The sequence below is a fragment of the Pelorhabdus sp. sgz311002 genome (assembly GCF_056134285.1).
The window spans coordinates 173,015-399,328 of sequence record NZ_JBWBCL010000003.1; the positions used below are offsets into that span (position 1 = coordinate 173,015).

At 42.7% G+C, this 226,314-nt stretch carries 231 protein-coding genes, 6 tRNA genes, 1 pseudogene, 6 riboswitches and 1 other annotated feature; of the genes and pseudogenes, 34 read left to right on the top strand and 204 right to left on the bottom strand.

Annotation, left to right across the window (positions count from 1 at the left end):
• Window positions 1-58 precede the first annotated feature (58 nt).
• The 8 genes from bioB (AC0NJP_RS06625) to AC0NJP_RS06660 form a co-directional block, all read right to left on the bottom strand.
• A complete protein-coding gene (bioB, locus tag AC0NJP_RS06625) occupies window positions 59-1,054 on the bottom strand; it encodes a biotin synthase BioB (protein WP_474037609.1) in 996 nt (331 codons plus the stop codon).
• A 21-nt stretch (window positions 1,055-1,075) separates the two neighbouring features.
• A complete protein-coding gene (gene bioB, locus AC0NJP_RS06630; protein ID WP_474699244.1) occupies window positions 1,076-2,053 on the bottom strand; it encodes a biotin synthase BioB in 978 nt (325 codons plus the stop codon).
• Window positions 2,054-2,204: 151 nt separating this feature from the next.
• On the bottom strand, window positions 2,205-3,557 hold the full coding sequence (locus AC0NJP_RS06635; RefSeq protein WP_474699245.1) for an MATE family efflux transporter: 1,353 nt from the start codon (window positions 3,555-3,557) through the stop codon (window positions 2,205-2,207).
• A gap of 135 nt (window positions 3,558-3,692) precedes the next feature.
• Window positions 3,693-5,087 (bottom strand): NAD(P)/FAD-dependent oxidoreductase, encoded by a 1,395-nt coding sequence (locus AC0NJP_RS06640; protein WP_474037606.1) that lies wholly within the window; start codon window positions 5,085-5,087, stop codon window positions 3,693-3,695.
• Window positions 5,088-5,216: 129 nt separating this feature from the next.
• Entirely contained in the window at window positions 5,217-5,792 is a 576-nt protein-coding gene (locus AC0NJP_RS06645) for a flavodoxin family protein (protein WP_474037605.1), read from the bottom strand.
• Between the two features lie 95 nt (window positions 5,793-5,887).
• A complete protein-coding gene (locus AC0NJP_RS06650; RefSeq protein WP_474699246.1) occupies window positions 5,888-9,028 on the bottom strand; it encodes an efflux RND transporter permease subunit in 3,141 nt (1,046 codons plus the stop codon).
• Between the two features lie 11 nt (window positions 9,029-9,039).
• A complete protein-coding gene (locus AC0NJP_RS06655; protein ID WP_474699247.1) occupies window positions 9,040-10,206 on the bottom strand; it encodes an efflux RND transporter periplasmic adaptor subunit in 1,167 nt (388 codons plus the stop codon).
• A 67-nt stretch (window positions 10,207-10,273) separates the two neighbouring features.
• A complete protein-coding gene (locus AC0NJP_RS06660; protein ID WP_474037602.1) occupies window positions 10,274-10,837 on the bottom strand; it encodes a TetR/AcrR family transcriptional regulator in 564 nt (187 codons plus the stop codon).
• A 332-nt stretch (window positions 10,838-11,169) separates the two neighbouring features.
• On the opposite strand from AC0NJP_RS06660, the gene AC0NJP_RS06665 reads away from it, so the two are divergent.
• From AC0NJP_RS06665 to AC0NJP_RS06685, 5 genes are all read left to right on the top strand, one after another.
• Window positions 11,170-11,439 carry a metal-sensitive transcriptional regulator gene (locus AC0NJP_RS06665; RefSeq protein ID WP_474699248.1) on the top strand — a complete coding sequence of 90 codons (270 nt, stop codon included), beginning with the start codon at window positions 11,170-11,172 and terminating at the stop codon, window positions 11,437-11,439.
• Window positions 11,440-11,476: 37 nt separating this feature from the next.
• A complete protein-coding gene (locus tag AC0NJP_RS06670; RefSeq protein ID WP_474699249.1) occupies window positions 11,477-13,693 on the top strand; it encodes a heavy metal translocating P-type ATPase in 2,217 nt (738 codons plus the stop codon).
• A gap of 94 nt (window positions 13,694-13,787) precedes the next feature.
• A complete protein-coding gene (locus AC0NJP_RS06675; RefSeq protein ID WP_474037597.1) occupies window positions 13,788-14,222 on the top strand; it encodes a DUF2680 domain-containing protein in 435 nt (144 codons plus the stop codon).
• A 118-nt stretch (window positions 14,223-14,340) separates the two neighbouring features.
• Window positions 14,341-15,033, top strand: coding sequence for a response regulator transcription factor (locus AC0NJP_RS06680; protein ID WP_474699250.1), 693 nt, complete (start codon window positions 14,341-14,343; stop codon window positions 15,031-15,033).
• A complete protein-coding gene (locus tag AC0NJP_RS06685) occupies window positions 15,030-16,709 on the top strand; it encodes a sensor histidine kinase (protein ID WP_474699251.1) in 1,680 nt (559 codons plus the stop codon). Before AC0NJP_RS06680 ends, AC0NJP_RS06685 begins: the two co-directional genes overlap by 4 nt.
• A gap of 24 nt (window positions 16,710-16,733) precedes the next feature.
• Here the strand turns inward: AC0NJP_RS06685 and AC0NJP_RS06690 are convergent, their stop codons facing one another.
• The 13 genes from AC0NJP_RS06690 to AC0NJP_RS06750 form a co-directional block, all read right to left on the bottom strand.
• On the bottom strand, window positions 16,734-17,198 hold the full coding sequence (locus tag AC0NJP_RS06690; protein ID WP_474699252.1) for a CRISPR-associated protein Cas4: 465 nt from the start codon (window positions 17,196-17,198) through the stop codon (window positions 16,734-16,736).
• 14 nt (window positions 17,199-17,212) lie between these two features.
• Complete coding sequence (locus AC0NJP_RS06695; RefSeq protein WP_474699253.1) at window positions 17,213-17,443, bottom strand: hypothetical protein; 231 nt, start codon at window positions 17,441-17,443, stop codon at window positions 17,213-17,215.
• A 20-nt stretch (window positions 17,444-17,463) separates the two neighbouring features.
• On the bottom strand, window positions 17,464-18,465 hold the full coding sequence (locus AC0NJP_RS06700) for a nucleoid-associated protein (protein ID WP_474699254.1): 1,002 nt from the start codon (window positions 18,463-18,465) through the stop codon (window positions 17,464-17,466).
• A 112-nt stretch (window positions 18,466-18,577) separates the two neighbouring features.
• Window positions 18,578-20,164: a phosphoenolpyruvate carboxykinase (ATP) gene (gene pckA, locus AC0NJP_RS06705; RefSeq protein ID WP_474699255.1), complete on the bottom strand. Its 1,587-nt coding sequence runs from the start codon at window positions 20,162-20,164 to the stop codon at window positions 18,578-18,580.
• A 333-nt stretch (window positions 20,165-20,497) separates the two neighbouring features.
• The gene (locus AC0NJP_RS06710; protein ID WP_474037589.1) at window positions 20,498-21,037 is read right to left on the bottom strand and encodes a helix-turn-helix domain-containing protein; all 540 of its coding nucleotides are present in this window, start codon (window positions 21,035-21,037) and stop codon (window positions 20,498-20,500) included.
• 32 nt (window positions 21,038-21,069) lie between these two features.
• The gene (locus tag AC0NJP_RS06715; RefSeq protein WP_474699256.1) at window positions 21,070-21,978 is read right to left on the bottom strand and encodes an aminopeptidase; all 909 of its coding nucleotides are present in this window, start codon (window positions 21,976-21,978) and stop codon (window positions 21,070-21,072) included.
• Window positions 21,971-22,936 (bottom strand): oligopeptide/dipeptide ABC transporter ATP-binding protein, encoded by a 966-nt coding sequence (locus AC0NJP_RS06720; RefSeq protein ID WP_474699257.1) that lies wholly within the window; start codon window positions 22,934-22,936, stop codon window positions 21,971-21,973. Before AC0NJP_RS06720 ends, AC0NJP_RS06715 begins: the two co-directional genes overlap by 8 nt.
• On the bottom strand, window positions 22,914-23,918 hold the full coding sequence (locus AC0NJP_RS06725) for an ABC transporter ATP-binding protein (protein WP_474699258.1): 1,005 nt from the start codon (window positions 23,916-23,918) through the stop codon (window positions 22,914-22,916). Before AC0NJP_RS06725 ends, AC0NJP_RS06720 begins: the two co-directional genes overlap by 23 nt.
• Before the next feature lie 15 nt (window positions 23,919-23,933).
• Window positions 23,934-24,773 (bottom strand): ABC transporter permease subunit, encoded by an 840-nt coding sequence (locus tag AC0NJP_RS06730; protein ID WP_474699259.1) that lies wholly within the window; start codon window positions 24,771-24,773, stop codon window positions 23,934-23,936.
• A 2-nt stretch (window positions 24,774-24,775) separates the two neighbouring features.
• Window positions 24,776-25,792, bottom strand: coding sequence for an ABC transporter permease (locus AC0NJP_RS06735; protein ID WP_474699260.1), 1,017 nt, complete (start codon window positions 25,790-25,792; stop codon window positions 24,776-24,778).
• A 61-nt stretch (window positions 25,793-25,853) separates the two neighbouring features.
• Window positions 25,854-27,413: an ABC transporter substrate-binding protein gene (locus tag AC0NJP_RS06740; protein WP_474699261.1), complete on the bottom strand. Its 1,560-nt coding sequence runs from the start codon at window positions 27,411-27,413 to the stop codon at window positions 25,854-25,856.
• A gap of 345 nt (window positions 27,414-27,758) precedes the next feature.
• The gene (locus AC0NJP_RS06745) at window positions 27,759-28,394 is read right to left on the bottom strand and encodes a flavodoxin family protein (RefSeq protein ID WP_474699262.1); all 636 of its coding nucleotides are present in this window, start codon (window positions 28,392-28,394) and stop codon (window positions 27,759-27,761) included.
• A 13-nt stretch (window positions 28,395-28,407) separates the two neighbouring features.
• On the bottom strand, window positions 28,408-29,073 hold the full coding sequence (locus AC0NJP_RS06750) for an NAD(P)H-dependent oxidoreductase (RefSeq protein ID WP_474699263.1): 666 nt from the start codon (window positions 29,071-29,073) through the stop codon (window positions 28,408-28,410).
• A 161-nt stretch (window positions 29,074-29,234) separates the two neighbouring features.
• Between AC0NJP_RS06750 and AC0NJP_RS06755 the strand changes: the two genes are divergently transcribed.
• On the top strand, window positions 29,235-29,597 hold the full coding sequence (locus AC0NJP_RS06755) for a winged helix-turn-helix transcriptional regulator (RefSeq protein ID WP_474699265.1): 363 nt from the start codon (window positions 29,235-29,237) through the stop codon (window positions 29,595-29,597).
• 80 nt (window positions 29,598-29,677) lie between these two features.
• Here AC0NJP_RS06755 and AC0NJP_RS06760 read toward each other — a convergent pair whose 3' ends face one another.
• Both AC0NJP_RS06760 and AC0NJP_RS06765 read right to left on the bottom strand, forming a co-directional pair.
• Entirely contained in the window at window positions 29,678-30,322 is a 645-nt protein-coding gene (locus AC0NJP_RS06760; protein ID WP_474699266.1) for a bifunctional 4-hydroxy-2-oxoglutarate aldolase/2-dehydro-3-deoxy-phosphogluconate aldolase, read from the bottom strand.
• Window positions 30,323-30,551: 229 nt separating this feature from the next.
• Window positions 30,552-31,553 carry a BadF/BadG/BcrA/BcrD ATPase family protein gene (locus AC0NJP_RS06765; RefSeq protein WP_474699267.1) on the bottom strand — a complete coding sequence of 334 codons (1,002 nt, stop codon included), beginning with the start codon at window positions 31,551-31,553 and terminating at the stop codon, window positions 30,552-30,554.
• Window positions 31,554-31,664: 111 nt separating this feature from the next.
• Here AC0NJP_RS06765 and AC0NJP_RS06770 point away from each other — a divergent pair, with 111 nt between their 5' ends.
• The 5 genes from AC0NJP_RS06770 to nagA are packed head-to-tail and all read left to right on the top strand — an operon-like array spanning window position 31,665 to window position 36,854.
• Window positions 31,665-33,080, top strand: a complete 1,416-nt coding sequence (locus AC0NJP_RS06770; protein WP_474037573.1) for a PTS transporter subunit EIIC — start codon at window positions 31,665-31,667, stop codon at window positions 33,078-33,080.
• An 11-nt stretch (window positions 33,081-33,091) separates the two neighbouring features.
• Window positions 33,092-34,201, top strand: coding sequence for a DUF871 domain-containing protein (locus AC0NJP_RS06775; RefSeq protein WP_474699268.1), 1,110 nt, complete (start codon window positions 33,092-33,094; stop codon window positions 34,199-34,201).
• A complete protein-coding gene (gene murQ, locus AC0NJP_RS06780; RefSeq protein WP_474037570.1) occupies window positions 34,191-35,093 on the top strand; it encodes an N-acetylmuramic acid 6-phosphate etherase in 903 nt (300 codons plus the stop codon). Before AC0NJP_RS06775 ends, murQ begins: the two co-directional genes overlap by 11 nt.
• 25 nt (window positions 35,094-35,118) lie before the next feature.
• Window positions 35,119-35,670 carry a PTS sugar transporter subunit IIA gene (locus AC0NJP_RS06785; RefSeq protein ID WP_474699269.1) on the top strand — a complete coding sequence of 184 codons (552 nt, stop codon included), beginning with the start codon at window positions 35,119-35,121 and terminating at the stop codon, window positions 35,668-35,670.
• Window positions 35,667-36,854 (top strand): N-acetylglucosamine-6-phosphate deacetylase, encoded by a 1,188-nt coding sequence (gene nagA / locus AC0NJP_RS06790; RefSeq protein WP_474699270.1) that lies wholly within the window; start codon window positions 35,667-35,669, stop codon window positions 36,852-36,854. Before AC0NJP_RS06785 ends, nagA begins: the two co-directional genes overlap by 4 nt.
• A gap of 25 nt (window positions 36,855-36,879) precedes the next feature.
• Here nagA and AC0NJP_RS06795 read toward each other — a convergent pair whose 3' ends face one another.
• The 3 genes from AC0NJP_RS06795 to panD all read right to left on the bottom strand — a co-directional run bounded on the left by AC0NJP_RS06795 (window position 36,880) and on the right by panD (window position 38,997).
• Entirely contained in the window at window positions 36,880-37,392 is a 513-nt protein-coding gene (locus AC0NJP_RS06795; RefSeq protein WP_474037564.1) for a hypothetical protein, read from the bottom strand.
• Window positions 37,393-37,543: 151 nt separating this feature from the next.
• On the bottom strand, window positions 37,544-38,524 hold the full coding sequence (locus AC0NJP_RS06800; RefSeq protein ID WP_474699271.1) for an asparaginase: 981 nt from the start codon (window positions 38,522-38,524) through the stop codon (window positions 37,544-37,546).
• 89 nt (window positions 38,525-38,613) lie between these two features.
• Entirely contained in the window at window positions 38,614-38,997 is a 384-nt protein-coding gene (gene panD / locus AC0NJP_RS06805; RefSeq protein ID WP_474699272.1) for an aspartate 1-decarboxylase, read from the bottom strand.
• Between the two features lie 428 nt (window positions 38,998-39,425).
• On the opposite strand from panD, the gene AC0NJP_RS06810 reads away from it, so the two are divergent.
• From AC0NJP_RS06810 to AC0NJP_RS06825, 4 genes are all read left to right on the top strand, one after another.
• Window positions 39,426-41,753, top strand: coding sequence for an anaerobic ribonucleoside triphosphate reductase (locus AC0NJP_RS06810; RefSeq protein WP_474699387.1), 2,328 nt, complete (start codon window positions 39,426-39,428; stop codon window positions 41,751-41,753).
• 189 nt (window positions 41,754-41,942) lie between these two features.
• Window positions 41,943-42,401, top strand: a complete 459-nt coding sequence (locus tag AC0NJP_RS06815) for an acyl-CoA thioesterase (RefSeq protein ID WP_474038720.1) — start codon at window positions 41,943-41,945, stop codon at window positions 42,399-42,401.
• Window positions 42,402-42,536: 135 nt separating this feature from the next.
• Window positions 42,537-42,788 carry a hypothetical protein gene (locus AC0NJP_RS06820; protein ID WP_474699273.1) on the top strand — a complete coding sequence of 84 codons (252 nt, stop codon included), beginning with the start codon at window positions 42,537-42,539 and terminating at the stop codon, window positions 42,786-42,788.
• Between the two features lie 129 nt (window positions 42,789-42,917).
• Entirely contained in the window at window positions 42,918-43,460 is a 543-nt protein-coding gene (locus AC0NJP_RS06825; protein WP_474699274.1) for an ECF transporter S component, read from the top strand.
• A 72-nt stretch (window positions 43,461-43,532) separates the two neighbouring features.
• Here the strand turns inward: AC0NJP_RS06825 and AC0NJP_RS06830 are convergent, their stop codons facing one another.
• The 6 genes from AC0NJP_RS06830 to AC0NJP_RS06855 all read right to left on the bottom strand — a co-directional run bounded on the left by AC0NJP_RS06830 (window position 43,533) and on the right by AC0NJP_RS06855 (window position 50,498).
• On the bottom strand, window positions 43,533-44,162 hold the full coding sequence (locus AC0NJP_RS06830; RefSeq protein ID WP_474699275.1) for a hypothetical protein: 630 nt from the start codon (window positions 44,160-44,162) through the stop codon (window positions 43,533-43,535).
• A gap of 102 nt (window positions 44,163-44,264) precedes the next feature.
• Entirely contained in the window at window positions 44,265-46,373 is a 2,109-nt protein-coding gene (locus AC0NJP_RS06835; protein ID WP_474699276.1) for a methyl-accepting chemotaxis protein, read from the bottom strand.
• A gap of 178 nt (window positions 46,374-46,551) precedes the next feature.
• Entirely contained in the window at window positions 46,552-47,613 is a 1,062-nt protein-coding gene (locus AC0NJP_RS06840; RefSeq protein WP_474699277.1) for an aldose epimerase family protein, read from the bottom strand.
• Entirely contained in the window at window positions 47,614-48,618 is a 1,005-nt protein-coding gene (locus tag AC0NJP_RS06845) for a TRAP transporter substrate-binding protein (protein WP_474699278.1), read from the bottom strand.
• 91 nt (window positions 48,619-48,709) lie between these two features.
• Window positions 48,710-49,999, bottom strand: a complete 1,290-nt coding sequence (locus tag AC0NJP_RS06850; RefSeq protein WP_474037546.1) for a TRAP transporter large permease — start codon at window positions 49,997-49,999, stop codon at window positions 48,710-48,712.
• 1 nt (window position 50,000) lies between these two features.
• Window positions 50,001-50,498: a TRAP transporter small permease gene (locus tag AC0NJP_RS06855; protein WP_474037544.1), complete on the bottom strand. Its 498-nt coding sequence runs from the start codon at window positions 50,496-50,498 to the stop codon at window positions 50,001-50,003.
• Between the two features lie 227 nt (window positions 50,499-50,725).
• Here AC0NJP_RS06855 and AC0NJP_RS06860 point away from each other — a divergent pair, with 227 nt between their 5' ends.
• The gene (locus AC0NJP_RS06860) at window positions 50,726-52,153 is read left to right on the top strand and encodes an ATP-binding protein (protein ID WP_474699279.1); all 1,428 of its coding nucleotides are present in this window, start codon (window positions 50,726-50,728) and stop codon (window positions 52,151-52,153) included.
• 93 nt (window positions 52,154-52,246) lie between these two features.
• On the opposite strand, the gene AC0NJP_RS06865 is transcribed toward AC0NJP_RS06860, so the two are convergent.
• The 4 genes from AC0NJP_RS06865 to AC0NJP_RS06880 all read right to left on the bottom strand — a co-directional run bounded on the left by AC0NJP_RS06865 (window position 52,247) and on the right by AC0NJP_RS06880 (window position 54,624).
• Window positions 52,247-52,495 (bottom strand): hypothetical protein, encoded by a 249-nt coding sequence (locus AC0NJP_RS06865; protein ID WP_474699280.1) that lies wholly within the window; start codon window positions 52,493-52,495, stop codon window positions 52,247-52,249.
• Window positions 52,496-52,576: 81 nt separating this feature from the next.
• On the bottom strand, window positions 52,577-53,290 hold the full coding sequence (locus AC0NJP_RS06870) for a DNA alkylation repair protein (RefSeq protein WP_474699281.1): 714 nt from the start codon (window positions 53,288-53,290) through the stop codon (window positions 52,577-52,579).
• A 2-nt stretch (window positions 53,291-53,292) separates the two neighbouring features.
• Window positions 53,293-54,126 carry a deoxyribonuclease IV gene (locus AC0NJP_RS06875; protein WP_474699282.1) on the bottom strand — a complete coding sequence of 278 codons (834 nt, stop codon included), beginning with the start codon at window positions 54,124-54,126 and terminating at the stop codon, window positions 53,293-53,295.
• 24 nt (window positions 54,127-54,150) lie between these two features.
• Window positions 54,151-54,624 carry a YbaK/EbsC family protein gene (locus AC0NJP_RS06880; RefSeq protein ID WP_474037537.1) on the bottom strand — a complete coding sequence of 158 codons (474 nt, stop codon included), beginning with the start codon at window positions 54,622-54,624 and terminating at the stop codon, window positions 54,151-54,153.
• Window positions 54,625-54,742: 118 nt separating this feature from the next.
• Between AC0NJP_RS06880 and AC0NJP_RS06885 the strand changes: the two genes are divergently transcribed.
• The gene (locus AC0NJP_RS06885) at window positions 54,743-55,300 is read left to right on the top strand and encodes a spore coat protein (RefSeq protein WP_474699283.1); all 558 of its coding nucleotides are present in this window, start codon (window positions 54,743-54,745) and stop codon (window positions 55,298-55,300) included.
• A gap of 73 nt (window positions 55,301-55,373) precedes the next feature.
• Here AC0NJP_RS06885 and namA read toward each other — a convergent pair whose 3' ends face one another.
• The 3 genes from namA to AC0NJP_RS06900 form a co-directional block, all read right to left on the bottom strand.
• Entirely contained in the window at window positions 55,374-56,390 is a 1,017-nt protein-coding gene (gene namA / locus AC0NJP_RS06890) for an NADPH dehydrogenase NamA (RefSeq protein ID WP_474037534.1), read from the bottom strand.
• Between the two features lie 94 nt (window positions 56,391-56,484).
• The gene (gene thiT, locus AC0NJP_RS06895) at window positions 56,485-57,012 is read right to left on the bottom strand and encodes an energy-coupled thiamine transporter ThiT (RefSeq protein WP_474699284.1); all 528 of its coding nucleotides are present in this window, start codon (window positions 57,010-57,012) and stop codon (window positions 56,485-56,487) included.
• Window position 57,013: 1 nt separating this feature from the next.
• Window positions 57,014-57,751 (bottom strand): thiamine diphosphokinase, encoded by a 738-nt coding sequence (locus AC0NJP_RS06900; protein WP_474699285.1) that lies wholly within the window; start codon window positions 57,749-57,751, stop codon window positions 57,014-57,016.
• Between the two features lie 355 nt (window positions 57,752-58,106).
• Between AC0NJP_RS06900 and AC0NJP_RS06905 the strand changes: the two genes are divergently transcribed.
• Entirely contained in the window at window positions 58,107-58,961 is an 855-nt protein-coding gene (locus AC0NJP_RS06905; protein WP_474699286.1) for a hypothetical protein, read from the top strand.
• Between the two features lie 38 nt (window positions 58,962-58,999).
• Here AC0NJP_RS06905 and AC0NJP_RS06910 read toward each other — a convergent pair whose 3' ends face one another.
• The 4 genes from AC0NJP_RS06910 to AC0NJP_RS06925 all read right to left on the bottom strand — a co-directional run bounded on the left by AC0NJP_RS06910 (window position 59,000) and on the right by AC0NJP_RS06925 (window position 62,219).
• Entirely contained in the window at window positions 59,000-59,800 is an 801-nt protein-coding gene (locus tag AC0NJP_RS06910) for a C39 family peptidase (protein WP_474699287.1), read from the bottom strand.
• 94 nt (window positions 59,801-59,894) lie between these two features.
• Window positions 59,895-61,046 carry a sensor histidine kinase gene (locus AC0NJP_RS06915; RefSeq protein ID WP_474699388.1) on the bottom strand — a complete coding sequence of 384 codons (1,152 nt, stop codon included), beginning with the start codon at window positions 61,044-61,046 and terminating at the stop codon, window positions 59,895-59,897.
• Window positions 61,039-61,734, bottom strand: a complete 696-nt coding sequence (locus AC0NJP_RS06920) for a response regulator transcription factor (RefSeq protein WP_474037524.1) — start codon at window positions 61,732-61,734, stop codon at window positions 61,039-61,041. Before AC0NJP_RS06920 ends, AC0NJP_RS06915 begins: the two co-directional genes overlap by 8 nt.
• 131 nt (window positions 61,735-61,865) lie before the next feature.
• Window positions 61,866-62,219, bottom strand: coding sequence for a CGGC domain-containing protein (locus AC0NJP_RS06925; RefSeq protein ID WP_474037523.1), 354 nt, complete (start codon window positions 62,217-62,219; stop codon window positions 61,866-61,868).
• A 183-nt stretch (window positions 62,220-62,402) separates the two neighbouring features.
• On the opposite strand from AC0NJP_RS06925, the gene AC0NJP_RS06930 reads away from it, so the two are divergent.
• Window positions 62,403-63,050 carry a TraR/DksA C4-type zinc finger protein gene (locus AC0NJP_RS06930; RefSeq protein ID WP_474699288.1) on the top strand — a complete coding sequence of 216 codons (648 nt, stop codon included), beginning with the start codon at window positions 62,403-62,405 and terminating at the stop codon, window positions 63,048-63,050.
• Window positions 63,051-63,059: 9 nt separating this feature from the next.
• Here the strand turns inward: AC0NJP_RS06930 and AC0NJP_RS06935 are convergent, their stop codons facing one another.
• The 12 genes from AC0NJP_RS06935 to AC0NJP_RS06990 form a co-directional block, all read right to left on the bottom strand.
• Window positions 63,060-64,088: a threonine aldolase family protein gene (locus tag AC0NJP_RS06935; protein ID WP_474699289.1), complete on the bottom strand. Its 1,029-nt coding sequence runs from the start codon at window positions 64,086-64,088 to the stop codon at window positions 63,060-63,062.
• 190 nt (window positions 64,089-64,278) lie between these two features.
• Window positions 64,279-64,500: a hypothetical protein gene (locus tag AC0NJP_RS06940; protein ID WP_474037519.1), complete on the bottom strand. Its 222-nt coding sequence runs from the start codon at window positions 64,498-64,500 to the stop codon at window positions 64,279-64,281.
• Window positions 64,501-64,683: 183 nt separating this feature from the next.
• Window positions 64,684-65,367: a response regulator gene (locus AC0NJP_RS06945; RefSeq protein WP_474037518.1), complete on the bottom strand. Its 684-nt coding sequence runs from the start codon at window positions 65,365-65,367 to the stop codon at window positions 64,684-64,686.
• 1 nt (window position 65,368) lies between these two features.
• Complete coding sequence (locus AC0NJP_RS06950) at window positions 65,369-68,032, bottom strand: ATP-binding protein (protein ID WP_474699290.1); 2,664 nt, start codon at window positions 68,030-68,032, stop codon at window positions 65,369-65,371.
• 90 nt (window positions 68,033-68,122) lie between these two features.
• Complete coding sequence (gene kdpC / locus AC0NJP_RS06955) at window positions 68,123-68,710, bottom strand: potassium-transporting ATPase subunit KdpC (protein WP_474699291.1); 588 nt, start codon at window positions 68,708-68,710, stop codon at window positions 68,123-68,125.
• A 20-nt stretch (window positions 68,711-68,730) separates the two neighbouring features.
• Window positions 68,731-70,761: a potassium-transporting ATPase subunit KdpB gene (kdpB, locus tag AC0NJP_RS06960; RefSeq protein ID WP_474699292.1), complete on the bottom strand. Its 2,031-nt coding sequence runs from the start codon at window positions 70,759-70,761 to the stop codon at window positions 68,731-68,733.
• Window positions 70,762-70,773: 12 nt separating this feature from the next.
• Complete coding sequence (gene kdpA / locus AC0NJP_RS06965; RefSeq protein ID WP_474699293.1) at window positions 70,774-72,477, bottom strand: potassium-transporting ATPase subunit KdpA; 1,704 nt, start codon at window positions 72,475-72,477, stop codon at window positions 70,774-70,776.
• 1 nt (window position 72,478) lies between these two features.
• Window positions 72,479-72,565, bottom strand: a complete 87-nt coding sequence (gene kdpF, locus AC0NJP_RS06970; protein ID WP_474699389.1) for a K(+)-transporting ATPase subunit F — start codon at window positions 72,563-72,565, stop codon at window positions 72,479-72,481.
• Between the two features lie 224 nt (window positions 72,566-72,789).
• Window positions 72,790-74,013, bottom strand: coding sequence for an LCP family protein (locus AC0NJP_RS06975; protein ID WP_474699294.1), 1,224 nt, complete (start codon window positions 74,011-74,013; stop codon window positions 72,790-72,792).
• Window positions 74,014-74,105: 92 nt separating this feature from the next.
• Window positions 74,106-74,807, bottom strand: a complete 702-nt coding sequence (locus AC0NJP_RS06980; RefSeq protein ID WP_474037511.1) for an MgtC/SapB family protein — start codon at window positions 74,805-74,807, stop codon at window positions 74,106-74,108.
• A 59-nt stretch (window positions 74,808-74,866) separates the two neighbouring features.
• Window positions 74,867-75,808: an AEC family transporter gene (locus AC0NJP_RS06985; protein WP_474699295.1), complete on the bottom strand. Its 942-nt coding sequence runs from the start codon at window positions 75,806-75,808 to the stop codon at window positions 74,867-74,869.
• A 65-nt stretch (window positions 75,809-75,873) separates the two neighbouring features.
• A complete protein-coding gene (locus AC0NJP_RS06990) occupies window positions 75,874-76,767 on the bottom strand; it encodes a LysR family transcriptional regulator (protein WP_474699296.1) in 894 nt (297 codons plus the stop codon).
• 129 nt (window positions 76,768-76,896) lie between these two features.
• Between AC0NJP_RS06990 and AC0NJP_RS06995 the strand changes: the two genes are divergently transcribed.
• Window positions 76,897-77,802, top strand: a complete 906-nt coding sequence (locus AC0NJP_RS06995) for a DMT family transporter (RefSeq protein ID WP_474699297.1) — start codon at window positions 76,897-76,899, stop codon at window positions 77,800-77,802.
• Here the strand turns inward: AC0NJP_RS06995 and AC0NJP_RS07000 are convergent.
• From AC0NJP_RS07000 to AC0NJP_RS07150, 31 genes are all read right to left on the bottom strand, one after another.
• A complete protein-coding gene (locus AC0NJP_RS07000; protein WP_474699298.1) occupies window positions 77,799-78,509 on the bottom strand; it encodes a response regulator in 711 nt (236 codons plus the stop codon). The genes AC0NJP_RS06995 and AC0NJP_RS07000 overlap by 4 nt on opposite strands.
• 329 nt (window positions 78,510-78,838) lie before the next feature.
• Window positions 78,839-79,489, bottom strand: a complete 651-nt coding sequence (locus AC0NJP_RS07005; RefSeq protein ID WP_474699299.1) for a hypothetical protein — start codon at window positions 79,487-79,489, stop codon at window positions 78,839-78,841.
• A gap of 32 nt (window positions 79,490-79,521) precedes the next feature.
• On the bottom strand, window positions 79,522-80,115 hold the full coding sequence (gene rpsD, locus AC0NJP_RS07010) for a 30S ribosomal protein S4 (protein WP_474699300.1): 594 nt from the start codon (window positions 80,113-80,115) through the stop codon (window positions 79,522-79,524).
• 195 nt (window positions 80,116-80,310) lie between these two features.
• On the bottom strand, window positions 80,311-80,646 hold the full coding sequence (locus AC0NJP_RS07015) for a hypothetical protein (protein ID WP_474699301.1): 336 nt from the start codon (window positions 80,644-80,646) through the stop codon (window positions 80,311-80,313).
• Between the two features lie 61 nt (window positions 80,647-80,707).
• Complete coding sequence (locus tag AC0NJP_RS07020) at window positions 80,708-81,964, bottom strand: ABC transporter ATP-binding protein (protein WP_474699302.1); 1,257 nt, start codon at window positions 81,962-81,964, stop codon at window positions 80,708-80,710.
• Complete coding sequence (locus AC0NJP_RS07025) at window positions 81,964-82,956, bottom strand: FecCD family ABC transporter permease (RefSeq protein ID WP_474037500.1); 993 nt, start codon at window positions 82,954-82,956, stop codon at window positions 81,964-81,966. Before AC0NJP_RS07025 ends, AC0NJP_RS07020 begins: the two co-directional genes overlap by 1 nt.
• Before the next feature lie 33 nt (window positions 82,957-82,989).
• Complete coding sequence (locus AC0NJP_RS07030) at window positions 82,990-83,949, bottom strand: ABC transporter substrate-binding protein (RefSeq protein WP_474699303.1); 960 nt, start codon at window positions 83,947-83,949, stop codon at window positions 82,990-82,992.
• A gap of 21 nt (window positions 83,950-83,970) precedes the next feature.
• Window positions 83,971-84,699 carry an energy transducer TonB gene (locus AC0NJP_RS07035; protein ID WP_474699304.1) on the bottom strand — a complete coding sequence of 243 codons (729 nt, stop codon included), beginning with the start codon at window positions 84,697-84,699 and terminating at the stop codon, window positions 83,971-83,973.
• A gap of 5 nt (window positions 84,700-84,704) precedes the next feature.
• Window positions 84,705-85,121 (bottom strand): ExbD/TolR family protein, encoded by a 417-nt coding sequence (locus AC0NJP_RS07040; RefSeq protein WP_474699305.1) that lies wholly within the window; start codon window positions 85,119-85,121, stop codon window positions 84,705-84,707.
• The gene (locus AC0NJP_RS07045) at window positions 85,108-85,743 is read right to left on the bottom strand and encodes a MotA/TolQ/ExbB proton channel family protein (RefSeq protein ID WP_474699306.1); all 636 of its coding nucleotides are present in this window, start codon (window positions 85,741-85,743) and stop codon (window positions 85,108-85,110) included. The genes AC0NJP_RS07040 and AC0NJP_RS07045 overlap by 14 nt, the downstream gene beginning before the upstream one ends.
• A gap of 22 nt (window positions 85,744-85,765) precedes the next feature.
• Complete coding sequence (locus tag AC0NJP_RS07050) at window positions 85,766-86,596, bottom strand: sirohydrochlorin cobaltochelatase (protein ID WP_474699307.1); 831 nt, start codon at window positions 86,594-86,596, stop codon at window positions 85,766-85,768.
• A gap of 28 nt (window positions 86,597-86,624) precedes the next feature.
• The gene (locus AC0NJP_RS07055; protein ID WP_474699308.1) at window positions 86,625-88,580 is read right to left on the bottom strand and encodes a TonB-dependent receptor plug domain-containing protein; all 1,956 of its coding nucleotides are present in this window, start codon (window positions 88,578-88,580) and stop codon (window positions 86,625-86,627) included.
• Window positions 88,581-88,721: 141 nt separating this feature from the next.
• Window positions 88,722-89,780, bottom strand: a complete 1,059-nt coding sequence (locus AC0NJP_RS07060; protein WP_474699309.1) for a sirohydrochlorin cobaltochelatase — start codon at window positions 89,778-89,780, stop codon at window positions 88,722-88,724.
• Window positions 89,781-89,890: 110 nt separating this feature from the next.
• A riboswitch (cobalamin riboswitch) is annotated at window positions 89,891-90,070 on the bottom strand.
• Window positions 90,071-90,189: 119 nt separating this feature from the next.
• Complete coding sequence (locus AC0NJP_RS07065) at window positions 90,190-90,924, bottom strand: DUF4198 domain-containing protein (RefSeq protein WP_474699310.1); 735 nt, start codon at window positions 90,922-90,924, stop codon at window positions 90,190-90,192.
• Between the two features lie 247 nt (window positions 90,925-91,171).
• Window positions 91,172-92,308 (bottom strand): methylmalonyl Co-A mutase-associated GTPase MeaB, encoded by a 1,137-nt coding sequence (gene meaB, locus AC0NJP_RS07070; protein WP_474699311.1) that lies wholly within the window; start codon window positions 92,306-92,308, stop codon window positions 91,172-91,174.
• 1 nt (window position 92,309) lies between these two features.
• Entirely contained in the window at window positions 92,310-94,493 is a 2,184-nt protein-coding gene (gene scpA / locus AC0NJP_RS07075; RefSeq protein ID WP_474699390.1) for a methylmalonyl-CoA mutase, read from the bottom strand.
• Complete coding sequence (locus AC0NJP_RS07080) at window positions 94,493-96,664, bottom strand: methylmalonyl-CoA mutase family protein (protein WP_474699312.1); 2,172 nt, start codon at window positions 96,662-96,664, stop codon at window positions 94,493-94,495. Before AC0NJP_RS07080 ends, scpA begins: the two co-directional genes overlap by 1 nt.
• Window positions 96,665-97,001: 337 nt before the next feature.
• A riboswitch (cobalamin riboswitch) is annotated at window positions 97,002-97,184 on the bottom strand.
• Between the two features lie 265 nt (window positions 97,185-97,449).
• A riboswitch (cobalamin riboswitch) is annotated at window positions 97,450-97,632 on the bottom strand.
• 146 nt (window positions 97,633-97,778) lie between these two features.
• A complete protein-coding gene (locus AC0NJP_RS07085) occupies window positions 97,779-99,104 on the bottom strand; it encodes a PepSY-associated TM helix domain-containing protein (RefSeq protein ID WP_474699313.1) in 1,326 nt (441 codons plus the stop codon).
• Between the two features lie 36 nt (window positions 99,105-99,140).
• A complete protein-coding gene (locus AC0NJP_RS07090) occupies window positions 99,141-100,085 on the bottom strand; it encodes an ABC transporter substrate-binding protein (RefSeq protein WP_474699314.1) in 945 nt (314 codons plus the stop codon).
• Window positions 100,086-100,247: 162 nt separating this feature from the next.
• A riboswitch (cobalamin riboswitch) is annotated at window positions 100,248-100,429 on the bottom strand.
• A gap of 286 nt (window positions 100,430-100,715) precedes the next feature.
• On the bottom strand, window positions 100,716-101,297 hold the full coding sequence (locus tag AC0NJP_RS07095; protein WP_474699315.1) for a cob(I)yrinic acid a,c-diamide adenosyltransferase: 582 nt from the start codon (window positions 101,295-101,297) through the stop codon (window positions 100,716-100,718).
• Window positions 101,298-101,338: 41 nt separating this feature from the next.
• A complete protein-coding gene (locus AC0NJP_RS07100) occupies window positions 101,339-102,631 on the bottom strand; it encodes a PepSY-associated TM helix domain-containing protein (RefSeq protein ID WP_474699316.1) in 1,293 nt (430 codons plus the stop codon).
• A gap of 11 nt (window positions 102,632-102,642) precedes the next feature.
• Window positions 102,643-104,796, bottom strand: a complete 2,154-nt coding sequence (locus tag AC0NJP_RS07105) for a TonB-dependent receptor (RefSeq protein ID WP_474699317.1) — start codon at window positions 104,794-104,796, stop codon at window positions 102,643-102,645.
• Window positions 104,797-104,842: 46 nt separating this feature from the next.
• The gene (locus tag AC0NJP_RS07110; protein WP_474699318.1) at window positions 104,843-105,868 is read right to left on the bottom strand and encodes a hypothetical protein; all 1,026 of its coding nucleotides are present in this window, start codon (window positions 105,866-105,868) and stop codon (window positions 104,843-104,845) included.
• 31 nt (window positions 105,869-105,899) lie between these two features.
• A complete protein-coding gene (locus tag AC0NJP_RS07115) occupies window positions 105,900-106,412 on the bottom strand; it encodes a GNAT family N-acetyltransferase (RefSeq protein ID WP_474699319.1) in 513 nt (170 codons plus the stop codon).
• Between the two features lie 270 nt (window positions 106,413-106,682).
• Window positions 106,683-106,863, bottom strand: a riboswitch (cobalamin riboswitch).
• A 159-nt stretch (window positions 106,864-107,022) separates the two neighbouring features.
• Window positions 107,023-107,421 (bottom strand): biotin/lipoyl-containing protein, encoded by a 399-nt coding sequence (locus tag AC0NJP_RS07120; RefSeq protein ID WP_474037485.1) that lies wholly within the window; start codon window positions 107,419-107,421, stop codon window positions 107,023-107,025.
• Between the two features lie 41 nt (window positions 107,422-107,462).
• Complete coding sequence (locus tag AC0NJP_RS07125; protein ID WP_474699320.1) at window positions 107,463-107,774, bottom strand: OadG family transporter subunit; 312 nt, start codon at window positions 107,772-107,774, stop codon at window positions 107,463-107,465.
• A 19-nt stretch (window positions 107,775-107,793) separates the two neighbouring features.
• Window positions 107,794-108,924, bottom strand: coding sequence for a sodium ion-translocating decarboxylase subunit beta (locus tag AC0NJP_RS07130; protein ID WP_474037481.1), 1,131 nt, complete (start codon window positions 108,922-108,924; stop codon window positions 107,794-107,796).
• 34 nt (window positions 108,925-108,958) lie between these two features.
• On the bottom strand, window positions 108,959-109,120 hold the full coding sequence (locus AC0NJP_RS07135) for a hypothetical protein (RefSeq protein ID WP_474699321.1): 162 nt from the start codon (window positions 109,118-109,120) through the stop codon (window positions 108,959-108,961).
• 113 nt (window positions 109,121-109,233) lie between these two features.
• Complete coding sequence (gene mmdA / locus AC0NJP_RS07140; protein ID WP_474699322.1) at window positions 109,234-110,763, bottom strand: methylmalonyl-CoA decarboxylase subunit alpha; 1,530 nt, start codon at window positions 110,761-110,763, stop codon at window positions 109,234-109,236.
• A gap of 463 nt (window positions 110,764-111,226) precedes the next feature.
• Window positions 111,227-111,817 (bottom strand): hypothetical protein, encoded by a 591-nt coding sequence (locus AC0NJP_RS07145; protein WP_474699323.1) that lies wholly within the window; start codon window positions 111,815-111,817, stop codon window positions 111,227-111,229.
• 106 nt (window positions 111,818-111,923) lie between these two features.
• Window positions 111,924-112,244 (bottom strand): hypothetical protein, encoded by a 321-nt coding sequence (locus tag AC0NJP_RS07150; protein ID WP_474037476.1) that lies wholly within the window; start codon window positions 112,242-112,244, stop codon window positions 111,924-111,926.
• Window positions 112,245-112,446: 202 nt separating this feature from the next.
• On the opposite strand from AC0NJP_RS07150, the gene AC0NJP_RS07155 reads away from it, so the two are divergent.
• From AC0NJP_RS07155 to AC0NJP_RS07165, 3 genes are all read left to right on the top strand, one after another.
• The gene (locus AC0NJP_RS07155; protein ID WP_474699324.1) at window positions 112,447-113,946 is read left to right on the top strand and encodes a sensor domain-containing diguanylate cyclase; all 1,500 of its coding nucleotides are present in this window, start codon (window positions 112,447-112,449) and stop codon (window positions 113,944-113,946) included.
• A 201-nt stretch (window positions 113,947-114,147) separates the two neighbouring features.
• On the top strand, window positions 114,148-114,798 hold the full coding sequence (locus AC0NJP_RS07160; protein WP_474699325.1) for a C39 family peptidase: 651 nt from the start codon (window positions 114,148-114,150) through the stop codon (window positions 114,796-114,798).
• A 20-nt stretch (window positions 114,799-114,818) separates the two neighbouring features.
• Window positions 114,819-116,267: a dipeptidase gene (locus AC0NJP_RS07165; protein ID WP_474699326.1), complete on the top strand. Its 1,449-nt coding sequence runs from the start codon at window positions 114,819-114,821 to the stop codon at window positions 116,265-116,267.
• Between the two features lie 107 nt (window positions 116,268-116,374).
• On the opposite strand, the gene AC0NJP_RS07170 is transcribed toward AC0NJP_RS07165, so the two are convergent.
• Together AC0NJP_RS07170 and AC0NJP_RS07175 are read right to left on the bottom strand one after the other, a co-directional pair.
• A complete protein-coding gene (locus tag AC0NJP_RS07170; protein ID WP_474699327.1) occupies window positions 116,375-117,724 on the bottom strand; it encodes a 4Fe-4S binding protein in 1,350 nt (449 codons plus the stop codon).
• 5 nt (window positions 117,725-117,729) lie between these two features.
• The gene (locus AC0NJP_RS07175) at window positions 117,730-118,200 is read right to left on the bottom strand and encodes a hypothetical protein (RefSeq protein WP_474699328.1); all 471 of its coding nucleotides are present in this window, start codon (window positions 118,198-118,200) and stop codon (window positions 117,730-117,732) included.
• A 404-nt stretch (window positions 118,201-118,604) separates the two neighbouring features.
• Window positions 118,605-118,789, top strand: a riboswitch (cobalamin riboswitch).
• Between the two features lie 125 nt (window positions 118,790-118,914).
• Here AC0NJP_RS07175 and AC0NJP_RS07180 point away from each other — a divergent pair.
• On the top strand, window positions 118,915-119,661 hold the full coding sequence (locus tag AC0NJP_RS07180) for a HoxN/HupN/NixA family nickel/cobalt transporter (protein WP_474699329.1): 747 nt from the start codon (window positions 118,915-118,917) through the stop codon (window positions 119,659-119,661).
• Window positions 119,662-119,831: 170 nt separating this feature from the next.
• Here the strand turns inward: AC0NJP_RS07180 and AC0NJP_RS07185 are convergent, their stop codons facing one another.
• From AC0NJP_RS07185 to AC0NJP_RS07210, 6 genes are all read right to left on the bottom strand, one after another.
• Window positions 119,832-121,244, bottom strand: a complete 1,413-nt coding sequence (locus AC0NJP_RS07185; protein WP_474699330.1) for a multicopper oxidase family protein — start codon at window positions 121,242-121,244, stop codon at window positions 119,832-119,834.
• A 41-nt stretch (window positions 121,245-121,285) separates the two neighbouring features.
• A complete protein-coding gene (locus AC0NJP_RS07190) occupies window positions 121,286-121,471 on the bottom strand; it encodes a hypothetical protein (RefSeq protein ID WP_474699331.1) in 186 nt (61 codons plus the stop codon).
• A gap of 221 nt (window positions 121,472-121,692) precedes the next feature.
• Entirely contained in the window at window positions 121,693-122,121 is a 429-nt protein-coding gene (locus AC0NJP_RS07195) for a hypothetical protein (RefSeq protein WP_474699332.1), read from the bottom strand.
• Window positions 122,122-122,262: 141 nt separating this feature from the next.
• Window positions 122,263-122,526, bottom strand: coding sequence for a DUF2933 domain-containing protein (locus tag AC0NJP_RS07200; RefSeq protein ID WP_474699333.1), 264 nt, complete (start codon window positions 122,524-122,526; stop codon window positions 122,263-122,265).
• A 17-nt stretch (window positions 122,527-122,543) separates the two neighbouring features.
• A complete protein-coding gene (locus AC0NJP_RS07205; RefSeq protein ID WP_474699334.1) occupies window positions 122,544-122,684 on the bottom strand; it encodes a hypothetical protein in 141 nt (46 codons plus the stop codon).
• 287 nt (window positions 122,685-122,971) lie between these two features.
• Window positions 122,972-123,880 (bottom strand): multicopper oxidase family protein, encoded by a 909-nt coding sequence (locus AC0NJP_RS07210; RefSeq protein WP_474699335.1) that lies wholly within the window; start codon window positions 123,878-123,880, stop codon window positions 122,972-122,974.
• Between the two features lie 420 nt (window positions 123,881-124,300).
• On the opposite strand from AC0NJP_RS07210, the gene AC0NJP_RS07215 reads away from it, so the two are divergent.
• Complete coding sequence (locus AC0NJP_RS07215) at window positions 124,301-124,501, top strand: hypothetical protein (RefSeq protein ID WP_474699336.1); 201 nt, start codon at window positions 124,301-124,303, stop codon at window positions 124,499-124,501.
• Between the two features lie 101 nt (window positions 124,502-124,602).
• Here the strand turns inward: AC0NJP_RS07215 and AC0NJP_RS07220 are convergent, their stop codons facing one another.
• The 12 genes from AC0NJP_RS07220 to AC0NJP_RS07275 all read right to left on the bottom strand — a co-directional run bounded on the left by AC0NJP_RS07220 (window position 124,603) and on the right by AC0NJP_RS07275 (window position 140,385).
• Window positions 124,603-125,586, bottom strand: coding sequence for a hypothetical protein (locus tag AC0NJP_RS07220; protein WP_474699337.1), 984 nt, complete (start codon window positions 125,584-125,586; stop codon window positions 124,603-124,605).
• A gap of 42 nt (window positions 125,587-125,628) precedes the next feature.
• On the bottom strand, window positions 125,629-127,551 hold the full coding sequence (locus AC0NJP_RS07225; protein WP_474699338.1) for a GAP1-N1 domain-containing protein: 1,923 nt from the start codon (window positions 127,549-127,551) through the stop codon (window positions 125,629-125,631).
• Window positions 127,552-128,415, bottom strand: coding sequence for a TRAFAC clade GTPase domain-containing protein (locus AC0NJP_RS07230; protein WP_474699339.1), 864 nt, complete (start codon window positions 128,413-128,415; stop codon window positions 127,552-127,554).
• Window positions 128,412-129,329 carry a TRAFAC clade GTPase domain-containing protein gene (locus AC0NJP_RS07235; RefSeq protein WP_474699340.1) on the bottom strand — a complete coding sequence of 306 codons (918 nt, stop codon included), beginning with the start codon at window positions 129,327-129,329 and terminating at the stop codon, window positions 128,412-128,414. Before AC0NJP_RS07235 ends, AC0NJP_RS07230 begins: the two co-directional genes overlap by 4 nt.
• A 10-nt stretch (window positions 129,330-129,339) precedes the next feature.
• Window positions 129,340-130,389 (bottom strand): GTPase-associated system all-helical protein GASH, encoded by a 1,050-nt coding sequence (locus tag AC0NJP_RS07240; RefSeq protein ID WP_474699341.1) that lies wholly within the window; start codon window positions 130,387-130,389, stop codon window positions 129,340-129,342.
• 11 nt (window positions 130,390-130,400) lie between these two features.
• Window positions 130,401-131,675, bottom strand: a complete 1,275-nt coding sequence (locus AC0NJP_RS07245; protein ID WP_474699342.1) for a metallophosphoesterase — start codon at window positions 131,673-131,675, stop codon at window positions 130,401-130,403.
• A 117-nt stretch (window positions 131,676-131,792) separates the two neighbouring features.
• Window positions 131,793-133,391 (bottom strand): hypothetical protein, encoded by a 1,599-nt coding sequence (locus AC0NJP_RS07250; RefSeq protein WP_474699343.1) that lies wholly within the window; start codon window positions 133,389-133,391, stop codon window positions 131,793-131,795.
• Window positions 133,378-135,276: a TnsD family transposase gene (locus tag AC0NJP_RS07255; protein WP_474699344.1), complete on the bottom strand. Its 1,899-nt coding sequence runs from the start codon at window positions 135,274-135,276 to the stop codon at window positions 133,378-133,380. Before AC0NJP_RS07255 ends, AC0NJP_RS07250 begins: the two co-directional genes overlap by 14 nt.
• Before the next feature lie 15 nt (window positions 135,277-135,291).
• A complete protein-coding gene (locus AC0NJP_RS07260; RefSeq protein ID WP_474699345.1) occupies window positions 135,292-136,923 on the bottom strand; it encodes an ATP-binding protein in 1,632 nt (543 codons plus the stop codon).
• A 2-nt stretch (window positions 136,924-136,925) separates the two neighbouring features.
• On the bottom strand, window positions 136,926-139,100 hold the full coding sequence (locus AC0NJP_RS07265) for a Mu transposase C-terminal domain-containing protein (protein ID WP_474699346.1): 2,175 nt from the start codon (window positions 139,098-139,100) through the stop codon (window positions 136,926-136,928).
• A complete protein-coding gene (locus tag AC0NJP_RS07270; RefSeq protein ID WP_474699347.1) occupies window positions 139,097-139,936 on the bottom strand; it encodes a TnsA endonuclease N-terminal domain-containing protein in 840 nt (279 codons plus the stop codon). Before AC0NJP_RS07270 ends, AC0NJP_RS07265 begins: the two co-directional genes overlap by 4 nt.
• A 164-nt stretch (window positions 139,937-140,100) precedes the next feature.
• A complete protein-coding gene (locus AC0NJP_RS07275; protein ID WP_474699348.1) occupies window positions 140,101-140,385 on the bottom strand; it encodes a hypothetical protein in 285 nt (94 codons plus the stop codon).
• Between the two features lie 238 nt (window positions 140,386-140,623).
• Between AC0NJP_RS07275 and AC0NJP_RS07280 the strand changes: the two genes are divergently transcribed.
• Both AC0NJP_RS07280 and AC0NJP_RS07285 read left to right on the top strand, forming a co-directional pair.
• On the top strand, window positions 140,624-141,469 hold the full coding sequence (locus AC0NJP_RS07280) for an abortive infection system antitoxin AbiGi family protein (RefSeq protein ID WP_474699349.1): 846 nt from the start codon (window positions 140,624-140,626) through the stop codon (window positions 141,467-141,469).
• Window positions 141,470-141,485: 16 nt separating this feature from the next.
• Window positions 141,486-142,346: a hypothetical protein gene (locus AC0NJP_RS07285; RefSeq protein ID WP_474699350.1), complete on the top strand. Its 861-nt coding sequence runs from the start codon at window positions 141,486-141,488 to the stop codon at window positions 142,344-142,346.
• A gap of 130 nt (window positions 142,347-142,476) precedes the next feature.
• Here the strand turns inward: AC0NJP_RS07285 and glmS are convergent, their stop codons facing one another.
• The 13 genes from glmS to AC0NJP_RS07350 all read right to left on the bottom strand — a co-directional run bounded on the left by glmS (window position 142,477) and on the right by AC0NJP_RS07350 (window position 158,516).
• Entirely contained in the window at window positions 142,477-144,306 is a 1,830-nt protein-coding gene (gene glmS / locus AC0NJP_RS07290; protein ID WP_474037458.1) for a glutamine--fructose-6-phosphate transaminase (isomerizing), read from the bottom strand.
• A gap of 345 nt (window positions 144,307-144,651) precedes the next feature.
• Complete coding sequence (gene glmM, locus AC0NJP_RS07295; RefSeq protein WP_474037456.1) at window positions 144,652-146,001, bottom strand: phosphoglucosamine mutase; 1,350 nt, start codon at window positions 145,999-146,001, stop codon at window positions 144,652-144,654.
• 38 nt (window positions 146,002-146,039) lie between these two features.
• Window positions 146,040-147,635, bottom strand: a complete 1,596-nt coding sequence (locus AC0NJP_RS07300) for an NAD(P)/FAD-dependent oxidoreductase (RefSeq protein ID WP_474037455.1) — start codon at window positions 147,633-147,635, stop codon at window positions 146,040-146,042.
• Window positions 147,636-147,649: 14 nt separating this feature from the next.
• Window positions 147,650-148,567 (bottom strand): CdaR family protein, encoded by a 918-nt coding sequence (locus AC0NJP_RS07305; protein WP_474037454.1) that lies wholly within the window; start codon window positions 148,565-148,567, stop codon window positions 147,650-147,652.
• Window positions 148,564-149,382, bottom strand: a complete 819-nt coding sequence (gene cdaA / locus AC0NJP_RS07310) for a diadenylate cyclase CdaA (RefSeq protein WP_474037453.1) — start codon at window positions 149,380-149,382, stop codon at window positions 148,564-148,566. Before cdaA ends, AC0NJP_RS07305 begins: the two co-directional genes overlap by 4 nt.
• Before the next feature lie 155 nt (window positions 149,383-149,537).
• Window positions 149,538-150,611, bottom strand: a complete 1,074-nt coding sequence (locus AC0NJP_RS07315) for a branched-chain amino acid aminotransferase (protein ID WP_474037452.1) — start codon at window positions 150,609-150,611, stop codon at window positions 149,538-149,540.
• Window positions 150,612-150,661: 50 nt separating this feature from the next.
• Entirely contained in the window at window positions 150,662-152,074 is a 1,413-nt protein-coding gene (gene argH, locus AC0NJP_RS07320) for an argininosuccinate lyase (RefSeq protein WP_474699351.1), read from the bottom strand.
• Between the two features lie 2 nt (window positions 152,075-152,076).
• Window positions 152,077-153,288: an argininosuccinate synthase gene (locus tag AC0NJP_RS07325; protein WP_474037450.1), complete on the bottom strand. Its 1,212-nt coding sequence runs from the start codon at window positions 153,286-153,288 to the stop codon at window positions 152,077-152,079.
• Window positions 153,289-153,334: 46 nt separating this feature from the next.
• Window positions 153,335-154,273, bottom strand: a complete 939-nt coding sequence (gene argF / locus AC0NJP_RS07330; RefSeq protein ID WP_474699352.1) for an ornithine carbamoyltransferase — start codon at window positions 154,271-154,273, stop codon at window positions 153,335-153,337.
• A gap of 18 nt (window positions 154,274-154,291) precedes the next feature.
• Window positions 154,292-155,494, bottom strand: coding sequence for an acetylornithine transaminase (locus tag AC0NJP_RS07335; RefSeq protein WP_474699353.1), 1,203 nt, complete (start codon window positions 155,492-155,494; stop codon window positions 154,292-154,294).
• Entirely contained in the window at window positions 155,470-156,402 is a 933-nt protein-coding gene (gene argB / locus AC0NJP_RS07340) for an acetylglutamate kinase (RefSeq protein ID WP_474037447.1), read from the bottom strand. The genes AC0NJP_RS07335 and argB overlap by 25 nt, the downstream gene beginning before the upstream one ends.
• An 83-nt stretch (window positions 156,403-156,485) precedes the next feature.
• Window positions 156,486-157,694: a bifunctional glutamate N-acetyltransferase/amino-acid acetyltransferase ArgJ gene (gene argJ, locus AC0NJP_RS07345; protein ID WP_474699354.1), complete on the bottom strand. Its 1,209-nt coding sequence runs from the start codon at window positions 157,692-157,694 to the stop codon at window positions 156,486-156,488.
• 111 nt (window positions 157,695-157,805) lie between these two features.
• Window positions 157,806-158,516: an N-acetylmuramoyl-L-alanine amidase family protein gene (locus AC0NJP_RS07350; RefSeq protein ID WP_474699355.1), complete on the bottom strand. Its 711-nt coding sequence runs from the start codon at window positions 158,514-158,516 to the stop codon at window positions 157,806-157,808.
• Window positions 158,517-158,631: 115 nt separating this feature from the next.
• Here AC0NJP_RS07350 and AC0NJP_RS07355 point away from each other — a divergent pair, with 115 nt between their 5' ends.
• Window positions 158,632-159,492, top strand: a complete 861-nt coding sequence (locus AC0NJP_RS07355) for a transglycosylase domain-containing protein (RefSeq protein WP_474699356.1) — start codon at window positions 158,632-158,634, stop codon at window positions 159,490-159,492.
• A 96-nt stretch (window positions 159,493-159,588) separates the two neighbouring features.
• Window positions 159,589-159,873, top strand: a complete 285-nt coding sequence (locus tag AC0NJP_RS07360) for a hypothetical protein (RefSeq protein WP_474037443.1) — start codon at window positions 159,589-159,591, stop codon at window positions 159,871-159,873.
• A 62-nt stretch (window positions 159,874-159,935) separates the two neighbouring features.
• Here AC0NJP_RS07360 and AC0NJP_RS07365 read toward each other — a convergent pair whose 3' ends face one another.
• A complete protein-coding gene (locus AC0NJP_RS07365) occupies window positions 159,936-160,775 on the bottom strand; it encodes a polysaccharide deacetylase family protein (RefSeq protein WP_474699357.1) in 840 nt (279 codons plus the stop codon).
• Between the two features lie 116 nt (window positions 160,776-160,891).
• On the opposite strand from AC0NJP_RS07365, the gene AC0NJP_RS07370 reads away from it, so the two are divergent.
• Window positions 160,892-161,278 (top strand): hypothetical protein, encoded by a 387-nt coding sequence (locus AC0NJP_RS07370; protein ID WP_474699358.1) that lies wholly within the window; start codon window positions 160,892-160,894, stop codon window positions 161,276-161,278.
• A 66-nt stretch (window positions 161,279-161,344) separates the two neighbouring features.
• Here the strand turns inward: AC0NJP_RS07370 and rpsI are convergent, their stop codons facing one another.
• From rpsI to AC0NJP_RS07750, 76 genes and pseudogenes are all read right to left on the bottom strand, one after another.
• The gene (gene rpsI, locus AC0NJP_RS07375; RefSeq protein ID WP_474037439.1) at window positions 161,345-161,737 is read right to left on the bottom strand and encodes a 30S ribosomal protein S9; all 393 of its coding nucleotides are present in this window, start codon (window positions 161,735-161,737) and stop codon (window positions 161,345-161,347) included.
• A gap of 24 nt (window positions 161,738-161,761) precedes the next feature.
• Window positions 161,762-162,202 carry a 50S ribosomal protein L13 gene (rplM, locus tag AC0NJP_RS07380; protein ID WP_474699359.1) on the bottom strand — a complete coding sequence of 147 codons (441 nt, stop codon included), beginning with the start codon at window positions 162,200-162,202 and terminating at the stop codon, window positions 161,762-161,764.
• 113 nt (window positions 162,203-162,315) lie between these two features.
• Complete coding sequence (gene truA, locus AC0NJP_RS07385; RefSeq protein WP_474699360.1) at window positions 162,316-163,113, bottom strand: tRNA pseudouridine(38-40) synthase TruA; 798 nt, start codon at window positions 163,111-163,113, stop codon at window positions 162,316-162,318.
• Between the two features lie 14 nt (window positions 163,114-163,127).
• A complete protein-coding gene (locus AC0NJP_RS07390) occupies window positions 163,128-163,925 on the bottom strand; it encodes an energy-coupling factor transporter transmembrane component T family protein (protein ID WP_474699361.1) in 798 nt (265 codons plus the stop codon).
• A complete protein-coding gene (locus AC0NJP_RS07395; protein ID WP_474699362.1) occupies window positions 163,915-164,787 on the bottom strand; it encodes an energy-coupling factor transporter ATPase in 873 nt (290 codons plus the stop codon). The genes AC0NJP_RS07390 and AC0NJP_RS07395 overlap by 11 nt, the downstream gene beginning before the upstream one ends.
• Window positions 164,772-165,611 carry an energy-coupling factor transporter ATPase gene (locus tag AC0NJP_RS07400; protein WP_474699363.1) on the bottom strand — a complete coding sequence of 280 codons (840 nt, stop codon included), beginning with the start codon at window positions 165,609-165,611 and terminating at the stop codon, window positions 164,772-164,774. Before AC0NJP_RS07400 ends, AC0NJP_RS07395 begins: the two co-directional genes overlap by 16 nt.
• 67 nt (window positions 165,612-165,678) lie before the next feature.
• Complete coding sequence (gene rplQ / locus AC0NJP_RS07405; protein WP_474037431.1) at window positions 165,679-166,017, bottom strand: 50S ribosomal protein L17; 339 nt, start codon at window positions 166,015-166,017, stop codon at window positions 165,679-165,681.
• A gap of 12 nt (window positions 166,018-166,029) precedes the next feature.
• On the bottom strand, window positions 166,030-166,989 hold the full coding sequence (locus AC0NJP_RS07410; RefSeq protein ID WP_474037429.1) for a DNA-directed RNA polymerase subunit alpha: 960 nt from the start codon (window positions 166,987-166,989) through the stop codon (window positions 166,030-166,032).
• A 63-nt stretch (window positions 166,990-167,052) separates the two neighbouring features.
• Window positions 167,053-167,685 carry a 30S ribosomal protein S4 gene (rpsD, locus tag AC0NJP_RS07415; RefSeq protein WP_474037427.1) on the bottom strand — a complete coding sequence of 211 codons (633 nt, stop codon included), beginning with the start codon at window positions 167,683-167,685 and terminating at the stop codon, window positions 167,053-167,055.
• Window positions 167,686-167,711: 26 nt separating this feature from the next.
• Window positions 167,712-168,104, bottom strand: coding sequence for a 30S ribosomal protein S11 (gene rpsK, locus AC0NJP_RS07420; protein WP_474037426.1), 393 nt, complete (start codon window positions 168,102-168,104; stop codon window positions 167,712-167,714).
• Window positions 168,105-168,119: 15 nt separating this feature from the next.
• Window positions 168,120-168,491, bottom strand: coding sequence for a 30S ribosomal protein S13 (rpsM, locus tag AC0NJP_RS07425; RefSeq protein ID WP_474037425.1), 372 nt, complete (start codon window positions 168,489-168,491; stop codon window positions 168,120-168,122).
• A 14-nt stretch (window positions 168,492-168,505) separates the two neighbouring features.
• A complete protein-coding gene (gene rpmJ / locus AC0NJP_RS07430) occupies window positions 168,506-168,619 on the bottom strand; it encodes a 50S ribosomal protein L36 (RefSeq protein WP_004092858.1) in 114 nt (37 codons plus the stop codon).
• Window positions 168,620-168,678: 59 nt separating this feature from the next.
• The gene (gene infA, locus AC0NJP_RS07435) at window positions 168,679-168,897 is read right to left on the bottom strand and encodes a translation initiation factor IF-1 (protein ID WP_333523472.1); all 219 of its coding nucleotides are present in this window, start codon (window positions 168,895-168,897) and stop codon (window positions 168,679-168,681) included.
• 22 nt (window positions 168,898-168,919) lie between these two features.
• Window positions 168,920-169,186: a KOW domain-containing RNA-binding protein gene (locus AC0NJP_RS07440; RefSeq protein ID WP_474037422.1), complete on the bottom strand. Its 267-nt coding sequence runs from the start codon at window positions 169,184-169,186 to the stop codon at window positions 168,920-168,922.
• 9 nt (window positions 169,187-169,195) lie between these two features.
• Window positions 169,196-169,942, bottom strand: a complete 747-nt coding sequence (gene map / locus AC0NJP_RS07445) for a type I methionyl aminopeptidase (RefSeq protein ID WP_474037421.1) — start codon at window positions 169,940-169,942, stop codon at window positions 169,196-169,198.
• A complete protein-coding gene (locus tag AC0NJP_RS07450; protein ID WP_474037420.1) occupies window positions 169,939-170,592 on the bottom strand; it encodes an adenylate kinase in 654 nt (217 codons plus the stop codon). Before AC0NJP_RS07450 ends, map begins: the two co-directional genes overlap by 4 nt.
• A gap of 13 nt (window positions 170,593-170,605) precedes the next feature.
• Entirely contained in the window at window positions 170,606-171,862 is a 1,257-nt protein-coding gene (gene secY / locus AC0NJP_RS07455) for a preprotein translocase subunit SecY (protein WP_474037419.1), read from the bottom strand.
• Window positions 171,863-172,303: a 50S ribosomal protein L15 gene (gene rplO, locus AC0NJP_RS07460; RefSeq protein ID WP_474037417.1), complete on the bottom strand. Its 441-nt coding sequence runs from the start codon at window positions 172,301-172,303 to the stop codon at window positions 171,863-171,865.
• Window positions 172,304-172,320: 17 nt separating this feature from the next.
• Window positions 172,321-172,506 (bottom strand): 50S ribosomal protein L30, encoded by a 186-nt coding sequence (gene rpmD / locus AC0NJP_RS07465; RefSeq protein WP_474037415.1) that lies wholly within the window; start codon window positions 172,504-172,506, stop codon window positions 172,321-172,323.
• Between the two features lie 13 nt (window positions 172,507-172,519).
• The gene (gene rpsE, locus AC0NJP_RS07470; protein WP_474037414.1) at window positions 172,520-173,020 is read right to left on the bottom strand and encodes a 30S ribosomal protein S5; all 501 of its coding nucleotides are present in this window, start codon (window positions 173,018-173,020) and stop codon (window positions 172,520-172,522) included.
• A 17-nt stretch (window positions 173,021-173,037) separates the two neighbouring features.
• The gene (rplR, locus tag AC0NJP_RS07475) at window positions 173,038-173,409 is read right to left on the bottom strand and encodes a 50S ribosomal protein L18 (RefSeq protein WP_474037412.1); all 372 of its coding nucleotides are present in this window, start codon (window positions 173,407-173,409) and stop codon (window positions 173,038-173,040) included.
• A 20-nt stretch (window positions 173,410-173,429) separates the two neighbouring features.
• Window positions 173,430-173,978, bottom strand: a complete 549-nt coding sequence (gene rplF / locus AC0NJP_RS07480; protein ID WP_474037411.1) for a 50S ribosomal protein L6 — start codon at window positions 173,976-173,978, stop codon at window positions 173,430-173,432.
• 26 nt (window positions 173,979-174,004) lie between these two features.
• Window positions 174,005-174,403, bottom strand: coding sequence for a 30S ribosomal protein S8 (rpsH, locus tag AC0NJP_RS07485; RefSeq protein WP_474037410.1), 399 nt, complete (start codon window positions 174,401-174,403; stop codon window positions 174,005-174,007).
• A gap of 26 nt (window positions 174,404-174,429) precedes the next feature.
• Window positions 174,430-174,615 carry a type Z 30S ribosomal protein S14 gene (locus AC0NJP_RS07490; RefSeq protein WP_474037409.1) on the bottom strand — a complete coding sequence of 62 codons (186 nt, stop codon included), beginning with the start codon at window positions 174,613-174,615 and terminating at the stop codon, window positions 174,430-174,432.
• Window positions 174,616-174,628: 13 nt separating this feature from the next.
• Complete coding sequence (rplE, locus tag AC0NJP_RS07495; RefSeq protein ID WP_474037408.1) at window positions 174,629-175,168, bottom strand: 50S ribosomal protein L5; 540 nt, start codon at window positions 175,166-175,168, stop codon at window positions 174,629-174,631.
• Between the two features lie 22 nt (window positions 175,169-175,190).
• Complete coding sequence (gene rplX, locus AC0NJP_RS07500) at window positions 175,191-175,529, bottom strand: 50S ribosomal protein L24 (protein WP_474037406.1); 339 nt, start codon at window positions 175,527-175,529, stop codon at window positions 175,191-175,193.
• Window positions 175,530-175,553: 24 nt separating this feature from the next.
• Window positions 175,554-175,922, bottom strand: a complete 369-nt coding sequence (rplN, locus tag AC0NJP_RS07505; RefSeq protein WP_474037405.1) for a 50S ribosomal protein L14 — start codon at window positions 175,920-175,922, stop codon at window positions 175,554-175,556.
• 38 nt (window positions 175,923-175,960) lie between these two features.
• Window positions 175,961-176,221: a 30S ribosomal protein S17 gene (gene rpsQ, locus AC0NJP_RS07510; protein WP_474037404.1), complete on the bottom strand. Its 261-nt coding sequence runs from the start codon at window positions 176,219-176,221 to the stop codon at window positions 175,961-175,963.
• 44 nt (window positions 176,222-176,265) lie between these two features.
• Window positions 176,266-176,460: a 50S ribosomal protein L29 gene (gene rpmC, locus AC0NJP_RS07515; RefSeq protein ID WP_474037403.1), complete on the bottom strand. Its 195-nt coding sequence runs from the start codon at window positions 176,458-176,460 to the stop codon at window positions 176,266-176,268.
• On the bottom strand, window positions 176,460-176,906 hold the full coding sequence (gene rplP, locus AC0NJP_RS07520; RefSeq protein WP_474037402.1) for a 50S ribosomal protein L16: 447 nt from the start codon (window positions 176,904-176,906) through the stop codon (window positions 176,460-176,462). The genes rpmC and rplP overlap by 1 nt, the downstream gene beginning before the upstream one ends.
• The gene (rpsC, locus tag AC0NJP_RS07525; RefSeq protein ID WP_474037400.1) at window positions 176,906-177,577 is read right to left on the bottom strand and encodes a 30S ribosomal protein S3; all 672 of its coding nucleotides are present in this window, start codon (window positions 177,575-177,577) and stop codon (window positions 176,906-176,908) included. The genes rplP and rpsC overlap by 1 nt, the downstream gene beginning before the upstream one ends.
• 21 nt (window positions 177,578-177,598) lie before the next feature.
• Complete coding sequence (gene rplV, locus AC0NJP_RS07530; protein ID WP_474037399.1) at window positions 177,599-177,931, bottom strand: 50S ribosomal protein L22; 333 nt, start codon at window positions 177,929-177,931, stop codon at window positions 177,599-177,601.
• A gap of 19 nt (window positions 177,932-177,950) precedes the next feature.
• Entirely contained in the window at window positions 177,951-178,232 is a 282-nt protein-coding gene (gene rpsS / locus AC0NJP_RS07535; RefSeq protein WP_474037398.1) for a 30S ribosomal protein S19, read from the bottom strand.
• A 26-nt stretch (window positions 178,233-178,258) separates the two neighbouring features.
• Complete coding sequence (gene rplB, locus AC0NJP_RS07540) at window positions 178,259-179,086, bottom strand: 50S ribosomal protein L2 (protein WP_474699364.1); 828 nt, start codon at window positions 179,084-179,086, stop codon at window positions 178,259-178,261.
• Window positions 179,087-179,116: 30 nt separating this feature from the next.
• Window positions 179,117-179,407 (bottom strand): 50S ribosomal protein L23, encoded by a 291-nt coding sequence (gene rplW, locus AC0NJP_RS07545; protein ID WP_474037396.1) that lies wholly within the window; start codon window positions 179,405-179,407, stop codon window positions 179,117-179,119.
• Window positions 179,407-180,030 carry a 50S ribosomal protein L4 gene (rplD, locus tag AC0NJP_RS07550; protein WP_474037395.1) on the bottom strand — a complete coding sequence of 208 codons (624 nt, stop codon included), beginning with the start codon at window positions 180,028-180,030 and terminating at the stop codon, window positions 179,407-179,409. The genes rplW and rplD overlap by 1 nt, the downstream gene beginning before the upstream one ends.
• 31 nt (window positions 180,031-180,061) lie before the next feature.
• Complete coding sequence (gene rplC / locus AC0NJP_RS07555; RefSeq protein WP_474699365.1) at window positions 180,062-180,703, bottom strand: 50S ribosomal protein L3; 642 nt, start codon at window positions 180,701-180,703, stop codon at window positions 180,062-180,064.
• 17 nt (window positions 180,704-180,720) lie between these two features.
• On the bottom strand, window positions 180,721-181,032 hold the full coding sequence (gene rpsJ, locus AC0NJP_RS07560) for a 30S ribosomal protein S10 (RefSeq protein ID WP_474037393.1): 312 nt from the start codon (window positions 181,030-181,032) through the stop codon (window positions 180,721-180,723).
• Window positions 181,033-181,186: 154 nt separating this feature from the next.
• Window positions 181,187-182,389, bottom strand: a complete 1,203-nt coding sequence (tuf, locus tag AC0NJP_RS07565; RefSeq protein WP_474037391.1) for an elongation factor Tu — start codon at window positions 182,387-182,389, stop codon at window positions 181,187-181,189.
• A gap of 38 nt (window positions 182,390-182,427) precedes the next feature.
• Entirely contained in the window at window positions 182,428-184,503 is a 2,076-nt protein-coding gene (fusA, locus tag AC0NJP_RS07570) for an elongation factor G (RefSeq protein ID WP_474037390.1), read from the bottom strand.
• A gap of 19 nt (window positions 184,504-184,522) precedes the next feature.
• Window positions 184,523-184,993, bottom strand: coding sequence for a 30S ribosomal protein S7 (rpsG, locus tag AC0NJP_RS07575; protein WP_474037388.1), 471 nt, complete (start codon window positions 184,991-184,993; stop codon window positions 184,523-184,525).
• A gap of 43 nt (window positions 184,994-185,036) precedes the next feature.
• Window positions 185,037-185,411, bottom strand: a complete 375-nt coding sequence (rpsL, locus tag AC0NJP_RS07580; RefSeq protein ID WP_474037387.1) for a 30S ribosomal protein S12 — start codon at window positions 185,409-185,411, stop codon at window positions 185,037-185,039.
• Window positions 185,412-185,493: 82 nt separating this feature from the next.
• Window positions 185,494-185,742, bottom strand: coding sequence for a L7Ae/L30e/S12e/Gadd45 family ribosomal protein (locus tag AC0NJP_RS07585; protein ID WP_474037386.1), 249 nt, complete (start codon window positions 185,740-185,742; stop codon window positions 185,494-185,496).
• Window positions 185,743-185,950: 208 nt separating this feature from the next.
• The gene (gene rpoC / locus AC0NJP_RS07590) at window positions 185,951-189,901 is read right to left on the bottom strand and encodes a DNA-directed RNA polymerase subunit beta' (RefSeq protein ID WP_474037385.1); all 3,951 of its coding nucleotides are present in this window, start codon (window positions 189,899-189,901) and stop codon (window positions 185,951-185,953) included.
• A gap of 72 nt (window positions 189,902-189,973) precedes the next feature.
• Window positions 189,974-193,708: a DNA-directed RNA polymerase subunit beta gene (rpoB, locus tag AC0NJP_RS07595; RefSeq protein ID WP_474037384.1), complete on the bottom strand. Its 3,735-nt coding sequence runs from the start codon at window positions 193,706-193,708 to the stop codon at window positions 189,974-189,976.
• Between the two features lie 344 nt (window positions 193,709-194,052).
• Window positions 194,053-194,424 (bottom strand): 50S ribosomal protein L7/L12, encoded by a 372-nt coding sequence (gene rplL / locus AC0NJP_RS07600; protein WP_474037383.1) that lies wholly within the window; start codon window positions 194,422-194,424, stop codon window positions 194,053-194,055.
• 60 nt (window positions 194,425-194,484) lie between these two features.
• The gene (gene rplJ, locus AC0NJP_RS07605) at window positions 194,485-195,009 is read right to left on the bottom strand and encodes a 50S ribosomal protein L10 (protein ID WP_474037381.1); all 525 of its coding nucleotides are present in this window, start codon (window positions 195,007-195,009) and stop codon (window positions 194,485-194,487) included.
• A 170-nt stretch (window positions 195,010-195,179) separates the two neighbouring features.
• Window positions 195,180-195,884, bottom strand: coding sequence for a 50S ribosomal protein L1 (gene rplA, locus AC0NJP_RS07610; RefSeq protein WP_474037379.1), 705 nt, complete (start codon window positions 195,882-195,884; stop codon window positions 195,180-195,182).
• Between the two features lie 53 nt (window positions 195,885-195,937).
• A complete protein-coding gene (rplK, locus tag AC0NJP_RS07615; protein WP_474037377.1) occupies window positions 195,938-196,363 on the bottom strand; it encodes a 50S ribosomal protein L11 in 426 nt (141 codons plus the stop codon).
• A gap of 78 nt (window positions 196,364-196,441) precedes the next feature.
• Window positions 196,442-196,972, bottom strand: coding sequence for a transcription termination/antitermination protein NusG (gene nusG / locus AC0NJP_RS07620; protein ID WP_474038718.1), 531 nt, complete (start codon window positions 196,970-196,972; stop codon window positions 196,442-196,444).
• A gap of 32 nt (window positions 196,973-197,004) precedes the next feature.
• Window positions 197,005-197,220: a preprotein translocase subunit SecE gene (secE, locus tag AC0NJP_RS07625; RefSeq protein ID WP_474037376.1), complete on the bottom strand. Its 216-nt coding sequence runs from the start codon at window positions 197,218-197,220 to the stop codon at window positions 197,005-197,007.
• Between the two features lie 47 nt (window positions 197,221-197,267).
• A tRNA-Trp gene (locus AC0NJP_RS07630) sits at window positions 197,268-197,343 on the bottom strand.
• A gap of 24 nt (window positions 197,344-197,367) precedes the next feature.
• Entirely contained in the window at window positions 197,368-197,517 is a 150-nt protein-coding gene (gene rpmG, locus AC0NJP_RS07635; RefSeq protein ID WP_474037374.1) for a 50S ribosomal protein L33, read from the bottom strand.
• A gap of 222 nt (window positions 197,518-197,739) precedes the next feature.
• Window positions 197,740-198,942: an elongation factor Tu gene (tuf, locus tag AC0NJP_RS07640; protein ID WP_474037373.1), complete on the bottom strand. Its 1,203-nt coding sequence runs from the start codon at window positions 198,940-198,942 to the stop codon at window positions 197,740-197,742.
• 124 nt (window positions 198,943-199,066) lie between these two features.
• A tRNA-Met gene (locus tag AC0NJP_RS07645) sits at window positions 199,067-199,143 on the bottom strand.
• 13 nt (window positions 199,144-199,156) lie between these two features.
• Window positions 199,157-199,232, bottom strand: a tRNA-Thr gene (locus tag AC0NJP_RS07650).
• An 11-nt stretch (window positions 199,233-199,243) separates the two neighbouring features.
• Window positions 199,244-199,319 (bottom strand) — tRNA-Met (locus AC0NJP_RS07655).
• Between the two features lie 16 nt (window positions 199,320-199,335).
• Window positions 199,336-199,421, bottom strand: a tRNA-Tyr gene (locus AC0NJP_RS07660).
• 4 nt (window positions 199,422-199,425) lie between these two features.
• A tRNA-Thr gene (locus AC0NJP_RS07665) sits at window positions 199,426-199,501 on the bottom strand.
• A 208-nt stretch (window positions 199,502-199,709) separates the two neighbouring features.
• Window positions 199,710-200,492: an undecaprenyl-diphosphate phosphatase gene (locus AC0NJP_RS07670; RefSeq protein ID WP_474699391.1), complete on the bottom strand. Its 783-nt coding sequence runs from the start codon at window positions 200,490-200,492 to the stop codon at window positions 199,710-199,712.
• Between the two features lie 44 nt (window positions 200,493-200,536).
• Entirely contained in the window at window positions 200,537-201,052 is a 516-nt protein-coding gene (locus tag AC0NJP_RS07675; RefSeq protein ID WP_474699366.1) for an NUDIX domain-containing protein, read from the bottom strand.
• Window positions 201,053-201,157: 105 nt separating this feature from the next.
• Window positions 201,158-201,613, bottom strand: a complete 456-nt coding sequence (gene brxF, locus AC0NJP_RS07680) for a BREX-3 system P-loop-containing protein BrxF (protein ID WP_474699367.1) — start codon at window positions 201,611-201,613, stop codon at window positions 201,158-201,160.
• A gap of 128 nt (window positions 201,614-201,741) precedes the next feature.
• Entirely contained in the window at window positions 201,742-202,485 is a 744-nt protein-coding gene (gene sigH / locus AC0NJP_RS07685; protein WP_474037369.1) for an RNA polymerase sporulation sigma factor SigH, read from the bottom strand.
• 143 nt (window positions 202,486-202,628) lie between these two features.
• Window positions 202,629-203,156 (bottom strand): NYN domain-containing protein, encoded by a 528-nt coding sequence (locus AC0NJP_RS07690; RefSeq protein WP_474699368.1) that lies wholly within the window; start codon window positions 203,154-203,156, stop codon window positions 202,629-202,631.
• A 22-nt stretch (window positions 203,157-203,178) separates the two neighbouring features.
• On the bottom strand, window positions 203,179-204,507 hold the full coding sequence (locus AC0NJP_RS07695) for a VanW family protein (protein ID WP_474699369.1): 1,329 nt from the start codon (window positions 204,505-204,507) through the stop codon (window positions 203,179-203,181).
• Between the two features lie 2 nt (window positions 204,508-204,509).
• A complete protein-coding gene (gene rlmB, locus AC0NJP_RS07700) occupies window positions 204,510-205,253 on the bottom strand; it encodes a 23S rRNA (guanosine(2251)-2'-O)-methyltransferase RlmB (protein ID WP_474037366.1) in 744 nt (247 codons plus the stop codon).
• Between the two features lie 82 nt (window positions 205,254-205,335).
• A complete protein-coding gene (locus AC0NJP_RS07705; RefSeq protein ID WP_474699370.1) occupies window positions 205,336-205,842 on the bottom strand; it encodes a dihydrofolate reductase in 507 nt (168 codons plus the stop codon).
• A 13-nt stretch (window positions 205,843-205,855) separates the two neighbouring features.
• Entirely contained in the window at window positions 205,856-206,686 is an 831-nt protein-coding gene (thyA, locus tag AC0NJP_RS07710; RefSeq protein WP_474699371.1) for a thymidylate synthase, read from the bottom strand.
• A 15-nt stretch (window positions 206,687-206,701) separates the two neighbouring features.
• A complete protein-coding gene (locus tag AC0NJP_RS07715) occupies window positions 206,702-207,199 on the bottom strand; it encodes a Mini-ribonuclease 3 (protein ID WP_474699373.1) in 498 nt (165 codons plus the stop codon).
• The gene (gene cysS, locus AC0NJP_RS07720; protein WP_474037362.1) at window positions 207,196-208,644 is read right to left on the bottom strand and encodes a cysteine--tRNA ligase; all 1,449 of its coding nucleotides are present in this window, start codon (window positions 208,642-208,644) and stop codon (window positions 207,196-207,198) included. The genes AC0NJP_RS07715 and cysS overlap by 4 nt, the downstream gene beginning before the upstream one ends.
• Entirely contained in the window at window positions 208,625-209,353 is a 729-nt protein-coding gene (cysE, locus tag AC0NJP_RS07725; protein ID WP_474037360.1) for a serine O-acetyltransferase, read from the bottom strand. The genes cysS and cysE overlap by 20 nt, the downstream gene beginning before the upstream one ends.
• Before the next feature lie 65 nt (window positions 209,354-209,418).
• Window positions 209,419-209,632, bottom strand: a binding site (T-box leader).
• 36 nt (window positions 209,633-209,668) lie between these two features.
• A complete protein-coding gene (gene gltX / locus AC0NJP_RS07730; RefSeq protein WP_474699374.1) occupies window positions 209,669-211,138 on the bottom strand; it encodes a glutamate--tRNA ligase in 1,470 nt (489 codons plus the stop codon).
• 139 nt (window positions 211,139-211,277) lie between these two features.
• Window positions 211,278-211,568 (bottom strand): hypothetical protein, encoded by a 291-nt coding sequence (locus tag AC0NJP_RS07735; protein WP_474699375.1) that lies wholly within the window; start codon window positions 211,566-211,568, stop codon window positions 211,278-211,280.
• A 59-nt stretch (window positions 211,569-211,627) separates the two neighbouring features.
• Complete coding sequence (gene ispF / locus AC0NJP_RS07740) at window positions 211,628-212,104, bottom strand: 2-C-methyl-D-erythritol 2,4-cyclodiphosphate synthase (protein ID WP_474699392.1); 477 nt, start codon at window positions 212,102-212,104, stop codon at window positions 211,628-211,630.
• Between the two features lie 21 nt (window positions 212,105-212,125).
• Window positions 212,126-212,800 (bottom strand): annotated as a pseudogene (gene ispD, locus AC0NJP_RS07745) (2-C-methyl-D-erythritol 4-phosphate cytidylyltransferase); the annotation flags it as partial.
• Window positions 212,801-213,919 (bottom strand): PIN/TRAM domain-containing protein, encoded by a 1,119-nt coding sequence (locus AC0NJP_RS07750; RefSeq protein ID WP_474699376.1) that lies wholly within the window; start codon window positions 213,917-213,919, stop codon window positions 212,801-212,803.
• Between the two features lie 263 nt (window positions 213,920-214,182).
• On the opposite strand from AC0NJP_RS07750, the gene AC0NJP_RS07755 reads away from it, so the two are divergent.
• Both AC0NJP_RS07755 and AC0NJP_RS07760 read left to right on the top strand, forming a co-directional pair.
• Window positions 214,183-214,578 carry a nucleoside triphosphate pyrophosphohydrolase family protein gene (locus tag AC0NJP_RS07755; RefSeq protein ID WP_474699377.1) on the top strand — a complete coding sequence of 132 codons (396 nt, stop codon included), beginning with the start codon at window positions 214,183-214,185 and terminating at the stop codon, window positions 214,576-214,578.
• A gap of 161 nt (window positions 214,579-214,739) precedes the next feature.
• Entirely contained in the window at window positions 214,740-215,063 is a 324-nt protein-coding gene (locus tag AC0NJP_RS07760; protein WP_474699378.1) for a stage II sporulation protein P, read from the top strand.
• Here AC0NJP_RS07760 and disA read toward each other — a convergent pair.
• The 8 genes from disA to AC0NJP_RS07800 form a co-directional block, all read right to left on the bottom strand.
• Entirely contained in the window at window positions 215,060-216,142 is a 1,083-nt protein-coding gene (gene disA, locus AC0NJP_RS07765; protein WP_474699379.1) for a DNA integrity scanning diadenylate cyclase DisA, read from the bottom strand. The genes AC0NJP_RS07760 and disA overlap by 4 nt on opposite strands.
• Entirely contained in the window at window positions 216,135-217,487 is a 1,353-nt protein-coding gene (gene radA, locus AC0NJP_RS07770) for a DNA repair protein RadA (RefSeq protein ID WP_474037352.1), read from the bottom strand. The genes disA and radA overlap by 8 nt, the downstream gene beginning before the upstream one ends.
• A 98-nt stretch (window positions 217,488-217,585) precedes the next feature.
• The gene (locus tag AC0NJP_RS07775) at window positions 217,586-220,033 is read right to left on the bottom strand and encodes an ATP-dependent Clp protease ATP-binding subunit (RefSeq protein ID WP_474699393.1); all 2,448 of its coding nucleotides are present in this window, start codon (window positions 220,031-220,033) and stop codon (window positions 217,586-217,588) included.
• Entirely contained in the window at window positions 220,033-221,103 is a 1,071-nt protein-coding gene (locus tag AC0NJP_RS07780) for a protein arginine kinase (protein ID WP_474699380.1), read from the bottom strand. Before AC0NJP_RS07780 ends, AC0NJP_RS07775 begins: the two co-directional genes overlap by 1 nt.
• Window positions 221,100-221,624 carry a UvrB/UvrC motif-containing protein gene (locus AC0NJP_RS07785; protein WP_474699381.1) on the bottom strand — a complete coding sequence of 175 codons (525 nt, stop codon included), beginning with the start codon at window positions 221,622-221,624 and terminating at the stop codon, window positions 221,100-221,102. The genes AC0NJP_RS07780 and AC0NJP_RS07785 overlap by 4 nt, the downstream gene beginning before the upstream one ends.
• Window positions 221,625-221,629: 5 nt before the next feature.
• Entirely contained in the window at window positions 221,630-222,091 is a 462-nt protein-coding gene (locus AC0NJP_RS07790; RefSeq protein ID WP_474699382.1) for a CtsR family transcriptional regulator, read from the bottom strand.
• Between the two features lie 175 nt (window positions 222,092-222,266).
• Window positions 222,267-223,481, bottom strand: a complete 1,215-nt coding sequence (locus AC0NJP_RS07795; protein WP_474699383.1) for a class I SAM-dependent rRNA methyltransferase — start codon at window positions 223,479-223,481, stop codon at window positions 222,267-222,269.
• Window positions 223,482-223,526: 45 nt separating this feature from the next.
• Window positions 223,527-224,714: an FprA family A-type flavoprotein gene (locus tag AC0NJP_RS07800; RefSeq protein ID WP_474699384.1), complete on the bottom strand. Its 1,188-nt coding sequence runs from the start codon at window positions 224,712-224,714 to the stop codon at window positions 223,527-223,529.
• A gap of 202 nt (window positions 224,715-224,916) precedes the next feature.
• On the opposite strand from AC0NJP_RS07800, the gene speD reads away from it, so the two are divergent.
• Window positions 224,917-225,369 carry an adenosylmethionine decarboxylase gene (gene speD / locus AC0NJP_RS07805; protein ID WP_474037345.1) on the top strand — a complete coding sequence of 151 codons (453 nt, stop codon included), beginning with the start codon at window positions 224,917-224,919 and terminating at the stop codon, window positions 225,367-225,369.
• A gap of 141 nt (window positions 225,370-225,510) precedes the next feature.
• Complete coding sequence (locus AC0NJP_RS07810; RefSeq protein ID WP_474699385.1) at window positions 225,511-225,966, top strand: phosphate-starvation-inducible PsiE family protein; 456 nt, start codon at window positions 225,511-225,513, stop codon at window positions 225,964-225,966.
• The last annotated feature ends 348 nt before the right edge of the window (window positions 225,967-226,314 follow it).

A 226,314-nucleotide genomic window follows, 5' to 3' on the forward strand; every position in this document is an offset into this window, starting at 1 on the left:
TACATTATTACAATGTTTTGTTAGTTTGTCAAGCATATTTGTATACTTTTTTAATCGATTACTCCGCTTTTGCACACAAAGGATCCATACCTAATTCAGTAACAGTATGAATATCTTTCGAAGCTCCCCGGCCTTTTGTCGTCAAATAGTCGCCGATCAACATACCGTTAATACCGGAAAGGAATCCCAACGGCACAAGATCGCCTAAATTGCGTTCTTTACCACCAGCATAGCGCAAAATTTTCCCTGGCAAAACCATGCGGAAAATAGCAAATGTCTGTAAAATTTCTAAAGGCGGCAGCTGTGCCTGACCATCAAGAGCCGTACCTGGTACAGGATTTAACACATTCATCGGCACAGAATCTACATCAAGTTCTTGGAGCGTAAAAGCCATTTCTACGCGATCACGCCAGGACTCGCCAAGACCGATAATGCCGCCAGAACAAGCCTGAAGACCGGCAGCCTTCACTTTTTTTATAGTGGCGATCCGTTCTTCAAAAGTATGAGTTGTGCAAATACTGGAGAAATGATTTTCACTTGTCTCTAGATTATGATGGTAACGTGTAATGCCAGCTTCTTTTAAAGCAGCTACATGCTCTTCCTCTAATGTACCTAAAGAACAACAACGATTTAACTTCGTCTCTTGACCAATCCGGCGAATCGCTCCCAGAATTTTAGCAAAATCAGCATCATTTTCCATGCCGCGTCCTGCTGTAACAATGCAAAACCGATAGGCTCCGGCATTTTCTGCTTTTTTCGCTGCTGCCACAATCTCGTCTTCCGTCATCAGTGGGTACACTTCCAGTTTTACTTCATGATGGCCTGACTGCGCACAAAATTTACAGTCTTCACTACAGCCGCCCGAACGAGCGTTGACGATCTGACAAGTATCAACAGCATTACCAGTAAACTTTTCTCGTACTTTATTCGCCACAGCAAGCAAAATCGGTACATCAATTGGATCAATTTCCGTTAAAGCCATCGCTTCTTCAAAGGTTAAACTGCCACCGTCTAATACCTTCTTGCCTAATGAAAAAATCAAATCATAACTCATATTATGTCCTCCTCGATTCTTCTATTTCGCCGTTAAACCGGCATCAGTTACAAGCTGTAAATCCATAGACGTATTCCGCCCAGTGAACGTCAAATAATTGCCAATGATAAGTCCATTAGCGCCGCCTATTAGCAAAGCTCCCTGCAAATCACGTAGATTGACTTCGCGTCCTCCGGCAGGACGAATCACTTTATCTGGTAAAATAAACCGAAACAGCGCAAAGGTTTGCAAAATTTCTAGCGGCGCAAGAGGCGCCTGATCGGCCAGAGCGGTACCAGGAATCGGATTTAAAATATTTAACGGAACAGAATCTACATCAAGCTCTTTTAAGGTAAAAGCCATAGCAATGCGATCTTCCCAACTTTCCCCCAAGCCAATAATTCCGCCAGTACAAAGTTCTAGACCAGCGGCCTTCGCCGCCCTGATTGTTGCAATTCTCTCAGTATAAGGATGAGTTGTACAGATAGAAGGATAAAACCGCTCGCTTGTTTCAATATTATGGGCATAACGACGAATTCCGGCTGTTTTTAACGCTTTAGCTTCGTTTTCGCCTAAGGTCCCTAAATTGGCACAAACAGCAAGTCCTGTCGCTCTGCCTGTCTCTTTCAGCAAGGTTACTAACGCGGGAAAATCAGGATCATTCTCCATTCCTTTGCCGCTTGTTACAAGGCTTGTCCGTTTCGCTCCGTGAGTAGCAATCTCTAAAGCCTTTGCTACAATTTCTTCTTTGTCTAACAGTTCATATACAGGCGAATTTGTCTCATAATAAACTGACTGAGAGCAAAACTTACAATCTTCGCTGCACTGACCAGACCGTGCATTAATAACACCACAAAGTTCTACAGAGTTTCCGGCAAAATGATCGCGAATCTTATTCGCATAGGCAGCTAAAAGCGGCACATCAATTGCCGTTATTTCCGTAAGACTAAGAGCTTCTTCCGGGCTGATTGATTGGCCCGACAGTACTTTTTTCCCTAAAGCAATGATTGTATCTTCCATAACACACCTCGTTCGTTAACCATAATCAAATTTCAAATTAACTTATAAAACAATAAAATGGTTAACGCAAACAAACATTTACGTTAACCATTTTATTGTAACTGCTGTAACCATAAAAGTAAAGCAAAAAGCGAAAAAACAAAACCAAAATCTAGGCTTGATGCAACTGCCTTAACTTTTTCAACTCCCGCCACAAAAAGAAGCCTGTTAACAAGGAGGAAGCGAAATCAGCCGTAGGACTGGCCAACCAAACGCCCGTAAGCCCCCAAAATGAAGGCAGAATAAATAGCAGTGGAATTAAAATAATTACCTGTCGCGACAAACTAAATAAAATGGCATATTTTGCCCGTCCCACAGCTTGAAAATAATTAGCGCCCACGATTTGAAACCCCACTACAGGCAACATCGATAAAGATAGACGAATTCCCCAGGAACCAATGGCAATAAGCTCTTCATTGTCATTAAATAGACGAATAATCTCGCGATCGAATATCTGTACAATGAGAAACCCGCCGATACAAAGGGCCGTAGCGGCAAAAACGGCTTTATGCAGCGCTTCAGTCACCCGCTCATATTGTTTTGCTCCGTAATTAAAGCCAATAATAGGCTGTACGCCCTGCTGAATGCCAAATACAGGCATCAAAATAAGCAGGACGATTCGATTGATAACCCCCATAGCTGCCACAGCTAAATCACCGCCATGGGCTAACAATGCCGCATTGGAAAACAGCGTAATGGCACTAGCGCCAATCTGCATCAAAAAAGGAGACAGTCCAATAGAGAAAATCCCAGAGAGAATTGATTTACGCAAAATAAGATTATGCCAGCGAAATTTCAAAGTACTTTTTCCCCCGAAGAAATAAGCCAAAACCCACAGGGAAGCGACAAATTGCGAACAAACCGTGGCCGCAGCTGAACCAGCGATTCCCCAGTGAAACTGAAAAATAAATAGAGGATTTAATATCATATTTAAACTTGCTGAAATCACCATGGTCATCATGGCTATTTTCGGATGGCCTTCCGCTCTGATTAGATTATTTAAGCCAAAACTTAAAAACATAAAAATCGTCCCGCTCACAATAATCCGCGAAAATTCCCGAGCATAAGGCAGAACATCAGGACCAGCCCCAGCAAAAATCAACAGGGGATCAAGCCAAAAAAGCGTAAGCGGAGTAAGTATAACTGCTAGTAGCAACGCCATTGATAAGGCGTTTCCCATAATTGCTTCCGCTTCTGCAGGCTTTCCTTCTCCCAATTTAATCGACACAAGCGAGGTAGCCCCCACCCCGACGAGCATGCCAAACGCCATAAAGATAATCATAATAGGAAAGGCAATAGTAACAGCCGTCAAACCGATCTCGCCTACGCCATTGCCCACAAAGATACTATCCACCACATTATATAATGCATTAATAATCATACCGGCCATTGCCGGTAGAGAAAACTGCCATAAGAGCTTGCCGATTTCCTCAGTACCAAGCAGCTTAGACCGTTCTTGTTCCATAGGCCCTCCTCGAAACACCTTATCGAAAACTTCTTGTTTCATTATGCCCGGGCACTTTTACCGTCATACAAAAAGGGCACTCCCCGCAGGGAATGCCAATATAGAAAGATCAAGTACACACGAATGAAAAACCAATTAGGCCTTTAGCCGCTCCAAAATCACTCTAGCTACATGAACGCCGCTAGCGCTGGCTTGGGAAAGTCCGCGCGTTACGCCGGCGCCATCGCCGATGGCAAAGAAGTCGGGAATTTCTGTTTCCAACTCTTTTGTCAAGGCAAGGCGTGAGCTGTAAAACTTCACTTCAACACCATATAAAAGCGTATCATCATTCGCCATACCTGGTGCAATTTCGTCCAGCGCATAAATCATTTCGATAATATTATCTAGATGACGTTTAGGCAAAACAAGACTCAAATCACCTGGCGTCGCCTGCAAAGTAGGCTTTACAAAGCTCTTTTCTAAACGATGACTATTGGTACGCCGTCCTTTGATTAAATCGCCAAAGCGCTGCACAAGCACGCCGCCGCCCAGCATGTTGGAAAAAGACGCAATTCTTTTACCATATTGCAAGGGCTCGTTAAAAGGTTTCGTAAAAGTATTGCTCACAAGCAGAGCAAAGTTCGTGTTTTTACTGTGCAGTTTTTCATCGCGAAAGCTATGACCGTTCACAGTAACAATCCCGTCAGTATTTTCTGCTACGACATAGCCTTTGGGATTCATGCAGAAAGTACGAACAAGATCGCCATATTGCTTCGTCCGATAGACAAGCTTTGCTTCATAAACCTCATCGGTAATATGCTCAAATACCTGTGCGGGAATTTCGACGCGAACGCCTACATCCACTTGGTTATTGTGCAACGATAAATTGAGTTCGCGACACTGATGACTAAACCATTCCGAGCCAGCTCGACCAGGAGCCGCAATCAAATAATCACAGCAAACTACTTCCTGCTTTTCACCCACTAGAAGTTTAAAGCCTTTTTCCTGGGGTTGAATCGATTCAACGCGCGTCTTAAACCGCATAGTAATTTTTTCTTTAAGAAAATCAAAAATACCTTCTAAAATCTTCAAGTTATTCTCTGTTCCCAAATGCCGCACGCGCGCTTCCAGCAGATGCAGATCTTTCTGCAAAGCCAAGCGACCAATGGAACTGCTTTGCGTACTAAACATTTCCGCTGGAGCGCCATAACCGGAATTAATCTGGTCGACATATTCGATGAGATCCATAACCTGACTCTCTGGTAAATATTCATGAAGCCAGCCGCCAAACTGAGTCGTAAAATTATATTTACCATCAGAGAAAGCACCGGCTCCGCCAAAACCGCGCATAATACCGCACGGCGTACAGCGAATACAGCTTTCCACTTTTTTCTCGGCAATAGGGCAGCGTCGCGAATAAATATCATTGCCTTCTTCAATCAATACAATCTTTAAATCCGGCTGTTTTGTAATCATTTCATAGGCGGCAAAAATCGCGGAAGGGCCGCCGCCGATAATACCAACTTGAAACGAATTTTGTTCTTGAGCCATTCAAGCGTCACCTCTTTACTAAAATACCCTGGATCACTTATTACAGGCCAAACATATAGATTATACTCTGTAAAACATATTTTGTATAGAGGTATTTTAAATTTTTATTTTTAATTTTTATTTTTAATTTTACTTTGCTAATTTTTGCATTAAGTAAGCCATGTTGCGACCAAGCACTTTCATATTTTCCATGGCTTCTTGATCTTGTTCCACTTCTCCAATATCCCGACCATAAGCAAAATTCCAATAATTGGCGCCTACTAAAAACATTTCCGAAATATGAAGGAAATGCTGCATCGTATCAAAAGCATGCAGCGCGCCACCACGCCTTACAGCTACAACTGCCGCTCCCGCCTTATGCTTCAAGAGACCTCCATTAGCGCGACTCACAAAACCCACACGATCAATAAACGCCTTCATATCTGAGGTAACATCGGCAAAGTAGGTTGGCGATCCCAAAATAATACCATCAGCAGCCATCATCTTTTGCAGGGAAATATTTACTATATCCTCCGTAATCACACACTTTTGATCACGCGAATTTACGCAGCCATAACAAGCCATACAGCCTTGAATCCCTTCACCGCCCAGTTGAAGCATCTCTGTTTCAATCCCCGCTTGCTGCAGCTCAGCAAACACTTTATTCAGCAAAATTGCCGTATTACCATTTCTTCTTGCGCTACCATTAATACCGAGAACTTTCATATTCTTTCCCCTCCTTATATTTAGCAAGATAGGCCGAAGCAGAATACTGCCCGGCCTATCGAAATTACTTCACGAAACGCTGCATCGTAAAAATTCTACTGAGCCAACGTTTTCGGTTCTAGATTCTTTTTCTTACGCAAACCAAATTTTTCAATGACCACAAACAGCACAGGAACAATGAAAATCCCAAACATTGTTGCGGTAACCATACCCCCGACTACAGCCGTTCCCATAGCAATACGAGCAGCTGAGCCAGCCCCAGCGGCAATTGCCAACGGAATCGAACCGAGAATAAAAGCAAAGGAAGTCATAATGATCGGACGTAACCGCAGTTTCGCCGCCTCAATAGCGGCTTGCACTGGCTCCATACCATGATCTGTCCGCATCTTGGCAAACTCAACAATCAAGATTGCATTTTTCGCGGCAAGACCGATTAACACGACAAGACCAATTTGCATATACACATTCAGTTCCAAATGGCGCGCATAAGTTAAGAGCATCGCGCCGAACAAGCCTGTAGGAACTGATAAGATGACCGCAAACGGAATCCGCCAGCTTTCGTAGAGAGCCGCTAAGCACAGAAATACGAAAACTAAAGCAAAACCAAAGATAATGGGAGCTCGACCGCCAGAAAGTTTTTCTTCGCGGCTTTGATCGGCCCATTCATAGGCGTAAGTAGATGGCAAAACTTCTTTTGCTACAGATTCCAGAGCATCCATGGCCTGACCGCTACTATACCCCTGCGCCGGGCTCGCATTAATCTGAATCGCTCTAAAACCGTTAAATCGTTTTAACGAAGTAGGCGCCGACGTTTCCACTGGCTTAATGAGCGTATTCAACGGAACCATCGTACCAGAATTGCTGCGAACAAAGAGGAAACGCATATCATTTACATCAGAACGAAATTGCGGTTCTGCCTGCATAACTACTTTATAGATACGGCCGAAGTCATTAAAATCATTGACCTGCCAGCCACCTAAAAAGGCTTGCAGCGCCTGATAAACATCAGGCAAAGCAACTCCGAGCTTCTCGGCTTTATCACGGTCTACCTCAAATTGATACCCCGGTGTATTCGCCTGGAAACTCGAGTTGATCATGGCAAATTCTGGACGTTTCCGGGCAGCAGCCACAAACTGCTTAGAAATAGCATCCATATCGGCAACTGTTCCGCCGCCTTTATCTTCAATCATCATGGTTACGCCACCAACAGAACCAATCCCAGGCAGTGTCGGTACGTTTAGGGTGATCGCACTTGCCTCAGGAATATTCGCTGTCAGACGGAATACATCGCGAATTTTGGCATCAACGCTGAGCGCCGCAGTCGGTCGATCTGACCAAGGCTTTAACGCTGTAATTAAGAGAGCTGCATTTGGTTTTGGCGCCCCAGCCAAAATGTCATACCCAGTAATCGCCAGCGTTGTTTCAACACCTGGCATTTCGCGGATTTGCGCAGCAATATCTTCCGCCACTTTACGCGTACGATTGGGATTCGCTGCTTCTGGCAAAGTGATAGCAGAAAACATAAATCCCTGGTCTTCACTTGGTACAAAAGAAGATGGCAGATTCTTAAAGATACCGCCAGACAATACCACAAGAACAAGCAAGCAAATGATCGTAATGGCCGAACGGCGAATCGCTTTTTGCACGCCCGCCGAATAACGTTCGACTAAACGGTCAAAGCCATGATTAAACCCAGCAAAGAAACGACCTAAAACGCCAGGATGGCCCTCTTCCACATGAGGCTTTAATAACATTACACATAAAGCAGGCGTCAATGACAGCGCCACAATGGCAGAAAGCGCCATTGAAACAGCAATCGTAATAGCAAACTGCTTGTAAAGAACACCAACGGTGCCGCCGAAAAAAGCGACAGGAATAAATACGGAAGCTAGTACAGCTGCAATCGCTACAACTGGCCCGGAAACTTCACTCATCGCCTGTACTGTAGCGTCATAAGGCGACATTTTCGAGTTGCGCATATGGTGCTCAACTGCTTCCACAACAACAATGGCATCATCGACAACAAGGCCGATAGCCAAAACCATTGCAAACAGCGTTAGTGTGTTAATGGTAAACCCGAGCAACACGAAAGAAGCAAATGTACCAATTAATGATACCGGTACTGCCAAGAGCGGTATCAATGTAGCCCGCCAAGTCTGTAAGAACAAGAAGACAATAATCATAACAAGCAGCAACGCTTCCACAAAGGTGATCGCCACTTCATGCAGTGATTCGCGAACAAATCGCGTATTATCTACAACGATTTTATATTCCATACCAGCAGGGAATTTCTTCGAAGCCTCTTCAATAACTTGTTTGGCTGCCGAAACGGTATCAAGTGCATTCGCATCTGGTGTTAACTGCACAGCAAAAGTAACGGAATCGCGTCCTTTCAGGTCACTGCTGAAGGAATAATCTTTGCCTCCCAGCTCGACTCTGGCCACATCGCCAATCCGCACAAAGGATCCGTCAGGCTGCGCTCGAACAACAATATTGGCAAACTCTTCAGGATCTACCAAGCGGCCTTTTACATTGACCGTATATTGAAAGTCCTGATTCGGACCTGTCGGTCTTTGGCCAATTTTACCAGCAGGCGCTTGCACATTCTGCGCCTGAATCGCCGCTCCAATATCATTCACGGTAATACCAAGCTGCGCTAGTTTATCAGGACGAACCCAAATACGCATAGCGTAATCGCTACCGTACTCGTTAACATTACTGACGCCTTTAACACGCTTCAAGGCGTCGACGATATTGATACTGCCGTAGTTTTTCAAAAAGACATTGTCATAATCGCCATTAGGCGCCCACAAAGAAAAATACATAACTGTATCAGGCGCCTGTTTTTTCGTTACAAGACCGGCGTTTAAAACATCATTAGGCAACTGTGAGTTAGCCCAGCCAACCTGATTTTGCGTCTGCATAGCTGCCAAATCGCCGTCTTTTTCTAGCTCAAACTTTACATTGAGCGTATATGTACCATTGTCAGTACTGGTAGACTGCAGTGAAACAGCACCTTCAACGCCGTTTACCTGCTGTTCAATAACCTGAGCCACTGACTGCTCTACCGTTTGGGCGTTTGCACCATTGTAACTGCCGCTAACAGTAACCTGCGGCGGCGTAATTTGCGGATACTGCCCTACAGGCAGACTATACATGGAGATTGACCCGGCCAATACGATAATAATGGAGATAACAATCGCAAATATTGGGCGATTAATAAAAAACTTGGCCATGAAACCCCCTCCTACTTGGCATCCGGTGCATTAAAAGCATCCGGAGCAACCATTTCTATATTTAGCGTAGCTCCTGGCTGCGTTTTATTTGCACCTTCTACAACCACAATATCTTGTGCATTCAAACCGCTATCGACAATCTGGAAATTCCCGACAACGGGTCCTAGCGTAACTGGTCGATTTTCCGCTTTATCGCCATCGACGACAACAGTCACAAAGTTCTTACCTAAAATCTGTTGTATCGCCCGTTTCGGAATCAAAATAGCGCCTTGACGCGTTTCACCAGTAGATAAAATCCGAGCAAACATGCCAGGAACTAATAAACCCTGGGGATTATCAAACGTCGCCTTAATCGAAAGTGTACCTGTCTGCTGCGTTAAGGCACGATCAATCTGATCGACTCGTCCCATATAAGGGTAAGCCGTACCATCACTTAAAACAAGACGAAGCTGTTGGGCCCAAGAACTAGCCGTATCGCTTTTTCCCTGCTGAGCAAATCGCAAGTACTCATTTTCACTCATTTTAAAGACAACTTTTACAGGGCCGCTCGATGAAATCGTACCTAAACTCGTCGAACCAGCTGTTACAAAGTTGCCAACACTCAAATCTGTCAAATCAATTTTCCCATCAATCGGGGATACGACGATGGTATCATTTAAATCATTTTGGGACTGCTGTACTTTAGCGCTATTGGCTTCGACAAGAGCCTCATTCTGCTGCTCTGCCGCTACAGCATTATCATAAACTTGTTGCGCTACAGCATTTTGTTCAATCAGAGTCCGATAACGCGCTGTATCACGCCGTGAATTACTAAGCGTTGCTTGCGACTGAGCTAGCTGTGCCTGACTGTTCAATAAATTTGTTTCATACTGACGGCTGTCAATTCGAAATAAAGGCTGTCCCTTATAAACCATTGCACCGCCCTGGACCATTTTTTCCAAGATACGACCTGTTACATTAGCCCGAATATCGACCTGATCTTTTGCTTCCACTTGACCGATATACTCATAAGAAATCGGCGTATCTTTCTGCTGGACCTGCATTGCCTTTACGGCAACAGCCTGTGGCGGCCTTGCTGCTTGCTGACTGCCGCAGCCGGTTGCCAATAGCAAAGAAGCGATGGCGGCCAAGCCTATTACTTGCTTACTAAGTCGGCCATAAGATTTTCCCATCCACATCTGTAATCTCTCCTCCTTTTAGGCAAACATGCCCATTCACACTGTTACTCTTCTATTTGTGACGGCTTTATTCTTTCCCGGCGCAAAGGACTCCGTTCATAAGAATATCACCGATACAATCTGTGGCTTCTTTTAGCGATATATTGTGCTCCGTTAAAAAAGGATACTCAATAATTTCCTCCATAGTGCCGCGTATCATCCGCTGCAAAATAGGAAGATAGACAGGTCGAAACTCCCCCTGGTCAATGCCTTCTTTAAGCATGGCTTCTAGCGTCATCCATTCTTCATCAAAAAAACGATCAATTTTTTCTTTTTCCTGTGGCATAAACCGCTTAATATCCGAAGCGACGCGCCCTTTGGTGGCCGTACAAACTTGTGGCACAATGAACAGACTTTGCCGCAGTTTTTCAACAAATGATAAATGGGGATTGCTTACAACTTCACGACGGGCACGGCGAATTTCGTTCAGATGTTCATCGACAATCGCACCAATCAGCGCTTCCTTCGAAGCAAAATGTTCATAAAGTGAACGTTTGCTAACACCAAGCTGTCTGGCAAGATCATGCATCGTAAACTTAACACCATGTTGTTCCATTGCCTCTCTGGCTGCTGTCATGATTCTTTGTCGCATTGTCTCCCCCCTTTATGTTAAAAATAAACGCACGGTACTCTATTTGTTTTTTGCGTACCATCCTCTCATAATACACTACTCTTCTTCACCTGTCAATATTTTCTAATTGTCATACAATTCTTATCTAGCAAAACGAAGGGAAGCTTTCCGAGAATCTTTTTCGACAAAATTTTTATAGTTCCTGCTTTACTCCAAAGATGATTTTTAGATACAAACACATACTTAGCTCAAGCAAGGAGAAGCTAACCAAAAGCTATTGTGATTGCAGCTTATTTATTGTATAATCTTACTATACCCTACCGGGGTATAGTAATGTCGAGGAGCGTTAAACTATGTTAACAGATTTAGAGAAACAAACGATCAAACCGCGTTTAAAAAAAATAGCTGGTCAAATTAACGGGATTGAAAAAATGGTTGATGAAGGACGCTACTGCATTGATGTTTTGCAACAGCTTATGGCTGCCAGAGCGGCTCTCAATAAAGTATCGCTGCTGATTCTTGACAGTCATGCCAAAAGTTGCGTTGTAAAAGCAATCCAAGAAGATCATGGTGAGGAAAGCATCAATGAACTTATGACTGTAATAAAACAGTTCACAAAATAAATGTCTCAGTAAATTTTCTTTGAAAGGATGTGGCAACATGCCTGAAATACCAGCAAAAAAAATAGAACTTTCCATTACGGGAATGCACTGCGCCGCCTGTTCCACCCGCATTGAGAAAGTAGTTTCTCGTCTGCCTGGCGTTGCTCAGGCGACAGTCAATCTCGTTGCTGAAAAAGCAACGATCGAATATGATGAAAATCAAATTTCTTTGGAAACCATCCAAGCGAAAATCGAAAAGCTCGGTTTTGGTTCTCATTTGAACCACCCCTCCGCTCCGGCTAAAGAAACGGAAGCAATCCGCCGACAAGAAACCCGCAAAGAAACCTTGCGCCTACTCTTTGCAGCTGTTCTCTCTTTCCCCTTACTGTTTGCGATGCTGCTGCACAGTCTTTCGATCGAAAGTACGTTAGGCCATCTTTTAAAAAATCCTTACTTTCAACTCGCCTTAGCGACACCAGTTCAGTTTATTGCTGGCTGGCCCTTCTACCGCGGCGCCTTTAGCGCCTTAAGGAGTGGCGGCGCTAACATGGATGTCCTAGTGGCGCTCGGAACTTCAGCCGCCTATTTTTTCAGCTTAGCAAATGTGTTAAACGGCTCACCTGACCTCTATTTCGAAACATCGGCAATTTTAATTACACTTATATTGGTAGGAAAACGACTCGAAGCGCGCGCGAAAGGGCGTACATCAGAAGCCATTAAAAGTCTGATTAACTTGCAACCTAAAACAGCGAGACGCCTGCAAGACGGCAAAGAAGAGGAGGTTCCCGTGGAAGTCATCCTTCCCGGCGATCGTCTATTAGTTCGTCCTGGCGAAAAAATCCCTGTTGACGGCAAGATTCTCAAAGGAACCTCTGCCATTGATGAATCCATGCTGACAGGTGAAAGCCTGCCTGTGGACAAAGGCCCTGGCGATTTTGTCACTGGCGCCACTTTAAATAAACTGGGCGCTTTTGAAATAGAAGCTACTAAAGTCGGCAAAGATACTGTTCTGGCCCAAATCGTCCGCATCGTCGAAGAAGCGCAGGGATCAAAAGCGCCGATTCAACGCTTTGCTGACACAATTTCAGCCTATTTTGTGCCTGCCATTGTGGCATTATCATGCCTCACTTTTACCTTATGGTATTTTTGGCTGCTACCAGGAAACTTCACGGAAGCCCTTACTCATTTCACCGCTGTTCTCGTCATAGCTTGTCCCTGTGCCTTAGGGCTTGCTACACCAACATCAATTATGGTCGGCACAGGCAAAGGCGCGGAAAAAGGAATTCTGATTAAAAACGCAGCTACTTTAGAAACAGCTCACAAAATTACCGATCTAATTCTCGATAAAACGGGAACGATTACCGAGGGAAAACCTCGGGTGACTGATCTGATCCCTTATAGTAATCTAACTCCTCAAGAGTTACTTGCGCTAGCAGCAAGCGCCGAAAGGAATTCAGAACACCCGCTCGCAGCAGCGATTGTCGCCTATAGTGAAGAACAACAAACACCCGCTCTGACTGTCGATACATTCACCGCTCTGCCAGGTCGCGGCATTGAAGCAGTTTTCGCCGAAAAAAAATATTTTGTTGGAAATCGCTTATTATTAACAGAGCGTCAAATTTCCTACGAAACCGCTACAACCGAAATTACCCGGCTTGAATCTTCTGGTAAAACGGTAATGCTGCTTGCTGATGAAACAGAACTCTTGGGACTCATTGCAGTTGCTGACACGATCAAGGAACATTCCTTGACCGCGATCACGGCTTTAAAACAATTAGGAATTACCTTATGGATGATTACTGGTGATAACGAGCGAACAGCAGCAGCCATTGGTCAGGAAATCGGCATTGAGACTGATCATATTCTAGCCGAAGTACTACCTGAGCATAAGGCCCAGGCAGTGGCCCAGTTAAAGTCAGCAGGAAAAACTGTCGCTATGGTAGGCGACGGCATCAATGACGCTCCGGCCCTGGCTATTGCTGATATTGGTTTTGCCATGGGAACAGGAACTGATGTAGCAATTGAAGCAGCCGATATCACATTAATGAATGGTGATCTTCGCACTTTGCCTGCCGCTATTCGTCTCAGCCTGGGAACGATGCGCAATATTAAACAAAATCTCTTCTGGGCTCTCTTTTATAATCTGCTAGGCGTCCCGATAGCGGCGGCTGGCTACTTATCGCCCATACTAGCAGGCGCTGCTATGGCTTGTAGCTCAGTCTCAGTTGTAACAAATGCACTACGGCTAAAAAAGTTTGATCCGTTTAAAACGTAAAGTTCCGATTTTGTTCACACTTTCTCCATACTTTTGCCGTAAAGTTTTTCTATAATAAAAGCAGAAGGAAAATTAAACATAAGGAGTGATTCTCTTGAAAAAATTAACTACCTATGCTTTCGTCGGTCTCTTTGTTCTCGGCATCGCCGGCGCCGCTTTTGCTGCCGCACCGACAGATCAGCCAGGCCCTGGACCGGGAAATTTCATGTGTCCCTTTTTTACGCACCGTGATACTCTGACGGATGAACAAAAACAAGCCTTCACCTCTTTTCATCAAAAAATGATTGAAAATCGCAAAGAACTCATTCAGCAACAAGTAGGCTGGGGCTGGATCACTCAAGCTCAAGCCGATGCTGAAGTACAGCGGCTCGATAGCTGGAGCAAGCAAGGCTTTGATCCGTCCGCTATGGGACCTGGTATGATGGGTCCTGGTCATCACGGCGGTATGAGAGGACCTGGCATGGGCGGCCACGGCATGATGGACGGCGCTAATTGCGCTCCAGTCGCTCCGCCAGCCTCTAATCAATAAACACAGCCATTACAAACAGAGATTACAAAAACGGACCTCTTGGATGACGAGGTCCGTTTTCTTTACGAAAAAAAGTATGCTATGCTAAAAGAAATATATCTTCAGGCGGTGATTTTCCATGCAGCAGCCTACGATTCTTCTCGTTGACGATGAACCGTCGATCCGCGAGCTTCTGTCTCTCTACTTTACTAAAGAAGGTTTTAAAGTGGCCGAAGCTAGTGACGGCGCTGAAGCCTTACTTGTTTTCCAACAGATTCAGCCGCATATTGTAATCTTAGATATTATGATGCCAGTGCTTGACGGTCTGGCTGTCTGTCAACAACTCCGTAAGATTAGCGATACGCCGATTATTCTGCTCACTTCAAAAACGGAAGATGAAGATCGAATTTTAGGTCTCGACATCGGCGCTGATGATTATGTAACAAAACCATTTAATCCACGTGAAATTGTCGCAAGAGTCAAAGCCGTTCTCCGCCGGACAGCAGCACCGCCGCCTACTAGCGGCGAAATTTTAAGCCTACCAAATCTGACCATAAATCTCGCGGAACATAAGGTAACAGCCTTTGATGAAGAAATTGCTTTTGCCAATAAAGAATTGGAACTTTTATGGCATCTTGCTTCACATCAAGGAAAAGTTTTTTCCCGCGAGCAACTCTTAGAAATTGTGTGGGACTATACCTATTGCGGCGATACCCGTACCGTAGATACCCATGTAAAACGCATCCGCAAAAAGCTTATGATCAAAGACAATCTCCCCTGGGATATTAAAACAGTCTGGGGCATTGGCTATAAGTTTGAGGTAAAACAATGAAAATTTCGCTACAACACAAATTAATGGGCGCCTTCATTGCTGCCGTCCTTCTGCTGCTTGTTAGTATCGCCGTTGGTTTACCGCCGTTAATCCGCACTTATTTTATTACAAGCAAAGAACATGAACTAATGACAAAAGGCAAAGAACTTGTTCAAATTGTTAACGACTATTACGATGGACAATTAACGCAGCGTCAGCTCTACCTCTTTGTCAACCATATTGACAGCTTTCTCGATTCTCGCGTCTGGATTATTGATAAAGACCTAAAACTCATTACCGTTTCCGAAGAACAAGCGCCTGATACGCCAGCTCCCAACCGCCGTCCGATCCGCGAAAGCCCTATGCATCATTTCATGAACCCTTCCATGCGGCCCGATATGATGGGGCCGATGATGGCGGAGCATCACAACCGCCGCGGTCCGCTGAATCAACAGCCGCCATTACCGCCACAAGCGCCAGCGCCGACGCCACAGTTACCGACACAGACAACACCGGAACCTCCCGCTGCCTTTAAATCCACTGACGCCCCTTTGTCACTGTCAGATATCACCGGAATGGACAATATTATCAAGCTGATTCAAGACCATAGCGGTGAAACTTGGTCAGTCTCCTATTATCATCCTTATTATGAAGAAAATATGCTCATGGTAGGCATTCCCCTGATCAAAAGTGACGGAACTGTAAACGGCACTGTCCTGATTCATACGCCCCTTGCGGATATTGATTTTTTCTTAAAGCATATTTATCTTTATTTACTGCTGACAGCCCTCGTGGCCTGCCTGTTAGCTTTACTGTTGGCTAATTTTCTATCGCTACAAATTATTCGTCCGCTCAAAGCCATGCGATCTACGGCAGCAGCCATGGCCGCAGGCAATTATAATTCTAAAATTACCAACCTGCCGCGTGATGAAGTAGGCGATCTAGGAAAATCCTTGAATTCTTTAAGTCAAGCCCTCAGCGCCTCCTTAGATCAACTGGCCAAAATGGACCGAGTCCGCCGTGATTTTGTGGCAAATATCTCTCATGAACTACGCACGCCTTTGACAATTATCCGCGGTTATAATGAAGCGCTCCTTGATGGCACAGTAACAGATCCATCGCTAATCACCCGCTACCAACAACTCATTCGCAGCGAGACGACTCGGCTCGAAAAGTTAATCGCCGAGCTGCTTGATTTAAGTCGCCTGCAATCAGAGGACTTTAGTTGGACACCAGAACCAGTAAATATCGGCGAAGTCGCCGTCAATGTTCTGTTTCTCCTGGAACAACAGGCCGCACAAAAAAATGTCAAACTGATCAGTACCATCGCCCCGGATTTACCGCTTATTTTAGCCGAAGGAGATCGTTTGACTCAGCTTATTTTGATTCTCTTGGATAATGCCGTAAAATACTCACCGCCAGAAGGCGAAATCTCCCTAGAAGTATTTACCGCAGCCAACACAGTCTGTCTCAAAATATCTGATCAAGGTCACGGGATTGCCCCAGCTGATCTTCCCTACATCTGGGACCGATTTTATAAAGGCGATAAAAGCCGAACCCGCTCAGTTGCTTCCGGCGGCACTGGCTTAGGACTTGCCATTGCGAAAGCCATATTAGACCGTCATGGAGCTACAGCTGAAATCAGCAGTGAAATAGGCCATGGCACCACTTTCACGATTTACTTTCCGAAAAAATAGGCTGTCTCATGGTGAGACAGCCTATCACCTTTTACAGCGCCCTTGATGTGAACAATAGCGACAATAAAAAGCATCACATTTTTTCTCTGGTTTTATTTTTCCTGCCCGAATCGCACTATAACGCTTAACAAGCTGTAGAATTTCCTTTTCTGAATAAAGCTTTACCGTTTCTTTTCTACCATTCGCAAAGTGGATAAAACCATAATCAGCTACAGGCATCTTCTGATTTTTCTTGAGCAGAAAGCGATACACAGACAACTGAATTTTATCAGAAGCATAGACCTTGCAAGAACTGCGGCTTTTATAGTCACCGACGATCAGCTTATTGCGAGAGCGCCATACTACATCGGGCGCACCACATAGCGGCACTGGATCAACGATTTCCATATACCATTCGGTGCGGTACAACACTAGCTTTGCCGCTGACCTATGCCAAAAATACCAGACCGCGAGAAACACGGCACCAATTACTAAACCTAGACCATCCATAAATCAACCTCGTTCTAAGAATTCCCTAGCCCTAGCCAACGGCAAAAACCACGCCATAGCCGAGCTAAAAAACTACTGTTTCTGCCAGTAATACGGTCAGCAAAAGCTTGATGAGCCTGATTGCCGCGGCGGATTTGTTCTTTTGTATATTTATGATCGTCGCCATAACAACAATCATAATAGAGCTGTTGTTCACACTTTCCCATTTTCGCTAATTCTGTAGCCGATAAAAAAGACGGTCTCACAGTCTCCCCCCTTTTTCATGCTACTTATTTACAATTTTACCAATGTTTTTAAGGGAAATCGAAATTGTCCCGTCAGGATTATTAATAAATTCAATAAACTCTTTGCTGTCAAAATAATCCACAGGAAAGGACAATTCAATCCCCGTATCTGTCTTAATTTTATGATTGCGTCCTTTTTTTACGGTAAACTCCTTATCAAGTTTTACTTTTTCAGTAATCCCGGCTTCCTGTACTTCCTTTAAATATTCAGCCTGCAACATCGGCGACATGGGAAAAATTTCACGGCTGAGATCGCTCGGGTCAAGATAGTCCGATAACTCCGTATTTTCCACCATAAAGCTTTTAGCACGAGACACAGCAGCGACAGCGCTTTCACCATGATTTTCCGCTACTGTTTTTGCAATCGTACTGACAAGCTTAACCGTTTCCTGCGGTGAAATTTTCGTACTGCACTGAAGAACTTGTTCCGACAGCGCTAAGGCTTCCTGTCCGTTCATGGATCGCTTTTTCTCAACCAGTCGAATTGCTAAGGGTTCAACAGAAATCAAAGCATATTCGTCAATTTTTTGCGATAATCCCGGCAAGATAGCGTAATGATGAATAATCTCATTTCTTACTTTACCCTCCGCCTGATTCACTTGGTGAGTAAAACCAACGCGGTTATTGCAGAGTAAGATTGCCAAAAAACGCGCATCATCAAGTGCTGCATCGCATACTAATAAATCAGTAGACACAAGGGCGTCAGACTGAGATAAAGCTTTGTAAAGCAGTTCCGCAATATGGCGAGAAAACTCTACAAAATCAAGTTGCTCCGTAAAATAATCCTGTACTTGAATCAAGAAAGAACTTTCCGGATAAAACTCGCCTGGTTGCGCTTGTTGATCCTGGCTGGCCCTTTCCAAATGTTTTGTTAAAAATGTAAAAATACTGTCACTGCCCAGATCCAGTTCTTCTTCGGAAAAGACCGTAAGACCTGACTGAAAATCTAAAATATGCAAAATTGCTTTATGAATTGTAATCAAAAAAATCCCCTCTTTTGTTTGCTCTGCCCTGTATAACTCTGCCTTTTATTGTAGCAAGGCCGCGAAAACAAAACAAGGCTTCTTGGCTGCTTGCGCCAAAAAGCCTTGCTTTTTATTTTACGCCATCGATTACGGGACCAGCTTGTAAAACTTCCTCAGGGATCTGATCGCCGAACTTTTCCATATTCCGAATAAAGCGTTTAGCCAATTGCAATGCCGTCGTATCATATTCGGCTGGATCTTGCCATGTAGAACGTGGCTGCAATACGGCGTCAGGCACATTCGGGCAAGTTGTCGGTACAAACAGTTGAAATAGAGGATCCTGTCGATACTCAGCCTGTGCAAGAGAACCATCGAGAGCGGCCGTGACCATAGCGCGCGTAAAGGCAAGATTCATGCGTTTGCCTACTCCTGCCGGACCGCCGGACCAACCGGTGTTAATCAGATAGACGTTCGTGTTATGAGCTGTAAGCTTTTCTTTCAAAAGGTTTGCATAAACGAGTGGTGACAGAGGGAGAAAAGGTGCGCCAAAGCAAGCGGAAAAAGTTGCTTCAGGCTCAGTTACGCCCTTTTCTGTTCCGGCTAGCTTACTTGTATAGCCTGATAAAAAGTGATACATGGCCTGTTCCGGCGTCAGCTTAGCTACAGGCGGTAAAATACCGAAAGCATCAGCCGTCAAGAAAATGACGGTTTTCGGATGGCGTCCCTGCCCAGCCAAAAGAGCATTGGGAATCGCATCAATCGGGTAAGCTGCCCGTGTATTTTCTGTATGAATAGCGCTGTCATAGTCAGCAGTCCGGTTCGTTTCATCAATCGCTACATTTTCAAGTACTGTACCGAATTTGATAGCCGACCAGATCTGCGGCTCCCCGGCCTGACTCAAATGAATACATTTAGCATAACAGCCGCCTTCAACATTGAAAATCCCCTGTTCGCTCCAGCCATGCTCATCATCGCCGATTAACCGTCGCGCTGGATCAGCGGAAAGAGTTGTCTTTCCTGTACCGCTCAGTCCGAAAAACAGAGCTGTATCGCCCGATTCGCCTACATTTGCCGAACAATGCATCGACAGTATGCCTGCTTTCGGCAGCAAATAATTCATCACAGTGAAAATTGACTTTTTCATCTCGCCAGCATAGCTTGTTCCGCCAATTAAGACAAGTCTGCGTTCAAAATGAATCATAATAAACGTTTCAGAACGAGTCCCGTCAACTGACGGTATCGCGGCAAATCCCGGTGCGCAAAGAACTGTAAAATCACTGTCAGCCTCAGCAGCAGTTTCTTCGGGACGAATAAAGAGCTGATGGACAAATAAATTCTGCCAAGCGAATTCATTAATAAACCGTACCTTAAGCTGACTTGCTTGTTCGGCCCCAGCTAGTCCGTCAAAAACAAAAATTTCACGATTCTTAAGATAAGCTTCCATCCGCAGATAAAGGGCTTGAAAAGCTTCTTCACTAATGGCCTGATTGCACACCCAGTCTAATTCTGTTGCAACATTTTTGCTTTTTACAACATATTTATCGTAAGGAGAGCGTCCTGTATGTTTGCCTGTAAGAACCCGGAAAGCGCCTGTAGAGGTTAGTGCGCCTTCACCGCGGCTAAGCGCTTCAGTAACAAGTTTTGCTGGTGAAAGATTCCAATGAACTTTTTTTGCTGATACAATAATTCGCTCTTTTTCTTGATGCAGGTTTTCCATAACTCTCCCATCCTTCTAGCTCATTTTATAGTGACTTTACAGTTACTTCATTGTAGTCATACGAAAATTCTTATCTTTAGTCTATGCTTTGTGAACAAACAAAAAAACTTGTCTTACTGCTAAAAAAAAGAATTTTGCACATTGTATACATAGGTGCAGTCTAATAAAAATTTGAATCCAACCGACTAATACACCCATGGATTAACGCTTAAAGAATGTCGCAAATGTGCGACTTCTAAATAGTATACTATTAATTATATTTTGTCAAATAGTATATACTATTTGATTTAAAAGAAAAACCACGGCACTAGCCATGGTTAAATTAAGCAGACTTTAGAAGCTAGGCGGTGTCATCGCCCAAATCGAAACAGCCGTTACAGTTCCGCAGTTAATAAATCGGTGAGGCATTGCGCTGTCAAGATAAATACTATCCCCTTCCGCCAAAATAAACTCACGACTGCCCCATTTAATTTTCATTGTTCCCTGCAGCATATAACCGCATTCTTCTCCATCATGACAAATCTGCTCTTCAAAATTTTCTTGTCCAGGCTCAATGGTAATCATTAAGAATTCCATTTTTTTCTGCAAACTAGGGCTTAATAGCTCATAAGTAATACTAGAATGAGGCAATATAATTTTTTTTCGCTCCGCTTTTCTCACTATGGGACTTTCCTGTTCATATTCGTCAAAAAAATAGTTAATATGAACAGACAAAGCTTTTGCTACCTTCCACAAAGATCCGACGGACGGCGTCGTCAAATCTCGCTCCATCTGACTGATTAAGCCGCTGCTCAATTCCGCTTTCGCCGCCAATTGTTCAATACTTAATTTTTGTTTTTTTCTTAACTGGCGAATCTTTTTACCAAATTCCATCTATTCACCACACAATACAAAGTTTTCTAAATTTATTTTTTTGCAAAAAACGGTAAGGAAATCAAAGGATCTGTTACGATTTTCGGTTCGCGAATTACCATATCCACATGGCAAGAACAATGATTTTTTCCGATTTGATAACTATCCCCCAAGGCAAAGTGAATCGTTCCGGCTGCTTTTTCATCCACCGATATATTATGGACAATCGCTTTGTGGGCAGGATTAAACCCAAGAGCAAACTCGCCAATCAAATAAATATCGGGTCCCAGCGGACGAATATACTCGGCAAAATCAGGCGACGCCTTGACTAGCTTTCCCGCAGCAAATTCCAGACGCTGCGGCTCTTTAGGAACCCACGAACGCGTAATCGTTCCATCAACCATCAGCACCCCTTCGAAAGTGTCTTCAATGGGACAGGTATAAATTTCACCGTCAGGCATTTGCGACAGTTCATCTTGACGAAACAAACCATTTGCCATAATCCAGCGACGGTTTTTCACTGAAAAAGAAATATCAGTACCAATATCTGATGTAATATGAAAAGTGCTCACTTTTTCTAAATCATGCTTAATGTTTTCTAAAAAACCGGCAAGCTCACGATAATCAGTAATCCCCCAAAAAGAATCTGCTAAATACGACTCCTGCCAATCATAGAGATTCAAAACTAAGCAGTCAGCAGATAAAAGTCTGGCACGTTGCCACTTACAAAGTTCATAGTCTGGCTCAGCGGGATGGGACAACTCGATAGCATGGCTGACGTCATGACGCATTTTTTCGGTAAAGCCTTGCCTGACAGCATCGACTACAATCGTAGGGTAAGGTAGCAGATCTGCAATCTTTTCGGCAAGCTGCTGATTTTTCTGATAATAGACAGCTACAAGACGAACTGGAAAATCACTTTTTTCGATAGAAGCACATAAATTGGCTTGTAATTTATTCAAATTTTTTCATCTCCAAACAAGAAACCCAATGGCCTTGGCGATACTTTGCTAGCTGGGGAATCGTTTGCTGACAGCTCTCAACGGCAAACGAGCAACGTGAAAAATAAGCACAGCCACAATTCCTTTGACGAGCCCCTTGTCGCTGTTCATAGTCAATGCCTGACTGACTTAACGGCTTGCCAATCGACGGAACAGCTTGAATCAGTTCCTTGGTATAAGGATGCTGCGGTTCAAGGAGTACTTCGTCGCGCTGGCCAATTTCTACCACCTTGCCAAGATACATGACAGCCACGCGATTCGCTACATATTTCACGACAGATAAATTATGAGAAATAAAAATATAAGTAAGGCCAAGATCTTGCTGCAACTGCAGCAGTAAATTTAAGACCTGCGCCTGAACAGATACATCAAGGGCCGAAGTCGGTTCATCTAATATCAAAATATCCGGTTCGGTAGTCAAAGCTCGGGCAATCGACAGTCGCTGGCGCTGTCCACCGCTAAATTCATGAGGATACCGCGCTAAATGCTCTGCACCTAAACCAACCTTCTGCAGTAAAGAAATTACTTTTACTTCCATCTCACTACGGCTCCATTTACCAAGAACCCGCATGGGCTCTGACAAAATCTGTCTGACTGTAAACCGAGGATTAAAGGATGAATAAGGATCTTGAAAAACAATTTGAATCCGTGAGCGAAGCGGTCTAAGCTCTTTTTCAGACAGTTTTCCCAAGTCGGTCCCTTCGAGTAAGATCTGACCGCTTGTCACTTCCTCCAACCGGATCATTAAGCTAGCCAAAGTACTTTTGCCACAGCCTGATTCTCCGACAATTCCTAAAGTCTCGCCTTTATCTACCTTCAGACTCACACCATCAACCGCACGGACAGTCTGCTTGTGCCCTAAAAAAGATTTTTTCGTAAAATGTTTTTCTACTGCTTCAAGCTCCAGCAGCGCTGCCATAAGTGATCGCCTCCTTTGCATAGTTCCAGCAACTTACCTGATGACTTGCATCAACTTGACACGAATCAGGCTTAGCTGTTTGACACAAGGGCTGCGCCTGCTCACACCGAGGGGTGAAGGGACAGCCGGCTAGGGGCGATCTTAAATCAGGCACGCTCCCCGGAATCGCTTGCAGCGCGCCGCGCTCGGTTTGAAAATCAGGAATTGAATGAAGGAGCGCCTGTGTATAAGGATGTTTCGGCGCTTTTAAAATAGCGTCTACTGGCCCCACCTCAACAATTTCACCGGCATACATGACTGCAACGCGTTGACATAGCTGGGAAACAACACCTAAATCATGGGAAATAAAAATAGCCGAAGCGCCTGATTCCGCCGCAGCAGCGCGAAAAAGACGTAGGATTTGCGCTTGAATCGTAACATCAAGGGCTGTTGTCGGTTCATCAGCAATAAGTAAGGCTGGCGCGCAAGCCTGGGCCATGGCAATCATTACCCGCTGCCGCATTCCGCCGCTTAATTCGTAAGGATAGCTTTTCAAAATCCGCTCAGGTTCAGGAATTTGTACAGACTGCAACATGAAAGCAGCATGCTTTAATGCTGCTGCTGCGCTCAAAGGCTGGTGAGTGCGCAGCATGTCCGTAAATTGGCGACCGATCGTAAATACTGGATTGAGGCTCGTCATAGGCTCCTGAAAGATCATGGCAATCTCTTTGCCGCGCAAATTCCGCATCGCTTCCGGACTATTTTGCGTAATATCCTGTCCTTTGAAATAAATCGTACCTGATTGAATGGCTTTTGACCCGCCAGGCAGAAGTTGCAAAATGGCGCTAGCCGTAACCGACTTTCCCGAACCGGACTCACCTACCAAGCCGAGAATTTCGCCTTTTTGCACGGTAAAACTAATGCTATGCAAAATACGCCTTACTTCTTTGCCTACGGGAAGATCAACAACCACATTCCGAAGCTCTAATATCGTTTCTGCCATTGTTACTCTCCCTGTCTAATTTTTGGAACGGGGGTCTAATAAGTCGCGAATTCCATCGCCTAATAGATTAAACCCAACTACCGTAATAAAGATTGCAATGCCGGGAAAAGCCACATACCACCACTGATCCAAGGCATAAATTCTAGCTGTACTGATCATAGCGCCCCATTCCGGCGTAGGCGGCTGCGCCCCCAGTCCAATAAAAGAAAGGGAAGAGGCTGTCAAAATGGCTTCGCCAATGCCAAGAGTAACCTGAATTAAAACAGGCGCCAGACAATTCGGTACAATATGGCGCGATAAAATCCAAAACCGATTTGCGCCAAAAGTTCGCGCCGCCTTCACATAAGGCTGTTCCTTGAGGGACAGTACCTGCCCGCGTACTAAGCGCACATACAAAGGAATTTTCACGATCGCTACAGCTAGCATGGTATTAAATAAACTAGGTCCCAGCGCAGCAGCCAAAGCCATAGCCAAAACCAGCGAGGGAAACGACAAGATAATATCTGTTACCGTCATGATGACTTGATCGGTTTTACCGCCCTGATAACCAGAAATACTGCCGACAATCGTACCAAACACCGAGGCAATGATGACAATATAAAGACCTACCTGAATGGAAACACGACAGCCAAAAATTACGCGACTAAAAATATCGCGCCCCACTTCATCCGTGCCAAAAAGATGGCTCAGACTAGGCGGCTGTAATTTATGGATAATATCGATTGCTACAGGATCATAAGGCGCTAAGAGCGGTGCTGCGATCCCCATAAAGGCCATAATAAATACGATGAAGCACCCGATAAAGGTCAGAGGATTACGACGTAAAATTACAAAAGTTTTTACTGCGGCTTCCAAACTTACTCGACCTCCCGGATTTGCGGATCCAGCCAGCGATAAACCAGATCAATCAGCAAGTTAATCAATACATACCCTAAAGCAACGATCATTGTAAAACCCATAATGGCCGGAAAATCGAGAAAAGCAATCGAGTCGACTACATATTTCCCCATACCTGGCCAGGAAAAAATCGTTTCGGTAATAATAGCGCCGCCGAGAAGTTCGCCAAAAATTAAGCCAGCTACCGTAACGGTAGGCAATAAGGCATTCTTTAGAGCATACTGATATATAATTTTTCGTTTGGAGAGACCAAAGGCTGTGGCCGTACGAATATAGTCAAGCGAAAGTACCTGTATCATACTAGAACGGATCTGTCTGGCAATTACCGCAAGCTGAACATAGGCAAGACAACTTGCTGGTAAAACTAAATGTTCGATGGCGCTAGCGACAACAGGAATGTTTCCGGCTAACAGCCCATCAATGATATATAATCCCGTGACAGGCGGCGGCGGACTTAAAAAGGTATCCAAACGGCCTGATGCCGGAAATAATCCTAACCATTTATAAAAAACAATTAGTACAAGCAGCCCTGACCAGAATAAAGGCATAGAAACGCCGATGAGCGATATAATACGGCTCAAATGATCACCAAAACGGTCTCTGTTAACAGCTGCCATAACGCCAAGTAAAATACCGAAAACTAACGTGAGAATCATACTGACTAAAGTTAATTCCAGGGTCGCCGGAAAAAACTTTCTCAATTCCGAAGCGACGCTTTGCTGCGTGCGAATCGATTTTCCCATATCGCCTCGCACTAAATCAGCTACATAGTGGCCATATTGCACATAAATAGGTTGATCCAAACCAAGTTCAGCCCGCATTTTAGTGACCGTTTCCTGACTGGCCTTCTGCCCTGCCAGCATTCGCGCCGGATCACCAGGAATGACGTGAGATATGGCAAAGGTGACCATAGATACGCCAAAAAAGACAACAATCAGGCGAGGAATGCGGTGTATAAAGTATCGCAATAGAAACATGCGTAAGATTCCTCCAAAAGAGCGGTTAGAGGCAATAATAAGCCCCTAACCAGCAAAGGTTTTACTGTTTTTTCATTGTGGCAAAATTATACATGCTTTCAAGCATTGGATTAAATACAAAACCTTGTACGTCTTTACGCATCGCTGTCATGACATCGCTTTGGAACGCCAAGATATAGGGCGCATCATCTAAAACAAGCTTTTGCGCTTCACCGTAAAGTTTTATGCGTTCTGGCTGATCGCTGATTTTTTCAGCCTGTCTTAGCAAATTGTCAACTTTATCGTTTTTGTAAAAGGAACGATTTCCAGAAAGGCCATGCATTCTTGAATCATACAGATAGGTCATAAAGAACTGCGGATCAGCATAGTCAGGACTCCATACGCCTAAACAGAGATCAAAGTCAGCCCGATCAACTTTTTCACGCAAAGTTGGCCAAGCCACCTTTTCCAGTTCCAATTTGACGCCAATTTTACTGAAATTATCTTGAAGCAGTAACGCCTCGCTTTCCCAATAGGGCTTATAGTCAGAATAAAGCAGTTTTAACGTAAGTCCCTGAGCAAATCCAGCCTCTGCCAGAAGTTGTTTTGCCTTATCAAGATTTGTACTATATCCTGTCAGCGAAGCATCATGGCCCCACAGACCTTCCGGCACTGGACTCTTCAATTGAATGCCTTTGCCTTTGATCGCCCCTTGAATTAGGCCATTATAGTCAACAGCATAATTCAACGCCTGTCTAACCTTCACATTATCTAAAGGCGCTTTTTTATTGTTCAGATAAATCAAGTTCGCATTTAAGCTATGATATTCGCCGACTTGAATATTGTTGTTCGCTTTTAGCGACTCCAACTGCTCTGCCGGAATATTTTCAGCAATATCAATATCGCCGTTTTCTAGCTGCAAACGCTGCGTCGAGACGTCTTTAATGACTTGAACGAGTATTGTTTGCAAGGCTGGCGTACCGCCCCAATAATCTTTCACTGCCTGCAGTTTAATATTTTGTTGGTTATTCCACTCCGTTAAATCATAGGCACCGCTTCCCATGGTGTGGTTCGCCAAATAGTTTGACGCCATATCACCGTCTTTTTCCTGTTTCATAACAGCTGGATTGATAATACTGGCGGCATTAGTGGCCAGTGTATAGAGGAACGGCGGAAAAGGTTTTTCCATAATAAATTTAACAGTATAATCATCCACAACATCGACCGATTTTAATGTAGGAAAATAATCAGCCGGTCCTTTATGAATTTTCATAACTCTATCAAAACTAAATTTGACTGCTTGGGCGTTTACGGGCGTACCATCGTGAAATTTCATATCTTTTCTCAGTTTAAAGACCCATTCCTTACCATCAGGACTGACTGTCCACGATTCAGCCGCCATAGGTTCTACTTCGGTACTGCTCTTGCCGTCAACCGTTTTATACTGCACTAAACGGTCATAGCTGGGATAAGTAATTTTCCAGGAAGCATTATCCATCGATACAGCAGGATCTAATGTAGCCAAATCTGACGCCATGCCGATGACTAGTGTATCTTTAGGAATCTTTCCCTGGTTTGCCTGTTGGCCGCCACAGCCAGCTAAAAAACAGGACAACAGAACTAATAAAATCAGTTTTTTCATATTTCTCCTCCTCTAATAAATAATTACATAGGAAATTTATCAAATAAATCTGCCTCTTAGACTCTCAAACCAGCCTGGCAAATTTATAAGCCCATAAACACAAAAGCCTTCTATACCCAAATTGTATAGAAGGCTCCATTGCCTTAGCACACCATTAAGTTTTATTTTTAATCTTTTTATAAGTATATTGAATATATTCTTTATATACCCCTTTATTCTTCACTATTTTGAAATAACCTCTTATCATTTTAATAATTTTAAAATAAAATATACGAAAAAAAAATAAAATCCTGTCATAACAGCAAAAGTTATGACAGGATTTTAAAAGAAATATATAGCCTTAGTTTATCGAATAAAATGAGTAAACTCTTTTTCTTCTGGCGCAATGTCGCCGACCGTTTCACGCCCAGCTGCTAAAATTTGCAGCAGCCAAGCTATATTTTTGCCTAAAACCCGCAAAATTTGCTTTCCCTCGCCGTCTTGGTGTACTTCTCCCGGCTCTGTGCCATGAACAACCGTCCAGTAATTTGATCCAGGCACAAGCATTTCAGAATAATTCAGATAGTGATTTAATCCGTCAAAGGTTACTACGCCGCCGGAACGTCTCACGGCCACAACAGCAGCACCTACTTTATGGCGCAACATAGATCCATTGACTCCGGCTACATAAAAAGCCCGGTCTAAAAAAGACTTCATCGTACCGGCAATGCCCGCATAATGAACTGGCGATCCTAGCAATATTCCATCAGCCTGTTTCATTAATTGAATCCACTCGTTCACGCTATCCCCAGCCATGACACAACGTTCATTTTGCTTTTGCGCACAAACGCCGCAAGCCATACAGCCGCGAATTGCTTGATTTCCTACATGTACGAGTTCAAAGTCAATGCCTTGCGCTGTCAGGGCTTCACCAACAAGCGCCAGACTCTGAGCCGTATTGCCATCTTTTTTCGGACTGCCATTAAATGCTACAACTTTCATTTATACCGCTCCTTTAACGAATCCAAGTAATAACCTCATCAGCTGTGCGACGAGTCTTCACGCGAGGCTCTTTTTTACGATACCCGAAGGCCACCATACAAGAAAGGCCAAAATGGTCTTGATCCAAAACACCTTCTGCCGCAAGTAGCGCCTCTAATTTGTCTTTTTGAAAACCTTCAATCGGACAAGAATCAATTTTCATTTGTGCGGCAACAGTCATCATATTAGCCATGGCAATATAGCTTTGCCGACAGGCCCATTCAAATAATAATCGATCATTTTCTAATAGCTCAAAATCTTCCTGCTGAAAGCGCGGGTACACTTCATCACGCCGTTTCAGCATTTCTTCCGATAAATGATGAATATCAGTCATCATGTAGTTTGTATAAGAAGACCCTGCCAGTAAATCGGGGGCCTTTCTGGCTAAAATCAACACATAGTGACTTGCTGTTGGCAACTGTCCCTGGGCCCCCCAGGAAAAAGCTTTGATTTTTTCACGCAGCACTTGGTTTTGCACAACCACAAACTTCCAAGGCTCAAAACCAAAGGAGCTTGGCGACAATCTCCCCGTTTCTAACACAACAGCAAATTCTTCTTCCGGAATTTTTTTCGCGGCATCAAATTCCTTACAAGCATGGCGAAACTGATGGGGTGCTAAAATTTCTTCTTTTGTCATCATACAGACCAACATCCTTTCAAACATTTTTATCGTAAGCTACAAATAAGCTGTACTAGATAGTTTTCTTTGCTATAATAGTAGTTGATTTAACCATTTATGACAAGTACGCACTTTTTCGTATTATAGTTACTTTTCGGATACTAAGAAAGGAAGGAAAAACTGTGATTAAATTTAAAGATACAGAATATCAATGTGCCATGGAATTGACGCTAGCCTTGATTGGCGGCAAATGGAAGTCTCTCATCATGTGGTATCTTGGCGAAGATTCCCTGCGCTTTAGCGAACTTAGAAAAACCTTACCACAAATTACCCAGAAAATGCTAACACAGCAACTTCGCGAATTAGAACATGACGGTCTTGTTAACCGCCTTGTCTATACACAGGTACCGCCTAAAGTAGAATACTCGCTTACCGATGCAGGCAAAACCCTGTTGCCGCTTTTAACAAGTCTCTGCGACTGGGGCAAAAACTATGTAGCTGCCGACAGCCCCACGTTAGAAGAATTACAGACAAAAGAATCCTAATTTTCTTCGGAAGATTGTCCAAAAGCGCCAGGCTCTCTTTTTTAAGAACCTAGCGCTTTTCGTCTATTAAATCTGTATGACTATTTTCTACCGGCTGCAACTTCCGCCATAAATGCTTTCGCAATTTGCGTGATTTCGTCGTATTTTCCCGCAGTAATCAAATCTTTCGGCGACAAACTGCTCCCAACACCAACAGCTACTGACCCAGCTTCCATAAAAGCTTTCGCATTTTTGATCGTAACGCCGCCTACAGGCATCAGATCCATATGATCATAAGGACCTTTTAAATCTTTAATATAGTTTGGCCCCACCGAAGAAACAGGAAATACCTTAACCATATCAGCGCCTGCCTTATAGCACGCTAGAACTTCTGTCGGCGTAAAAGCGCCGGGAACCATCAGCTTGCCATACTGCTTGACCAAGCGGATCACATCCAGATCCACGTTTGGCGCTAAGACAAATTCAGCGCCGCTAGCCATAGCCATAGCGGCCTGTTCCGTACTTAATACGGTACCGGCGCCAACAATGATACGGTCTTTAAACTCTTTATTAATTTTTTCAATAATCGAAGCCGCCCCTGGCGTATTGAAGGTGACTTCAATGGCCCGGATTCCTCCGTTATAGAGAGCTTCCACGGTATGAACCGTTTCCGTTTCCGTAAGACCGCGCAAAACGACGACAATGCCTGTATCTTTAATGATTTGAAATCTATCAGCACTACGCATCTCTTTCACCATCCTTAATATTCTTGTATTATTCTCTGATAAAGTTGTTTGCAAACAATCCATTGCCTATTCCAGTACGAACTGCCTTGCAGCAAACAAATTTTATAATTGCTTTTACTATAAATGCTAGCGCAAAATTCCCAAGCCTGTCAACATTTCCTCCCTGCTAAAGGAAATGTCGTAAAATCCTGTAAAGGCTGTATTGTGATCTTGGAAAAAGTGAGTTACACTAACAACGAAATGTTTTTATATTCTGGTCTAATTTTCTGACCAACTGGCGCCGATCGGCTTTTACACAACCAAAAGCCTGTTCAAAGGCGTAAGCTAAAATAAAAGCGAGCGGTTCTTCCTGTATGGCGCGCGGCTTCGCCTGCGGATATTGTTCTAGAATGGCTTTCTGTACCATTTGTTGAAAAAAAGAATTGTCCATAAGTCCACCCTTTAACAGCAAGGAAAAGCTTACTCTCTCTAATTCCAATCTAGTCACAACGGATTGAACCAACAGTTGTAACTCCCTAGCTGCAGATTGAACAATCACTAAAGCTTTTTTCTCATTTTTATAAGCTAAATCCAAAATACTAGGGGCCAAAGATGCTACCTTCGCTACGGAATAATGATCACTGTAAATCCAAGCGGCTAGATGAGTTTCGTCAACTAACCCTAATTGCTGCAACAAAGTGTTGCTTATGGCTGAGCGGGGCTCACGGCCGTCAGCAGCACGCAAAATATGGACAAGCCCCGCTGTACCCATAGCAAAACCGCTGCCTTCATCCCCCACACGATAGCCCCAGCCGCCCGCTCGTACAGTTCGTCCATCTTGATGAATGCCGCAGGCAATCGATCCCGTACCAGCAATGAGTAAAACACCATGTTGTTTGCCGCTGGCCCCTTTAAGGGCAAGTATCGCATCATTATCTAAAACAAAAGAACTTGGCGGCATCTGAAACTCTGCCAGACTAGCAGCAACTAGCGGCTCCATGATTGCATAGTCTTCGGGCGTATCCACACCAGCTAAGGCTAAAGCGCTATAGCTGATTCGCTTTGTTGCGCCGCTGACTAATAATCGTCTGAGCAGCCCTTTCACATTCTCGGCCGCCTGAGCAGCGCCGATACTATGATAATTCCCCGAGTCGCCTTCGGCATAGGCTAAAATTTTGCCGTCGTGATCGGACAAAACCGCCCTTAGTTTCGTACCACCACCATCCACGGCGAGAACTGTTTTCGCTTCCATATAGCCCTCCTGCTTCTATTTATTCCAAAGTTCTGTTACTATGTTGAATCGTAATTACTCTACTTTTTCTTCTATTATAAATTATAAAGGATCTCTCAGGAGAGTGAAACAATGACCAAAGAAAAAGAATTAGCACAGCAAATCCTAACCTTGACCGGCGGTGCCGAGAATATAGCAAATGCTGCCCATTGCATGACCCGTCTACGCCTCACGCTGCATGATAAAAGTAAAAGTGACGCTGTCGCTATAAAAGCGCTACCTGGGGTACTCGGCGTAGTCGTCGCTGAGGAGCAGTTGCAAATTATTTTGGGACCAGGCTTTGTCAATAAAGTGGCGGCAGCCACCACAGCCATCCTTGATTCAGCTCAGAGGGAAAGTCCGCCAGAAGTAAGTGAGACTTCTCACGCTATGGAAGCTCTGCCTAGTGATAAATCACAGCCGCCATTAACGGCGCAAGCTTTAAAAGAAAAAATCACTGCAAAAAATAAGACTCCCTTTAAGCTATTCCTGCGAAAAATCGCCAGCATTTTTGTGCCGTTGATCCCGGCGATCGTCGCTTCCGGTATGGTAGCTGGCCTTACAAATATTGCTATCCAAGCAGGCTGTGATCCGAAAAGTTCTGTTATTTCTATGTTGAACGTAATCGGTTGGGGTCTCTTTTCCTATTTAGGTATTTTTGTCGGAATCAATACTGCTAAGGAATTCGGTGGAACTCCCGCTCTAGGCGGCCTTGCCGGTATTTTGATTATGAATCCAGCGATTGCCACCCTCACCGTATATGGTGAAGCTCTTGTTCCTGGTCGCGGCGGTTTAATCGGCGTACTATTAGCTGCTGCCTTCATGGCGTTTACCGAAAAGAAGCTGCGTCCCTATATTCCGCACGCCCTAGATATTGTAGTAACACCGCTCTTATCACTTCTCATTACGAGTTTTGCCGTCTTTTATGTCTTGCAGCCTATTGGGGGCCTGCTTTCTGATGGCATCATAGCATTTTTTAAAATAATTCTACAGTCAGGCGGCCCTTTTGCTGGTTTTGCCTTAGCTGGAACCTTTTTACCTGTAGTCATGACTGGCTTACACCAAGGACTCCTACCAATTCATATGGAGTTTCTCAATGTTCAGAAAGCGAATCCACTCATGCCGATTCTCGCTATGGCTGGCGCTGGCCAGGTCGGTGCCGCTTGCGCCATTTATATAAAAACTAAGAATGATAAATTGAAAACAATCATTCAAGGTGCTTTACCTGTAGGCGTTCTCGGTATTGGCGAACCGTTGATTTTCGGCGTTACCCTACCGCTTGGTCGTCCCTTTTTCACCGCTTGTCTCGGTGCAGGCTGCGGTGGCGCCTTCCAAGCGGCTATGCAGGTACAATCGATTGCTCTCGGGCTTTCCGGCCTGCCGCTTACTTTTCTCATCGAGCCCCAAAGCATGATGTATTATTTAATCGGCTTAGTACTTGCCTACTTTTTTGGCTTTCTTTTTACGTATCTAGCTGGATTCGATGAGGAAAAAGTAAAAACAATTTAAAGGAGTCTCTTATGTGGGAAAAAGGAATTTCCGCCTATCTAGGCCTAAATGAACCACCAGATCGCTTATACAATTATCTGGAACAAGCGAAATGCTGCGGCTATAGCCGCCTCTTTACGTCTTTGCATATTCCCGAAGCCAAAGCAGGCTGCAGTCAAAAGGAGATAAAAGCCTTTATCCAAAAAGCTGCTTCGCTAGGCTATCAGATCACAGCTGACATTTCAGCAGGCGTCTTAACCGAGTTTGGCGCTTCTTGTGAAGATTTGTCTGCGCTCACTGACCTTGGCCTTACGACACTGCGCCTTGACTATGGCTTTACCCCAGAGCAAATCGCAGCTTTTACCAGAAAACATCAATTAGAAATTGAACTAAATGCCAGTACCATCACAGAAGACTTTCTCATCAAACTAACCGCTGCCAAAACAGATTTCTCGAAAGTACGAGCCTGCCATAATTATTATCCGCGACCAGAAACAGGTCTTGCTATGGATTTATTTATGGAGCGTTCCAAGCTTTTGCGTCGTTATGGCGTTTTAGTTTTTGCGTTCATCCCTTCTAAAACGCATCCCAGACCACCGCTCGCTGCCGGTCTGCCAACTTTAGAAAAACATCGGAATCTAGAACCAGTAATCGCCGCTAAAGAATTCTTAGCAACAGGACTTGTGTCGGGTTTACTCTTTGGCGATCCACTGGCAACAGAAGCGGAACTTACCACCGTAGCCGCACTCCCTGCTGACAGCATTTCCTTCCGCATTACTACGGCGCCAACCCTTTCACCGCTCGAACGCCAAATTCTTTTTTCATTGCATCAAAACCGCTTCGATCCCGGCGAAAACGTTGTCCGTTCACAAGAAGCGCGCTCCCTGGCATCAGGTCCGATTCCCCCAACCGAGCCACGCCAACGTCTTACTGGCTCTGTAACGATCGATAACGATTCTTATCTTCGTTATAAAGGCGAATTGCAGATTGTACGCTCGCCTTTACCAGCAGATTCTCGCGTCAATGTTGTCGCTCAAATTATTCCTAAAGAACAATTTCTCCTCTCCTACCTAAAACCCGGCGGAGCTTTTCAGTTCGAGGCAATGAACCAAAAGCAGGAGGAATCATGCCATGAAGCTTGAAAATCTACTTACCGAAGCCCGCAATCAACGAACTATCCAGATTGATTCGCTTTCCACACTAGAAATCGTTACCTTGATTAACCAGGAGGATCAAACCGTTCCGACTGCTGTCACGGCCATTCTGCCGCAAATTGCTCAAGCTGTGGACTGGATTACTGCCGCACTCAGAGCAGGCGGACGCCTTTTTTATATTGGCGCTGGCACCAGCGGCCGACTTGGCGTCCTCGACGCCTCAGAGTGCCCGCCTACCTATGGCACACCACCAGGTCAAGTCGTAGCACTCATCGCTGGCGGCCCCAGCGCAATCTTACAAGCCGTAGAAGGCGCCGAAGACTCCCTCACCTTAGCGGCGGAAGATTTAACAAAAAAACAATTTGCGCCCCCAGACATTCTCGTAGGGATTGCGGCTAGTGGTCGCACTCCTTATGTCCTTGGCGGTCTAAAATATGCCAAGAGTCAAGGCTGCAAAACCATTTCGCTCGCTTGCTCTCCAGGCTCAGAGATTGGTTATGCCGCCGATCTCAGCCTAACTGTTCTAACAGGACCAGAAGTCATCATGGGATCTACCCGTATGAAGGCAGGCACAGCACAAAAACTTGTCTTAAATATGCTTACAACCGCCACCATGATTTCGCTAGGAAAGGTATACAGTAATTTGATGGTAGACCTTCAGGCAACCAATCATAAGCTGCAGGAACGGGCCAAACGAATTGTAGCCTTAGCTGCCAATATCTCACTGTCTGAAGCTGAGAAGGCTTTACAAGCGGCTCATGGCTCTGCTAAATTAGCCATTCTTATGGTGCTTACCGGTCTCGATCGCGAACCGGCAATCCAATTACTCAAAAAAAACAAAGGCTTTATCGCCGCATCGCTCGAAGCTAATAAAGTCTGAAAAAATACTAAAGTGAGGAACGTCTATGTTTGGAAAACTTTTTTCTTCCTTTAAATCCGATAACTCCACTGAAAAAGAACAACAAGAAAGGTCAATCATCGTTTACGCTCCACTTAGCGGCGCTATTACTGCGTTAGATACGGTTCCAGACCCAGTTTTTGCCGAAAAAATGTTAGGCGATGGTTTAGCAATCGAACCAAAATCACAAACGCTAGTAGCTCCCTTTGCGGCAACCGTGGTAAGTCTCTTTCCCAGCGGTCATGCTATCGGTCTACGCACACCTTCCGGTCTGGAGTGCTTGCTCCACATCGGAATCGATACAGTAGCCTTAAACGGCCAAGGCTTTCGCCCCCTCGTAGCTCAGGGAGATGAAGTAGCGCAAGGAACCCCCTTAATTGAGCTTGATCTTACTTGTTTAAAGCAAACAGGTAAAAAGCTCGTGACCCCGCTGGTAATCACCAATAGCTCGCAATGGAAAATAACCGAACGGACTAGCGAAGAAGTTGCCACAGCCGGTCAAACCCCTCTGTTTACAGCCGTATTCCTCGCCACCACCCCGGAGGAGGCTTTATCGTGAAACACCTAATTTCGGACTGCCGTCTCGTTTTACCAGACCGTGAGTTCGATGGCTCTTTACTGATTCATACTAGTCAAATTATGGCCATAGAAAAAAAAATATCAGCACCATCCGATGCGAAGCTGCATTGTTTTGACGGCGATTTTATCATTCCCGGTCTAATTGATACGCACGTTCATGGCGCTGGCGGCTTTGATGTCATGGACGGCACCAAAGAGAGTCTTGACGGACTGCGCCACGCTTTACTTACAGTAGGAACAACCGCTTTTTTGGCTACAACGATCTCCAGTCCGTTAGAGCAATTATATCAGGCTTTACATACAGTCCAGGTTGCCTCACATTCAAATAACGTTTCTGAAACCGCCTCAGCCGAACTGATTGGCGTTCATTTAGAAGGCCCCTTACTTAGTACCGCTTATAAGGGATCTCATATTCCTGAATACATAACGCCGCCTTCAGCCACAGAGGATTGCCAGCTTCTCACGAATATCTTGCAAACCTTTCCCAGCCTAGTCCGCCTGATCACAGCAGCGCCAGAACGGCCTGGCAGCAAAGAATTCGCGTTGCTGTGTCGCCGCCATCAGATTATCGCCGCGGCAGGACATACCAGCGCCGACTACAATCAAATGCAACAAGCTGCTTGCTGGGGCTTCTCCCGTCTTACTCATTCTTTTAATGCCATGCCGGGAATTCACCATCGCCAGCCAGGACCGATTACGGCAACTCTGCTTCATCCTGATATTGAAATGGAAATCATCGCCGATGGCGTTCATGTCCATCCGGCAGTTATCGAAACAGCCTTGCGATTAAAGTCGCCAGAGAAGATTACGCTTATTTCCGATGGAACTCGCGCCGTCGCTATGCCGGACGGCGAATACGAACTAGGCGGCCAAAGAACCTTTGTCTCTGGCGGTATGGCTCGTCTTGCTGATGGAACCATTGCTGGTAGCGCTTATCCGCTACTACAAGGAGTCCGTACCCTTGTCAATACTTTAGGACACTCCTTAAGCGAAGCAGTCCGTTTCGCCTCGCTCAATCCAGCGAAACGCTTCAAGCTAGACCATCGTCTCGGCAGCCTCGAATGTGGTAAAGAAGCGACCTTCTTACGACTCGATAAAACCTTGCAGCTCAAAGAAGTTTGGGTCCAAGGTCAAAAAATCTACGAAAAGAAACACGCCCTATGAATGTCTCATCATAGGGCGTGTTTCTTTACAGTTCACCGCGCTTTTTCTCAAAGTCCTTCTTTAACTGCTTATCGTTTTGACTCGCATAGTTAATAATTGACTGATACCAAATCGACTGAGGCGAACCCGGTATAACCGGACTCCACCGCTCTGGTTGATAAGCATACTTTTCCTGACTCAGCAATTTCGTTTCATTTGCATAAATAAGACCGCTTGTCAGCATATATTCTCGCTCCTGCATCCTAAGAAGATAGCGATTTAAGGTAAAGCCTTGTTTTAAAGGCGTTTTAATCCAAACATCAATAAGTAATTCGTCACGATAGGGATCTTTCGTATAGCGAATGGTATTTGTATCAAAATAAAATTTTGTTTCTCCCTGCACATCAATATTAGCAAAGTGGGTAGCTGGTTCTACCACTACTGGTTTATCCGTTTTTTTAGCATCTCGCTTATCAAGTTCAGCCTGCGCTCCGCCGGCTGCAAAAACCGTCGTATAGGCCGTCAAAATCATCATTAGTACAAGTATAATACGCTTCATTTTGCCACCTCAGCTATCTTTGTCTTCCGTAAAAGAAATATCTCTTTTGCAAAATTCTCCCTTTCTTCGCTTTTTCCTGCCACTTCGACAAAAAGCAGTTCTAAACTCCCAAAGATGGGAATTAAGAACTGCTTATTATTCTTGTACTATCTTATATAGCATCAAAATATGCAGCAATTTTTTGCGGTTCCTGCGTAACCCCCAAAGCCAACATCAACTTCAGTCTGGCTTTCTGGCCGCTTAAATCACCGCCTAAAATAACGCCTAGCTCTGTCAGCGGCTTAGCGCCGCCTTCATAGCCGTAAACACCAAGGACGCGTCCGCCTTCTACCCGACTTGTTAAAACAACAGGAATACCCGCAGCAATCGCCGCCTGAATTCCCGGAACCACTGCCGGGGGAACATTACCGCGCCCCAGCCCTTCGACTACGATTCCCTTAGCCTGTTTTTCGATAAGGCAATGGAAAAAGAAATCATCTGACCCAGCTGCTAACTTCACTAAATAAACGGATTCCTCCAGCGATTTTGGCTGAATTTTTAATTCCTTCACCGACTGGCGGCGAAAAATAACACGATCTTCATCCACATAGCCGATAGGACCCCAAAAGGGCGATGCAAAGGTCTTAGGGTTCGCTGAATGGGTTTTTGTCACCTCACGAGCACAGTGAATTTCTTCATTCATGACTACAAGAACACCCGCACCGAAAGCCTGTTTCGAAAACGCTGCCTTTACGGCACATAAAATATTTTTTGGACCGTCAGGACTCACTTCCGCGGAGCTTCGCATGGCTGCTGTAAAACAAACAGGCTTATCTGTTTTTAGTACAAGTTCCAGCAAGTAAGCCGTTTCTTCCAGTGTATCCGTGCCATGAGTAATAACAATACCAGCCACATCGTCTTGTAACGCAAGTTCATCTACTTTAGTCGCTAGCTCCATCATTTTTGCTGGTATCATATGGGGACTTGGTATATTAGAAAATTCCACGACCTCCACTGGACCAACTGCACGCAGCGGCGGCACAGCTTCCATCAGTTCTGCTCCGGTCACAGCGGGAAAAACCCCCTGTCTAACAGGGTCATAACGCATAGCAATCGTACCGCCTGTTGCTACTACAATTACTTTTTGTTTCATATCTAAGTCCTCTCCCTCAAAGCCTTGTTCTACTAGCTAAAAGCAATCTTCTTCTCTATTATAGCGGTACGAGAAAATTTGGCAAGATTTTAAGCGGTTTCGCCCGGCTGCTCCAAGCCGCGTACTTGCGTGATCCGATTCTGCTCGTCCACCATGACCACCCGCGGCTGCAAAGCTTTAGCTTCCTTTTCCTCCGCTAGACCATAAGCAATAATAATGACCTTGTCGCCAGGCTGAACTAAGCGAGCCGCTGCACCATTCAAACAAATAACGCCAGAATCTCTGGGACCACAAATGACATAGGTTTCTAACCTCGCCCCATTATGATTGTTCACAATCTGTACTTTTTCATTGACCAAAATGCCTGCCGCTTCTAATAAAGTCTCATCAATCGTAATACTTCCCATATAGTGCAAATTGGCTTCGGTTACCGTAGCACTATGAATCTTGCCTTTCATCATAGTAAGCAACATTTATGCTCCTCCTCGAATTAAACTTTTCATTTATGACGCAAAAAAGCCCCCTTTTAGGAAAAGGAAGGCATAGAAAAATAATCTCATTCACCTCCCGTCTCAGTCTGCAACGATCTAAGCGGTCTTGTGTTTTCGCAATAATATAAAGCCTGTAAAAGCATTGTATGATTCCTGCCGGATATCACCAAAACTTTGGCCTTATGCTTCGCTAAAACCTATTTGATCGTATCACAAACTTTTTCAACTGACAAGAAGCAACTCTTTTTATGAGCAAAAATCCCGCTTATCGCGACTTTAGCGCAATACAGCATCACCATATATAGCTTTCCACACATTGACAAACACAAGATATAGTATTATCATAATTCTAGCAAATTTTTATACAAGCAGGGGGGAAAGGGCTGGGTAAAACTGCAGCCACATGAATGATGATAACAAGTATTGTAAAACGCGACGGACGAGAAGTCCCTTTTAACTTAGAAAAAATTACAAATGCTATTGTAAAGGCGATGCAAGCAGTCAATGCTGCTGATTCGAAGGAAGCGCTGGCTTTAGCCATCAAAGTAACAGAACAGGTAGAACAGCAATCAGCAACAAAAAAAACACCTCCCTTAGTCGAAGAAATTCAAGACGTAGTCGAACAAGTATTAATTGACGCAGATCTATCGAAAGTAGCCAAAGCTTATATTTTATATCGGGCCGAACGGACCCGCGCCCGTGAAATGAATACGCGCTTAATGAAAACCTATGAAGAAATTACCCATACTGATTCGAAAGAAAGCAATCTAAAGCGCGACAATGCTAACATCGATGGCGATACGGCCATGGGCGCCATGCTCAAATACGGCTCCGAAGGAACAAAAATTTATAATGAAATGTATATTTTAAAGCCGGAGCATTCCAAGGCCCATCGTAGCGGCGACATTCACATTCATGACTTTGACTTTTATACGTTAACAACAACTTGCTGTCAAATCGACATTCAAAGACTATTCAAAGGCGGTTTTTCCACCGGCCATGGTTACTTACGCGAACCAAATGATATTGCCAGCTATTCAGCCCTTGCCTGCATTGCCATTCAGTCGAATCAAAACGACCAGCACGGCGGACAAAGCATTCCTAACTTTGACTATGGTTTAGCTGACGGGATTCGCAAAACTTTCGCCAGAAAATACTTAGAAAATCTCTTAAAAGCGCTAGAAATCTCAACCGATCTTACTGTAGCTGACGCTGAAGCGATCATGCAAACTCATAAAGACTTGTGGATAAATCTCCAGCTCCGTCCGGAACTGGCAAATCAAAATAACTATTTAGCTGAAGAAGCTCGGCTATTACAAAATACTATTGATCGTGACAAACTCAGCCAAGCCCAAAAGTTTGCTATGAAAAAAGCAATTCAAGAAACAGATCGCAGCACCTATCAAGCCATGGAGGCGCTGATTCACAATTTAAACACCATGCATAGCCGTGCTGGCGCTCAAGTTCCCTTTAGTTCAATCAACTATGGAACAGATACCTCCCCAGAAGGCCGCATGGTTATGAAAAATATCATGCTGGCGACGGAAGCTGGTCTTGGCTATGGCGAAACACCGATCTTCCCGATTCAAATCTTCAAAATTAAAGAAGGCGTTAACTATAATCCTGGCGACCCCAATTACGATTTATTTAAGCTCGCCTGTCGCGTCAGCGCGAAACGCCTCTTTCCTAACTTTTCCTTCATTGATGCTCCCTTTAACTTCCAGTACTATAAAGAAGGGCATCCCGAAACAGAAATTGCCTATATGGGCTGCCGTACTCGTACGATTGGCAACGTTTATGACCCCAGCCGTGAAATCGTATTCGGTCGCGGCAATTTAAGCTTCACTTCGATTAATCTGCCGCGTCTTGGTATTTTAAGTCAAGGAAATATTCAGGATTTTTACGCTCGCCTTGATGAACTGATTCATATGTGTACTACGCAGCTCCTTGATCGCTTTGAAATTCAATGCCGTAAAAAAGTCCGTAACTTCCCCTTCCTGATGGGTGACGGCGTCTGGATCGACTCTGAGAAATTACAGCCAGATGACACGCTTCGCGATATTCTCCGCCACGGCACTCTGTCGCTTGGCTTTATCGGTTTAGCAGAATGTTTAAAAGCCCTAATTGGAAAGCATCACGGTGAATCTAAGCAAGCTCAGCAACTTGGCCTCGACATTATTGGCCACATGCGTCAGAAAATGGACGAAGCTGCCCAAAAATACAAGCTTAATTTCTCGCTGATCGCAACCCCAGCAGAAGGACTTTCTGGACGTTTTGTTGATATCGACCAGAAAAAGTTTGGCTCTATTCCTGGCGTAACTGATCGTCCCTACTATACGAATGGATTCCATATTCCTGTTTATTATCCCATTAGCGCTTACGAAAAGATCCAGTTAGAAGCGCCATACCATAATCTTACGAATGGCGGTCATATTACTTACGTAGAATTAGATGGCGATCCAACAAAAAATCTGGAAGCTTTTGAATCAGTAATCCGTTGCATGAAAGAAAGCGGTGTCGGCTATGGCTCTATCAATCATCCTGTAGACCGCGATCCCGTTTGCGGCTATAATGGCATCATTAACGACGAATGCCCTAAATGCCATCGTCATGAAGACGGCGTATCATTTGAACGAATTCGCCGCATTACCGGCTATCTTGTCGGAACACTTGACCGTTTCAATAATGCGAAGCGAGCCGAAGTAGAAGACCGCGTTAAGCATCTCGGCTCTCGCTAAAAAAAGAACCTGCAACTCGTTTGCAGGCTCTCTTTTTTAAAGAAATCTTTACAAAAGAATGCAGGAAAATTACCCTAATGGAAGAATTATTATTTTATAATTTGTTTTGTCTTATATGAATCTACTTCTAGGAGATGGAATCTTGTGAAAAAATCTTCCGCTGACTCTAAACTAGTCATTAGCGAAGTTATGATGCCAAGCCAAGCCAATGTAGCTGGCAATATTCATGGCGGTGAAATCATTAAATTAATGGACTCTACGGCTTATGCCGCAGCTAGGCGCTTCGCCCGAACCAATGTCGTTACCGCCCGAGTTGATGAACTGGAATTTCATCTGCCTATTTTTATCGGCGATTTAGTAATATGTACCGCTCAAGTTGTCTATGCGGGCCGCTCTTCTATGGAAGTCGCTGTAAATGTAGAAGTAGAAGACTTAGAACATGAAGGCCGCCAAAAGGCCCTCTCGGCCTTTTTCACGATGGTGGCCATTGATAAAAAAGGACGCCCCAGCCAAGTTGCAGAACTAATTCTCGATACCCCGGAAGAAAAAGCTGCTTTTGAGGAAGGCAAACGACGTTATGAGTTTCGTAAAGCTAAAAAAAACCCTAATATAGTTTGCAAAATGGAATGTACCCCCGCTGATGAATAAAACCAAATATAAATACTCGAAAACGCTTGGAATTTTTTCTTCCAGCGTTTTTTTATGTCTGTTCCTTGGACTGAGCTGCATATAGTAAAACAAGAATCAGCGACTTTCTACCAAACGTAAAGGAGGTCAGCCTCTATGCCCACTCTCCTGTCGACCTGCCAGCCCACTATTCCCGTTGAAGCCCTAGAAAAAAAAGCCCACGAAATTGCATCAACTTCCGCCAAAGGAACACTTGCCGCCGGGAATGGCGTAGTCTTATTTACCATGTTCGTTTTCGAAGAACTGATCGAAGAGTTGGCAAAGAATCCAGCCATGAATCTGGCACAATTAATCACATTAGCCAATAGTATTGCTTCATTAAACAGTAGTTTACAAGTTGACCCCTAACCAAATAGGGTTTGTTTAAAAACAGCATTTTTTATGAAGAGAGTCTGGCAATCAAGCGGGAAAGAGAGTACAATAAATACCAATGAATACTCTTAGATTAATTTTTTTCATTCAGGAGGCTTCCCCGCTATGAAAGCATCACGAACTATGACAACAAGAGATCTTATTTTTATTGGTATTTTATCGGCCTTATGCGTCATTGCCACAACGATCAAAATTCCTTTACCAACAGGCGGTATGGTTCATCTCGGCTCAGCCTGCCTATTCACAATTGCCATTTTATTTGGCGGCGTTTATGCTGGTTTTGCCGGAGCAATCGGCTCCGCTTTTTTTGATCTGCTACTTGGTTTCTCACCCTATACGATCTGGTCGTTTATTATTAAAGGCGGTGCTGGTTTTCTAGCTGGCTGGATTGCCCGAGGAGTGTGGCCAGAATCATCGCACAACCAATTTCATAACCAACAACGCCCCACGAGTCTGTGGCGCGCTTTGCTAGGCTGTATTGCCGCAGCAATCTGGACCTTAGGCGGCTATATTCTAGCTTGGTGGCAAGTTACAGGCAGTCTCACTATCGCCTTTGGCAATGCGCCAAGTTCCTTAATTACCTCTGGCGTTGGCATTTTAGCTGCTTTACTCTTAGCACCAAAACTAAAAAAAGCCTTAAAGCTATAAACAATTCGCTATGCCAGAAATTCGAAGGGCTGTTGCATGAAAGCAACAGCCCTTCGTTTTGTAAAAATCGCTTTAAAATTTATGGTTAACGCCAAAACTGATTCCCTTGGTGTTAACATTGCCAGCTACTTTATTCTGATAATCATGATAGCCTGCCTCTAGCGACGTCTGACTGTCCATAGCATAAACAATGCCGGCCTTTAAATCACCAATATTTTCGGATTTTTTATAAGACGCATAACTAGTTAACTGTGCTGTAATTGGTTGTTCGTAGGCAATACCGCCAAACACTTCATTTGTTGCTGCCGAGCCATAATTAGAGGCGATCTCTGATTTAAAGCTGCCTGCAGCCAAAGCAAGCTGCTTTGTCAATTGATACTGTACGCCCAGTGCCGTCGAATTGAAATGAAGTCCCGTTAGAGAACTACTATAGACTCCGTTAGAGTAAACATTAAAATCACGGCTATTCGAGCGGAGATATTCCCCGGTCAAACTAACCTTATCAGTTAAACCGTAAGCAGCTTGATACGCATTGCCCTTAAAAGCGCCTAAATTTCCTAACCCGTTCATATCGGTCTGCAGATTTTCATAGGAATATCCGAGCGATATCTGGCCACTTGCTAAATTGGAATCTGGTACTGCCGCAAAAGCAGTACTTGCCAAGGCTAAAGAAAGAATCGTTGCGCTTAATATTTTTTTCACGGTAAAGCCTCCTGTATAGTATAAGCTAGTGGGAGAACGAAACACATTCTGTCCGTTCCCTTAACTACACTATAAGGGGTACTTCTTTGAAATTCTTTTGAATTAGACTATAAATTTACTTACCGTCTCCCGCGTCGTCTCAGCTAATTTAGCCAAAGTTTGGCTCGCTACAGCAATTTGCTCCATAGATGCCGACTGTTCCTGGGCGGCAGCGGAGATACTCTCTGTCTTTTCAGCGATATCCTGGCCTAAGGCATCGGATTGATAGACGGCATCTACAATCATCCGGCTGTCCTGCACGACTCGCTCCATAGGACGCGATATATCGCCAATTTTATGATAAACCTGCTCAACCTTCGCTACAATATCTTGAAAGGCACTCCCAGCTTCTTGCACAATCGCTACGCCGTTCGATACCTCTTCGGTACCGTTACGCATAAACGTCACAACGGAGCGAGTATTTTCCTGTATTTGCTCAATAAGCATTCCAATCTGTTTCGCTGCCGCCTGCGACTGATCAGCTAGTTTCCCCACTTCGCTGGCTACAACAGCAAACCCGCGGCCATGCTCCCCAGCCCTTGCCGCTTCAATGGAAGCATTTAAAGCCAACAGATTCGTTTGGCTGGCAATTTCAGCAATAGTATGAATAATCGTTTCAATCTGTTCAGAACGGCTGTTTAAAGCTTCAACAAGCTCAGACGATTGATTAACCGTCTGAAAGATATGATCCATTTTTTCTATGGTCTTTTGAATAACGTTGCCGCCAATCTGCGCTGTATCAACCGTTTTTTCTGCTGTCGACACAACCGATGAAATATGATTTGAAATTTCCTCCATGCTATGAGTAATTTGTTGGACCATTTGTTCACTCGCCTTAATACACTCAAGCTGTGCTTTCGCGCCATCGGCTACCCTAATAATATTCTGGGCAATATGTTCAGCGGCCTGAGCTGACTGATCGGAACTAGACGTCATTTCCTCCGAGGAAGTAGCCAGATCGTCAATGTTAGAATGTAGCAAACTGACTAAGCTACATAAAGAATTTGTCATCTTATTAAAATCAGCGCCAATAGCCGCCATTTCATCATGAGAAGCAATTGTAATCGAAGCGCACAAATCGCCTTTGGCCACTGCTTCCGTAGCGATTTTCAGTTTTTTTACATTTTCTGAAATAGATAAATGGAGCGCATAAAAAACATAGAACAGCAGTCCTAATAGAATGATCAGGAAAACTACAATCACTCTTTCTATATTTTCCTGCCGTGACAACCGCTGCTGCAAAGTTTCATCTAACAGCTTCATCCCTTGATCATAAAAAACGTAGGCGCCTTGAATCATATCTGTCGTTGTTTTAAAATAAGTCTGAGAATCTTGCGAAATAGATGAAGCTCGCAAAATATCCTTATCTAAAGTGGTTAAAAGACCATTCATTTGCCCGGAAACAGCTTCACTCCCAGCAGATAGGTTTTGTGAAAAAACCAGGCTTTGCTGATAGACGATCTGGAAACCGAACCCAAAAGTTTGTGAATTTCTTTCTAATTCTTTAGCAAGCAGCATGATATCAAGTCGATCTTGCTCTGTTATCGCCTTTTTGGCAAAAATCCCGGCTCCTTTACCGCGCGCTTGCCCCATCAACTCAATCGTAGGAAGCAATACCTCATTCAAATTACTAATCAAATAGTTTGTGTCCAGCTTAGGATCTATGGCTAAATTCGATTCAACACCAATGGAACGATTGAGAAGCAGAAGTTGCCCAATTAATAAGGTGTGGCGGCGAAAACTATCAGAAGCGGTAAACCGTCCCGCCCCGCTCTGTAGTTCACCCCATTCACTCAGACTAGCATTCAGCTGTTTTTCGGCTTGTGCTGAAAGCGGCATTTTCACTTGAAGCTGCGTAATCTTTTGAAAATCTCCAGAAATCTTTTCGCGCTTTTCTATTAATTTATTACCAAAAGACTTGTCACCACTTAAATAAGCATTGGTCATGCCGCGATGTTGCTGTATATCATCAATCAGTTCGCGAATGGATTGACTATAAGCGACTCCCAAGCGCTCCTTGGCTAAAAAATTAATTTGTTCATGAACCTGATTTACGATCATATATAACGCCAATAGCAGGGGAATCAGAAAAATAAGTCCTACAAGCAAAAATTTGCGTGAAAAAGCGCTCTTATCTAAGATATACAAAATAGGTTTAAACAAGCCTTTCATGCGAATCATCCCCTCTCAATTGAATAAAAAATCCGTCCTTTTCAAATTTTATTCTATTTTAACATTTTTCGACATTTAGGTATAAAGTCCCTGCCGCATTACAAAAAAAATCTGAAAATATTAAAAAGATCCTCCTGACGAAATTTATCATCAGGAGGATCTTTTTATCACGTATTTTCTAATCAGAGCTAAATTGATATACCGTCGTAGAGGTAAACTTTTGTTCTGGCAAAAGAATGGTACTGGGGAAATGTCCCTTATTAGGTGAGTCGGGAAAATGCTGTGTCTCTAGGGCCAGCGCACTACGACAAAGATAAGCCTTACCGCCTTTCCCCGTGTCACGCGGCGCTGTTCCCGTTAAATAATTGCCAGAATAAAATTGCAAGCCCGGTTCAGTTGTGAAAATTTTCATCAACCTGCCGCACTTTGGTTCATAGACCGTCGCCGCCAACGTCAAGGCGTCTGGCTCTGGTTTATTCAGCACCCAATTTAAATCATACCCCTTGCCATAGGCTAACTGTTCATCCTGCCAGTCAATTCGTTCGCCAATGGTCCTAAGCTCCCTAAAATCAAAGGGCGTATCAGCAACAGAACGAATTTCGCCGGTGGGTATCAAATCTTTGCCTACAGGTGTAATAAAATCACCATTAATAAGAAGTTGATGTCCTAAAATAGAAGGATTCCCTTCGCCAGCTAGATTCCAAAAAGTATGATTCGTAAAATTAACAATCGTAGGCTGATCAGTGACGGCCTCATAGTCAAGGCGCAGTTCCCCTTGATCGGTCAATCGATACTGAACTTTAAAATCACAGGTTCCGGGATAGCCTTCTTCGCCATCCTGAAAGGAATAAGTTAGACTCAAGCAATTTGCCGCTAGTTGCTTTGCCGTGAAAACAACAAAACGTGATCCGGCCACCCCGCCATGCAAATGATTTTTTCCGTCGTTTAGTGACAGTTGATAACTTTTCCCTCGCAAGGAAAACATACCTGCACCAATCCGATTTGCAAAGCGGCCAATTGTCGCCCCCATAGAAGGCTGTCCGGCAAAGACATCGTCTAGTGAATCATAGCCGAGAACAATATCTGCAAGCTTTCCCCGGCGATCTGGTGTTGTTAATGAAACCAGACGACCGCCATAATTTGTAATTTGCGCTTCAAATCCCAGCTGATTCGTTAACGTAAATAAAGCAACATCCTTGTCGGCAATACACGCCTTATAAGCTGCTTCCTGGAGCTCCATTTACTGTACCGCCTGAATTTGAGCAATCACGTCTTTATATTCAGGATAATTATTATACATTGGTTCTACTGCTTTGCGGAAAGGCGCTTTATCGGGGGTTGATATAATAACGCCTTTATTTTTCAACTCATTAATCGATTTTGTCGTGTAATCAGCCCATACTTGCTTTTGGAAAACACCCGAATCAATGGCTGCCTGCATCACAATTTTCTGATCTTCTGGCGAAAGTGTATCCCATACCTTTTTACTCATAATAACAACTTCTGGAACCATAGCATGTTCATCTAGTGAAAAGTACTTACAGACTTCATAATGTTTTGCTGACCAAAGACTCGGCGGATTATTTTCTGCACCGTCAATAATGCCTGTTTGTAACCCACTATAAACTTCACCATAGCCCATAGCGGTTGCCGAAGCGCCTAAAGCATTGACCATATCCACAAAAATCTTACTTTGTTGAACGCGAATTTTTTGCCCTTGCGCATCAGCTGGTGAATTGATTGGTTTATTCTTGGTATAAAAACTCCGCGCTCCAGAATCATAGTAAGCCAAGCCGATGAGATTGCTCTTTTCCATTTCCTTCAACATGTTCTTGCCAATATCGCCATCTAATACCTTCCAAAAATGTGTTGCATCACGGAATAAAAAGGGCATGGAAAGAACGCCCATATTCGGTGAAAAACTAGCTAGCGGCGCCGAATTAACACGACTGATGGCGATGGTCCCCATTTGGGTCATTTCAATCGTTTCTTTTTCGCCCCCTAATTGACCACCGGAATAAACTTGCATTTTAATTCGTCCCTGCGTTCTTTCGTCTAGAAGCTGGGCCATTTTTTTCAAACCGAGTACGGTAGGATAATCATCGGGCTGATTGTCAGCTGCTTTGAAAACAATCTCTTTCTTTTGTACTGGCGCTTGTGAAGAGGAGCCGCAGCCAACAAGCAATGCCGTCGCTGCAAAAACTCCCAGGATCCCTGCTGTCATCCATTTTAAGTGTTTCATCATGCACCCTCCTTTTGTAAGTAGCCCAAAACCATCAGTGACGTCTATTCCCTCCTTTATATTGAATTAAGTTGGACTGCTTCGCCAGCTCGCCTCAAGGCATAAACAGTTTCGGCAAAGTCATAGTCACGGCCGGAACATAGGTTACGAGCAGCAAAACAATAATTAAAACCGGAATAAATAATAAAATAGCCTTAACTGTACTTTCCAAAGTACATTTCGCAATAGCACACCCCACAAAAAGAGCTGTACCGACTGGCGGGTGAACTAAACCAATCGATAAGTTTAATAACAGCATAATGCCAAAATGAACTGGGTCCATACCAATACTTATAGCTATGGGCAGGAAAATAGGCGTTAAAATCAAGATAGATGCCGCCATATCCATAAAAAAGCCAATAATCAATACAAAGAGATTAATAATTAAAATAACATAAGCAGGGTCACGCGTAACCGAAGCAATCCCGCTAGCAATCGTTTGCGGAATATGTTCATAAGCCATAATCCAGCCAAAGGCCGATGAGGTAGCCACCAGAAAAAATACCATACCACAAGTAACAGCGACCTTTTCTAAAATCTCTGGCAGAGCTGACCATTTCAATTCTTTATAATAAAATACCGTAAGCAATAGCGCATAGACACAAGCAATGGCCCCAGACTCTGTCGCGGTAAATATCCCTGAAACAATGCCACCAACAATAATAATCGCTACAGTCAAACTAAGAAAACCGTCTTTTAAAGCCAGCCACGTTTCTTTTAAACTACGCGCTGGTTCTTTGGCATAATTGCGCTTTACAGCAAGAAAATAGCTGACCGCCATCAAACCTAACGCAATAAGCAATCCTGGAATATAACCCGCCAAAAACATGGCGCCAATTGATACCGTTCCGCCAGCCGCTACGGCAAAAATGATCGCATTATGGCTTGGCGGCAAAATAATACCTGTCGTCGAAGAACAGACGGTAACAGATACAGCAAAATCCTTCCCATAGCCTTTTCGTTCCATCATCGGAATTAATACCGGACCGACAGAAGCTACATCCGCTACAGAAGATCCAGTAGTTCCGCCGAAAAACATGCTTGCTACAATATTAACCATAGCTAAACCGCCGCGCATGCGCCCTACAAGAACATTGGCAAAATCTACAATGCGTCGAGCGATCCCGCCTTGTGACATAATATGACCAGCCAAGATAAAAAAGGGGATTGTCATAAGCGGAAACGAATCCAGTGAGGCTACCATTCTTTGCGCCAGCGGTGTAAGCGGAATATCGGAATAAAAACAAGTTATCAGCGAAGAAATTCCTAAACTAAAAGCAATCGGTATGCGAAGCACCATTAACAGAATAAATGATCCAAGTAGTACTACAACTCCTAAATCCACTTTACTCCCCCCCGCCTTGCCGCAACAATCGCACGAGTCTTTCCAGAGAAAAGATCAGAATTAAAGCAAAGCTCACAGGTAATGCCGCGTAAACGTAAGCAACAGGAATATGAAGCGCTGGCGAGGTTTGTTGCAAAGTGAGTTCCACCATGGAAAGTCCTTCATTAAATAAAATGCCTGTATACGTTAAAATCAATATGTATTTTAAGATAGCTAAAGGGTGCTGCAACACCTGAGGAAATAAATCGGCAAAATAATGCAGAGCCATGTGAGAATTGCGACGGACGCCTACGGCAATTCCAATCATGCCAAACCAAATCATTAGATACACAGCTAATTCTTCCGACCAAGGCGGCGTATACTTTAAAACATAACGTTGAAACACTTGATAGGACACTAGGGCAACCATTGTTATAGTAAGAACAACCATAACGAATTCAGCAGTCCTTGCTAAATAACCAATGGGGCCATGAAACTCCTCTACTTCCTCGCTTTTCATAAAGGAAACCTCCTTCTTGGTTAGCTTTCTCCCTGCAAGTTAATTCACTTAATTAATTATATATTTTGATAATTATATTTTTTTTAAGAAATTCCTGCTGACTCGTTTGAATTTTTTGCATAAATTATTGCCGACTTTGTTTTGCTGTAAACAAGGAAATACTTTAAGCTAAATCGAAATCTGTATCATTAAGTAATTTGATATTTCTAGAAATGAGCGATCTTCCTATGATCCTACCGTCTTGGCCTCACCGCAACTGGACGCAAATCCCCTTCATTTTGCTTGTCGTCGGCCTTTCTTTGCTGATTCGAAAAATATTCTTAGCGCAATTAGGCGCCACTCTGCCTTACGTAACTTTTTATCCTGCCGCTTTTTTAGCCGCTCTTTTCGGCGGATTTCGCGCGGGGGTAGCCGCCACGCTTTGTTCTTTAATCGCTGCTTATATTTTTATTATTGATATCCGATCTATTCCGAGTTTCAAGATCATTGACTATGTGATTCAAGCTGCTTTCCCGCTAATTTCTATTGCCAACTCGTATTTAATCGAAAAAATTTATTTGATACGCGATCGTGATCGAAATCATTCCCAAGACTTGCTAAAAGTCAATCAAGATCTATTACAACAAAAAACTAACTATCAAGCTTTAGTGGAAAATCTCCCCTTTCTAATTATTCGATTGAATAAAAACCTAGACTTTTTATATGTTAATCCTTTATTTGAACAAGAAACCGGTAAGACACTGATTGAGCTTACGGAAAACGCTTGGTCTGTTTTAGGAATTCCTACTGATACATTTACAACCTTTCAACAGCATGCCCAAACTGTCTTTAAGACAAATCAAACCATCCAGTATGAAACCTCACTCAATTTATCGAAAGGGCAAAGCCACTATGCTGTATCAATTATTCCTGAAGGCGGCAGCGGTTACAAAACAGAAACAGTCTTAGTTGTAGCCAGAGACTTAACAGAAGAAAAACAGTTACAAAAAGAATTAATCCGTTTAGATCGGCTAAATATCATCGGCGAGATGGCGGCAAGCATTGGTCATGAACTGCGTAATCCGCTAACGACGATTAAGGGCTATTTGCAATACTTTTCAAGTCGAAATATTTATCCCCAGCATAAAGAACAATTTGCAACAATGATCGAAGAATTAGACCGCGCCAATGCCATCATTACCGAATTTTTATCGCTCGCTAAAAACAAGGCAATTACCCTTGAAATAACCAATCTAAATGAAAATATCGAAGCAATCCTGCCGTTATTGCAAGCCGAAGCGAATCTTTCAGAACATACGATTCATTTGGAGCTAGAATCGCTTCCGACACTTTTGCTTGATAAAAAAGCAATTCGCCAAGTTCTCCTAAATCTTGTCCGCAATGCTTTAGAAGCATCACCGCCAGGCGCTCCCATTCTAATAAAAACAACGGCCGAAACAGACGGTATCTGCTTATCTGTTCGCGATTTCGGCCTCGGTATTCCCCCAGACGTTATGGAAAAATTAGGAACCCCCTTTGTGACCACCAAGGACAATGGAACAGGCCTTGGTTTATCTGTCTGCTATCGAATTGCTGACCGCCATCACGCTAAACTAGAAATCACGACAAGTCGTAAAGGAACGATGATTGCCGTAAAATTTCCACCGCCGACTTAAACTTTGCTATGTAAAAGGGACCTGCAACGAAAGTTGCAAGTCCCTTTTACGCTTTTTCCTAGTTTGTTAAAACTGTTAATAGCTTAGTTGTTACTAATGGTCCTCATGAAAAACCTGCCGAATGAAAAACATCGTATCCACAGGCGATGTTTTTGCTTCATAGCCTAAATCAAAAAATAATTGTCTTACAAATTCGCCCTCAGTCTCAGAAACTGCTTGGACAGTTTTCATTTCCCTAAGGACTTGTTTCAATTCACCGCTATCCATCAAATCCATAATTTTGCGGCCTTTATCAAGACCGATCAAGAATAGAAAAATAGCAACTTTTCGTACGTTATTCATAGAAAGTAATCCTCTCACTATTAAACAAATTCATTGATTCATGCTGCAGCGTAGCGCAAATTCCGCCTTTAGCGCTGGTCCTCAGCGTTGTTTTTGGGACTTAGCGCTAGGTCGCTTCATGGCGCGAATCGCAGCTTTCGTTTCCGGGGAAATACGATAAGATTCAGTAATTTTCTGCAGTGCTTTATTATAGGTAAAATCATCTAACTGATTGGCTTGAAGATATTCATTTGTTGCATCAGGTAAATGAATATAACAAAGTGATAACGCCCAAGCTACCGCCATTTTTACATAATAGCCCTCATGGCTGATTTGATCAAATAGCGAAAAAATCTGCGGCAAATAGGCTTCTTCAATATAAAACTCTAAGATCATAACGACAGCAAAACGCACCTCATATTCTTGCTGTGAAAAAAAGTAAGGCTGTAGAAAAGTCCAGACAGCCGCTTTATGGTCGTGAGTAAATTTTAATCCGCCGCAGAAACTATCACAGACAGACCAGCTATGAATTTTCGGTACAAAAGCAGTCACATAAGCGAATCTTTCCGGCAACTCCATGGGAGCATAACCGATCACCATTCCCTGTATCATTACTTCTTCAAAGTAATCACTCGGCGCTTGCGCCAAAAAGGAGCGCCAATCGCCGCGAGCAATTTCTTTGGCTAACTGTCGGAGCTTAGGCAACCGTACTCCCAGAATCGTTTCTGCTGCAAGGTTAGGCAGCAAAGAAGCTGAAAATTTCTGGTAGTCCTTTTCCGCCAAGCACAAAAGTTTTTCCCGTAAATTTTCCGTCATCGTTATACCTCGTACAGCGAACGCAACAAAGCGATTTCAGCGGCATACCCTTCATTATCATTCGGCGTTTCCAGGAAAAATGGCAAATGCTTCAGTTTAGGATGATTAATAATACGTTGAATGGCAGGCAGACCTAATGCGCCTTCACCGATTTTTTCATGGCGATCTTTATGACTGGCAAAAGGATTTTTACTGTCATTTAAGTGAATTGCTTTCAATTTTTCTAGTCCAATCACCGCATCGAATTCGCTGAGTACACCATCAAGATCATTCACAATATCATAACCAGCATCATAGACATGGCAGGTATCAAGGCAAACACCTAGTTTTCCAGGTAGCTTCGTCAATTCAATAATCGCTTGTAATTCCTGAAAAGTGCTGCCAACTTCAGAGCCTTTTCCCGCCATCGTTTCAAGTAACACTGTCGTAGTCATAGTCTCTGTCATTGTCCTATTTAATAACGCAGCAATCAGCGAAATACCTGCTTCTATGCCTTGTCCTACATGACTGCCGGGATGAAAATTATAATAATTATGGGGCGTATACTCCATGCGGTTTAAATCATCCGTCATGGTCCGAAAGGCAAAATCCCTTACTTTTTCATCGGCCGAACAAGCATTGAGCGTATACGGCGCATGAGCCAACAAGGTCGTAAATTCTTGCTCCTTAGCCAAAGTTAGAAATTTGGTAACATCCGCTTCATTAATCTCTTTTGCCTTGCCGCCCCGGGGATTGCGGGTAAAAAATTGAAAAGTATTGCCGCCTAGGGCGACAGCTTCTTTTCCCATATGAAAATATCCCTTAGCGGCTGACAAATGACAACCTATATTTAGCATAATCTTTTTCCTTCCCTGACTTTTCTATTCTTGCCAGCCTTTACACACATCAACCCATTCCTGGCACTTTGCATAGTTTTCTAGTTCAGGAATTGTTAGCTCAATGGCGCTATTGGCACTGCCACAAGCAGGAAATACAGTGGTAAATCGCTTCAAAGATACATCCATATATACTGGAATGCCTGTATTTATACCAAAGGGGCAGACACCGCCGACGGCGTGACCAACTAATGGTTCCACTTCGTCAAAACCTAGCATTTTCGCTTTTTCTCCAAAAAATTCTTTATATTTACGATTATCAATTTTAGCATCACCAGCAGCAACTACAAGCAGTACACTCTCGCCGGATCGAAACGACAGGGTTTTGGCAATCCGCTCTGGCTCACAATGCAAGGCCTGCGCTGCTAATTCGACTGTCGCACTTGATTCAGCCAGCTCTAATACGCGTTCCGTCATGCCAAATTGTTTAAAATAATTTTTTACCCGATCAATTGACATAGAAACCTCCTGAAAAGCTTGTTTTGTTTATCATTATAGCATTGCACTAAAGAGGGTACAATCTGCATGATCTCCTTTCCGGCGGGAATAATAAGAAAAAATCAAAGGAGGCCATTCTATGCCATTGAGTCAAAAAGAAAAACAGTTGCTGCAAGATCAAAAATCGCATGAAGAAGTCTGTATCAAAAAATATCAAGCTTACGCCAATCAGGCAACCGACCCGCAGCTTCAGCAGTTATTTCAGTCTTTCGCTCAAAAAGAACAAACCCATTTACAGACTATTAACTCCCTCTTACAAGGTCAGACTCCCGCTATGAATCAAACATCAGCAAGTAGCTCCGCCCAGAATCAAAGCTCGTCCGCATCATCCGGTCAAGCTACTTCATCCAGTCAGTCTGGAACATCAAACAGTCAAGCTTCGATGACTTCGTCCAAGGCAAGCACAACATCACAAAATACTTCTACCACAGCTACTGCCTCTAAAGAAGATGCAACGCTTTGCTCTGATATGCTTATGACCGAAAAATATGTTTCCGGCGCTTACAATACAGCAATCTTTGAGTTTACTGATCCCCAAATTCGACAGACTTTAAATCATATTCAAAAAGAAGAACAAGAACATGGCGAAGGCTTATTTCAGTATATGAATAGCCACAATATGTACCAGGTTCAGTAATATAAATGGCTATAATCTCAGTAAAAGAAGCACTGCTAAAATTTATTCTAGCAGTGCTTCTTCTTATGCTCACTTAGCGGTAACGACTCCGTTCATAAGGTTTTGGCCAAATAATGTCTTCTCTCAGTTCATGGGCGGTAGCAAGCGGCCAGTAGGGATTTCGAAGCAATTCCCGTCCCAAAAACAGCAGATCAATCCCCCCTTTAATGATCTGTTCGGCTTGAACCGCCTCGGTAATAAGACCACCGCCAATAACAGGAAGTCCCGTAAGTTCTTTGATTGTCATAGCAAAGCCGATTTGATAGCCAGGATAGGCTTTAGGCGCAAGGGGCGTTACAGCACCAGAGCTCACATCAATAAGATCAATTCCCTTTTCTTTCACCAAATTCAGCATAACAGCAATATCTTCTGGAGTATTTCCTGCAGTATCATAATCGTGAGCTGATACACGCACAATGAGCGGCATTTCAGCTGGAATCACCCGACGGACAGCCTCAATGACTTCGCCTAAAAACCGAGCTCGATTTTCCGGCGATCCGCCATATTCATCGTTTCGTTGATTGGCTAATGGCGAAAGAAACTGATTAAGAAGATAGCCGTGAGCTCCGTGAATTTCAATAGCATCAAACCCCGCCGCCACAGCCCGGCGCGCCGCTTGAGCAAAATTCATTGTAATTACCTGAATTTCCATTTTAGACAAAGCCTGTGGCATCCGATCTTCTGGCCCAAAGGGCACTGCGGACGGCGCTACAGGCAGAAGTGACTCCACTTGACTTTTCCGTCCCGCATGGTTTAATTGAATAGCAATTTTACTGTTATATTTGTGAACTTCCGTTACAATTCGGCGCAAATTCGTCACTTGCTCATCATCCCATAGACCTAAGTCCTGTGAAGAAATTCGACCGCCCGGCTCCACTCCTGTCGCTTCTATGATAATCAGTCCCGCTCCGCCAACTGCCCGGGATGTATAATGGACAAAGTGCCAATCTGTCGCCTTACCATCAGCCAAAGCTGAATATTGGCACATAGGAGCCATCACAATGCGGTTTGCCAGAGTCATTTTTTTTAGCTGAAATGAATGAAAAAGCATAAGAAAAGCCCCCTTGATAATCATTTTCTATAGCTTCCACTTCGCTATAAAAACATTCTATCCTGCTATTCTAGCAAAGATTCCCCATAAAATTTTATTTTCCCACTGTCATTTGATGAATGAGCCGTTTCGTCGGCAAAACGATTAAGAATAGCAAGCAAATAAGGAGCTCTGGTACAAGGTAAGTGGCATTAAACACAAAAGAATACCAGTAAGGTGACATGTCTGGCGGTGCGTAGCTAGCAAAGAAAACAGCACCTGAAATAAAATGACAAAACAACCGTCCACTGCAACCAACTACCGCTCCCAGCAAAGGTTTCGTTTTAAAATATCCTGCTAATCCTAGCGCCATATAAGGTAAGGGATAATCAAAGAGAACCTGTATGGGATGGAGTATATAGGGATCTTGCAGCAAATTAATCAGGCCGTAAACAAATCCGCCTAGGTAACCGCCTATCGGTCCGTAGGCATAGGCAAGAAACAGCAGTGGCAACATGCCGCCTAACGTAATGCTGCCGCCTTGAGGCATATGATACAGACGGAACATATGTAAAATAACAGTCAGAGCTACCATCAACCCCACATGAACGATCATGCGGACCGTAATGATTGGTTTTCGCATATTAATATTTTCCTTCTTTCCGTTCCCAATTCAAATAGACGCCTAAGGCGCCTTCGCCAAGACTGACTTCAACTAGGTTTTCCGTGTCGTCCCTAGCTTGACTGCGATTACTAATCGCATAAGGCAGAGAATTTTTTAAGAGAACCTCTGTTAACGGCCAATGAACCCCAGCAATCGAAACGTCCTTGCAAATAGATGCTAACGGCAGCAGTGATATTACGGATGGGTTCTCAGCAAACTCCAAAGATACCGTTTCTCCTCCAGCAAGCAGCAGCAAAACTTCCCGCTCATCAGCGATTCCTAGCGTGCAAAGCCCCTGTTCTTTAAACCCCTGCAACGAATATACATTGCTAAAGGCATGATCAAAGCGGCCGCCCCATCCGCCTGTCAACAAAACTGCGTAGCCACTATTGAGCTGCTTCGCCCGCTGCAGGGCTAATTGCAAATCTGTTAAATCTTTTTCCGGCGGATGAGCTTCGATTGGTATAGCGAGCTTCGTCGCCCAACACCAGCCTGCTTCTGTCGCACTATCGCCATCACCAATCAACCGTTCTGGCTGAACGCCGCTATTTCTACAACTATCAACACCGCTATCAACAGCCCATACCGAAAACCTTGACGCAACTTGCTTCAACCAATTCTTGTCAGGCTTTCTCCCGCCAGCTACAATAAGCAGTTGATGCTTAGGCAATGTTCTACTAAATGTACACCGGACCTGCGGTAAATCTAAAACGCTCAATACGTTCCCTCCTGGTCATCCCTAATCCAATCTACTATTCTTACTTCTAGAAATAGTGAGTAGAGAGCATCGCAATCACGATTTTATTCGACGACAACCGATAATCCCCTGTTTTTCTTTGGCAATCCATTTAAATCAATTTTAACTTAAACTAACTAAAACAATTTCGCTAAAAGAAATAGGTTGGTTTTAATCTTGTTATTTTCAGTTATTCTAGAAAAATATTGCATCATGAGAAAAAGCATTTTATAATAAAAAAGAAATAATTGCACAATGAAGTGCCGACAGAAACATTCTGTCGGCACTTTTTTAATACCGCCCATATAAAACACATCACCAAAGGAGGCTATTTCTCATGAAGCATCCAGCTACAGCACTAGCCTTACTCCCTGCCCCTGGTAATGGACTCGGCCTTCTCTTTATGGAAGACGCCTTAGCAATGTCTAAACAAGCAGTTTCGGCGGTCGAAACAAACGCCGAGACCGCTTTCCCTGTGATTACACCCCTGCACAGGCGTCTTACTTCCCTTTACCTCGCCAACCCATTTTGGAACGACTTTCGTCTGCTAAATTATTTTGAAAAACAGGGTATCCCTTTAACTCATAGTAAGCTGAAACAACTGAAACAAGAGTGTTCCTTAGAAGACCGCGACTCCGTCTGCGCCACCTTAATCCATCTGACCACAGAGGGCGGGCTAGAGTTAACAGAAAATCAGCTTCGCTTTATTGAACGAACAAGGCCGGAATTTCGTGATCGAGATATACGCTCCCAAAAACCAGGTGAAGTACTACTGTATAAACGACTGTTCGGCCGCGGCCTTGGCAACTTTGGTCGTCTCTATTTTCACACCTTTGTTGATATGTATACCAAACAAGCTATTAGCCACCTAAGTCCCTATCGTACCATCGCTGCTGGAAAAAAAGTCTTCGAAACTCATATTCTGCCTGCCTATCGCGCCCAAAACTATCCAGTACTGACTGTTTTTCATTCCACGCAGGACAATAATGACTTAAAAGAATATCAAGCCATTAGCAAGCAAGACTTTCCTGCCAAAACGCCAGATTGGCTCCTTACCGACCGCAGTTTCGGCATCATCGAAAAACTAGAGCACTATCTTGTTCAAAAAGGCTTATTCAGTAAAACCCCAGAATCCTTCGCCGCATTACAGCATTGCATTGATCAGTGGCTGGAGGATTTCCCCAGCCACTGATGTCTCTCTGCTATATAATGATTTAGATCCGATTAAAATCATAATTGGGAAGGTTTAGCTACAAGCCACTGCTGCCTTTGCTGATCTTTGGGCAGCATATGAGCGTCAAACCACATATAAAAGAACTTTTCTGCTGGCATAACAACGTAGCCATCCTGCCAATGATCGGCCGTATCATATGAGTCAGCCAATATGACTACATCATCAGCAACCGTGTCGGTTCCTAAAGTGTCATAGCCAATGATTGCGCGCCAATGACCGCCCCAATCAATATTTTCTACAAGCACGGGCGTATTTTCTTTTAAATTTCCCACGACAAAATCTTTAAATTCTTTTGGTGAAGCAAAGGTCGTACCATCCTTACCAGCACTTGTCAGGCTTGACTTTACATCCCAGCCGATTTTCTTAAAAAACGTAACCATGCCTTTCGTATCTGTGCCGACTTCCGGCTTGGTTCCCATAATTTTGGCAATCTCTAATTCATTCCAACTGGTATTGTCAAAGTGATACAGCACCGTTAACGCAGCCGCAGGACCGCAAGTAATTTCGGTTGTCTGCTGATAGGTCTTATAATTTGTTAAAATCGTAAGAGTTTCTGATGATTTCATATGGTAGAAATCAAGCTTTGTATAGTAAGGTGAATTTTTAACATTCCCGATTCCCTGATAGGCAGAAGCACCTTCCTTTGTTGTGTCAAAGCCGCTTGGATAAGGTATTACAGAACTTTCTACCATCGAATTAGCGATTTCGCCGGAAGCCGCCGCTACCCCAGCGCCAAAAACTCCATAAACGCCTAGAGTTACGGCCAAAAGAACTGTTCCCCATACTTTATTACGCATCAAATCACTCCTTTCTAGATTTACTATTCGCCTAAAATTTTGCAAAATCCTGTAGCGGTCTTGCCAACAAGAAACCGCTTAATTACATGCGATTTTATTTTTCGCAAGGAAGCAAAACTTGAAATAGACTACCTTCACCGGCTACACTTTCCACTCGCACTTGTCCGCCGTGATTTTCCACAAGCTGCTTTACAATTGCCAGCCCAATACCGGAACCGCCACTTTTACGATCTCGCGATTTATCACCGCGGTAAAAGTGATCAAATACATGAGGCAGATCTTCCGGCGAAATGCCTGGTCCATGATCTTTTACCGTAACCTTTAGCCACGAAGCTGTTTTCTCTGCCTGAAGCGAAGCCGCCACCTCAATTTCTCCGTCTGACGGTGAATACCGAATGGCATTTCCTAAAATATTATAGAAGACCTGACACATCCGGTCTACATCCACTGTAACCTGCGGTAAGTTTTCCGCCAAAATCAGATTAATACTTAGGTGTTTTTCTTCCGCTAACGGTCGCAGCATCGAAACAGTTCTAGTAAGTAGCTGACTCAAATCAATAGATTCTTTCTCCAAAACCAATTGGCGAACTTCTGCTAAAGATAAATCGCGCAAATCCCGTATCAAGCGATTTAAACGAACAGCCTCTTCATGCAGCGAGCTCAATTGTTCCTTGTTCGGTGCAATAACTCCGTCAACCATGGCCTCCAGATTCCCCTGGATAATTGCCAGTGGCGTCCGCAGTTCGTGGGCAATATTAGCGAGCAGTTGCCGTCTTAACTGATTGTTTGCCGCAAGGGTTTCCGACATGCGATTAAAGATCACAGCCAAATGACCCACCTCGTCATTTGCTGTAACCTGAACCGTTTCGCCTAAATGGCCTTGCTCAATCTGTTGGGCCGCCTGACTGAGTTTCCGCAAGGGAATCGTAATACTGCGGGCTAATAAATAGCTGACAGCCAACGCGACAAGCAGAATAATCAACCCCACCCAAACAAGCGATTGATGAACCGATGATAAAAAAACATCCTCTAAGGGACCCATTAAGATAGCTTGTCCCGACTGACCATTCATACTATGAAGCATCGGTCCGCCATGATTCATCTGCAGTTGCTGCCCGACTAAATACTCCTGAAACAATTGCGTCATCTGATAATTAGCTAGATAAATTAGAACTAAGACCGTTACAGCCACAATGAAAAAAGTTAAGCCTGTGATGCGGTAGGTTATGCTCTGTAGCTTATTCATAGCTGCCACTGGCAAATTTGTAGCCAACTCCATACACCGTCAAAATCCACTGCGGTTCGCGGGGATTTTCCTCCAGCTTGCGGCGAAGATTCTTAATATGAGCGTCAATCGTCCGTTCATACCCTTCAAAACTATAACCCTGGATTTGTTCAACAATTTGTAAGCGGCTAAAAACTTTACCAGGATTGGCAGCGAAAAGCTCCAGCAATTTAAACTCTGTCGGCGTTACCTCAATAAGCTGATCACCTTTCTTTACTTGATAGCCCACAAGATCCACGGTCAATTGACCAAGTCGAATCGCTTCTCGACCCGATACTTCTTTATAAGAACGTCGTAAAATGGCCTTTGCCCTAGCTACGACTTCTTTCGGACTAAAGGGCTTCGTCACATAATCATCGGCGCCAATCTCCAATCCAACTAGCCGATCACTTTCTTCATCCCTAGCTGTCAACATGAGAATCGGTAAATCGCTTTCCCGCCGGATCTTCCGACAGACTTCCCAACCATCAAGACCTGGCAGCATCAAATCAAGAATCATAATATCAGGCTTTTTTTCTCTGGCGGCATTTAAAGCATCAAGGCCGTTAGCCGCCTTATAAACAGTAAAACCTTCTCGATCAAAATAGGTTTGCAAAAGCTGCACGAGCTTTATATCATCATCAACAAGTAAAACCGAATAGGAAGCCAACTTGCATCATTCCTCCTTATTGCCCCGCATCATTTCCTGGTAGGTTTGTAATTCTCTTATTCTTCTTATCATAGCAGGCAATTATGAAAAACTCATGAAGAAATTCTGCCAAGCTGCTAATTTCTTCTATTCTATCTTACTTCACCACGTTCCAAAATCAAAGCAGTCTTTGTTTCGCCAACTTCCTGACCGTGAGTATACCCGACAACAGTAAAATCTTGTGCTAGCCTATTAGCCCACGCTTCATAGTTAGGATCTTTGCCTCTCACACAAGAAGAAAGATGTACTACATCAACCTCTTTTTTCTTTAAGGAAGCAATTTTCTTTTCCATATCGCCGCCGTTATGGGTAAAAGCGACAAGTTCTACTTCTTCCATCCCTTTATAGCGGGCAAAAGAATCCTGCCGCTGAAAGAAGGCCTTCATACAACCGCTGCCAGTACACCGCTGCAGCGTTTCTTCTCTTACAATAATTGCAATCTTCATAGTAAGTTCTCCCTTCTTTTTGAAAAAAGTTTTAATTAGATTCATCATAGCAAAAACGGCGACGCCAAACTATGACTTTCCTCACACTCTAAGACGCCCAAATACAAGCATAAAAGTCAGCTAAAGTTCAAAACTAAAGAAGATCACTTTGACCTTAATCTGCTGAAAAAGGGAGGATACTTTATGGATCACCATGCTTTAATTAAAGAAAGACTATTAAAATCCCAAGAAGCGTTACTACAAACTGCTAGCCGCCTGGAAGAAACCGGCCTTGGCGACACACTAGCAGATTCACTTGGCGAGCTTTCCTTATATGACAACCATCCTGGCGACATTGGCGATGAACTATTCGAACGCAGCAAAGATTTAGCTTTAAGAGACAATGAAGCGCTAGAACTCCGTGAAATTGAAGCAGCCCTGGCAAGATTAGAGCAAGGAACTTATGGAATTTGCGAACGCTGCCAAGAAAAAATTGAACCAGAGCGACTAGAGGCCCTGCCAACTGCCGCACGCTGTATTCGCTGCCAACACGAAATCGATGTCATTGATACGACACCCCGACCATTAGAAGAAGAATTGCTCATGCCGCCTTTCGGTCGTACTTTTTTAGATCATGACTCCGATGAAAACGTAGGTTTTGACGGCGAGGACGCCCTCCAAGCTGTATTAAAATTCGGCAGTTCCGATACACCGCAAGATGTATCAGGAACAAGAACATTTGATGTTTGGCCAGACAACGAAGAAAAAGCCGGACTGGTAGAGGCAACAGACGCCATCCCAGCTAGCATCGATGGAAAAAGGAACCATTCCAACGAGCCCAACCAAAGCTGAAAGTAAAAATCAACTTAAATCTTGAATTAAACTGTCCACATCAGACTGTTGTGTGGCCCAACTGGTACAAAATCGCACGGCACTGTGAGTCTCATCAATTTTTTCCCAAAAGGAATAGGAGTATTTATCCGCTAGTTTGGCTAACAGCGTATTAGGCAAAATGGGAAACTGCTGATTCGTCATCGAGTCATAGCGAAAGGCAAAGCCCTGGCGCTCGCAGGCTTGCCGAATTAGCATGGCCATAGCGACAGCATGATGGGAAATCTCGCAGTAAAGCCCATCTTCAAACAACGTTTCAAACTGAATTCCCAGCAGTCGCCCTTTTGCGAGCATGCCGCCGCGCTGTTTTATACTATAGCGAAAATCCTGCTTGAGTACATCATTCGTAATGACAACAGCCTCGCCAAACAGAGCGCCGACTTTCGTACCGCCAATATAAAACACATCACAAAGTGCAGCAATATCCGGTAAAGTCAAATCACTGCCGGGAGCCGCTAAACCATACCCCAGCCTAGCGCCATCAAGAAACAGCGGTAGGCCGCATTCATGGCAAACCTTACTTAAAGCGCATAGCTCCGCCTTCGTGTAAGTCGTGCCATTTTCCGTGGGATGGGAAATATAAACAAGCCCAGGCTGCACCATATGCTCGAACGAAGCATCATTTTTATGCGCCTCATAAAGCTCTTTTACTTGCTGCGCTTGAATCTTGCCATCATCACTTGGCAGCGTCAACACCTTGTGTCCAGTCGCTTCAATGGCCCCTGTCTCATGTACGGCAATATGACCCGTCTCGGCTGCTACCGCCCCTTGATGGGGCCGCAGAATCGATGCAATGACAGTCGTATTGGTCTGTGTTCCGCCAACTAGAAAATGCACATCTGCCCTTTCGGCCTGGCAAGCCTTACGAATATACCCTCTTGCTCTCTCACAATGTTCATCGACGCCATAGCCCGGCGTTTGTTCCTGATTTGTTGCCATTAATCGCTGCATAATACGCTCATGAGCGCCTTCCGTATAGTCACATTCAAAACGTATCATATGTATCCCTCAATCAAGTTTTATTTTGCGTCTTTCTACCAAAAGAACTGCAACAATCTGTTATTTCGCGAAAAATCGGCTAAGTCCTATCACTAGCATAAAACTATACATGGCGCCGCAAAATGCATCCCCATCAAAAAACAGCGCCGCTCTAAGAAAATATCTAGAGCGGCGCTGCCTAATTTATTATTCAAAGATTGATTTTCTGAATCTCCTCATCCAACTCTTGAGACATGGATTGCACGTCAGCTTCCGTAGGCAAATCTATCGTTTTTTGATCTTCCGTATCATCAGGATTATCGAAAACCATAAAACCTGAGCCATCTTTATATTCATAGATTCCTTCCAATACATAGCCCAAATCACGATATTTGACGGCTTCGCTAATGAAACTGCTGCCATTTGCTTTCATAAATATCCCCTCCTCAAACGAGTGTTAACTACAAGGTTATGTCGTATAAACTAGTGACTATTTTGTGACTGGTTTACGACTTCTCTTCTTGTCTTAAGACTAACACTCGCCATATAAAAAGGGGATAAAACTTCCTATTGAAAACATAAAGAAATCATAAAAATCCTAAAGATCCTAAACCTCTTATGAAAACATAAGTCGATAGCCAATTCCCGATTCCGTAATCAAATATTTCGGCCTAGACGGCTCTGTTTCAATCTTTTGTCGCAATTGCCCAATATAGACGCGAATATACTGAATGTCATCGCTTTCTACGCCCCACACCGCTTTTAATAGCTGCCGATGCGTCAACACCTTGCCAGCATTCTTCGCCAGGACTTTCAATAAATCGTACTGAATTGGCGTCAGCTTAATCTCGTTTTCCGCTACGAAAACCTGATGTTTCACTAAATCGATCTTCAAATCGCCGCAGTGAAGCACCTCTTCATTCACTGAGCCAGAGTTCGCCCGCAAGGAAACACGAATTCTGGCCATAAGTTCGCCCACGCCAAAAGGCTTCGTCAAATAATCATTGGCCCCAAGATCAAGGGCTTCCACTTTTTCTGTTTCCTGGTCGCGTGCCGATAAAATGATGATCGGAGTTGTTGACCATTCCCGAATTGTCTTGATCACCGCCTTGCCATCCATATCAGGCAGACCTAAATCGAGCAAAATCAAATCAGGTTTGTGGGCTAAAACCTGGTCAATGCCGCTTTTCCCATTGGCTGCTTCTACAACGCTGTAGGAGTGACCTTCTAAAGAAACTTTTATTAATCTTCGGATTTGAATCTCATCATCTACAATCAACACTTTCGTTTGCTGTCCCATGTTATCCCTCCAACGACAAGGTGAAGACGAAGCGACTTCCCTTATCTAAGCGATTTACAACCCATATTTCGCCGCCATGGGCTTCGATAATGCCTTTGCAAATAGAAAGGCCAAGTCCCGTACCGGCAACACTTTTTTGCGCCTTGCCGCGATAAAACTTCGCAAAAACGTGTTCTAAATCTTCGATAGCAATGCCCTTACCGCTATCAGACACAGATACCAGCAATTTTTTATCATCTACTGCCGCGGTAATTTCAATCGGCTCATTGAGCGGTGAATATTTATTCGCATTATCAACTAGGTTAACAAGTACTTGTTCTAGTAGTACACTATCACCGCGAAATAGCGGAATATCCGGTTCAAGCTGAATCACAATCTCTCGTTCTTGCAAATTTTCATCTAGTCTTTGCAAAGCAGCGCCGATAATATCCTGTATATCGCACCAATCTTTTTTTACTTTCATTGTACCGCTTTCCAACCGAGCCGTATCGAGTAAATTGTTAATAATTCGTTCCATCCGCATGGCGCCTGATTTAATATTATTTTGTAATTCCTCTTGAATTTCAGCGGAGAGAGAAATGGTTCGATCAAGCAGCGTTGAGACTGAGCCAAGAATAGTAGCTAATGGAGTTTTAAGCTCATGCGAAATAGAATTTAATAAAGCCATGCTCAAGCGTTCCGATTCGGCTAGCAGCGCCGCTTTCTGTTCTTCCGCTGCCAATTGTACCCGTTCAATGGCGATAGCGGCCATCGCTCCCCAAGCGTCGATCAAACGCCGCTGTTCTGGCGTAATATTTTTTTCTACCACATGAATGCCTAGAACGCCGAGAGTGCGGCCGCGTGTCCGTAGGGGCAAATACAGAAATGTAGCTGATGGTAACGTTTCCGTGGATCTTCCCGCCAATTGACCATGCTCAAAGGCCCACAGAGCCACGCCTGTTTCACTGGACATATTTTCTATGGTTTCATTCAGCCCAGCCTGTGAAACAATTTCCAGCTGTCCCTTCGCATTGGGCAAAAATACAATAACGCCTCGCTCCAAGGCTTCAGCGGCTGTCACGGCCAGGCGACGAATAATCGCCTCTAGATCTACTAAGGCAGCGACTTCACGACTAAATTCATAGAGTACGCGAATCCGCCGTTCCTGTTGCTCGGCAAAACGCGCTTCATTACGAAGTTTTTCCGTCTGTCCGCCAGCAATAAAAGCAACACAAAGGAAAATAATAAAAGTCCAGATATAGCGAATATCAAGAACATTAAAACTGAAAATAGGCGGCACAAACAAAAAATCAAAAACCACAACCGTACAGGCCGCCGTACAATATGATGGACCTCGCCCCCACCAAGCGGCGCTTAGTAGTACAGGAAGCAAGTACAGCATCGCTACATTCACTAAATCGAGCTGCGGCATAAACCAGCAAAATACAGTGTTGATGAGCATCATGAGAATACCGCCGCTATAGTATCGCCAAGAAAAGCTTTGCTTCTTTTTCAAGGTTTCCACTTTAGGAACATACTCTAACGATTTTTTGCCTTGAATCACATGGATCTGAATGCCGGCACTCTGGCGAATAAGCTGGTCTACAACGGCACCGCCGCGAAGCCATTCCCAAAAACGATTTTTCAGAGGCTTGCCAATTACAATATGAGTAATATTTTCCTGATGGGCGAATGCAAGCATCGTTTCCACCATATCGCGTCCCGATACCGATATCACTTTGCCGCCTAGTTCTTCTGCTAAATGAAGGTTTTGACGCAGACGCTCGCGATCTTGATCGCCTAGTGTCGGGTTATGGGCTGTCTCAATATGCAGCGCGTACCAATCTGATTTCATCGCTGCGGCCATGCGTTTGGCCACACGGATCAAATGAGCCGAAAAAGGGCTGGCGCTGACACAGACAAGCACCTTTTCCCCTGCTGGCCAAGGACCTTCGATCGCATGATCCTGCATATACTCACTCAGCTGCTGATCGACGCGATGCGCCGTAAACCGCAGCGCCATTTCCCTGAGAGCATTAATATTGCCGGGACGAAAAAAACTCTGGAGCGCTCTTTCAGCCTGTCCCGGTAAATAAATCTTGCCTTCTTTGAGCCGCTTCAACAAATCATCAGGCGGAATATCAATGAGTTGAACTTGATCAGCATTTTCCAAAATAGAATCAGGAACAGTCTCTCTGATTTTAACTTCCGTAATATGTTCCACAATATCATTTAAACTTTCGATATGTTGAATATTTAGTGTCGTATAAACATGAATGCCTGCAGCTAACAATTCCTCCACATCTTGAAAGCGACGCACATGACGAGAGCCAGGCACATTTGTATGAGCCAGTTCATCGACTAAAACAAGCTCCGGTTTCCGCTGTAAAATCGCATCAAGATTCATTTCTTGCAGTATTTTACCGCGATATTCTATTGACTGCGGCTCAAGGCGTGGCAAGCCAGAAAGCATGGCCTCCGTTTCTTGGCGGCCATGGGTTTCAATCCAGCCAATAACGATATCAGTCCCTTCACGCAGCCGTTCTTGAGCGCTTTCGAGCATCGCATAAGTTTTACCTACCCCAGCAGCAGCCCCTAAGAAAACAGTAAGCTTGCCGCGTTTTTCCTTACTCGCTTTTTTTAACAACGCTTCGGGATCGCGTCGTATATCATAATGGTTGCCCACAAAAATCCTCCCTCACCTATATAAATAAATTTTTTTATATATAGGAAGAGCAGTTACCGAAAAGTTCGATAACTGCCTAGCATCTGTTTATTATGGATAGTTTGACGAGACTCCGTCAAGCGCTACATTTAAATTCAATACATTCACCTTGTTGACTTTAAATCCGCCAAGATGAGGCGCTTCAATTTGTTTATTTATAATACTTTTCACCGTATCTTCAGAAATTCCTCTTGCCGCGGCAATACGCGCTGCCTGCAAATAAGCGTTTTCTAGTGAAATATCAGGATCAAGACCGCTTGCCGATGCCATAACCGCATCAGCCGGAATTTTCACATCATCAGCCAAGTGATTCTCTGTTCTAAAATCAGCGGCTTTTACGGCAATTCCTTTGATTAATTTTCCACTGGTAGGCCCTAAATTGCTTGCCGACGAATTGGCGGCATCATAGCCATCATCCCCGGCGGCCGATGGCCGACCGTGAAAATATTCGGGCTTAGTAAAATTTTGACCAATTAAAGAAGATCCGATCAGCTTACCATCTTTGGCAAGGAAAGAACCATTGGCTTGCGTGGGAAATAAAGCCTGTGCAGCCCCGGTAATCAGCAAGGGATAGCCAACTCCCGTAATGAGTGTAAGCACAATCAACAGCAGCAAAGCGTTCGCAAATTGCTTAACCATACAAATAACCTCCTTCTCCTTTAGACAAGACCGAATAAAACGAGCAGCATATCAATCGCCTTTATGCCCACAAAGGGAACAATCAAACCGCCAAAGCCATAGAGTAGTAAGTTTTTCTTGAGTATCGCGCTAGCTCCTAACGGTTCATATTTTACGCCCCGCAAGGCCAGCGGAATCAATACCACAATAATCAAGGCATTGAATATAACAGCACTCAAGATCGCGCTCTGCGGCGTAGCAAGCTGCATAATATTTAAAATACCAAGCACAGGATAGGCGCTCATAAACATAGCAGGAATAATAGCAAAATATTTTGCTACGTCATTAGCGATGCTGAAAGTTGTGAGCGCACCGCGCGTCATTAAGAGCTGCTTGCCGATTTCCACCACTTCAATGAGTTTTGTCGGATTGCTGTCAAGGTCAACCATATTCCCTGCTTCCTTAGCCGCCTGGGTTCCGCTGTTCATGGCAACTCCCACATCAGCTTGCGCCAGAGCCGGGGCATCATTCGTGCCATCGCCCGTCATAGCGACAAGCATTCCTTTTTCCTGATATTCACGAATTAATTGTAATTTATTTTCTGGTGTAGCTTCTGCCAGAAAATCATCGACTCCCGCCTCGGCGGCAATGGCTGCAGCAGTTAGAGGATTATCGCCTGTAATCATTACTGTTTTAATGCCCATTTTCCGCAGTTCAGTAAAGCGCTCTTTCATGCCGCCTTTTACAACATCCTTTAAGTAGATCGTACCAAGGACACGCGACTTTTCCGCTACCACCAAGGGCGTCCCGCCACTTTTGGCAACTCTGGCGCAATCCGCTTGGACTTGCTCCGGAAAAAGGCCGCCAAGACCTTCCACATAACGGCGAATCGCATCCATGGCCCCTTTACGAATCTTCGCATCGCCAAAATCCACCCCGCTCATGCGAGTTTGTGCTGTAAAGGTAATAAATAGAGCCTGCAGCTGTTCCATATCCCGTTCGCGAATGTTATAAAGCTGCTTGGCCAGAACAACAATGCTGCGGCCTTCCGGCGTCTCATCAGCCAACGAAGATAACTGCGCGGCATCAGCCAATTCTTCTGATTCAATGCCTGGCGCGGCAATAAACTCGGCGGCCATACGATTTCCCAGGGTAATTGTTCCGGTTTTATCAAGAAGCAGGGCGTCAATATCGCCCGCCGCCTCTACGGCCCGACCAGACATGGCCAGCACATTGTGTTGCAGCAAGCGATCCATACCGGCGATGCCGATGGCACTGAGTAACCCGCCAATGGTCGTCGGAATTAGGCAAACTAGTAGCGCAATCAATACAATCACAGAGATCGTCGTCGATGAGTAGATGGCAAAGGGTTCAATCGTCGCTACAGCAATCAAAAATACGATAGAAAGTCCCACAAGCAAAATCGTCAAGGCAATTTCATTGGGCGTTTTCTGGCGCTTCGCCCCTTCCACCAGACCAATCATGCGATCGAGAAAGGTTTCGCCGGGATTTGCTGTAATACGAATCTTGAGCCAGTCTGACAGCAATTTCGTCCCGCCTGTGACTGAAGATTTATCGCCGCCTGATTCGCGAATGACTGGCGCTGATTCGCCAGTTACAGCACTTTCATCGACAGAGGCAATTCCTTCAATGACTTCCCCATCGCTAGGAATAATATCACCTGGTTCGACAAGTACAAGATCGCCTTTTTGTAGTAGCGCCGCCGAAATAAGTTCGACCTTGTCACCGCAAAATCGTTTAGCCTTCGTATCAGTCCTGGTCTTCCGCAGCGCCTGCGCCTGAGCTTTCCCCCGGCCCTCGGCAAGCGCTTCGGCGAAGTTGGCAAAAAGCACGGTAAACCAAAGCCATAAAGCAATTTGCCCTTCAAAGCGAATATCATTAAGACCACCGCCGAGTATATCGCGCCCCAGCATCGCTGTCGTCATTAGGGAGCCAATCATTACGATAAACATGACAGGATTTTTCACCTGCAACCGTGGGGCAAGTTTGGCAAAGGCTTGCCCTATGGCGGTAAACACCATGGCTTGATTGACTTTTAATTTATTATCCATAGGAATGCCTCCTTAATATAGCTGCCCTTGCAGCATTAATAAATGCTCAACAATTGGGCCTAACGCTAAAGCCGGAAAAAAGGTGAGTGCGCCGACAATCAAAATGACGGCAAATAAGAGTAGTACAAAAAGCCAGCCATGGGTCTGAAAGGTACCTGGCCCTACAGGCGATACTTTCTTGGCAGCCAGACTGCCAGAAATAGCCAGAATGGGAAAGATTACGCCGAAACGGCCTAGCAGCATAGCCGCCGCTAACGTTAAATTATAAAAGGGACTATTGGCGTTAAGTCCGGCAAAGGCGCTGCCATTATTGGCTGATGCTGAGGCATAGGCATAAAGGATTTCGCTGAGTCCATGGGGACCGTTATTATTAATGGCCCCAGTTCCTACATCCAGAACTGACGAAGTGGCGCTGCCCAGCAAAATGCAAATGGAAGGAATCAGCACAGCCAACACAGCCATCTTCATCTCAGGCGCTTCAATCTTTTTCCCGAGGTATTCCGGCGTCCGCCCAACCATAAGCCCCACGATAAATACTGCGAGAATCACAAAGGACATGATACCGTAAAACCCAGCGCCGACACCGCCTAAAACCACTTCGCCCAGCATAAGCTGTATCATGGGAATCATACCGCCAAGCGGCGTAAAACTATCCAGCATAGCATTCACGGCTCCGCACGAAGCGGCTGTCGTAATCGCCGTAAAGAGAACAGATCCGCCTAAACCAAAGCGAACTTCTTTACCTTCCATATTGTTTGGCGCGGCCACGCCCAAATTAGCAATATTAGGATTGCCATACAACTCGCTCGTATAGAGGACACCAAGAAATAAGAGAAACAGCAGCAGCATCGCCGCTAAAATGGCTTTCCCTTGCCGAAAATCGCCGACCATTCGGCCAAAAGCAAGGACAAGGCTAGCGGGAATCAAAAAGATTGCCAGCATTTGCAGAAAATTAGTAAGAGCTGTGGGATTCTCAAAGGGATGAGCTGAGTTAGCATTAAAAAAGCCACCGCCGTTTGTCCCGAGCAGTTTAATGGCCTCCTGCGATGCTACAGGACCCATGGCAATCGTTTGCGCACCGCCTTCGACCGTAGTTACCGTCACATAAGGTGAAAAGTTTTGAATCACGCCTTGTTGAACAAACACAATCGATAACAGAATGGATACAGGCAACAGAATCCACAAAGTGCCGCGAACCATATCCACCCAGTAGTTTCCGATCTTGTCCGTTGTCTTGCGGATCAGGCCGCGAATCAGTGTCATGGCCACAGCAAGTCCCGTAGCAGCAGAAAGGAAATTATGCGCCGTCAAAGCTGTCATCTGCGTAAAATAGCTCATCGTTGACTCGCCGCCATAGGCTTGCCAGTTCGTATTCGTAATAAAGCTAACAGCCGTATTTAGCGCCAAATCCCACGACAAGTTACTTTGCTGCGCCGGATTGAGCGGCAAAACTTCTTGCACTAATTCGGTGATAAAAATAGCCAAAAAGCTAAGTAAATGAAACCATAGCAACGCTTTGCCATATTCTTTCCAATTCATTTCCTGCGCCGGATCAATCGCCGCCGCTTTATAAATCAGCCTTTCTATTGGCCTGCAAAACCAATCGAGAAAAGTGGGCTTGTCGGTAAATACTTTTGTAATATAAAGACTGAATGGCACTGCTAGTAACAGCAGTACAACTATATAGCTTGCAAACAAAAGCACATCGCTGTTCATATTAAAATTCCTCCGGTTTTAGTAAGACGTATACAAGATAAACAAGCAATCCTATAGTCACAATCCCGCTCAATAAATAATCCCCCATATTACTGCCTCCTTTAGATCTGCTTCCTTATCTCGACCTATTTTTTAGTGATTCATTCCTTGTATTTAGCTTAGCATCGGCCATATAAAAAAGGGCTAAAACTTCCCAGTAAACCCATAAAGAAAACATAAAAAGGGCTGTTTCACTAAGCAAAAAACTCGCTTAATGAAACAGCCCTTAAACTGCTTACTAGCAGTTCATCTGGCTTTGCTATGCTATTCAAGTTACTTACTAGCAGTTTTTTCTTCACTGCCGCTTTTCGTCCCGGTCTCACCCGTTCCTGTCTCACTCGTCTCCGGCGACTGACTAGCGGAAGTTTTACCATTCAAATTACTTGATGCTACCTTAGCCCCGCTGACTTTCTCTTTAGCCTTTTCGTCAGATGCTTTCTTGGTTGTTGCCGTAGCCTGTTGTTGCACGCTTCTTTTTACAACGGCCGGAGTATCAGCCACTTTGATTTCCTTGGGCACGGACTGGCTATACTCAGCCGCTTCCTTTTCCATGGCCTGACGATATTTTTCATCCATAGGAATTCCTTGAATCTGCGCGATTTTAGTCCAAAGGCCTTTAATATCAGGCAGCCAGTAGCTCACATCTTGTATCCATAGCGGCGTTCCTTCTACCCAGACCGTTTCCAAACCAGATTTTGCGGCCTGATCCACGATCGGAGCCAACTTGACCATTTCGCCTAGCGACATATCCGTGCGGACTGCCTTAGAAAATTCTTTCACAAGTTCGGGTAGCCGCGTAATAATCTGAGGATTGGTAAATTCCTGCATGACCGCTTTTAAAAACTTTTGTTGTCTGGCAACCCGGCCAATATCGCCTTCTTCATCGCGATACCGCACATACTCAATGGCTGTCCTACCAGTCAAATGCTGTACGCCTGGCTGTAAATTAATGTAGAGCCCGCCGTTGTCATCATAGGGATCGGAATAGTGCATTGCTTTTTCTACATCAATCGTAACTCCGCCGATGGCATCAATCATACGAACAAAACCATTAAAATTAATCGTAACCGTATGATCAATTGGAATTCCTAGTAAGCCTTCGACAGCCGCTTTGGAAAGCTTCACACCGCCAAACGCATAGGCATGATTCATTTTGTCCCAGCCGTGTCCGGGAATTTTGACTCTTGAATCACGGGGAATGGAAAGCATGGTAACTTTCTTTTGATCCTTATCAATTGTCACGACAAAGGCTGTATCAGAACGTCCGACATCATCATCACGTTCATCAACACCAAGCACTAAAATATTGACTTTTCCAGTGCCTAAGTCTGGCACCACTCGCGTTATAACAGACTGACCTGTATCATCTGCCAAAAAATAAGCAGCGCCGACGCCAACAACAAAAGCTAAAAGAAAAAACGAAATCACAAACAACCAGTTTCGTTTCCGTTTTGATTTTCGTTTTGCTAAACGACCTTCCGGTATATCTTGCGCCATAAAAGCATCTCCCTAACTGCTATTCTTCTCATATCTGCTATTATATGACTCTCTCGGGCTTCTGGCAATGGAAAAGAAAGAAGGCAAACCCATTAAACTCGCTCATTGGCAATCACCTTCCAGGAAACGGCGGTAACACCCGCCTCTAAACAAATATGACTGACGATTTTCTCTACAGCATGATCGGTTCGACCCACCATACTTAATAAGTGAGCGGTTACGACGACACGTACTTGGTCATCTACATTTTCGCTTTTCAACGCATGAAGCATTAAAGTTTCTTCATTAATCTCCTGTAACAGCAAAATCCTCACTTGCGCTTCAAATTCCCGGCGACACGTCACATCAATGCGATACTCCAGTTCTTCCTCGGTTTCGCTATGCGGCGTTTTGTTAACACGTTGCGCTAACGGCCTGAGCAGCGTATTCGCCAGAAGAATAAAGCCAGCGCCAACTACTGCTTCCAGCAAAAAACCAGCGCCAGTCATTGTGCCGATGGCTGCCGAACACCATAAGGTAGCTGCCGTATTTAAGCCGCGAATATTGAGTCCATCGCGCATAATCACGCCAGCGCCAAGAAAACCAATCCCTGATACGACCTGCGCCGCAATTCGACTAGGACTGGAATCATTGACGGTCATCACGGACAGCATCACAAATAAGGCTGATCCTGTGGCTACAAGCGTATTGGTTCTAAGCCCAGCCATTCGCTGCCGCCACTGTCTTTCCATACCAATAAAAGCTCCTAAAAAGAATGCTAGAGCAATGCGCAGTACAAAATCGAATAAAGTCATGGTACATCCCTCCTTCTAAACAACGAAACACTCTCTCAACAGTGGAAAATGTTTTGTTCCTAAAAACTCGTTAGATAAGATACCAAAGGTAAAGTAACCAAACAAAGAATTGTCGAAATCATAATAGCGCCTACGGCCCCTGCTTCATCAGACTGATTCACTCGCGCAAACATAGCAATAGCGGCCATACAAGGCATGCCCGCTAGAGTCGTAATAAAAGTAATAATTTCGGGCTGCACTCGAAAAACCCGTAGAGCATAAAAAATAATGAGCGGAAGTACGATCATTTTTGTGACAACAATGGCATAATATTCAAATTTCACGAGAAATTTTCGCACATTACAAGAACAAAAAGTACCGCCAATATAAATGAGCGATAAAGGCGTTGTAGCATCGCCCACTACGCCGAGCGCCTTATTTAGCGTTACAGGCAACTTCCAATCCATGAGAATAAACAAAATGGCCAACACGATTCCTACCATAGCAGGATTTGCTATATTTTTCAGATTCGCTGCGAAGGAACTTTGTTCGAGTCGCTTTTCTGGCAATGTCAAATAAAAGCCAATCGTCCATAGAAACAGCTGATCAATAATACTAAACAAGGCCATATATAACATGCCGCGTTCCGGCAAAATGCCAAGAATCAAGGGAATTCCAATAAAGCCTACATTGCCAAACATAGCTGAAGCCTGAAAAACCCGTCCATAATTTCCGTGTAATGAAAATAGCCGTTTTAACAAAACACCGTTGGATAAAAGCAGGACATACATAAACACGGTCGCCAAAATCACTTCCGCCAAACAAGAAAACATGTCAGCGCGCGTCGCTCCATTGATGGATTTATGAAAAATCATGACAGGCAAAATCAGCCGCATAATCAGCTTTGATAAATCGCCCAGATATTGCTCCGTTAATGCCTTTGTCTTGACGCCGATAATGCCTAACGTCACCATAACGCTAAACATTTCTAACTGCGTTAATACAAGATAAAACGATTCCATAATTCTGCTCCTTTAAAAAAGCCCCTAAAACCAGCTATATATTTTTCAAATGATGCAATACCGGCTTACAGAGTTTCAACTATTTTCTTGGCTAGAACCCCTAAAAAAGCTTGAAGTGCTGGCGAAAGCCACTTATCCTTATGGTAAGCAACCTGAATGACCGTATCAAATTCTTCTCCAGTCCAATGTAAATCAACTAACGCTCCTGATGCTAATTCTGTTTCGACAGCTACGCGAGGCAAGAAGGCAATTCCTAAACCACTAACAGCACATTGCGCCATCGCCGCCACACTGCCGATTTCTAATATGGTTTCAGGCTCAATCTGTTCTCGATCTAGTATCTCTTCCAGTATAATCCGGTAACTGCATCCAGGTTCCGCTAATATAATGGTTTGACCAGTCAAATCAACTGCCATAAGCCCTTTCCGAGAAGCAAAAGAATGATGATTTGCTGCGACAGCTACAATCGGCTCAGGCAGCAATGTATCAGTTATCAAACTCGGATGAGTTTGTTCCCGCTGAAAAAATAGCGCTATATCAATAAAATTATTTTTAAGCATATATGTAAAATCTGTATAAGATCCCATTTTCAATACCATTTTTACTTGCGGATAACGCTGACCATACTCTTGCAACACTTTCGGCAAACGGGTCGCACAAAGTGATTCCGGCACACCTATCGTAATTTTTCCGCTCACTACACGAGAACTTGCTAGCGCTGCCTTGGCCTCTGCCGCTAAAGAGACTACCTGCTGTGCATAGGGGTAAAAACAATTGCCTTGGTCTGTTAGAACCACTTGTTTTCCTAAGCGATCAAACAGCTTAGTATCTAATTCTCGTTCTAACAGCTGAATTTGCGTAGTAATAGTCGACTGTGCATATCCCAATACCTCAGCGGCATGAGAAAAATTAGCAGTTTTAGCCACTGTTAAAAACGCATATAACTGCCGAAATTCCATAGAGTACGCCACCTATCATAAAAATGAATTGTCACTATTAAAAGGTTCAATTTCACAAAGATATTTTTTTCATGATATCATCTTTTATAGAAACTTGCACTACCTATGAACCTACTGGGAGGATAGATTATGTTAAAAAATAAGAATCTAGGCATCTATTTATCGCTTATTAGTGTTGCCTTTTTATGGGGCACATCTTTTGCCATATCCAAAATAGGGCTTTATGAATTAACCCCCTTAAATTTAGCAGGCCTGCGATTTCTTGTTGCAGCCATTTTATTCTCCTTGATTTTGCTGCTAAAAAAAGCAAGGGTTCACAAAAAAGATATCCCGCAACTCATTGTCATGGGATTTATGGCCATTACCTCTTATTTTTATATTCAATACACAGGTCTACTTTATACAACATCCATTAATGCTTCACTGCTACTAGCAACAAGTCCGGTATGGACCACTATAGCCAGCGGGATTTTACAGCAAGAACAAATCAATCGTAATACCGTTGGCGGAATTCTCGTTGCTTTTTTCGGTGTAAGCCTGGTTATCAGCAAAGGAAACTTCTTGACATTATTTGCTTCCGAAACAATTTTAGGCGATGTACTGATGCTACTAAATGCAACAGTCTGGGCCATCTTTACTCTCTATGGCAAGAGAATTATGACAAAATATTCCCCCTTTACCGCCGTCGCTTATATCACGATTTTTGGCGCCATCATGCTATTACCAGTTGTTTGTATTCCAAATCCCCTTAACCCCATATCCTTATTCGATCAAATCGCTCATATCAGTATGCAAACCGTCGCGGCTTTGCTCTATCTCGCAGTCTTTTGCTCGGTTTACGCTTATTATAGCTGGTATCACGGTATTGAAGTAATCGGCGCAATTCGTACCGCTTCATTCTACTATACGAGCCCCTTATTTGCCTTGGCTGCAGGCGTCTGGCTGCTAAAAGAAACCATAAGTCCCCTTGTTATCGTCGGCGGAATTGCCGTCATTGCCGGAGTATACATCACCAATAAAAACCGAACGAATTAGGAAGGTAAAGAACCCTCGTCCATCATACCTTCGCGCAAAGTATAGGCAATCAGTGTAACTCGGTTCGGTAAGTGCAGCTTATTGAGAATTTCTCTAACGTGATATTTCACCGTAACCTCCTTCAGCTCAAGTCGATCGCCAATTTGCCGATAAGTCATTCCTTGCGTAAGCAACTGCAATACTTCTCTTTGCCGCTCTGAGAGTTCTCTTGCTGGCTTTTCTGTTACCGGTTCATCAGCTGACTTTTCTTTTTCATATGCATTACTGTCTTCACGAAACGCTTCCTGATAATGACTAAATTTATAAAGCAGCCGCTCGGCTAAGCGCGGTGCTAGCGGCATTTCCCCTGCAGCCAGCCTTGACAATTGTTGCAGAAAACTTTCAGGCTCCATATCTTTTAGTAAATACCCCTCAGCTCCTGCCTGGACTGCTGCTAAAAGGTTATCCTCATCCTCAAAAGCAGTTAACATAACAATCTTAGCCTGAGGATACTCCTTCTTAATCATGCTCGTAGCCTCTATTCCGTCACAATCTTTCATTTGAATATCCATCAACACGATATCGATCTCCGTCTGATGCATTTCATACTGCAATAAGGCCTCAGCACCACTGCAGGCTGTTTCTACAACTTTAATTCCGTTAGAGGTTAAAAAATGCTTCATTCCCTCCATCATCAATGCATGGTCATCGACGAGTAATGCGTTCAAAGGTATCACCTTGCCTTCCCTATTTTACTGCATAGACTCTGAGCTGCTAACAGCACTTTTAGGCTGAATCTGACTCCCATCATCATATGTACCGAATCTTCTACTTAATTATTATTATACAATGAAAATTTGTGATAAATATTTCAAATCACAAAACTCCGCAGAATATGTAATATAAATTCGCTTAGCACTTAGCTCACGATTTCAGAAGCCGCTAAAATTCTTTTCTAAAAATAACAAGCAGAATTCCGGTCAATTAATAAATTTCTGACCGAAATTCTGCTTGTTTACGCTTTATCTAGTAAAGTCTCTTCTTATTTCATTTAAAATTAAATGATGCAGCCAATTTTATTATTTAAAATTTTAACAAAGGTTTTACGAAGGAAAATATCAGAATAAAAATTCTCACATAGCTCGGTTAGCTGTTTAGGGGTTAGACCGATATCTTCTTCCAGTACTTCCGGAAACTCTTGTTCTGCTAAAATAGACTGCGCAATTTCTTGCGTATTCATAAACAATCCAATATGTAAAATTGTCTTATCTCCGTACCAACTTTCATTAAAGCGCTGGCAAAAACATTGCAGCGCTTTACGACAATCGACCTCATCTAGTGCCCAGAAGCTAACTAACTCTTCTACCATAGAACTCATAGCCGCAGCATCTTCTCTTGAGAGTTTTTCAATAGAATCTAACAATTCCTGAGTAGAAGCAACGGGAATCAATAACTTTTCATTTTCTTCATGTATCATAAAATAAAAAGCCATTGGTAAATACATGTATAGCAGAAAACCTAGTAATGATTTGCTGTCAGGATAGCACGCCCAGTTATTGTCTAAGACACTCCTCGGATAATCAACCAAAGTCGTATTCACAAATAACACTTGCCGCGGATCAGCGCTGTCATCAAAATGGCTTTGCCATACATCTTTTTTTCTGGCTAAAGTCCCCTCCCAATAATAGGGACTATTGTATTTGCACATCTTCCCACCTCGCAAGGGCTAATTATCCATACTCAGCGCGAATACAATTCAATAATATGAATTTCTTCCACCTCAATTGGCAATTCTTCCCGCTGAGGCAAGCGAAGCAGTGTTCCACTAAATTCATTCATGTTTTTCTCAATATAAGGCAAGTTAAAGGATTGGAGATCGCGAAAATTGCTGACAAACATTTCGTTAGTACGAGACTTTTCCTGTAAGCTGATAACGTCACCAACTGCCACCGCATAAGAAGGAATATCAACTTTTTTACCATTAACGCGAATATGACCATGATTCACCATCTGGCGAGCTTGGCGTATAGAATTGGCAAAGCCAATACGATAAACCAGATTATCAAGGCGGCATTCCAATGCTTTTAATAAAGCGTGTCCACTAATATCCCGACCATTTATAGCTTTTTTCACATATCGAACAAACTGTTTTTCCAATACGCCATAATAAGCTTTCAGTTTTTGTTTCTCTAATAACTGCATTCCATAGTTCGAAAGCTTTTTATTATTTCGCTTGCCTGCTGTTTCAAGACGATTGAGCGCCTTAGGATGCCCAAAAATATTTACGCCAAAACGACGGCAAAGCTTAAATCTTGGTTCTCTATAAGTTGCCAAATAAAATCATTCCTTTCGCAAAAGTTCATTACTTTTAAGTAGTGAACCAAAGTAATTTATGCACTTTAATAAGCATAACATAATTGATAATGATTTTCAATATCAATAAAGTAGACTGATTTTACTTTCAAAAAACTCTCCTGTTCCAGCTTTTAGACCGAATCAGGAGAGTTTCACGAATACAATTTTTATAATTTATCCCACACAAACAGGCTCACTGGCAACGTCCTCAGGACAACCGTGACTTGGGCCAATAGAAGCGATTTCAGAAATATTCACTCGCACCCGATCCCCCGCTGCATACAAAACCGGAGTAATAATTTCCAAATCAGCATTATCGCGAACAATCATGGCATCACAAGTTAAGTCAACCGTAATAAATTCATTTTGATTTTCTACCGTGACCTCGATATTCACAGGTTCATCGTGATGACGATTTTTTATAATCTGCCCCTGTAATACGACTCGATCTGTCAACACAATATTTACCGTTCCCACACAATCAATAATATTTTCTTGTTTATAGTTCATAATCACACTGCTCCTTCTTTTTTAAATAGGAACCTCCTTTACATACTATTGTGATCACCAACTAAAAGTGATTAATTTCTTTCCCACGAATCGAAGCAATCAATTCCGCTTTATGATATAGCAAGGTCGTTGGCCGCGCACACAGCTTATCAAACAGTTGCTTGCCTTCGCCGCCGCTATAATCCTTTTCTTCCATGGGCGTATCATTGACAATGAGCAGTGCCTGCGCCCAAAAACAAGCTTTTAGATTTTCTAGATTCTGCTTGCCAATGCAAATATCCGCCAAGATCACCACATCTGCTGCTAAAACTTTTTGTTTGTTTTGTTCAGCCATCTCTGAATCAATAGGGGAAAATGGCGGTATAGTAAGACAATCAATGTGAAAGGCTTGTGATACTTCGGCATCCGTATCTCCCTCATGGAGAACCCCGCTGCTAATAGAAAAACCGGCTTCATATAAGGCTCGAATAATTTCCGCTGCAGCACCGCCGCCGCCAATCACATGAACCGTTTTTTTGTTCCGCTTCGCTGGCGCCGCATAAGTGTGAATATCGAGATGACCTGTAATCTTATTTTTAAACACCGCAGAGTGAATACCGTAAGTAGCCTCTAGATTATGTGCATTAATAACCGTCTCAGGAACTCCATCAGCAATGATCTCGCCTTTTTCCATAAGCAGCATTCTCGAACAATACTTAGCCGCGAGCTTCAAATCATGCGCCACAAGCAGAATCGTCTTACCTTGCTGGCAAAGCCTTTGACAATAATGAAATAATTCTTCCTGATATAATAAATCCAGATTTGCTGTCGGCTCATCAAGAAAAATTAACGGAGTTTCCTGAGCTAATGCTTTCGCAAATAAGACGCGCTGTCGTTCTCCGCCTGACAGGGATTGCATCGGTTGATCGGAAAATTGCCTCACGCCCATAAACTCCATATATTTTTCGGCAATCTCATGATCTTGCTTGCCTTCGTTCTGCCACCAAGCGAGATAGGGATACCGTCCGGTTAAAACAATTTGTTTTACAGTAAAACCAAAGCCCAAATGGAGCTCTTGCTGCATATAGGCAATAGAAGCAGCAAGTTTTTTTTCCGATAAACTTTCAATTGCACTGTCGAAAAGCAGAATCTCGCCAGCTTGCATTTTGTAAAATCGGCGAAGCGTTCGAAGCAAAGTACTTTTTCCGGCGCCGTTTGGTCCAACAATGGCAATAAATTCTCCTGGTGAAACGGCAAAAGAAATCTTTGATAAAATAGCTTTTCCCGCTAGCGCTACCGATACATCGCGGACTTGTAGAACTCTTTCCCCTTGATTCATTATAAAAGCCCGCCTTTCTTTTGGGTCTGACGCAAAAGATACAAAAAGTAAGGTGCGCCTAAGAGAGCGGTCATAATGCCAACACGAATTTCTATCGGCGGAATGATAACTCGCCCTAGTGTATCACAAAAAATCAAGAAAAAGGCCCCCGCTAGCGCCGATGCCGGTAGAAGAACACGATGTTCCGCCCCCAATAAAAGACGCATAATGTGAGGCACAACCAGCCCGACAAACCCGATATTTCCGCTCACACAAACAGCAGCCGCTGTCGTAAACGCAGCAGTAAACAGAAAGAAAAGCCGCAGCTTCGCCACAGAAACGCCGACAGAACGGGCTTCATCATCACCTAATACCAAAAGATTTAAATGTCGCGCCATCAGGCATAAGACGCCGATTCCTAATAAAATCGGTCCTACCGCTAAATAGACGTGCTCCCAGCGTCGATAATCCAAACCGCCAACCATCCAAAAAAGAAATTCTCTTAGCCGATACTCGTTCATAAACGTCAAAATGCCTGAGGTAAAGGCGCTGAGAAAAATACTTACAGCAACTCCCGACAAGAGCAGCACCATAACGGAAGTTCTACCTTCACGAAAAGCTAAAAATACAATGATACTGACAGTTAAGAGCGCTCCTGCCAAAGCGAATAAGGGCATGTAAAATAAACTTACGCCAGTCAGTCCCAAGGCTACCGCAATGACAGCACCTAAAGAAGCGCCTGCTGATACGCCAAGCATACCGGGATCTGCCAAGGGATTGCCAAAGACACCTTGTAGTACTGCACCGGATACAGCTAACGCAGCCCCAACTAAACCGGCCAGCAGAGTTCGAGGCAAACGAATATAAAATAAAACGGAGCTTTGCTCGGTTGTCAAATGAAACAAAGAGGCGAAAGAGACATCAATTTGTCCACTTATTAAAGATATTATAAAAGCGATTCCTAATAAGAAGATAAGGCCAATAAACAAACAACAAGTTTTTCTCCGATTCATAGTTTCTCCCTTCGCCTGACCATCTTGGTGCTGCTAAATCGAATCTTGTTTAGCCGGATAAGCCGCTTTAAAAATGCCACGAATTCCATCTATTACATACTGTGACGAAGTAAATAAATAGCGATCTGGCACCTGTTCTAACCGATGATTTTTAATCGCAGCAATGGGTTGCAGCGCTGGATCATTCTCGAGTTCAGAGCGATATTGATTCACATCCCATTTTCCTGAAAAGTTCCAGTTAGGCAGCAAAATAAAGTCAGGATTCGCTTTAACCATACTTTCCTTAGATAAAGAATCATTCTTACCAAGACCAATTCGTGTCGCACCATTTTGAACACCAGCCAAGCGGCACATATCATCAAATAAGCTCCCTTGTCCGCCTGATGTCCCCATAATTGAACCCCAAATAACGACTTGCCGCTGATTTTCCGGTATAGCAGCAACAATTCCTTGAATTTTTTCTATATCCCGATCCATTTTCCCCGTAATTTCCTGACCTTTTTCCGGTTCCTGCACTGCTGCGGCAATATTTTGAATGGAGGCTTTTACCTCAGCAACAGAATCAGGCGTATGATACACATAAAGCGGAACATGAAGCTCCCGCATCGTCTGAATCAAATCGGGACGCATCCAGTCCGCAATAATGACTAAATCAGGCTGCAACGCTAAGATCGTTTCTGCCGTAGCATCTTTAATTTTTACGGAAACATTTTTTGCTGCGCCGCTTACATTGGAAATCTCAGGATCATCAGACAAGTAAGTCAAAGCAGCAATTTTATCAGAGCTAACAAGACTCGTTAAAATCTCATCGGTGCCTAAGGTAAGCGAAACAATTCGCTTTGGTTTATGCTGGAGAGTTAGAACATATCCAGTACTATCCGTTATGGAATAAGAGCCCGCTGTATTTTGCGATTCAACGGCAGGCGCTTTGCCACAGCCCACAGATAAAACAATTAAGCAAATCAGCAATATATAATAGAAAGCACGCTGCAACGTAATCCCCTTCTTTCGGCTTTAATGGAGGCTAAATCTTACAGGCAGCGATGTCGTACAAACAACCGGTTCACCACTGCCGCGATCATAGGAAGGAGTAAAGCGCCAACGCCATACAGCGGCCACCGCCGCTTCATCAAGCTCCTCATGGCCGCTTGATGCCGACACAGTGACATCGCCTGGCGAGCCGTCAGTCATAATCTTAATTCTTAAGATTACAGTTCCTTCCACACCTTGTCTTCTTAGATTTTCGGGATAACGCGGCAAAACCCTTTCTAAAACGCCTGGCCGACTATAGCCGCCTCCGCTACCAGTTCCTCTGCTCGCACTAGCTGTTTCGGAACTACCAGTTCCCTGACTCACCGTACTCTGTACTTCGCCAGCTCCACTTCCACTGCTGCCAGACGCTCCGGCGACAGTTCCTTCAGTTGATAACACGGATAGAGAACCAGTCGCCGCTACAGTAGGTGCATCATTAGCGGCAGGCGCAGAAGAGGCTATGTTGTTTGGCAGCGCGGTCGTCGTTACCGTCGCTTGAGTCGCTGACTGCACATCGCCTGCGGCCGCATTAGAAGCAGCAGGATAAAACTCCTGCTCAAAGGGAGCATCCGTTAAAACAAGTTCTACATAACTTTCTTCCGGTTCCTTGCCTTCCGTCAAGGGAGAAAAATAACCGATTCCCAGTACTATGACAGCATGAATAATAAGCGAAAGACCAAAAGCCTTTTGCCAGCGCTTCTTCTGTCTCATAGCAGTTATTCCCCCTTTCGATCTGTAGCAATAGCAATCCGTTGTGCGCCGGCACTTTTCAATTCATCAAGCACAGCAACAACCTTACCATATTCCAAAGACTTATCGGATCGCAGTATAATCACTAGATCGTCAGACGCTTGGGCCGCAAGCAGCGCTCTCGTTCTTTGTCCTAGCAGCGAAAAAGGTATTTCTTCTTTGTCAAAAAGAATTTTATTATCAGCTGTCACCGTAACTGCTACACTATGAGGCCGATCGGATTTCGCCGTCTGCGCCTGTGGCAATCGTACCGAAATGGTATGCTGATCTACCATATAGAGCGTACTCATCATAAAAAAAACCAGCAGGAAAAAAATAATGTCAATCATCGGAATAATCATCAATTTAGGTGAACGCCTGCGCCGCAGTTCATGAATTTTCATGACAATCGCCCTCAGTCCGTTTTGCTAACAGCAATAAGCTAAGCTCTTGAAATTCCGTCAAAATACGATCTAATCGATGGGAAAAGTAGCTATAACAAAACATGGATACAATCGCCACACAAAGCCCTGCCGCCGTAGCGATTAAAGCTTCTCCAACCCCGCCAGTAATCGCTAGCGGCTGTCCGCTTTTGAGATTCAACACACTAAACGAGTGAATCATACCAAGAACGGTTCCTAGCAACCCCAATAGCGGCGCTACTGTTACTATGGATTCGAGATGATTTAGATTTTCACCAAGCTTTGCCACAGCTAAAGTGATTTCACTTTCCATCAGCTCTTTATATACCTCCAGCCGTTCCTTACGATAGACAACAATTTTAGCCAGCACTCTCGCCACAATTCCATCTGAACTTTGGCAAAGTGTTAATAGTTTCGACCAATCCTCCTTAGCAATCAGCGCTTTTGCTTGCTCGGAAAAATCACGTTGTTTAGGCTGCATTTTGCGATAGAAGGTAAACCGTTCAATGGCAATACCTAAAACCACGAACGAACAAAGTAAAATCAAATACATGGCGAAGCCGCCTTTTTGAAAAAAAGCCAAACCTGTCATTAAACTATCCATAAAATCTAATTCCTTTCTGCAGCTAAATTCTTTTGTTTTTACGCAAAAGAAAGCGTTCTGACGACGCAATCGCGTCCTGTAAGTGCTCTACATACAATTGTTGAATTGCTACATTCTCACGAAAGGCCTGCATCTCAAGTTGTACTACAATCTCTTTCGCTTCCAAACTATTGACAAGCGCCACAAGCGTTTCACTGGGTTCTGCTTGTTGATCCATTCTGAGCGGCCAAACTATAACTTTTTTTACTTTCGCCGCTTCACATTTTTCAATTAAAGCAGTTACTTCCGGAAATCCTGACTCCGTACAAACAAAGAGCCGTGGAATTTTAGCATAATCAATTTTAAGCTGCAGCATAGCATAAGCGGTATTTGCTGGATGAATACCACCTTTTCCTACTAATACAAGCGCTTCATCAGACCGCATAGTCGAAACCTTCTGCTCACAAGCGTGAGCAACCGCCAAATAATCATCAGCCTTTTCATTGTGTCCAGCAAAATATAGTAACGGACGCCCAATTGTTACAACATCAAAATCTTTTGTTTTGCTATGGACATATTTCGAAACAATCCATTTGACCTTTTCGTACTCTTCCCCCACAGCGATATGCAGCGGTTGAACAACAACCTGACGATAGCCTTCTTGCATTAACCGTTCAAAGGCCGCTTGTTCCGTATCAACATAAATCCCTTGTTTCTCTGCCAAAAACTGAACTATTTTTCGTGAAGTGAATGCGCGTCTAACAGCATAGCCGCTAAAGGTCTCCTGTAATCCAGCTTCCAAATTTTGCTTGGCTTGATTCAAATTTGCTGGATTTGTTGCTCCACAGCTTACAAGCAAGATTGCTTTTTTCAAAAACTCATCTCCCTAAACTACAAGAGCCCTAAAAACGATATTGGATACCAAATTGATAGTTTCTGCCCGGCATGGGGAATCCTCCCGCTCCTTGATCAGAAGAAGCATATACCGTTTCATAGGCTTTATTTGTCAAGTTATTCACTTTAACGTAAGCAGTTGTCGCCTGATTTACTTTATAATTTACCGCCGCATCCCATACCCAGTAATGAGCTGAAGTAAAGGCCGTTGTATTTCTACCAGAAGCGCTGGTTCCGTTTAGCGTAACCGCCCAAACCGGATCAGTATAAGTCACTCCCATGCGATATCCATTTGGCGCAGGATTTTTTATATCACTTACATAAGAATCGCCTGATTTATTTTCCACTTTCACATAAGAATAGCCAGTCATAACACTCCAGTTTGGTGAGAAGCTTTGTCTAAATTCCAATTCTAGGCCACGTTTACGCTGCTTGTCTACATTGGAAGGAACATAAACACCGCTAGCATCAGGCGCCCAGTTAATCGCATCATTTAATTGTGTTTTAAATACACTGGCTTTCACTTCTGCCGTATCACTTAATTTATGATTCACGCCAATTGTTGTGGTATGGCCTGTTTCTGGCCTCAAATTGGGATTGCCTGCCACACCGCCGCCTGCAGGCCAGTATAAGTCATCCACTGTCGGTGCATTAAAGACCTGACCCCAAGTCAAATACAAATTGGTCGCAGCATCCATGGCATAATTGACAGCAGCGCGAGACGTAGTTTTCGAACCGAACATATTTTGATGATCATAACGCACACCTGGCGTAAAAGTCCACTTATCCGATAAAGCCACGCGATCTTCTAGATAAACGGCCTTGTTGTCGATGCTCTTATTTGTGAAGTAACCAGGATAATCCACTTTTGTTTTGATCCACTCCGCGCCGCCGACTAAAGTCTGATTATCACCAAGCTGCCAGCCGTCTTTCCATTCCAGGCCCTGTTGATTATTATTATATTTTGATGCAGACCATTTACTACCAACATATTGATTCATGTTATAGGAGTAATAATTTTGATAAATACGAACATAACTATCGGCTAACTGATCCTTTTTAGTATTATAGGTAATCGCCCAATTATTGGTCACTGTATTCAAATAGTCATAGGGATAATGCAGTGAAGCTCCCCATAAAGTCCGTCCGGCTGCCATATAAGGCTGTCCTTTATGATTATTCATATGCTCAAAATTAAGCGTTAAAGAATGATCTGAATCAAGTTCCTTATCAAGCCGGAAAGTTAAATTTTTCTGGTCAAAAGCACTGTTTTCCATCGTTTTTGTCTGCCCACTTATGGAATCTTTATAGGCAAAGTGATCCTGATTACTCTTACCTGCTGTCAAAAACCAACTCCAGCCTTGCTCCGCACCTTGATTGGTATAAGTATAATTTCTTGTTCCCCATGAGCCTGTATTGATATCAAGCGTTGATTCACTTTTACTGCCTTTACGGGTAATAATATTAATGACCCCGCCAGTTGCATCAGAGCCGTATAAAGCAGAAGCCGCCCCTTTTACCACTTCGATCTTATCAATCATCGTCAGCGAAGGAAAAGAGCTCATGTCAAAGGTTGCTCTCCCCCCAAAAGCTCCCGGCAGTTTTCTAAGATTCATCCGACGCCCATCAATCATAATAACGACATGAGGATCACCATTTAAACTGACATATTGCTCACTACCAGCACTTCCTTGTTTGGTCACAATCACGCCTGTAACCTGTTGCAAAGCTTCGCCTAAATCTCGATAATGATTTTTTTCTATGTCGGCATGAGTAATTACAGAAACATTTGCTGCGGTTTCTGCCACTTTTACTGGCATGCGATTTGCTGTCACCTCTACCTGATCCAAGGAATAATCATTCGCTTCAGCGGCCCAAGAAAATCCCGTTGTTTGCGCTAGTATAGCGCTACTGATTATGGTATAAAGCAATGCTTTCCTAGTAAGTTTTTTTCCTGTTTTCATCTATGAAAACTTCCTTTCATAACAAAATAAAGAGCCTTTCCGCAATAGAAAGGCTCTGGAATCACAAAATAATAACTTTTAATCCCCTTCCCTAACTCTTGTAGGCAAAAATGGTGATTAGATTCTATATGCTATTTAAAATTACTTTTTCGTCATATGCTTTTTTTCAGGCTGTGATGCGCTTTGCAAAGCATCCCAAGCTTCATTAGCACGATCTACAAAGAGTTTCCGTACATTTTCATTCTCACCGAGACCATGAATGTAAGTCGTTACAAAGAAACCCTCTTTCTTTAAAATGGATTTATGGGAATCTGGTTCATCGCCAGCCATATCGTTGTTCGCATGATCCCCAGCAACCATCATCATCGGAATCAATGTAACATTTTTGACTCCATTTGCTTTCAACTTAGGAATAACGGTTTCCAGATTAGGCCAGCCTTCTACCGTATAAGTATAAACATTATTGAGTCCCATATCTTGTAAACGAGCTTGGATTACTGAATAATAGGCGTTAGCCGGGTGAGGCGTACCATGATACATCAATAAAATGGCATCATTTTTACCTGTCTTAGGAAACTCAGTTTGAATCGCTTTTAACGCATCGGTAACATCATCACGCTGTTTTTCTTGTCCCATCCAATAAATCAAAGAAGTCCCCAGAGTCATTTTCTTAAACTGATTCTTATAAATATCAAAAATGGCTTTGTCGTAAGCATATTCCATGCCAGGAATTACATCGAGTGAAGTAAGAGCAACTCGAGTATAGCCTTCCGCTTTCAGCTCGGCTAAAGCTTCTTCCGGAGTAGGAATTTTGATGCCTTCTTTTTGCTGAATTCGATCAATAATAATGTGAGAAGTAAAAGCCAAAACAACCTTTTGTCCAGGATGAGCCGCTTGAATATCAGCTACAGTTTGTTCAATCGTAAGCTTACGTGATTCTTCATAGGTAGTACCAAAACTCATCACCACAATTGCATCTTTATTTTCGAGATTCTGCATAGCCGGATTTTCCGCTACATTTACACCAATTTGAGCCGCATGTTTTAGCGCCGGTGTTGCCGTCTTCACTTCTGGATTTAGTTCATAGGCAGCATAAGTGGGGGCAGCATTTACCCCCATAAAGGTTGCACAGGCCAAAGAGATCGCAAGCATTTTTTTCCAATTTTTCACAAATACTCCTCCTAAAATATAAAATTGCATAAAATAAAAAAACTTCCTAAATGAATTAGGAAGTAGTAAACGTTCAATTCTCAGCTTGTAAACAGCCAAGAGACCTGCTACAATCCCCTCCCCATCGCTCGTAGGTAAAAATGGTGATTATTAAACAGGCAGTTCTCCTGGCTCTGGATCATTGCTCGCTCAAACCTTCCCAAAACGTTCGTTCCAGTGGCATTTCTTGAGTTTGCTCCCCATTACAGTGGCGGGACCGCGCCGGTATTTCACCGGACTTCCCTATTAAGCCTTACGGCACCTATTCTATCGATATTCAGTTTGTTCTGATTTCCACGTACTTACAATAACACTTTAAAGTTATTTTGTCAAATCGTAATATTCAATTAATTATAATCATGTTTTTACTATTAAATAAGGAATATTCATTTTTAAAAAATCATTCTTCGGGATAAAGTGTAAAAGTTAAGCTAGAAAAATATTTATTTTGAGTCGCCATATTATTTTTATCAGGAATTGGAAAAGCAATTTCAACCCCAACTACATTCACACCATTATTCGCTACTTTCATTGTTGCTTTGCCTTCACTATCTGTTTTTACTGTATAAGTAAGGTTATTGATGACATCTGGAATAATTTCTGTATTGACGAGAGGTCTGCCATCTTTAACGACAAGTACTGTCAAGTCATCTCCTTTATGCAGTGTAGTTGGATCAACCTGCGGAATAATTTGCAATGGAACATCTGGAACGGCCTGTACATTCTTTACTCCATGAAGATATGTTACATTATATTTGATAGCATGTGTGCCTTTCTCAGCTCCTGGTACTTGATAAATTGGTGCATTATGCACTTTACCATCTTGCCCCTTTGTCCAATATCCATAATCAAAATTTACGCTGATAACTGCTGTATCATCACTAGGAACTACAATAACATGATTTTTAGCATCGACTACTTTCGCTGTTGTTTTTTGAAATGTATCAGTATATCCTTGCACAGATTGTACATTGTTTGGATTATAAGCATTATCGCCAGGACCTTCTCCTAATATTAATTGTTTTTGATCTAAACGTTCACCAATCCAAACACCATGCGCTGAAGCCACACTGCCATAAGAAGCTGCAAGTAAACATGCACAAGCTGCCCAAACCAAAAATTTATTTTTTTTCATATCTATCACCTCATAAAAATTTCACAAGAGAAAAACTGACTACAAAACCAACAATTAAATCTCCCAAAATAAATCAATAAGAAATCTCTTTCTAAAGAATTAGACAGGGAGAGTTCTATCATAAAAGAAGTCGGCTAGGCATTTACCGAGAAAGATGCATCGTTCTTGCCAATTTGATCGCTTTCATAATCCTCTCCCCATCACTCACAGTCGAACAGTAAATATAGGTATCAATCTTCAACTTAAACTATACTTTCCTTTGCGCAAAGGCTTCAATTAAAGTTTGCACAGCCATTGTTGCCGAAATTTGACCGTTGACAACAGCTTGCTCGACTTTGTCCCGACAACGTACAACTTGAGGATTTTGGAAAAACAGATTGTGTAAATGTTCATCGATCATGCTATAGACCCATGACAAAATCTGTTGCTGACGCCGCTGTTCGAAAACGCCTGACTCTTTCGTAAGCCCTTCAAACTTTTTCACGACATCCCAAAAATCGCTAATACCAGTACCTGCAACAGACGAACAACTATAGGCATGCGTCTGCCAACCCACTGTGGCCTGTCTAAGATAGTATAGCATTCGTTCGTAATCTTCTTTTGCAATCATCGCTCGCTGCTTGTTATCACCATCAGCCTTGTTAACTAAAATCGCATCGGCAAGCTCCATCACGCCTTTTTTCATACCTTGCAGTTCGTCGCCAGCGCCGGTAAGTACGACGAGAAGAAAAAAGTCAACCATCGAACGTACTGTTGTCTCACTTTGCCCCACGCCGACTGTTTCCACTAAAATCACGTCATAACCAGCTGCTTCACATAATAGTAGCGTTTCTCTGCTTTTGCGGGCTACGCCGCCTAAAGTCCCGCCAGCAGGCGACGGTCGAATAAAGGCCCGTGAATTGCGCGATAAAGTTTCCATGCGCGTCTTATCGCCTAAAATACTTCCTTTCGTAATACTGCTGCTTGGATCAACGGCTAGTACAGCTACCTTATGATTTTTCTCGCACAGTTGGTTCCCAAGCGCTTCAATAAACGTACTTTTCCCGGCGCCGGGAACTCCGGTAATGCCAACCCGCAAAGACTTTCCCGTATAAGGCAGCACAGCTTTTAAAACTTGCTGAGCTGTTTCCATATGAGCTACCGCATTGCTTTCGACTAGCGTAATCGCTCTGGCTAAAATCATGCGATCTCCAGCCAAAACGCCCCGTACATATTCATCAGGCGATAAACTTTTCCGTTTCCGTACTAGAGTTTGTCGCGGTGGCGGCGTATCCTTATCAGTCATGCCGTCATGACCGCCTTCCACGCCAGACATAACTTGACAAGCAAAGGCGCTGTTTTTCGTTTCCGGCGCCCATTCCGGCTTATGCGTTGAATAGCTCATCTCAGCTAACCTCTGACAATTGTTGAAGCAACGCCTCAAGAATCTTCTTAGCAGCAACGGGGATAACAGTACCTGGTCCAAAGATAGCAGCAGCGCCGTGCTGGCGTAAAAATTCATAATCCTGAGCGGGAATTACACCACCGATCACAACCATAATATCATCGCGACCGCGTTGTTTTAATTCTTCTACTAGCTGCGGTAATAACGTCTTATGGCCCGCTGCCAATGAACTAAAACCGACTACATGAACATCATTATCAACAGCATCCTGAGCCGTTTCTTCCGGTGTTTGGAACAAAGGTCCGATATCCACGTCAAAGCCCATATCCGCAAAAGCAGTAGCAATCACTTTGGCGCCTCGGTCATGGCCGTCCTGCCCCATCTTAGCAATCATGATACGCGGCCGCCGTCCTTCTTTGTCTTCAAATTCATCAGTCAACTCACGAACTTCCCGAATTATATCATTATCGTCAAATTCACTGCTATATACGCCGGAAATCGAACGAATAATCGCTTTATGACGTCCCGATACTTTTTCTACAGCGGCGGAAATTTCGCCTAGACTGGCTCTAGCTCTCGCTGCTTCTACAGCAAGTTCTAACAAATTGCCTTCGCCGGTTTCTGTAGATTTCGTAATAGCGTCAAGCCAATAAGTCACCTTATCTTCATCGCGCCCGGATCTCAGTTTTTCCAGTCGACGAATCTGAGCTTGCCGCACGGCGGTATTATCGACTTCTAAAATTTCTAATGGATCTTCTTTTTCAAGCCGATAGCGATTGACGCCTACAATCATTTCCCTAGCAGAATCAATTCTCGCCTGTCGCCGCGCCGCCGCTTCCTCAATTCTCATCTTAGGCAGTCCCGTATCAATCGCTTTCGCCATACCGCCCAAAGCTTCCACTTCCTGAATATGAGCCCAGGAACGACGAATCAATTCATCGGTTAAGGCTTCTACATAATAGGAGCCGCCCCAAGGATCAATCACTTTGCAGACCTTCGTTTCATCTTGAATATAAAGCTGCGTATTTCTAGCAATACGAGCCGAAAAATCGGTCGGCAAGGCAATTGCCTCATCTAGTGCATTCGTATGAAGCGACTGGGTATGCCCTAGAGCGGCCGCCATAGCTTCAATACAAGTACGAGCTACATTATTAAAAGGATCTTGTTCGGTAAGACTCCAGCCAGATGTTTGCGAATGCGTCCGCAAGGCCATGGATTTTGCCTTTGTCGGCTGAAACTGATTGACAATTTTAGCCCAAAGCATTCGTCCAGCACGCATTTTGGCGACTTCCATAAAATAATTTTTTCCCATTGCCCAGAAGAAAGACAATCGCGGCGCAAAAGCGTCAACAGTTAGACCAGCTTGAATCCCCGTTCGAATATATTCCAACCCGTCAGCTAACGTATAGCCAAGTTCAATATCAGCAGTAGCGCCAGCTTCCTGCATGTGATAGCCCGAAATACTGATACTATTGAATTTCGGCATATTCCGTGACGTATATGCGAAAATGTCGCCAATAATACGCATGGAAGCTGTCGGCGGATAAATGTAAGTATTACGAACCATAAATTCTTTTAGAATATCATTTTGAATTGTCCCTGATAAAACTTCTTTTTTAACGCCCTGTTCTTCCGCCGCTAAAATATAGAAAGCTAATACAGGCAAGACCGCGCCATTCATCGTCATTGACACAGACATTTTATCAAGGGGAATTCCCGAAAAGAGTATCTCCATATCGAGAATCGAATCAACGGCAACGCCGGCCTTGCCCACATCGCCTACTACCCGCGGATGATCTGAATCATAACCGCGATGAGTCGCAAGATCAAAGGCAATGGACAGCCCTTTTTGCCCAGCTGCCAGATTACGGCGATAAAAAGCATTACTTTCTTCTGCCGTAGAAAAACCAGCATACTGACGGACCGTCCAAGGTCTTGTTACATACATCGTAGGATAAGGACCTCGCAAAAAAGGCGGTAATCCAGCTGTATAAGGCAAATGCGCCACCTGTTTATAATCTTCTTCCGTATACAACGCTTTTACATCAATTTGCTCCATCGTACGCGTAACAAGCTCTTCAAAAGACTTACCTGTTTCTTGCTCGATTTTTTTACGCCACTCCGCTACATTGGAAGGAGCAGGGTCATGAAACGACAGAGTCGTAAAATCCGGATTTTTATACATCATTTCATCCCCTTTCGCTGCTGCAAATCTGACAGAAGCTGATAGCAATTCGCTCGTACATGTACAAAATCATCGACACCGGCATCGCGATAAGTAGTTTCAAACTCTTTCGCAGGTGCTCCCGCTACGAATAATTTTATTTGGGGAAGTTTTTCTTTAAGCAGCTTCGCTAAAGGCGGTACCAATTCAGGATAAGTCGCATCAGTAGAACAAATCACAATAGCATCGGCTTCCGATCGAACGGCATTTTCAACTGCCGCTTCGACAGTAGCAAACCCGTCGTTTTTGAGAACGGTAAATCCAGCAACTTCCATAAAGCCTGTGGTAAAATCAGCCCTGGCTTTATGCTGCGGTATCTTCCCCATATTGGCCAGAAATACCTTAACATTATCGCCAGTTTTTTCACGATATACCTCTGTGCGGCTACGCAGCATTTCAAATTGTTCAGTCCAGCGCCGCGCCCGCAGCGGTAATACAACAAGATCCACAGGGTCCTCATCATTGAGAATCTGACGAATATCACCGAGCGTCGCTCCGGCCTGAGTCGCTTCGATAATTGCTTCAATCAGATCACCAACTGAGCCACTGGCATTATCGAGCAACTTGTCAATGCAGCTTTGATACTGCGCCTCGTCTACATCATCCCGGTACTCTTCGATTGCTCTTTTGCGTAGCGCCTGCAACACCTTTTCTTGTCGCTCTGGCTTTGGAAGTGGTTCTTCTGTCAGATTCGGATACATGTTCGTTCCAACAGCCACATCAGAACGAACTGCTAAGTTTTTAAAGCGTTGCTGCAGAATGCTGCAAATTGCTTCTTGTACATTTCCTTCACTAATTGCCGCTAGAATGCCACTCTGCTTTTCAATATCCTGAAGTTTCTCCCAAGCTTGTTCGGCAATCTGATTCGTAATTGTTTCAATATACCAAGAGCCGCCAGCCGGATCGACAGGTTCTCTTAAACCGAATTCATTTTTCAGCATAATCTGTGTATTACGAGCAATCCGTCGGGAAAAGGTATCACTAGGCCGAATCGCTTCATCAAAACAACTTACATATAAGCTGTCAGCACCGCCAACTACGCCAGAAAAAGCTTGAGTTGTCGATCTTAATAGATTCACATAAGGATCATAAATTGTCCGATTGAAATAGGAAGTACGAGCATGAATATCAATTTTCTGCGACTCCAAGTCACCGCCAAAAGCAGCTACGATCTGTGACCAAATCATTCTCGCTGCTCGTAGCTTAGCAATTTCCATAAAAAAATTAGATCCTAAGGCAAAGGAAAAACGAATTTGTCTAGCAATCTCTTGAATCGTTAAGCCGCGAAGTTGCAATGCTCGAATATAGGCAATTCCGGTCGCCATAGCGTAAGCCAGTTCCTGTATAGCATTCGCGCCGCCATTATGATATACATCCCCGCGAATCAAAATCGTTTTCATATTGGGCATATGCTTTGACGCCCACGCAACACTATGAGCCATTTCATCATAAATCTCATCTAGTGAACATATAAGATTGCCCTGACTTAACAATTCGCCCAACGGATCGGCCCCGATGCAGCCTTTCAGATTTCTATAAGACTGCCCGTTACTTTTTCGTAACGCGCAAACCATCCCCAGCAAAATCGCGCTAGATGCACCAGCATACAGCTGCAAGTCATGCTCTTCCAGCGAAATATCGAAAAATAGCTCCTGCATATCTTGCAACGTGGCTAAAGCCACACCAGAATCGCCGATCTGTTTCAGTTTCGCTTTATCAGAATCAATACCAAGAAGTGTCGCTGTATCGACAGCTACCTGGATTGCTGTACCTCCCTTAGCAAGCTCTTGGCGAATCTGTTCATTGCATTTTTTCACTTCTGCCGCATCACCAGCTTGTGAAATTTCCCAAGAATCTTTTATATAACCGCTCGCTTTTGTTCCGCGCAAAAAATTTCCCTGTCCCGGATAAGAGCGAGGCTGAGATAGATTTTCCGCCTGCTCTCTTGTATAAATCGGCTCCAACTGAATGCCTTCGTAAGTTTTAGTAAACATTTTTTTTGCAAAAACGCCACCCTTTAGAGCAACTGTAGCTTCTTCTTTCCATTCATCATATGTGGGAACGGAAAATTCATCAAATGTGACTTTCGGCAGCTCAGCCGCTGCAGCTTTATGATCTTGCATATTTGACATAATGTGCTCCCTTCTCTTCTTACTCCTTAGATCCGTTATCAGAAAAACAGACCGCTCAAACTCAAACTAGCAAGATTCCCCCTTTTTTCGCGATATAAACTCTAAATTAAGGGCTTGAACTCGCTTCCCGCTGTCTATCAAGACAAGCGTATCTAAAGTCAGTCTCCGCCACATTTATTCTTCATTTGTAAAACCGTCTTAGAAAATAACAATAGATAAAATAAAAAGCGTTCTTCTCCGCTAGGAAAAAAACGCCAGATTTAAGGCAGCACTATAAAAAACAATAAAAAGTCAAAATAGGCTTCCTTGAATCCCCTTCCCATCGCTCGCAGGTCAAACGGTGATTGTCAGACAGGCAGTTCTCCTGGCTCTGGTTCATCGCTCGCTCAAACCTTCCCAGAACAAAATGTTCCAGTGGCATTTTTTGAGGTCGCTCTCCATTACAGTGGCGGGACCGCGCCGGTTTTTCACCGATCTTCCCTATTAAGCCTTTGCAGGCACCTATCTCTTCTTAATCTATGAAATTTTATATTTAAATGAACTTCCAAGCTGATCTTGGAATGAATTCTAAAAAGAAGCCCCCAGGCGGGGGGTAAACAAAAATAGAGTAGTGAAAAAATAGAGTAAGGTTTGGAACTATGCCTAACTTCCTGCCAAGACAGGAAACTTTTTGACAATAAAAAAACTTCCTAATGAGCTTAGGAAGTAAAGTGATTATACACGAAGGGTCCTCTCTACATAGATTACCCGTATGCAAAATCCCCTCCCCATCGCTCGCAGGTCAAACGGTGATTATCAAACAGGCAGTTCTCCTGGCTCTGGTTCATCGCTTGCTCAAACCTTCCCAGAACAAAATGTTCCAGTGGCATTTCTTGAGGTCGCTCTCCATTACAGTGGCGGGACCGCGCCGGTTTTTCACCGGTCTTCCCTATTAAGCCTTTGCAGGCACCTGTTCTTTTCTTTATGTTCTTTTCTTTATGTTCTTTTCTTTATGTTCTTTTCTTTATGTACTTTTCAGAAAAATCTCTGCCATTACAATACCATTTTGATTCATCATTGTCAAGTCGCAACATTCTAAATTGATTGTCAATATTAAAAAATTTATACAAAACAATTAGGAATGACGATGCCTAAAATACACAAACAATCCGAACGGTATGATCAAAGCTACTGAACCGATCATTTGGCCAGATATTCCGTATAAGGGAGCAACAAGACCAAGCAAACTCAATACAGCAATCCACGCAGGCATGATCCAAACCGAAGATTTTTTTCCATAAGAAATAGAATCGGAAGTAGTTACGCTATGTTTATACTGCTTATTGCCAAAGCGAAGTAACCAGCCATAAATTCCAGTAAGAGTCATCATGATCGTCAATATACTAAATAATTCCCATAGACATTTTAACAACAGCGACTCGTGATTATGGAGATGCAAATCCATCAGAAAAGGAAAAACGGAAAAATATCCTGGCAAAGGTTTCGTATATGATTCTGAAGAAGTTGCTGTAAATGCCGATAAAAACACAAGCTGTCCCATGTGTTCCGCCGGATGTTCTTGCTTTTCTGTAATATAAAAGGTGTAGGCGGCAACTTTACTATGTTCCTGTGGCAAATCAACTGACAAAATATAATCATTCGGAAAAGTCTGTTCCATATATAGCATTGCATCTCGCAAAGACCGCGGCTGTGATAACTCTGTCTTAATAGATATTTTTTGCGCCGCCTCACTGGTAACAGTAGCTATATAGCTGTTATAGGCAAAAGAAAACCATACAATGGCAATTCCACTAATACACATAACGGAAGCCCACATAAAAGTCAGCACTCCTGTGTAGCGATGCCAGTCAAGGTAAAACCGACGCTTAGGTTCTCTGCGGCACATACCAAACAAGGTATTACGAGAAAACGGGCCATATAGCCACATACCGGAAAGAATAGCCGCTAAACTTAGAGCGCATATTATTCCTAACAGAAGCATTCCGCCGCTGCCTAAAGCCAAACGCAAATGTAAAATATGCATCCAGTGCATAAAATTCTTTATAGCTGGATATTTATCGTTCCCGCCATTTGCTCTATATAATTGGTCTACTGCTGCTTCATAGGCAAGCTGTTCGCCCCCCATGCTCATCCTTGCCGCTACTTGGCGATGATCCGCTTGATCTTGCACCCGAAAAAGCAATCGTCCCTTCTCGGGTTGGGCTGTAATACTCTTAATTACTTTTTGCGGATATGTATTTTTAAGCTTATCGTGACCAACTGGCATACTATCCCAAATCTGATCATAGGTAAGTGGAGTTGGCACATCCCGCTGTTCCAACTGATTCCATTGCTGAACTTCATCTTTAAAAATAAGCGGAATTCCGGTTATGCAAAGTAACAGAAAAAAAATTGTGCAAACTACGCTAACCCACCGATGCAATTGATAGAACCCTCGCATAACTTCTCCCTCATAAGTCATCTCATAATTTTAGAATTATCGTACCTCTTTAGCCATGTAATCCACAGCTTCTGGCATTTTGATTCCCGGATTCAATAAGAAAAGATCCTGCGGCAGATAATGCACTCGCTGATTCTTTACAGCCCGCAGACTGCTCCAAGCTGGACTACTAGCCATTTCTTGATTCATATGATCTTTAATTTCATCAATTTTTCCCATAGTTACGACAAAAATATCATCAGGATCTTCCTGTACAATTTTTTCCAGACTAAAAGGAGTCATATCATTCTCCGCATTAATGGCCTGCTCTCCTGTGGCAATATTCACCATTCCTAAGAGCTTTGCCACACTCCCCGCTGTTGTTTGGGGAAGCTCAACTGTCACATCTTTTGCTGTCGCATGTAAAATGACGACTTTTCTTGGCTTATCCTTAGAAAAATCTTGCACTATAGATTGAATTTTCGCCTGCATAGCGCTTATAACAGCTTCGCCTTTTTCTTGCGTACCGCTTAGTTTAGCTAGGATTCGCAGCGTATTATAAGTATCCTCAAGTGTACGGTATTTTAATATTAGAACAGGAATATGATTACTCTCCAGCATTGGCACAAGTTTTTCGTGCATCCCCTGTACAGCAATAACAACATCAGGCTTTAAGCCCATCACTTTTTCCATGTTAACATTATAAACGTAACCAATCTCTTCCGCCTTTTCAGCCCCTGTCGGAAGAATGGCATTCTTAGAACTAGGACGTCCAATCGCTTTTCCATCTACTGCATATAAAAGATCTAAAATCGAGGTAGATAAAACAACAATACGTTCCGGCTTCTTTTCAACAATAATCTGCTTTCCTGTTGCATCAGTTACTGAGAAAAAAGCCTGATTAGTCATATCTACTTTACTTGTATTACTACCACAACCAACTATAGTGAGCAATATAACCAATAGAAGCAATGCGATCGTAATCATACCATTATGTTGCATAAAAAGCCCTTCCTTCTTGTTAGTAGGGAACAGAAGAATATGATTCTTCTATTTCTGCAATAAAAAATAGGCCCTTTAAATAAAAGGCCTATAAGTCAACTTTTCTATAAATAAACAAATAAAAAGTCCTTACAATCGCCTCCCCATCGCTCGCAGGTCAAAACGGTGATCATTAAACAGGCAGTTCTCCTGGCTCTGGATCATCGCTTGCTCAAACCTTCCCAAGGTTTTCACCCCAGTGGCATATCATGAGTTTGCTCCCCATTACAGTGGCGGGACCGCGCCGGTTTTTCACCGGTCTTCCCTATTAAGCCTTTACAGGCACCTGTTCTATCGTTATTCAGTTTTGCTATAAAATCTACGTCCTTACGGTACCATTTAAAACCAGTTTTGTCAAATCGCAATACTCAATCAATTCCATTGGGAAAGTATCCTGCCCTAAAAACATTTCCACAATCGATCGTCGTTATTTCGAAAATCATCAACACCATATACATTCGTGCTGCCACATTGCGGACAACATTCTGCATAGGCACCATCACCTGTCGGTTTCAGTATTGCCCCCTCCGTATTAAACACCTTGCCACATTTTGCGCACTTTACAGCTGCCATACTTCGTCTCCCCTTATGCTAATTTTCAATACCTTTTCGAGCTTCAACGCCTTGCTGATAATAATGCTTAACTTCTGTCATTTCTGTCACAAGATCGGCTTGTTCCATAAGCGCCTTGGAAGCTTTTCGCCCCGTAAGAATTAGTTCGACTGTTTCTAATCGTTTCGCTAATATTGACTGTAGCTGTTGATCGCTCACTAATTCGAAATAATTAGCCACAACAAGTTCATCAAGTATCACCATATCAAATTCACCGCTGCTTACTGCTACCTCGGCTCGTTTCACGCCTTGTTCTGCAAGCGCTTTATATTCCTCGGGCGGCTTTCCCTGCGGAAAAACAACGACTTCATCACTCCATTGGGCTAATTCTTCCGGACTTAAGCTTCCCTCCTTCGCAATAAAGAAAGGTTTTCCTATTGTTTCAACCGTCAAATTCGGTGATAGGTTTTTCAATACGAGATGCTCACTATAACTTTTTGATTTCATAAACTGCAAGAAAAGTACGCGTTTTCCCGCGCCTAAAGCACGAATGGTTAAACCAATTGCCGCGGTTGTTTTTCCTTTACCATCTCCCGTATAAATTTGGACATATCCCTTCATAAATCATCAGCCTTCTTTCGCTACATGGTGGTATAGAAACATTATCTGTCTTTATACCATATCGTCCCCAAAAGCACAAGCGGAACCAACAATGCGACTGCCGCAATATCGTCCATCCCACCATAAAGCGGCGCAATAAAACCGAATACACTTAAAAACACTACACTAAGCATGAAATAGTTGGGCACAATCCTACTTTTACCAGCCCGCACACTGATTACAGGGTGTATGGCAAAAAACTTCTTTTGCTGTCGCCTCAAAGCTAAGCCAAGCCCAGTAACAATTAAAAACATTGTTAATAAAATGTAGCTGGTCCAAATCACCTTAAGCAAAAATCCCTGATGATTATGAAAATGTAAGTTCAAAACAAATGCTCTGATTGCCATATACCAGGCTAAAGGTTTAACATAAAATCCTGGTGTCGACAAATCGTTAGTGCCATAAGCTGAAACAAAAACAGTTTGTCCCGTGCGATAAGGCGTCTGGACAACTGGTTTTATATAAAAACTATATATCACCGATTTCGCCTCGGGCATCCGTAATGAAACGACTACATAATCAGGAAAATTCTTTCTTACAATAGCTAAGGCTTGCATCGGCGATTGTTGGACATGTGTTTGCTCATAACCTGAAAAAAATTGCTTTGCTTCTGTTTTTGCCGCAGAAATATAGGTATTGTACGCCATAGAAAATAGGACAAGACCGATACCACTTATACTTAATATCAACCCCCAGATTCCTACAATAACGCCAGTAAGATTGTGTAGTCGACTCCAATATTGATAAGAGTTTCGTACGCCCACGATTGTCGTTTTTTCCCAGAACGGACCATATAGTCTAAAACCTGTAAAAATTGACAAAGCGCTAACAGCACAAATAAAGCCTAAAAATTTTCTCCCTAACGTCCCCATACCTAAGCGCACATGTAAGTCGTCAATAATGTGTAAAAACTGGGGGATAAATTGATATTTCAAAGTGTGATCGCCACGCACAATCACGTCTTGCGTTCGCACATTATATAAAAATTCGTCGCCACCCTTGCTCTCACTGTCTGCCATACGAAAACTGAGCATTCCTTGATCTTCTTTTACAGAAACATTTTTTATCGCTTGGTGTGGGTATCGGGATTGAATCGCTTCGATCCCTGCTCCTAACCCATCCCATAGTACCGCTTGGTCAGCTTCAGCGCTATTAACAATAGGATTTATCTGATTCCACTCAAGAATCTCTTCTTTAAATAATAGCGGCAAGCCTGTCAGACAGAGCAAAAAAAAGAAGATTGCACAAAATAAGCTCAGATAGCGATGAATATAATAAATCATTTGCATAGACATACCACATCAACCTAAAAAGAATATTTCATGCTAACACCATAGGTTCTGCCATTAGCAGCTTCCGAAGCATAAAATTTGCGATCCAATAAGTTCTGAATACTCAGTTGCATTGACCACTGTTTATCTATTTTGTAATTCCACGAAGTATTTACCAGGAAAAATCCGTCTTCAGCGCCATATTCACCAGTATCGGCATCCGGTTTCTGCCGCGCGCTTACATATTGCATATCAGTCACCCAAACTAATTTATCCTTAGAATATTCTACGCCAGCATGAATCAAATGTTTCGGAATATCCCAGTTGCGTGTAGTTTGGCCGCTAGTCGTATTTTCACCGCTTTCAAAAGTATAATTAAAATAAGAAGACCAATTGGGGTCCATTTTATGCTTCAAAGAAAGCTCAATCCCCTTGGCCATACCGCTGTCCATATTATAATAAGCTTTTACAGCATTTCTTGTATCCAAGGCAATTTTATCTTGCGTCCGTACATGAAACAACGTGATATCAAGTGACGTATTAGGATCTAGACTTTGTTTCATGCCGATTTCGAAGGTATTTGAAGTTTCTGGTCTTAAATCAGGGTTAGCCTGCACACTCGACATGGAATCGCCAGCGCGACGATACAATTGATAAATCGTCGGCGGATTAAAGGAATGTCCATAGCTGACATAATACATCGTTCGGTCATTGGCCGCATACTCTAACGCGACTTTAGGGCTTAATTCATCAAAGCTTTTTGACGGATAATCAATTTTAGTACTACCAGCAATATAAGAGTAACCGCCATTCTTTTGGTAATGATCCATTCGCACACCTGTATACAAATTCCACTGATCCGACAAAGCATACTCATCCTGAACAAAAGCAGATAAAGAATCGGTCGAACCCTCATTTTGACTATTCAGCGTCCCAACAGTACCCCAATCACGCCAATTACTCAAATTATAAGCACTATAGGTCATTTTTTCTTTCAGCCAATTTGCTCCGGCAACAATGGTATGGCGATCGAAAATCCAAGTCTTTTGAACATCGGCGGTATAGTTTTTACTAGGATATTTCGCCAGAGTACCGGCGCCTGACCAGGCGATTGAATTCGCTGCCGAGCTTGCTGAGCTATAGCCTTCTTTTGTCACATCAGATAAACCAAAACCTACTTTTATGCTGTTCTTACGATCTTCATAGCTAATCTTATGAATATCCTGTTCCCGCTCGCCATTATAGCCCAAATAATAATAAGGTTTCAGCGTAATATATTGACGATTTTGCGTCAAAAACGTACCGTTAAATAACGGATTTCCATTGCGATCATAGGCATAAGTAAACGGATCATTATAAGAATAACGATAATTATTATGTAAATAAGAATAGGACATCACTTGATCTGGTGTAAGATCATAATCAAAATCGACATAATACTTTTCACTCAATTTACTCTTAGTTCCACGTCCACCGATTAAATAGCTTCCGTTGCTCAATTGCGGTACTTGTAGTGTTGTCGCCGCTGTACCTGTCGTTTTTCCGTCTACCGTATAATAATACCCGCGATAACCGTCAGTAGAATTTTTTTCATAACCAGCATTAAAAGAAAATTGTTCGCTCATCCGCCCTTCTACTCGTATGCTTTTCTGTTCGGTATTCTGACTGCCTGAGGACAAATTCACTTCTGTCTTAGATTCGCCAACAGGTAGTTTTGATTTTTTAGTAATAATATTAATAACACCAGCTACAGCATGACCGCCATATAAAGAAGAACTCGCGCCGCGTACAATTTCAATTCTTGCCACATCACTGACTGGAAAGGAATCCCAAGCAACACTCCCATCAAAAGACGTATTTACTGGCTGTCCATTATATAGAACAAGAATGTTTTTACTGCCAAATCCGCGTACTGATAAACCGTCTTTCACTTCGGCTGTCGGTGACATATATAACCCTACTTCATTTTGCAACGCTTCACGCACACTGAAAACATTACGTTTTTTTAAATCTTCTGCCGTAATAATCGTGACATTGGCTGGCACATTTTTCACTTTTTCTGTAATACGAGTAGCTGTAACAGTCACATCGTCTAACATAAATTCTTCAGTCGGTGCGGCTTGCACGATACCCCCTATCGTCAATGATGTCAATAACATAAGGCCCATACTTGTTTTAGCGCACTTCATTTTTTCATTACTCCTTCATAATGATATTTTAGCCAAGACCCCCACTTTAAAATTTTACGGTTAACGTAGTCGTAAAGCGGTTTCTGTCAGTAGACGCCCCGGAATGATTCACCGCTTTAATTTTTTTATAATCATAATCGCCAATCTTCAGCGAAATATTCTTATCGAATTTATGAATCCAGGCAATCGAATAACCCTGGGCATTGCTATTAGGATAGGCGCTCATTTCTGTAGCATTATAATCCGTCATAACCGCCTGATCTTCCACGTAATAATAGCTGGCAGTCAAGGTATTTTTAGTATCAACTGTGTATTTTAAGGACATTTGCATTGCCTGATTTTCAGCCTTAGCACTTGATTTTAAAAGTTCTGCCGAAATTCCCACTTTATCATTCACAGCTCTACTGCCATAAACGCTCACATAATTAACCGTACTATCTGCGAAAGCATAGCGTGATCGCGTATCACTCCCATAGGAAGTTCTTGCCAACATCACCCCAAGAGAAGATTGTTCATCTGGCGCATAGGTTCCTTGCAATACATAAAATTTATCATTCGAAAGATTGCCTTGATAGTTCGTCTTTGCACCAATAAAATTCAGATTCACTGCACCAACTTGTTTCGAAACAGACATAGCATAAGGTAAAGCATGACGGCCAATATACGTATTGTCATAAACAAGACCGCCTCCTAAAGTAAGGCCTTGCAACCCGAGCACATATTTATAACCAGCATTTTGATATTTGATACCGAAAGCATCTAAAGCACTATTCTCTTGCTTCGTATTGCAAAAATAGTCAGCTGAAAAGACGCCATAATTATTATTTAATCTCTGATAAGTAAACCGTGTATAGGCCGATACATTTTCTGCAACCGGAAGAGTCGCATTTAAGGTCAAAGTTGTTTTTATGCCAGTGCGACTCCGATTCCCTGGATTTTCATCATGCTGAGAACGAGCATGCACCACTAGACTTCCGTCAAATTGCACACCATCTGGTTGGGCAGCAGCCGCCGCTTGGTTCATAGCCAATAATAAAGTGAAAGTTGTAATTCCTAATATCTTTTGCTTCAAACGAAAATCCTCCTCAAGTATCATTTCAAGATTATGCCAATCCTTTTTCCATATGTACAATCTGTTCAGGCCCATCTTCTTCTAAGATAATCTTGAACCCCTGTTTTTTCCAAAAAGCAAAACCGCCTGGCAAAAAATGATGTGTATGAAGGTAAACTTTTGTATAGTTTTGGTCACTTGCAAAAGATGACATAGTCTGTACCAATTGCGCACCAATCCCTTGGCGTCGAAAATTTTGTGATACATAGCAACGACCAAACTCAGCAGTTGTCGGTAAATGATACAAATTTTTCAATAAGGCAATTCGATCATTATACCTACACGCAGCCCCGGTGCCAATCAATTCTCCTGTCGACAAAAAAGCTCCCCATAAATTACAATCTTCAGGTTGAATATAAGTGCGCTGCAAAGCTGCTACATCAGTCATATTTACACGTTTCCCCTTATGACAAAACAGTTCTACTAGCTGACTTTCCAAAAAGCTCTGTACCTTTAAAATTTCTTCCGCTAAAACTGGTCGTACTAAAATTTGCTTTTCTTCCACCCTTTAAACTCCCCCTGTACTAAATTGTTTAATATACTCATGCCGCCGCAATAAAAAAGCTCCTGCCAAAAGGGCAGGAGCTAGCGCAAAATCCTCTATACTGCTTAGGGCAAGAACAGAGCGCAATCACCTCCCCATCACTCGTGGGTGAGAAAAAATAAAACACTTCCTAATGAGATTAGGAAGTGTAAGCGCTCAAGTCATAGCCATAGCAAAAAAAGAAGCTAAGTTATTGTAGCAAAATCCCCTCCCTATCGTTCGTAGGTAAAAATGGTGATTATTGAACAGGCAGTTCTCCTGGCTCTGGATCATCGCGCCCTCAAACCTTCCCAGAACAATATGTTCCAGTGGCATATCTTGAGATTGCTCCCCATTACAGTGGCGGGACCGCGCCGGTATTTCACCGGTCTTCCCTATTAAGCCTTGCGGCACCTATCCTAAAAATTATTTAATTAATTAATAAATTCTTTATTTTATAATAACAACATTACCCATTTTTGTCAAATTGATAAAAATAGGCACAGCGTCCTTTTTATTACTAGAGGAAACTATCGCAAAACAGGCTAGATTCCGCAGAACCTAGCCTGTTTCTTTTGCCTATATTATATGCTTAGCCGACTACAACAAGCGGAGTACCAGCCTGTACAGGATCGCCAGCTTTGACTAGAATTTCTTTTACCACGCCATCAGCGCTGGAAAGAACAGGATTATGCATTTTCATAGCTTCCATAACGATCAGTTCCTGACCATTTTTTACAGCATCGCCAACATTGACTTTAACACTAATAATTTTACCAGGCATAGGCGAAGCAACTTTCGTGCCAGGGCCGCCAGCCTTTGGAGCTGCTTTCGGTGCTGGTGCAGGAGCTGCTGCTACAGGAGCAGGAGCTGCTTTCGGTGCTGCTACAGGAGCTGCTGCTTTAGGAGCGGCAGGTGCTGCCACGCCGCCGATTTCTTCTACAGCAACTTCATAGGTCTGACCATTTACTGTAATTGAATAGTTTTTCATGATAAATCCCCCTTTGGTGTCATACAATCATTGTTTACTGCTCAAAAACCGTTCATAACATCCTGGCGGCCAGCGGTTACCCACGCATCGCTGCCACGCCGAATACTTACGATAGTTACAGAAGCGCTACCAGAAATAGCGGCAATCGCTGCCGTAATCACGGCAACCAGCTCACTATCATCTTCTTGCTGTACAGAAGCCGTAGCAACTGCTGGAGTTGCAGGCGTTGCCGCCATAGCTGCAGGAGTAGTCGGCTGATTCTGCTCTTCCTTTTTTTCTTGCGCTTCTGATGTTACTTTCCAAATATAGCAAACGATAAGAATCACAATCAAGGCTATAAAAAATGTCAACATGAGGTATTTCCTCCTTTAATTAGTGAACGCCTAGGAGCGCCAGCATGATACCACCGGAAATAGCCGTACCAAATACACCAGCAAGGTTTGGTCCCATAGCATGCATAATCAAGAAGTTGTATGGATTTTCTTTTAAAGCAACTACGTGAGCAACACGCGCTGCGATAGGTACCGAAGCAATACCAGCTGAACCGATCAACGGATTGATTTTGCCGCCGGAAACTCTGTACATGATACGTCCGCCAATAATACCGGAGAAAGTACCGCCAGCAAAAGCAATCAAACCAAGAACGATAATTTCAATCGTTTCGAAAGTCAAGAAAGTATCAGCATTCATGGTGGAACCGATAGCAACCGTCAACGTAATAATGATGATATTGATCAAATCATTTGCTGCTGTTTGAGCCAAACGATCAACCACGCCGCATTCACGAAGCAAATTGCCAAGCATTAGCATCGTAATGAGCGGAGCAACTGGAGGGAGTAACAAGTCAACAATAACCGCGATTACCATTGGGAATACGATTTTTTCTAAACGGCTTACAGGACGAACCTGCGTCATGATAACCATACGTTCTTTTTTCGTTGTGAAGAGTTTCATGATTGGCGGCTGAATAAGTGGCATCAGCGCCATGTAGGAATAAGCTGCTACGGAAATCTGTGGTAACAAATGCGGAGCAAGTTTCATCGTAACGAAGATAGCCATTGGGCCGTCAGCGCCGCCGATAATACCGATTGCACCAGCTTCTGCCAAGGAGAAGCCCAGCATTTTAGCGCCAATTAATGCAATAAAGATACCTAAATGAGCTGCAGCTCCCAAAATAATAACACTTGGATTCGAAATCATCGGTCCAAAGTCAGTCATTGCGCCAACGCCAAGGAAAATCAATGGAGGAATAATAATAAGAGCAACACCTTGGTAAGCATACCAGAATAATCCGCCTGGGTCCGCTAACCCAGATCCTGGAGCGTTTGTTACGATACAAGCAAAGCCGATACCGATTAAGAGTAATGGTTCGTATTTTTTCACAATTGCTAAGAAAACGAAAACAATGCCGACAATCATCATAATAATGTTGCCATACCATAGATGCATTAAACCGGTCTGATTGACCATGTCCAGCATCAGTGATCCAATTTGTTCAAACATGTACGTATTTACCTCCTATTAAATAATATAATTCTTAGTGACCGCCTTTTAACTTTTCTTCATTGATTGCGCCAAATTTATTTAGGATAGGAAACAAGTATAACACAAGGCCGATACCCCAAATAATAACGAAGCTCAAAATGAAGTCAATGACGCTAAGTAAGATGGAACCTTCAACTGTATCAGGTACTGTCATGTATATTCTCCTTTCTAGCGATAATTAATTTATATATAACAACAAGCTTGGCAGAAGATCTCAGCTAAAAATCTCGCCAAGCTCGTTATTATCCCAGTAAAAATAACTGAAACTTATAAAGGAATATTGCCGTGTTTTTTCTTCGGGCGATCTTCCCGTTTCATCGCCAGCATGTTTAAGGCATTGGCAACAGCCGGTCTTGTCTGACTTGGCTCAATGACAATATCCACATAGCCGCGTTCTGCTGCATAGTAGGGATTTGCAAAATCTCTGATATATTCTTCCGTCTTTTCTTTGATATTAGCATCGCCACGGAAGATAATATTTGCTGCACCAGCAGGTCCCATAACCGCAATTTCAGCGGAAGGCCAAGCAAGAACTTGATCAGCGCCCAACTCTTTCGAGCACATAGCAATATAAGATCCGCCATACGCTTTACGGGTAATAACCGTAATCTTAGGTACAGTCGCTTCGGAGTAAGCATAAAGCATTTTAGCGCCATGACGGATAACACCGCCGTACTCCTGCTGCGTACCAGGCAAGAAGCCAGGAACGTCGACAATTGTTACAACTGGAATATTGAAAGCGTCACAAGTCCGAACAAAGCGAGCTGCTTTATCAGAAGCATTGATATCAAGGCAGCCTGCCATAACAGCTGGCTGGTTGGCGACAATACCAACAGATTGACCGTCAATGCGAGCATAGCAAGTGATCATATTTTTCGCAAAATGCGTTGCTACGTCGAAATATTCGCCATTATCCACAATCGATTTAATGACATCGTACATGTTATAAGGCATATTCGGGTTGTCCGGCAACAAAGAATCAAGGGCTGAATCGACACGAGCCGGATCATCACCAGTTTCTACGATCGGAGCTTCTTCCATGTTGTTGTTTGGCAAGAAGCTTAAGAGATAACGAACTTGATTAAGAGCGTCTTCGTCGTTTTCTGCAGCAAACTGCGCTACGCCAGAAGTCTGATTATGAGTCATAGCGCCGCCCAGAGCTTCTGCTGTAACTTCTTCCGCCGTAACGGATTTAATAACAGCAGGGCCTGTTAAGAACATCTGGCTTGTATTTTTAACCATGAAGATAAAGTCAGTTAATGCCGGAGAATATACTGCGCCGCCCGCACTTGGTCCCATGATTACAGAAATCTGCGGGATTACGCCGGAAGCCATGGTGTTGTTGAAGAAAATGCGGCCATAACCGGACAGAGCGTCAACAGCTTCCTGAATTCTAGCACCGCCGGAATCAGCAAGACCGATGATTGGTGCGCCCATTTTCAGAGCAAGGCTTTGCACTTTAGCAATTTTTGCTGCATGCATTTCGCCGAGAGCACCGCCAATAACCGTGAAATCTTGTGCAAATACATAAACGAGACGACCATCCACTGTACCATAGCCAGTCGTTACGCCTTCACCAGGAGCTGCTTTGCCAGCCATATCAAAGTTTACGCAACGATGCGTTACAAATTGATCAAGCTCCACAAAAGAACCGGGATCTAAGAGAAGATTGATTCTTTCTCTTGAAGTCAACTTTCCTTTGGCATGCTGTTTTTCAATGGATTTTTTACCGCCGCCTAGCAGAATTTTTTCCTGGCGTTTTTTTAAATCTTGAATTTTTTCTTGAATTGTAGCCATACTAGCTCTCTGCCCCCAAAATTTTTAGATTTTACCTGAATTATAGCTAATTTTAAAATCAATAAAATTATTTTGAACATGAAATAACAAAACTCATACATAAAATTGCATATTTGGGATCTAACTTGCATTGTTAAAATTCCACAAATTAGTCAAATTGTTCAAAATATTTTCTTGCAGTTCATAAAAAATCTGCAAAATTACCGATAATCCAACTTTTTAATACAAGTAAAATCATCATTTGCTCCATTTGGTTGCATAGAGACTAGAACTTATAACAGTAGTATAGTTTATTCTATTTTATGTTACCAATGCATTATTGTTATTAATCTAATGCAAAAATAACATATGCAAATTGATTCAATTGTATTTCCGGCTCTTTCACAAATAAAAAGCCAGACAAAGTACCTCATGACCAGAGGTAAACCGTCAGGCTTCGTACATCACTTTATCTGAAAAATGATCAATCTTTTTCTTCTAAAGGCTCCCGCGTTACCGAAAACAGGGCTGCCGTGAATTCGGCCACATGCTCTTTTTCTTCATTCATTAGGTCGCAAAAAAGCTCTTTCACGATGGATTCTTCCGCTTTATTCATATATCGCTGATACTTATTGATCGCATGAAGTTCATCTTGAATTGCTTTTGTAAGACAGCGAATTAAACAAAGATCCTTCTTTTTGGGAAGTTCTACCTGAGCGTCTTCCGCCTCCTCAACTTGATACTTTTTCCAAGTCTTCGGTTTCGTCGCAAGCCGCTTCGTTGTTAAAAACTTTAAATCTTTTTTAAGCATGTCATATTGAACCGAGTCGAGCAGAGAAATCAAACGCATGATTTCCACATAATGCTGCATTTCATCTTCAGCTGCATCTAAAAACAGATCGGCAAAACAAGGATTTTCGAAAGCACATTCTAAATAATCGGCAATAGCGCCGCGCTCATCAGCCGCTGCATCACGCAACAAATAAAGATCCGGATGATTGGGACAATCACAAGGATCTTTTTCTTCCTCCATGGGGAAACAAGGATAGTCATCATCAAAAAATTTCGGTTTCAAAAAAAAACACCTCCTGTAATCGTTTCCAATATATCTTATGGTAACGAATAACAAGAGGTGTTGCTATACTACCTTATATGCAATTGTATTTTCATTGCCCTTGTAGTTAATCTTCGAAAGGATTTCCGACATCAGTAACTTCTTGAATCACCACAATCGGATCGGAAATCAATCTATATTTTTCATCTTCGGGATAATCGACTGCACGTCTTGGATCATTTCCAGCAAAAGCAAGCATACTTTCCATTGACCACCATTTTGTGCAGAGAAAGAAATGCGCATAGTCTCCTTGCTCAACTACTTTTAAGTAAGCGCCGCAGTTTCCTTTTGTTGCGAGCGCATCTTTTACACCAGTTTCATACTCGTAGGATTCAAACCACTCTTTCATTGTTAAAGGAACTATACCATGCCAAGTTCTTGAGATCATAATAGCTACTCCTTTTGTCTATAAAATTGCAATGATAAATGATAGATTCGCCAAACCGATCCTTAAATCCTACAAAAAGAACTACTTTATACGTTCTTTCGACTTTTCACACCTTTTGCTCGCCTTCTCGGTCAATGATAGCTCAGCAAAGGTAAGTTTGTTATAATAAAGCTTAAATATATCTTAAGGCAGGATTGATTAAATGCGCTTTTTCTATAAAATTACAGCTTTATTTATTTTATTTGTTGTCCTAGGCGGATTTATCCAAATTCTAGTTTTTGATAAATATTTTGTCACTGAAACAGACTCTACTTTATTAAATCTGAATCAACAAGCTTCCGCATATGTAAGCGATCAAATCTCAGCCTATTTTACGAAAGTGCAAAATGCCCTTGAAGTCATTGCTTCCAATAAAAACATTCAGGAAGATCAGACTTTATTGGATGAAATAAACAAAATGCTCCCTGAAATCAACCGGTTAGTCATTCTTAATAAGCAAGGCGATATCATAAAAATAAGCGATAATAAGAAAAGTCCTATTTTATCCAATTTATCCTCTAAAGAATATTATCTGCAAGCAATGCAAGGGAATAAATGGATTACCAATGTTTTTACCTCGGCCTCAGGAAAAAAAGTCATTGCCATCGCTGTTCCCATAAAAACCAACCATGCAATTGACGGCGCTGTGATTGCCTATATCGAATTACACGGTAACGCCTTAGCTTCGATGTTCGATAATAAATCCTTTGGAGAAAATGGCTATATTTCTATTATTGATAGCCAAGGCTATGTTGTCTATCATCAAAATAAAGAACGTATTGGCCAAAAAACACATTGCTTTGAAAACCTGACAGGTGATACCGGTGTGGCAGTACTAACTGATTTTACAAATTCTGAACAGTATACTGGTTATCATAAAGTTCCTGGTTTAAATTGGCTGGTTACAGTAAACACATCGACTAGTGAAATTAAAGCAGCAAGAAATATTATTGTATTTGAAATTACCATATTATCGATTTTAGGAATTGGCTTAATCACCTTAGTTGGGGTGTATTCTGTCAGACGCAGTCTACGACCTTTTGAAGAACTAATGCAAGCCTTTAAAACATTGAAAAAAGGGAAATATGAATTACTGAATACCAATCGCCTGCCGAAAGAACTCTATGAAATAGGTGATATTTATAATAGCACCGTCAATATTTTAAAGATCAACCATGAAGAGTTAAAAGAAGCAGCTGAAACAGACTTATTAACAGGTGCGTATAATCGGCGATCCTTTTATAAAAAATTAGCTGAATTAGAAAAAAATTATAAAGCGGAAAATTTGAGTTGTTTCAGCGTTGCCTTAGTAGATCTAGATCATTTTAAAAATATCAACGATACTCAAGGACATAGCGCCGGCGACGAAATACTTAAAACATTTATTAGTATTCTATATTTTGCCGTAGATAAATGGCATGTATTTCGGTTTGGCGGCGACGAGTTTGCCATTATCTTCGAAGAAAAAGACTATGAAGAGATTAGCAGCATTGCAGAAAAAATAAGATACGATGCAGAAAGCCTCTTAAGTGGCTGTACTGTAAGTATTGGAATCGCGTCATTTCCAACGGATAGCACCTCGAAACGGCAACTCGTTGAATTAGCTGATAACGCTCTTTACATCAGCAAACAAGAACGGAATAAAATAACATTCTATCGTTGACAATTAACATACTCCCCCTCATCCAGATGAAAAAAGTAATTTTCTCGCTTCATAAAAAAAGTTAAGTAATCAGACATTAAATATTTTCTAGTAAGTTTCTGCGCTTGAGAAGAACCTTGCGAGCAGGAAACAGCTTCTACATTGAGGAAAACTACAAGCAGTAAGATCCTAGACACAAAAATCGTATAAAAGGAGGCTTCTATGAAAATGCGATATTTTTTCGCCGGATTACTAATGCTGACTTTAACGCTTGGTTGCTTTGGCAACACCTATGCTGCCGCAAAGACCGAACACTCTGTCTCTATGGTCAAAAACTTCATTCAAGTACCACTGACAAGGCAAAATACTGATTACACCTGCGGCGTAACTGCACTGCAATCCATACTCGGCTATTACGGTTTTGATAAGCGACTAGACGTACTATCCGATGCAGTCAAACCAGATCCTGATAATGGCACTAGTTATATAAATATGATAAATTATGCAAAATCACTAGGATTTAACGTTACCACTCGGACAAATATGAGTTTAGAAGAACTCAAAGGATATATTGACAAAAAGCAACCGGTACTTGTAGTAATTCAAGCTTGGGACGATTCAAAATCCAATTATGCACCTACCAAAAATGAAGATGGTCATTACGTTGTTGCGATTGGCTATGATGACAAATATTTTTATTTTATGGATCCTTCTACGCTGGGACACTACACTTACATTCCAACAGCAGAATTTCTATCCCGCTGGCACGATTATGATTCTTTCAGTAACGAAGTTCTAACTCAGGTTGGCATAATTATGACTAAGCCAATTACTTCCCCCTACAATCCTGATGAAATTACAAGCCTTGATTAATGAACTTAAGAGGTGATAATTTGAAAACAGCAACTAGCTATTATCGTACTTTCCTGTCTGTTTTCTCGATTGTAATAACCTGCTTCATTACCCTAGGAACATCCGTGCAGCAGGCTTGGGCGGCAGACAGTCAAGTACGTCCAACGGCAGTCGTCGAACGTTGTTCCTCCATCATTATTGGCAAACAAGCGACTAAAGATGGATCGACGCTTCTAGCTCATAACGAAGATTTAACAAATTATTGTGCACAACATTACGTGTATATTTCGCATGCCAAACATGAATCAGGCGATATAATAACCACCTTCTGGGGAGCAAAAATCCCCCAAGTAGCCGAGACTTATGGGTACTCTGCTACGAAGATTTTTGACAAGGCCTATTCTCCTGGGGATATAACGAGCGGAGTTAACGAACATCAGGTAGCAGTAGCCAATAATATGTCTTATCGTCGAGATGCACCAACCGAATTACCAACTACTGGACGAATTATCTGGACAGAGCTCACCCAGCTCGCCCTGGAACGCGCCAAAACCGCGCGTGAAGCAGTCGAAGTCATTGGTGACCTAGTACATACTTATAAACTGGGTAGTGATTCTGGCGCGATCTTTGCGGTCACAGATGGTAACGAGGGCTGGTGGGTTGAAGTTACTCTAGAAGGACAGTGGGTTGCGCAACGGGTTCCCAATGATTCCTTTGGAGTTAGAGCTAATATCTTTCGAATTGGCCAAATTGACTTTGCCAATCCTGATAATTTTATGTACTCAAGTGATGTAGTGGATTATGCCAAAAAAATGGGTTGGTATGATGGAAAAGAGCCTTTTAACTTTGCCAAAGTATATGCTGCGCCAGAAAAACTAAATGATCCCTATAATACCCGCCGCCAATGGCGGGCCGAAGAATTACTGAAAGAACAGATTGCAACCATTACCCCGATTGATATAATCAGGATATTGCGTGACCATTATGAGGGAACACCTTATGATTTAACGAATGGGTACAAAAAAGGTTCTCCGCACCAGACAGATGAAAGAACCCTATGCAGTATCAATACTGAAATAAGTTTAGTCTGCCAATCACGACCGTGGCTACCGTCAGAAATAGGCGCCGTAACTTGGCGAGCTATGGCGACGCCTTGCACCAGCGTATTTACTCCATGGTATTTCGGCAATTCTGAGATTCCTGCCGCTTTCCAAACTGGAACAAACCAATATTCCCCCGACTCCGCCTATTGGACCTTTAGAGACCTATCACGCTATGCAGATGTTCGCTATCAAAATGTAATCGGCAATATTCATAGACAAATTGATTTCTTTGAAAAAAAAGAATTCACAGCTCAAGATGACCTAGAAAAAGAAGCTCTGCAAATTTATGGACAAGACAAGAAGCAAGCGATTCAATTTCTAGGTAACTATACGAACAATCTGGCTGAACAATCCCTCAAACTGGGAAACTCATTGCTAAATCAATAAAATAAAAGGCTAAGAAGAATTCGCAGCAAGCGATTTTTCTTAGCCTTTTTAATATATTAGTAACTATTGTCTTAACTCACTATCATCATTTTGTGGCTAGCAAGGCATTACATACGATGCATCATAGGCAGCATAAAGAAGTAAATATTTGCTACTGTCAAAACGATGATCAGTATAGTAAAGGGCAAAGCAGATCCAGTAACTTTTTCTGACGAATATTGTGATTTAGCAATTCGATATGCTGTATATATTGAGCCTAGAGCACCAATAACTAGCAAGGCATATTGTAACATTTGAATAGTACCCACACTCACCAGCGCGGTTGATTGTTCAGATACGTTCATTCCGATTACTGACATACCGGTAAATAAAATAGATTTTCCTTCAGCTAATAGATGGAATAAATTATGAGCCAAATGGGCTGATAAATCCAGCGGAATCAAAGCATATCCAAAGCGAGCAAAGTTTAAATGAGCTGACTCTCCATTACTTTTTCCAGCCACCCAACTGCTAATATACAATAAAGACACTGGAATGGCCATAGCAATGAGAAAGATAACCGTAAATGTGATAGCATACTCCTGCGTGCCTAAAATATTTTCTAGAAAACTTTGGGCCTTAGTCCAAATCTCCAGCATGGTAATATTTTGGACAAACACGATTCCCATAATGACGGTAGCCAAAACAGACTCTTCAAATTTGGGCTTCTTAATAAACCAAAGTTCACGAGAAGGCGGACGAACAGAAATGGTAATAGAATCATTGGGGCAGTTCTTTACACAATAACCGCATAGATTGCAGCGAGCGCTGTTATCCATGGTTTTCGGAAACTCAAACATCGGACATCCTGGTGCCTTTTCACCGCCCTTATAACAAGCGGCTACCGTACACTTACTGCATTTTTCCGGCGTTCCTCTCAGTTCTAACGCCCCTGTCCGGGAATAGTTACCGGCGACCCCGCCTAAGAAGCATAAATTGCGACACCAAGCCCGGCGTTCAAAAAAGGCCCCTGCCGTAATGGCTCCTAGCGCAATAATCAGCATCATAAACCCTGAGCCGCGTGGCGACTCTACAATTCCATAAACATGATCACCCCAGGTAATCATGATAAAAAAAACATCAATAATCCAGATCCCATATTTCTTAAGAAACTGGGGAACAGGCCGATTATTCCCTACAATCTTTTGCACAAAATCACTGACTGTGGCAAAAGGACAAATAGCACACCAGAATCGTCCCATCAAAAGAAAAATCAGCGGAATCAGTGGCCACCACAGTACCCAGGTTAATGCAGTGCCAAAATTTTCATGGGCGCTGACAGGGCCAAAAAACAATTCATACGTGATAAAAGCAAAAATAATCACAACAGGAATTTGAAAAATTCCTGGGTACCATTTGCTTTTTAATATGGCTTTTAACAAGTTATTGCCTTTGGCTTCAGGTATTTTCGTCTCCATCTATCTCACACTCCCTGGCCTTTCAGCTTAGTATATTTCATGATTCCAGCAACTAGGATAACTGCTGAAATAGCTCCACCAAATCCATAGAGAACAGGCCAAGGATTGTCGTTTTCAGCCTCCTTTTTGCCGTGTCCATCATGATTCATGTTGTTCATATCATGGCTATTTTGTGAATCAGATGTCATAGAATTCATATCATGACCACTATGGTCATTGGGTGACATAGTCCCCATATTGTGACTACCTTGTGACTCATGCGTCATAGAGTTCATTTCATGACCGCTCTTGGGCGCCATATTCGCCATATTATGACCACCTTGTGAATCATGCGTCATGGAGTTCATATCATGACCGCTCATCGAATCTTGCGTCATGTTCCCCATCTCATGCTTTGGTTGCTCCACACTAGTTGCAGCAAAAGTATTCATCGTAGACATACCAAGCAGAAGTAAGGTTGCAAAACTAATTACCAAAAAACTACCCCGTCTTTTAAATATATTAATCAATTAACAAACCTCCTCATTCGTAGCATTCAATGCTTATCATCGTTATTTCAAACTTTTTCATAAAAAAACTTCCCTCCACGTGACTGATTAATAAACAATGACTTTTGATTCACTCGTTATCCGCATTCTTACTGCCCCTATTATATCTATCAATTATGAATTTCTTATGAATGTATTGTGAACTTCTCGTGCTATTTGAAAATCAAAATAACCAAACTAGTTTCCTTTCGTCCACTACACTTGCCATGTTTTCTCTTTATTTTGATATTCTTTTGTATACGGCCGGTGCTAAGATCAAACTGTTGAATAATTTGCGCTTTTCGCAGTTCTTTGTTGACATCGCTAATGGTTTGGTTTATTCTGTAACAGAATTCCATATCGTCTTAATAGGTGCCCACTCGGGCTTAATAGGGAAGATTGGTGCAATGCCAACACGGTCCCGCCGCTGTAATGGGGAGCTATTCTACAATAATTTAGCCACTGGAAGAAGACTTCTGGGAAGGCGTAGGATGCGATGAACCGAAGTCAGAAGAACTGCCTATTTTATAGTCACCGTTTTACCCACGAGCGATGGGGAGGCGATTTGCAATTTTTTCTATTCAGCAAGTTGACACTCTTTCCTTATAGCAAGAGTGTTTTTTTTACTATCACTCGCTCGAAAAAATCGGGAGGTTACATTGAATGAATTTGGAAGTCCTTGCAATTATCTCGCTGGGTTTTGTTCTCGGAGCAAGACACGCGATTGATTGGGATCACATTGCTGCTATTACCGACTTTGTTGGTGCGGAGAAATCTAAAAAAAAGGGATTTCTTTTGTCGTTATACTACATAATTGGTCATGCTTTAGTGAATTTGTTTTTTGGTGGAGCTGCCATCGTATTAGGCCAATCAGTTCCATCATGGATAGATACAGTAATGGAACGAGTTGTTGGAGTAACATTAATTACTTTGGGATTATGGCTGATTGTGATTCTTATTCAAAATAGAAAAGAATCTATTTTCATTAATAGATGGCAGCTATTATTTAATGTCCTACAAAAAGTCTACTACTGTCTAAAGGTTAAAATAACCGGAAAAGCTACTGAAAGAGACATGCAACCAATTGCTCTAGGACCTGGTAGTGCTTGCGGTGTCGGGATCATCCATGGTATCGGAGGAGAAACCGCCTCGCAAATTTTATTATTTACCACCGCTGCTGGTGCAGGAACACTTGCACTTGGACTAACAGCCGTGTTTGCCTTTATATCAGGTTTATTCTCCTGTCAAATTATAATGGTTTTATTTTTGCTAAATGGCTACGGACAAGCAACTAGGAACCCCAAAGTTTATAAGGGATTAGCTATTGCTACATCTTTATATAGTATTGCAGTAGGTACAATCTTCCTATTAGGTGCCAGTGATCTTCTGCCTCCGCTCGAATTTTTCTAACTAAATTCACTCTTAAAATTTATAAAAAATGCTATGACAAAAGAGAGCAGCCCCTTAAAGAAAAGGGCTGCTCTCGTATACGTTTCGTTACTTATTTGAGCTATGGTGTCCTGCATGTTCGTTATTACCATCTTGCTGCGTATCTGCTGGAGGAGGACTTACTGCCTCGTTTATGGTTCGCTAGCAGGCTGCGCCACAACTTCTGTCATCATTCCACCATCTTCATGGTCTAAGATATGACAATGGAGCATCCAATTTCCTGCCTCTTTCATGACAAAAGCCACATCTACATACTGTCCAGCTGGGACATTCACCGTATCCTTCCACATTTCTCGGTCTGGCACCTGTCCATTCTGTGACACGATTTGGAAATAGGCGCCGTGAACATGGATAGGGTGATCCATCAAGTGCATTCCCTGGGTGTCTTTATTCCAAAATCGCACTTTGACGACTTGGCCCACCGTTACCTTTATTAGATCTGTATTGGGAAACACTTTTCCGTTGATGGTCCACTGCATCTTACTCGCCCCATCTTGGGGCATAGACATCGCCATAGCATGGCCCGCATGCTGCATTCCAGCCATACTGCCACCTGTCATGCTAGCCATATCCATCCTTGAACCTAATTCCAGTGTAAAGTCAGGCGATTTATCCTGTATACCAGCAAACGCTCGCGATACAGGCGGCACAAAGGGAGATATTACTGGTGCTACCGCCTTCCCTTCGTAGACAATCGGCACAATCATGCCTAGTTCGGGTCGTTCACTAATCAAGCGATATTGCTGACCAGCTATGCCTACCGCTGCCACTTCCACGTCTATCCGCTCACCAGGGGCTAGCGTGACGGTATCTGTCATGTAAGGATCCACTAAAGGATGTCCATCCGTATGGGTCACTCTAAAACGATGCCCTGGCAGTTGCAGGGTATGATAGGCAGCTGTTGATGCATTAATGAGCCGTAATTTATGGAGTTCTCCCTGACGAAAGACTAAGGGAGGAATCGCATCCCCGGTCTTGCCATTCACGGTCTCTATATTGCCATACCGTTCCATGTCGCCCCGCGCGGTACCATCTAAGCGCTTGCCATTCGCATCTAGATACCAATCGTCCAAAACCAAGATATGGTCACCGCTATATTTACGATCCGCTGCTGTCTTCACAATAAAGGGTGCATACAGCCCCATATCTACTTGAGTCACTACCGAGCGATAATGCGAGTGATACCAATATGTACCTGACTCATTCGCGGTGAACTCATAACGGAAGGGCTCGTCTGGCTTAATGACCCGGCTGGGTCCGTCTTGATCATTTGGCACCAATAGCCCATGCCAATGAATATTCGTGACAACTGGAAGGTGATTTACACCTTCCACGACGATCCGTTCTCCTTCCTGTACTATAATCGGCGTTCCCGGCACACTGCCGTTATAGCTCCATACCCGTGTAGACAGTCCCGGTCTTAGTTCCCAATTGGCTTCTTTGAGTTCTAGTCTTACGTCAGCCGCTTGTGCCGTAGCTGTCGCTATGAATACTGTCAGTGCTGTCGTAACAACCTGTTTTCTCCAATTCATCCAGCCTCTCACTTTCCTGTCCTCCTCCCCTACCTACGATTTGCTTACTACTTTTACTCTATTTTTGACTTTTCCTCTTCACTATTGAAAGATGTTACAGGCATTCTATCCAGTTTATCTGCAATCCGCTTTACTGACTTGGTAATGCTAGTCAACAAATAAAAGAAATATATCACTATTGCCAGATAAATCACCATAAAAACGAATCCAAATCCCCCCATCATGCTGCCATACATCATGTGTATCACTCCTTTTTATTTGGTAATCGCACTTATCTTTAAGTATAACAATAAACATGTTATTTCAACAAAATTTTAGTTTCTTTATTTTCCCAAAAAGGTATACTAAAAGGCTCAAATCTAAGCAACGAGTATAAAGGTTGCCTAGCATCACACGACACTAGGCAACCCTTTTATATAAACCCTGGAGAAACTAGCGCTTCCCCAGAGATGGAGGGGCACTACTGCGCTGCATGATGCGCATTGTGATCCATTGTTGCAGGCATTTGATTTGTCGATGACGCTTGCGTACCATCTACTTTTATTTCATCAGTTGCGTTATTCACTAAATCAGACATCATCTGTTTAAATTCTGGATCACTTGCCATCATTTGTTTCATCATAGTTTGCATTTGAGGCTGTTTCATCATGTCTTTCATCGTTTGTTGCATTTCCGGGCTTGCCATCATTTCACCGCACTGCTTTTGCATATCCGGTGAATTCATCATATCTGGACTCATGGCCCCGCTTTGCATCATCATACTCGATTCGGTTCTGGCTTCCGCCTTTTGCGCTGTATTGCCAATCGAATTGATCCCGAAAGTCACGCCTAATACCGATACCGTAATCAATCCGCCAATCATCAAGCTTGCCATTTTATTTTTCATCATTTTTTTCACTCCTATTTTTATTTGACTTATTTTTTCTTTTATACAAAACTCCCACTCACTCATAGCAAATACCAGTTCACATCGTTTAAGGATACGCTTTACCTTAACAGCAGTACTCCGTGTATATGGGGCATGACCTCTTTATTTTGCCGCCTTTGGATCATCTACCTGTTCTTGCTTTTTATGCCCCATTCCCTTCATCATGAATAAATGCATCAATGGGCATAAAAGAAATACTAGGTAACTGGCCGTCCCTTCATAACCGCTTAACTTTAATAATAGAACTGCTCCTATGGGTGCTAAGCAGCAGACAAACATCATGAGCATATGTTTTAGGTTATTGCCGCAGTCTTGTTGCTGCCCTTGAGTAGTGTTGCTAGGCTGAGATTGTTTACACCATCCCATCTTAGATTCCTCCTTGGCTATGCGTGCATAACATACAGCATTGCTGCAAACGCGAGTGTCCATGCTCCCCATTGCAATATTTTCAAAACCGCTTGTTGCCCTGGCGTATAAGTTTCTTTCACTTCTTCTGACATATCTAATTGTTTATTCGGTTCCATGATGCATCCCTCTTTCTGCTTGCTACTGCACTTGGATTGCTTTTATCATACCAAGCCTTTATGAAGAAGCTATGAAGAACTATTGAAGAACTTCTGCTTTTTTACTTTGCTCAACATTGTTTCTAAACATTTGGTAAACTACCATTTCCGATCAGCACCTCCACCACCGGATGAGCCGCCTCCATATCCTAGAAGATGCAGGTTATACGGTAAGAGAATAAACCAATTTATTAAAAAAAGCTGCCGACTCTGGCAGCTTTTCTGGATTTATAGGATTTATAGGATTTTTAGCGATATTGTACAACGGTAAACATACCACCTAATTCTTTGGTCATATTATTAGCGGTATGATGCGGAATATGACAATGAAGGGGCCAATTGCCAGGGTTATTCGTCATAAATTCAATATCCCAAGTTTCTCCTGAAGCTACAGCAATGGTATTTTTTTTCATTCTGGCGCATTCTCCAATTGGATTGCCATCAGCGGCAGTCACGATAAACTGATGACCATGTAAATGAATCGGATGTTCCATCATGGCTGGATTGGCAAAACGAATGCGAACTCGTTCGCCACACGCTACTTCGAGTGGTGTCGTTGCCGGAAAACAACGCCCATTCATAGTAAAAAATTGCAAATCGTCACTCATCGGATTCACTTCATAGCTGCCTGATTTTAGGATCCCCATCGGTAAACCTTTTACGGCAAACTCTTGCAACATAATAAAGTAATCGTACTTCGTCCGTCGGTCATCAGGGTCTAATATTACGAGGCCCCCTGCCAGACCCATCATGCCCTGCCTTGCGACGCGATGATGCGTATGATACATATGTGTTCCCGGCGAATTATTAATTTGAAAATGATAATCAAAATAACTGTTTGGTTTAATGAGTGGCGTCGACTCAACTTCCGACACGCCGTCCATATTATTAGGCACATCTAAACCATGCCAGTGAACGCTAGTCGCTTCCGGTAAAGCATTATATACTCTGATATTCACGTAATCTCCTGGGTATACGTGAATGGTCGGCCCTGGAATACTCCCATTATAGCCCCAGCCTCGAATAAAAAACCCAGGCAGCAATTCTTGTTCTACCGGTTGGGCAACAAGTTCAAAATATTTTACCCCCTGCCTCGCTACATAGGGTAAATCATATAGATCAGGACTCGTGACCACTATATCACGCCCTTTATTCAAGTTTACTCCATTCTATGCACTGACCTCAGTGGGCGAAGCTATAGTAAGTCCTAAAAGTTGGATAGAAAGGCAAAAGACCAGGAATACTCCTGGCCTTCGATTAGCGTACCTATCATTATTGCGGTCATCTTTTATACCACTATTTCTCATCATAGTATTAATACCCTTGTCTTTAGATAACGACAAAAAACCGACTTTATGGATTCTTACTCTTCCATAAAGTCGGTTTTCATTTAATAACTTTATTTTTATATACAAGCTTTTGTTATTTTTTATTAAAGTTATTAATTAAAAATACAATTTAATTAAAGAAAAATAGCCTTTTTAACATCAGGTTATATTAAAAAGGTTATTAAATTCAATATTATAATTTTTTTCTTTATAATAATAAAGTTATTAAATTAAAAAGGTGGAGTAAAAATGCCAACATTAGATTTTTTTGAAGGAATGTATTTTACTAAAGAAAATACCATACAGCTCTTAGAAAGACTGCTTATTAAAGATGGCACTACAATATTTGACCCATTAAATGGAGTAAATATCTTGACATATAAAAATACAAAAGAGCTAGAAGAAAATCTTTTCAAAGATTTGGCAACATATCTTAATTTAAAATTATAATTGGGGAATATGTCTCTATTTTAGGCATATTTTGTATAAAAAATAGTTTATTTCCCAAATTACGTCAATTGTTTAGCATTAATTTTGAGAACGCGCCCTTATCATTCACCTATATAATATGATTTAAAGTCTTTTAATGCTAATTCAAGAAGGTCAAGAAAGTCTTTAACTTCATTCCTTCTAATTAAGTTCTGTATTTTTATTATATCTCTGTTTAATGTTCTTAAATATGATTCTTCCTCTGTAGTTCTCTTATTTTCAAGATAATATCCATAATCCTCCTTCATATTCATATACTCATAATCAAATTCTTGAAAAACGTTTTCTACCTTGTAAAACAGCTCTTTCATTCCTTTTATATGATAAATTAAAGGTTCATAGTCATTAATGTCACCCAACTTTCGTAACCGCCCTTCAGAAGGTGCGATATTTACGTTTAAATCTAGATTGAGTTTATAAAGAAGATTCTTTAGACTCCTTCGTATTTGCGCTTCCGTATAAATATTACATAAAAATTGACTTGTAAAATAATGATTAAAAATATGCCTATTTTTCAAAAGATAGCACTCAATATCTTTATTTAGTATAACTTCAATACTGATTTTTAAGGACTTATTTTTTTGTTTAAAGTTTTCCCACCACTTTTTTTCTTCCTGAGCTAGGTCTTTAGCAGTGCACAAAAACCATTTTTCAATAACTTTACCATGCTTTCTTGCAGTTACTAATGCTGTATCCAACGATTTTTGTATCAGCAAAGATCTATCCGCTTTATCAATTTTGTCATTCAGGTAAAACTTACACTGAAAAACATACCAGATATGTTCTCTTTCAATAATAATATCTAGTCCGCCGTCTCCACGTCGCGTCTGAATATGATAACTCTTCGCTCCTATTTTTATAAAATCCGAATATAAGCGGGTGTCATTTACTTGTGTTAATAGCCTATCATTTTTATTTGCAAATACTACATTTTGAGAATTTATCAGTTTAGTTTCTTCTAAAATTAAGAGTGCACAAATATCTTCAAAAATATATGGACTAGCCAGATCACCATATAAACCTGCAAGCAAATAATTTATTAACACATTCATCACTACCTAAATTTAAAATCAAAATTTCAAAAATTATTACTCCATTAAATTAAAGTTATACATCATCTTTTCAGCAGCTTGACGTAGCCTTTTGCACTTATCCCAACTATTATACCAAGGAATAGTTGGGAGAAATTCAGCTATTTTTTCCCATTGTTTATAATCAAGACTATTTTTCTCTAATAAACCATGCACTCTTTTAAAAGCAAAATATGCAATATTATCAGGATATTTTTCTTTCGTAGCAACGATAATAGGAAGCAGAAACTGAGCAAACATATTATTAAATTTTTCATTTTTCTGATCTGAACAAAAATCATCATATATTTTTATCCATATCTCTTTATTGATAGCTAGAATTGATTTGCTATAGGGATCCAAATTTCTTATAATATTTTCCATTAATACCTTACTTTTTACATATAATATTTTTTCTTGAATTATATTGATATCATACTTGCATAATTCTGCCCATCTACTAATTTTAGAAATATCACAGCTATTTTCAGCCCATGATAGGAATACGGTCATACAATTGCTTCCAAACGTATCATATAATTCATTCGCTATATTTTCTTGACTTGATTCCAAAATCACCGATATGATCTTTTCGACATTACCTTGCTCATGATTGGCTGAAGTTTCCTTCAAACATTTTAATACTTCTAACTGTGTGCCAATTGGTTGGTGCCAAATTTCTCTACATAATGCACTTTCGTTATTTATTTTGACCAAAACACTAACTCCAGTAAAACGATTACCTGTAACATATTGTAATGTCTCAAAATTAGTCATTCTTGCTATAAAGTCAATTAGCTTTTCACCAAAAAAATTTATATTATTTTGAATTAGAAAATCAAAGATTTCATGAATCATCAATTTGTCTTTATTAAATACTTTTTCTAATAAGTGTTTTATATTATCAAAATCAAACTGAAAAATAAATTCACTATTATCAATTATAGATAAGTCTTTAAAAACCATTGGCAATATTTCTAATTTATAGTTGAATAAATAAGTCAATATTTGATTATTTATATAAACTATTTCATTTTTTCTAAAAGAATCTAGGATATAACAAAAAAGTTCATTTGTATTAAATTTTTCTTCACTTAATATAAATAAATAAAGCTTTGTAAAAAGCTTAAAATAATTTCTATGAAAATATTCAGCTGAAAAATGCAACATAAACTTTTCTAATCCAACATCATTATTATTTAAATACTGTTCGATGAATAAAGATGTCCATTTGGGTATTTCTAAACTTGTTTCATTGCTCGAAATTGAATAAAGGTTTATTCTAGATCGAGCAATATTTTTAAATAAGGCACTGGGCACAATCTGTATATCTAGTGATTTTTTTTCTACAATTCGATTTGACAAAGATCCTGTGCAAAATGAAAATTCTCGCCCTAATATACTAGGTAATCGTAACCAGAAATTTTCCATAGAAACATTGTTTTTAAAAGAACTATCTTCTTCCATAATTATAGGATCAGAAACTTCTAATAAATTTTGAACTATAAATCCAAAACTGGAAAATCCCCTATTGGGAACTGTCTCCATAGAGTACATTTTTTCATTATTTAGACATATAGGACTCGAATATGGGGACAAGTCTAGCTCAGTGGTCAATTCGGGTCTAATAAACAAAGACTGAAAATTTTTAATCTTACTCCAAAAAAACAAATCCGCAAAATCTACCAAAAGAGTATGAGTCCATACGCATCCTGGTCTCTTCATTTCACTAGCATACCAAGTCATATTAAACGAATAACATTTATCTTCAAGTAAAGGATATCCTGTAATATACTTTTCAAACCCCGGTTGTACTTCAATTCCTGATAAATCAGTCAAAGGTTCTAATATTTTTAAAGACGTACGGGAAATTGTACGGGAGGACGACAATAAATGATGTCCATTAGAGTATCCAAAAAGAGCTTGATTAATTTCTATCATTTATCTCACCTTCATTCCATTTAACACTTCCAACAATGGTAATGTTATATCGTTATCTATATTTCCGTAATTATCCAATACCGTAATTCTTTCCCTTTGGTTGTAGAAACTTGCCTGCTTATCAGAATCTGCTTCTGTTTCCAAGGGGCCTCCTTGTGCACTTACTCCATAGTAAAAAGAATTAAACATTGATTGATTAGCCTTCAAAAACTGCCAAAGTAGAGGTAATTGAGATCGCACAAAAAATTCAGGGCTATCATATCGTGTTTCTATACAATCCCACGCAGAAATAATAACACCTAAACAAATTGATCTTATATCTTTAATAAAACTTACGAATTGTAAAAGCTCTAGTAGCTGAACTTCAGTAGGATCATCTTGTACAGCATTGCGCTGCTTATAAATGGTTTCACTAATTTTATCAGTACCACTATTCCTATAATCATAATCTATGGCAGCTATTAAGTTAGGATCATTTATTTTTTCAGGATTTATAAATAGTAATACAGAGTCACATTTTTGAATATAAGCTGCTAATTCTTTATCAATTTCTCTATCAATATACATTTTTTGAAATGATTCCCCTGATAAGTCAGGAAAAGTAACTTCAATCTCTTTTTGATTACAATCTTCTAATAACAAAGATATTTCTTTTTCTTCATCCGTCGTTCTCGTTCTAGACACTTTTATCCCAGAAAGCCACGTTTCCGACAGCTTACTCATATAGCTTTGATTACCTGTCAAATTTTTTAACCGCAAAGAAGTCGTTTTATCTTTTAAACTCAATAAATACCATAGAGCGGCAAGATATGTAGTTTTGCCGGCTTCAGGGAGTCCCATAATAAAACATGATCTGTTTTTCACTTTATTACCCTCTTCTGATATAAATTAAATTGAGACGAATAGGAATTGGTAAGACGTTGTGTAAATACATCCATGTTTTCAGTCTTATAAGGGGTTAGTATTAAGTTTAGAAGATCAACGATTCCATATGCAATTTCAATATTTTCAGACCGCTCAGGCATTGCGGCTACGCATTGAAAAAAGGTTTTACTAGGATCTAATCCAATTTGACAATTTATCTTATTCGGAATATCTTTTAAAAAAACATCAAGATTAGGATCTTCTTGAATTTTTTCAAAAACAAGATCATATTTACTGATGACAATAATAATTTTAGCCTTGGGTTGTATTAATTTTGCATCATAAAAAGTACGTAAAAGGTTAACTGCTTTTTGTACTTCTGCATGTTTAAGTTTACTAATTATCTTTTCTCCATCAAGAATAACAACAAGAAACTTTGCAGAATATATGATGGGAAATTCCTCTTTTGCTGTAATTATATCGCCTGAAACATTATTGTAATCCTCACCCGAAAAATCACTCATTAAAATATTTTTATGCATATTACATTTGGAATCCCAAATACGTATATGTAGTATCGAATCCACTAAACCTCTAGGAGTTCTTACCATTCTGGGATTATCTTGTTGAGATGTAGTGCGTGATAAAAAAGCTCTTTGCTCAAATGCCAGCAAAGTTTTAGATCCTGCAAAATAATATTCTTCAGGAATCTGTGCTAAAAAATATTGATATAAAGATGTTATTAATGTAGTTTTCCCCGCCCCTGTAGGTCCAGCTAAAACAATAAAAATTGATGGCTCAGCAGCTGATATTTCATAACATTGTTGCCCAATTAGTTCAATCCCTGATGGTAAATTAATTACCTTTTGCTCATTCTCGTTTAAGGAGGTAGTATTAACATCATTTTCATTCATTTAAACGCCCTCACTTATCTTGTATACTCATAAAACATCTCATCGTCATTACTTCCATATATAATTGCATTGAATATTCAATTGGTGTTTTTTCTATGTCTTCTTTGATACCTGGCATCTCCCGAACAAATTTAGGAAACCATTCTTCCTTTGCTACAGTATTTTCTGAACGTATAATCGCGGCTGTAATTGGTAAGAAAGGGAACAAATTAGGTTTGTTATATATTTTAGAAAAATTCTCTTTCCATTCGTTTCCTATATTAGAAATAATATCGCTAAATAATAGCTTAGATTTATTCCTTTCTTTTTTGCAACCTTCTAAAAGTTTACTTATAACACCTTTTATTGAGTATGGTCCCGGAAAAACTGAAACTAATTCAGCCGCTTCTTTTCCTATAAAAAGACAAGCTTTATCTCTACCTATATCTTTGTAAGAGCAATTTAAGTCATTACTCCATCCTGAAACTAGCCACCACAAAAACTGGGAATCTTCAAGATTAACTTTTTGTTTTCTCTCTAAGTAATTAAAACATTTATCTACGGCCTTGGTGTATTTCTCAAAAGACTGAATATATTCCGGCGTAAATCCCATATTTGCTAAATTCGTTAATGTTTTACTATCGGGAATGTGAAATTTTTCATCTGTATTTTCACGAATTTTTAATGAATCGTGTATAAAAACTTTCTTTATTTCATTTAGTATATCTTCATTTGCTGACATACGTCCGCCAAATTCAGTAGACAAAACTAAAAATTCGACTAAACTATAAAGGTCTCTATCCTGTTCAGCAATCTCCAATAACGTAGCTCCTGCTAATACAGCAATTTCCTCCTCATTTTTCTTGGAAAATGAAATGTCTATTTTTTTAAATTCATCAACAAATTTATCTATTAAACTATCTTGTCTTAGAAATTTAAAGAAAAGACCTACTAAACCAATAACCTCATTTATAGTTACTGATTCACAAATTACCTTTATTGCCTTTTCTCTTTTTTCTATTTGCCCTTCTTTTAAATCAATACATATTTCCGTATACCATTCTTTAAAATTTTCATGCATATTATTAACCCCTAACTTTTACATTTTTGAATTTCATTCCAAAGTTGATTAACACAGTCTTTTTCTTCAGCTCTTTTGATAATTTGACGTATGAGTTTTTCATGTTTTACCCCTGTGTCGTTTTCATTCTTCAAGCCTAACTTAATCAAAATTTCATCTCTAGTAATATAGGGGAGATTAATAAAATCAAAGATTAAAGTTTTATAATTATAATCAGTGATCGATTCATTAATTACAAAAGCAAATTCGCTATTACTACTTTGTTTATTGTTCACTTCAGTCTTTTTCTCTGATTTTAACAAAATGTTATATTCTATAAATAAATTTCCATCACACAACTCATTATCAGGAATAAACCTATCATTAATTTGATCTAAAACTCGCGGAAAAATTTTAAGAGATAGTTTTTCATTATTTACAATCTCTAAGCATATCCAGTTATATCGAGGAATCCAATCTTTTTCTTTTCGAGAAGGATGTGTAGCCCCGCTACCAAGAATCACTGTTTGATCTATTTTCTTAATGACCTGCATATGCTTATGTCCATATAATTGCACATGAATTCTAGAATTTAATTTTTTACTAATCTTAAAATCATCGTCCTTCCAACATTCAGGTGGATGATGGCATAATGACAGGAAAACCGTATTTTCTTTCCTACTAGGAATCTGACACTGACTTATACACATCAACCGATCTTGTTTACTTGCTTTATGATCATCAGCATTAGAAATTATCGTTGAATTCATCCCTATTATATGTAACTTATAAATATCGTTCAATTCAAATTCTCCAACCCAATGCGGATTGTTAGTACTAATCGAACATCCATACTTTGCGGCAAAATCATTATTGTAACATTCTATGGCGGAATAAAGGATATCACCATTTTTAGTATCTCTACTTATTCTAGCTAATAATTCATCAAACTCGTCATTTCCTTCACATTTATCCAGTTGATCTTGTAACATTTTTATAATATAAAACTCTTTAGGTATATCTTGGTCAACATCATGATTTCCTGGAACACAAAATATACTCTCTTTAGGTATTTGTAAATAAGAACATAATTTATCAAGAAATTCTGTTGCTACTTCATATTCATGTTTTTTTCCACTAAATGCAATGTCCCCACAAATGAGAACACCTTTAACATCTTGTAAAATTGTTTTTGCATTATTTTCTATGTCATTTAATAATTCTTCGCGTAAGTCATTATCTAAATCATATTTATCTCCACTAAAACTTCTAAAGTGAATATCAGACAGATGTATAAATGAAATCAAAACTATCACCACTTTCAGAAACACATTATGCTCGAGATACTGCTTTGCGAGACTTTTTTACAATATACCCTTTCTAAAGTTATCAGTAATTTAAATAACGAATTCTTTATAAAGTAATCATTTAGATAATCTTATAATAAATCCCTTTATTTTTCCTCCCATTATCCTAGGGCTACTCTTTGTTAAATGTCTAATAAAAGTAACAATATATCTATTTTTTATTAAAGGGTAAATATATTGTTTATTCCAATGCTTTTCTAGAGAATTAATTATATTTTCTATAACTTCATGCTCTTTTATATTAGAGAATTTTTGACATGCCTGAATGAATACAGTTGCAATCTTCCATCCATCTGGCCTAGCAACTTCAATCAAAGTACCGCACCACTTACCTTCTCTATGCATTGTAACAATAGCGCATTTTCGCTTTGTTCCATCAGGCAGAATAGATATTTTCCCCTTATTTAGTTCAATAATTTCAATAGAAATAACCAACCCCGGCATAATTTCTTGCAAAATCTCAACGCCCTGAAAAAATTCTTCTAAACCTTTAATTGATTTTGCATACTTAATCACTGCCCCTTCTATTTCAATAGGGCGTATCTTTCCTTCGGCATGTTGGTCTTGTGTAGTTATAGTTTTTGATAAAACGTATGGTTTCTCTGCTTGCTCATATTTTTTAGCCTGTAAAGGGTGTCTTATTCCTCTCACCTTACTCATCTCTTGAAAATTATATGTAACGCTATAATGCTCTAATTTCTCTGTATTCAAACTAGGCCTAGCCGCTAATCCTGGGTCGCCTAACTCATGATCTTCACTGACTGATTGTATCTGCTTCTTGGCAGATTCTACTTTGTTTTGATCAAGCGTTTTTTCATAAGATACCAGCTTCGGATGAGTATATAAAATCTCTCTAAATGGTATTTCTTTCAACTCCGGGCTTGTAACCTCCAAAACCAAACAATTTTTTCCTATCAAATGTCCTTTGTATTGAAACGAGCATTCCCCTAATAAATTCGGATCAAAATGTAATGGATACCCACTACCAACTGATTTTGCTAAAAAAGTGGCATCATTTTGCAGCGCAATATTACACAAAGAGTTATAGATAGACTCCCATGCATTTTTATTCTTACTATTATAGTAAAGCCAAGAAAAGTATTGAACCATAGAACTATTTAACATGCTTTGCGGCATATCTTCGTTAAAGTCAATTTTTAAAGTCTCTCCCATTATCTTTTCTCTCACAACCCAAAAATCAAGCCCATTTGGTTGCAAAAGTTGGTTAGCTAGTGCAACATTCGGCGCAAAATACGCGCGAATCAATTCAATACAAGGGATATAGTAAGTGATTTCATCAAATCTCACTTGATATATCTTTTGATTTCCCCATCTTCCATTTCTATGAAAAGACCATAAATCTTTCGGTATTTCCCAAGCTGTCACAACTTTCCCAGCATCTTTTGATATATTTAAACTTGATCTGAAATTGGCGATAGTCGCCGCTTGTAAAAGTTTATTTTTATAGGTTCGTCCTAATCGCAGCAAAGGGATAGTTCCCCAGGCATACTCTACCGTGGTAAAAGTTTTATTTCTCACATTTTGAAATACGGTTGGTATTATCCATAAATTTTCTTTATTCCTATACGGCGCGCAGAGCCAATAAAGCATCACTGATTCATCTTTGATAAAGGGCCAGGGATTAAGTTTCAGCATCAATTTTTCTCCCAACTTTGGCTATTTGATCATCAATATATGCTTCCAAAAGACTTGTCTTATATTTTAAGCCAGCTTTTTTCATTACTTTCCATGGCTTTATTTCATTCCCCTCTTGTGCAAGTTGTTGAACCGCCCAAGATATTCTTCTCATTTGAAATGATTCAAGAGTCTCAATATTTTCTTCTAAATATTGCTTTGTCTGTGGCATTTTATCTAAGTGCTTTTCTAATAAAGCTAATGCTCCAATCCGTTTTCCAATCTGACTCATCGTAATGCGGATCGGCTTTTTTCCTTCTGTGAACAACCGCTCAGTAGCGTTATTTACCTTTTCTAAAAAATCAATGTCACGCTTTATCCAATTAACTCGCGTTGCTTTTTCTTCTCTCTTTCCCAAATACAAGGAATTCTCTTGAAGCCATTGATTTGAATGGCGATAAAGCCACATATACAGTTTTTTATTTCTATTTCTAAGTTGAGTTATTGTTTCGTTAGGAAACTGATCTTTTAGCTGTAACCATATATTTTGAAATTCTTGATACCTTATTTCCGAGTCATCCTTATTGCTTTTTGCATTAAAATATGGTTTGTTCTCTTTCCATCCTGATTTAAATCCTAAAAGAGAAGCATATTTTTTTACCGTCATGGTATCAACCTGTAAATAACGAGCCGTTTGACGCATTGTAAGTTTCTCAATCTCTACAAAATATTTTAGTTTTTCTTTCCACACCAAACCAAACTCTTTAATACGACCAATACGTAAACGATCTTTTAGCGATTGGTCAGGACCACGCCTAGAATAAATAAAACCACATTCACAAGAAAAAGTGGCAACAGGTTGCTTGGTTTTATGATCCATCGTAATCTTCATATTTTGGACGATATTTTTATGAAAATGAACTGCTGCAGCATTTAAACAGGGCCAAGGCCCTTTACCAAAGGGATATTCGATGACGTTTTTTGCAAAAAACTCTTTTACAGTATCGGTTAAGAATAAGATAAACAAAATATGACGAATAGGATGAAAAGATTTTCGATGTTTTCGAGTAATAGCTTTTAGCCAACAATTCGGATTTTCATAATCGACTTCTGATTGCATGAGCCGTAATACGTCTTGTCCATAATAGCTGAAAAATTGCTCATATAGACTTTTTTGATCAATAAACCTACGACCTTTTACTAATTTCTTTCTTGCTAATAAAGAAAAATACTTTTCATGTAAGCTCAAACAAAAACTTTGTATTGGCATATTAGCAAGCATCCAATAAACCGCCTCTGCTATGGCAAGCAATTTTTTAATAACAAAACTACTATATCTTTCGAATTCAATAGTTTTGCAGCTTTTAGAAGAAATCACAATGAAAGAATGCTTATTCTTGTCAGATCGCCGAATAAAGCTTTCATATAAAAAGCATTTATGATCTTTACAAACAAAAACCCCGAAAACTTGATGTGTTCTATGCCAATACCCTTCTCCATTTTTCGCTTCTTCTTCTTGCAAACATTGGGGACAAAATCGGAGTGATTTATCCATAGGAACAGAACTTGCTAAAGTTCCTATTAGTTGATGAATTCCATCATCTTTATCACTACGCATCTTTGAGAGTACTCGACTTAAACGAGTTTTGGGAATAAAAGGTGCATAAAGCGGTAATAAAGTATGATTTTTAACCAATCCATCAAAAGAATATTTTGCCCCTAAGGGCAATCTATTTATTAAGCTTTGTAAACGACTTGGAAATTCAAGTATTGCTGTAGCCGTCTTCGCTCCAAACAATTCTTCCATCGTAATTTTATCTGCAATATTTCCAGATTGTTGGTGATATCGGGCAAATACACTATATAAAATTTCATCCGGATAGGGATGTGGAAAAAACACCATCATAAAGCCTCTACTCCTTTAGAAACAAAATTCTTCGAGAGGAGATATAATATGCCCGCTTTCTTTTAGTGCTTCATAAGCTGAATTCCGCTTTTTTCTTCCTTTTGCTACAATATCCCGTAAATCACAAGGGTCTTTCTTGTTTGATATTTCCTTTAACATTGTCTTTTCAGAGCTCGCTTGTAATACCTTACTTTTTTCGTCATTATCAAACCTTAATGCTTCAGCAACAGCCGCTCTAAGAAATACTTCATACGAACCTTCTTTTGCTCGACCTTTTACTATCTTATAAACGATTGCTTGAGCACGATCTGCTTCAACATCTAAATGAAGTAAGGCTAAGATAAGTTTTTCCGTTAAATCAGAACTTTGCTCTTTTCGCTTTACTTCTTCCTGTTTCTTTTGTTCAAAAATAATCTGCGATAGATTCATTTTAGCAGCATATTTTTGCATATGATCTGAAATATCTAAAGGAGTAATATCTTCATAACGAGCTAATTGCGAAATGTCCTTACTTCGAAGCGCTTGTAACATCGGACGAACAGATTGTAAACTATCTTTTGAGACCTGCAGAATAACAGATGTACTGATTTTCTCTGTCCCTACGCTAATAGCCCTAATTTGAGAAAGAATATACAGCTTCACAGCAATATCTATAATTCCTTGACTTTCTTCATATAACAGAGACTTAATATCACTCGTTAAATCAATCTTCTTACGTGTCCACTGATACTCCCACATGCCTTCTATTATCAAATCCCAATTTTCGTTATGTTCAATGCTATTCCATACCATATCTCCTTGACCGGTTCCGCGACGAGCCTGCCGAAATGCTCCTTGTAGTACAGACATTGCTTTTACCGTGCCAATAAGAATCACTGGTAGTCCGATCGTATTAACCAAAGTAACAAAGAAATTTAACATACGTTCAGAACCGCCACTTTTAGCTAAACTTAAATGCTGAATCTCATCAATAATTAAGACACCAATACAATGTAATGAGGCCACACGAGACATGTGAGCCAGCATGGAATCTATCGACTGACGATTACCACCAAACTTTTTAAAGTACGATGTTCCCAGAACTTCGTCAACTTTCAAGAAAAAGCTAATACATAAACCTTTCAATGATCCATCATATGGACAATCTAATTTGAGCCACGTTATTTGATATAAATTCAAAGGAGTTTGATGAATAATAACTTGCGGATAAAGCGACAATATTCGTTCAATAGCAGTCGTTTTACCAACTCCCGAGATTCCAATCAAAGTAAAAGCGGTCGCAGTTGTCCGAATATCCCGCTCAATAACATCTAATCTTCGTTGTAACTGTTTAATAAAATCTTTCGTTGCGGGATTACGCCCTAAATAACCCTGCCTAATAATTCGGGAAAACCGCTGCTCTAAATCAAGATGTTGTGACAAGGGTTGAAAGTATCGAAAAAGTCTTTGAATACAATGATATCGATAATGTGCTTCCAAATATCTTTCTTCTTCATGATAATCAGGGTAAACCGCTAACTTTTCAATAGCCTTTTCTTCTGATAAAATCTCCGGGAGAGCTTCTATTAGAGGATTCCCACGATACTCTGGAATTTCTTGTTTTATATAGTTTGCATGAACTGCACAAGTTCGCCCAACCACTTCCATACTCACTCCCCTTTCTTCAGTTTTTCCTGCTGTTTTTTTCTCAATAAAGAAATTTTACGAGGATACTCATCTCCTGTTTCTGCTAGATTCCCAGAAAGATAGGAAGTATCAGCTAATTGTTTTACTTCCTGCTGATAAGCTGCTAAATCAAAAGCCTCTTCCTGTCTGATCGCATCCCTTTCCTTTTTTCGGTTCTCTTTAATTCCCTTTACTTTTTGAGCTCGGCTAACATTGCGATTCAATACACTTTCGGTCTGTCTTGTTGCTTGTCTTACAATTTCCTCAACTTTGCTGTTTAAATCAACCTGTTCTTGTAAAACTTTAAATTCTTCTTTCTTCTCTTTGCGTTTTTCAAATTCAATAAGATACTGAATATCAGCAAGCGATTTATCTAAGTATTTGTCTTGTCCATCCAATAACTGACATTTTTCAAAAGACCGCCCTCGTTCATCTCGAATATATAAATAATCCATATTACGAGGATCAAAAGAAAAATCAACTTTCCAACTCCCTTGATTTCGCGCCTTATCAAACCATTTTTCTTTTAATGCTTTTTCACAACTATAATACATTGACTTATATTTGATCCCTCTATGAGTCACAGTAGCTTGATCTTTAGGCAATAAATTAAGTTTTATAATTTCTTCAGGAAAACTCCGCAATCGTCCAGAGCGTTTAGAAATTCCCCAATTCCACAAACTAATGGGTCTTAAATCAATATCATCCTCAATCATGCCTTCGTCCCATACATATTTTTTTAAAACATGCTGATTATTATGATATAAAACACATTCAATAATAATCTGAGTAAATTGACGTATGTCTAATTTCGCATCTAAACGATAATCAATACCGCCTCTTTGACGAAAATCTATATCAATATATCCTGGTAATAAAGGTTTTACCTGTTCTTGTACTGTGCGAAAATACCGCTCTACAATTCCTTTCCAGTCAGCTCGATATGGTGCTGCGTTTTCAATATTGACATTTAAAGAATTCACAAGAGTATTCACCATACAACCTTCCATCTCACCACGATCACCTAAAATAGTATCTGGAATATGCTGGCAAGGCCATTCTTCTTTTGTAATAGGAATGCCAAATTCATAGCAAAATGCAACCTTATCGATAGCTGCATTCGCCAATGCCATCATAGAACCAAGCCATGAAGGACCTTCTAAACCCACATACATTCCGGTAATCATCCTACTGAATACATCAATCACAAAATATATAACAGGCCGCCCAATAATCCAGTTCCGATTAAACTGAGATACAAGATAGATATCTCCAATTGTTGCATCAATTTGATAACGTGCACCAGGACCCAAAACTTCTTGCGTAGAGGTTTTAAGTAATGCACGATGATCTTTTTGATACTTTCTTTTTCCTTTACGGGCTATAATCTCTTCACTTATATCTCTCATTTTTTTATGCCAATATTTAAATTGAATAAAAGTAGGTTGCTCTGCTTCAGAAAGCAAGATTGTTTTCTTTTTGCCATTTTCATAATAAACATCTTCATGAAAGTATTTTTTCAGCATAAATTTATATGCATCATATAGAGATGCTTTTTTATTTTTTAAGTAAAACTCACTAATGGCTACACTAAAAATCTGCTTTATAGATTCCGTGATATTAATCCCTTCCGATAACTCATTAGCGTATTTTTTAGGTCTTCCTCGTTTCGACTTTCCTACAGTCTTTGGCTTACCAAAGCCACCAGAATTCGCGTAATCTGGGATTAGAGCATTTTTATTCTGTCCTCTTTGCCAATAACGCCTTAAATATTTATAGACCATAAATAGGCTAATATGATGGACTTCAGCAGCCGTCTTTACCATTCTGCCTCGTTTATTTCTCTGATAGATGTCTGGCTGATTTTTCGGCTGAATTAAAGGATAAATGACATCCCATGCTTTTTCCCTAATACTTTTCTCTTTTTCCGTTAATTCACTTTCAACAAAAAATTTATATAAGGGATCATTCGTTACTTTTTCTGCCAAACCAGTCTCTATGAGCCTAAGGACTTCTTCTCCCTTTTTCATAATGGGAAATGCTTTATCTGATGAAATATCAATTAGAAAAATCCATTGCCAATCTTCATCAATCCATAAAATTCGTTCCAGGTAATTTTCTGCACGATGATACTGTATAATATCATTTACGGCAATCATACGATTCCACACTCCTCACCTGCAAACTTATTAACGATAAATTCAGAAGCGGCTTTTCTCAAATCAAATTTTTTTGTTAAATCACATAAAATTAGTCTTTTTGCTAAACAATATCTTAAAATATATAAGAAGGTACCGGCTTCTAGATGATATGTAGAATCGAGAGAGGATACAAGCTGAATCATAGACAAGTTTAATGGTTTTGACAGCTCGGACAATAAAATATTTATAAGAATTTTGCTGTCATCAACAGCATACTCATCTAATGCGTCCAACCAATAGGCAGAATGTATCCATTCTATATTTGCAGCAAACGGAATTGGGATATCTTGATCCGTAACCACTTTCCAGTCAATGCCCTTTTCCTGCCAATAGGCACGCTCAATTTCAAATTTTTCTATGACTCTATTTTGCTCAAGGAATTCAGCTGGCTTAATGGTTCTTGCTATATACTTGATATTGCCGTTTTGTTTAACTTTTATCAGAAAATCAGTTGTTAAAACAAGTAATGTCTTACTGACCGTATCCTGCGGATGTCTAATTTCTTTGTTCTCTGCAATCGTATATGTTATTTCTCTTGATAAAGGAAATTGCTCTAAAATATCAATAACATCTTTCGCCCACTCAAGTAAATAAAAATAACGTTTTTCATGATCAGACATCAAATGATGTATCCGATCCGTTTTCCATCCTCTACAGCGCGTAGCACGGCCATCAGATGGAACGTCTTGTATAGTAAGCCACGGTTTATATTCTTTACCTTCTCCTATTCCTCTACCATCTGTTATGTATCGCTTAATCTTATTTTCATCCCATCCATTATTCCGCTTTGCCACATTTAGTCACCTCCTAATATAGCAAATATCCTAATTAGGTAGTCCGATAATTTCCAACTTTAATAATTATTTTAAAAGCAGGCTCACTTTTGAGGCCTGCTTCTTTTTCACGACACTCAATAAATTCTTCTACTAACAATCTAGCATGGTATATTCATAGTCGGCTATTCAAATTCTTTACGAAATGTTTTACAGTCTTTGGGAATAATCCATGTCTCAAATTTTGCTCCTTCAAAAGGAATTTCAGATAATAAATTTAAATGTCTTTGCTTTTCCATTGCTAGAATGAAGCTTGTATTTGATATACCTAAAGGGATTCCTAGCCCTTTATAAACAGCATCTAGATTATTTTCTAAATAGTAACCGCTAGTGGCTCCACAGCTACAAGCCTTCTCGATATTGCTTAAATTAAAGATATCGTAACATTTTGGACAATATAACAATTTCATAAAAAATCCCCCTACAATATCTGACCCAATAATACATTTTATAATTACCTTACTGCTTCGCTATAGCTGACAGAAACCCTAGTGCTATCATAAAAATATTTTGTAAAATTTTTCTTACCAGAACTTATAAGGCCTCCGCTCTCTGTACTACGTAATTTATTTAAAGTTTTTTATAACGGCATGCATATTCCTATGATAAAATAAGCTTGATAAAACACATAGAAGGTGCTATCAATTTATGTCAAAACAAAGGTCAGGCTTCGCTACCGCAGGAAATATCTTCATTTTAACGGGAAAAAACCCTTCTCAACCCCAATCAAAGGCCCCTTATATAAAATTCAAACAAAGCGCAAATACATTGTTTCACTTTATGGAGAAATTGGATTATTTAACTACAATGTTACATCACAAAAAAATTTCTCCAAGATTTTGCACAGAAAAATTTACTTTTCTAAATAAAACGGTTCCTCCATTGGCTTTTCCTATGAAATGTTTTTGTGATATCTATTTAAATAAACTAGTTAACCATATGGGTATATATGGAAAATTTGGTATTGGATTTGACAAACAATGGCTAATCACAGAAGGTTTACAGCCTGTTCAGTATGTAAATGAAAACTCAATCATTGGTAAAATTTTAAGTCATTATTTAGATCAACATATTAATAATGGCAGTTTCAGCAAAGACATGACCAGCATTCCTTTTCTTGATATTTTTAAGTATATTAAGCCCTTGTCAGGAGATATGGAAAGAACAGAAGGCGTTATTTCTTGTAACTTTCATGACGAAAAAGAGTGGAGATATATTCCTAATGAATTAGGTGACAATATTCCTCTAATAGTGAACAAAATGCTCACACCACCTGACAAAGAGCAAACTTACAATTCAATAATTGAATCAAGTCCAAAATATGGAATAACATTCAATTTAGATAAAATAAAATATCTTATTGTTGCATCACAAAAAGATAGGGAAGAAATTATCCATTTCATTCAGGGAGATCAGTTTAATGCAGAAAGAAATGAAAAGTTAATATTGATATCAAAAATTCTAGTATTTGATAAAATTAGAGAAGATTGGTAAGAGGTGTAGTGCGCTGATGAAATCAAAAGAATCTAATATTCCCCTCTCATTTTCATTAGATATAAACGCTTGTACAAATGATATTAATCTTGAAATTGCCACATTTAACATGCTCCAAAATAAACCTTTAATAATTCAATTAAAAAACTCGCATGCTACTGTTCTACTTGAATTTAAAATTATTTTCACAAAAAAAGAAAAATACCAAATATCCTATATAGTCTATCTAGATCGAGCTAAAACTATCACTGAATTAGTTCGCTTATTAACAATTTATAAGGCGCTTTTAGATCGGTCACTCACAATAAATACAATAAAACTGTTTGGTGAAATATTTACAGGAGAAATTACCATATCTGATGATACTGAAAATAAAGACCTTGAAGATGTACTAATTTATTGGAAAAAAATTTTAAAACTTGAAAAAATCCTTAATATAAAGTTTGAACCACGCTTCCCCGTCGAAATGAAAGATGCTGAAATATTAGAAATGCTTTGCAAATCTTTTGTTGATAATCAGCCTTTTAAAATCAAAGGCACATTAAATAGTTTTGAATTAGTTACTCCAGATATTGAAAATATAAAGAGTGCGATAGGAACCATAGGCACCGTAGCCAGTATATTGCAGGCCCCTATAGAGTTTTGGGGTGAAAATTTCGAGTTATTTTGCTTAACTTATTTTAATTCAATTAAAATAAAATCATTTGAACATCTCAATCAAGATGAAGATGAAGATTATAGGTTAAGAATAATTATTGAAGAAGTAGGAAATGAATCCTTCTCCGCAATGAAATATTTCAAGAATGAAAACGCTGCAAAAAAATACCTTTCAGAACATAGTAATGAATTCAAAGAAGCTAAATTTTTATGGGAATAATTATAAAGAACCATTTTACACTTCCGTAAAATGGTTCTTTATTTAATAACTTTAGTATTCACTTAATAACTTTTTTGTTTATTTAATAACTTTATTATTTTTCTACAGCTTTTTTCTTTATCTAACCGTCCTATTCAACAGTTACAGATTTTGCCAAATTTCTCGGTTTATCAACGTCGCAACCGCGCGTAATTGCTGCATAGTAAGCGAGCAACTGGAGCGGAATGACGGAAAGAATCGGCGCCAAGTATTTTTCGGTTTTCGGAATGAGAATCGTATGATCCACATATTTACCAAGCTGTTCATCACCGATAAAGCCTAGGCCAATAACTACAGCGTCACGAGCTTTAACTTCTTTAATATTGCTCAAAGTCTTTTCATAGACATCCATCTGCGTAGCCATAGCGATAACAGGCACGCCTTCAATAATGAGGGCCAGCGTACCATGCTTCAATTCACCAGCTGCATAGGCTTCAGCATGAATATAGGAAATTTCTTTCAGTTTCAAAGAACCTTCCAAAGCTACGGCATAATCAAGCGAACGGCCAATAAAGAATACATCTTCACTAAAACCGTATTTTTCAGCAAAAGTCTTAATTGGTTCTACATCTTCTAGCATTTCATGGGCTTGCGCCGGAATATTACGCAGACCGGAAATCAGTTCTTTCATTCGTTCTGGCTTTAAGCTGTCTTTGAGATCAGCCATATACAGAGCTAACATAAAGAGGCTGACAAGCTGCGTTGTATAAGCTTTCGTCGAAGCAACGGCAATTTCCGGACCGGCCCAAGTATAAACAACTTGATCGGCTTCGCGGGCAATGGAAGAACCAACAACATTGGTAACAGCCAAAGTACGAGCGCCAAGACGTTTCGCTTCTTTTAACGCCGCCAAAGTATCACTTGTTTCACCAGACTGGCTGATTACAATCGCCAACGTCGATTCGTCAACGAGCGGCGTCCGATAACGGAATTCCGAAGCAATATCAACTTCTACGGGAATTCTCGCCAATTGTTCAATATAATATTTCGCTACGACACCAGCATGGTAAGCCGTACCGCAGGCAGTGATCAGAATCTTTTTCACGCCAGCAAAGTCATCTTTCGTCCATTTCAGTTCTTCAAAAATGATATGACTATCATCTTTGGCCAAACGACTTGTCATGGTTTCACGAATTACTTTTGGCTGTTCATAAATTTCTTTAATCATGAAATGCTCATAGCCGCCTTTTTCAGCTGCTTCCGCATCCCAATTGACTTCGAAAACTTTTTTATTAATCGGCACGCCCTGACGGTTCTGCACCCATACAGAATCTTTCGATACAATCGCCATTTCACCGTCGCTTAAGATATAAGTGCGACGCGTGTAATTGATAATGGCAGGAATGTCAGAAGCAATAAAGTTTTCGCCTTGTCCCAGGCCGATAACAAGCGGATTATCCTGCTTAGTGCAAATAATTTTATCGGGATCATGTTTCGTCATGAATACGAGCGAATAAGACCCGGAAATGACTGACAATACCTTTTTGACAGCCGCTTCAAAATCGCCTTCATAATATTCTTCTAATAAATGAGCAACGACTTCTGTATCAGTCTCTGACGAAAACACATGGCCTTTCGCTGCGAGCTGCTCTTTCAAATTTAGGTAATTCTCGATAATGCCGTTATGAACAACAACGAAATCACCGGTGCAATCCGTATGAGGATGCGAGTTACTATCAGACGGACGACCATGGGTAGCCCAACGAGTATGCCCAATGCCGAGATGCCCTTTAGGCATAGACTGCTCTACTTTCTTTTCTAAAGCGGCCAAACGACCTACACTTTTTAATACATTAATGTGATTGCCGTCAAATACAGCGATTCCAGCTGAATCATAACCGCGATATTCTAATTTTGATAGTCCTTGCAATAAAAATGGAGCCGCTTCTTTCGGTCCAATATAGCCAACGATTCCGCACATACAGGCTATTCCTCCTAAAATAATAATAAATGAATCTGCCGCAGTTTCTTTTGTCGGTCCGGTTACCCGGAGGTTTTGGGAAAACTGCTAACGACGGCAGTCGCCGAGAGGCATCCGCTGACTTTTCGATAAACCTCTTCCTCGTCTGCTTGCTCTCTCTTCCGCTCCGAGGCAAGCACCAGCGCTTTAATTTTTAACTTCACTCTTGACCCTTATCTTTCTTAACTTTTCCCCTTTCACCACCTTTCACTACATTATATAGGCAAGGGAGCACCTTGGGTGCTCCCTTGCACTATTTTCCTATTTTAAACTACTTTATTCTTCTAGTCAACCTTTAGGAATCCTTTACTCAGCCTGCCCCTGCTCTACTTTAACAACAGCAGCAATTTCGGTCACAATTTTTTCTAGTTTAGCCATAGTCGGTCCTTCCGCCATAACACGGATTAAGGGCTCTGTACCAGAAGGACGAACAAGAATCCGCCCGCTATCTCCTAAAAGCTCTTCGCCAGCAGTAATCGCAGCAGCAATTGCTTTATTCTCTTCCCAACCGTCTTTGCTTGCCACGCGTACGTTCACTAACAGCTGGGGAAAAGTGGTCATGGAAGCACTTAATTCTGAAAAAGGCTTCTTCGCTTTTACTTTCGCTGCTAAAAGCTGCAACGCCGTAATCATGCCATCGCCTGTCGTAGCATAGTCGCTAAAAATAATATGGCCTGATTGCTCACCGCCGAAATTAAAGCCTTTTTCCAGCATCCGTTCGAGCACATAGCGGTCACCAACCGGCGTAATTTCTATGGCAATCCCCGAGCGTTTCATGGCTTGATGCAAACCAATATTACTCATGACAGTTGTAACAAGTGTATCTTGCTGTAACCGCCCAGCCTGATGGAACATATTCGCACAGATAACCATCATATGATCCCCATCAATAATTTCACCGCGTTCATCCACAGCCAGACAGCGATCCGCATCGCCATCATGAGCAATGCCCACATCAGCGCGTTGCATGCGAACTGCTTCTTGCAGACTCTGTAGATGGGTCGAACCACAATGATCATTAATATTGATACCATTCGGTTCATTATGAAGCACAGTCACTTTTGCGCCAGCTAGCGTCAAGATACGTGGCGATACTTCAAAGGCCGCGCCATTGGCACAATCAAGTACGACATGAAGGCCTGCCAAAGATACATCAATTGTTGTTAACGCATGAGCGATGTAGTCTTCAATCAGATTATGACGGTATTCGATCGTACCTACCCCGTTGGCAATAGGCCGTTCCAAGGAACCAAGATCAAAGATCAATTCTTCTAATTCATTTTCTACGGCATCAGGCAACTTAAAGCCTGTGCCAGCAAAAAACTTAATCCCATTATCAGGATAGGGATTATGCGAGGCGGAAATCACGACACCAGCCTGCGCGCCGATTTGTTTCGTTAAAAAAGCAATAGCGGGCGTCGGAATCACACCGGCCAACAAAGCTTTACCGCCAGCGCTGCAAATGCCTGCCGCCAAAGCTGATTCGAGCATTTGACCAGATATTCTCGTGTCACGACCAATTAAAATCACCGGCTGTTTCTCGCCGTGTTTCCCAAAATAATACGTAGCGGCTCGACCTAAATCAAAAGCCAGCTCCGGTGTCAACTGTTCATTAGCAAGACCTCTTACTCCATCTGTTCCAAATAACTTTCCCAAAATGTCAATCTCCTTCCGGATCTCTATAATAAGATACCCTAGCTACAGGGCTCATATGCGGCAATTACGGCGTAAGCCGCATTCATTCCGTCTAAAGCAGCGCTCATAATTCCCCCTGCATAGCCAGCACCTTCACCAATCGGATATAACCCAGGCGTATTTTCTGATTGGAAATTCGCACTACGGCGTATTCTGACGGGAGCGGATGTACGCGTTTCGACACCAGTGAGTTGGGCGCCGCCATCATCAAAACCTTTGATCTTCCGGCCAAAATCGGTAATGGCTGCTCGCAACGTATCAGTTACAAATGCTGGTAGGCACTCGCTTAATGGCGCCGCTACAACGCCAGGGCGATACGTAGGCGACAAAGAAAAGGACGTGCCGTCAAGACCTAAGAAGGAAGCAACGCTTTCACCCGGTGCCTGATAATTGGATCCAGCCACAGCATAAGCTAGTTGTTCATAGCGACGCTGAAAAGCAATACCCGCTAAGACTCCCGGTCCGAAGTCACGCGGTTCCACATTGACCACAAGGGCGCTGTTAGCAATGCCAGACGCACGAGCGTGATGACTCATACCATTTGTGACAACACCGCCTAGTTCTGAGGCAGCAGCCACAACAATGCCACCAGGACACATGCAAAACGAATAAGCCGTACGGCTCGCTTGTTTATCATGATAAACAAGCGCATAGTCAGCTGCCCCGAGTTTGGGATGACCAGCAAAGCTGCCGTACTGCGCCTGATCAATCAAACTTTGCGGATGCTCAATACGCAAGCCAATGGCAAAAGGCTTCGCTTCCATGGCGACAGAGGTGCTGAGCATTTCGTAAGTATCGCGGGCGCTATGACCAATTCCCAGCAACACAACAGACGCAGGAATTTTTTCATGCTGACCAATCGTAACCGATTTAACGGCGCCGAAAGCGTCTTTTTCCAAATTCGTAACTTGGCTAAAAAAACGCACTTCCCCGCCTAAGTCAATGATCTTTTGGCGCAAATTTTTGACAACTCTTTTTAAAATATCAGTTCCAATATGAGGTTTATGGGTATAGCAAATATCAGGCGGTGCACCGCACTCTACAAAGAGTTCCAGTACTTCGCTCATTCGCTTATCACTGACTCTCGTAGTGAGCTTGCCATCAGAAAACGTCCCCGCGCCGCCTTCACCAAACTGAACATTCGACTCTGGCGAAAACTCCCCTTTCGCCCAAAACCGCTCCACAGCAGCCGTACGGCGATCCATATCGCCACCGCGTTCTAAGACAAGCGGCGCATAGCCTTCTTTCGCCAATGTATAAGCAGCCAGCATGCCAGCCGGTCCAAAACCAACGATAACCGGACGTTCCTTCAGCGGTTGCGTCCCTTTTACCACCTGTTCTGCGACAAGCGGGTTTTGAATCGTCACATCTTTGTCATGACGCAGCTTCGCTAGTACCTGCCCTGGTGCAATTGTCGTATCTACTAATAAGGTATGAACGAAAGTAATATTCTGTTTGCGTCTGGCGTCTACAGCCCGCCGCAAAATCTGCACAGAGCGAACGGCCTTTACAGGAAGTTTGAGACGTTTGGCTGCCTGCTCATTCAGCGGCCTGTCATCTGTAAGGGCTATTCGAAAATTACTAATTTTAAGCAAAAAAAGAATCTCCTTTAGTGGTTTAAAGCCACAGTAAATTTCACAGTCACCGTCGTGGGAGTAGCTGTAATTCCATCTTTCACCCACACTTTGACTTCACGGGTTTGTTCTTTCGTATCGGTACCGATCGTAATCGGCTCTGTCGTCACATATTCAATCGGATCAATGAGATTCTTCGTACCGGACAACTCTACTTTGGCCGGAATCACTTGAATCTGCTTAAATACATAGCCTGCCGGTAATTGACCGCTAAACGCCGGTTTCACATCGACAGTCTTTTTATTATCCTGAATCAGTTGCGCCTCAACAGTAACCTGCCCCGGATGTGGCGCAGCCCCTTCGACTTCCCGTCCGTCTTTATTAACAATCAACACATTAAAGGTTCCTGAAAAATCAACGGTGCGATTACTCAGATCAATCTGTATAATAGCACGATCCATTTGATCAAGCAAGCTGCGCGGTCCCTCTACAGTAACGATTTCAGGATTTACTGTTACTTTTCCCAAGGTAAGACCAGGCGGCAGACTGCTCGTATATTTAATCTCTACAGGCAAGCTGCGGCTTATAGCGGTATCAATACGCAGCGGCACCTTGTCAGGATTAACTTCTACCAGTTCCAAGGAAGTGGGAACAACGGCATTAATTTTAATAGTATGACGTCCTTCGGTGACGCCTTTAAGATCCACATAAGCGCCAATATCGCTAGCCGATATGGCGGCAATAGTACTGCGGGCGCCTCTGACTTTAACGCGAACCGATTCAGGCGCATCAATCAGTGTATAGCCTGCCGACAAATTCTTTACTTCGAGTGGAATGGTATAGCTTGCTTCAATCGAAGGGTTTTGTTCATTCATTACATAAAGCCAGAGCACTACAGCCATGATGAGGCAGAAAATTTTAGCAGCAATATTCTTGTCTTTTAATCCATTCATGATGTGGCCCTCCTATTAAAGAGGTCGCCTAGTGACAAGGTTTTGCCCACAAATATCGGCCTTAACATATTCTTCAGAGACTCCTGATCAAGATGTCTAATAAGCTGACCGCCTCTAGCAATCGAAATCGTACCTGTTTCTTCACTGACCACCACTACAACGCAATCAGCCTGCTCGCTAATGCCAATAGCGGCCCGATGCCTTGTACCAAGCTCTTTATTTAATGTTCGGTCATCTGTTAATGGCAATAAACAACCAGCCGCCATTACCCTGTCGCCGCGAATAATAACAGCGCCATCATGCATTGGCGTATTGGGTATAAAAATATTGATTAAAAATTCACTTGATACGAGACCGCCCACTTTTATGCCTGTTTCAATATAATCCGTAAGACCCGTCTCTCGTTCAAAAATAATTAAAGCGCCAATTTTATTTTGTGATAAAACCACGGTAGCTTTCGTAATTTCATCGAGAAAGGATTCTGTCTCTTCGGCATTTAGAAAAATGTTCTTTTTAAATATCCCGCCCCGCCCTAGTTGTTCTAAGGCCCGTCTAAGTTCGGGCTGAAACACAACAGGCAAGGCAACAAGCACCACTGTCATCGTTTTCTGTAATATCCAGTTGATGACATTCAGCCCCAGCCATTTGCTGACAAGAGTGGCAACTAATAGAACGATAAGGCCTTTAAGTAACGCAACAGCCCGCGTATCTTTCATCATAGAATAAAATTTATACAAGAAGAAAGCAACTATTAATATATCCACTATATCAAGCAATGTAATCGTAGCTAAAATGCCGCGAATTTGTAGTAACATACGATCCCAACCTCAAATGTTAGTCTTTATTTTTATTCTACCCAATCGCCGCAAAAACCTTTTCAGAAATGCAAAAAAAGCACCCTCTGCTTTAGCAGAGGGCACTTTAAGGACCTTTGTCTGATAATTCTTTCGATACACTCTAAGAAAAGATCTTAGAGTGTCGTAACAGTTGCGACCCAGCCATGTTTATCCTGGCGTTTGCCATATTGCAAACCTGTTACCATATCAAAGAGTTGCTGAGCAATCGGGCCTGTTTCATTATTATTGACGGTAATCGTTTTACCTTTCCAGGTTAAAGAACCGACAGGAGAAATGACAGCTGCTGTACCCGTTCCGAAAATTTCTTCTAGCTGTCCTTTGTCATAAGCTTCATATACTTCATCAATAGAAATGACCCGTTCGGTTGCTTTGAGACCCAGTTCCGGTGCAAGTTCAAGCACCGTTTTACGCGTCATACCACCGAGGATACTGCCAGTTAATGCAGGCGTAATCAGTTCACCGTTGATTTTAAAGAATATATTCATTGCGCCGACTTCTTCGATATTTTTCCGTTCCACCGCATCTAGCCAAAGCACCTGGGAAAAGCCTTCTTTTTCCGCTACTTCACCAGCTCGAAGACTTGCCGCATAATTAGCTGGCGTCTTAGCTTCACCAACGCCGCCAGGACAAGCGCGGACGAAATGATCTTCAACCTTCAGCTTAACAGGCTTAAAGCCATTAGCATAGTAAGCGCCTACTGGTGACAGAATGATCATCAATTTATAGGTCTTGGCTACGCCGACACCGAGGTAAGAGTCATTCGAAATGACGAAAGGACGAATATAAAGAGCAGTACCCACTTTATTGGGAACCCATTCTTTTTCCACTTCTAGTAGCTTCATCAATCCAGCATAAACTTCTTCTACATTCATTTGAGGAATGCAAAGAATATCAGCCGAACGGTTAAAACGGGCTAAATAGTCTTTCGGACGGAACACGACAATTCGATTATCTTCAGTCCGAAATGCTTTAATGCCTTCGAAGATCGCCTGGCCATAATGAAGCACCATAGCCGCCGGGGCAATATCAAACTCGCGATAAGGCTCAATGCGGGGATTAATCCAGCCTTTCCCTGCTTCATAGTCCATACAGAACATATGATCCGTAAAAATTTTGCCAAAGCCGAGTTTATCCGCCTCCGGCAATGGCTGTCGTTCTTTTACCAACTGCATACTGATTTCCTGCATAACAAAAACCCTCCTCAACAAAATACAAAAATATTCTTTAGCTTCCCAAATTATAGAACGTTTTTTGTATACTTGTCAAGTTCGCCTTCTTCTACGGCTAGGTTGTGTTTCGCTCTAGTAAACGATTGTTCTACTTCAGAGTACGATGTACCGCCAAAGGAATTTCGAGCACTTACGCAGCGTTCGATTTGTATGGCATCGACAATGTCGCTCTCAAATAAAGGACAAAATTGCTGAAATTCTTTTAGCGTCATATCAGCAAGCACTTTATTTTCGGCAATGGCATAAGCCACACTTTTACCAACTACTTCATGAGCTTGGCGGAAGGGCAGACCTTTGCGCACGAGATAGTCGGCCATGTCAGTCGCATTAGAAAAATCTGTTTTGAGCGCATTGGTCATTGTATCACTCTGCAAGCGCATCGCCCGCAGCATCGAAGCATAGACAGTCAAGCTGAATTTCACTGTATCAATCGTGTCAAAGAGGCCTTCTTTATCTTCTTGCAAATCTTTGTTATAAGCAAGCGGCAGACCTTTCGATACAGTCAGCATCGCCATTAAGTGACCAAAAACGCGACCTGTTTTACCACGAACCAGTTCGGCCACATCAGGGTTTTTCTTTTGTGGCATAATGCTGCTGCCGGTGCAGTGTGCATCATCTAGTTCAATGAAATGGAATTCTGCCGAAGACCAGAGAATAATTTCTTCACTAATCCGGCTCAAGTGCATCATCAAAATCGAAGCAAAACTTAAAAATTCAAGAATATAATCCCGATCGCTTACGGCATCCATACTGTTATCATAGACAGCGCCAAACCCAAGCTGCTCAGCCACAAAGTGGCGATCAATCGGGAAAGTCGTACCAGCCAGAGCGCCAGCGCCAAGCGGCATCATATCAGTATGCTTATGGACCATCGTCAAACGATCAAAATCGCGAACAAGCATATAAAAATAAGCCAGCATGTGATGAGCAAACAGAATCGGCTGCGCCCGCTGCAAGTGAGTGTAGCCAGGCATAATAACATCTTTATTCTTTTCCGCCACTTCGACTAAAGCTTTCTGCAAATCAACAATGAGCTTGCCGATTACTTCAATCTGGCCTCTTAAATAGAGGTGCGTATCAAGGGCCACCTGATCATTACGGCTTCTTGCCGTATGCAGCTTGCCGCCGACAGGTCCAATCCGGTCAGTGAGACGCTTTTCAATATTCATATGAATATCTTCGAGACTCACTTCAAAGGAAAAATTCCCTGCTTCAATATCAGCAAGGATTTCTTTTAAACCGCCAATAATCGTATCGGCTTCTTCCTGAGTTAAAATCTTGCATTTGGCCAGCATCGTCGCATGAGCAATGCTACCAGCAATATCTTCTTTATACATACGGCAGTCAAAAGAAATGGAGGAGGTAAACTCCTCCACCAAGACGTCCGTATTTTTAGAAAAACGACCGCCCCAAAGCTTCATGCTTACTTACTCTCCTTTTGCATTAACGCTCTGACTTTTAAGGGAAGTCCGAAGAGGTTGATGAAGCCTTCGGCATCTTGCTGGTTGTACACTTCATCACGGCCAAAAGTAACAAAGCCTTCATGATAGAGTGAGTAAGGCGATTTCGAACCAGCGCTAATAATATTGCCTTTGTAGAGTTTCAAACGGATCAAGCCTGTTACAGTCTGCTGTGTTGATTCTACGAAAGCATCGAGTGCTTCTTTGAGCGGTGAGAACCACATGCCGTCATAAACAAGTTCAGCATAACGATTCGCAACCTGCTGTTTGTAATGAAGCGTAGCGCGATCCAGCGTAAGAAGCTCTAATTCATGATGAGCGTAGAACAAAATAGCGCCAGCAGGAGTTTCATAGACACCGCGGGATTTCATACCAACAAGACGATTTTCGACCATATCAGTAATACCAATGCCGTGTTCAGCGCCAATTTCATTGAGTTTTTCAATGAAAGCAACGGCATCAAGTTTTTCACCATTTAAGGTTACAGGAACGCCTTTGTCAAATTCAATTTCTACATATTCCGCTTGATCCGGTGCTTCTTCCGGCGATTTGCAGATCATGTATAAATCGTTCTGCGGTGCATTCCAAGGATCTTCTAGGTCAGCGCCTTCATGGCTTAAATGCCACATATTACGGTCCATGCTATAAGGGCGTTTTTTCGTAACAGGTACGGGAATATTATGTTTTTCTGCATAATCGATAGCATCTTCACGGGAACGAATGTCCCAAAGCCGCCAAGGAGCAATGATTTTCAGTTCCGGCGCCAGCGCTTTCACGCTGAGTTCAAACCGCACCTGATCGTTGCCTTTGCCGGTAGCGCCATGAGCAATTGCATCAGCGCCTTCTTTTTTAGCAATTTCCACTAAAGCTTTCGCAATAAGCGGACGAGCGAAAGAAGTTCCAAGCAGATATTTTCCTTCGTATACGGCACCGGCTTTTAAAGTCGGCCAAATATATTCTTCCACAAACGGTTTTTTCAAATCTTCAATATAGACCTTGCTGGCGCCTGATTTTAAGGCTTTGTCATGAACAATATCGAGTTCATCGCCTTGTCCTACGTCAGCGCAAACAGCAATAACTTCGCAGCCATTGTAGTTTTCTTTCAGCCAGGGAATAATAACCGACGTGTCAAGACCGCCGGAATACGCTAATACTACTTTTTTTACATCACTCATGAAATACGTCCTCCTTAAAATAACCTCTATCGAGACTTCTCTCTTATTATGACACAAAACCCATGGTTAAGGCCATAACTGCTTTTTGAACATGCAGACGATTTTCCGCTTCATCAAAAATTACGGAATGCGGGCCTTCCATAACCCCCTCGCTAATTTCCTCACCGCGATGCGCTGGGAGACAGTGCATGACAATCACATCAGACTTAGCAACAGCAAGCAGCTTTTCATCCACAATAAAGCCAGCAAAGTCTTTTACACGCTTTTCTTGTTCGGCTTCCTGTCCCATACTTGCCCATACATCGGTGTAGATCACATCAGCATCTTTGGCCGCTTCGGCCGGGCTTTGCGTAAAGACAATTTGACTACCGCTGATGGCGGCATCGCTTTTGGCTTCTTCAATGCAAACAGGATCGGCCTCATACCCTTTTGGGGAAGCGACGGAAATATGCATACCCAGTTTGGCGCAGCCATGCAGCAGCGAGTTGACCATATTGTTGCCATCGCCAATATAAGCAAGCTTTTTCCCTTTTAAATCCCCTTTATGCTCAATAGCTGTAAATAAGTCTGCAAGTACCTGGCAAGGATGCATCAGATCCGTTAAAGCGTTGATGACTGGCACCGAAGCGTATTCAGCCAGTTCTTGTACCCGTTCATGGGAATAGGTACGAACCATGATGCCATCAACATAGCGCGATAAAACGCGAGCTGTATCTTTTACAGGCTCACCGCGGCCAATCTGCAAATCCTTAGCGCTTAAAAAGAGAGCGCTACCGCCAAGCTGATACATGCCCACTTCAAAAGAGACTCTCGTTCTCGTTGAAGATTTTTGAAAAATCATCGCAAGTGTCTTGCCCTTTAAAATGGGATGGGCAATCCTTGCTTTTTGTTCTTGCTTCAATTTAGCTGTAAGATCAAAAATTTCCTGCATCTCTGCTACAGTCAGATCATGCAGCGAAAGTAAATCCTTTCCTCCTAAAGACATACTCTTTCCTCCAATATTTTAAGCCGGTTCACTTTGCAGCACTTCTTTTAAAACGGCCATAACTTCATCAACATGACTTTCCGTAATAATTAAAGGTGGTACAAAACGCAATACATTTCCAGCTGTACAATTAATAATAACGCCTTTATTAAGGCAAGCTTCTACAATTTCTCTACCTGGTTTCGTCAGTTCAGCCCCCAGCATTAAGCCCTCGCCGCGTACTTCTTTGATCAACTTCGGATAAGCTTTCTTGAGTTCTAAGAGCTGTGCTTTCATATAGGCGCCTACTTTTTTGGCGTTGTCTAAAATATGTTCTTCATCAATGGCTTTAAATACAGCCAAACTAGCAGCACAAACTAAAGGATTTCCGCCGAAAGTCGTACCATGATCGCCCGCCGTAAACGCAGCAGCGATTTTATCTGTCGTCATAAAGGCGCCCATAGGTACGCCTCCGCCCAGCCCTTTTGCCAAAGTCGCAATATCTGGCTGTACTTTGTAATACTGATAGGCAAAAAGTTCGCCGGTCCGGCCCATGCCGCATTGAATTTCATCGAAGATTAGTAAGGCGCCGTATTTATCGCAAAGTTTTCTTACACCTTCCAAGTAACCGGGAGCTGGTACGTGTACGCCGCCTTCGCCTTGAATGGTCTCAAGTAAAACGGCACAGGTTTTTTCACTAATTTTTGCTTCGAGCGCTGCAAGATCATTGTAAGGAACGTAATCAAAACCCTGAGGCAGTGGCTCATAACCGTGTTGATAATGAGGCTGTCCAGTTACTGTAAGCGTTGCCAGCGTCCGACCATGAAAAGAATGTTCGGCGCTAATAATTTCATATTTGTCAGAGCTGATGGTTTTACCGTATTTTCTAGCCAGCTTTAAAGCGCCTTCATTGGCTTCAGCGCCGCTGTTGGCCAGGAAAACTTTATCAAAACCGCTCCGTTTCGCAATCTCTTCCACAAGCTGCGCTTGTTCGGCCGTGTAATATAAATTAGAACAATGAATCACTTTAGCTGCTTGGTCCGCAATAGCCTTTACCAGCCCTTTGTGACCATGGCCTAGAAGATTTACGGCAATACCGCCGAGAAAGTCGATATATTTTTTGCCTTCATTGTCATAGACATAAGGGCCTTCGCCATGGGAGATAACCATCTGATAACGATTGAAAACAGGCATATAATACTGTTTATCTTTCGTAATTACTTCTTGCTTGGTATTTGACATAAGTCAAGTCCCCTTTCATCTTGCACAACTTCTGTGCCTACGCCATTTTTTGTAAATACTTCTAGCAAAATAGAATGTTTTTCCCGACCATCTAAAATATGCGTTTTCGGCACGCATTGTCGGAGCGCCTTGAGGCAGGTTTCTACTTTCGGAATCATGCCGCCATCGATGGAGCGATTACGAACCATTGATTCCGCCTCCTGACGCGTCAAGGTAGAAATTAAAGAATCCTTATCGGAAAAATCGCGGTAAATACCTTCTACATCGGTTAACAGAATCAATTTTTCGGCCCTCAAGGCGCCAGCAATTTCGCCTGCTACATAGTCGGCATTAATATTATAAGTCTCGCCATCTTCGCCCACAGCAATCGGCGCAATAACGGGAATAAAGTTCTGATCTAACAGCGTATGTAATAATTCTGGATTCACTTTTTTGACATTACCGACAAAACCAATATCAACAAGACTGGTTTTTCCATTTTCATGGACTTCCGCCAAATGCTTTTCGGCAACCATCAATTTAGCGTCCTTACCGCTTAAGCCTACTGCTTTTGCGCCCTGCTGATTCAGCATTGTAACGATTTCTGTATTGATTTTGCCGACAAGTACCATTTCGGCAATGCCCACTGTTTCGGCGTCAGTCACGCGAAGACCGCTGACAAATTCGCTTTTTTTACCGAGCTGAGTTAAAGTTGCCGTAATTTCCGGGCCGCCGCCATGAACTACAACAGGACGCATGCCCACATATTTCATGAGAATAATATCTTGCATGACGCTGTGTTTTAGCTCAGGGTTGATCATAGCGTTGCCGCCATATTTAATGACAATGGTTTTACCAAAAAATTGCTGCATATAAGGCAGAGCCTCAATAAGTACGGCCGCTTTCGCAGCTGCGTTGTCAATATTCATCGTTCCCCATCCTTTTCTAACGGAAGAGGCACACCCAAAGGCGTGCCTGATTCCTTGTAATAAGAAAACCTAGCCTGATTGTATCAGGTATGATATTCACCGTTAATTTTCACATATTCATAAGAGAAATCACAACTCCAAACGGTAACGGCTGTATCACCTTGTGCCAAATCAATTTCCACTTGAATATCACTTTCCGCCATAATATCGCGCAAGGCTTTTTCATCATAGGCAGCGCCAAGGCCGGCTTTTACAATGGGAACGCCACCAATGGCTAGCGATACTTTCGTAGGATCAAGCGGTACGCCGGAGTAACCTACCGCGCAAAGAATCCGTCCCCAGTTCGGATCTTCGCCAAAAAAGGCTGTTTTTACAAGCGGCGATTTAGCCACAGCCATAGCAACTTGTTTGCCTTCAGCAAAATCTTTGGCGCCTTTCACGGTAAGTTCCAAAAATTTAGTAGCGCCTTCCCCGTCATGGGCAATTTGTTTCGCCAAATAGGTGCAAAGACTTGTTAAGGCTTCTTGGAATGCCGCAAAATCAGCATGATCTATGCTATCAATCAGCCCATTTTCCGCCAGTCCGTTAGCCAGAAGAATGACCATATCATTGGTACTTGTATCTCCATCCACGGAAACCATATTGAAGGACACTTGGACAGCCGCTTTTAGAGCCGCTTGCAATACAGGTGCCGCAATGGCCGCATCGGTCGTAATAAAGCCAAGCATAGTCGCCATATTAGGATGAATCATGCCAGCGCCTTTGGCTATCCCAGCAATTTTAACCGTTTTGCCACCCAAAGTCAGGTCATAGACGATTGATTTGGCAAAAGTATCTGTTGTCATAATTGCTTTTACAGCATTTTCACCGCCGTTTTCGGCTAAGGAGCCGACAGCTGCCGTAATTCCTGTTCTAATTTTATCCATCGGCATGGCTACGCCAATTACGCCAGTAGAAGCGACAAAAACTTCGCTCGCTGCAATTCCCAGTTTTTCCGCAGTAAGCTGCGCCATTTCTTTCGCATCAGCCAGTCCCTGTTCCCCAGAACAGGCATTGGCGCAACCGGAATTGACGACAATCGCCTGGGCCGTTCCTGATGCTAGTGTTTCCTTCGACACAATGACAGGCGCTGCAGCCATCAAATTTTGTGTAAATACCGCTGCTGCTTGCGCAGGAACGGAGCTATAAATAACGGCGATATCTTCCTTACCGCTTTGCTTTACACCAGCTTTGACGCCAGATGCTGTAAAGCCAGTCGGATATGTAATAGTTCCTTCTTTTTCGGTAAACATCTTATTCCTCCTAAAAGTTCACTGTACCTGAATTATCTCGTTTTGATAATTATACGCCACTCATGTATAATAATGCAATAGTTTTCTTGAAAAAATATTTCTATAGCTAAATTATCTTGCTTCTTTTCGCGTAAAATGATACGCCAATCCTTTGGCAATCTGCCAAACTAGTTTTTGTTGATATTCCTGCATTTTCAATTTATGGGCTTCCGCCTGATTCGTTACATAACCGCATTCTACCAAAACACCAGGTATGTGAGTTCCATTCAACACTAAAATATCTAAATCCTGCTTACTTTCGCGCCGGTTGCCTGGCGGGAATATTTTAAGAGCTTTCTGTAAATTTTCGGCTAATTCTTTGCTTTCTGGCAGAGTCCCGCCATAAAAAACCTGCGCTCCTTCGGCCTCTTTAAAGGGCGTAGCATTTAAATGAATACTGATAAAAAGTTCTGCGCCGCTTTGATCCATCATATTCATCCGAACCTTCAAATCATGGCGCTTACCGCCGCGCCCTTTCGTATAGTAATCTACATCTTCCGCCCGGGTTAGGGTAACAACAGCGCCGTAATTTGCCAAAACTTGCGCCATTTCTTGCGCTAAAATTAGATTAATTTCTTTTTCTACAATACCGTTACCGCTGGCGCCGCTATCAATCCCGCCATGACCAGGATCAATAATGACAGTATGACCTGCGAGTTTAGTCAAATCAACTTGCTCTAATTCATCTGACGCTAGATAAACTCCTAAAAAGTGCAAAGCCAATGCCAATACACCGCATAAGGTGATCTGTAAAATCTTTTTCCGCCGTAACAATACGATCATGGCGATCCCTCCTATGTATCACCCTATGCAGCAAAGGAGGCCGCTATGTCTCAGTCTGGTCAAAGACTTCCGCTTCATGTAAAATAGAAAGAGGACAAGCCGAAAGGAGGCAGTTATGACAAGAAAACGGTTTGTACTCCTCGTATGTTTTGCTTTTTTAGGTGCTTTTTTCTGGGCTGGCGGCGCAAACCTCATTCCAAAACAGTGGCAAAAAACGACCTTGCCGAGTGCTTTATCTCATCCAGCCTCGCTGTTCGGCATAGGCGCCTCGGCCGCATCGCCAGAAGAAACGAAGGAAAATACCGATTCATCCCGCCGTCTAATCGAACAAGGCAGCAGTCTGTATCATCGCCTGTATCGCATTGTCGCGTTAAAACAAGCTGTCGAAGCAAAATTAGATCGGAAAAATTATATAAAGATCCAAGAAATGCCCCTGTCTTTTCAGCAAGCTCTGATTGCCGTGGAAGACAATCGTTTTTATCGGCACTATGGCTTCGACATTGAAGGAATTCTGCGCGCCACCCTAGTCAATATTCAGACAGGAAATTATACCGAAGGTGGTAGTACCATTACGCAGCAATTGATAAAAAACTTGTTTTTAAATCAAGATAAAAACTTTGGCCGAAAAGCCGAAGAATTTATTCTTGCTATTGATATGGAACTGCGTTATTCGAAAGAAGAAATATTGGAGATGTATGCTAACACCATTTACTTCGGTTCTGGCGCTTATGGAATCAAAAGCGCCGCCAAAATCTATTTTGATCGGCCGCCAGCGGATTTGACGTTAGCCCAAAGCTCTTTATTGGCCGGTCTGCCAAACGCGCCGTCACTCTATTCGCCTTTCGTGGACTTTACGGCAGCGAAACAGCGCCAGGCTGTCGTATTAAATGTTATGGCAAAAAACGGCTATATCGGCCCTTCTATGGCCCAAGAGGCCCTTGCTGCACCGCTACATCTCAATTCTTCTCATGAATAATGTAGCGTCTTTACCAAATATTAAGAAAAAATTAACTAAATCACGGTAGAAATAGCAGTATTTTTCCTGTATCCTGCCTCTAGGGAGGTTTTGTATATGCGAGAAACGATTACTATGAACCGAGTTGGTCGTTGTACCCTCACAGGCAAGGAAGTAGCTCAGGAACTTTCCGGCTACTGTCTCAGTGAAGAAAGCCATATGGAAAGTGCCCTGCTCACGAAATACTGCAGTGGCGAATCGCTTTGCAAAAGCACAGATTGTCAATTTGTCATCGGAGTGTCTGGCAAAAACTATACGAAATCGATCCAAATCTTATTTGATATGCTGGCGCTCTGTTACGAAGATTCCTTGGCACCAACAGACGGCTTACAAAAAAAATAAGACAGCAAGAAAGACTGCCCGCAATCATATTGCTAGGCAGTCTTTCTTGCTGTTAATAGAGTTTAAGGAATATAGATTAATCCAGCGATTCTTTGATCGCCTTCTTGCAACAAATATGCTTTGAAATTTCCCAAAGCTGTAAATACTTCGGTAAACTTCAGTCTCAGCCAAAAATGCCAAAAGGTATGGTTATTGCCGCCAAAAATAGGAATCCGATTAAGCGTATATAAAGTGGAGTGAATACGGTCACGGCCAAAGTGTACCGTAAAAGCCGCGCGATAGCCTGCCGCTTTCGTCATATCAATAATTTGCTGACTATATTCGCCGCCAGGATATGCTAAATAGTTAACTGGGCGGCCTAAATGCCATTCTAGGGCCGCTTTGGAAGCCGTAAGCTGCTTTTGAGCTTCTGTCGGCGATACGGTTGCTAAATCCACATGGCTCAAAGTATGGCTCTCAAAATCAATATCGTGGGCGCTCATCTGCGCAATCTGTTCCCACGTCAAATAACGGTCATAACGTCCTACAAAATCAGTAATAATAAAAATGGTTGCTTTCGCCTGATATCTTTGCAAAATAGGATAAGCTACTTGATAATTATCTTCATAGCCGTCATCCATGGTAATCAGTATGGATTTTCGCGGTAAGGGCTTACCAAGCTGCAAATAATCAGCCAGTTCATCAGGTGTAATAGTTTGATAACCATGATCCGCCAAATAAGCCATCTGTGCCTCAAACTCACTGCTGCTTACAGTAAGCGCATTATGGTCGCGATCATTGATCTGATGATAATTTAAGACAGGTACGCCTTGAAAATACGTTAAAGCAACATAAATTGCTGCAAGTAATAAACAGGAAAAAATGATGAAAATATTCACAGTTTTTTTCATAACTCTACGCATAAATGCACATCCTTTAACAGGTTCCAGTTTTCTGTTGTTAGACTTTTTATTATTCTACGAAACGAGAAAGATGTCAACAACCAAACTGGCACAATATCTTTAAGGAGTGAAAAGCTATGACTAAACAAGAACAAACTGTCATCGCCTTCTTCCCATCCAAACAAAGAGCGGAACAGGCAGTGGCCGCTTTGAGTAAGCTAGGACTTCATGATACGCACATAAAACGTAACAGCCGCTTCGGCGAAAGTGAAAATTACACAATTGACAGCGCCATCGCCTCAGCAGAAACACTTACAGGCCTAACGTTGTTTTCAGAAAATCAATCTAACCAATCTAACCAGTCCCGCCGAGTTCTCCTTGGCGCTGATCCCTCAGTAAGCGGCTTCAGCCGCAGTGGCAATGACTTAGCAGGAAGTCATCCATTTACGCTTGTCACTTTTGTACCGGAAGCTATGGTAGAACAGGCCGTAACGGTTCTGCGCAACAATGGCGGTCTTACGTAAAAAGACAGATTCATAAAAAAAACCCGCGAAGCACTTGGCTGTCGCGGGTTTGTCGTTTCGAAAATATTAACGTTTCGAGAACTGAGAAGCTTTGCGGGCTTTTTTGAGACCGTACTTCCGACGTTCTTTTTCGCGAGGATCGCGAGTTAAAAGACCAGCTTTTTTCAAAGCAGGACGGAATTCACCGTCTACTTTCAAGAGCGCGCGGGCAATACCATGACGGATCGCTCCAGCTTGTCCGGAAATACCGCCGCCTTCTACTTTTGCCAGAACATCATATTTACCAATTACATCAGTAATATTTAACGGCTGTTTTACGATGAGTTCTAATGTTTTAAGACCGAAATATTCATTGAGCGGACGTTCGTTCACAAGAATATTTCCTTCTCCCGGAACCAGACGAACTCTGGCAACCGAGGTTTTTCTGCGGCCTGTGCCGTAGTAGCTTACAAGTGCCATTCTTTTGTTCCTCCTTTCCAGTTCTTACCGAATGTTGAATTCTAAAGTTTCAGGCTGCTGAGCCGCATGAGGATGCTCAGATCCACTATATACGTACAATTTACGATACATGTCGCTTCCCAAACGGTTTTTCGGCAACATGCCTTTAATGGCATGTTCTAAAACTTTAGCCGGTTGGTTTTGAAGCATTCTTCCTGCTGTTACGAAGGTTGTACCTCCTACATAGCCGGAATGACGGAAATAAGTTTTCTGGATTAATTTCTTACCAGTCAATACTACTTTTTCTGCATTTATAATAATGACATGATCGCCGGTATCAACATGGGGAGTATAGGTCGGTTTATGTTTACCACGCAATACTTTTGCTACTTCTGCAGCAAGACGTCCCAAAGTTTTACCTTCTGCGTCAACAACATACCATTTGCGGGTAATATTGCCTGCATTGGCCATAAAAGTTGTTTTCATGCTGTATCCCTCCTCACAAACAAATTGCTGTGAAATTTTTTTTATTCCCTGAATTCCGGGGCTAATGGAAGACATGGCAAAAATCTCATAAAATTATTTTACTGTTTTGTAACTTAAATGTCAAGCGGCCCAGAAAGAAAAGATAAATTATTTTCGGAAAAACTTTGCTTTTGATCATAATATACTCGAAATAAGCATAATCCCTGCGCTGGCGCCGTAACTCCGGCGGCTTTGCGGTCTTTTGCCGCCATAATTTCGGTAATCTTGGCTCCCGGATAACGTCCCAGCCCCACATTCACGAGCGTGCCTGTCAAGTTACGCACCATATGATATAAAAAACCATTTCCCGTAAACGAAAGGGTAAAAAAACCACCATTCTCGACAATGCACTTCGCTTCATAAATGGTTCGGACTGGATCGGTCATGACACTGCCAGTCGCCCGAAACGAAGAAAAATCATGGGTCCCTTCAATCCGTCGCAGGGCCTCGCGCATTTCGTCAACTGCCAGAGGGTGACGAATATGCCAGGCATAGTTGCGGCAAAAAGGATTGGCAAGCTCCCCTTGATATAGGCGATACAAATAGGTTTTTGCAACAGCCGATTTTCTGGCGTGAAACGAGTCAGCTACTTCCTCGGCAGCGATTACCACAATATCAGCAGGCAATAAGGAAGAAGCAGCTCGACAAATTTTTTCTGCGGGAATCGTTCCCGTTGTTGTGAAACTTACAACCTGTCCGGCAGCATGAACGCCCGCATCAGTTCTGCCAGCGCCATGAAGCACGAGGCTATGGCCAAACAGCGGCTCTAACTTTTTTTCCAGCACTTGTTGCACAGCCACAGCATTTTGCTGCCGCTGAAATCCATGATAGGCTGTACCATCATAGGCGATGGTTAGTTTTAACGTACGCATAAAGCCCTCCCCGCCTATAACAGCTTCAGGGATAAGATGAGGCCGCTAAAGAGTAGCAGCGCCACCATACCTAGCCAATCTCGCCCTGTCAAATGCAATTCTTTTAGCCGAGTCCGTTGATCGCCACCGCGATAGCAACGAGCTTCCATGGCGGTCGCCAGTTCATCAGCCCGTCGAAAGGCACTCACAAAGAGTGGTACTAACAGCGGTACAAGATTTTTCGCCCGTTTGATTAAATTGCCTGAGTCAAATTCAGCGCCTCTCGACATTTGCGCTTTCATAATTCGCTCAGTCTCTTCCAATAATGTAGGTATAAAGCGCAGCGCAATCGTCATCATCATGGCCAATTCATGGGCTGGCAAGCCTACGACTTTAAAGGGACGCAACAGTCGCTCAATGCCGTCAGTAAGCACTAGCGGCGATGTGGTCAATGTCAATAGCGACGACATAATAATGAGCAGTAATAATCGTAGCGCCATAAAAATCCCTTGACGCAAGCCTTCTTCTGTAATCGTCAGAAAAGCGTATTGGAAAATCTGCCGTCCTGGCGTCATGAAAAAATGAACGGCCATAGTGAGTAGAATAATAATCCATAAAGGTTTCACCGATTTTACTAGAACCGTAAAGGATACACCAGAAATCCAAGCAACAATAAGAGCAAAACCACTCAGAAGTCCGTAGGCAATCGGTGCATCGGCTGTAAACACTAGTATGATATAGACTAGCGTTCCCAGCAGTTTTGTTCGTGGATCGAGACGATGTAAAAAGGAATTTCCTGGGAAATATTGACCTAACGTAATATCAGTCAGCATGGCGTTCCCTCCTTCTGAGAGATTCATGCACACTGACTACGGCCTCTTCCACGAGCAGCAGCGATGTATCCACCGAAAGGCCCTTACTTTTTAGCGTTCCCATAAGTGCCGTAACGGGCGGTACATCAACCCCAACTGCTTTCAATTCTTCCTGATGTTTGATAAAGACGTCCCGCGTTGGCCCATCAATCAAAATCGTCCCTTGATCCATCACAATAAGACGTTTTGCTACTTGAGCCACTTCATCCATATTGTGTGACACAAGAATAATGGTGCTTTGCATCGTTTCATGGTATTTAACAATCTCTGCAAAAACTTCCCGCCTAGCGCCAGGGTCAAGACCGGCTGACGGTTCGTCAAGAATGAGATAATCAGGCTGTAAGGCCACAATACCGGCAATCGATACACGCCGCATTTGACCACCGCTAAGTTGGAAAGGCGATCTGTTGGCAAAGGTATCATAATCAAGGTTAACAAATTCCATAGCCTGACGAACACGCTGGTCTACTTCATCCTCACTGAGTCCCTGACTCCGAGGACCAAAAGCAATATCAGCCGCAATAGTCTCTTCAAATAACTGATGCTCTGAATACTGAAAGACCATACCAATCCGCCGTTTTGCCGCTTTAGCTTCTTTGCTTTTTTGATGAATATCAATACCGTCAAGCGTAACGGTACCGCCTGTCGGCTTTAATAAACCATTCATATGTTGAATCAGCGTAGATTTACCGGAACCAGTGTGGCCAATGATTCCAATAAATTCGCCTTTTTCAATCGTTAAATTCACGTTTTTCAGCGCCGTCTGTTCAAAGGGCGTTCCGGCCATATAAGTATAGGTAATATTAGTTAAGTTGATGGACATAGGGCCTCCGCAAGTTCATCACTTTTAATGATATGCGACGGAATCGCATGTTTCTTCTGCCGCAGACCTTCGGCTACTTGAGCCGCTATGGGTACATCAAGCCCCATTTCCTGTAACAGCGCCACTTGATGAAATACCTGATGAGGTTCGCCATCCATGACAATTTTGCCGTCTTTCATAACAATGACACGGTCTGCCTCCATGGCTTCTTCCATAAAATGCGTAATATAAATACAGGTCATCTGCTTCGTTTGATGCAGTTCTTTCACCGTTTTGAGGACTTCTTGGCGGCCTAGTGGATCAAGCATGGCTGTTGGTTCATCTAAAACGATACATTTTGGCTCCATCGCAAGAACTCCCGCAATAGCGACGCGCTGCTTCTGTCCGCCAGACAAGAGATGCGGCGCATGGTGGGCATAATCAGTCATCGCCACATCAGCTAGAGCCTTATCGACTCGCTGTCTGATTTCTGGCGATGGAACGCCAAGATTCTCAGGGCCAAAAGCTACATCTTCTTCGACGACGGCAGCTACGATCTGATTATCAGGATTCTGAAAAACCATGCCAACCTTCTGACGGATCGGCCAAAGCGCCTCAGGTTCTGCTGTACTCACTCCGTCGATCAAACACGCTCCGCTTGACGGTAGTAAGAGCCCGTTAAAATGTTTGGCAAGGGTTGATTTACCGGAACCATTGGTACCGATGATGGCAACAAAACTTCCCGCTTTGATCGATAGAGTCAAATCATCAAGAGCCGTATAAACTTGCTGATTCTGATCCTCGTAAGTATGGCTCAAATGAATGACTTCAATAAACTCTCCCATGATTCGAAACCGCCTTACTCCCAAAATAAATAGAATGAAAGGCGACCTCTCGGCCGCCTCTGCTGCTTTATACTAATTCGATGATTGCCATCGGAGCTGCGTCACCGCGACGAGGTCCGAGCTTATACATCCGAGTATAACCGCCTTGACGATCGGCATATTTCGGTGCAATCGTATCAAATAATTTTTTTGTCACTTCTTCGTCCATGATGAACGCTAGAACCTGACGGCGAGCATGTAAATCGCCGCGTTTTGCTAAAGTAATCATCTGGTCAACCAGTTTGCTCATTTCTTTTGCTTTAGCTTCGGTCGTTTCAATGCGTTCCTGTGCAAAGAAGGAAGTTACGATACTGCGAAATAGTGCTTTGCGAGCACTGGAATCACGTCCTAACTTTCTGTAGGCCATTTTCTTCCCTCCTTATTCTTCACTTTCTGCCAGTGAGAGACCCAATTCAATGAGTTTTTTCTTGACCTCTTCCATGGATTTACGGCCAAGATTTCTCACTTTCATCATATCATCTTCCGTTTTCTGAACAAGTTCAGCAATCGTATTAATCCCAGCCCGTTTCAGGCAGTTGTAGGAACGAACGGAAAGATCGAGGTCTTCAATGGTCATATCCATTGTTTTCGGCGTCGTATCTTCCGGTGGTTCGCTAAATGTTCCCTCGACATGATCCTCATCGACTGGAGCTCCGGCCATGTTTTGGAACAACTTCAGATGAGCTACCATAATTCCGGCAGCTTTACTGACAGCTTCTTCCGGTCTCATGCTGCCATTAGTCCAGACTTCCAAGGTCAATTTGTCGTAGTCAGTCACATTGCCAACGCGGGTGGGAGTAACACTATAGTTTACTTTGGGGATGGGGGTAAAAATCGAGTCGACTGGAATAATACCAATGACATGATCCGGTTTCTTATTTTTGTCTGCTCTCGTATAGCCGCGACCGCGTTCTACATTGAGCTCCATGACTAAAGAACCGCCCGCATCAAGGGTTGCCAAATGCAAATCAGGATTGAGAATTTCTACATCGGGATCCGCTTGAATCGCGCTTGCAAGAACTTCTCCTTCACCGTTTGCTTCCAATCGTAAGATTTTAGGCTCGTCTGTGTGCATTTTCAGGCACAGCTCTTTTAAATTCAAAATGATAACGGTCACATCTTCCCGAACTCCGGGAATGGTAGAAAATTCATGAAGCACATTTTCGATTTTGACCGATGTAACAGCGGCCCCGGGAAGAGACGATAAAAGCACCCGGCGCAAACTGTTGCCCATGGTAATTCCATAGCCTCTTTCCAAAGGTTCCCATACAAATTTGCCATAACGACCGTCTTCACTGATTTCTACAATATCGATCTTCGGTTTTTCGATTTCGATCATCCGAAAAAACCCTCCTCCTTGCGCACTTCTTTAGAGTTACGCCATCTCCACTACGAGGGCAAATTATCTAGAGTACAACTCAACAATCAAATGCTCTTGGATAGGAATGTCGATTTCTTCCCTGTTGGGGTAGCGCGTAATTTTGCCACTGAAATCAGCTGCATTTGCTTCAATCCAGGCAGGAACAGTTTTGCTAGCCAAAGCTTCGCCAATTTCTTTAATCAGCGGAGATTCTTTGCTGCTTTCGTTTACTTGGATTACATCGCCTGCTTTCACAAGGAAAGAAGGAATGTCAACTTTTTTGCCGTTAACAGTAAAGTGACCATGACGAACAAGCTGACGCGCCTGTACGCGGCCTACTGCCATACCCATACGGTATACAACATTGTCGAGACGTCTTTCTAAGAGCACCAATAAGTTTTCACCAGTGTTGCCTTTTTGACGGTCGGCTTTGTCAAAATAGGAACGGAATTGACGTTCCAATAAACCATACACGCGGCGTGTTTTTTGTTTTTCTCTGAGCTGGATACCATATTCAGAGACTTTTTTACGGCCTTGACCTTGACCGTGCTGGCCAGGGGCATAAGCATGCTTGCTTATACCGCATTTATCGCTATAACAACGATCGCCTTTTAAGTATAATTTTTCGCCTTCGCGGCGGCATAATCTACAAACAGGTCCTGTATATCTTGCCATTTAAATGTAACACCTCCTATGATTAATTAAACTCTCCGACGTTTTGGCGGACGGCAGCCGTTATGCGGAATGGGAGTCACGTCTTTAATGCTGGAAACTTCAATACCAGCAGCCTGAAGCGAACGAATTGCTGCTTCACGACCGGATCCTGGTCCTTTTACATAGACTTCGCAATGTTTAAGACCATGTTCCATTGCTGCTTTAGCAGCTGTTTCAGCAGCCATCTGAGCAGCGAAAGGAGTGCTTTTTCTGGAGCCACGGAAGCCCAGACCGCCAGCACTAGCCCATGAAAGAGCGTTGCCTTTCGTATCAGTAATTGTAACAATTGTATTGTTAAAAGTCGAGCGAATATGGGCAATGCCGTATTCTACGTTTTTACGTTCTCTTCTTTTCGTTCTTACTACTTTTTTAGCAACCACGGTGTTATCCCTCCTTTACTTCTTCTTTTTCATGCCCACTGCGCGTTTCGGGCCTTTACGAGTTCTTGCGTTTGTTTTCGTTTTCTGACCGCGTACAGGAAGACCCATACGATGACGTTTGCCACGGTAAGAACCGATTTCAATCAAACGTTTAATATTTAATGATTCTTCACGGCGTAAGTCGCCTTCTACTTTATATCCTTTATCAAGCGCTTCTCTGATCTTCGATACTTCTTCTTCTGTCAGATCGCGAACTCGCGTGTCAGGATTAATGCCAGTAGCTGCTAAAATTTCTTTTGAGAGTGTAAGACCAATACCATAAATATAAGTTAACGCGATTTCTACTCGCTTATCGCGCGGCAAGTCTACTCCGGCAATACGTGCCATAGAGATTGCACCTCCTATCCTTGTTTTTGTTTATGCTTCGGATTTTCGCAAATTACCATAACATGGCCTTTACGTTTAATAACTTTGCATTTCTCGCAAATCGGTTTGACCGACGGTCTAACTTTCACTATGGTAACCTCCTTCGTCATGTGGCTACGTCTTCTATCGTCGAAAGTCAAGTTACAACTTATTTAAAACGGTAGGTAATCCGGCCGCGTTTCAAATCATAAGGCGTAAGCTCAACCGTTACTTTATCTCCCGGCAAAATCCGGATGAAATTCATACGGATCTTTCCCGAAACATGAGCAAGTACGACATGGCCATTTTCTAGTTCTACCTGGAACATAGCATTCGGCAATGCTTCGATAACTTTGCCTTCTACCTCTATAACGTCTTGTTTGGACACGAGATCTTCCTCCTCGTCCGCTTTACAGCTTATCTGGTAATAATGTGGCAATGGCATTGCGGACAGTGAGGTCCGAAAAGGAACCTTGCGTCGCTTCGCCAGTGGCAATAGAATGAACTATTCTTACGTGCCGGGGATTTTTTTGTTTTAAATGATCAAGACCGCGTTTCCGTCCGTCAGCCAAAAGAAGTTTACCTTCTTTTGTGATTGCTACCACCTGATAAATTTGGCCTTGATCACGCCCCGCTTGTGATACGACGATTTGACCAATTATAGGAGTTTTAGTCACAGCCGCCTCCTATAATTTTGTCAAGATTTCTGGTCCCTGATCAGTCAGCACAATCGTATGTTCGAAGTGCGCTGACCACTTGCTGTCACTGGTAACCACTGTCCAACCATCGCCAAGAGTTTTTACCTCATGAGTGCCTAAATTAATCATTGGCTCTATCGCAAGCGTCATACCAGATTTCAGCCGTGGGCCGCGACCAGGAATACCATAATTCGGTATTTGAGGATCTTCATGCATCTTTCGACCAATGCCATGCCCAACCAAATCACGTACCACACCATAGCCATGACTTTCTGCATGCTGCTGAACGGCATGGGAGATATCGCTCAGGCGATTGCCGACGTTAGCCTGTTCAATCCCCTTATAGAGCGACTCTTCCGTAACCTTAAGCAGTTTCAGTACGTCTTCGTCTACATCGCCAATCGGCAATGTAATCGCAGCATCGCCGTTATAACCGTTGATGACTGCGCCGACATCAATACTTACAGTATCGCCATTTTTTAACTTTTTTAATCCCGGAATTCCATGTACAACTTCTTCGTTTACTGAAGCGCAAATCGTGCCAGGAAAGCCTTGATAGCCTTTAAAGGCCGGCAGAGCGCCACAGCTTCTAATATATTTTTCGGCAATTTGATCCAGTTCCAGGGTCGTAATTCCGACACCAGCCGCTTTGCGCATCGCCGCAAGAGTTCCTGCTACAATCTGGCCGGCTTCCCGCATAAAAGCGATCTCCCGTTCTGATTTAAGAATAATCATGCCTGATCAACCTTCAAACTAGCAAGTACATCTGCATAGACTTTGTCAATTTCTTGGCGTCCGTCAATTTCACTGTACAAGCCTTTATTGGCGTAGTAGGAAATAAGCGGCTGCGTCTGCGCATCATACACAGCTAAGCGGTTCGTTACCGTTGCTTCACTGTCGTCAGCCCGCTGATATAAGGAGCCACCGCATTGATCGCAAAGCTCTCCTTTTGTGGAAGGATTGAATGTTACATGGAACGTGGCGCCGCAAGCCTTGCAAATCCGCCGTCCTGTAACCCTTCCAACCAGTTCTTGATGAGGAACATTAATATTTACCACGCGGGTCAAGGCGATCTTGAGTTCCTCTAAAATCTGACCCAGAGCTTCTGCTTGTTCGATTGTCCGCGGGAATCCATCAAGAATGAATCCTTTTTTACAATCGTCTTTGGCAAGCCGCTCTTTTACGATACCAATCGTCACGCTATCGGGAACAAGTTTGCCTGAATCCATGCATTCTTTCGCTTGAAGCCCAAGCGGCGTTCCTTCTTTTACTGCTTGACGAAACATATCGCCTGTAGAAATATGAGCAAGGCCCATATTTTCTACTAATTTAGCCGCTTGCGTGCCTTTTCCGGCGCCAGGCGGTCCCATTAACAAGATATACATTTTGCGTCCCCTCCTACTTCATGAAGCCTTGATAGTGCCGCGCGAGTACGAGCGACTCGATTTGCTTCATCGTATCCAGCGCAACGCCGACGACGATGAGTAGGGCAGTGCCGCCAAAATATACTCCTTGAATATTGGTTGCTGCGACGAGGAAATTCGGCAGTATCGCAATGAGTGCCAAGAAAATTGAACCGGCAAGAGTAATTCTGGTCATCACGCGGTCTAAATAATCAGCGGTCGGTTTCCCCGGGCGTAATCCTGGAATAAAACCACCGTATTTTTTCATGTTCTCTGCCATATCCGATATGTTCATGGTAACCGCAGTATAGAAATACGTGAAGAAAATAATGAGCAGTGCATACAAACTAGTTTGCAGCGGCGTGCCCCACGCAAAATATCCTGCCACGGTTTTTACCCAGGGAACATCAATAAACTGGGCAATGGTTACCGGGAACATGAGCACGGATGACGCAAAGATTATTGGAATAACACCCGCTTGATTTACTTTCAGCGGAATGTGAGTGGAATGACCACCATACATTTTGCGGCCTACAACCCGTTTTGCATACTGCACGGGAATTTTACGCTGGCCTTGTTGAATCAAAATAACAAACACAATCATAGCAATCGCAATAACAGCGAAGAGCAATACATTGAACCAGCTGATACTGCCTGCTGAGAGATATTGATAGATGGTCTGAATACCATCAGGAAGTCTTGATACGATACCAGCAAAAATAATCAGCGAAATTCCGTTGCCAATTCCTTTTTCAGTGATTTGCTCACCGAGCCACATCAAAAATGTAGTGCCTGCTGTAAGGGTTAATGCAATCAGAAAAATGGAACCGATACCAGGATCAATTATAGCCTGCTTTAAGCCAAAAGCCATACCGATTGCTTGGATAAATCCAAGAACCACCGTCCCGTAACGGGTGATTTGTGTAATCTTTTTCCGTCCTTCTTCGCCTTCCTTTGACCACTGTTCAAAAGTGGGCACAACAACAGTTAAAAGCTGCATGATGATGGAAGCATTAATATAAGGAGTAATACTCATGGCAAAAATCGAGAATTTGCTCAAGGCGCCGCCTGAGAATAGGTCCAATAAACCGAACAAGTTTCCTGAAGTGAAAAGCTGTTCAATAACTGAAGCATTCACACCGGGAACGGGAATATGCGTTCCTGCCCGAAACACCAAGAACATGAGAAGCGTAAAAACGATTTTTTGTCTGAGTTCGGTAATCTTGACGATATTGGACAAGGCCTCTAGCACCTAGATCACCTCAACTTTACCACCGGCAGTTTGAATTTTTTCAACAGCGGATTTACTAAAGCCATGAGCTTTAACAGTCAACGCTTTCGTCAATTCACCATTGCCGAGGATACGAACTCCGTCCAACACATTTTTAATTACGCCAGCTTCGATTAAAGCAACATAATCAACAACAGCGCCATCTTCAAAACGATTTAGCTGTGCTACATTTACTTCTACGAATTTAAGCGCATGAATATTTGTGAAACCGCGTTTCGGTAATCTACGATAAAGAGGCATCTGACCGCCTTCAAAACCGCTGCGAACACCGCCGCCGCTCCGAGAATTCTGACCTTTATGACCTTTACCACTCGTTTTGCCAAGACCGCTACCTAAGCCACGACCTACGCGAGTACGAGTTTTTTTCGATCCCGGTGCAGGAGATAATTCATGTAATTTCATCAGTAACACCTCCTCGTTTAGTCTTGTACTTCTTCTACTGTAACGAGATGCTCGATTTTGCGAATCATGCCTCTGATCGCCGGAGTATCTTGTTTTACTACAGTTTTATGCATTTTCGTCAGTCCCAAAGCTTTTGCAGTAGCTCTTTGGTCTTCTGGTCGGCCAATCAGGCTTCGGGTAAGAGTCACGCTAATGTTTGCCACTTTCAATTCCTCCTTAACCCAAAAGTTCCTGGACTGTTTTGCCACGAAGTTCTGCAACTCGTTCGGCCCGTTTCAATTGTTCTAAGCCTTTTAGCGTAGCGCGAACCATGTTATTTGCATTGGAAGATCCAAGCGATTTTGTCAGGATGTCGCGAATACCGGCAAGTTCAAGAACGGCACGGACAGGACCTCCGGCAATAACTCCAGTACCTTCGGAAGCAGGTTTCAATAAAACACGACCGGCGCCGAATTCACCAATAATTTGGTGAGGAATGGTTGTATTTACCATAGGAACCTGAATCAGATTTTTCTTAGCGTCTTCGATACCTTTACGAATTGCTTCCGGTACTTCGCCAGCTTTACCAAGGCCCATACCAACATGACCGTTTTCATCGCCCACTACAACGAGTGCACTGAACGAAAAACGACGACCGCCTTTTACGACTTTGGCTACACGGTTAATGAAAACCACTTTTTCTTTTAAATCAAGACTTGCATAATCTATTCTAGCCACTGGTGTCCCTCCTTCTTCTAAAACTCTAAACCAGCTTCACGGGCGCCTTCAGCTAATGCTGCAACACGACCATGATAAATATAACCGCCACGATCAAAAACAACTTTCGTAATACCTGCTGCCAAAGCGCGTTTTGCTACTGCAGCACCGACAAGCTTAGCTGCTGCTGCATTGCCGCTTTTTTCGATGGAAGCGCTGAGTTCTTTATCAACCGTGCTGGCTGATACGAGTGTTACGCCAGTTTCATCGTTAATGATCTGTGCATAAATATGGTTCAAGCTGCGAAATACATTGAGGCGCGGCTTTTCAGCAGTACCAACAACGTTTTTACGCATTCTGTAATGACGTTTTAAACGAGCATCATTCTTGCTGTTCTGTTTACGAAACAAGGTAGTCACTCCTTTCGCGTTTATTTCTTACCTTTACCGCCGGCTTTACCGATCTTACGACGGATTCTTTCGCCTTCATATTTGATGCCTTTGCCTTTGTAAGGTTCAGGTTCACGGAAGGAACGAATGTTAGCAGCAATTGCGCCAACAACTTCTTTATCAATACCAGATACAATGATTTTATTCGGAGCAGGAACATCAATCGTAATTCCTGCAGGCGGTTCTACCGCAACAGGATGAGAGAAACCTAATGTAAGGTTCAATTTATTACCTGCTTTTGCTGCTCTATAGCCGACACCGGCAATTTCTAATGTCTTCGTAAATCCTGCAGTTACGCCTACAACCATGTTGTTTAACAGCGTACGGGTTAAGCCGTGCAAGGATCTATGCGTTTTATTGTCACTGGGACGCTCTACAATAATGGTGTTTTCTTCCATCTTAAGAGCCATATCAGGATGGAATGTACGAGTAAGTTCCCCTTTCGGGCCTTTTACCGACACCACATTGCCTTCCATCTTTACGGTTACACCGCTAGGAATGGTAATAGGCATGCGACCAATTCTAGACATATTTGCACCTCCTAGTCAAAAAATGATTACCAGACGTACGCGATAACTTCGCCGCCAAGGCCTTCTTTACGTGCTTGTTTATCAGTCATAATTCCTTTAGATGTGGAAATTACTGCAATTCCGAGACCACCTAATACGCGAGGCAGGTGAGTGCTCTTCACATATACGCGAAGTCCGGGTTTAGAAATACGTTTAATTCCGTTAATAACTTTTTCCCGATTCGGGCCATATTTTAAGCTAACGCGAATGACGCCCTGCTTGTTGTCAGAAATGCACTCAAAATCTTTAATAAAACCTTCAGATTTTAGAATTTCGGCAACAGCGCGTTTAATATTCGACGCAGGAATTTCAACTTTATCATGATATACCGAGTTAGCATTACGGATGCGAGTCAGTAGATCGGCGATAGGATCAGTCATTACCATTTCAGATTTCCTCCTTTCTCAATGGCTTACCAGCTTGCTTTAGTTACTCCAGGGATAGCACCTTTGTAGCTCAATTCTCTGAAGCAGATACGGCACAATTCAAATTTGCGGATATAGCCGTGCGGACGACCGCAAACTTTGCATCTATTGTATTTACGAACGCTGAATTTCGGTTCGCGTTTCCATTTTTCAATCAATGCCTTTTTGGCCACGAGTGTCCCTCCTTTATGCGCTGAACGGCATCCCCATCAAACGGAGCAATTCACGGGCTTCTTCGTCCGTCTTTGCTGTCGTTACGATAATGATATCCATTCCGCGGATTTTATCGATCTTATCATAATCAATTTCTGGGAAAATCAATTGTTCTTTTACGCCGAGCGTATAGTTGCCACGACCGTCAAATGCTTTCGGGCTAATGCCGCGGAAGTCACGTACGCGAGGTAATGAAACATTGATTAATTTATCAAGGAATTCGTACATTCTGTCGCCGCGCAGGGTGACTTTCGTTCCGATCGGCATACCCTGACGAATTTTAAAAGCAGCGATTGATTTTTTTGCACGAGTTACAACCGGTTTCTGACCAGCGATCTGCGTAAGGTCAGCTACAGCTGCGTCGAGAACTTTCGGATTACCGACAGCTTCACCAACACCCATGTTAATTACGATTTTTTCAACTTTAGGAATTTCCATGACGTTCTTATAACCGAACTTTGTCATCATTTCCTTAGCGATTTCGCTCACAAACTTATCTTTTAAGCGGGCCATTTACGAATACCTCCTTTCCGCTTTATTTATCTTTATCAATAATCTCGCCGCACTTTTTGCAAGTACGCGCAAAAACGCCGCTAGAAAGAGCGGTTTTTTTGATGCGAGTTGGTTCGTTACAAGCTGGGCAAACGAGCATTACTTTGGCTGAATGAATAGCAGCCTCTTTTACCAGAATGCCGCCCTGGGGCATTTTAGCGCTTGGTTTCGTGTGGCGTTTTACTTTGCTTACGCCTTCAACAACGATTTTGCCTTTTTTCGGCTGCGCTTCAATGACTTTCCCCTGTTTGCCTTTATCTTTACCAGACAATACTTTTACAGTATCGCCTTTTTTGACGTGCAATTTCACAGTCTCGGACAAAACAGGACACCTCCTATACTAGTACTAGATAACTTCCGGTGCCAACGAGATGATTTTCATGAAATCTTTTTCACGAAGTTCTCTGGCTACTGGTCCAAAGATACGAGTGCCGCGGGGGCTCTTATCATCTTTGATTACGACTGCTGCATTTTCATCAAAACGGATATAAGATCCGTCGGGACGACGCAGACCTTTACGCGAACGAACAATAACAGCTTTTACAACGTCGCCTTTTTTTACAACACCGCCTGGAGCAGCATCTTTTACAGCAGCGACGACCACATCACCGATGTTGCCGTATTTACGGTAAGAACCGCCAAGTACGCGGATACACATCAGTTTTTTCGCGCCAGTGTTATCAGCCACGTTCATAATGGTTTGTTGTTGGATCATCGTTTTCCCTCCTTATCGACGAGTCTTTTAAGATAAGATTATTTCGCTTTTTCCAGAATCTCCACGACTCTCCAGCGTTTGTCTTTTGATAACGGACGAGTTTCCATAATCTTAACAGTGTCGCCGATATGGCTTTCATTGTTTTCGTCATGGGCTTTAAATTTCACGGTTTGTTTCACCGATTTTTTATAAAGAGCATGTTGTACAAGGCGTTCTACGGCAACAACAACAGTTTTATCCATTTTATCGCTGACAACCTTGCCAATTCTTACTTTACGATCGTTTCTAATTTCAGACACGTTCTAGCGTCCCCCTTCCTTGAAGAGTTCTATCAATTAAGGCTTTATGCTTTCAATTCACGTTCCCGTTGAATTGTTTTAATGCGGGCGATCGTCTTTTTCACTTCACGAATGCGAACCGGATTTTCGAGCTGACCGGTTGCGTGCTGAAATCTGAGGTTAAAAAGTTCGTCTTTAAGCCCAGCTAATTTTTGTTCCAATTCAGTTGCGCTGAATTCGCGGATGTCTTTAACCTTCATTATTCGTCACCACCCACTTCTTGTTCCGGCGCTGCTGTTTCTTCACGTGTCACAAATTTCGATTTGATCGGCAGTTTATGTGCCGCAAGACGCATTGCTTCGCGTGCAATTTCTTCCGGTACGCCAGCCATTTCGAACATGACGCGGCCCGGTTTTACAACAGCTACCCAGTATTCAGGCGAACCTTTACCACTACCCATGCGGGTTTCAGCCGGTTTTGCCGTGATGGGTTTATCCGGGAATATTTTGATCCAAACTTTACCGCCACGTTTGATATAACGAGTCATAGCAATACGGGCTGCTTCGATTTGACGGTTCGTAATCCAGGACGGTTCTAAAGCAACCAAGCCAAATTCGCCATGGCTTACGGTGTTGCCTTTGTTGGCGCGACCTTTCATGCGTCCGCGAAACTGTTTACGATGTTTCACTCTTTTCGGGATCAGCATTAGTTTTCGCTCCCTTCCTCAACGGTAGCGACTGCCTTTTTTGCTTCAGGCAATACTTCACCTTTATAGATCCAGACTTTTACGCCGATACGACCATAAGTAGTATGAGCTTCAGCTGTTCCATAATCAATGTCGGCGCGAAGCGTGTGCAGAGGAATACTTCCTTCACGAACGCTTTCACTACGGGCAATTTCTGCACCGCCCAAACGGCCGCCTACCATAACTTTAATACCTTTTGCTCCCATACGCATCGTGCGTCCGATGGTCTGTTTCATAGCCCGACGGAAAGCAATACGTCTTTCAAGCTGGGAAGCAATATTTTCAGCAACAAGCGTTGCGCTTAATTCGGCATGTTTGATTTCTGCAATATTTACATCAATCGATTTGCCTGTGAGTGCTGCAAGATTTTTACGGATTTCTTCAATTCCGCTGCCACCGCGGCCAATTACCATGCCCGGTTTAGCTGTATGAATCGTAACTTTCGTCCGATTAGCCGCCCGTTCGATTTCAATCAGAGCAACTCCCGAAGCATAAAGTTTCTGTTTTAAGAATTTACGAATTTTCAAATCTTCGTGTAAGTTTTTTGCAAAGTCTTTGCCGGCATACCATTTCGCATCCCACGTTTTAATGATACCAAGGCGAAGACCATGCGGATTAACTTTTTGACCCACTCTATTTCCCTCCTTCGCCTTTTATCTTTCTTTTACGACGATGCTAACATGGCTCGTACGTTTCAAAATTTTAAACGCCTGTCCTCTGGAACGAGGATGGATTCTTTTTAGTGTTGGCCCTTGATCAACAAAAGCTTCTGCTACATAAAGATTGTCAGCGTTCATATCACAATTGTGTTCAGCATTAGCAACTGCTGATTTCAATACTTTTTCGATCACTTCGGATCCTACTTTAGGCACGTGCTTCAAAATTGCGAAGGCTTCGCCAACATTCTTACCGCGAATTAAATCAATTACGATGCGAACTTTGCGAGGAGCAATTCGAATGTGCTTCGCCACTGCTTTGGCTTCCATAGTTTATCCCCCTCTCGGCTTACTTCAATCCGGATGATTTTTCGCTGCCTGCATGCCCTTTGTAGGTACGAGTCGGTGCAAATTCACCCAGTTTATGGCCGACCATATCTTCTGTTACATAAACCGGCACATGTTTGCGACCGTCATGTACAGCAATGGTATGTCCTACAAAGCTTGGCAGAATTGTAGAAGCGCGCGACCAGGTTTTGATGACTTTCTTTTCGTTCTTTTCGTTTAAGCCGTTAATCTTGCTGAGCAAGCTGGCATGGACAAAAGGTCCTTTTTTAATGGATCTGGACACCTATTTTGGCCTCCCTTCTCTACGATCTATTTCGTACGTCTTTTCACGATCAGCTTATCGGAAGCTTTCTTCACGCGGGTTTTAGCACCCATCGCATGTTTACCCCAAGGAGTAACAGGATGTTTGCGGCCGACTGGCGAACGACCTTCACCACCACCATGTGGATGGTCACAAGGATTCATTGCAACACCGCGGTTAGCAGGACGAATCCCAAGCCAGCGAGAACGACCAGCTTTACCAATCGTAATGTTTTCATGTTCTAAATGGCCGACCTGACCAACAGTGGCCCGGCAGTTTACATGCACTTTTCTGATTTCACCAGAAGGTAAACGAAGCAATGCATAGTCGCCTTCTTTAGCCATGAGCTGAGCAACAGAACCAGCGGAACGAGCGAGCTGAGCGCCTTTGCCGATTTTGAGTTCAATGTTGTGTACTAAAGTACCAACAGGAATGTTTTTCAGCGGCAGGCAGTTGCCTGTTTTAATATCGGATTCAGGACCGCTTACTACAGTATCGCCGATTTTCAAGCCGTTCGGTGCGATAATATAGCGTTTTTCACCGTCTGCATAGTTCAAAAGAGCAATGCGAGAAGAACGGTTAGGATCATATTCTATGGTAGCCACTTTGGCAGGAATGCCGTCTTTTGTACGTTTGAAATCGACGATACGATACAAACGTTTATGACCGCCGCCTTGATGACGAACTGTCAAACGACCTTGATTATTACGACCGGCATATTTATTCAGAGGTTCTACGAGAGAACGTTCTGGTTTATTCGTTGTAATTTCGGAAAAATCAGCAACGGTCATAAAACGACGACCAGGAGCGTAAGGTTTAAAACTTTTTGTTGCCATAAGTGTCCCTCCTTTACATTAAAATTTTACTTACAGAACACCTTCGAAGAATGGGATCGTTTCGCCAGCAGCGAGTGTGACGATCGCTTTTTTATAATCAGAGCGTTTGCCCTGCGTACGGCCCATGCGTTTGGTTTTGCCAAGAACGCGCACCGTGTTGACTTTTAATACTTTTACATTGAAAACTTCTTCAATCGCCTGACGGATTTCAACTTTATTAGCAGTTAAACGAACCACAAAAGTGAATTTGTTTTCTTGCATCATAGCAGTTGTTTTTTCCGTAATCAGAGGACGGATGATGATATCGCGTGCGTTAGACATTATGCAAGCACCTCCTCAATCTTGGCGACTGCATCTTTCGTAATAACTACTTTGTCATGATAGAGGATATCATAGACATTTAAGCTTTTCGACGTAATCGTTTTTACGCCGGGAATGTTACGAGAAGATTTTTCTACCGTTTCATCCTGTTCCGCTGTGATAATCAGAGATTTCTTATCTGATTTCAAGTTAGCGAGCATGGATACAACGCTTTTCGTTTTAGGTTCAGCAAAGTTGATTGCATCAACAACTGTCAATTCACCTTCCTGCACTTTCGCCGTCAAAGCACCTTTGATCGCCAAACGGCGGGCTTTTCTCGGCATGGAGAAGGAATAGCTTCTCGGCAGAGGTCCGAATACAGTACCGCCGCCAACCCAGATGGGAGAACGGGTGCTGCCGGAACGAGCACGGCCAGTGCCTTTTTGTTTCCAAGGTTTTCTGCCGCCGCCACGAACCAATCCTCTTGTTTTCGTAGAAGCATTGCCCTGACGCTGATTAGCCAGCTGCATAACAACTGCCTGATGCATCACTGCGTCAAGAACTTCTACGCTAAATACGTTATCATTTAATTCCAATTCGCCAGTCTGTTCACCAGCGATATTATATACTGCTACTTTCGGCATGTAGTACATCCTCCTTTCTTACAGTCCAGGGTTATTTCCCCGGTTTTACAGTGTTTTTAATTACAATAAAGCCGCCTTTAGGGCCCGGAATTGCACCTTTGATGAGAAGCAGATTGCGAGCTTCATCAACCCGGACAACTGCTAAGCGCTGAACTGTAACTTGCTGTCCGCCCATACGACCTGGCAGTTTTTTGCCTTTGAAAACTTTACCGCCGCCGCCGCTCATTCTAGGTCCGATAGAACCAGGTTCGCGGTGGGATTTCGAGCCGTGACCCATAGGTCCGCGTCTGAAATTATGGCGTTTGATACCGCCGGCAAAACCTTTACCTTTGCTTACGCCGGTAACATCAACAAGGTCACCTTCAGCAAACGTATCGACGCCAACACTCTGACCTACTGTATATTCAGAAGGATCGGACAAACGCAGTTCACGGATAAACTTAACCGGTTTCACGCCAGCTTTTTCGAAGTGGCCTTTCATCGGTTTCGTTACATGTTTATCTTTCACAGTGCCAAAACCAAGTTGGACTGAATTATAGCCATCGTTTTCAATTGTTCTGTTTTGAAGTACAACGGTGTTTCCCGCTTCCAATACTGTTACAGGAATTACTTTTCCTTCAGCCGTAAATATTTGGGTCATGCCAATCTTTTTACCAATAATTGCTTTAGCCATATTCTACATCCTCCTTCCTACAGCTTGATTTCAATGTCCACACCAGCTGGAAGATCTAAACGCATGAGAGCGTCTACAGTCTTTGCAGTTGGTTCCAAAATGTCAATCAGACGTTTGTGAGTACGCATTTCGAATTGCTCACGCGAGTCTTTATTAACATGAGGTGAACGAAGAATCGTAAAGATATTTTTTTCTGTCGGAAGAGGAATAGGACCAGATACCATGGCACCACTTCTCTTAGCTGTGTCTACAATTTTTACTGCACTTTGATCAAGAGCCTTATGATCATATGCTTTTAAACGAATGCGAATCTTTTGTTGTTTCGCCATTTTTTATTGCCTCCTTATCGCCCAGTTTCATTGAACGGACAGTTCTCAGTGGAAATTCCCCTGTTTCCAGCAACCTTCCACCTCATCGCCTTGTTCCATAAGGCTTGCGCCAAGAGTGCGTAGCGCACTCTCAGCAGCCTTGGTTGTAAATCTCTTATGCATTAATGGCAGTAACAACACCGGCGCCAACAGTACGGCCGCCTTCACGAATTGCAAAGCGAAGTCCTTCTTCCATTGCAATCGGGGTGATGAGTTCAATATTCATGCGAATGTTGTCGCCAGGCATTACCATTTCTACGCCTTCTGGAAGCGTAACAACTCCAGTTACGTCGGTTGTTCTGAAGTAGAACTGTGGACGGTAACCATTGAAGAACGGTGTATGACGGCCGCCTTCTTCTTTGCTCAATACATATACTTCAGCAGCATATTTCGTATGAGGATTGATCGAACCTGGTTTTGCAAGTACTTGACCGCGTTCGATATCTTTTCTTTCAACACCACGCAGCAGTGCTCCGATGTTGTCGCCTGCTACAGCGCTGTCAAGAAGTTTGCGGAACATTTCTACGCCCGTTACAACCGTAGATTTTGCTTTTTCCTGCATGCCGACGATTTCAATTGTATCGCCAACTTTTACTACGCCACGTTCTACACGGCCTGTTGCTACTGTACCACGACCCGTGATCGTGAATACGTCTTCGACTGGCATTAAGAACGTTTTGTCCGTATCACGAACAGGGGTAGGAATGTATTCATCTACTGCATCCATCAGTTCATGGATTTTGCCGCACCATTCGCAATCGCGTTTGCCACAAGCGCATTCCAGAGCTTTTACTGCAGAACCTGCGATTACAGGGATGTCATCGCCAGGGAATTCATAACTGGAGAGAAGTTCACGAACTTCCATTTCTACCAATTCGATCAGTTCTGCGTCATCTACAAGGTCCATCTTGTTCAAGAATACGACCATTGCAGGTACGCCTACCTGACGGGAAAGAAGGATATGTTCGCGAGTCTGAGGCATCGGGCCGTCAGCTGCACTTACTACCAAGATTGCTCCGTCCATCTGCGCTGCGCCAGTGATCATGTTTTTTACATAGTCAGCATGGCCTGGGCAGTCAACGTGGGCATAGTGGCGGTTTTCAGTTTCATATTCTACGTGAGCTGTGTTGATTGTGATACCGCGTTCTCTTTCTTCAGGAGCTTTATCGATCATGTCATATGCCATGAACTCTGCGCCGCCTGCTTTTGCCAGCGTCATCGTGATTGCTGCTGTTAAGGATGTTTTACCATGGTCAACGTGACCGATGGTTCCAATGTTAACATGCGGTTTTGTTCTTTCAAACTTTTTCTTAGCCATTAGTTTTGCCTCCTAAGACTTATTTTTTTTGCTCCGATTTAGCCTTTCACTTTCGTGACAATAGCTTCGGAAATATTTTTGGGAACATCTTCATAATGATGGAATTCCATCGAGTAGTTGCCACGACCTTGCGTCCGAGAACGAAGATCTGTTGCATAACCAAACATTTCAGCAAGAGGAACATAAGCTTTGATGCTTTGAGCACCAGCACGAGATTCCATACCTTCAATGCGACCACGACGAGAATTCAAATCACCGATAACGTCGCCCATGTATTCTTCAGGAACAATGACTTCGACTTTTTCATAAGGCTCTAACAGTACTGGATTTGCTTTTTGCGCACCGGCTTTGAAGCCCATGGAACCAGCAATTTTAAAGGCCATTTCTGAGGAGTCAACGTCATGGTAAGAACCGTCAAATACTTGAACTTTGATATCTACCATTGGATAACCAGCTACAACGCCGTTTTCCATGGCTTCTTTGATACCAGCTTCAATTGGTGAAATGTATTCTCTAGGAATCGCACCACCAACGATTTTGCTTTCAAAGCTAAAGCCAGTACCAGGTTCTTGCGGAATAAGTTCAAGCCAGCAATGACCATATTGACCACGACCACCGGACTGACGAACAAATTTACCTTCCGCTTTAACCTGCTTGCGGATTGTTTCACGGTAAGCAACCTGCGGTTTACCCACGTTGCATTCTACCTTGAATTCACGCAGCATACGGTCAACAATGATTTCTAAGTGAAGTTCACCCATACCAGAAATGATTGTTTGACCAGTTTCCTGATCAGTATTCATCCGGAAAGTAGGATCTTCTTCTGCAAGTCTTGCCAGAGCAATACCCATTTTTTCTTGGTCAGCTTTGGTTTTCGGTTCAACGGCTACAGAGATAACCGGCTCAGGGAATACCATAGACTCAAGAATAATAGGGCTCTTATCATCGCAAAGCGTGTCGCCAGTCGTTGTGTCTTTCAGACCAACAGCTGCAGCGATATCGCCTGTATACACTGTGTCAATTTCTTCACGATGGTTGGCATGCATCTGAAGGATACGGCCAATGCGTTCTTTTTTACCTTTAGTAGAATTGAACACATAAGAACCGGAAGAAATTTTACCAGAGTAAACGCGGAAGAAAGCAAGTTTGCCGACATAAGGGTCAGCCATAATTTTAAAGGCTAAAGCTGAGAAAGGAAGTTCATCGCTCGATGCACGTTCGTCCTCTTCACCCGAATCAGGGTTTACACCCTTAATAGCCGGGATATCGATTGGAGCCGGCATAAAGTCGACAACTGCGTCAAGCAGCGGCTGAACGCCTTTATTTTTGTAGGAAGAACCGCAAAGAACAGGAGTCATTTTGCAAGCGATCGTTGCTTTACGAATCCCTGCTTTGATCTCTTCAACAGTAAACTCTTCGCCTTCGAGATATTTCATCATTAATTCGTCATCGCTTTCAGCAACTGCATCAAGCAAGTTCTGACGATATTTATCAGTCAATTCCTTCATATCTTCCGGAATGTCTGCTTCTTCATTTGTTTTGCCAAGATCGTCCGTGTAGATATGAGCTTTCATTTCTACAAGGTCAATCAGGCCAACATAGGTATCTTCAAAGCCAATTGGCAATTGAATAGGAACCGCATTAGCATGGAGACGGTCTTTCATCATATCGACAACGCGATAGAAATCAGCACCGATAATATCCATTTTATTTACATAAGCCATGCGGGGAACGCTGTATTTATCAGCCTGACGCCAAACGGTTTCAGACTGAGGCTCTACGCCACCCTTTGCACAGAAGACAGCTACCGAGCCATCAAGAACGCGCAGGGACCGTTCTACTTCTACTGTAAAGTCCACGTGTCCTGGTGTGTCAATGATGTTAATGCGATGGCCTTTCCACTGGGCTGTAGTGGCCGCCGAGGTAATCGTGATACCTCTTTCTTGTTCTTGCACCATCCAGTCCATCGTCGCAGCGCCATCATGTACTTCGCCAATCTTATGCACTCTGCCTGTATAGAACAGAATACGTTCTGTGGTAGTGGTTTTTCCAGCGTCGATATGAGCCATGATGCCAATGTTACGCGTATTTTCAAGTGTAAACTTTCTGGCCACTATCTTTCACTCCTCACTGTTACCACCGATAATGAGCAAACGCCTTATTGGCTTCCGCCATTTTATGGGTATCTTCTTTTTTCTTAATTGCTGCACCTGTGTTATTTGCTGCATCCATCAATTCGGCAGCCAATCTTTCGTGCATGGTTTTTTCACCGCGTTTACGGCTGTAATCAACCATCCAACGAATTCCCAGAGTCAGTCGACGGTCGCTGCGAACTTCCACAGGAACCTGGTAGTTAGCACCACCAACACGACGAGCTCTTACTTCTAGTACAGGCATAACATTTTTCATTGCCTGATCAAATACTTCTAACGGATCCTTACCGGTCTTTGCTCTTACGATTTCAAAAGCATTATAAACGATGCTTTCTGCAACGCCTTTTTTACCATCAAGCATTACTTTATTAATGAACCGAGTAACAATTTTAGAATTGTATACTGGATCTGGTAACACGTCACGCTTTGGTACTGCACCTTTTCTCGGCATGAACATTCCCTCCTTCTTCAAAACTCAAACCTAGTTACGCGTCTTATTTCTTCGCACGTTTCGCACCGTATTTCGATCTACCCTGACCTCGTTTTTGCACACCTGCAGTATCAAGCGCACCGCGGATAATGTGATAACGAACACCTGGTAAATCTTTTACTCTACCGCCACGAATCAGAACCACGCTATGTTCTTGCAAGTTGTGGCCGATACCGGGGATGTAAGCAGTTACTTCGATTCCGTTAGTTAAACGTACACGAGCAACCTTACGCAATGCGGAGTTTGGTTTTTTCGGAGTCGTTGTATATACTCTTGTGCAAACACCACGTTTTTGCGGGCTTTCTTTCAAAGCTGGCGCAGTGGATTTTTGCTCCATTGTTTGTCTGCTTTTGCGTACTAATTGGTTAATTGTTGGCATCCTGGCACCTCCTTCCCAAAATTTAGATTGATAGTTATAAAGAATTTCATATTTCCTTTAAGAAAACATGAAATTTTTTAACTTACCCTTCAGCAACAACTGCTACAGCCGCCGCACCGACCTCAATTGCACAGGCCTTTCCAAGCTCAGCCATTGTCATTCCCGCTTCGAGAGCAACTCCTTTACTCTTACAAAGAGTTTTGAGCGGTTCAACGAGACGTTCTTCCGCATCGTCCGCCACCCACACACGATTTGCTAACCCTTTTTCCACGGCTTTGGTGACTTGTTTAATTCCAATCACTTTCTTGGCATTTTTCAGGTTTTGCAACACCGTAATTCACTCCTTTGCGACAAGCAACCATCGGAAAAAATATTTTTTTCTTCTGGGCACTCTGATATTTTATCACTACCAGTAGTCAATGTCAACTATTCTTCTAATAAAATCAATACTTTTTATGCCCACGCTTCCGTGTGTATCATTTTAACAAGAAAGCGCAGATAAACCTGCGCTTTCTTGTGTTAAACTCCTGCCTCAGCTATTAAGAATTGCTTTCTTCTGATGATACAGGTTTAATTGTTTTGATATTGCTATAACGGCTCATGCCTGTTCCTGCCGGTACAAGCTTACCAATAATAACATTTTCTTTCAAGCCCAAGAGCGGATCGACTTTACCTTTAATCGCTGCTTCAGTCAGGACACGAGTCGTTTCCTGGAAGGAAGCTGCCGATAAGAAAGAGTCAGTAGCCAAGGAAGCTTTGGTAATACCAAGGAGAATCGGACGAGCAATAGCCGGTTCGCCACCGCTTTCCATGGTTTTGGCGTTTTCTTCTTCAAAAGTAATAATATCGATATATTCGCCTGGCAGAAGTTCCGTATCACCGGCTTCTTCCACTTTGACTTTATGCATCATTTGGCGAACCATAACTTCCAAATGCTTGTCGTTGATTTCAACGCCTTGAGATTTATAAACTTTCTGTACTTCATGGACAAGGTAGCGCTGCGTTGCTCTTAAACCGCTGACGCGTAAAATATCATGAGGATTTACTGCGCCTTCTGTTAAGCGATCGCCAGCTTCTACGGTCATTCCATCGCGGACTGTCATACGAGCGCCGTAAGGGATGCTGTAAATATGCTCTTCGCCGCCACCAGACGGAATAATCGTAACTTTTCTCTGTCCTTTGACTTCTTTAACTTCAACCGTTCCGTCCACTTCGGTAATAATCGCTTGCCGTTTTGGCTTTCTCGCTTCGAACAGTTCTTCGACACGAGGCAGACCCTGCGTAATATCGTCACCGGCAACACCGCCGGTATGGAATGTACGCATTGTAAGCTGTGTGCCCGGTTCGCCGATTGACTGAGCGGCAATAATACCAACTGCTTCGCCTACATCTACCGTATGGCCTGTAGCCAAGTTACGGCCATAGCATTTAATGCAGACGCCGTAGCGTGATTTACAATTGAGAACAGAACGGATTTTAACGCGTTTTTTGACCTTAGCTACTTTTTCAGCCAGAAGTTCGTCCATCATGCCATTAAGCGGCACAAGTACTTCGCCAGTAGTTTCATCAATAATATCTTCCGCTGCGACACGACCAATCAGACGATCACTCAGTTTTTCAATAACGCTGTTGCCTTCGGTAATATCTTCTACATAAATACCTTGAATATTATTGTTTCTCACTTTAACTTCTTTAACATCGCTAGCTAGAATCGCTTCAATATGCTCTTCCAGTAGCGGCGTATCAGCGGGAACAATTTCTTCGCCACTATTTGTTGTTACAGCAGCAGTGGTATTTTTGCCCAGCATTTCGCGAATCATCGCCTGTTTCAGGTGCTGACGCGTATGCTCTTCTGGTTCACCGAGGGTAATCGTTTCGATTTCAGCCGAGTTTTTCATATCTTCTGATTCGTCTTCTCTGCCGCGCAACTTAATTTCAGCAACGGCATTTTCGCCAATTACATCAAGATGCGCTTCAGCAAGGACTGTATCATGAGCCACTAACAGGCTATCGTCTTTCGGACTGACAATATCTTCAGCTACGACACGGCCAAGTAATGCGTCTTTCAGCATGTGAATAGCGCTAGCACTTGTTTGCGCCAGTCGAGCCCGTTCTCTAACAAGATTGATACCGATGACATCGCAGTCTTCTTCCCGGATAATTACATCCTGCGCTACGTCAACAAGACGGCGGGTAAGATACCCGGAGTCAGCCGTACGAAGAGCCGTATCAGCCAAACCTTTACGTGCGCCATGTGTTGAAATAAAGTACTCTAACACGGTAAGACCTTCACGGAAGTTTGCTTTAATTGGTAAGTCGATGATACGTCCCGAAGGATCAGCCATCAAACCGCGCATACCAGCCAGCTGACGAATCTGCTGAATGTTACCACGGGCGCCAGACGTAGCCATCATGTATACAGGATTGAATTCATCAAGCGAATTCATCAGAGCATGTGTTACATCATCTGTCGCTTTCGTCCAAAGCGTAATAACTTTTTTATAGCGTTCATCATCAGTGATCAGGCCGCGACGGAATTGCTTATCAATGACGTCAACATCATGTTCAGCCTCAGCAATAATATCTTTCTTCGCTTCTGGCACAATAATATCGGAAATTGCAATTGTCATACCAGCTCGGCAAGCAAAAGCATAACCGAGACGTTTTACATTATCAATTACATCAGCTGTTTTCGTATTGCCAAATACACGGTAGCATTCCGCAACAAGTTTACCAAGCTGTTTTTTATCCATCAAGATACCAAGACAAGTTTCGCCATCTTTTTGATAATAATAGCGAAGTTCTTCTGGCAGAGCTTCATTGAAGATCAAGCGACCGATTGTCGTATTGACAAGACCATGACCTGGCATACGCACTTTAACAGGCGCTTGCAAATGCGTCGTTTTCTGCTGATAAGCCAGTAACGCTTCAGTCGAATTGGAGAAAATAGTGCCTTCTCCCAAAGCGCCAGGGCGTTCAATCGTCAAATAATAAGCGCCAAGAACCATATCCTGCGTCGGCGTTACAACAGGCTTGCCGTCTTTCGTTGACAAGATATTGTGAGCCGCTAGCATGAGTAGGCGGGCTTCTGACTGCGCTTCAGCGGAAAGAGGTACGTGAACTGCCATTTGGTCACCGTCGAAGTCGGCGTTATAAGCCGTACAAACAAGCGGATGAAGTTTGATGGCGCGACCTTCGGAAAGAACCGGTTCAAAGGCCTGAATACCCAGGCGATGAAGTGTTGGAGCACGGTTCAAGAGAACAGGATGTTCTTTAATGACTTCTTCTAAGACATCCCATACTTCTGGACGAACGCGTTCTACCATCCGTTTAGCGCTTTTGATATTATGAGCATGACCGGCATTGACCAGTTTTTTCATAACAAAAGGCTTAAAGAGCTCAAGAGCCATTTCTTTTGGCAGACCGCACTGATGGAGTTTCAGTTCCGGACCGACAACGATAACGCTACGACCAGAATAGTCAACACGTTTTCCCAGTAGATTCTGACGGAAACGACCTTGTTTGCCTTTCAGCATATCACTTAAAGATTTTAACGGACGATTGCCAGGTCCGGTAACCGGACGACCGCGACGGCCATTGTCAATCAAAGCATCGACAGCTTCCTGAAGCATCCGTTTTTCGTTGCGTACAATAATATCAGGCGCACCGAGGTCTAACAAACGTTTCAACCGATTATTTCGGTTGATCACGCGACGATACAAATCATTGAGGTCGGAAGTGGCAAAACGTCCGCCGTCAAGCTGTACCATCGGGCGCAGTTCCGGTGGTATAACCGGAACAACATCCATAATCATCCACTCCGGACGATTGCCTGACTTTCTGAAGGCTTCGGAAACCTCCAAGCGACGAATCGCCCGGATCTTTCTCTGCCCGCTGACTTCTTTCAGTTCCTGGCGAAGCTCGCGACTCATTTTCTCAAGATCAAGCTCTTCGAGAAGTTTTTTAATCGCTTCAGCGCCCATGCCAACTTTAAAGGCACTGCCGTATTTATCGCGATACTCACGGTATTCGCTTTCATTCAGCAGTTGCCGTTTCATCAGCGGCGTGTCACCAGGATCTAATACGATATAAGAAGCAAAGTAAAGAACTTTTTCCAAAGACCGCGGGGAGATGTCGAGAATCAACCCCATACGGCTCGGAATTCCTTTAAAATACCAAATATGCGAAACAGGGGCAGCCAGTTCAATATGGCCCATGCGTTCCCGACGAACTTTCGAACGGGTTACTTCGACGCCGCAGCGATCGCAGACAATGCCCTTATAGCGAATGCGCTTATACTTGCCGCAATGACATTCCCAATCGCGTGTTGGTCCAAATATCTTTTCGCAAAAGAGGCCTTCCCGCTCGGGTTTTAAGGTACGATAGTTAATAGTTTCCGGCTTTTTGACTTCGCCGTGAGACCATTTGCGGATTTGATCAGGTGAAGCTAATCCAATACGCATCGAATCAAAATTGTTTACATCCAACAAGGAGGATCGCTCCCTTCATAGCTTACTCAAAGTTCTGATGATCTTTTTCCTCGTTTTTTCGACGAATGAATCTTATAAATCGTCTTCGTCATCCCGCGGCGGCAGCTTCAAATCGCTGTCATGATCCATTTCACCGATTTCAGCAATAATATCAAGCTCTTCTTCAATCGGCCCTAAATGATCGCCTGCTTCCAGTTCGTCAGCATTTTCATCGACCATTTCATTATTAGCCAAGCCGTGGGAACTATGGCTAATATCATCGCCGGTCAGATTCAGTTCCAGCTCTTGAGCTGTTTCATGCACATCATCATCGGTGTCGCGAATCTGAATTTCTTTAGCATCTTCTGTAAGAATCTTAATATCGAGACCAATACTTTGGAGTTCTTTAATCAGTACTTTAAAGGATTCAGGCACGCCTGGTTCCGGTACATTTTCGCCTTTGACAATGGCTTCGTATGTTTTCACACGACCAACCACGTCATCAGATTTCACTGTCAAGAGTTCTTGCAGTGTATAAGCGGCGCCATAGGCCTCCAGGGCCCAAACTTCCATTTCGCCGAAACGCTGGCCGCCAAATTGCGCTTTACCGCCGAGCGGCTGCTGCGTAACAAGTGAGTACGGACCAGTGGAACGCGCATGAATTTTATCATCAACTAAGTGAGCTAATTTCAGCATATACACATAGCCAACAGTAACTTTATTATCAAAAGGTTCGCCCGTACGGCCATCATACAAAATAGTTTTACCATCTTCTGATGCGCCAGCAACATGGAGCGTATTTAAAATATCCTGATAGGTTGCACCGTCGAAAACAGGTGTTGCCAAATGAACGCCCGCTTTATCCGGTTTTGGCAGACCATACGTATCAACGTCGTAATTGACTTCTTTTAGCTTTTCCGCAATATTCAAATCGCCAGCTTTAATTTTAAGGCCAATTACGTGAGCCGCCCAGCCTAAATGTGTTTCCAAAACCTGACCGATGTTCATACGAGATGGTACGCCGAGCGGATTTAACACAATCTGTACTGGTGTGCCGTCTGGTAAAAATGGCATATCCTCTTCCCGCATAATCCGGGAAACAACCCCTTTGTTACCATGACGACCAGCCATTTTATCGCCTTCAGAAATCTTACGTTTCTGTGCAATATAAACGCGGACAAGTTCATTGACGCCTGGTGGCAATTCATCGCCATTTTCTCGCGTAAATACCTTAACGTCAACAATTTTACCAGCTTCGCCATGAGGAACTCTAAGTGACGTATCACGCACTTCGCGAGCTTTTTCACCGAAAATTGCCCGAAGCAGTCGTTCTTCAGCAGTTAATTCGGTTTCCCCTTTCGGCGTTACCTTACCAACGAGAATATCGCCAGGCCGTACTTCAGCGCCAACGCGGATAATCCCCTGATCATCAAGATCACGCAACACTTCTTCGGCTACGTTAGGAATATCACGAGTAATTTCTTCCGGTCCAAGTTTTGTATCACGAGCATCGCATTCATATTCTTCAATATGAATGGATGTAAAGATATCTTCTTTGACAAGTTTTTCACTTAAAAGAATAGCATCTTCGTAGTTATAGCCTTCCCAAGGCATAAACGCAACAAGCACATTATAACCAAGAGCCAGCTCGCCTTTATCGGTCGACGGTCCGTCAGCAAGTACCTGTCCTTTTACTACTTTTTCGCCGCGGTATACAATCGGCTTTTGATTGATACAAGTTCCCTGATTGGAACGCAAATACTTTAAGAGCTTGTATGTATCAAGTGCGCCACTTTCGGTGCGAATATGAACTTCATTGGCCGTAACACGTTCAATCACGCCTGGCCGTTTCGCCAGAACGCAAACACCAGAGTCACAAGCTGCTTTATACTCCATCCCAGTACCAACAAGCGGCGCCTGAGTTTTTAATAGAGGAACAGCCTGACGCTGCATGTTCGCACCCATTAAGGCACGGTTAGCATCATCATTTTCCAAGAAGGGGATCATCGCTGTTGCAATGGAAACCACCTGTTTTGGCGATACGTCCATATAATCTACTTTTTCCGCCGGAACAATGAGAGTATCATGTTTCGAACGGGCTGTTACTCTTTCTTCTTTAAACCAACCATCGTCGCCTAACGCTTCGTTGGCCTGAGCAACAATCATTTCATCTTCTTCGTCAGCAGTCAGATAGTAAACATCTTCCGTTACTTTACGATTTACTTTATCGATTTTCCGGTAGGGAGTCTCAATAAAGCCGAATTCATTAATTCGGGCAAACGTAGAAAGAGAACCAATCAGACCGATATTCGGACCTTCTGGCGTTTCAATCGGACACATGCGACCATAGTGAGAATGGTGAACGTCGCGGACTTCAAAGCCAGCTCGTTCACGACTTAAGCCGCCAGGTCCCAAGGCGCTTAAACGCCGTTTATGGGTAAGTTCTGCCAGTGGATTCGTCTGATCCATAAACTGTGACAACTGGCTGGAACCGAAAAATTCTTTAATTGCCGCTACAACAGGTCGAATGTTAATCAAAGCCTGTGGCGTAATCACATCAACGTCTTGAATGGTCATACGTTCTTTTACAACGCGTTCCATACGAGACAAGCCAATGCGGAACTGATTCTGCAGCAATTCACCAACCGAACGGAGACGACGATTGCCCAGATGATCAATATCATCCGTTGTGCCAACGCCTTCCATTAGATTGAGCAAATAGCTAATCGAAGCAAGAATATCTTCCTTCGTAATCGTACGGTGCTGATAAGGCAGCCCCGTATTGCAGATTACTTTCAGTGGCGTTCCGTCTTTTTGCTTAATTTTCACTTCAACTAAGCGACCTTCCAACGTTTCACTGTGAAAAATACCGCTTTCTTCCACTGTATCACAAGCAGTCTCATCCATAATCGTGTCAGCAGGCAAAATAATTTCGCCGCTAGCGCGATCTACAAGTGGTTCATATAGGGTTTTCCCATAAAGCCGGCGGCGCCAGCCTAATTTCTTAGTTAATTTATAACGACCGACCGTCGCTAAGTCATAGCGCTTCGGATCAAAGAAAAGCGATTCCAAAAGCTGTGTTGCATTTTCTACCGTTGGCGGTTCGCCAGGACGGAGACGCTTGTAAATTTCGACTAAAGCTTCTTCTTTGGAATCTGTATTATCGCGTTCAAGCGTCGCGCGAATCCGCGCGTCATCATAGAAAAGTTCATTAATCGCTACGCCGGACGTATAACCGAGCGCTCTAATCAAAATCGTCGCAGGAAGCTTACGCGTACGGTCCACCCGCACGGAAAGCACGTCATTTGCATCTGTTTCAAACTCCAGCCAAGCTCCGCGATTAGGAATGACTGTGGCGTTGTAGAGTTTTTTACCGCTTGTGTCAATGGTTTCACCATAATAAACGCCAGGCGAACGAACGAGCTGACTAACAATAACACGTTCCGCCCCATTGATAATAAATGTACCCGTTTCGGTCATCAGCGGAAAATCGCCCATAAATACTTCTTGTTCTTTAATTTCGCCTGTTTCACGATTGATTAGGCGAACATTGACTCGAAGCGGCGCTGAATAAGTTACGTCGCGCTCCTTGCATTCTTCCACATCATACTTTGGTTCGCCCAAGGTGAAATTTTCAAAGGATAATACGAGGTTTCCCGTAAAATCTTGAATTGGTGATACATCATGAAAAATTTCTTGTAAACCTTCGCGCAAAAACCATTGGTAAGAATTCTTCTGAAGTTCGATCAGGTTGGGCATATCCAGCACTTCATTAATTTTTGCATAACTGTACCTTTCTCTCTTGCCCACCGGAACAGGATTGAACATGAAATCCTTCACCCCTTAGCCCTTTTTGACTCAACATACAAATCTTTCACCTTAAGACCGAATCAGAATTACATCCTGCCTTAAGAACAAGAAATACGAAAAAGAAGCAAGGTTCAACTTTCATCATAAGGACCTTGCTTGTTTTAATTGGTGAAATGTTCTTTAGCTTCCACCATATTACTATTTCCTGCCAATATAAAATTTATACATTTTCGCAACGTAAATCTTGATAAAATACATTTACGTATCGCAATTTAAAATGTTATCACGTTTTGTTGAATTAGTCAAGATAATTATGAAAAAAATTAGACGCCCAGAATTCCGGGCGTCTGACTTTTGCAAAATTATTTAACTTCTACAGTTGCGCCAGCTTCTTCTAATTTAGCTTTCAGAGCGTCAGCGTCAGCTTTAGCAACTTTTTCTTTAATAGCTTTAGGTGCGCCATCAACTAATTCTTTAGCTTCTTTGAGGCCAAGACCAGTTACTTCGCGAACAACTTTGATTACGTTGATTTTGGAAGCGCCAGCGCTAGCCAAAATTACGTCGAATTCAGTTTTTTCTTCAGCAGCAGCAGCGCCGCCAGCTGCAGGAGCAGCTGCAACAGCTACAGGAGCAGCTGCGGATACACCGAATTTTTCTTCTAAAGCTTTAACAAGCTCGGACAGTTCCAATACTGTCATAGATTCAATAGCTTCCATGATTTGTTCTTTAGTCATTATAAAAACCCTCCGTTATTTGTTTTGTTTTTTTACTTACTTACTACGGCTTAAGAAATCTTAAGCTGATTCTTTCTGTTGACGAACGGCTTCAAGCGCATACACGAGATTGCGGATGCTGCCTTGAAGTACGTTGACAAAGCCAACGATTGGCGATTGCATACCAGCCAAAACGCGAGAAAGAAGAACTTCGCGAGAAGGAAGATCTGCCAGCGCTTTTACGCCTGCTGCGTCAATAACCTGACCTTCTACAAGGCCGGCTTTGATTTCCATTACTTTGTTTTCTTTCAAAAACTCAGCAACGACTTTAGCCGGAGCCACAGGATCCGTTGTAGAAATTGCAATTGCGCTAGGTCCTTCCAGATGAGAATCAAGACCTTCAATGCCAGCTTCAGCTGCTGCCAAGCGAAGCATTGTATTTTTAGCAACAAAGTATTCTACACCTGCTTCACGGAATTTCCGACGAAGCTTTGTATCCTGAGCTACAGTCAAACCGCGATAGTTTACTAACACGGCGCCTTTCGTAGCGGCTAATTTTTCTTTCAGTTCAGCTACAACTTGCTTTTTTTCATTTGTTACTGCCACTTATCTGTACACCTCCTTCATAATCAATCAACCCTTAAAAGACAAACAAAAAGACCTCTCGGCGTAGATCCGGAGGTCGTAACTTACGTAATTAAGCGTTACGGATTCCGGCCTCAGCAGGCAATATTACCCTCATTTCAGAGGACCTGCAGTCTACAGCCAATCGAGAACTATTCTTTTTTGCCGGAAGCCTTCAGCGGGTTGACTTTAATGCCAGGACCCATTGTCGTGCTGAGAGTGATGGCCCGCAAGTACTGCCCTTTAGCAGCTGCTGGTTTCACTTTCACCAGTGTATCAATGAGAGTTGTAAGATTTTCCACAAGTTTCGAATTGTCAAAGGAAACTTTGCCAATCGGTGCATGTATATTTCCGGCTTTATCGGTACGATACTCGATTTTACCAGCTTTAATTTCATTAATAGCTCGGGTAACATCTAAAGTGACTGTGCCAACCTTCGGATTCGGCATTAAACCGCGAGGTCCGAGGATTTTACCAAGTCGACCAACTGTTCCCATCATATCAGGCGTTGCTACAGCTACATCAAAATCAGCCCAGCCGCCTTGAATTTTAGCTACAAGCTCTTCAGCTCCAACAAAGTCAGCGCCAGCAGCTTCAGCTTCTTTTGCTTTCTCGCCTTTTGCAAAAACGAGTACGCGTTTGCTTTTACCAGTACCATGCGGCAGAACAACTGCGCCACGGACCTGTTGATCAGCGTATTTAGGATCTACGCCGAGTTTTACAGCTAATTCAACAGTTTCGTCAAATTTTGCTGTTGCTGTTTTCTTTGCTAATTCAACAGCTTCTTCTACTTCATAGACTTTTGTTTCATCAATCAGCTTAGCAGCTTCTTGATATTTTTTACCAAATTTCGGCATTCGCTTTACCTCCTTGTGGTTTTAGCGGAAAATCCTCCCACAATCACCAAACATTAATCAATAATATCAATACCCATGCTACGGGCAGTACCTTCGATCATACGCATTGCAGCTTCGATCGAGGCAGCATTTAAGTCAGCCATTTTGCTTTCAGCGATTTCGCGAACTTTCGTACGAGAAACCTTGGCTACTTTCTTCTTGTTCGGTTCACCGGAAGCGGTTTCAATACCAGCTGCTTTCTTCAACAGAATTGCGGCCGGAGGAGTTTTTGTAATAAACGTAAAGGATCTATCTTCAAAAACAGTAATTTCAACCGGAATAATTAGACCGGCCTGTTTGGCTGTTCTTTCATTAAAGTCCTTAACAAACGCCATAATATTGACACCAGCTTGACCGAGAGCAGGACCAACCGGAGGCGCCGGAGTCGCTTTCGCTGCGGGAACTTGTAATTTTACTAATTTAATTACCTTTTTAGCCATGGTTACACCTCCTTACATAACAAATGTGGTCACCGGATCAAAGATCCTCCCACTTGCAAAACAGCCGAAGCCGTCTTGTTACAGCTTTTCCACTTGTGTATAGTCTAATTCAACCGGAGTTTCACGTCCAAACATATCAACTAACAGTTTCAACTTAGAACGTTCCGGGTAAATTTCAACCACCGTAGCAGTCCAATTCTCAAAGGCGCCAGATGTAATGCGCACACGTTGATTCAACTCTATATTGAGTTTCGGTTTAAGCTCTTCAATTCCCATTGATTTTAGGATATGCTTCACTTCGGCGTTGCTGAGAGGGATTGGTTTGGTTCCGGAACCGACAAAACCGGTAACGCCTGGAGTATTGCGGACAACATACCAAGAGCGATCCGTTACGATCATTTCCACAAGTACATAACCTGGGAATACTTTTTTCTTGGATACCTTTTTCTGACCGTCTTTTACTTCCACTTCATCTTCCATCGGAACAAGAATGCGATAAATCTCATTTTCCATTCCCATGGAGTGAACTTTTCGTTCCAAATTGGCCATTACTTTATTTTCATAGCCAGAATAAGTATGAATGACATACCAATGTTTTTCTGATTCCATCGTTACCAAGGGACAATTCAGTCCCCCACCCCCTACTTAAGTATCAGTCGCAGCACTTCGTTAAAAACATTATCTACCGCCCAAATAACTAGAGCGACTACCACAACAGAAATAAATACAATACCTGTATATGAAATAAGTTCTTGTTTATCGGGCCACGACACTTTTTTAAGTTCGGACTTAACTTCCCTTAAAAATTTTTTAAAACGAGAAGCTCCTTGCGGCTCCGCCGCCTCTTGCATCGCCATATGATTCACATCCCGTCTTTACTACCTAACACATCCGGCATTACACTTGGCAGGGGCAGAAGGACTTGAACCCTCAACCAACGGTTTTGGAGACCGCTACTCTACCAATTGAGCTATACCCCTACTAAACACTCTAACTATTATAAGTTATTTTGTTTCTTTGTGTAAAGTCTGTTTTTTACAGAACTTGCAGTATTTGTTCAGTTCCAATCTATCCGGATCGTTTTTCTTGTTTTTATTGGTCTGATAATTGCGTTGTTTGCATTCAGTGCAGGCCAATGTTACTGCGTTGCGCATCTTCTACACCTCTCTTACCTAGTAAATGGAATAAGACTTCAAAATGTCGCTAATATAATTTAGCATAATTCATATGGCCTGTCAATAGTCCTCTTGCGAAAGCGAAGGCAATTATTGCTTTAGCAATTGCCAAATTCAGCAAAAATATACACTCGGCACTATTTCCAGGCAAAAGAAAGACACAAAGCGGCTCTTTCCCCGCTTCGTGTCTTGTCCGATTTATTACGCGTTAATGGCAGTAACAACACCGGCGCCGACCGTACGGCCGCCTTCACGAATTGCAAAGCGAAGGCCTTCTTCCATTGCAATTGGGGTAATAAGTTCAATATTCATGCGAATGTTGTCGCCAGGCATTACCATTTCTACGCCTTCTGGAAGCGTAACAACTCCAGTTACGTCGGTTGTTCTGAAGTAGAACTGTGGACGGTAACCATTGAAGAACGGTGTATGACGGCCGCCTTCTTCTTTGCTCAGTACATATACTTCAGCAGCATATTTCGTATGAGGGTTAATCGAACCTGGTTTTGCAAGTACTTGGCCACGTTCGATGTCTTTTCTTTCAACACCACGCAGCAGTGCTCCGATGTTGTCGCCTGCTACAGCGCTGTCAAGAAGTTTGCGGAACATTTCTACGCCTGTTACAACCGTAGATTTTGCTTTTTCCTGCATGCCGACGATTTCAATTGTATCGCCAACTTTTACTACACCACGTTCTACACGGCCTGTTGCTACTGTGCCACGACCCGTGATCGTGAACACGTCTTCGACTGGCATTAAGAACGTTTTGTCCGTATCACGAACAGGGGTAGGAATGTATTCATCTACTGCATCCATCAGTTCATGGATTTTGCCGCACCATTCGCAATCGCGTTTGCCACAAGCGCATTCCAGAGCTTTTACTGCAGAACCTGCGATTACAGGGATGTCATCGCCAGGGAATTCATAACTGGAGAGAAGTTCACGAACTTCCATTTCTACGAGTTCGATCAGTTCTGCGTCATCTACAAGGTCCATCTTGTTCAAGAATACGACCATTGCAGGTACGCCTACCTGACGGGAAAGAAGGATATGTTCGCGAGTCTGAGGCATCGGGCCGTCAGCTGCACTTACTACCAAGATTGCTCCGTCCATCTGCGCTGCGCCAGTGATCATGTTTTTTACATAGTCAGCATGGCCTGGGCAGTCAACGTGGGCATAGTGGCGTTTTTCTGTTTCATATTCTACGTGAGCTGTGTTGATTGTGATGCCGCGTTCTCTTTCTTCAGGAGCTTTATCGATCATGTCATATGCCATGAACTCTGCGCCGCCTGCTTTTGCCAGCGTCATCGTGATTGCTGCTGTTAAGGATGTTTTACCATGGTCAACGTGTCCAATGGTTCCAATGTTAACATGCGGTTTTGTTCTTTCAAACTTTTTCTTAGCCATAGTTTCTTTGTGCCCCCTAAAAAGTAATATTGTTACTTTTCTACTATCCTTGATAAATTCCTGCCGTTTTATGTATAATATAAATTAAAAACCCCGCACTGAGCGGGGAATTTTTATGTGTACTTGGTGGCGGCGCAGGGATTTGAACCCCGGACACTGCGGGTATGAACCGCATGCTCTAGCCAACTGAGCTACGCCGCCAAATAAATATATCTGGAGCTGATGACCGGGATTGAACCGGTGACCTTATCCTTACCAAGGATACGCTCTACCGACTGAGCTACACCAGCAGTCAACTTCATGGTTGCGGGGACAGGACTTGAACCTGTGACCTTCGGGTTATGAGCCCGACGAGCTGCCAGCTGCTCCACCCCGCGACGATATTATTTTAAGTGGTGGGCAGGGGTGGATTCGAACCACCGTATCCGTTAAGAGGCAGATTTACAGTCTGCTGCCTTTAGCCACTCGGCCACCTACCCACGCTGGAGCTGGTGATAGGAATTGAACCCACAACCTGCTGATTACAAGTCAGCTGCTCTACCTATTGAGCTACACCAGCATCTTCAGTTCATCGTTCAAGCTTTCGCTCTCAGCGACAAGATTTATTATACATCTTTCGGTTTCCTTTGTCAACACCTTTTTTAAGTTTTTTTCAAAACTTTATTTTGTGTTGTAAAACCGTTTTTCGCTGTCGTCGTTTGCTTGCCCCGACAAGAATAAATAATACCATACTCAAAATGACTTGTAAAGCCTTTTTTGAAAAAAAATTAGAAAAAGAAATACCAAGTCGACACAGCGGCTAATAAAAAGCGATAGTAGGCGAAAGCGGCTAAACTAGAACGGTTCAAAAACTTAAGCAGCCACAGCACGGCCGCCCAAGCAACTACAAAAGATACAACAAAGCCTACTGCGAGCATCTGAATATTTTCCATCGAAAGAGACTGCCATACTTTGAGCACGTCATAAATGCAGGCAACCATCATCAGCGGCACAGCAATGATAAATGAAAACTCTGCTGCAGCCATCCGACTCACACCTAGACAGAGGCCGCCGGCAATCGTTGCGCCGCTGCGAGAAAAGCCCGGCCAAAGCGCTAAAATTTGAAACAGCCCTACTCCCATAGCCTGTCTTATCGTCAAATCTGCTGCTTTGGTTACAGTAGGCCTGCCAGAGCGTTTTTCCGCATAGAGCATAAATAAAGCGCCGACAATCATGCCAATAATGACTGTGCCTGTAGAAAACAAGTACGTTTTAATAAAGTGATGGGCCACATACCCTACAGCCATAACCGGCAAAATACCGGCTGCTACATGCTGTATAGTCAACCCTTTTCTTATGCCGTGAGATTTTGTGAGCATCTGCCGAAATTGATCGCGATAAATCATAACAACAGCGAGTATCGCCCCAAGCTGAATAAAGACCTCAAAAACACTGGCCTCTGGTCCATCAAAATCGAGTAAATGGCCGGTTAAAATCATATGTCCTGTCGATGAAATCGGTAAGAACTCCGTAATTCCTTCTACAATACCTAAAATAACTGCTATTATCATATCATGCACGATTGATTTTTCCCCCTACATTCAACTATAAACTTTCACTTATTTTGCTTGCTTTGACTCAGCAGCATCGCAAGAACCTGTTGGTCTGTAGGAAATGCTAGTGGCGGCAGGGTCTCTAACGAAAAATAAGCCACTTCACTCAAATCGTCGTCCGCTTGCTCTAAACCACTACATTTTTCTACCCAAAACCAAATTCCTACCGTATGCTGCGCCGGATTATGAAAATTAGACAAAGCCGTAAATACTTGGCCAGGCTTTACAACCAGCCCTGTTTCTTCCAGAAATTCTCGCTGCAAAGCTGCGCGTACCTCTTCATCATATTCGACATAACCGCAAGGTATGCACCAAAGACCACCGTAAGTACTAGTAGGGCTGCGGCGCCCTAAGAGCACTCGTTCTTGCTCATTCAATAAGATACCAGCTACGCCAACAACCGGATTTTCATAAAAAATCTTTTCACACTGTACACAGGTAAGGCGATTTTGCTCTTGCTGTTTCTGGTAGTGAAGCGAACCGCCGCACCAGGGGCAAAAATGATAGCGTTGGACCATACCGAATACCTCCGAATGTTCTTATCAACCTTAGAAAAAGACAGTAAAAAAGGCAGGAGATGTAAGCATCTCTTGCCGTTTCCCTTCTTTACAAAAATCCGGAAACTACAATTCAATAATACTAAGATTTGCGGCATCAAAAGAATGATTATTCAGCTGCCAGTCACAAAATATAAGTTGTCCATTACTGTATTCGCCCGGCCAAGCAACAATTAAAGAATATTTTCGGCTGAGCTGCCGCAAAATAGCAAGCGGTTCTAAACAAAGCACTGGTTTAAAGAGCAATTCGATTCCATCAAGTAAAAAGGTTTCGACCGAAAAACCGCGCATTACTTCATCCATAATCCCTGCAGCCTGCTCTTGCCGCGCCTTCGGTACAAGATCAATTAACTCATCTGTCACCAAATAGCGGCAGTCTAAGTAACGAAATCCTCTCGTATCGCCTAACTCTCGTAAAATTTTGCTTTTACCAGCACCGGCCTTCCCCACGATCAAGACCAACTTATTCGGTGTAGCTTCTACTTCACGTAGGCATTCCAACACACGCAATGTGGCTGACATTGAGCTCCCCCTCACCATGCTCTTTTTATGCCTTACCTGTTTCGCCAGTTTAAGAGGAAAATCCTTCACTTGGTTCAAAAAGATCTAAAAATCTTATAAAAAAAGAGACTCCCCAAAGAGCCCCTCTTTTAATCATCCGTTGGATCGCTGCTATAATCAGCCAACTCAACCTGTAATTCTTTATTTAACCCAGCCAGTCCCTTATAAACGCTACGCGCATCAGGATCGTCACTTCGATTGTCTAAATACCGTTCCAATTTTCGTTTCACGCGCTGTAAGGCATTATCGATAGATTTCACATGGCGTCCTAATTCAACAGCAATTTCTTGATAGGATTTCCCATCTAAATAACTCATGAGGACTTTCCATTCCAAATCACTGAGAATTTCGCACATTTTTCCTTCAATATCAATAAATTCTTCCCGGCTAATTACAAGTTCTTCGGGATCAGAAATCTTCGATCCAGACAAAACATCTAGCAACGTACGATCAGAATCTTCATCATAAATTGGTTTATTTAAGGAAACGTAAGAATTTAACGGAATATGCTTTTGTCTCGTCGCCGTTTTAATTGCCGTAATAATCTGCCTGGTTACGCAAAGCTCGGCAAAAGCCCGAAAAGAAGACAATTTATCATTGCGAAAATCACGAATTGCTTTATATAAGCCGATCATGCCTTCCTGGATAATATCTTCCCGCTCAGCACCGATCAAAAAGTACGACCTAGCCTTAGCTCGAACGAAATTGCGGTATTTGTTTATCAAATACTCCTGGGCGATTGAGTTGTTATTGTCTTTGGCGTCGATAACAATATCTTCATCCGTCATATTCTCAAAACAACCATACAGATCGCGTTGAGTATTAGCCCGCATTCCATCGCCCCCACTCTTCTAGTTGACCTGCAAAAAAGAAAATGCACTAATTCTTAGTGCTTCTACCTTTTCGTACATGCTACTACAAAAAAATTATACCTTAGGGAGCTGTTTTTAGTCAAGCCTTGTTTAAGAAAGGCCTGTCAGCGCTGCAATCGAAGCGCATTGAGTTTTTCGCGCACTTCGTCCTTTACCCGACCTTCCAGTTCATTGCGATCAGTCTGCCGTTCTTGTCCTTTCGCGCGCTCTTTCATGCGTTTTGCTGTTTTTAAGACATCAAGCCGCAGTTCTCGAGCTGATATCCGATAAGCGCCGACACCAAGAATAACCTGCTGTTCCGTCCCATCAGATGTCGCTACGTAGACTGTCATACCACCCTTAGCGAGACGGTAGGCCGTTTTTTCAATAAAGCTGTCAGCGGTCTCTTTCTCGCTGGTGAAAATGACTTCAAGATTAGGATATACAGGATACACGCGCTCTTGTCCGACAAAAGAATAGGCGTCAAACACAACAAGAACCTTATAGCCCTTAAAGGCTCCATAACTTGCTAGCCAATCCACCAGACGATCGCGGGCATGGTCAAAATCCTCTTTATAATCTTTTAACTCTTTCCAGTCGAAAATGACATTATATCCATCGACAAGTAAGTAATCCTGGCGGCGCTTTCCCATAGCAAATCTCCTGCACTCTTTTTCACTTACTAAAGTCAGGCCGACAAGATCCAATCCGAACAATAGAATCCTCCGGTAAATACTGGTCTTTAGCAATCAATTCGCGCTGCACTTCTCCATTCTCTCTCTTAATAAGACGCAGCGTCGTCACTTCATAACCGGGAGTTCCCTGACGCTCTACCTCAGTTTCTCCCAATAAAAGGTTTTCATCTACTTTTCGCACAACACCAGGCAAAAGCGTTTTTTTCGCTTCCGTAATAATTTCGACCTGACAAGTCTGTTTCATACGGCTAAACAAACCGACTGACAAACGGTTTTCAACTACCTCGGCCGTAATTAAGAGCGGTTCTGCCGTCGTATTGGTAAATTTAAAGTCAAGGACTTGATAGGCTACCGTAGCGTCACGGCCTAATTTCACGTAGCCTAGCGCCTTGGAATGATTATAACGCTCTTCAATTTTTAAATTTGCCAGCAAAACCGCATTGTATAAAGTAGAAGAAACTTGGCAAATCCCGCCGCCAATCCCAGGAACATATTCATTCCCGACAATTTCTAAAGCTTCCTTAAAGCCATGTTCTTTATCACGCGGCCCTACGGTGTCATTAAAGGAAAAGGTTTCACCTGCCGCAAGGACTTTGCCGTTTAAATGGCGCGCCGCTAAACGAATGTTATCACTACGATTTTTCTGAGCGGGATCAAACTGGGTCTGAAAGGAGCCGATCACTTCATGAAAGCCAGCTGCAGCTACTTCCTTTTCCGTAATAGCGGGCGATAAGATCGTAACAGGTAAGGCCACAGCACCGCCAGACTGTAGATTAGAAAGAACTAAGTTTTTCGTCGCTTCAGTCTCCAACTGAGCACCAGATTCCGCCGGAATAATCCCGCCCCGAAATAAGCTTACTGCTGCATTTTGCGGCGGTTTATCAATCGACTGTTGCCAAAGTCCAATCAAATCATTGAGCTTACTTTCATTATAATGAATTTTAAGCGGAATATGACAACCATAAACCATAGCCTGACTTATTTTTTGAACTCGATCCCAATAAGCGCCTTCATGACCAATCGCAGCGGCAGCAGCAGCCGTTTCTTTCGCATCTACAGAAAAATCAACCTTACTACGTTCGAGCAAAAAAGAAGACCTGCCATCAGAAATCATCAGCGGTTTCTTTTCATCTTCCTGCTGCCATAGCTGTACAAGATTCTCTACTTCTCTTTCTGTGAGTCCGCCAACAGCTACACCTTCTACCGTAACACCAGCATAAACAAGGCCTGCATTAACAAAAACTGCATAGCCGCAAATCGCACTGATTATCACTGCAAGGAAAAAGAAAATTTTCCGCCGCTGTTTCACGCTTATTTCATCTCCCGCTGCCTTAATACTTCATATAACAGAAGAGAGCAAGCAACTGAAGCATTTAAAGACGTCATTTGCCCTTTCATGGGGATTTTCACCAGAAAGTCACAGCTTTCTTTCGTCAAACGGCTTAAGCCATGCCCTTCACTGCCGACAACGACAGCAATCGGCCCCGTAAGATCCGCTTCATAAAAATTCTTTTCCCCATCCATATCAGCTCCGACAATCCAAATCCCCTGTTTTTTCAGTTTTTCTAGAGTTTGTACCACATTACCAATTCGCGCAATCGGCACGTACTCAATCGCTCCGGCCGATGTCTTAGCGACAGTTGCGGAAATCGGCGCCGTACGCCGTTTTGGCAGAAGCATGCCATGACAACCTGCCGCATCAGCACTACGTAAGATAGCGCCAACGTTATGGGGATCTTCCAGCTCATCAAGAATCACGAGAAAGGGAGGTTCGCCTTTAGCGGCAGCTGCCGCTAGAATATCTTCAACTTCTACGTATTGAATCGGCGCCACATAGGCGACAATTCCCTGATGCTGTTCTCCCGGAACCAGCGCTGTGAGTTTAGTTGATTCCATTTCTTGTACAATAATACCCTGCTTTAAGGCTTGTCCGATAATACTCTTCAGGGACCCTTGATGATCCCCTTTCGCAACAAGAATTTTATTCACGGAACGCTGCCCTTTTAGGGCTTCACTGACACTATTACGGCCACAAATAATCTCTGACTGTGACACTTTATTCCTCCTCAGCGACTTGCTGTCACCTCTTAGTTTTTCGCGAAGCAAATCAAATTATGTATGACAAGTTCACAAACATTTATTTGGGGACAAGAATCTGTTGATTTTCATATTTCGTAAACTGAAAGGAAAGTTCTTTATAAACATGCATCTCACTTGTTTCAACTAACTTCCATTCTTGGGCCGTATCAAGATTATCAAAATACTTATCAGCCTGATAATCGGCAAAAATTTTAGTTACATAGGCTTCGCTGCAATAAGGCAGAAGCGAATGATATACGGATGCGCCGCCAATCACAAAAATATCATTCGTATTATATTGCTTCAACTCTTCCCATAATTCTGGCAGAGACCGACATAAAATCACCGCATCATGAGGCTTCTCTTGACGTTTACTTAACACAATATTAATTCGATCTTTCAAAGGGGCTTTTCCCGGCAGAGACTCAAAGGTCGTCCGTCCCATCACAACCACCTTTTGCAGCGTCTTTGCCTTAAAAAATTTCATATCTTCGGGAATCCACTGCAGCAATTGACCTTCATAGCCAATCCCCCAGTCGGAAGCCGCCGCAACAATTGCTTTCATGCTTTTCTCCTTTTTAAATCGCAACAGGAATTTGTTTAATTTGCTGTCCGCTCTGATAATTTTCCAAAACAAAATCTTCAACTGTAAAAGCATAAAAATCTTGTATATCAGGATTGATCCGCAAAATTGGCGCCGCATAAGTCGGGCGTGCAATCAGTTCCTCCACCAAGGGAATATGACGATCATAAATATGGGCATCAGCAATCACATGAACAAGTTCACCAACTTTAAGTCCGCTTGCCTGAGCAAACATATGAACAAGGATAGCATACTGAGCTACATTCCAATTATTCGCCACTAGTATGTCTTGCGATCGCTGGTTCAAAATCGCATTTAGCTTACCTGCGGTCACATTAAAAGTCATACTGTAGGCACAAGGATAGAGATTCATGGCATGTAAATCATTATGATTATACATGTTAGCTATAATACGGCGACTATAGGGATTATGCTTTAAATCAAACAGAATGCGATCCACTTGATCAAATTCGCCTTCTTTATACTGATGCTTTAAACCCAACTGATAGCCATAGGCCTTGCCAATCGAGCCTGTTTCATCGGCCCAGCTGTCCCAGATATGACTATTTAAATCCTGAATATAATTTGATTTTTTTTGCCAAATCCAGAGAATCTCGTCAATCGCTGCTTTCAGATTCGTTGGTCGAAGCGTCAGAAGCGGAAATTCCTCAGCTAAATTATAACGATTCACCACACCAAACTGCTTAATGGTATGAGCTGGCACACCGTCGGCCCATTTTGCCCTTACTTCTTGACCTTCCGATGAATATCCATTTTGCAGGATATCTTGACACATGGCAATAAAAATTGTATCTGCTTTACTCACTATTTTATACCTCTTTCATTCATCTTGCTCGGTTTTACTGTTGGTCATTGCCCGGGCAATGACTACAAAAGCCTTTTCACCCATTTCTGTAAGCCGGTCAAATTGCTTGGTTATGTATAAATAACCTAATAAAGCTTCAAAGCCGGTACTAGAGCGATAATCTCTTACCGTAGCGCTTTTCGGCACAGTCGATTTCGCATTGCGTCCGCGGCGAACGACACTCTGTTCTATTTCCGTGAGTTCCCTCTCTAACGCGTGAAGAGCGAGCGATTGCATCGTCGCTGATACAATCGCCGCGTCAAAATCATGGAGAATGCGAACCTTACTTTGTTCAAAAGACAATAGCTTCGTTCGCACAAAAAGATCGAACCAAGCATCTCCCATATACGCCAAAATCAAGGGAGGTAAACTCTTGGCGTCCGTTTTGTCATAATCATAGCGCTTTATCAGTTCGCCAGCATCGTCGAATACTAGCGTGCTTTGCTTCTGCTTTAAAAACTGCTCAAACTTCACGCTTTCTTCCACCTAGCTCCCTGCGGTGAATCTTCCACCGTAATTCCAATCTTGGCCAGATGATCACGAATCTGATCAGCTGTAGTCCAATCTTTATTTTTTCTCGCGTCAGAACGAATCGTTAAAATAAGTTCCATTAGATTCTCTACCAACTCAGCATTTTCGCCTTCGCCGACTTGACCGCTTTGCGCGAAAGCTTCTTGCAGCCCAAGGACTTGCGCTAATTCTTCGTATATGGCTTTCACGGCAGCAATCGCTTGCTGATCGCCGGAAATTTTTCCTGATGCAATTTTACTATTATAAATATTAATTTCCTTGGCTAAACCAAAAAGACTGCTCACAGCCAAAGCCGTGTTGAAATCATCATCCATAGCAGCGATAAACTCTTCTTTTGCCGTTTCAGCCGCAGCTGTAATCTGATGGGAATCTTCCGTTACAGCACTGGCTGCTGTACTTTCTAAATAGAGCAGCGTCTGATAAGCCGATGCCAATCGTTCCAAACTGCGCGTCGCTTCATCAAGGCGTTCGTCACTGAAATCCAATGGACTGCGATAATGCGTCGCCAGTAAAAAGAAGCGCAACGCTTCTGGCCGGTAGTGTTTCGTAATATCCTGTACTAAGAAAAAGTTACCGAGAGATTTGCTCATTTTTTCTTCATTTACCGTAATAAACCCATTGTGCAACCAATAATTCACAAAGGAATGGCCGGTGCAAGCTTCGGACTGGGCAATTTCATTTTCGTGATGCGGGAAAATCAAATCGCTGCCGCCGCCATGAAAGTCAAAAGTTTCACCTAAATATTTAATTGACATAGCGCTACATTCAATATGCCAACCAGGACGCCCTTGCCCCCACGGACTTTCCCAAGCTGGTTCACCTGGTTTTGCTTTTTTCCACAAGGCAAAATCCATGGGATTTTCTTTGCGGTCATCTACATCGACCCGAGCGCCTGCCTGCATGTCATCAAGAGATCTACCGCTCAGTTTACCATAGTCATCAAAGTGATCTACCTTATAGTAGACATCACCATCTACCTCATAGGCAAAGCCTTTATCAATCAGTTTTTGCACTACCGCAATAATTTCTGGCATGTGCTCAGATACACGGGGATATACATCGGCACGCCGAATTCCCAAACTATCCATAATTTCAAAATAAGATGCAATATAGCGATTCGCAATCGTGTCCCAGGAGACCTTTTCCGTATTGGCAGCGTTAATGATCTTATCATCTACATCGGTAAAGTTTTGTACATAAGTGACTTCATAGCCGCGAAAGGCAAAATAACGACGAATGACATCCCAGGTTACAAAAGGACGAGCATTGCCAATATGAGGATGATTATAAGGGGTAATGCCGCAAACATATATTTTAACTTTGCCTGGTTCAACCGGGACAAATTCTTCTTTTTGTCTTGTTAGTGTATTAAATACTTTTATGGCCATCGTTCTTCAACGCTCCTTCTAATTCTTCAATTCGATTTTCCAAACGCCCAATATGCTGCTGCATACAACGCAGCATTTCCGCTACAGGGTCTGGTAAGTCATTATGGTTCAAATCTACATCATCATCGTCTTCGTCCGTATCACTCTCTCTGGGACAAACTCCTTCACAAGGAAACTCACTATCAATCCGCTCGCCAAAGCGACAGACAACCATGCCAGGAATGCCCACAACCGTCGAATGAGGCGGAACCTCTTTGAGTACCACGGAACCTGCGCCAATCTTAGAATGAGCGCCAATTCGAATCGAACCTAGCACCTTAGCGCCGCTGGCTACCATCACATGATCCTCTACCGTCGGATGACGCTTCCCTTTTTCTTTGCCAGTCCCCCCTAAGGTGACTCCTTGATAGAGAGTAACATTTTTACCAAGTTCCGCGGTCTCGCCAATTACTATGCCAGTACCATGGTCAATAAATAAACCTTCTCCAATCGTTGCTCCTGGATGAATTTCTATTCCGGTTAAAAACCGGGCGAAATTAGAAATCATACGAGGCAGTAAAATCCAACCGCGGCGATACATCTTGTGGCTAATCCGGTGGAGCCAGATCGCATGCAATCCTGGATAACAAAGGAGCACTTCTACTACACTGCGTGCAGCTGGGTCCCGCTCAAACACAACCTGAATATCCCGTCTCAGCCTATTAAACATTGACTTCCTCCTTTACGCTTTCTTCAGAAACTTGTCTGAAGCCATAAAAAAAGACCACCGGCTCATACAGAGACGGTGGTCCGTGGTCCCACTCTGTTTTGGTTTCTCTAAGAGAAACCCTTGCAGCGCCGTTAACGGGGCAATCCGAGAAAGCCTACTCGATTTCAGCTTTCCAGCTCCCAGGTGCATTTCGGTACCATCCTTTCAGCAAGGTTCACAGCCAAGCCCTCGCCTCTCTGCAGAAACTTTAGTACTTACTCTCCTGTTCAAAGCCGTTGATTCTATCCAAAATTATATACGACAGGTCTGGTCATGTCAAATGACTGTCGCCAAGGTCCGTTTCATTCGTTGTAGCGTCCGTTCTTTGCCTAATAGCGGAATCACACTGATTAGTTCTGGCCCATGCATCTGCCCTGTCAAAGCTACGCGCAGCGGCATATAGACAAATTTTCCACCTAATTTCAGCTCTTTCGTCAAGGCTTTGATCAGAGCTTTCACAGAACTCTCATTGACTTCCTCTAAAGCCAACAGTTTTGCTTCAAACAAATCCATTACTTTAGAAACGGTTTCTTCTCGTAAAACTGCTTTTGCTTCTTCCGTTTCCAAGGTAAACTCATCATTTAAAAATAGGCCAATATGATCAACAAGCTGAGCGCCATAACTAATGTATTCTTGCAACACAGCTGTTACTTTCACGAGCCAAGCTTTTTCCGTCTCACTCACGGTTTCTTGCACACAACCAGCGGCAACAAGATGCGGCCAAGCCAGTTCGAGCACTTTTTCTGGCGCTGCCTGACGAATATAGTGGGCATTGATCCAATTCAGCTTATCAATATCAAATACAGCCGGATTCTTTGCCACATGATCCATCGAAAAAGCTTTGACAAGTTCGTCTAAAGAGAAAAACTCTTCTTCGCCTACAGGCGACCAGCCAAGTAAGGCAAGGAAATTGTCAAGCGCTTCCGGCAAGTAGCCGAGATCACGGTACTGCTGCACCGATGTTGCGCCATGACGTTTACTCATTTTCGTTCTATCTTTACCTAAAATGAGCGAAATATGGCCGAAAGTTGGCACAGGTAACCCTAACGCTTCATAAATCAGAACTTGCCGCGGCGTATTGGATAAATGTTCTTCGGCACGAATAACATGAGTAATTTTCATCAGACTATCATCAAGAACAACAGCAAAATTATAGACAGGAATTCCATTTGATTTGACAACGACAAAATCGCCAACGCCATTAGAATCAAAAGAAACTGTTCCCCGTACCATATCAGTAAAAACAATCTGCTGATTTTCCGGTACGCGAAGCCGCACGACTGGTTTACGGCCTTCAGCGACCAGTTTCGCTTCTTCTTCGGGCGTCAAATGACTACATTTACCGGAGTAAATCGGCATTTGTCCGCTTTCCATTGCTTTTTGCCGCTCTTCTTCTAACTCGGCATCAGTGCAATAGCAGTGGTAGGCTTTGCCGCTTGCCAAAAGTTTTTCCGTATATTCCTGATAGATTGAAAGTCTTTCAGTCTGGCGGTATGGTCCATACTCGCCGCCGGCATCAATTCCTTCATCCCAGGTAAGACCAAGCCAGCGGAGCGCTTCTTTAATATTTTCTTCCGATTCACGGGTCGAACGCTCTAGGTCAGTATCTTCAATCCGCAGGACAAAAACGCCCCCGGTTTGTTTGGCTAGCAGCCAATTAAATAACGCCGAACGGGCGCCGCCGATATGGAAGGGTCCTGTAGGACTCGGGGCAAACCGAACGCGAATGGGTTGTTGTTGATTCACAATTGAAACCTCCTCTTCCTGAACTATTTTACTTCGCTGTTAGCCAAAAACATCCTGCAAAAAAAAATAAAAAAACGGAAAATACCGGGACTTTTCCCCTTTGTCCCGGTTAGTTTGCCCTTTTTCAGTTTTTAAAAAATCAAGGACTATATAACGTCAGATAGAAAAACCCTTTATTTATATCAGGCACAATATAAGTAGTATGAGATTCAGCCTGTCCAACTGCTGTTTTTACGCCATCAGACAAACAGACGAGCCGCCAAAAAATCTGATCATTATACCAGACTTCCCCCAAGGTAGTTCCGTCATTTTGCCTGACAAAAGAAAAATTTACTTTAAAGCCATTTTCCGCTGCTTGAACCACTGAAGGCTGACTGACAAAAAGAGTGAGACTAAACAGAATGAGAAGAAAGCATATTTTGCGTCTCATCAGCAAATCCCTCCGCTAAGCAAATTCATTTGCTTCTAATATATGCAATGCTTAGCAGCTTATACATGAATAATCGAAGCAATCGCTTGCGCGGCAATCCCCTCTTGGCGACCGGTAAAACCAAGTTTCTCTGTTGTAGTTGCTTTTATATTGACTTGTTTTGTGGCAGTATGTAAGGCTGTAGCAATCTTTTGATTCATCGCCGCAATATGAGGCGCCATTTTGGGTGCTTCCGCAATAATCGTCGCATCAATATTATGTACGTAATACCCCTCCTGCTCTAGCAGTGAAAAAACTTCTTCTAGCAGTATGAGACTAGAAATCCCCTTATACCGCGGATCTGTATCAGGAAAATGGCGACCAATATCACCAAGCCCGGCTGCACCGAGCAAAGCGTCTTTAATTGCATGAAGCAACACATCCGCATCAGAATGTCCCTTAAGACCTAGCGAATAAGGAATTTCTACACCACCTAAAATAAGCGGACGCCCCTCACAAAAGGCGTGAACGTCATAACCAAAGCCGACACGCGGCAAGACTGGCTGTTGCAAAAATGCCCTAGCCACTGTCAAATCTTCCGGCGTAGTAATTTTTATATTTTCGTATTTGCCTTCCACCATCTCTACAGCCACTCCCAATCGTTCCACAAGCGAAGCGTCATCAGTTCCAAGCACTCCGTCCCTTGCAGCGGCTTCATAAGCTTTTTTTAGTAAGGCAGTATCAAAGACCTGTGGCGTTTGGACCGCCCATAAGCGCTTCCGATCCGGTGTCGCCTGAATCTTACCAGCAACGACTTCTTTAATCGTATCTTTCACTGGCACGCCTACCACAACAGCCTTTACTACTTTCGCCCGTTCGATCGCACTGACAATCGTGGCAGGATCAATTAACGGCCTGGCGCCATCGTGAATGACTGCCAATCCGTCATCAGTAAGGCTGTTTAAGGCATTGGCAATAGAATACTGCCGTTCACTGCCGCCTGCAATGATTTTCCAGGGTTTTGCAAGCGCCGCCTCCTGGAGCATCGTGTCAATTTCATCTATTTCATTTTTTTCCGCTACAATCACCAAGGAATCAATGAGAGCTACACTTGCCAACACTCTTGCAGTTTGCACTAGAATCGGCTCATGAAAAAGAGGAACAAATAACTTGTTCCTCTTAAGCCCCATACGTTTTCCCTGTCCGGCAGCGGCAATAATTGCCGTTATCATTGATAAGCCTCCCAGTGTCATTTATAAGGCCCGTTCCATTGCCTTAAGCTTGGCAAAAATCATCCGACCTGCGGCCGTTTGTAAGACCGATGTAACTAAAACTCCAATTGTTTCTCCCATGTGACGCTTACCGCCATCAACTACAATCATCGTGCCATCATCTAAATAGGCAACACCTTGACCGTTTTCTTTACCATCTTTTACAATATGCACAACCATCTCTTCGCCTGGCAGTACAACAGGCTTTACGGCATTAGACAGTTCATTAATATTAAGAACAGAAACACCCTGTAGTTCCGCAACCTTGTTAAGATTATAATCATTGGTAATTACTTTGGCGTTTAATAACTGGCCAAGCTTGACTAGCTTAGCATCCACTTCTGCAATATCTTCAAAATCATGGGAATCAATCTGAACAACCAGACCTAATTCTTTTTGCATACGATTTAAAATATCCAGGCCGCGCCGTCCTCGATTTCGTTTTAACAAATCTGATGAATCGGCAATATGCTGTAATTCTTCTAATACAAAGCCAGGAATGAGCAACGTACCTTCAATAAAACCACTTTTGCAAATATCAGCGATGCGACCATCAATGATTACACTTGTATCTAAAATTTTCGCCGATGATACAGCAGCCGCCTTTTCTTTTGTTTTCTCGCGATTCATCCAGGGAATCGCCGTAACCAGAGCTACAAGCTCGTCACGTTTGCGAATCGCCACATTAATTCCCAAATACCCTAAAATAATACTAAGCAGTCCAGGAATATATTTACCGACAATAGGCAACGGTAAAAAAGCCGCTCCAAGCAAACTGGATATGATAAGACCGATCGCCAAACCAATGGACCCGGCCAGTACATCATACATAGGCATTTTGTTCAATTGCGCTTCAACCCAATAAGTAAATTTCCACAAGTTACTAATTAAGTAAGGAGCCAGCAAAAATCCGATAATTGCGCCAATACTTGCTCCTAGAATAAAAAGCAGCAAGGTAGCCAGCGTAATACCGAAGATTCCATAATTGAGCAAATCCACATTCAACAAATCCTGAATAAAAGGCATAATCCTGTCAGTCAAAACGACACCGCCAACAGCGGCCAACAAAGAACAGGAAAAGCGTAAAATCTTATCTAGCAAACTCTTAGCACCTCCTTTCTTCCAAAAAATTCAAAACAAATTTCTAATGGATAGTATTGCCAAAACCGAAAAAATATATACTCCTTATCCCTTCAGAAAAGACAGAGATAATGAGTTTAGTATAACAAAGGAAGGGTTGATTGTCAAATTTATCTATTGTAGCACAAGAGACTCTACTTGTCAATTCTCTGTAAATTACGCTCTTTGTTGACAATTGCCTAGCGGCCTCTATATAATAGATTTCAAAGTGAGGTGCACAAATCATGCCTGAAGATGATTGCTTAGACTTTCAATCTGTTGTTGATGAATACCTAATTCGTCACCGCAGTGTTATGGATGTAATGACAAAGTATCAAGAAACAACGACCCGCGTGAATCGTGCTCTAGCCAAAGCAGTGACCGAGTGCGGCTGCGTGAGTATTCATGCTCAAAAACAGCAAATTCCGGAAGATACGGAATTTAAAGAACTCAAAAATTATATGCAGACCCATCTATCAGGAGCGCCCTGCCCTGCCTGTCAGGAAATTCTTTCAAAAGAAATCGGCCACAGTCTCTTTTATTTAGCGGCCCTTTGCAATTTGACTGGACTAACTTTAGATGAGGTCATTACGAAAGAGTGCAAAAATGTAAAAACTTTAGGTGTATTTAACTTGACCTAATGGCATACATCATAGTGATTTTGCAACAAATGACGACAGAGCCTGTCGTCTTTTTTTATTGTCCTTTCGCGTTTAGTATCTTCTCGCGCTTGTAGTACATAAAGGCAAGAATTTAAGGCTATTCTAACTAGGAAAGACTCGTAAGCGGCGAGGAGGCGGCTATGAAAAAAAAATTATTGCTTTATCTTTGTCTCGGCTTTCTTGTATTTTTCGGCGGCGCTGTTTTATTCTATGCCGCTTCGCCTTGGCCGCTACTTCGAATCCAACCAAAACCTCTGCAACCGCCGCAAAAAGTTTATGACTACTACTTAATCATTCATGAACAAACTGGCGAAACTTTAATGTATGTACCGCTTGTCGTTGCCGTTGGCGATGAAGTAATTACGGAACAAAACCAGCGGTTTCGCATTATCCGACTTGAAGACAACCGTGCGATCGCTCGTTATATCGAAAATATCGACATGTCAAAATATAAAAGCCCCTAGCTGTGTCGCTCCCACAGCGCCTGCTCGCGTACTCGCTTCAAACCGTCTTTAATCATTTTAGCCCGCGATTCGCCGATTCCATCTACATCATCAAGATCTTGAATCGTTGCACCAGCAATGCGGGGCAAGGTATTAAAATGCTGCACAAGATTTTGAATCACAAGCTGTGGCAGACGAGGAATATGGGCTAAAATTCGATAGCCTCGCGGCACCATCGGCAGATCTAAGGCATTGGCTGTCACACTATAACCAAGCAGCCGACCTAACACAGTCGCTTCCAAATGGTCTTCCGGCAATTCAGCAATTTGTTTGCGCAGAAGACAGGCGGTCTGATTTTCTTCCAGCAACGCATAATCTTTCAGTAAAACTTCGACGATATCTTTTTCCACTTCTAACTCTTCTAGCTGCATGCTCACAAGGCGTCCTTCCGTACCGAGTTCGACAATATAGCGTTTGACTTCCTGTACGATCCGACTAACATGCTCAGCGCGAATCAAAAGCGAAATCACATCACCTAATGTAACTAAATCCTCAAATTCCAAGGCGATCAGTGTCGATAATCCCTTATTGAGCACAATGCGATACTTCTCTAACGTTTGCAAAGCCTGATGGGCGCGATTGAGCAGCGTGGAAATTTCACTCAAAATATAACGGCGATTTCCTAGATAGACGGTGATGATATTGCGCCGATGAGAAATGGCAATGACTAAAGCGCCCGTCTGTCTAGCGACGCGCTGGGCCGTTCGATGCCTTGTACCTGTTTCACTTGTAGCTATCGTGTATTCCGGTACAAGCTGGGCATTGGCTACTAAAATTTTCTTGCCATCTTCTGATAGCACGATCGCGCCATCCATTTTCGCTAATTCATAAATCCCGGCAGGAGTAAACTCAGCATTAATCACAAAGCCGCCATCCACTAACTCCATGGCGCCTTTATTATCATTGATCAATACGAGTGCGCCCATTTTACCGCGCTGAATGCTTTCCAGCCCGTCCCGAAGCGGCGTGCCTGGCGCTAGCTTTCCCATGATTTCAATAAAGCGTTCATCCCACAAACGCTCTTCTTTGACTTTAGTCACTAAATACCGCCTCCATTGCCTGGTGAATCGATGATACGCCAATCAGATGATAGTCGCCTTTCACCCTGTCTACATTCCCCTGGGGAATAATAAATTTTTGAAATCCCAGATTAGCCGCCTCGCGAATTCTAAGGTCAATATGCGAAACCATGCGAACCTCGCCAGTAAGCCCCACTTCTCCCATAACAACAGTGAGTGGCGAAACGGCGATATTCCGAAAACTCGAGGCCACAGCAAGCGCAATGGCCAAATCAGCGGCTGGTTCATTGACTTTAATGCCGCCTACGGCATTGACATAGGCATCTTGGTTACCGAGATTTAGTCCCAAGCGTTTTTCCAAAACAGCCATTAGCAAGATTAAGCGGTTATAATCAAAGCCCGCCGCCATCCGTCGCGGCATGCCAAATACAGTCGTACTCACAAGCGCCTGCACTTCAATTAGCAGCGGGCGAATGCCTTCGAGGCAAGCTACGACGACAGAACCTGGCGCATCTTCCGGTCGTTCGGCTAAGAGTAGCGACGAAGGATTTTTCACTTCCCCGAGGCCTTCTTCCTCCATACTAAACAGCCCACTCTCACTGGTAGAGCCAAAGCGATTTTTAATGGCTCGAAGTACTCGAAAAGCATAGTTTCTTTCGCCTTCCAGATAAAGAACTACATCCACCATATGTTCCAGCATACGCGGTCCCGCAATATTCCCCTCTTTAGTAACATGGCCAATAATCACAACAGGAATCGAACTTTCCTTTGCTAATCGCATCAGTTTGCCCGTAGATTCCCTAACTTGCGCGACACTGCCTGGCGCACTATCAAGGTCAGGACTATACATAGTTTGAATCGAATCAATGACTAGCAGAGCCGGTTGAATCGCTACAGCTTCTGTCTCAATAACCGTAAGATTCGTTTCCGTCATAACTAACAGCTGATCTTGCAGCGTTCCTAATCGATCAGCCCGCAACTTTGTCTGTGCTGCCGACTCCTCACCGGATACATATAAAACTTTCCCCTGCGTCTGGCTAACAAAACCAGCTACTTGCAAGAGTAAAGTAGATTTTCCGATACCAGGATCGCCTCCGAGCAAAATCAATGCCCCAGGAACAATCCCCCCGCCAAGAACGCGATCAAATTCTTTCATACCGATGGAAAAACGCGGTAGAGCGGCAGAATTGACAGCTGTAATCGGCTGTGGCTTCGCTGCTGGCACATGAAAAGCCTTTGCGGCCGTCTTCACGACAACCTCTTCTACCATACTGTTCCAAGCGCCGCAAGCCGGACATTTTCCCAGCCACTTCAAAGAATCATGGCCACACTCCTGACAAACATAAACTGTTTTATTTTTAGCCACTTTCCGCCTTCTCTCCCTTTCTATACATGTAGAGCGAAACAAGCACTCTAAGATCGTTAGAGTGCTTGTTTTCGCTTTATCAAAGCCGCTTTCCTGCTTTAGTCTTGTTTAGCAAAGGTCAGTTTATGCTGTTCATCCGCACTAACAGCAATCGTATCGCCGCTCTTTACTGTCCCCTTGAGCATCAGTTCCGCTACTTCATCTTCTACCAGCTTTTGAATCGCCCGGCGAAGCGGTCTAGCACCATAAGCGTGATCTCGTCCCTCTTTAATTAATTCCTGCTTCGCTGCTTCGTCAACCGCTAAAGCTAACTCACTGGCTTTCAACCGTTTTGCGACATCAGCTAACATAATATCAACGATCTTGCCTAAATCTTGATCATTTAAACTGCTGAACACAATCATTTCATCAACACGGTTTAAAAATTCAGGCCGGAAAGTCCGTTTCACTTCGTCCATTACCTGCGCTTTAGCCTGATCGTTTTCTTTGGCCTCATCTTTCACAGCCATAAAGCCCAGAGAGGAGCCTTCTTTTCTAAGATGTTTCGCTCCCACATTCGATGTCATAATAATCACTGTGTTTTTAAAGTCAACAGTCCGCCCCTTACTATCAGTAAGCCGTCCATCTTCTAAGACCTGCAGCAACATATTAAATACATCATAATGAGCTTTTTCAATTTCGTCGAGTAAGATAACCGAGTAAGGCTTCCGCCGCACGGCGTCTGTTAATTGGCCGCCTTCTTCATAGCCTACATAGCCAGGAGGCGCTCCTACCAGCCGTGATACAGTATGTTTTTCCATATACTCTGACATATCCAGGCGAATCATCGCTTCTTCATCACCGAACATGGCTTCCGCCAAAGCTCTAGCTAGCTCCGTTTTACCAACCCCTGTGGGCCCAAGAAAAATAAAGGAACCAATGGGACGCTTCGGATCTTTTAGACCAGCACGGGCGCGCCGTACTGCTTTGGCAACCGCTTTTACTGCATCATCTTGACCGATTACGCGCTTATGAAGAATTTCTTCCAACTGTAGCAGACGATCAGACTCGCCTTCCGTTAATTTTTTGACAGGAACCCCGGTCCAACTTGCTACTACTTCCGCAATATGGTCTTCCGTAACCTCTACTAGGCCGCTGCCCTGCTGCTTCCACTCTTTTTGCCGCTGTTCCAGCTCTTTGATTAGTTTTTGCTCTTCATCACGCAATTTAGCAGCTTGTTCAAACTCCTGTGTTGATATAGCCGCTTCTTTTTCCGTCTGAATAGCGGTGATACGTTTTTCCAAAGAAGATAAATCAGGCGGCAACGACATAGATTGAATTCTCACACGTGATGCGGCTTCATCCATCAAGTCAATGGCCTTATCAGGTAAAAAGCGATCGGAAATATAGCGATGTGACAATTTGACTGCGGCGATAATCGCTTCATCACTAATTTTAGCGCGATGGAACGCTTCATATTTGTCGCGAATTCCCTTTAAAATTTCGATGGCGTCTTCTTCAGTTGGTTCACCCACCTGAATCGGTTGGAAACGTCGTTCCAAGGCGGCATCTTTTTCAATATGTTTTTTATACTCATCAAGTGTTGTCGCGCCAATTGCCTGCAGTTCACCGCGCGCCAAGGCCGGTTTTAAAATATTAGCAGCATCAATAGCCCCCTCAGCAGCGCCAGCGCCAATAAGAGTATGCATTTCATCGACAAATAAAATAATATTACCAGCTTGACGAATTTCTTCCATTACTTTTTTCAACCGTTCTTCAAATTCGCCGCGATACTTAGATCCAGCTACCAAGGACGCAATATTTAAAGAAATGACTCGTTTATCTTTTAATAATTCCGGTACGCGTCCTTCCATAATTTTAGCGGCCAATCCTTCAGCAATAGCGGTTTTTCCTACGCCAGGCTCGCCAATCAATACGGGATTATTTTTAGTCCGACGACTTAAAATTTGAATGACTCGCTCAATTTCTTTGTCGCGGCCAATAACCGGATCAATTTTTCCTTCCTGCACTAACTTGTTTAGATCACGCCCAAATTCGTCAAGTGAAGGAGTTTGTCCGCCAGCGCTATTGCTTTTCGGCGCTTGCGGCTGCGGCGTCTGGCCAGCCATGGAATAGGCGCCTAAGAGTTTTAAAACAGCTTCTCTGACGACAGCGAGGTCGGCCCCCATGCCGACAAGAACCTGTGAGGCAATCCCTTCCTGCTCGCGGATCAGACCAAGCAGTAAATGTTCCGTCCCAATATAATTATGACCAAACTGCTGCGCTTCTTCGAAGGAAAGCTCTAGCACATGCTTTGCTCGCGGCGTATAAGTAATTTCATTGGCTGGCTGCGCCCCACTGCTGCCAATCACCGCTTCAATCTGCTGGCGAATCGCTTCCGCCTGCACACCTAGTGAGGCAAGAGCTTTCGCGGCAATCCCTGATCCCTCGTCAACAAGGCCTAGCAGCAAATGCTCTGTGCCTACATAAGGATGACCAAAATTCTGTGCTTCTTCCTGCGCTAATAATAAAACCCGTCTAGCTCTTTCAGTAAAACGATTCAACATCATCGATTCCCTCCTTCATTTTGTGCTAATCTATTGCGAATAAATGCTGCTCTCAGCTGACCTCTAGCCTCGGCCGGAACGCCCTGTTCCTGGCACTTTCTACTCATATAATTTGGTCGTGTAAAGACAAGCAATTCGTTAAAAATGCTCGGGTCAACCCCATTAATAATTCCCATATCGACGCCGAGACGTACTTCACTGAGTTTCGCCAAGGCTTCTTTTGCCGTAATAGTGCGAGCGTAACGTAAAATACCATAAGCTCGCCATAGCCGATCAGCCAAAGCCTCTTCTGATTGTTTGAACAACATTTGCCGAGCCGTTCTTTCCTGGCCAACCAGCTGTAATACTACACCACTTAAGCGGTCAACAATTTCCTCTTCTGTATATCCTAAGGTCAATTGATTCGAAACTTGAAAAATATTGCCAATGGTTTCCGTGCCTTCGCCATAAATCCCGCGAACAGCAAGCCCCAACTGTGTAACAGCGCCCATAATCCGATTGATTTGCTGGGTTAGAACAAGAGCTGGTAAATGAAGCATGCAGGAAGCCCTCATCCCTGTACCGACATTAGTAGGACAAGCCGTTAAATAGCCTAACTGTTCACTAAACGCAAAGGTTAATGTTTCTTCGAGAACATTATCGACTTGATCGGCATTGGCCAAAGCCTTTGTCAAGTCAAGGCCTGGTTCCATGCATTGAATTCGTAGATGATCTTCTTCATTCACCATAATACTGACAGAAGCGTCAGAACGAATAAGAGCCGCGCGATTTGAAAAATTTTCAACAAGATGCGGACTAATTAAATGTTTCTCCACTAAAATACTGCGTTCAAGCGGCGAAAGCCCTTCCATCGCGATAATTCGGTATTGTTGTCCGTCTCGCTCTAAAGATTGTTTCGTAGCACAAACAGTTTGCATTACTTTCTGCAATTCGCCAGCCTCATTGCGATTTGGAAAGGGAACGCCTGCTAAATTGCGAGCTAAGCGGATACGACTTGCTAAAATCACATCACTTTCCGGGCCGCCGCCGAGCATCCACGGCTGAAGAATTTCCTGCGAAAAATCACTCATGCCTGTTCGCCTCCTTCAAAAGCATTGATCTCACTTTCTAGGGCGCGAATTTCATCACGGAAAGACGCTGCAGCTTCATATTCTTCTCGCTCTACAGCTTTTTCTAAGGATTGGCGAAGTCGTTTTAGCTTCTGTCTAACTTCCAACACTTCGCCGCTGCGCCGCGGCACCTTGCCAGTATGAGCGCTAGTGCCATGAATCCGGCGAATCACCGGTTCTAAATCTTGGGCAAAAACCTTATAGCAGGTGCCGCAGCCAATTTTGCCGCTACGGCTAAAATCCTGATAAGTCATACCGCATTCAGGGCAAGCCACGGCTGATTTCGGCTCTTGATGGCTAACAGGATGAAACATACCTTTCAAAAAATCCTGCACAGTAAAGACATTAGGGGTTACGGCAAAAACGAGCATTTCTGATTCTTTGGCGCATTCTTCGCAAAGATGCTGCTCTTGTTTCTGTCCATTAACAATCTTTGTAATATGCATACTTGCCTGTCGTTTCTGACACCGTTCACATAACATCGAATTCACTCCCCGCTGCGCTCGGACTGTCTGGCGAGAACTAATAAGACGGAACGAATTAGTTGGGGCCGATCTGCCGGGCTGACTTTATCATAAAAAATAGTAAAAAAGTATTCAATTAGAGCAGCTTCACGCTGAGTAATAAAATTCTGTTCCTTTAACCTGCCAATTAAAGCGATCGCTTCGTCTTTCGACAAATTCTCATCATCAATCCTTCTAGTCTCATGATGAACGATTTCAGCAAAGGGAAGGCGAGCGATACGGACAAAGCCGCCAGAGCCGCGCCGCGACTCAACGATATAACCACGATCAATCGTAAACCGCGTACTGAGTACGTAGCTTACTTGGGACGGAGCGCAATCAATCCAGCTTGCCAGCTCATTACGTTTTAAAATCAGCATGTCGTCTTTTTGGCCAGACAATTTTCGCAATATAAACTGTTCAATCATATCGGCTACATTGCTCATAAAATCACCTCGCTTTTCTCTTTGACTTTTACTGACCTTTATCCTTATTTTATTTGACCTTTTGACTTTTAACAATGGACTATTTCCGTAGAAATAGTCCATTTTAGATCGTTTATATTTGTTTTGCTACAAAATCCTTTAATTTATACATTGTATCGTTAAAATTCAAATTTTGCTAAAAAACTTGTACAACAAGAAACTTTAAGTAATGTGTTTCTGGGGATGCTGGCAAAATCGGATGATCTTTAGCCTGCGTGCGATATTCCACTTCCCGAATTGTACGTTTCGCATCATTAGCGGCAGCAAGCACAACCTCATGAAAGAGTTCGCGTTCCATATGGAATGAGCAAGAACAAGTAATAAGGAAACCGCCGGGACGAACTAGCTTTAACCCGCGCAAGTTGATTTCCTTATATCCTCTGATTGCGCCGTCAATGGCATTACGACTTTTAGTAAAGGCAGGCGGATCCAGAATGACCACATCGTAAGTTTTCTTTTCATCGGAAATCGTCCGTAAATAATCAAACGCATTGGCTACTACGAAATTACACTTTTCCTCTACTTGATTCAAAGCGGCATTTTGTTTGGCCAGTTCAATTGCTTCAGCGGAAATGTCAACAGACGTTACGCTTTTCGCCCCATAACTCGCTGCATGTACGGCAAAAGAACCTGTGTGACAGAAGCAATCCAGTACATCCTGATCTTTTACAAGCTGTTGCAAAAAGGCCCGATTCTCCCGCTGATCATAAAAGAAACCGGTTTTCTGTCCCTGAGCCACGTCAGCCTGAAAAGTAAAGCCGTTTTCCTTAACTGTAATCGTCGTAGGGAAATCACCTTTCAAATAACCGGTCTGAAGTGGGAGACCCTCTAACTTGCGAACAGGCACATCATTTCTCTCATAAATTCCTGTCGGAGCAAAGAGTTCTTCTAAAACGGCAAGAATCGTTTGCTTATGGACATCAATTCCCAAGGCTAAAGTCTGTAGAACAAAAATATCGCCAAATTTATCAATAATCAAACCTGGCATAAAATCGGCTTCGCCGTAAATTAACCGACAAAATTCCGGTTCTGCTAAAAACTGCTGCCGATACTGCCAAGCCGTTTGAATCCTTTTTTTGAAAAAATCATAGTCGATCGTCTCTGGTTCTCTGCTAAGAATCCGAACAATAATCTGCGACTGAGGATTGATAAAGCCACGGCCAATAAAATACTGCCTGCTAGAATAGACATCAACAATGTCGCCTGGTTCAAATTCGCCGTCAATATAATCAATCTCACTTTGAAAAATCCAAGGATGTCCTTCCTCCACTCGATGCGTTCCGCCGCGACGTAACACTACCCGGCAGATTCCATTCGTAGGCTGCCCTTCTTTTCGTTTTTTCTGTCCCATACACTTCTCCTTTATAGTTGAAAAAGGGCTTCTCAGCCCTTTTTCTTAGTACTCTTCTAGTATCTTTTTCCCAAAGGCCACGCCATATTCAAAGCATTGGTCAAGCTCAGCTTGATCAGCCTTCCATTTTACAAATAAGCCTTCATTAAAACGATCAAAGTTTGTTTTTCCTAAAAATTCATTAATATCTCCCTGGGCGCCGCCGTTCCAGCCATAAGTGCCAAAAGATCCAGCTAAGCGCTTACCAAATGGATTCAAGCCTTTCAAATAGACTAAAAAAGCGCCTACTAGTGGAATGACACTATTATTGAGCGTTGAAGATCCCACAACTAAACCTTTTGCATCTAAGAGATCAAGCATAATATCACTGCGATCTGCCACTGAAGTTTTATAAAGTTTAACCTGCAGACCTGTTGAAGCAATCCCTTCAAGTACATACTTTGCCATTTTATCGGTAGCGCCCCACATGGTATCATACACGATAATAACTTTATTTTCTTTATGCCCAGTTCCCCATTGTTCGTACTTAGTGAGAATATCTTCTACATGACTGCGCCACACTAAACCATGGCTAGGCGCAATCATCTTCAATTCAAGTTCCTTTACTGCTTTTGCTGCTTTAGGAATCAAACGTGTATAAGGCATAAGAATATTCGCATAGTATTTAGCTGCTTCTTTTAGCGCTACTGTCAAGTCATTTTCGTCATCAAACAATTTTGAGGAACACACATGCTGACCGAAGGCGTCATTTGAAAAGAGAATTTTTTCGCCGTCAAGATAGCAGGCCATAGAATCAGGCCAATGCAACATCGGAAGTGGCATAAAATGCAGCTTGTTTTTGCCAAGATCTAAAGTATCCCCTTGCTTAACAATCATAAAATCATATTCTTTGCCATAATGCTTGATCACTTCCGGACGGCCTTGTGCTGTCAAAACAACTTTTGCTTTTGGCGCCAGTTCCATAATCCGCGGCAAAGAACCGGAATGATCTGGCTCTACATGGTTTGTAACTACATAGTCGATATCGGCAATATCAACAATTTCCGAAATACGCGCAATCAGTTCATCACTCATGTACTCTTTGACATTATCAACGAGACAGATTTTTTCATCAACAATCAAGTAGGAATTGTAGGTTACACCACGCGGTGTTGTATAGCCATGAAAATCGCGCAGATTCCAATCGATTGCTCCTACATAATATACTCCAGAAGCCAATTGTACTTTATTCATAAAAGTCACTCCTTACTAAACCATTAGTGAAAATTTTCATTTTGCCTTATTATTTTACAGCAAAATTGCAGCTCTTACCAGAAATTATTTTTCCAGTTACCAATAAAAATCACTGGACATTTTTTTACTCGCGATTTAAAATGAAAAGTTGTATAATAGGATTATGTACTATTTTAGAGACTGACTAAGGGGGCGACAATTGTTGAAATCCATCGGAAGACATATTACTGCCGATTTCTATGGCTGCAGTTTTAAAGATCTCAACAGTATTGAATTTATTCAAACTGCAGTACTTGCCGCGCTGAAAAATGCCAATTTGACATTACTTGATTTTTCTCATAAGACTTTTGAGCCCCAAGGCCTCACTGTTCTCGCGCTACTCGCGGGAAGTCATATGACTGTCCACACCTATCCTGATCGAGGCTTTGCCGCAATTGATATTTATACTTGTGAAGAACAAAGCCGTCCTGACCGAGCCATTCAAACAATGAAAGAATATCTTCACCCTGATAAACTAAAAACAACGAATATTAAGCGGGGAGATTTTGGTTCTGAACGTGACATGAAGCCAAAAATTAAAGTAAGCATTACTCCGTTCCGTCGCGTTCGCAGTACTGGAGCAAAAGTTCTTAGTATTTTCTCCCGCGTAAAGTAATATCATACTAAATTATATTGGGCACGAAAGATCTCTAATGCAAAAAACAATTAAAATTTTGTATTAGAGGTTTTTTATTTATTTCATTTTATGCTATAATAACAAATAAAATAAACATTATCAACAAGGAGTTGTTTTTATTTGTTGAAAGACTTTGAACCAGCTAATTGTCAAGAAAATAGCAATCATTTTGAGTGTTTAGTAGCAAATTATATGAAGCGATTTACACTACTGTTGCATATGTTCTTTTGTTTGGCTTTAGTGATTACTGTTATTATTGCTCTGTATATGTTCTTCTCAGAGATATCCAATATTTTTGGCGGCGGCGACCTTAGCACGGCAGCAATTCACTCATTAGGATCACTACTCATCTTATGGACATTATCAGAACTGCTGAACTCGGAAATTCGTCATTTGCGCGGTGAAAAAATTAAAACGACTATTTTTATTGAAGTAGCCATTGCCGCTATTGTTCGCAAACTATTGATTCTAAGCTCGGAAGGATTGACTTTGCAGGACGGCAGTATTTTCTTAGCAACTTTGCTTGTTCTAGGTATTGTTCATTGGTGTCTTCAATCACGCTCTAACCGCGTATAGTAGATAACTACATATACTATGAAACTAATAGAAAAACAGCCGTCAGTGATAAAAAAATCGCTGACGGTAATTTTTTATACCTAAATTAGACGATAATTTACCGTGTCTGTAGATCATGCTAAATAAATCTGATTTATATATCTATCGAATATCTCTGTATAAACTATATCACTATAACTTTATATAGGATTGCATATAGTCATTGACCAATTCTAATTCTATACAATAAATATCCACCCGCATAGCGGGTGGTTTTTCATTTTCGGGCATAGCCCTTTTAAACTGGCTGCGCATAAATGCGCTTTTTATTGGCCTGCCAGCCATGCAACTTTTACTTGCTACCCGTAA

Coding starts and splice junctions, on each gene's coding strand:
- bioB (WP_474037609.1), bottom strand. CDS start 1,054: ATGAGTTATGATTTGATTTTTTCATTAGGCAAGAAGGTATTAGACGGT.
- bioB (WP_474699244.1), bottom strand. CDS start 2,053: ATGGAAGATACAATCATTGCTTTAGGGAAAAAAGTACTGTCGGGCCAA.
- AC0NJP_RS06635 (WP_474699245.1), bottom strand. CDS start 3,557: ATGGAACAAGAACGGTCTAAGCTGCTTGGTACTGAGGAAATCGGCAAG.
- AC0NJP_RS06640 (WP_474037606.1), bottom strand. CDS start 5,087: ATGGCTCAAGAACAAAATTCGTTTCAAGTTGGTATTATCGGCGGCGGC.
- AC0NJP_RS06645 (WP_474037605.1), bottom strand. CDS start 5,792: ATGAAAGTTCTCGGTATTAATGGTAGCGCAAGAAGAAATGGTAATACG.
- AC0NJP_RS06650 (WP_474699246.1), bottom strand. CDS start 9,028: ATGGCCAAGTTTTTTATTAATCGCCCAATATTTGCGATTGTTATCTCC.
- AC0NJP_RS06655 (WP_474699247.1), bottom strand. CDS start 10,206: ATGTGGATGGGAAAATCTTATGGCCGACTTAGTAAGCAAGTAATAGGC.
- AC0NJP_RS06660 (WP_474037602.1), bottom strand. CDS start 10,837: ATGCGACAAAGAATCATGACAGCAGCCAGAGAGGCAATGGAACAACAT.
- AC0NJP_RS06665 (WP_474699248.1), top strand. CDS start 11,170: ATGTTAACAGATTTAGAGAAACAAACGATCAAACCGCGTTTAAAAAAA.
- AC0NJP_RS06670 (WP_474699249.1), top strand. CDS start 11,477: ATGCCTGAAATACCAGCAAAAAAAATAGAACTTTCCATTACGGGAATG.
- AC0NJP_RS06680 (WP_474699250.1), top strand. CDS start 14,341: ATGCAGCAGCCTACGATTCTTCTCGTTGACGATGAACCGTCGATCCGC.
- AC0NJP_RS06685 (WP_474699251.1), top strand. CDS start 15,030: ATGAAAATTTCGCTACAACACAAATTAATGGGCGCCTTCATTGCTGCC.
- AC0NJP_RS06690 (WP_474699252.1), bottom strand. CDS start 17,198: ATGGATGGTCTAGGTTTAGTAATTGGTGCCGTGTTTCTCGCGGTCTGG.
- pckA (WP_474699255.1), bottom strand. CDS start 20,164: ATGGAAAACCTGCATCAAGAAAAAGAGCGAATTATTGTATCAGCAAAA.
- AC0NJP_RS06710 (WP_474037589.1), bottom strand. CDS start 21,037: ATGGAATTTGGTAAAAAGATTCGCCAGTTAAGAAAAAAACAAAAATTA.
- AC0NJP_RS06720 (WP_474699257.1), bottom strand. CDS start 22,936: ATGGCAGCGCTGCTGGAGCTTGAAGCAGTAGAAAAACATTTTACGAAA.
- AC0NJP_RS06725 (WP_474699258.1), bottom strand. CDS start 23,918: ATGGCAGAAACGATATTAGAGCTTCGGAATGTGGTTGTTGATCTTCCC.
- AC0NJP_RS06735 (WP_474699260.1), bottom strand. CDS start 25,792: ATGTTTCTATTGCGATACTTTATACACCGCATTCCTCGCCTGATTGTT.
- AC0NJP_RS06740 (WP_474699261.1), bottom strand. CDS start 27,413: ATGAAAAAACTGATTTTATTAGTTCTGTTGTCCTGTTTTTTAGCTGGC.
- AC0NJP_RS06745 (WP_474699262.1), bottom strand. CDS start 28,394: ATGAAAGTTGTAGCATTTAATGGCAGTCCGAAAAAAGATGGCAATACG.
- AC0NJP_RS06750 (WP_474699263.1), bottom strand. CDS start 29,073: ATGATGACAAAAGAAGAAATTTTAGCACCCCATCAGTTTCGCCATGCT.
- AC0NJP_RS06760 (WP_474699266.1), bottom strand. CDS start 30,322: ATGCGTAGTGCTGATAGATTTCAAATCATTAAAGATACAGGCATTGTC.
- AC0NJP_RS06765 (WP_474699267.1), bottom strand. CDS start 31,553: ATGGAAGCGAAAACAGTTCTCGCCGTGGATGGTGGTGGTACGAAACTA.
- AC0NJP_RS06770 (WP_474037573.1), top strand. CDS start 31,665: ATGACCAAAGAAAAAGAATTAGCACAGCAAATCCTAACCTTGACCGGC.
- AC0NJP_RS06775 (WP_474699268.1), top strand. CDS start 33,092: ATGTGGGAAAAAGGAATTTCCGCCTATCTAGGCCTAAATGAACCACCA.
- murQ (WP_474037570.1), top strand. CDS start 34,191: ATGAAGCTTGAAAATCTACTTACCGAAGCCCGCAATCAACGAACTATC.
- AC0NJP_RS06785 (WP_474699269.1), top strand. CDS start 35,119: ATGTTTGGAAAACTTTTTTCTTCCTTTAAATCCGATAACTCCACTGAA.
- AC0NJP_RS06795 (WP_474037564.1), bottom strand. CDS start 37,392: ATGAAGCGTATTATACTTGTACTAATGATGATTTTGACGGCCTATACG.
- AC0NJP_RS06800 (WP_474699271.1), bottom strand. CDS start 38,524: ATGAAACAAAAAGTAATTGTAGTAGCAACAGGCGGTACGATTGCTATG.
- panD (WP_474699272.1), bottom strand. CDS start 38,997: ATGTTGCTTACTATGATGAAAGGCAAGATTCATAGTGCTACGGTAACC.
- AC0NJP_RS06810 (WP_474699387.1), top strand. CDS start 39,426: ATGATAACAAGTATTGTAAAACGCGACGGACGAGAAGTCCCTTTTAAC.
- AC0NJP_RS06815 (WP_474038720.1), top strand. CDS start 41,943: ATGATGCCAAGCCAAGCCAATGTAGCTGGCAATATTCATGGCGGTGAA.
- AC0NJP_RS06820 (WP_474699273.1), top strand. CDS start 42,537: ATGCCCACTCTCCTGTCGACCTGCCAGCCCACTATTCCCGTTGAAGCC.
- AC0NJP_RS06825 (WP_474699274.1), top strand. CDS start 42,918: ATGAAAGCATCACGAACTATGACAACAAGAGATCTTATTTTTATTGGT.
- AC0NJP_RS06835 (WP_474699276.1), bottom strand. CDS start 46,373: ATGAAAGGCTTGTTTAAACCTATTTTGTATATCTTAGATAAGAGCGCT.
- AC0NJP_RS06840 (WP_474699277.1), bottom strand. CDS start 47,613: ATGGAGCTCCAGGAAGCAGCTTATAAGGCGTGTATTGCCGACAAGGAT.
- AC0NJP_RS06845 (WP_474699278.1), bottom strand. CDS start 48,618: ATGATGAAACACTTAAAATGGATGACAGCAGGGATCCTGGGAGTTTTT.
- AC0NJP_RS06855 (WP_474037544.1), bottom strand. CDS start 50,498: ATGAAAAGCGAGGAAGTAGAGGAGTTTCATGGCCCCATTGGTTATTTA.
- AC0NJP_RS06860 (WP_474699279.1), top strand. CDS start 50,726: ATGATCCTACCGTCTTGGCCTCACCGCAACTGGACGCAAATCCCCTTC.
- AC0NJP_RS06865 (WP_474699280.1), bottom strand. CDS start 52,495: ATGAATAACGTACGAAAAGTTGCTATTTTTCTATTCTTGATCGGTCTT.
- AC0NJP_RS06870 (WP_474699281.1), bottom strand. CDS start 53,290: ATGACGGAAAATTTACGGGAAAAACTTTTGTGCTTGGCGGAAAAGGAC.
- AC0NJP_RS06875 (WP_474699282.1), bottom strand. CDS start 54,126: ATGCTAAATATAGGTTGTCATTTGTCAGCCGCTAAGGGATATTTTCAT.
- AC0NJP_RS06880 (WP_474037537.1), bottom strand. CDS start 54,624: ATGTCAATTGATCGGGTAAAAAATTATTTTAAACAATTTGGCATGACG.
- AC0NJP_RS06885 (WP_474699283.1), top strand. CDS start 54,743: ATGCCATTGAGTCAAAAAGAAAAACAGTTGCTGCAAGATCAAAAATCG.
- namA (WP_474037534.1), bottom strand. CDS start 56,390: ATGCTTTTTCATTCATTTCAGCTAAAAAAAATGACTCTGGCAAACCGC.
- thiT (WP_474699284.1), bottom strand. CDS start 57,012: ATGCGAAAACCAATCATTACGGTCCGCATGATCGTTCATGTGGGGTTG.
- AC0NJP_RS06905 (WP_474699286.1), top strand. CDS start 58,107: ATGAAGCATCCAGCTACAGCACTAGCCTTACTCCCTGCCCCTGGTAAT.
- AC0NJP_RS06910 (WP_474699287.1), bottom strand. CDS start 59,800: ATGCGTAATAAAGTATGGGGAACAGTTCTTTTGGCCGTAACTCTAGGC.
- AC0NJP_RS06915 (WP_474699388.1), bottom strand. CDS start 61,046: ATGAATAAGCTACAGAGCATAACCTACCGCATCACAGGCTTAACTTTT.
- AC0NJP_RS06925 (WP_474037523.1), bottom strand. CDS start 62,219: ATGAAGATTGCAATTATTGTAAGAGAAGAAACGCTGCAGCGGTGTACT.
- AC0NJP_RS06930 (WP_474699288.1), top strand. CDS start 62,403: ATGGATCACCATGCTTTAATTAAAGAAAGACTATTAAAATCCCAAGAA.
- AC0NJP_RS06935 (WP_474699289.1), bottom strand. CDS start 64,088: ATGATACGTTTTGAATGTGACTATACGGAAGGCGCTCATGAGCGTATT.
- AC0NJP_RS06940 (WP_474037519.1), bottom strand. CDS start 64,500: ATGAAAGCAAATGGCAGCAGTTTCATTAGCGAAGCCGTCAAATATCGT.
- AC0NJP_RS06945 (WP_474037518.1), bottom strand. CDS start 65,367: ATGGGACAGCAAACGAAAGTGTTGATTGTAGATGATGAGATTCAAATC.
- kdpC (WP_474699291.1), bottom strand. CDS start 68,710: ATGGTTAAGCAATTTGCGAACGCTTTGCTGCTGTTGATTGTGCTTACA.
- kdpB (WP_474699292.1), bottom strand. CDS start 70,761: ATGGATAATAAATTAAAAGTCAATCAAGCCATGGTGTTTACCGCCATA.
- kdpA (WP_474699293.1), bottom strand. CDS start 72,477: ATGAACAGCGATGTGCTTTTGTTTGCAAGCTATATAGTTGTACTGCTG.
- kdpF (WP_474699389.1), bottom strand. CDS start 72,565: ATGGGGGATTATTTATTGAGCGGGATTGTGACTATAGGATTGCTTGTT.
- AC0NJP_RS06975 (WP_474699294.1), bottom strand. CDS start 74,013: ATGGCGCAAGATATACCGGAAGGTCGTTTAGCAAAACGAAAATCAAAA.
- AC0NJP_RS06980 (WP_474037511.1), bottom strand. CDS start 74,807: ATGACTTTATTCGATTTTGTACTGCGCATTGCTCTAGCATTCTTTTTA.
- AC0NJP_RS06985 (WP_474699295.1), bottom strand. CDS start 75,808: ATGGAATCGTTTTATCTTGTATTAACGCAGTTAGAAATGTTTAGCGTT.
- AC0NJP_RS06990 (WP_474699296.1), bottom strand. CDS start 76,767: ATGGAATTTCGGCAGTTATATGCGTTTTTAACAGTGGCTAAAACTGCT.
- AC0NJP_RS06995 (WP_474699297.1), top strand. CDS start 76,897: ATGTTAAAAAATAAGAATCTAGGCATCTATTTATCGCTTATTAGTGTT.
- AC0NJP_RS07005 (WP_474699299.1), bottom strand. CDS start 79,489: ATGTGCAAATACAATAGTCCCTATTATTGGGAGGGGACTTTAGCCAGA.
- AC0NJP_RS07015 (WP_474699301.1), bottom strand. CDS start 80,646: ATGAACTATAAACAAGAAAATATTATTGATTGTGTGGGAACGGTAAAT.
- AC0NJP_RS07020 (WP_474699302.1), bottom strand. CDS start 81,964: ATGAATCAAGGGGAAAGAGTTCTACAAGTCCGCGATGTATCGGTAGCG.
- AC0NJP_RS07025 (WP_474037500.1), bottom strand. CDS start 82,956: ATGAATCGGAGAAAAACTTGTTGTTTGTTTATTGGCCTTATCTTCTTA.
- AC0NJP_RS07035 (WP_474699304.1), bottom strand. CDS start 84,699: ATGAGACAGAAGAAGCGCTGGCAAAAGGCTTTTGGTCTTTCGCTTATT.
- AC0NJP_RS07040 (WP_474699305.1), bottom strand. CDS start 85,121: ATGAAAATTCATGAACTGCGGCGCAGGCGTTCACCTAAATTGATGATT.
- AC0NJP_RS07045 (WP_474699306.1), bottom strand. CDS start 85,743: ATGGATAGTTTAATGACAGGTTTGGCTTTTTTTCAAAAAGGCGGCTTC.
- AC0NJP_RS07055 (WP_474699308.1), bottom strand. CDS start 88,580: ATGAAAACAGGAAAAAAACTTACTAGGAAAGCATTGCTTTATACCATA.
- AC0NJP_RS07060 (WP_474699309.1), bottom strand. CDS start 89,780: ATGCAATTTTATATTTTAGGAGGAGTATTTGTGAAAAATTGGAAAAAA.
- AC0NJP_RS07065 (WP_474699310.1), bottom strand. CDS start 90,924: ATGAAAAAAAATAAATTTTTGGTTTGGGCAGCTTGTGCATGTTTACTT.
- meaB (WP_474699311.1), bottom strand. CDS start 92,308: ATGAGCTATTCAACGCATAAGCCGGAATGGGCGCCGGAAACGAAAAAC.
- scpA (WP_474699390.1), bottom strand. CDS start 94,493: ATGTATAAAAATCCGGATTTTACGACTCTGTCGTTTCATGACCCTGCT.
- AC0NJP_RS07080 (WP_474699312.1), bottom strand. CDS start 96,664: ATGTCAAATATGCAAGATCATAAAGCTGCAGCGGCTGAGCTGCCGAAA.
- AC0NJP_RS07085 (WP_474699313.1), bottom strand. CDS start 99,104: ATGCGAGGGTTCTATCAATTGCATCGGTGGGTTAGCGTAGTTTGCACA.
- AC0NJP_RS07090 (WP_474699314.1), bottom strand. CDS start 100,085: ATGCAACATAATGGTATGATTACGATCGCATTGCTTCTATTGGTTATA.
- AC0NJP_RS07095 (WP_474699315.1), bottom strand. CDS start 101,297: ATGAAGGGATATGTCCAAATTTATACGGGAGATGGTAAAGGAAAAACA.
- AC0NJP_RS07100 (WP_474699316.1), bottom strand. CDS start 102,631: ATGTCTATGCAAATGATTTATTATATTCATCGCTATCTGAGCTTATTT.
- AC0NJP_RS07105 (WP_474699317.1), bottom strand. CDS start 104,796: ATGAAGTGCGCTAAAACAAGTATGGGCCTTATGTTATTGACATCATTG.
- AC0NJP_RS07120 (WP_474037485.1), bottom strand. CDS start 107,421: ATGAAAAACTATTCAATTACAGTAAATGGTCAGACCTATGAAGTTGCT.
- AC0NJP_RS07125 (WP_474699320.1), bottom strand. CDS start 107,774: ATGTTGACATTTTTTATAGCCTTGATTGTGATTCTTATCGTTTGCTAT.
- AC0NJP_RS07130 (WP_474037481.1), bottom strand. CDS start 108,924: ATGTTTGAACAAATTGGATCACTGATGCTGGACATGGTCAATCAGACC.
- AC0NJP_RS07135 (WP_474699321.1), bottom strand. CDS start 109,120: ATGACAGTACCTGATACAGTTGAAGGTTCCATCTTACTTAGCGTCATT.
- mmdA (WP_474699322.1), bottom strand. CDS start 110,763: ATGGCTACAATTCAAGAAAAAATTCAAGATTTAAAAAAACGCCAGGAA.
- AC0NJP_RS07150 (WP_474037476.1), bottom strand. CDS start 112,244: ATGATCTCAAGAACTTGGCATGGTATAGTTCCTTTAACAATGAAAGAG.
- AC0NJP_RS07155 (WP_474699324.1), top strand. CDS start 112,447: ATGCGCTTTTTCTATAAAATTACAGCTTTATTTATTTTATTTGTTGTC.
- AC0NJP_RS07160 (WP_474699325.1), top strand. CDS start 114,148: ATGAAAATGCGATATTTTTTCGCCGGATTACTAATGCTGACTTTAACG.
- AC0NJP_RS07170 (WP_474699327.1), bottom strand. CDS start 117,724: ATGGAGACGAAAATACCTGAAGCCAAAGGCAATAACTTGTTAAAAGCC.
- AC0NJP_RS07180 (WP_474699329.1), top strand. CDS start 118,915: ATGAATTTGGAAGTCCTTGCAATTATCTCGCTGGGTTTTGTTCTCGGA.
- AC0NJP_RS07190 (WP_474699331.1), bottom strand. CDS start 121,471: ATGATGTATGGCAGCATGATGGGGGGATTTGGATTCGTTTTTATGGTG.
- AC0NJP_RS07195 (WP_474699332.1), bottom strand. CDS start 122,121: ATGATGAAAAATAAAATGGCAAGCTTGATGATTGGCGGATTGATTACG.
- AC0NJP_RS07200 (WP_474699333.1), bottom strand. CDS start 122,526: ATGGGATGGTGTAAACAATCTCAGCCTAGCAACACTACTCAAGGGCAG.
- AC0NJP_RS07205 (WP_474699334.1), bottom strand. CDS start 122,684: ATGGAACCGAATAAACAATTAGATATGTCAGAAGAAGTGAAAGAAACT.
- AC0NJP_RS07215 (WP_474699336.1), top strand. CDS start 124,301: ATGCCAACATTAGATTTTTTTGAAGGAATGTATTTTACTAAAGAAAAT.
- AC0NJP_RS07225 (WP_474699338.1), bottom strand. CDS start 127,551: ATGATAGAAATTAATCAAGCTCTTTTTGGATACTCTAATGGACATCAT.
- AC0NJP_RS07235 (WP_474699340.1), bottom strand. CDS start 129,329: ATGAATGAAAATGATGTTAATACTACCTCCTTAAACGAGAATGAGCAA.
- AC0NJP_RS07240 (WP_474699341.1), bottom strand. CDS start 130,389: ATGCATGAAAATTTTAAAGAATGGTATACGGAAATATGTATTGATTTA.
- AC0NJP_RS07250 (WP_474699343.1), bottom strand. CDS start 133,391: ATGCTGAAACTTAATCCCTGGCCCTTTATCAAAGATGAATCAGTGATG.
- AC0NJP_RS07255 (WP_474699344.1), bottom strand. CDS start 135,276: ATGATGGTGTTTTTTCCACATCCCTATCCGGATGAAATTTTATATAGT.
- AC0NJP_RS07260 (WP_474699345.1), bottom strand. CDS start 136,923: ATGGAAGTGGTTGGGCGAACTTGTGCAGTTCATGCAAACTATATAAAA.
- AC0NJP_RS07265 (WP_474699346.1), bottom strand. CDS start 139,100: ATGATTGCCGTAAATGATATTATACAGTATCATCGTGCAGAAAATTAC.
- AC0NJP_RS07275 (WP_474699348.1), bottom strand. CDS start 140,385: ATGAAATTGTTATATTGTCCAAAATGTTACGATATCTTTAATTTAAGC.
- AC0NJP_RS07280 (WP_474699349.1), top strand. CDS start 140,624: ATGTCAAAACAAAGGTCAGGCTTCGCTACCGCAGGAAATATCTTCATT.
- AC0NJP_RS07285 (WP_474699350.1), top strand. CDS start 141,486: ATGAAATCAAAAGAATCTAATATTCCCCTCTCATTTTCATTAGATATA.
- glmS (WP_474037458.1), bottom strand. CDS start 144,306: ATGTGCGGAATCGTTGGCTATATTGGACCGAAAGAAGCGGCTCCATTT.
- AC0NJP_RS07305 (WP_474037454.1), bottom strand. CDS start 148,567: ATGAATGGATTAAAAGACAAGAATATTGCTGCTAAAATTTTCTGCCTC.
- cdaA (WP_474037453.1), bottom strand. CDS start 149,382: ATGTTACTACAAATTCGCGGCATTTTAGCTACGATTACATTGCTTGAT.
- AC0NJP_RS07315 (WP_474037452.1), bottom strand. CDS start 150,611: ATGCAGGAAATCAGTATGCAGTTGGTAAAAGAACGACAGCCATTGCCG.
- argH (WP_474699351.1), bottom strand. CDS start 152,074: ATGAAGCTTTGGGGCGGTCGTTTTTCTAAAAATACGGACGTCTTGGTG.
- AC0NJP_RS07325 (WP_474037450.1), bottom strand. CDS start 153,288: ATGAGTGATGTAAAAAAAGTAGTATTAGCGTATTCCGGCGGTCTTGAC.
- argF (WP_474699352.1), bottom strand. CDS start 154,273: ATGTCTTTAGGAGGAAAGGATTTACTTTCGCTGCATGATCTGACTGTA.
- AC0NJP_RS07335 (WP_474699353.1), bottom strand. CDS start 155,494: ATGTCAAATACCAAGCAAGAAGTAATTACGAAAGATAAACAGTATTAT.
- argB (WP_474037447.1), bottom strand. CDS start 156,402: ATGAATATTGACAACGCAGCTGCGAAAGCGGCCGTACTTATTGAGGCT.
- argJ (WP_474699354.1), bottom strand. CDS start 157,694: ATGTTTACCGAAAAAGAAGGAACTATTACATATCCGACTGGCTTTACA.
- AC0NJP_RS07350 (WP_474699355.1), bottom strand. CDS start 158,516: ATGATCGTATTGTTACGGCGGAAAAAGATTTTACAGATCACCTTATGC.
- AC0NJP_RS07355 (WP_474699356.1), top strand. CDS start 158,632: ATGACAAGAAAACGGTTTGTACTCCTCGTATGTTTTGCTTTTTTAGGT.
- AC0NJP_RS07360 (WP_474037443.1), top strand. CDS start 159,589: ATGCGAGAAACGATTACTATGAACCGAGTTGGTCGTTGTACCCTCACA.
- AC0NJP_RS07365 (WP_474699357.1), bottom strand. CDS start 160,775: ATGCGTAGAGTTATGAAAAAAACTGTGAATATTTTCATCATTTTTTCC.
- AC0NJP_RS07370 (WP_474699358.1), top strand. CDS start 160,892: ATGACTAAACAAGAACAAACTGTCATCGCCTTCTTCCCATCCAAACAA.
- rpsI (WP_474037439.1), bottom strand. CDS start 161,737: ATGGCACTTGTAAGCTACTACGGCACAGGCCGCAGAAAAACCTCGGTT.
- rplM (WP_474699359.1), bottom strand. CDS start 162,202: ATGAAAACAACTTTTATGGCCAATGCAGGCAATATTACCCGCAAATGG.
- truA (WP_474699360.1), bottom strand. CDS start 163,113: ATGCGTACGTTAAAACTAACCATCGCCTATGATGGTACAGCCTATCAT.
- AC0NJP_RS07390 (WP_474699361.1), bottom strand. CDS start 163,925: ATGCTGACTGATATTACGTTAGGTCAATATTTCCCAGGAAATTCCTTT.
- AC0NJP_RS07395 (WP_474699362.1), bottom strand. CDS start 164,787: ATGTCCATCAACTTAACTAATATTACCTATACTTATATGGCCGGAACG.
- AC0NJP_RS07400 (WP_474699363.1), bottom strand. CDS start 165,611: ATGGGAGAGTTTATTGAAGTCATTCATTTGAGCCATACTTACGAGGAT.
- rplQ (WP_474037431.1), bottom strand. CDS start 166,017: ATGGCCTACAGAAAGTTAGGACGTGATTCCAGTGCTCGCAAAGCACTA.
- AC0NJP_RS07410 (WP_474037429.1), bottom strand. CDS start 166,989: ATGATCGAAATCGAAAAACCGAAGATCGATATTGTAGAAATCAGTGAA.
- rpsD (WP_474037427.1), bottom strand. CDS start 167,685: ATGGCAAGATATACAGGACCTGTTTGTAGATTATGCCGCCGCGAAGGC.
- rpsM (WP_474037425.1), bottom strand. CDS start 168,491: ATGGCACGTATTGCCGGAGTAGACTTGCCGCGCGATAAGCGAGTAGAA.
- map (WP_474037421.1), bottom strand. CDS start 169,942: ATGATTATTCTTAAATCAGAACGGGAGATCGCTTTTATGCGGGAAGCC.
- AC0NJP_RS07450 (WP_474037420.1), bottom strand. CDS start 170,592: ATGTATATCTTGTTAATGGGACCGCCTGGCGCCGGAAAAGGCACGCAA.
- rplO (WP_474037417.1), bottom strand. CDS start 172,303: ATGAAATTACATGAATTATCTCCTGCACCGGGATCGAAAAAAACTCGT.
- rplF (WP_474037411.1), bottom strand. CDS start 173,978: ATGTCTAGAATTGGTCGCATGCCTATTACCATTCCTAGCGGTGTAACC.
- rpsH (WP_474037410.1), bottom strand. CDS start 174,403: ATGGTAATGACTGATCCTATCGCCGATCTACTGACTCGCATCCGTAAT.
- rplE (WP_474037408.1), bottom strand. CDS start 175,168: ATGGCCCGCTTAAAAGATAAGTTTGTGAGCGAAATCGCTAAGGAAATG.
- rplN (WP_474037405.1), bottom strand. CDS start 175,922: ATGATCCAACAACAAACCATTATGAACGTGGCTGATAACACTGGCGCG.
- rpmC (WP_474037403.1), bottom strand. CDS start 176,460: ATGAAGGTTAAAGACATCCGCGAATTCAGCGCAACTGAATTGGAACAA.
- rplP (WP_474037402.1), bottom strand. CDS start 176,906: ATGCTGATCCCGAAAAGAGTGAAACATCGTAAACAGTTTCGCGGACGC.
- rplV (WP_474037399.1), bottom strand. CDS start 177,931: ATGGAAGCCAAAGCAGTGGCGAAGCACATTCGAATTGCTCCTCGCAAA.
- rplB (WP_474699364.1), bottom strand. CDS start 179,086: ATGGCAACAAAAAGTTTTAAACCTTACGCTCCTGGTCGTCGTTTTATG.
- rplW (WP_474037396.1), bottom strand. CDS start 179,407: ATGTCTAACGCACGCGATATCATCATCCGTCCTCTGATTACGGAAAAA.
- rplD (WP_474037395.1), bottom strand. CDS start 180,030: ATGCCGAAAGTAGCAGTATATAATATCGCTGGTGAACAGACTGGCGAA.
- rplC (WP_474699365.1), bottom strand. CDS start 180,703: ATGGCTAAAGCAATTATTGGTAAAAAGATTGGCATGACCCAAATATTT.
- rpsJ (WP_474037393.1), bottom strand. CDS start 181,032: ATGGCGAAACAACAAAAGATTCGCATTCGTTTAAAAGCATATGATCAT.
- tuf (WP_474037391.1), bottom strand. CDS start 182,389: ATGGCTAAGAAAAAGTTTGAAAGAACAAAACCGCATGTTAACATTGGA.
- rpsG (WP_474037388.1), bottom strand. CDS start 184,993: ATGCCGAGAAAAGGTGCAGTACCAAAGCGTGACGTGTTACCAGATCCA.
- rpsL (WP_474037387.1), bottom strand. CDS start 185,411: ATGCCAACAATTAACCAATTAGTACGCAAAAGCAGACAAACAATGGAG.
- rpoB (WP_474037384.1), bottom strand. CDS start 193,708: ATGTTCAATCCTGTTCCGGTGGGCAAGAGAGAAAGGTACAGTTATGCA.
- rplL (WP_474037383.1), bottom strand. CDS start 194,424: ATGACTAAAGAACAAATCATGGAAGCTATTGAATCTATGACAGTATTG.
- rplA (WP_474037379.1), bottom strand. CDS start 195,884: ATGCCGAAATTTGGTAAAAAATATCAAGAAGCTGCTAAGCTGATTGAT.
- rplK (WP_474037377.1), bottom strand. CDS start 196,363: ATGGCTAAAAAGGTAATTAAATTAGTAAAATTACAAGTTCCCGCAGCG.
- nusG (WP_474038718.1), bottom strand. CDS start 196,972: ATGGAATCAGAAAAACATTGGTATGTCATTCATACTTATTCTGGCTAT.
- secE (WP_474037376.1), bottom strand. CDS start 197,220: ATGGCGATGCAAGAGGCGGCGGAGCCGCAAGGAGCTTCTCGTTTTAAA.
- rpmG (WP_474037374.1), bottom strand. CDS start 197,517: ATGCGCAACGCAGTAACATTGGCCTGCACTGAATGCAAACAACGCAAT.
- tuf (WP_474037373.1), bottom strand. CDS start 198,942: ATGGCTAAGAAAAAGTTTGAAAGAACAAAACCGCATGTTAACATTGGA.
- AC0NJP_RS07670 (WP_474699391.1), bottom strand. CDS start 200,492: ATGATAATAGCAGTTATTTTAGGTATTGTAGAAGGAATTACGGAGTTC.
- AC0NJP_RS07675 (WP_474699366.1), bottom strand. CDS start 201,052: ATGGTCCAACGCTATCATTTTTGCCCCTGGTGCGGCGGTTCGCTTCAC.
- brxF (WP_474699367.1), bottom strand. CDS start 201,613: ATGTCAGCCACATTGCGTGTGTTGGAATGCCTACGTGAAGTAGAAGCT.
- sigH (WP_474037369.1), bottom strand. CDS start 202,485: ATGCGGGCTAATACTCAACGCGATCTGTATGGTTGTTTTGAGAATATG.
- AC0NJP_RS07690 (WP_474699368.1), bottom strand. CDS start 203,156: ATGGGAAAGCGCCGCCAGGATTACTTACTTGTCGATGGATATAATGTC.
- AC0NJP_RS07705 (WP_474699370.1), bottom strand. CDS start 205,842: ATGAAAGCAATTGTTGCGGCGGCTTCCGACTGGGGGATTGGCTATGAA.
- cysS (WP_474037362.1), bottom strand. CDS start 208,644: ATGGCCATAAAAGTATTTAATACACTAACAAGACAAAAAGAAGAATTT.
- cysE (WP_474037360.1), bottom strand. CDS start 209,353: ATGTTTAATAGGCTGAGACGGGATATTCAGGTTGTGTTTGAGCGGGAC.
- AC0NJP_RS07735 (WP_474699375.1), bottom strand. CDS start 211,568: ATGAGACGCAAAATATGCTTTCTTCTCATTCTGTTTAGTCTCACTCTT.
- AC0NJP_RS07755 (WP_474699377.1), top strand. CDS start 214,183: ATGCCTGAAGATGATTGCTTAGACTTTCAATCTGTTGTTGATGAATAC.
- AC0NJP_RS07760 (WP_474699378.1), top strand. CDS start 214,740: ATGAAAAAAAAATTATTGCTTTATCTTTGTCTCGGCTTTCTTGTATTT.
- AC0NJP_RS07775 (WP_474699393.1), bottom strand. CDS start 220,033: ATGTTGAATCGTTTTACTGAAAGAGCTAGACGGGTTTTATTATTAGCG.
- AC0NJP_RS07780 (WP_474699380.1), bottom strand. CDS start 221,103: ATGAGTGATTTTTCGCAGGAAATTCTTCAGCCGTGGATGCTCGGCGGC.
- AC0NJP_RS07785 (WP_474699381.1), bottom strand. CDS start 221,624: ATGTTATGTGAACGGTGTCAGAAACGACAGGCAAGTATGCATATTACA.
- AC0NJP_RS07790 (WP_474699382.1), bottom strand. CDS start 222,091: ATGAGCAATGTAGCCGATATGATTGAACAGTTTATATTGCGAAAATTG.
- AC0NJP_RS07795 (WP_474699383.1), bottom strand. CDS start 223,481: ATGGGACAGAAAAAACGAAAAGAAGGGCAGCCTACGAATGGAATCTGC.
- AC0NJP_RS07800 (WP_474699384.1), bottom strand. CDS start 224,714: ATGAATAAAGTACAATTGGCTTCTGGAGTATATTATGTAGGAGCAATC.